The organism is Candidatus Chryseobacterium colombiense (assembly GCA_029203185.1).
GTDB lineage: Bacteria > Bacteroidota > Bacteroidia > Flavobacteriales > Weeksellaceae > Chryseobacterium > Chryseobacterium colombiense.
Map to the genome: position 1 here is coordinate 2898358 of CP119310.1, position 230686 is coordinate 3129043.

Sequence of the window (230686 nt, forward strand, 5' to 3'; positions counted from 1 at the left end):
TAGCAGAACAAAACGAAAACAAAAGAGCGGCAAAACTGACTTTCGGACAGTCGCTTATGGAAAAAGTAAAAAAATTCTTCGAAGAAGTAGAATAAATTATAAATGATGAATTATAAACGATAAACGATTTTTTCCTTATCAACCCTTATTCATCAATTATCAACTATTAAAAGAACAGTTATGGAAAATATAGGTACACAGGGATTTTCATTTGATTTACCAAAAGGAAATTCATCGATCATCAAAGTAATTGGTGTAGGTGGCGGTGGAAACAACGCACTAAAACACATGTACGAGAAAGGAATTCACGGAGTAGATTTCGTGATATGTAATACTGATGCTCAGACATTAGACAATAACCCGGTTGCCAACAAAGTACAGTTGGGAACAACCATCACAGAAGGTCTTGGTGCTGGTGCAGATCCTGAAGTAGGAGAAAAATCGGCTATCGAAAGTATCGAAGACATTAAAGCGGCGATGGGTCAGAATACCAAAATGGTATTCATCACTGCCGGAATGGGTGGTGGAACAGGAACCGGAGCAGCTCCCGTTATTGCTAAAGTAGCAAAAGACATGGGCATTCTTACCGTAGGAATCGTTACCGTTCCTTTCAGCTTTGAAGGCAAAAGAAGATTGGAACAGGCTGAAAACGGTCTTGATAAATTAAGAAACAATGTTGACTCATTAATTGTCATCAATAACGATAAACTAAGACAACAGTTTGGAAACCTTGGATTCAAGCAGGGATTCTCAAAAGCCGATGAAGTTTTAACGAATGCTGCCAAAGGAATGGCAGAAGTTATTACAGGTTACTTCGATGTAAACATTGACTTTAGAGATGCTAAATCTGTGCTTCAAAACTCAGGAACGGCATTGATGTCTACAGGTATTGCTTCAGGTGAAAATAAAGCTGAAGAAGCCGTAAGAAAAGCATTAGATTCCCCATTATTAAATGACAACAAAATCACGGGAGCAAAAAACGTTCTGTTGTTGATCAGAAGTGGTGTAGAAGAGGTTACCATGGACGAAATCGGTATCATCATGGATCATATCCAGAAAGAAGCAGGAAATACTGCTGATATCATTTTCGGAGTTGGTGCTGATGAAGAATTAGGAGATTCTGTAAGCGTTCTTGTCATTGCAACTGGTTTTTCAAATGACAACAAGAAATTTTCAGGTCCTACCGAAAAGATCAAGATCAGCTTAAATGATACTTTTGACACTCCAAAAACGTCTCCTTTCAAAACAAGAGAAGAAAGAGAAGCAACCCCGGAAGAAACGCATGATTTCGGAGGTAAAAACCTTTTCAGGCTGGATGATGACAACGATACTCCACAGTTCGGGTCTATGACTACTGAAAAAAAAATGATTGTTGACAGTGAAGAGATAAAAACTGAAATAAAATTCTTTGATAAAGAGGAAGATACGCTGGACAACCCTGCTCAGAACTGGAGAAACGAGGAAGAACAGGAAGAATCTTTCAATTTGTTTTCTTTAGATGAAGAAGCAGAAGATCCTAACGATCTGGAAATTGAATCTTTCAAGTTTGACTTTGATAATAAAAAAGAAGAATCTCAGTCAAATACTTTCAGCAATTCTTACTCAGAAGAGAAGCCGGTAGAATTTAACTTCTTTGTTAACGAAACTATTAATGAACCTAAAGCTGATTTCGGACAACCTAAAACAGACTTTACAACTCCCAGCAATACAATAGTTCAGGAGCCCGCTCAAAAAGTAGAAACATTCTTCCAGACTAAACAGGAAGAACCTAAAATGGAAACCAGATCAACTTTTGAAAACAAAGCTGAAACTGAAATTTCAAAACCGGCAGAAGAAGAATTCACTTTTGTGAATAAAACGATTGATCAGGACAGAGTAATTGAAAGAAGAAATAAATTAAAAGAATTCAACTCCCGTTATCAGAGCTTTGACAGCTCGAGTGAGTTCGAATCTGTTCCCGCTTTCAAGAGAAAGAATATTTCTATTGATGGTAATAATGCTTCTGATCAGAACATCAATACTTATCTTTCCGATAATAACGGAAATATGCAGATCAGAGAAAACAGATTTTTAAATAAAGATGTTGATTAATCAATATAAGAGTATAAAAATGTAGCAATGTAACGATAGCGATGTCATGCTGAGTCTGTCGAAGCATCAACTTATAAATTATTACATTGCTACATTATTAAATTAAAAAAAATGAGTTTAGAAAATACAATAAACGAAGCTATAAAAACAGCAATGAGAGCTAAAGACAGAGTTGCTTTAGATTCTCTTCGTGCTGTAAAATCTCAGATACAACTGCTGAAAACGGAAGCTTTAGGAAAAGAGGTGACCGCAGAACAAGAAATTGCTATTCTTCAGAGAATGGTAAAACAGCGTAAGGATTCTTACGAACAGTTTACTGCACAGGGAAGAAATGACTTGGCAGAGGTAGAAGACGCTCAAATGAAAATCATTGAACAGTTTTTACCCAAACAACTTTCTGCAGAAGAATTGGAAGCAGAAATAAAAAAAATTATTGCTGAAACCGGCGCCGAATCTTTAAAAGATTTAGGAAAGGTAATGGGAGTGGCATCAAAGACTTTGGCCGGAAAATCTGACGGAAAAAGTATCTCTGAGATGGCTAAAAAGCTACTTTCATAAAAGTTCCGGAGTTGAGTTAAACTCATCACTGGATTCTATTTAGGATATTCAACCTTTGCATATCGATTTGATTAAAGAAGCCCGGAACCAAGGTTCCGGGCTTCATTTTATATAGCAGTATAATTAAAAAAACCTATAACAAGTTGTTACAGGCTCTTATTTGAGTCCTTCATTACATCCGATGTCAATTCTAAAAACATGGGAACGGATATAATAAAAGTTGAGGGAATTACACTATCAATCAGATTTTTACACCGACAATAATTCTTATATTATAATTATAAGTTTTTTTTCATGGAGTTTGTTTTTAGAATCTGTTTCAAAATTAATAAATATTTTTCAATATTAACATATATAAATCAAACATTAATGAAATTTATTATTTTTTTAATATCCTAACTATAAGGCTATTTGGTTTAATAAATTGAATGATAGTTATTATAAATTAATAGAAAGCTTAGAAAATTTGTAAATTTGCCTAGAATTATAAAAAATAAAAAATGTATCCAACAGATTTAGTAATGCCTATGAAGGCTGAACTTACAGATAAAGGCTTCGAAGATTTGACAACTCCGGCTCAGGTAGAAGAAGCATTAAAACAATCAGGAACTACTCTATTGGTCATCAATTCTGTATGCGGATGTGCTGCAGGAGCTGCAAGACCGGGAGTTGTATATTCTTTGACAGGAGATAAAAAACCTGATCATTTAACGACTGTTTTTGCAGGTTTCGATACAGAAGCTGTAGTAGAAGCAAGAAAACATTTGGCTCCATTCCCTCCAAGCTCTCCTTGTGTAGCTTTATTTAAAGATGGGGAACTGGTACACATGCTTGAAAGACATCACATTGAAGGAAATCCTGCAGGAGCTATTGCAGCCAACCTTCAGGCAGCTTATGATGAATATTGCTAAGAAACAATACATCTAAATATCAGACCGTTACAAAATTTGTAACGGTTTTTTTATTTATCACCATAAAAAATTCTCAGAAAATCCAAATATCATTATATTTGTTGAAATGGCAACAAAAGCACTATTCAATACTGTCGTCAACTGGTTCATCCGTCAAAGGATGGATCAGATTCAGAATTTTATGAACCATCCAATTGAGACTCAGAAAGGTATCCTTTTCTCTCAATTGTTTCATGCAGAAGATACGGAATATGGCAAAAAGTATGGATTCAATTCCATATCGAGCTATCAGGATTTTAAAAATAAGGTCCCGATTGTTACCTATGAAGATTTTGAGCCTTATATTGAAAAAGCAAGACAGGGACAAAAAGATGTGACCTGGCCCGGATATATTAAATATTTTGCGAAATCTTCCGGAACCACCAATGCCAAAAGCAAGTTCATCCCTATTTCTGATGAGAGCCTGGAATACTGTCATATGAAAGCCGGAAAAGATATGGTTTCGATATATGCCAACAATCATCCGGAAAATCAGCTTTTCAACTACAAAAACTTACGATTAGGAGGAAGCTCAGAATTATACGCCGATTTTAACACCAAATTTGGCGATTTATCTGCTATTTTAATTGACAATTTGCCTTTTTGGGTAGAAATTACTACCACGCCAAGTAAAAAGGTTTCTTTGATGGGAGAATGGGAAAGTAAGCTTAAAGCAATTACCTCCGAAGTTAAAAATGAAGATGTAGGAAGTATTCTTGGAGTACCAAGCTGGATGATGGTTCTCTTGCAAAGGGTACTAAAGGAAACCGGGGCTGAAAACGTTTCAGAATTGTGGCCCAACCTGGAAGTATTTTTTCATGGAGGAATCAGTTTTAAGCCCTACAAAGAACAGTTTAAACAAATCATAGGTAAAAACATTAATTACTACGAGATTTATAATGCCTCTGAAGGCTTTTTCGGCATTCAGGATAAGCCCAATAGTGATGAAATGCTGCTTATGTTGGATTATGGTATTTTCTACGAATTTATCCCTATGGATGAGTTTCATTTTTCGAATCCGAAAGTTGTAAGTCTCGAAGAGGTGGAAGTTGGCAAAAACTATGCGATGGTAATTACCACCAACGGGGGATTATGGAGGTACTTGATTGGAGATACCGTTGTATTTACTTCGGTTAATCCGTTCAGAATAAAAATTACGGGAAGAACAAAGCATTATATCAATGCCTTCGGTGAAGAGCTTATGATTACCAACGTAGAATCTGCGCTTACTAAAGCTTGTGAACTTACCAACGCAAAAATTACAGAATTTACCGGAGCACCAGTTTTTATGAAAAATAATGAAAGCGGTGCCCATGAATGGATATTTGAATTTTGTGAGCAGCCCAATAATCTGGATCAGTTTGTTGACATTTTTGATCAGCATTTAAAATCCATAAATTCCGATTATGAAGCTAAAAGGTACAATAATATAACTTTAAAAAGGCCTATTGTACATATTGCAAAAGAAAATCTTTTCTATAACTGGCTGGAATCAAAAGGCAAGTTAGGAGGACAGAATAAAGTTCCAAGGCTGAGCAATGACCGGGAATATATAGATCCGTTATTGGCAATGAATAAATAAAAAACCGCAGTGATTCTGCGGTTTTTTTATTATTATTTCTTTAAATCTTCTTTTAGCTTCTTGGCTCCGGTTTCTACTTTTTCAGCTCCTTTTGCCGCGGCATCTTTTACATCTTTTCCTACCTGTTGTGCCCCTTCTTTAATGTCTTTTCCTACATTATGAATATCTTCCTTAGCTTTTTGAGTGGTATTGTCTATTTTATTACCTGTTTCCTCCACTTTCTCATGAATTTCTTTTTTCGTGTCATTGATTTTGGTAGAATCTACTCCTGAAGGAGTTTCAGTAACTGTGGTTGTAGTCGTGGTAACAGATCCGTCAGGATTTTCCACCTGTTCTGTTTTGGTAGTGGATTTAGTACAAGAAACGACTAAAATGCAAATAGCGAATGCTGACAAAATTTGTTTTTTCATATTTTTATTATTTTTAGCTTTATTTAGTTTTTAACTTCCGGAGATTCTAATATTTTCTGTTGCTTTTCTACATTGGCCTTTTTCTTTTCCTCTTCCAGCTTCTTTTTATTTTCCTTATCCAGCTCTTCTGCAATTCTTTTTTCTTCTGCCTGAAGCTTTACTGCCTGTTTTAAGGAATCCTGATATTTCTGGGAAGACATTTTAATTTTTCTGATCACAGCCTCAGATGTGGCTCCTGCAGAAAAAGAATCTATCGCAACAGTATCATAATTCGGCTTTAAATTCTCCGAACTTTCCACAGCAACCGGTTCTTTATTAGAACAAGCACTTAAAATTAAAACAAGAATTACGCCTGAGAAAATATTTTTCATGGAACTAATTTAATAGAAATTCTGCAATTACCGGATAATGATCTGATAATTTAACCGAATGATCAACTTTATAGCTCAGTGGAATAATTGATTTTGAACTAAATATATAATCTAGCCTAAGTGGAACCTTATAATCATGAAAGCTTGTAGAAATACCGTTTCCTGCAGTTAAGTAAGCATCCTGAAGATCTTTCCCAAGATTATAATATTCATAAGAATTGGGCACGGAATTAAAATCTCCTGCCAAAATCACAGGATATGGAGACAAATCAACAACTTTTCTGATTTTTTTAATCTGATTTTCATGAGCCTGAAACGTAGGAATCATATGGGAAAGCAGTGTGGTTATTTTATTTTCTTTTCCAAGATCAGCAAAATTAAACATTCCTTTATTCAGCCTGAACGGTTCAAGATAGACATTGACCACACGGATAATTTTTCCGTTAATATCTACATCTGCATAAAAAGAATTCCCTCTGGATTTATCTGTAATAAGTTCCTCCTGTCTCACGATTCTATGCTTTGTTTTTAAGATTACCGTAGGATATTTCACCATATCTTTTCGCAAAGCTCTGTTGGTATCTTTTTCCTGCACCAATATAATATCTGCATTTTGATCTCTTATATATTTTTTTACCTTATCCCATCCAAAATCTCCATATTTAACATTAAAAGTCAATACTTTAATATCTCTTATACTTCTGACATTATCTGTTTTGGGAGAAAAATTAATCCATCTTCGGATAGGATTCAAAAAAATAAGCGTTCCTAAAGCGAATACTATAGCAATCTTTTTTCTTTTAAAAATCCATACGATTGTAAATAGTATGTGAATGACGACAAGATAGGGAAACGCCAGAGAAAGCAGATTCAAATTCCCAAGTAAATTAGGTGCGATCCAGGCATTTCCTAAAGTACATAACAATAGGATTGCAATAATGATATGGGAAAATAGCAATAACTGGTTCGGCTTCATAAAACGGTGTAATCACATTTGTTTTAACAAAAACCCTACCAATTGAATGTATTTAACGCTTTTTATGATTTTTAATCTGCTAATTTAAAAGTAGCTATTACAGGAAAGTGATCAGAAATCCGTACATCCCGATCGACTTTATAGCTTATCGGCTGTATCGATTCTGAGGTAAAAATATAATCAATTCGTAATGGAAATTTGAAATCATGGAAACTGGTACCGCTTCCTCTTCCGACCTCTACAAAAGCATCTTTAAGATGATCAGAAACTTTATAATATTCGTAGGAATTGGGTACTGAATTAAAGTCTCCAACCACAAAAACAGGATATGGAGAATCTTCTATTTCCTTCTTGATAATATCAATCTGATCCTGATGGTTTTTAAAATTGTTCAGAAGCTTCCTAAGAACATTTTTGGTCTTGGTTTCGTCTTCATCTTTATTCCCATTGAGCTTTACCATATCCTTTACGATACCGAAAGACTCTAAATGTACATTGATACATCTGTAAATTTTCCCGCGGATGTTAAGATCTATTACCTCACATTGTGCTGTTATATCTTTATTCTCTAATCCTTCAAAAAGATTTTTATGATTTACCACTTCATACTTAGAATAAAAAGAAAGTACAGGCATATTACTTTTCCCTGAAAGATTTTTAAGCTTAAAATCAGGAATGGAAGGTTCCTGCAAAAAAACTATATCCGCATTTTGTCTGTCAAGATAATCCTGGATTTGATCTACTCCAAATTTTCCTCCTTTTGCATTTAAAGAAACAATTTTCAGATTGGCTTCCTGATCTTTTTTTGAAGAATAGCTTACCCATCTTATAATGGGTTTAAAAAACAATACTCCAAATAAAAGAAATACAAAAGCTCTTTTTTTCCAGCTTATAATCCAGAAAAAAGTAAGTAATACATATATGCTAATTAAAACAGGAAATCCTAAGGAAAGTAAATTGAACCACGGAAATACTTTAGGCGGAACAATACTGTTCATTAGTACTCCCAATAAGAGAATGAGCATTCCTAAATGTAGGATGAAAAGGATGAGACGAAAAACTTTCACAGAATGATTTTAATTAAATCTATATAAATGTTTCTTCCAGATTCTGGCTAAAATCCATCCTACCAAAGCTCCTCCAACGTGAGCCAAATGAGCAATTCCTCCCCCGTTTCCTGAAACACCAAGATAAATAGAGATTACAATAACTATAGGAATTACATATTTTACTTTCATGGGAACCGGAATAAACATTATCGCAATTTTTGCTTCAGGATATAATGTTGCAAAAGCAGCAATAACTCCAAAAATTGCACCGGAGGCTCCTACCATTCTACCAAAATAAATTCCAGCTAAGTTTTGTTCCGCCTCATTATGAATTAATATTTTATCTGGATTTCCTATCAATGAATCCAGAAAATCTTTTGCATTAATATTCATCGCTTGAAGCTCTGAAACTAATTGCTGAACTTCAATAAAATTCCAAAGATTATATAAGAAAAAAGCTCCTAAACCACTTAAAAAATAAAGAAGTAAATACTTTTTATCTCCCAATCTGTATTCCAAAATAGGTCCGAAACTATAAAGAGTCAGCATATTAAATAAAATATGTACCAGACTTCCATGCATAAACATATGAGTAATAATCTGCCAAGATTTGAATTCTGGAGAAAAAGGATAATATGCGGAAAGTAAGTCATTTAACTGTGGTAGAAAAAATACAGCAATAAATACTATAACATTTATAATAATAATATTCCTGGTAATCGGTGGTATGCTATTAAACATTTTTTAAAATTTGTTTTTAAAATCATTAAACGGAACTTCATAAAAACATCTTTTTCCATTAGGAAGAAATTCCGGGAAACCTAATGCCGTAAATTCTTTTATAAGCTGCTCTGCATCTTTTTTGTAGATGAAATCGAAACGGGATTTAGACTGCATTTTATTCCATTGATTCTGATAAAAATGCATAAATTCTTCTTCTGTCTTATACTCCAGAATATCGAAAAGATTTTCCAGGAATTTCATCACCTGGGTTTCTTTTAATCCTTCAGGAACGGCATCTATTCTTAGTACGTTTTCATGAGCGATACTCATTTCAAACCCAAGTTCCGGAAGATATTTTTTTATGGATTTATATTTATTTTTCTCAATTTCATTCATATGGTATTCCAGAGAGAAAAGAAGGGCATGGCTAAGAGAAGAGCCCTTTTTGCCAGATTTATTGCTTTCTGAAACCGTTAATCTGTGCATTCTTCCTAAATCCAGCATCAACGTTCTGTCACCTTTATTGAAGAGCCAGTATCCATTGGGTAGCCTCATCAGATCTTCATCAAAGTCTTCATCTTCAAACAGGTTAATTTTTGAAGGCTCTGCCGAGATATTCTGATGATACATTTCTGCCAGATTCTGAATTTCAGCCTGCTTCATCGCTCCTCTTTCTTCCAAAAACGGATTGTAGTCTTTATCTACAATGATCTCCGGCATTTTAATAAATCCGCTTCCTCCTCCGCTGTTACTTTTACTCGGAAATGTTTTTTGCAACATTTCGTCCAGTTGCGGATCTTTCTCAAAATCAAGACTCGGAGCTACATTATAAATTCCAAGCGACCTTTTAATGGTTGAACGCAATAAAGCGAAAATAAGATGCTCATCCTCAAACTTCACTTCTGTTTTCTGAGGATGGATATTAACATCAATTTTCTCAGGATCAAGCTCTAAGAAAAGAAAAAATGTCGGAATGTATCCCGGTAAAAGCAATCCTTCAAAGGCTTCCTGTACCGCTTTATTGAAATATGGGCTTTTAAAATATCTTCCGTTCACGAAAAGAAACTGTTCGCCTCTTGTTTTTTTGGCGCCTTCAGGTTTTGCAACGAATCCGTGAAGTTTGCACCAGATAATATCTTCTTTGATCGGGATGAGTTGTGGCTGGAGCTTTCTTCCGAAAATATCCACAATACGCTGCATCTGACTTCCTTTTCTGAGTCTGAAAACAGCCTCATCATCATGAAATAAGGAAAACTCCAGGTTTTCATGAGCCAAAGCAACCCGTTGAAATTCGTCGATGACGTGTCTGAATTCAATATTATTATTTTTCAGGAACTTTCTTCTTGCCGGAACATTGTAAAATAGATTCTTTACTAAAAAATTAGATCCGTCCGCCGTTTGTATAGGGTCCTGAAACTGGAACACACCTCCTTCAATGTAAATATTGGTTCCAATCGTTGCATCTTTTTGCTTGGTTCTCAGTTCAACCTGGGAAACCGCAGCAATAGAAGCTAAAGCTTCGCCTCTGAAACCTTTGGTGGCAATTTTAAAAATATCTTCTGTTCCTCTGATCTTTGAGGTTGCATGTCTTTCAAAAGCCATTCTTGCGTCAGTTTCAGACATTCCTTTTCCATCATCTACTACCTGAATAAGGTTTTTTCCTGCATCTCTTATAATCAATTCTACTTTAGTGGCATCTGCATCTATTGCATTTTCCAAAAGTTCTTTCACAATAGAAGCCGGTCGCTGCACGACTTCTCCTGCCGCAATTTGATTGGCTACATGATCCGGTAAAAGCTGAATAATATCTGACATAAAAAATGTAAAATCAACTTACAAAAATAAGTAATGAAAACGGGAATAAAAACTTTCTTTCCGCGAATTAAAATTTAATTATTAACATATCAACATTCTAGCCATATTTATATCTTTATCAAAATAGCTGTACAGGCTTATTTTCTTTAAAATACAATCCCCTAATCGCATTATACAATTAGAGGATTGATTCACAGCTAGTTTACACAAAATTAATACTGAAGTATTTTTATTTTTCTGACATTAATCTTCAAATAGAAGTTTTCTTTTTTCTTTTCTTTTAGGAATTCCGTGGATCTTGTCATATAAATAGGCCAGAAGATTAGGTCTTTTATAGATCTTTGAATACCTGTATTTAGTATTGAAATGTCTCACATGAATTTTATAGGCATCATATCCAATTACAACCAACAGACACAAACTTATCACATAAAACACCCTGAATTCCAGATAATAATAAGTAAGCCCGGAAAACACCGCTCCCAAAACATAAGCAAGCATGATACTCATCAACAGCTTAGCTCTTGCCGTGAGCTCAGGATTCTTTCTGTATTTTTTTTGAGTGAACATGGAAAACAAAATTCCAAGGTCGGTAGTGGTCCCGGTAAGGTGGGTTGTTTTCACCGAGAAATTAGAAATACTTGCCGTTAATCCGTTCTGAAGCCCTGTTGCAAAAAGCATTAAAGCCACCAAAGCCTCTGTTTCTTCCAATGTTTTCTGATAAAAAAACTGACCATAGATTCCTACAAAAAGTAAACACAATATTTCCAATACAATAGGCATTGCATGAGCAAAATATTTACTCTTTTTATTAAAATTGATCACAATAAAATTAGAAAGAAAACTTCCGAAGAAGAACAGGAAAATCCATCCTCCAACTACCGCTACCTGCGTCCAGTTTCCTTTACTTATTTCTGCTGCCAAAATAGCATAGTGCCCCGTTACATTCGAGGTAAATGAGAGAAATATCAATAGAGAAGCAATATTTATAGTTCCTGCTGTAAAGGCAGTCAGCGTTCCCAGTTTTATGTTATCTCCCAACGTTCTGCTGTTACTATAATTTCTTAACATTTTTATTATCTTTTTAGAAAATTAGAATTAGGCAAAAATCTCAGCCAGCCTTCCTCTTTCAGGAAGTCTTTCATGGATTTCAATGGTTATTTCCTGAGACTGAAGATGTTTACATTTTTTGATATAAGGAATAAGATCAAACTTTCCTTTTCCTTTGCTTTTGATTGAAGAACTGTAGTAAGCTTCCTCAATATGTTCCGCCTTTATATACTGGTCGAAGGTTCTCTGAAAACTTCCAGTAAAAACATCACAAATAATCTTATCAATCAGATGAGGATATTTATTTTTAATAATTTCATAGGCATCATTAAATTCCTGAGGTTTAATTTTATTAAAAATTGTGCTTTTGGTATTAAAGAGAAGATCGCGAATAGAATCTCCCATATCATAGCCCGAAACCAAAAAAACAGTATATTGATTTTGATCTTCAGAAGCATTTTTTTCTTTCAGAACCTCCTTTAATATATGTAAAGATTCTAGAGAATAATCTGTGGCTATTAAAATCGATTTGGTCATATTTTTAAGATTTAGGTTCGTATTATCTTTTTTGATGATACAAAACTAAAACGACCAAATTAGAAGCTCTTTGGAATGGAATTAAAATGTAATTAAAGAGATTAAAATGAGATTAGAAAATTGTTAAGAGGACTTAATATTGAGCAACTGACTGAGCAGAATCCTCCATACAAGATAAGGATGCTTCGACTTCGCTCAGCATGACAATTCTAATACTAACTTTTTATTTGCTATACATTTATGTGATATCATGCTGAGCGAAGTCGAAGCATCTCAATTAATCTAGCTTTTCCTCTTTCAGCATACTGTAAAAATTCGGGAAGCGCAACTGCACTGTTGTTCCCTGATTTTCATGAGAGCTCACAATCAATTCACCATGATGCATTCTCACAATATTTCTCGCCAAAGGAAGACCAATTCCGTATCCTTCGTAGTTTTGGGTATTGGAAGCCCGGAAAAAGGGATCATAAATTTTATTCATTTCCTCTTCAGGAATCCCGATTCCATTGTCTTTTATAATGATATAAACATCTGCATCCGTCGCTCCCAATGAAACTTTAACCTGTTGAAAATTAGAATATTTACACCCGTTCTGAATAATATTCGTAACTGCAAGATGCAGAAGCTGTTCATTACCCTGAACTTTCAATTTCTTAGGATTATCAGGCAACATACTGATGTCCAGATAGATATTATTTCTTGAATCAATTCTTCGCAATGTTTCAATGACATCCCAAAGCAACTGATCCATTCTTACCTTATCCATCTTCTGAATCTTCCCGTCAAAACCGGTTTGGGCAATCATCAGCAGAGCTTTGATTTTCTTGTCCAGTTTTTCGGCTTCATCAAGGATAATTCCTAACGTTTCTTTATATTCATCGTTGGTTCTGGAAATCGAAAGCGCAACATCTGCTTCTCCCATAATGGAGGTAAGAGGCGTTCTCAGCTCATGGGAAACATTTCCGATCAGGTGATTTTGAGTTTCAAAAGAAGTTTCGATACGGTTCAGCATATCGTTAAATGTTTCCACCAATTCGTTCAATTCTTTATTGTCCGGTTGTGGTTCAAGACGCAGATGAAGATTTTCAGAACTTATTTCCTTTACCTTTCCGGTGATTTTCAAAATAGGCCTGAATAAGGTTTTAGATAAATAAAAAGAGAAGATCATGCTAAAGAACAGCGAAAGTACAATACAGGTAATCAAAGTTCTTTTCAGAAAGCCCAGATAGTAAACTACATAATGATTTTTGGCCGAAGCTATCGCAATATAGTTTTTATCATCATGCCTGAAAGTCTGACCGATATAGTAGAATTCTTTATCGTTATAATTCGCTTCCCCATCTCTCGCAATACTCTTGAAAAAATAATCAGGAATATGAACTTCCTGTGAGATTTTTTTATAGTTTGAATCCGCAGGAATCGCAAATACATAATCGCGTTCCATCGGAAGCTCTTCATCATTTAAACTGTTTAAAATATAATTTTCGGGAAGATCGAGATCGTCTTTACTTTTTTCAATCTGAACAATAGTGGTAGTCCGGATCTTTAATAATTCATAAAACCTCTGATGCGAAAAGTTGACAATTGAAAAATACACCAATCCACTGAACAACAATATGATGGCGGTAAAAACCAACATCAGAAGAACCATGGTCTTGGTTTGATTGGTGACAACTTTATTAAACATTCATTAAGATTTTTTCAATACATAACCCATTCCTATGACCGTATGAATCAATTTGTTATCTTCCTGATTATCCAGTTTTTTTCTTAGATAATTCACGTAAACATCAACAACATTGGTTCCCAGCTCGTAATTTACCCCCCAAACTGCTTCCAAAACTTCTGTTCTGGAAATTACTTTTTCAGGGTTGTTTAAAAAGTACAGCAATAATTTGTACTCCGTTGAAGTCAGTGAAATTTCCTCACCCCCACGCGTAACTTTCTTGGTATAATCATTAAGAATTAAATCTGAAAACTGAAAAACATATTCATTATCAGGTTCAGGCTCAATAATTTCCGGCGCACTTCCATTATTACTTCTTCTCAGTAAAGACTTTACACGAGCGACCAATTCAATGAATTTGAATGGTTTAACTAAATAATCATCTCCACCACTCTCTAAGCCCAATACGATATTTTCCGATGTTCCCAATGCCGTCAAAAACAAAATCGGGACATGCTGATTCGTTTTTCGGATTTCCTTACAGACATCCAGTCCATTCATTTCCGGCAACATAATATCCAGGATTACCAAATCGAAGTCGCTTGACTGAACCAACTGTACACCGGTACGCCCATCAAAAGCGACAGAAACTTCATATCCGTTTTCCTGAAGTCCTTTTTTAATAAAAGACACCACACTGGTTTCGTCTTCGATGAGGATAATTTTTTTCATTGAAATAAGGAATTAGACAAAAATAGAAAATTTATTTTGGTTGGAAAGAAAACGAAAATTAACGGAAAGCTGATCAATAAAAAAGCATACCAAAAAATCAGTATGCTTTCTCTTTAACAAAATTAATATATCTAAAAACTAAAATCCAGCAACATCTTCGTATCAGCTCTCTCATAAGGAGAATCTATTACCGGAATATGCTGAAAGCCTAATTTTTCGTAAAGTTTAATTGCAGGAATCAGGGAAGAATTCGTTTCAAGAAAAACTTCTTTAGCTTTTAATTGTTTAGCCTTATCAATCAGTTCCTGCCCTATTAAATAGCCAATCTTTTTCCCCTGAGCTTTCGGACTGACCGCCATTTTTGCCAGTTCAAAAATCAACGGCTCATCGGAAGTCTTTATCAGTGCACATGTTCCTACAACCTCATTATTTAAAAGTGCAAAAACAATATGTCCGCCTTTATTGATGATATATTCTTCAGGATGATCAAGCATTTTATAATCGCTTGCTTCCATTTTGAAAAATTTGCTGATCCATTCTTCATTTAAATCCCTGAAATCCTGTTGATATTTAGGATCATATTCAACAATTTTCACTTCATTATTATTGTCCATTGTTTATATTTAATTAAAATCTGTTTTTTATCATTTTCCCCAATTTTTCAAGGTCACTTTCCACACGATCCGTCCATTCCATGGCATAGTTCAGGCGCAAACAATTCTGATACTGATTATATTGCGAAAACATTCTTCCCGGAGCAAAATTGATTTTCTGACTGAAAGCTTCATCATACAGATCTTCCGTACAAATTCTTTTATCGAGTTCAAGCCAGAGCATAAAACCTCCTTTCGGATCAGATATTTTAGTGTTATCAGGAAAATAAGCCGCAACTGATTTTTGGATCTGAAGATAATTTGAATATAACTTCTTCCTGAACATTCTCAAATGATGATCATAACGGCCATGTTCCAGAAAATCCGCAATCACATCTGAATACAGCGAGGGACTACAAACTGTTTGAACCAGCTTCTGACGGATAATTTTATCCTTGAATTTCCCCGGAGCAACCCAGCCTATTCTATATCCGGGGGCTAAGACCTTAGTGACAGAGCCAATCCACATGACCAGACCTGCTTCATCATAAAACTTACAAGGCTTAGGTCTTTCTGCACCGAAATAAACATTTCCATAAATGTCATCTTCTATCAGTGGTACATTATATTCTGTAATCAGTCTCACCAATTCTCTTTTATTCTCATCCGGCATCTGAAAACCTAACGGATTATTAAAATTCGTCACAAAACAGCATGCAGATAATTTTGGAAGTACTTTTTTTAAGGCCTCAAGATCAACTCCCAGAACAGGATGGGTCGGAATTTCCACAACCTTTAATCCCAACAATTGAATTGCCTGCAAAATCCCGAAATAAACAGGACTTTCCACAGCCACCCAGTCACCAGGTTTAGTAACCGCCATCAGACAGTTATACACAGCATTCATCGCCCCTGAAGTAGTGACAAGATCATCTTCTGTAATTTTTCCTTCCAAAACCATCGCCCACTTCGCAATTTCACGACGAAGATGTTCACTCCCCTGAACCGGTTCATAATCTGTTCCGCTGTCATTTTTACTTTTAATGACATTTACCATTGATTTTTTCAGCTTAGCTAGCGGAAGAAAACTTTTTCCGGGAATCCCCAAGGCAAACTGCGTAACATCCGTTCCGGCAATCGTTCCGAAAACCTTATCAATAAGATCTTCGGGAGCTTTCTGAGATTCTGAAACCTTCATTTTTGCAACTGAAGGAAGCGCCAGTTTTCGTTGTGAAGTCTGACTCACAAAATAGCCGTATTTCGGACGGGATTCCACCAAAGAACGGCTTTCAAGTTCCATATAAGCCTGCTTTACCGTGTTCAGACTTACGTTATATAGTTTTTGTGCACTCCTCAATGAAGGAAGCCTGTCCCCGAATTGTAAAGTTTCACTTTTGATCTGCTCTGTGACAGATTTTGCGATCTTAAGGTATAGAACATCTTTAGCCATACAAATCTCTTTACGTAAATTTACGATTTTAAACAGCCTTTTTAATTATTCAGCCAGTCAACCATTCTTCGGATATTATATGTAAGCTCTTCCGGATCTCTAAAATTTTCTGAATCATTCCTTTCACAGTAATTTTTGGCTTTCTTCTTAAAATCTTCCTTCTCACTGATTGTTAATTCCGGATTTTCATAAATTTCAAAGTCAATCTGATTGTTTTTATTGATGACAAGACTTGCAAATGCCACAATCCCATTTCCTTTTTTAATCAAAAGAAAAGGAATTCCAAAACTTGCATTGACCATATTCAGTCTGAACTTCTGAAGAAATAAATTCTTCAGTTCTAAAATATCTGATGCATAGACTTCAGCATACTGAAGCCGGGCCTGATGTTGAAAAGCCGTTTCCATAATACCTGATTTACTTTAGCAAATGTATAGAGTATTCGAAACCGGATACAGATACAGAAGTTTATATTTTTATGGATACAGATTTATTGATGACGATGAATGAATAGCAAAATTCAGAAAGATAACTCTAGAAAAGGTATAAAAACAGAAAACCCTCCGTAATCAAATTACAGAGGGTCTTGTACCCCAGGCGGGACTTGAACCCGCACGCCAAAAGAGGCACAGGATTTTAAGTCCTGCGTGTCTACCAGTTCCACCACCAGGGCATGGTGTGGAGCGAAAAACGGGATTCGAACCCGCGACCCCAACCTTGGCAAGGTTGTGCTCTACCAGCTGAGCTATTTTCGCAAAACTGTGCGGATGAAGGGACTCGAACCCCCACGCCTCTCGGCACCAGATCCTAAGTCTGGCGTGGCTACCAATTACACCACATCCGCGTTGTTGTTATTTGAAAACTTATTTTTAAAGAACTTATTTCGTTTTTCCGTTTTCAGTGGTGCAAAGATAGGATATTTTCTTTTACCTCCAAACTTTTCACTAAAAAAAATTAAAATTTTGCATTTTTTTTTTCTCGTAGCCTTTATTACGATTCATTTTCTTACTTTTACACCGTTAATTATTATGATATGGAATTACAAGGAACGATAAAGAAACTTTTTGATGCTCAGACGTTTGCGAGCGGGTTTCAAAAGAGAGAAATGGTTATTTTAACTCAGGAACAATATCCACAGCCTATTAACATAGAATTTCTGTCTGATAAGATCAGTTTATTAGATAACCTTAAAGAAGGAGAAAATGTAAAGGTTGGGATCAATATCAGAGGAAGAGAATGGGTTTCTCCTCAGGGTGAGACAAAATACTTCAACTCTATTACAGGATGGAAAGTAGAAAAAGTTTTTGACAACGGTTCTGAGCCTACACAGGCTGCACCTTCTCATTCTGCAGCTCCGGTTTCAAATGAAAATCCTTTTGCTGGAGATGACGATGATGATTTACCTTTTTAATTAAAAGATAATATTGAAATATTAATCCTGCTTTTTAAGTGGGATTTTTTTTCCTAGATATGATTCGACTAGACGAAAATGAGATTTCATTTCCCGACCCTGAACTCTATGATGGGCATGAGGGTGTTATTGCTTTTGGCGGAGATCTGTCCATAGAACGGATCTGGTTTGCCTATCAGCTGGGAATTTTTCCATGGTATAACCCCGACGAAGAAATTCTTTGGTGGTGTCCCGATCCCAGATTTGTTTTGTTTCCTGAAGAGCTAAAGGTTTCGAAATCAATGAGGAAAATACTGAACCGTGACGTTTTTACATTTTCGGAGAATCAGAATTTCAGAGAAGTTATCAAAAACTGTCAGGAAATAAGCAGAATAGGACAAACAGGAACATGGCTCTCAGATGAACTGATGAATACTTTTATTCAGCTGCATGAATATGGTTTGGCAAAAAGTATTGAAGTCTGGCAAAATGAGGAATTAGTCGGAGGATTTTATGGTCTTCAGATCGGAAATGTCTTCTGTGGTGAAAGTATGTTTGCCAAAGCAAGCAACGCTTCAAAAGCCGGATTTATTCATTTTATTGAAACCAATACAAATTTAGAGTTAATTGACTGTCAGTCTCATACAGAACATCTTGAAAGCCTGGGAGCGAAAATGATTCCGAAAAAAGAGTTTTTAAAAATATTACACCAAAACAATGAACGCAGATAGAGAGAAATGGATACTTCTGATGGTATTAAGTATCATTTGGGGATCTTCTTTTATTTTAATAAAAAAATCTTTAGAACATTTCAGTCCGTATCAGGTCGGAGCTTTAAGAGTTTTGATAGCCGGAATTATTTTAATGCCTATTGCGATTTCAAAATATAAGCTATTTCCGAAGAAACATTTAAAATGGTTGATTTTAGCCGCATTTACCGGAAATTTTATTCCGATGTTTTTATTTCCTATCGCAGAAACTGAAGTAAGCAGCAGCATTGCGGGAATTATTAATTCCATGATGCCTATTTTTGTAATTATTGTGGGCGCTTTGGTTTGGAAATTTCAAACGACTAAACAGCAGATTTTCGGAACATTAATCAGTTTTACAGGAGTTTGTTTACTGGCTTTTGGAGGAGACGGTGAAGGCGGGAAATTTAAACTGATTCCAATTTTACTTTTATTATTGGCTACCTTATGCTATGCAATGAGCACCACAACAGTAAAATCTAAGCTCATGGAGGTTTCTTCTACCGTTTTATCTGCTTTTGTATTCTCTTTTGTATTATTTTTTCCATCTATTATTGCCTTAACTTTTACAGGATTTTTTTCAACATTTAGTTTTAATGAAAGCAATTTAACGGGACTGATGTTCGTAAGTCTGTTATCCATTTTCGGAACCGGATTGGCCATGATGATGAATTATCGCCTTTTAAAAGTTTCCTCGCCTTTATTTGCTTCTACAGTTACTCTACTGATGCCAATTGTAGCAATTATCTGGGGCTTTTTAGATGGTGAAAAGTTAAATACCCTGCAGTTTGTTGGCGCAGCAATCATTATTGCCGGATTGATCTTTTTAAGAACCAAGCCTAACGTTATAAAAAAATAAATCCTGCATTAAGCAGGATTTTTATTGTAATAGATCATTCCGAGGGAAAACAATCTCAGTATCTAAAAAACAGATTCTTGTCATTATTCCATTTTGTTCAGAATGACAATAATTTTAGCCTTCAGAGTTTTTCTTCTTTACTTTGGCTTTAGCTTTTTTAACCTCATCTTTAATAAACGGATATTTCTTCTGCATATCTGTAACCAAAGACGGGTCTAATTCAAGGGCAAACTGAAGCGATTCGCCACCTTTTTCATGATCTTTCAGGTTGAAATAGCAATTACTCAACTGATAATATAATTCGGCTCTGTGATGCGATTTCAAAGCTTTATTTAAAACAGTGATCGCTTCTTCATATTCTCCCAAGAGCATTAATACCTCCGAATACGCATACCAATTATAAAATCTCGAAGGTTCTGCATCTACTAGTTTTTTTAGACAGTAAAGACTTTCTTCAAACTTTCCGGAATCAATAAATAGAAATGCCAATCTCTTCTGATAGTCAAGATTGTTTTCATTCAGATGAGTTGCCTCTTTTGCAAAATGCAATGCTTCTGTCATTCCGCCCATTTCTTCGTAAAGATAGGACTGCTCCATCATAGCAAGATAAAACTGAGGATCTTCTCTCAACGATTTCTGAAAAGAATTGAGTGCCATTATAGGCTGCTTTAAGGCTTTGTAACAAAGTCCTATTTTATAAAAGGTAAATGCCTTCGTATATTCCAGTTCCAGCATTTCTTCATAAACTTCAATTGACTTTTTATATTGCCCCAATGCTTCATAACAAGCGGCTTTATTCGCATATACTCCCACAGAACTAGAATTGATTGCCAGTAAATAGTCATATCCTTTTATGGCTTCTTCATAATTCTTTCTGTTGAAGTAAAATTGCCCGTATTCGAACCACGCCACTTCTGAATAAGCAAATTCATCTAAATATTCATTAAGAAACGCAATGGCTTCTTCATTTTTATTTAAATCGGCAAAGCAAACCATACAGTTTTCTAGCGAGTATTCGTCCGTAGGATCTTCTTTAAGGGCTTTTTTATAGTGCTTAAGGGCATTAAAAGGATCTCCCAGATTCACATATTCATCTGCAATGAAATTGTGAAGGAAGTTTTCTTCTTCTTTCAGTTCCAAAGCTTTTTTACATATTTCGATAGATCTTCTAGGGTTTCCTAAATTTGAATAATACTTGGCGTAGCAAACCAAAAAGTCGGTGTTTTCCATAGAAGAACCCTTCAACTCATCAATAAGCTCCTTTGCCGCGGTATATTCTTCCCATTCCAATAGAATTTCAAGCTTTTTGATCTTGATATCTAAAGAATTGGGGTGAAGCTTCAGACCATAATTAACTGCAGTATCTGCATAATTAAAGTCTCCCAGCTCCAAATAGTAAACAATAATATCTTCTAACTCTTCAGTATCAAAGTAGAATTCGTCATTGTTTTCCATCATTTCCTCGAACTTTTTTACAAGTTCATTTCCAAAATATTCTTCCAATATAAAACAGTTTAAGATTTAAGACTTGAGATATGAGATATACAAATACTCGGTTCTGAGAATCTTAGTACTATAAATTTAATAATAATTCTTTTTAAAATGATGAAATAACTGTTAATTTTATTAAATCAAACTATTGATTTTAGCTATCATTTCACCACCTAATTTGTCGGCTTCTTCCTGGGATTTAGCCTCTGTATAGATTCTTATAATAGGTTCTGTATTAGATTTTCTAAGGTGTACCCAATTATTTTCAAAATCTATTTTCACTCCGTCTACGGTTGAAACCTCTTCATTTTGATATTCTTTTTCCATTTTAGTTAAAATATCATCCACATTGATTTCCGGAGTGAGTTCTATTTTCTTTTTACCCATGAAATAGCTAGGATATTCTGCTCTTAGCTCAGAAACCTTTTTATTTTCCTTTGCTAAATGAGTCAAAAATAGGGCAACACCTACTAAAGAATCTCTTCCGTAATGTAAATCAGGGTAGATAATTCCTCCGTTCCCTTCTCCGCCGATCACGGCATTTTTCTCCTTCATTAAAGTAACCACATTCACTTCTCCTACTGCACTTGCAAAATATTCGGAATTGTGGGTATGGGCAACATCTCTTAAAGCACGGCTTGAAGAAAGATTGGAAATTGCTACTCCGTTCTTATTTTTCAATAGATAATCTGCAACAGCAACCAATGTATATTCTTCGCCAAACATTTCACCTTTTTCATCAATCAAAGCTAATCTGTCAACATCCGGATCTACCACGATTCCTAAATCTGCACCTTCTTTTTTTACCAACTTGCAGATATCTCCCAAATGTTCTTTTAACGGTTCAGGATTGTGTGGGAAATGTCCTGTCGGCTCACAGTATAATTTCACGGTTTCGCAACCTAATTTATCCAATAGCATCGGAATAGCAATTCCTCCTGTAGAATTCACTGCATCCAAAACAACTTTGAATTTTTTGAATTTTATAGCTTCAACATCTACCATCGGTAAATCAAGAATCTGCTGAATATGAATATCAAAAGCATCGTCTCTTGTTTCATATTTTCCCAAATCATCCACTTCGGCATAGTTGAAGTCTTCACTTTCTGCCAACGCCAACACTTCTGCTCCGTTTTCCCCACTGATGAATTCTCCTTTATCGTTTAATAATTTCAGTGCATTCCATTGTTTTGGATTGTGAGATGCCGTTAAAATAATCCCGCCATCAGCTTTCAGTTCGGGAACCATTATCTCAACCGTTGGAGTAGTAGAAAGACCTAAATCAACAACATTGATTCCAAGTCCCTGCAATGTTGCTGTTACCAAAGAAGAAACCATTTGACCAGAAATTCTGGCATCTCTTCCGATGATTAAGGTTAAATCTTTTTTATTTTTATTATTCTGAAGCCAGGTTCCGAAAGCCGAAGCGAATTTTACCACATCAAGCGGAGTCAAGTTATCATTCACTTTTCCTCCTATGGTTCCACGGATTCCTGAAATACTTTTTATTAATGACATTCTGAGTGTTTTTTATATTTAATTCTAATTTATTTTTTAAAAACAAAGCAAAATTAGATATTATTTATTACACTACATCAGAAAGTTATGAACATCCGCAGTCTTTATCGCAGTTTGTTCTTTTTGAGCTGAATTTCTTCGGTGCAAAGTTTTTTCTGAGTACCCTGAATAAAGAGTAACAAGCAAATGCAACGATAAGTAAAACAAGTACGTATTGTACAATTAATGAAGAATCCATTATTTCAAAATCTGATATACTATCATCGACACAAAGTATGCCAATCCTGTCATCATAGCCACCTGTAAACCGGTCCATTTCCAGCTTTTGGTTTCTCTGTAGACTACTGCAAGTGTAGAAACACACTGCATTGCAAATGCATAAAATAAGAGCACCGAAACTCCAGTTGCGAAACTGAATACTTTTTCGCCGTTCGGTTTTACATCACGCCTCATTTTATCGATTACTTTCACTTCCGGGGCATCATCTTCAAGGCTGTATAGAGTAGACATCGTCCCTACAAAAACTTCTCTTGCTACGAAACTGGTTAAAATCCCAACTCCCATTTTCCAGTCATATCCGAGAGGAGCAATTACCGGTTCTATTCCTTTTCCCATTTTTGCCAGGTAAGAATGATCAAGATGAACGTTCGTGGCAACAAACTGATCCGGTTTTTGTTTTGGTCCGAAATAACTTAAGAACCAGATGATGATACTTACAATGAAAATAATTTTTCCCGCTCCTGTAATGAAATCCCAAACCTTACCTAAAACCATCTTAAAATCGTATCCGAACAGTGGTTTTTTGTATGTCGGTAAATCCATTACCAAGTAAGTTTTTCCTTTGTTTTTAATAAATCTTTTAAGAATGAATGCCGAAAACAGAGCTACTAAAAAGCCCAGCAAATACATTCCCATCAACACCAAAGCTTTATATTTTATTCCTAAAAATGTTCCGTCTGAAATAATCAATCCGATAATGATACTGTAAACCGGAAGTCTCGCAGAACACGTCATAAAAGGTGTTACCAGAATAGTAAGCAATCTTTCTTTTACGTTTTCAATATTTCTGGTAGAGATCACTGCCGGAATCGCACAGGCTGTTCCTGAAACCAGGGGAACAATACTTTTCCCGTTTAATCCGAAAGGACGCAAAATCCTGTCCATGAGGAAAACAACCCTCGCCATATATCCCGAATCTTCCAGCAAATAAAGGAAATATAATAAAATTCCAATCTGTGGTGCAAAAACAACGATTCCCCCGATTCCAGGAATAATTCCGTTTGAAATCAACGAATTGATAGGTCCTTCCGGTAAATGCTCCGATGTAAAAGCAGTCAACCAAGAGAAAAAGCTATCAATCCAACTCATCGGATATTCTGCCAGAAAGAAAACACTTTGGAAAATGACTAATAAAATAATAAGGAAAACAACGTATCCCCAGAATTTATGCACTAAAACTTTATCTAATCTTTCTGTTAAAAGCTCTTTAAACTGAGGCTTTTTAGATATTACATCCGATAGAATTTTATCAACATTCTGATATCTTCTTACCGTCTCCTGAACCTGTAATCTTTTTGGAACCAAGCTTTTGGAGTCCGGTTCGTTGATGAGTTCCATTACCGATCCAATCTTTTCAAGATTCACTCCTAAGGAAAGACTCATCCAGGCTTTATATTCATTATCAAAACCTTTGTGAGCGACTAATTTCTGAATAAAATCCTTGTGCTCTGAAGGTATTTCAAATGAAGCTGTATCTGTTTTTACAAACTTATTATTTAAAACAGCTTCTTTAATTTCATCAATTCCTATGTTTTCTTTGGCATTGGTCTGAATGATTTTTATGCCTAAAGCTTCTGAAAATTTTTGAATGTTAATGGTAATTCCTCTTCTTTCCGCCTGATCAATCTGATTAACTACCAAAATCATCGGAATTCCCAGATCCTGAATCTGCTGAAATAAAAGTAGTCCTCTTTTTAGGCTTAATGCTTCAAGAATATAAACAACTCCTGCATAATTTTTCTGCTCATCAATCAGAAATTTAGAAAAAATAGCTTCATCTTCGGAACTTGGATATACACTGTACGAACCTGGCAAATCAATTACCTCAACTTCCTCGTTCTTATATGTATAATCTCCCGAATGACTTGCAACCGTAACCCCCGCATAATTCCCCGTCTTCTGCTTCTTATTACAAAGAGCATTGAAAACCGTTGACTTCCCAACATTCGGATTTCCGACTAGAAGTATCTGTTTTTTCTGAATATCCTGCATTAATTCAATTCTTCAACAATGATATAATCCCCTTCTTCTTCACGAAGAGCAATACGGCTTTTTTCATCCCCAAATTCCACATACATCGGTCCGTTGAAAGGAGCCTGATATAAAATCCTGAAGAAGGTTTCCGGAAGAAGCCCCATTTCAATGATTTTATTGGGCATTTTCAGATGGTCATTGTCATATCCAACAATCTTTCCCTTTTTGTTTTTGGGAAATCCGCTCATTTTATGTAGATCCGTCTGTTTCAAAACCAATTTTTTGTGATGCAAATATACGTTATTTAAATTTAATCTAAATAACCTGTCGCTATGAAAAAAATCAACCCAAATACAAATTGTATTTGGGTTGACTCACAATATAATTTAGTTGATATGAAGTTTGTTTAGTTTTCTTTTCCCACCTTTTCCACTTTTCCTACTTGTACTTTTTCGTAAGGAGGCTCTATCGGGTTATCATTCGCATTAAAGAAGTCTTTGTACATTTTCTCCTGTTTTTTCATCATATCTCCGATGGTACCATCCATTCCCGGAATTGTTTTGGACATAATTTCCTGTGTCATCATTGGCCTTGCCGTAGCAAAAGGATCTTTTTTGAATTCATTGAATGTTTTTTCAAATTTTTCTCTTGGCATTTCTGTTACTTTTAAGCCAACATTTGAGATCTTCTCCATAAAAGTAAGTTCTTCCCAGTTTGGAACTTTCTTATTTCCCTGAAGTACCCAAGAATAATTCTTTCCTTCATCTTCAATCTTTACAATTAAGCCCGGAAGTCCTGAGAATTTATACGGTCCATCCTGAAAAGGCAGCTCTGAACTGAACCAAGCCGTCCATTTTTTTCCTCCGAATTCAGTAGTTGCTTTCTGAGCATTATAGGCTCCTATTTTTGCTTTCTCATTAGAAATTTTCCAGTTGAATTTTGCGGTTTCATTATATCCGATATTCATTGGAGAAAATCCGTTTGCAATTCTTTCGATATACTGCATCTTCATATCCGGATAGGTCTTCACGATTTTCTCTGAGAACTTCGGCATTTTGAAAGACTTGGATAAATCTTTAAAAACTCCTGCCTTCTGCATTTGTTCCAGCTGAATCTTAAGAATAGAATCCTGTCCCACTGCCGTAAAATCTCTGTAAATTGATCTGTTTTTAACAATATCAAGAGCCATGATCACTTTTTCAACTTTTGCAGAGTCTTTTCTCGGCTTAAAAGTCAGTTCATAAAAAAAGCGGTTGGCTGTCTCTTTCGAATCATTATCCTGAGCGCTTATAAAAGCAAAAAGAGCGATAAAAAATATTGAAAATAGTTTTTTCATGTTGTCCAAATGTTTATACAATTAGTTAGAGTCTGTGAGTTTTTGTTACAGTTTTTTAATATTATTTTTTAAGAATAAAATTTATGATTTCGTTAAAACAGTTTCACCCGCAAAAATTTTAACTTTAATCTTCCAAAAAAACAAAACAATATGGACACTTTATCTCAACTCAAAAATGAAATTCAGAAGGAGTATCAGACGACCAAAAAGTTTTTTGAAATCTATCCTGAAACCCAAAATGATTTTGCTCCTCATGAGAAAAGCATGAAAATGATGCCTCTTGCCACTCATATTGCAGAAATATTTGAATGGCCGAATACGATCCTTAAAACTTCTGAACTAGATTTTGCCAATACTGATTACCAGCCAAAGAAATTTACAACAAAAGAAGACCTGTTAAAAGCCTTGGATGAAAACTATCAACAGGGAATGAATGCCCTGGAAAATGCCAATGAAGATCATTTAAATGAAACCTGGGCTTTAAAACATAATGGTCAGGAACTTGCAAAATGGACCAAATATGGATCTATACGTCACAGTTTGAATCAGATTACCCATCACAGAGCTCAACTTGGCGTGTACTACAGAATGAATGACATTCCTTTGCCGGGAAGCTATGGCCCTTCCGCAGATTATCAAGGCTTTCAATAGCTATTAAATATATCTCAACAAAAAACCAATCTCAGTGAGATTGGTTTTTTCTTTTATTTGAAGTTGAATTTTACCGTGAACATGACTTGGCTTGGGCGGAGTTGATATCTCGTAAAAGAAGTATATGTGGAATTAATTTCATAGTTTTCAAATACTTTTTTATTGGCGATATTCATCCATTTCAATTCAAAGTCAATATTCTTTTTAGACCACGTAAACTGATAAGATAGATCATAGAATCCGTTGTGGTATTTTTGATCTGTAGCTGATGCATTTGTATTTACCTGATCCCAGTTGAATCCTATTGTATGGTTTTCGATTGGATAAAAGAATACTCCAAGATTATGTTTGAATCCTGTTGTTGTAGCATCTGTACTCACTTTACCTGTACTGGTCTGTTTTGTTCTTGTAATGCTTGCATTATAGTCCAGACTCATCCAACTAAAATATGTATTATTAAATTTCACACCATATGACTGTCCGTTATTCTTATTAGTATAGGAGTCATTATTCAGAAATGCGTCAGATTTTGACGTATTATTGCTATAGCTTAGGGAAGCATTGGTTTTAAATTTCGGGAAATACTTTCCTACTTCCGCACTATACCCATTACTTAATACATTATTATCCTGAACCTTATAATTCATAGCAGTATATCCGTTAACGATTGTTGGGTTCGAAATTAAATTTCTTTTCGCATCAGAATATCTGTAATTAATATTAAAAAATAAATTATTTAATGGGTTTCTATATTCTATTCTTGTTCCTGCTGACTTGTTGTTGTTCTGAGGAATCGGATTTGTAGGATCCATAACATTAATTCCGGACGGTGAAGTCATTAAAAATCCTGAATAAGCAGTATTAATTTCACCAAAGTTATTATTAATATTGGCGTTTACCGAAGCTTTCCAGAAAGAGGCAAAGGTATATTGAGCAAAAACACTTGGTTCAAAAGTAACCTTATTTAATTCTCTTGAAACCAATCTTAAAGGATCTTCCGCTTTGATATTATTAGAATTAACAGGAAAGTTAGCATATAACATCCAGGAATCGTTCTTATAATTTACTCCCAGACTTCCATAAGGAGTCGCCGTTGTATATTTAAGATCATTGCTATACTGAGTTAATGAAGGATTAGCAATTGATTTAATATTTGATAAATCTGAAACTAAATCTGTTGATTTGAAATTAAATCCGACTTCAGGAGTAAATGTCCATCCTTTTTTAGAAAATCCAATATTTGCAGAATGGTTCGCCTCAAAAGTTTTAAGTCTTAAATTTTGTCCCACAAAATCACTTGATAAATCTGCTGTAAATCCAGGAATCTGTAAATATGATGATGGAGAAACACTAAGGGTTTGCTTATCCGTCTGATAACTTATAAAAGACAGTACATTTACCATTTTCTCTTTCCACGGTATGATTGTACTCAATGAATTTTGGAAAGAACTTGTGGGAGATTCTAATGCTTCAGCACCATTTCTTTTTATTGTACTATTTGTGGTTGTTCTGTCTACAATACCTCTATCTGCATTCCAATATTGAGAAAAGCTAGTAGTATTTTTGAAAAATCCTTTTTTAGCATTTTTTGTAAAAATTAATTCACCCTTCGCTTTATCAGTATAAAAATTATTATGAGTCGTCTGAAAGACTGAATAGGCAGGAGTATCCGTTGTAGCAAAGAAATCATATTGAGTATAAGATTCTCTTTCTACCGCATTATTCGTATAATTTGCGTTTGCTTTTAGCTCCCACTCTTTCTTCTTATCAATATTAGTCAGATAATTTGCTGATAGATAATGAACATTATTCATTAAATATCTTTTTACCGGAAGATTGGGAGTACTTGCATTTTCTACATTTAGCCAGTCATTTTGAGAAGCATTTATTCTTTTTCCTTCAAATCTGTTTCCGAAAGCCAGAATATTTCCTTCATTTTCAACCTGCTCCCCCATATTGTTGGTTTTGTAATTAGCCACCCATTGGCTTTTCTTACTGAAAAACATAGGAGTTAACTTTACATTCCACAACCAGGGATCTCCAAAACCAGTCCCTACTTCTCCACGACCGGTCATGGTTACTGATTTCTTAAGCTTAATATTAATTGCTGCCTGATCAGAAGGCACTTTATCCTGAAGAATTTTTACCGGTTGGTGATTTTCAAGAACCTCTACTTTTGCTACAGCATCTTTAGGAAGAGAATTACTAATTGTTCCGTATCCTCCTTCCATAAGGTCTTTTCCTTCTACATAAAATTTATTGATGGCATTTCCCTGATAGAGAATTGTTCCGTCTGCATTAACTTCAATACCCGGCATTTTCTTAAGAACGTCTGCAAGGCTTCGGTCATTTTTACTGTCAAAAGCTTTAAGATCATAAGAAATGGTATCTCCTCGGGCTGTTACCATTTTGGTTTTTAGCTTTACTTCTTTTATTTCAGTGGCTTCAGATTCCATTTTAAAATTCAGATTCTGGTCGCTGTTGCTGATTTGCTTTGTGATGGGCCTTTGGTTGAAAGCTTTTACTTTCAGATCGACATTAGATTCCCCTGTTGTGAAAGTAACTTTATATTCTCCTTTCGAGTTGGTAATTCCGTATGCCAGAATCGCATCTTTTCCCGGCTCTTCCACCGTCACACTTGCGCTCGGAATCGCCACCCCATCTTCATCGGTAATTTTTCCTGAAACTGTTTTCTGTGCAAAAGACAAAACAGAAAAAAACAACATCAGAAATAAAGAAATATTTTTTCTCATAATTATTATTTGTGTAATTAGTTAATGGTTACAGATTTTTGTTACACTTAATAAAGATGTAATTTAAATTCAAAGGTTAAATTCACCTATCACTACAAAAATAGTTATATTTCGGAAATATGCTATTATATATTGATAATATTTTCTCTTTGTAATTAAAACTTATAATTTTTATTTAGACTAGATATTTAAAATGATGATTTGAATCATAGATTAAAAAAAAATTAAAGCGTACATCGTAAATTTTTATTTAATAATTTTGTAACATAAAATTTATAAAATGGGAATTAATTTAAAGCCTATAGATATCGTAGATGACATTACACAAGAAGAGTTCATTGAAAAATATTTAAAGCCGAGAAAGCCTGTTGTCATTAAAAATATGGCAAAGAAATGGCCTGCTTACCAAAAATGGACAATGGAATATGTGAAAGAGGTTGTAGGAGATGTGGAAGTTCCTCTATATGATAGTTCAAAGGCTGATCCAGCAGCTCCCATCAATACTCCGACTGCCAAAATGAAGTTTGCAGACTATATAGATCTTATCCAAAGAGAGCCTACTGATCTCAGAATATTCTTTTTCGATCCTATCAAGCACGCTAAAAAATTACTCCAGGATTATATTTCTCCAAAAGAATTAATGGGAGGTTTTTTGGATAAATACCCTTCTATGTTCTTCGGAGGAAAAGGTTCTGTTACTTTCCTTCATTATGATATTGATATGGCTCACATTTTCCATACTCACTTCAACGGAAGAAAGCATGTTCTTCTTTTTGATTATAAATGGAGAGAGAGATTATATCAGCTTCCTTATGCAACCTATGCTTTGGAAGATTATGATATTGAAAATCCCGATTTCAAAAATTTCCCGGCATTGGATGGTGTGGAAGGTATTGAATGTTTTCTGGAACACGGAGACACCTTATTCATGCCGACTGGTTGGTGGCACTGGATGAAATACCTGGATGGAAGTTTCTCTATTTCTTTAAGAGCCTGGGACAAATCATGGGCAGTAAAGGCACATTCTTTATGGAATCTTACAGTTCAGCGTAAATTTGACGACATCATGAAGAAAAACTTCAAGAAGAAATACATGGACTGGAAAGAAAAATTAGCTATTAAACGAGCAGAAATTGCTTTAAAAAGAGGCTTACCAAAATAAATGAAAAGGCGTTTCAAATTGAAGCGTCTTTTTTTTTGTTTAATAATTTTCCCGAAATAAAAAATCCTCAACACACGGTTAAGGATTTAATTAAAGTATTAATATTTATAATGAAAGTGGTGTTTCCAGCGATTTATTAAGTAAAAATATTCCGAATTTCTCCGGGAATATTTTAAAGTCCCTTATTACTGTTTAATTTTTTATAGTTGCATTTTACCATTCAAGTACTATGCCAGAAATAACAATTTGATTGAAAAAAATTTATTTTTATTTTTTTATACTACAAGTTTAGTTTAAGCTCAAAAAACGGTACACTTTTAGATGAGATGATTTTAACACCAAAAAAATATTACCTATGAATTCATCTACACAATCTGAAAGCACTAATTCTCATTTTAACAGAGAAGTTGAACGTCAAAAAGCAATTAAAGCTCTGGAAAAGGCAAAAAGTATTAAAAGAAAAGTTGTTTTCTTACCGCAAGGAGCAACCGGAAATCCAAATTTTACAATTTAGATTATAAAAAAATAAGCTGCAGTTTGTAGCTTATTTTTTTTGAATTTTAAGAATTTAAAAGTAACTCCTCCATATTCCTTATTATTTCATTACAAGAGAAACATGCTTCATTGCCATCCTGAGAAAACCATCTGCACTGAGATCGAATCGGGCAGAATGATAATGCTGTATTTTTGACCGTACCAAGATCCTGAACTTTCTTGGATAAAGAACACTTAGATTCTTCATTATTCCATTGCGCACAACCCTTTTCAACACATTTTCCTGTAAAACGGAATCTTTGTTCAAGACGATTATTTTGCTGAACAAATTCTTCTGTGACAGTAAGAGGCGTTATAAACTGCACTTTACCCTCTTTATTGACCACTCCAAAAAGCTGTGCCCCAACTTTTCCAACATAGCTGGGACACATTTTCTTTGAAGAATGAGAATCAGCCTCCATAACTTTTGATCTGCTGCTGAATATCCTTAATCTGCGCCTGAATATCAATCCCGTGTTTGAAGATAATGATTCCCCATGGAAACCAGTCTTTTACTCTAAGAGGCTTTGTCAGTCCTTTAAAATCTCTGTATGCTCCAAAAGCCTGTGTATTATCAACTTTTGAAAGTTCAGAAAGAACAACATTCTGAATTCCTCTGTCAATGTTTTTCAGCTGCTCGTCTGAAAGGTCTACGCCTTCCAATGAAACGAAAAATTGCTTTTTAGTGGCCATAATTTTAGTTTTTATTGGTTTTTATAAAAGCAAATTTCGGAAGATAAAAAACAAATCAAATCAGTAAAATCAACAATTCCGCATGTGAAATACACGGAATTTACACATTGATTATCAATAAATTAAATCAAATTTAAAAATCTATAAGATTCTATAAATCGGATATTGTCTGAAAGTTTTCTCTTCAAAATACGGAGAGTTTTTATAGACCCAGTCCAATTGGGCAGTTCCGTCATCTGCAAAGGTTTTGTCTGATGCTTTTTTAGCTTCAAATTTTTGTTTCAGATTCTTATCTTTTTTTAATAATTCTGCCGCCGTATCTTCAAAGATATAGGCAGAATAATATTCTTTCTGGGCCAAAATACCGTCAAAGAAATTCCAGTTGAAGAAAGAATCCAATGCTTCCGGTTCCAGCGTTTCAATGATATACTTTACGCCTTCCTGATCTGTCGGTACAATATAATCTCCTCCTGAAAAATTCAGATTTTTAGTTGATTTATCAACAGTAGTATCAAAATGCAGATAATGACCTTCATAAGGGTTTTTAACGGTTTTAAAATCATTAATTTTATAAGATTCTACTGCAATGGAACTGTCTTTCTGCAACGGTTTCATGTAAATCCGATTTCTTTTCAATTCTCCAATCACCCGATATTGAGACTGAGGAATCACATAATATTTCGGGATTGTAATATACCCTGTCGGAACCGCTGTTGTGAAGAGCTTTATTTTCTTCGTAAACGGTTTATTACGATCATAATATAATCTTGGCTTTCCGGAAATTTCACTTGGTTTATATTTCCCTTCAAAACCTTTGAAATCCATGGTAGAATATTTTGTGGAATCAATTTTCCAGCGGATTCCGTATGATTTTCCCGCCTGATATTGTTTTAAGTTTTCAAGTCGGAGCTGTTTGATCTTTTTATAATCCTTATCTAAATTCTGAAGATTGACAAGCATATATTTATAGGTTGCATCCACTCTTTTATCATAAGGTTTCAGCATATGTGTTTCCGGAACCGTTCCTAAAGAATTAAATAACGTGGTGTAACCTGTAGAATATCTTGGAGAGTCTTCAAAAGAAGCAAAACCCACTTCCGGAACATCGCCATGAATATTGACATACGGCGTGCTTTCATAGCCCTGTTCCTTTAAATCTTCAAGGTTTTTAGCCTGATAATTGTTGTAAAAATATTCACCTAATACATTTCCTAATCGTTCCTTAAAAGTCGAGATATAGGTAAAGGTATACTGATAATCTGCTCCGTTACTGACATGATTATCGATAAAAATATCCGGTTTCAGCCATTGATAGATCTCCTGAAAGGTTCTTGCGTTTTTGGTATCTGCTTTAATAAAATCTCTGTTCAGATCGTAATTTCTTGCATTTCCTCTGAAACCATATTCTTCAGGCCCATTCTGATTGGCTCTTGAAAACGACCCCCGGTTCAGCATTCCGCTCACGTTGTAAGCAGAAATGGCAGCAACGATAAAATTTTGTGGTGTTTTAATCTTTTTTGTAGCCAAATCTCTCATCAGCATCATGGTAGCATCTATCCCGTCCGGTTCTCCGGGATGAATCCCATTATTAATGAACAAAACAGCCTTATCTTTTTTCAGCTGCTCTAAGTTTTTCTCAGGAAAAGGATTGTAGATAACGACATAAATAGGTTTTCCATTGTCATCTTCACCCTTTTTCAGATATTGAATGGTATTAAATTTTTGAGCCAAATTCTGATAATAGGCATTCATCTCCGCATAGGTAACAGTTTGATTTCCATTTCCTTTTTCAAACGGAGTCTGGAATTGAGTTTGGCCAAAAAACCAAGAGGAAGCAAAAGAGAATAAAAGATATTTCAGTTTCATTGAGATTAAATTTCGAGCTTTAAAATTACTCAAAGTTTGGAAACTGATTATGGTTTACTATAAAGCTTGTCATTGTGAATGAAGAATTCCAACTTCATTTTTTGAGATTCTTCATGCCTCAGAAAGACAAGTTCGAATTAATTTTTATAATGTCAAATATCTCTTTTGGCTTTACTAAAATTCAAATTTGATTTTCCATAAAAAACCCCTAAAAGTTTGATACTTATAGGGGGTGTTTTACTTCATTTTTCAATTAAAAAGCATACCAACGTCCACATTGATTAACGCAAAATGGCTCAAGATCAGGATCTGTTGTAGAATTCTGAAGGCAAGTTGCCTCATTACTGTAATATGGTTTACCTGAACTCCACCAAGATGCACATTCTGGCGTAATTCCTCCTTTAATGGATTTTAAATTTTCTCTTGAAATTTTGTTTAATTTTTTCATAATGATTTTGTTTGATTTTCCTACTCTATACGGTTTTCGGATACCCCTATATTAATACACTAATATATGAAATATTCAATATGAAAATAATTTTTTTAATAATCTTTATTGCAAAATATACTTAGCATCTACAAAATCTGTCAGCCAGACGTTATTTTCTGAAAGGTAAAACAGGATTCCATCTTCAGCCATCTTTCCTGTTCTGATGGTTAAAATAACCGGTTTTCCGTGCCTCATTCCGACTTTGGTTGCGGTTTCCTTGTCCTGACTCAGGTGAACATGCTGTCGGTTTCTTTTTTCAATTCCTTTTTCCAAAATGGAATCGATATTTGTCTGAGCGGTTCCATGATAGAGAAATTCAGGTGGCTGCTGCGGTTTCAATGCCAGATCAATATCTATGGAATGTCCCTGATTGGCTCTGATCTTCGTTTTATCTTCATTAAAAATAAAACGTTTCTTATCATTGGTTTCTACAATTTCATTAAGTTCTTCAAAGGTAAAGCCCTCATGAGAATCTCTTTTTGATTTTGTGATTAATTCTTCAACATCTGTCCAGCCGTTTTCATCTAACTTTAAATTGATGATTTCGGGTTTATGTCTTAGAACTAGGCTTATAAATTTGCTTATTTTTTTCTTTTGTTGTTCGTTCATCGTTATTAATTAATTTTAACAATCGTAAAATTCTCTCTCAAAAATTACATCAATTTTCGACATCTCATGAATTCCTTCTGCGTATCCATCAAAATCTTTTGGAGTTGATGTCGTTAACTGTATTGCCTGTTTTTCATGAATCAATTGAATATTCAGAAAACTGGCTCCAGAAAGTTTTGCAGGAAGAATATTGGTAATTGAAAAACTTTTCACTTCATCCAAATTAAATAATAAACAGCTTTCATCATTAGAAAAACCTAAAAGGTTGTGGGTATCATCCAGCCAAATCACAGTTTTTCTTTTAAATTTCTCTAATATCTTATTGGGTGTTTTATAAGAATATTCTGAATAATAAAAGACTTCGTAGCTTTTACTTAAAACAAAATATTGGCTTATTTCTAATTTGCCATTATATTCATTTAAATGTTTTTGCAGATTGCTTTCGATTTTTTCTTCATTAAGAGAAGCGTCTCCAAAAATTAATTTTATCAAAGATTTCATGACTCATCTTTTATGTTATTATATTCTAATCTCTCACAAAGCTTTTCAATATCCTCTTTTCTCGCCAATACCTTAATCCATTCTTCAGGAATATTTTCAAAACCGTAATAGATTCCTGCAATACCTCCAGTGATGGCTCCGGTTGTATCAGTATCTTCTCCTAAATTGACTGCTTTTAAAACAGCTTCGGAATAGCTTTCAGCATTCATAAAACACCGTAAAGAAGCTTCTAAGCTGTGAAGAACATATCCACTGCTTTTAATTTCATCTTCGGGAAAAGTTGAGATATCATTCTTTAAAATCCTTTCAAAAAGCTGAATCTCTTTTGGGTTAAAATCTTGATATTCTGCAAATTTCAAAGCTGTATTTTGAGTATGGTAATAAGCTTCTTCTTTATTTTTTCCATTGATTAATTCAATCGCAAAAATCACATAGATAAAACATGCAAAAACAGATCGAAAATGACCATGAGTGATGGATGAAACTTCTTTTACCGTCTGATACACTTTTTCAATATTCTCTTCTTCTTTCAGGTAAAAAGCTAAGGGAAGGATTCTCATTAAAGAGCCATTTCCATTATCTTCTTCAAAGATATTCCCGGAAAATTTTGCACTTTCTCCTTTAATTAACCTTGCAATGGAATGCCTTGTCGTTCCGCCAATATCAAACAGTCTTCCGTGAGCGGTCCAGTGTCCATACTTGACCCATTTCACAAAGCTTTCTCCAATCTTTTCTAAATCATATCCTTTACTTAACTGTTCTGCCAAGCAAAGCGTTAATGAACTATCATCACTCCATGTTCCTTTCGGTTGATTCCAGGAACCAAATTCCAGCATTGTTGTTACCGGAAAACGTTTTAATTCTTCTCTTCTTTTAAATTCCACAGGAACACCTAAAGCATCACCGATACAGACTCCGAATATTCCGGCTTTTACAAGATTTTCCATTAAGCAAGATCTAAGAGTTTATCGAACAATAATTTCATTCCTGCGGTTGCGTTTTCTTTCATGACAACAGCTCTTTGTCCATATCCGAAACCTGTTTCATTGGGATTGATTACAATTAACAGACAATCATCTTTAATATCATGCAACAATCCTGCAGCCGGATAAACCTGCAAAGAAGTTCCGATTACTAAGAATATATCCGATTCTTTTGCTTTTTGGGTTGCTTCTTTCATCAATGGAACATCTTCTCCGAACCAAACGATAAAAGGTCTTAGTTGGGCTCCATCTTCCGCTTTATCTCCTATGTTAATGTCGCCTTTTTGTTCGTAAATCAGGCTTTTATTGTTGCAGGAACATGATTTGAACAATTCTCCATGCAAATGGATAATGTTGCTGGAACCTGCTCTTTCGTGTAGATCATCGATATTTTGTGTGATAATCTGAACCTCGAAATGTTTTTCCAGTTCTGCCAATAATCTATGAGCATCATTAGGTTCCACTTCATGAAGCTGTCTACGTCTCTGGTTGTAAAATTCCAACACCAAAGCCCTGTCTTTTCGCCATCCTTCCGGACTTGCCACATCCGTGATGCTATGCTTTTCCCAAAGACCATCTCCGTCTCTGAAAGTTTTTATTCCGCTTTCGGCGCTGATTCCCGCGCCGGTTAATATGGTTAGTTTTTTCATTTGTTTTTTATAATTTTTTTAACGCAAAGTCCGCAAAGATTTTATTTTACTGCTAACTGTTTTTAAGTTAGCAATGGCGTTTCACTCAGCAAGAACATAAAGATTTTTAAATTATTACATTAATGTATTTCTAAAAGCTTTTTATAAATCTCTTCATTTTCATCATCAAAGCAGACGAAAATAACTTTTTCTATGACCCTTGATTTGAAATTTTTAACCTCATCCACAGCAATTATTCCAGCCAATTCTTTTGGAAATCTATAAACTCCCGTACTTATATTCGGAAAAACAATAGTTTTCACTTCAAGACTTTCAGCCAATTTCAATGAGTTTTTATAGCAATTTGCCAATAATTCCGAGCATTTTTCTTCATTCCCATTCCAAATTGGTCCAACTGTATGAATCACATATTTTGCAGGAAGATTTCCGGCTGTTGTAACCACTGCTTCTCCCGTTTTACATTTTCCTTGTCGGTTTCCGATTTCGATACATTGTTCTAAAATCTGTTTTCCACCTGCACGATGAATGGCTCCATCAACTCCACCGCCTCCAAGTAAGGATGAATTTGCTGCATTTACTATTGCATCTGCTTTTATTTTGGTGATGTCTCCTTTTATTAATTCAATTTTCATAAAAAATACTGTTTTTCCAATTTTCAATATGTTTTGTCCAATCCGGAATTGTATTTTCCTTGCAGCATAAAATACTCACTCCTCCGGCCATTGCACAGATTGTATCTCTATCTCCTAAGGCCGAAACAGTATTCCAAAGACATTCTTTAAAATCGTTTCTGTATCTCGAAAGCATCCAGATGACAATCGGAACAGTGTCTTGAGCTGTCATTTTAATCCCGTTTCCTAAAGTTTTGACTAATAATTCAGTACTTGGATTTCCTTCTAAATACAGTGCTTTATTTAACTTGCTTTTCATATCGGAATCATCTAATTCAGACTGAATTTTTTGGATAAATTCCTGTTGACTAAGTTTTATTAATTCCAATTTTTCCTGAACCGCAAAAGCTGCAGCCAAAGCAATTGCTTTTGTTCCTTCAATTGCTTCTTTGTTTGCATGAGTGACCTCGCAAGAAATTTCTGCATTTCTTTTAAGCTGAATTAAATCATCGTAAAAATATGCACCAATTACAGCTGCTCTCATCGCTCCGCCGTTTCCCATTGAACCTTGTCCTTCAAACTTTGAATAGGAAACTTTTTTCCAATTTTCTCCATTCTTTACCGCTCTAAAATATTGATGCATCGAAGGTCCATAACCTCGATTGATATCCAAATAATAGTTTTTTGTAAACTCTTCTGCCAGAAAATCCTGATTCATTTCTCCGAATTTTTCCAAAGACTTAAAAACAGCAATCGCCATAATCGTATCATCCGTAAAATCTAAAAAACTTTCAGGAATAATTCTTTGATGAATATGGGTTTTAATTAAGCTTTCTTCACCAAAGAAACTTTCTCCAAAAGCATCACCAATCGAAATTCCTGTTAAGGATTTTGAAGCGAGTAAGAGTTTATCTTTCATTATTTTAACCTTAATTTTTATTTAAATCATCATCAAACAACAACGGCTTTTCTTCAGGAAGCATTAATTCATCTAAGTCATCATTTAATACAGACTGGTGTTGGTCTTTTACAAATTCCGAAATATCTTCAATTAAAATTAGATCTCTTTAGCATAAGTTTTAACGAATTCATTTCTCAAACCAATCTGTATCGCTCTTCTTTCCAATTTATTTCCGAAAGGGTCGTGATCCGGATCCCACTGCAGTCTCACAGAAGATTCTTTCACCTGATCTTGCCATACTTGTCTGGAAATTCCCAATCGTTCATTATAGGAAGAGTATACTGCATTTTCAAGATATTTTTTGAACGCACTCATTTTTAAATGAATCGCCAAAACTGATTCCTGCCCTTCTTTTTTTCCCCAACCGTTTCGGTACATCATCCAAAGAAAATTAGGTTTTATCCAGGTCATTCTTTCGAGACTGAATGCTCCGCCAAAATATTGGTTTTTAATGGCAAACTCTCCTATTTCTTTTCGGTAAGACTGATACACAATGATCTTATCATCATCATATTGAGCCATAATGTGATGCCCTTTTTCAGGCCAATCTTGTAGTTGTTCTTTATATTTTTTTAATTTGAGTTCCATTATATTTCTTCAAACGGTTCTATCATTTCCTCCTTCTTCGTTAGAATCGCAAAAACCACTCTTTTAAATTTATTTTTATATTTTCCGTGAAGATGCTTCTTAAACAATTCAGCAATTTCTTTCGGATTATTTTTGAAAACACCGCATCCCCAAGCTCCTAAAATCAAGGTTTCATTTCCCTGACTTAAAGCCAAAGCCAGCATCTTATCTGTTCTTACATCCATCGCTTCGAAAATTTCGCCTTCTCTTTCTGGTTCCTGACGTTTTACAACACCTGCATTCACCGCCGGAGACGTGATGAAATTACACAATACAGGTTTTGGTAACAATTCGCCTTTATCTTTTCTGAAAACCGGAACCTTCGGACTATAAATCATCATATCGGTATAAAAACAAGATTCCATTTCGCGGTGAATTTTGTAATAATCCCATCCTTGAAGCAAACTTTCATACAATCCGGAGGTTCTTGCCAGACTTTCTTCCTGTGCTTCAGCTCCGTTGATAAAACCTCCACCCGGATTTTTTGCCGATGCGAAATTTAAGCACATCATCTTTTCCTGATTTTCTTCTTCGGCTAATTGTAAAATTGCTTTTAAAGAACTGCATCTCCAGACTTCAAACTGAGTTTGAAAATGGGGTTCCGGAAACCTATTGTTTGTCAATTCTGCAAGTTCTTCAGGATAAAACAAAACTGTTCCTTTTGTCGAAGCTTCAAGTTCGTTCTCTATATTTATTTTTTCGTTGTATTCGTTCATATAATATTTTCTGGCCAAGATTTCCAGTGTATCTTTTGCCATTCCTTTATTCGTCATCGTTAGTTTTTTTATGTTTAATAGTAAATTTTCTACATCAGCATTTGTAGGTTCTTTAAAATCTTTCCCCATAAATACTTTTTTTACTTTGATATTTCCTACAATCGCCTGATTAAAAGTATCCAATTCTTCCGAAGAAACCCACAGTTCATTGTGATTTCTGGCGCCTACATTTTGTGCAGGATATTTATTAACTATTTCTTCCAGAACTTCAAACTGAGTAACAAATCCGAGATAATTTCCTGCCTCGTCTCTGGTATTCCATTTTTCTGCAATTTCGGAAGCATAGTCTTCATCTAAAACGGGATAGAAAATCGGTTGCCATTCCAATCTTGGAGGAAATTTTTTGAAATTACTTTCTATAATTAAAAGCATTTCTTTTTCTCCAACGGGTCTGTATAATGTTTTTGTTTTCATGGTTATGTTTTTTATATCTTATTTTTTAACGCAAAGCCGCAAAGTTTTTTGTTAATAATTCTGTTGATTTTTAAGTTCGCAAAGGCGTTTCACTTAACTAAGCTCGCAAAGAACTTTTCATGAGGTCAAATTTTAGAAATTATTTTATTCAAAATCGTAAACATATACATCAATATTATTTTGTAGTAATGTTCTTTCGATAATAGATTCGACTTCTCCCCATTTTCCACCAGCTAAACCACAACCAATTCTAGGTATATGGATACTTGCATTTAATTTTAAAGCTTCATCAGAAAGTTTATTTAGACACTGTTCAACGGCTTCATATCTGATTGGTGGAATTCCTTTTGAATTGATAATTGTCTTATGCTGGCCAATCATATTGCAGACCCAAATATTTTCTTCAACCTGAACGATTTGAATTTCTCCTAGTTTAAAATTCTCACCATTTTGAAACCATTTTCTGTATTCAGCTTCAGGTTTTCTCCATCGGTTTGAAATTGCCAACACAAAACCTTTTCCCCAACCACCGATATCGTTGCAAATATGAGCAATGATTTTATTTTCTTCACCTTGAGGATTTGTGGCGTCACCTTTTAAATACATCATCATTTTCATGGTTACTTGATTTTAATTTTACCTAAACTTAAGCACTTTTCAATATTTTTTAAAGTTCCGCTCTTTCTTTTTTCATCGCTATTGAAATCGATGGCTAAAAAATGAGTACAAAGTTCTATTCCGAACAGATCTCTTTCATCATCAGAATTAAATCCTCCAATTATTTTCCAGTTTTTTGCTTTTGTCTGAAATGAATTGGCAAAATATCTTGGTCTTTTTCCTACATGTAAAACGGTCACATTTCCAGATTTATTCTTTAAAAACTCCATCATTAAAGTATCGGTTCCTGAAAAATCTCCGAGAATAAATTCACACTCAGAAAGATTTAATCTTTTTAAGGGTTCTATATAAAACTGATGAAAATTTTCCCAAGATAAATTCCCATTCCCAGATACGTATATTTTTTTCATCGTTGTGTTTTTAGTATTTCTAATTTTTTTAACGCAAAGTCCACAAAGATTTTCTTTTTAAAACTTTATATATATTTTAAGTTTTGGCTAAAGCCTTTGGACTTACTTTTTTTATGAAAATGGACTAAAGCCCATTCCTATTGATAGGATAATTGTGTTTTAATTATTTTTAAATTTAATCAATCTCTTTATATCAATTAATTTTTCTAAAATCCTTTGAATATGGAGAATAAGATCCAAAAATCGCGTCAAATTTCACCTTAAGGTTTTCTAGTTTAAAATTTTCATCTAACTGGTCTAAACAAGTCACCACCAGATTTTTCTTTTGCCCAACAACATAGGCTTCATTTGTTTTCAGTGCATAATTCAACAATTCATAATCCAGATCTCCAAAACGCAAATCCTTTTGAAATTCATTAAAAGTACAGGTTTCTTCTTCATTATTTTTCAATGCTAATGATTTTTCATTACTCATCCATCCGCTCCCGTGACGGGTTGAATAATTTCTGGTCACATAAAACATTTCAATATGTTCAATTTCCAGTAGTTTGCAGACTTCATATGCATTTTTTGAAGTTGTATTGGCATAGGTCACATTGGGGAAAACACCATGATCCATATCCAGCAAAATTCCCTGACTTCCTTCAAAAATTAAATGATTAAATGATTGTAAATAATCATACCCTTCTATTTTCCAATCCATTTTATCGATGGCTTCTAAAAAATCCTGTAATGCATTATTGATTTCCTCACCTTCTTCAAAGCCGTAATAATTGGCAATTCCTTTTAATTTTTCAATCAACATCGTTCTTGGACCCATTAAATCAACGGCAAATAATTTAAACGGACCTTCATTTCTTTTCATCGTTGCACCGACTCCCTTTCCACAGGTTCCATGTTCTAAATTTTTAACATTTTTTCTGTTGTATAAAACATCAAAAGGCGTGGTAACTTTTGCCAAAGGATGAATAATCAGTTCAATATTTCCGTTTTTTTGCATTAATTCTTCCCTTTCATTGAATAAAAATGTCGGATGAATCGTGCAATGTTCCGTAAAATAGGAAGGCAAACCACGCAGCGCACCGCTCGCAAAGCTGGAATGAATGTGTTTTTGATCATCAATCATCACCGTATGCGCAGCCTGTTGACCTCCTGAAAACCGAATAACTACAGACTCAGGATGTTGCCGAGCCAGAAAATCGGTGGTAATGCCTTTGCCTTCATCCCCAAATCCTAAGCCTATAACTATTTGCGCCGTTTTCATTTTAATACATTTGAATATTATCTAATCCTTTCAAATCTGTTGTTTTCGTAAAGCTATCTCTAAATCTTCCGCAAACCACCTCTTTGATCACTTTTGGAACGTCTCTGTAGTCTTCAATAGATAAACAGTTTTGTCCCAACAGATCTTTCCATCCTTTGTCCGCATTAACTGCCTGTCCGGAATGTAAAACACTGATGTGAAAAACTTCATATTTCTTTTGAGCTTCCGCCAATAGTTCAGTATGCTTGAAAGTCTGTTGACCTGTTCCCATAATTTCTCTGATTGCAGAAGCAGGAAGTGTTTTCAGACAAGACTCGTCGCCTACTGTGAATAATAATCCTTTCTGATTTCTCTTTTCAAAGGCATCAGTTCTGGTATGAAAAGCAGCAAAATACCAAGCCAATAAGTAACTTTCTCCTGCATTTCCACCACCACCTGACTCGATATATGTTCTTGTCAGCCACATATCCAGTTCTTCGTCTCCGGATTCAAACTGACCTACCTGTAATGGATAGCCGTCGCATTCATGATCCCCGATTCCTAAAAATAAAAGCGCTGCATCAGGAACTCCGCCCTGGATAATTCCACCCATTAATTTGGGAAGACCTTCCTGAATCAAATCATAAGGAATATGTCCCATACTTCCCGTTACATCCAATCCTAAAATAATAGGAACCGAATTCGGATGAACTTCAGAATCTCTTGATTCCCTGAAAGAAATACCATAAGGATTCATCGATTCATGTGCTTTTCTTTTTGCATTCTGCGTGAAGATTTCACCTGCAGATTTTGATGCATATCCTGCTTTCTTTGCTCTGTCAAAACGAGCGTCCATGTCATATCTTGTACCTCCCATAACTTAAATTTTTTTGCCAAATAAATATTCAAATCTTTTTCTTGTCAGTTCTAATCGAATATTTAAATTTCTGATGATTAATGATAATTCTATGTCTTTCTGAACGAATGCTTCCGGCTGAAAATCAGCGAAAGTCAAACTGTTTTTGTCTAAAGGACTGATGTCTGTTAAACCTTCCTGTTCTCTTTCCAGCCTTTTGATCTTCAGTTCGATATCCTCTACTCTCCGCCTGTAAATCAGCGCTGCATCTTCTCCGATAATTCGGGCACGGTCCTCTCTAATCTGGTCATTATTTCTCTGTAATGACCCGATGAATCTGGGCTTTAGATTGTCTTCCATAATTCATTTTTATTTGTGTTAATTTTACGCTAATTTAAAACTGCATGGTTTTGCTTTAACTTTTCTTAAATTAGTTTTTAGAGTACATAACGTCTGTTCTCAAAACGTACTTTAAACCACTGATTAAAGTTTTTCCTTCGTGTCTCAAAGGATGGTAAAAAACTAACGCAGATCCTTTCTTCGGGAGTACAGTGAACAGATTTTCAAATTCAGTTTCTCCGCCTTCAAAATCATCATTCAGATAGATTAAAAAAGTGTAAAAGCTTACTTCATTTTCATTTCTTTCATAGCTTCCATCTCTATGCATTCTGAACAGTTGCCCCGGCAAATATTTATAAACCCTGAACATTTCATTAAAACCTGACAGGTTATATATTCCCGCTTTTTCCGGTAAGAATTCTTTTGCCTTTTCAAAGAGATTTGCAGCCATCTTTTCATCAAATATCATAAGCCTTTCATTATTTCTTATTCCTTTGCTCATGACCTGTTTTCCGTGCATATTTATTTTTGCCTCTTCGAAAGTCTGTTTCTCTGCTCTTTTTATATATTCATCACATTCTTCATCATTCAAAAAATTCTCTATAATAAAAATCTGTGGGTGTAATTCTTTCTTTTCCATAATTTATATTTTGTGTCGTGTTAGTGTGTTTTTACCTTCTTAATTCATCTCTTACTTCCATTAAAGCAAATCCTAAAAGATTTTCACCCTCCCATTGTGACGGATTTTGAGCTCTCGGATCGGTTTCAAGCATTCCGATTCCCCAAATTGCATCGTATGGACTGGCTTCTACCAGAATCTTATCATTTGTTGAAAGCAAAAATTCTTTAAACTTTTCATTTTGAGAAAACTTCAACAGATTTCCTTGTCTTACAATTTGATATTTGTGCTCATCCCAGATTTTCGGATCAAAGTTTTTTACTTTTCTTCCCAGACTTTTTGCCAGATTCGGAGTTTCTGCTTTTACAATTTGTTCTAAAACTTCATCATCATTAAATAATTTCGCTTTTCCGGCCATCATATAATGTTCAGCAGTTTTATAAATGATTCCATTTTCCTGAAATTCAAAAGGAAACCACTGACTGAAACAAGCTTTCGTAATTTCATCTTTCATGGTATGTCCCCAGAAGAACAGAAATTCTAGTTTCTCTTTTTTATTATATTTTTCAATCGTATTGTTTAATGTGTATTTCATTATTGCGTTATTTTTACACAAATTTAAAAGATTATGAATTTATTATCCAAATTTATTTGCGTTAATTTTACACTAAATAATTTAATCAACTGATTATCAGTATTAAAAATTTAATTATAAAGTAAAAGCGATTGTCATTCTGACGAAGGAAGAATCTTACTACAATTTACGGATTCTTCAATCCGCTCCGCTACTTTCAGAATGACAGCGATAGAAAACGATGTTAGTGAAGTTTTTAAATTTATTTGATTTCAAAATAAAACCCCTGCTCTTCAAGCTCCTTATACTTTTCCTCGTTAAAAGTAAATAGCTTTCCGGGCCTTCCACTACCTTCTTTTTTTAAAGTATTGGTATCATTGAGCAATCCATAGCTCATAATTTTTTTACGGAAATTTCGACGGTCAATTTCTTTTCCGATAATGGTTTTATAAAGATTTTCCAGGTCAGAAAAAGCAAATTCTTCATTAAGAAGGTTGAATCCGATCGGCTGATATTGAATTTTGGTACGGAGTCTTTTTAAGGCAAGATCAATGATAGTTTGATGGTCAAAAGCCAATTTTGGGAGCTGATTCACACTGAACCATTGTGCATCGTCTGCATCAGAATCAGCAAACAGTTCATGATAAGACGGATTTACAAGCCCCAAATAAGCTATTGAAACGACTCTGTTTCTAGGGTCTCGCCCAACATTCCCAAAAGTATAGAGTTGTTCCAAAAAATCAGGCTTTATGCCTGCCTCTTCGTATAATTCTCTTTTTACAGCATCATCCAGATTTTCGTCATCCAAAACCAGTCCTCCGGGAAGTGCCCAACCTCCTTTGAAGGGCTCAATATTCCTTTTTATCAAAAGAAGCTGAAGATCTTTTTTATCAAAATATCCGAAAATAACCGCGTCTACGGCAACTTTTATATCCTGTAATTTTTTGGGAGACTCCATTGTATTAATTTGCGTTATGAATACACAAAATTAAGATTTTAATTCTTACTTTTAATAAAAAAATTGAATGAAATATCTTTTGTATATCGTTATCGCTTCACTGCTTATCAGTTGCAAAAAAGACAAATCTTTTGCGGATGATATTGTTTTGGATTTTCCGAAGGATGAGAAACTGAAGTTTCAAGAGTTTAATGAGGATTTAACTCATCTTGGTACATCATTGATTTATATTGGTGAAAGCCGCCCTCGTATTGACGTAAAATATTACAAATATATTTTGCCACCTCCACTACTTCCAGCGAAAATTGATGAAAATGCAGAAGCAGCAAAAAAGTCTGAAGATTCTATTCAACTTATACAAAAACCATTCTTCAGAGCAGAAAAGATTCAAATTCTCAAAACTACAGAAACTTTATCCGATGCTTTGAACAGTGAGAATTTGTCAATTTTTGTCAGAGAAAAAGATACAATTCCTCTTTACAAACAAAATCTTGAAACAAAAAAAATAAACAAATACAAAGCTTTTCCAGTTTTTATAAAAAATATATCTAATAAAGTTTTAAAGATTCCTACCGATGCTAAAAATGTTGATCTTTTTATTTTAAATAATAATAAGTTTCAATATATAAGAAATAGTAATTATAGATTTGTTGGAATGGGATCATCTGCAATTCCGTATTTTGAATTAAAACCTGATGAAATACTGGTTTATTCTTGTCCATATTTTAAAAAAGGAGAAAAAAGAAAAGCAAAAATCAAGTTTACCAATACGGAATCAAAAGAATTCGAAATGTCTATTGATGAAAATATGGTAAAAAAGCTACGTGAAAGATTGTTTGAATAAAAAATCCGCAGAAATAATCTGCGGATTTTTACTTTTATCTATTACCTTTTTACTTGGCTCTTTCACTAATCATTAAGCTTCAAAACAGCCATGAACGCCGATTGCGGCACTTCTACTCTACCAATCTGTTTCATTTTCTTCTTCCCTTCTTTCTGCTTTTCCAAGAGTTTTCTCTTTCTGGAAATATCCCCTCCGTAACATTTTGCAGTAACGTCTTTTCTTAACGCTTTAATCGTTTCCCTTGCAATAACTTTCGTTCCTAAAGCTGCCTGAACCGCAATATCAAATTGCTGTCTCGGAATCAGTTCACGAAGTTTTTCACACATCTTCTTACCGATGTAATATGCATTAGAATCGTGAATTAATGAAGAAAGTGCATCAACCATATCTCCGTTAATCAGGATATCCATTTTCACAAGCTTAGAAGCTCTGAAGCCGATCGGATGATAGTCAAATGATGCATATCCTTTAGAAATAGATTTCAGTCTGTCATAGAAATCAAAAACAACTTCAGCCAAAGGCATATTGAAAACCAATTCAACTCTTTCAGAAGTTAAATAACTCTGGTTAACAATTTCTCCTCTTTTTTCAATACAAAGTGTCATTACAGAACCAACAAAGTCAGATTTTGTGATGATAGAAGCTTTAATGAAAGGTTCTTCTACTCTGTCCATAATAGAAGGATCCATCATTTCAGACGGGTTGTTAATAAGAATTGGAACTTCCGGCTCTTTTTTAGAATATCCGAAATACGATACGTTCGGTACCGTAGTAATAACGTTCATATTAAACTCTCTGTCAAGACGTTCCTGAACAATTTCCATGTGAAGCATTCCCAGGAATCCGCAACGGAAACCGAAACCAAGAGCTGCAGAACTTTCCGGTTCGAAAACCAGAGAAGCATCATTCAGTCTTAATTTTTCAAGAGAGAATCTTAATTCTTCAAAATCCTCAGAATCAATTGGATAAATTCCTGCAAATACCATTGGCTTTACTTCCTCAAAACCATCAATCGGTCCTGAGGCAGGCTTTTCAAATGAAGTAATCGTATCTCCTACTTTTACTTCTCTTGCATCTTTAATCCCTGAAACCAAATATCCTACATCTCCGCATTGAATCGTTTTCTTTGGAACCTGCTTCAGCTTCAAAGTACCTACTTCATCAGCTCCATATTCTTTTCCTGTTGCAAAGAATTTGATTTTTTCATTCTTTGTAATACTTCCGTTTACCACTTTGAAATAAGCTTCAATTCCTCTGAACGGGTTATAAACCGAATCAAAGATCAAGGCCTGAAGCGGTGCATCCGGATCTCCAACCGGAGCCGGAATTCTTTCAACGATCTGCTCCAGCAAATGATGAACACCTTCACCTGTTTTTCCTGAAACTCTCAATACATCTTCATATTCGCAACCGATCAAATTCATGATTTCATCCGTTACTTCTTCAGGATTTGCAGAAGGAAGGTCAATTTTATTCAAAATCGGAATAATAGTTAAATCATTTTCCAACGCCAAATATAAATTACTAATTGTTTGAGCCTGAATACTTTGCGCAGCATCTACAATAAGAAGAGCACCTTCACAGGCCGCAATTGAACGGGAAACTTCGTAGGAAAAGTCAACGTGTCCCGGTGTATCAATAAGATTTAATATAAATTTTTCGCCTTTGTATTCATAATCCATCTGGATCGCGTGAGACTTAATCGTAATCCCACGTTCTTTTTCCAAATCCATATCATCCAGCGTCTGAGACTGTAATTCTCTCTGGGTTACCGTATTCGTATACTCCAGAAGACGATCCGCCAAAGTACTTTTACCGTGGTCGATATGAGCGATTATGCAAAAATTTCGTATGTTTTTCATTTAAGAACTATGTAATTTGCAAAGATAATAAATTAAGGATAATTCCTTATCCTTAATTTATAGGGTGAAAATTAATTTCCGAAATTCACAAAACGCGGAATATCCGTTCCAAAAGAATTTATCGGCAAAAGATTATTTCGGTTGCTGTTAAAGTCAAAAACGGAATTATTATCAAAAGGAACGCGCGGATAATACATAAAAGAAACCTGGATTCTGTTGAAAACCAGAAAAGGATTATTAATCAGAACCCCCACTCCTATTTTTGTATTCATAGTGGTTTTCAATAATTTTTCATCCGGCATTCCCAACCATCCTACTGCCGCCGTTAAATACGGACTGAAATGAAAATTCTTCCATGTTTTTTTAATGAAAAGCTGAAGCTGATATCTTAAAACGAGCTTCTTGGTTCCGATATAATCGGCTGTATACACGGGAAACTCATCTCCTGAAGAAAGATTGATTCTGTCTTTATAAGAATAATTATGTTCCGGATTTCCCAATGCTAAAGTCGGAGAAAAGAAATGTCTGGCTTTAGCAAACTTCCAGTCCATAAGATTGGTAAAATAAGTTCCATCCAAGCGGAATGACTCACGATTTTGTTTATCTTCATTAAAGAATCTCCCGAACTGAGCTCTCAGAGTAAAGTATCCGATGTTTGTAAAATCGCCATAAGAAGCAGAAATTCCGGCATAAGGAATCACATTTTTACTCCTTGATAAAGCACCTGCTGTGATATTAACTGAATTTCCATAGGCAATATCTTCAGGCAAATCATATTGGAAAATATTTTTCTGAACCGAGAATTTTCGCTGAATATATCCAACAGACATCAAAAAACTGCTGTAAGACCTGAAATACTGAAACTGGTCTGCCTCAGGACTGTCTTTGTACTGATAATTCTGAAAACGCCCTATTAAAGCAATATTACTTGATACTTTTTCACTTGGATCTGATGAAACAGGAATCTGATATCCACCCCACAAATCCTGACTATAGACTTTAATCTGGGCCTCAGGAAAAGTAGTCTCCGATTCTATCGGAAGCAAAACATTCCGCATAAAATATTCGAAATTAAAACCTCCTGCCCATTTCGTTAATGGCGAGAAAAAATCTCTTGTAACATTAAAATTGATTCTTTCATTTTTAGAAAAATCACGTTCTCCCAAAATCTGGGCATTAATGTAAGAACCAAAAAGATTGTATGCCGTATAGCTTCCCAACAAGTAATTCTGTTTTTCTTTGGAATCATTTCTATAAAGAAAATCAAATTCGTGCCCCAATCCCAAAACATTTTCTTCAGTAAGTCCCAAACCAATCTTACTTCCCGAATAACTTAGCCTCGGCTTTAAACTCCAGGAATCAAGAACTTTTACCACAACATCAACAGAATCTTTAGAAGAAGTACTGTCTGAAATGCTAATATTAACCCTGTTTATAAAAGGCATTGTTCTAAGTAAACGCTCAGATTCATAGATTTTTTGAGCATTATATTCTTCTCCTTTTTTAAAAAGCAGGTAATTATTGACCGTGGAAACTTTCGTATTGGCATGAAGATGATTGGTAAACCAATCGTACCATTTTGATTTCTCTTTTTTATCTTCAGAACCATATCCAAATGGGTCAATAGTTTGTATTCTGATCGTTCTGATATGTCTTCCATTATAAGTTTCCTGCGCCAATTTTTCTGTAGTGGTTCTGACGGAAGCTGAATCTGCTTCTCTTCGAAATATGAAACGATGGAAAAATTTGGTTACTTTTCTTTTATCAGAAAATTCTTCGATTTTGTAATAGAGCGAATCTTTCTTTTCTTGCGCATTAAGAAAAGAAAAACTGCTTAAAAAGAAAATAATAATTAGAATCGATTTGTTCATCAAGGATTAAAAATACAATAATCTTTTAGCATCAATTTATAAGCCAAATAACAGCCGCGGGACGAACAAAAAAGACTTTCCCTGCTCCTATTCTACCGAAACCAAATAAAAAAGAGAGACTCAAAAATCTCTCTTTTTATCATCCTATTAAATTTCAGAATTTTGAAAATCATATTCTCCCGTCAGAGAATCTATATACACTTCTTCTTTATCCATCTTCTGCATTTTCTTTTGCCTTGAGTTTTCTTCAATTGCCCCAGCAATACCTCCAATGAGACCAAACATTCCATAAGTACTATTTGACTGAACCGGAAAAAGCGACCCCTTATTGCTTATGATATAAAAGCCCTTCTCATTTTTATTTAATTCTATAAAGCCGGACATTGTCTTTTTATACGCTTTTCCATTTTCAACATAAGCAAACATTTTAAAAGCAGAAATCCTATTCTTTTTACTGTTTTCTTCTTTAATGGCTTTCGTGACTTCACCTTTATCATTTCTTTCAAGAACGTAATTTCCCTGCTCCGGAACCTGATTGAAAAAAGACTGATGATCCAAATAAATACCATCTTTTAGCTGATCACCTTTAAAAACCTCATAATTACTTTTGGCAAAAGTTTCATAATCCCTCAGATCATCAAAAGAAACAGATTTTTCCGTTGGTTTGATTTCATATGATTTTTTAATAAAAATAGAATAGATTGCAGGTATATTTTTGACCATAAATTCTGAAACTTCTTTATTGCTAAAGGAAAATATAGTGTCTTTTTTGTATAAGAAATGATACTGATCTCCATCTTTTAAAAATGTTTGAGCCGAAAAATCAATTTTTCCTTCTGTATTTTTCCCCACAGTTTCTCCTACGGATAATTTCAGTCTTTTTAAAATAAGGATAAATTCAAATCCTCCTCCCTGATAATTCGATTTTGTGTACCAACTTCCAAAATCATTAGAAGGTGTCGTAGGAAAAACAACCTCTTTCATTTCTTTATTTTCCCCAAAAGGCAATGTTCCGATAGATTTATCTTCCCTTTGATCAAGAACAGTAAGGAATTTATAAGCACTCCCCTCACTGTTATTGGTTATATTCCCTCTGAATTTAATTACTTCTTTGTTCTGGGCAAACAAAATCATCACAAAACAAGTCATAAAAGCCTGCAAGATTTTTTTCATAGTTTAAATTTTCCGCAAAACTAAGCATTCCATTAAAAATTAAACGACCCTCATAAATAAATTATGAGAGTCGTCCAACATTAAAAAAATAAACTATTATGGGGTTTGCTTAGGTCTTGAATTATTATCATTTCCATGAGGTTTTCTTTCATTCATTTTATCTCTCATCATTCCCTCAGATTGAAACAATTTCAAAACTTTTTGGCAAGGAATTACCTGTTGCATTTTATCTGCATACTTTTTTCTGTTATCCAACAGCTTCTGTCCCACTTCAAAACTCTGCTGAAGCTTTGCTTTTGCTTCCTCATCAGATAAAGTTTCAGGATTAAAATTGGAATTGAACTGACTCTTTATCTGCTTCTGGCTATCCAGATATTCATTATAAATCTCCGTAAATTCTGTTTTATCATTTGGGTCAATATTCAGATTTTCCATCACCATATTATTCCTGAACTTCGTAAGAAGTGCTTTTCTTTCTTCGGGAGAAAGATTATTGATAACCTCCTTCCTCTCTTTGGGATCCATTTTTTTCCAGTCATAGTCTGTCCTTTGTGCGTTTAAGGCAAAACTATAAATGATAAAAAGTGTAAATAATATCTTTTTCATCCTTTCTTTTAATTATATAAATCTAAATAAACATCCTGAGTTGAATTGCTTGCCAGTTCTGATATTTCAGAATTGGTAAATGATTCCAAATACTCATTCATTTGTGTTTCATTATGTTTCGAAACAGGCTTTACTGTTTGAGGTTTTGTTTTTTCATCTCCGTTGCCGCTGTCCTGAACATAAGAATTTTTATTATTTTGATTATCAATTATTTGATTATTATTTTCAAGGGAATTTAAATCAGATTTTAATGTTTCATAAGCGATTTCACTTTCTGTTTTCGGTTCCTGATTATTCATAGCATATGTCGCCTGAGAATTCTCTTTTTCTTTTGAATCATTATTATTTAAAACAAAAGTCATCCCAAAAATCAATGCTAATGACGCTGCTGCTGCATAAACCCAATTTAATTTGAAGATGGGTGCTTTTTTAGCAGGCAACACATTATTTAATACATTCTCCTGAATCTCCGCAAACATATTTTCAGAAATTGTATAAATATTTTTGCGTTCCATCTGTTCGAGATCAAAATCATTGAACCCGCTCAAAACCTTACCCTGAATATTTTCAAATAAATTTTCAGGGACTTTATAAATGTTTTTACGTTCTAATTTTTCTAGATCAAAGTCTTTCATCTCCGTTTTTTCAAAAATTATCTTTCGTAATTTTCTTTAATATATTCTTCTATTTTTTGTTTGGCATAATGATAATTTGTTTTTAATGTTCCTACCGACATATCTACAATCTTAGATATTTCTTCGTAAGGCAAATCATCATAATACCGCATCATAAATACCAGTTTCTGCTTTTCGGGCAGGCTTTGTATGGCGTTCTGTAGTAATATTTGTATTTCTTCTGCGCTTCCCTCCGTATTGTCGGCAATAAGATTCTGCATATGGTATTCAGGATCTTCATCGGATTTCTGCATTTTCTTCAATTTATTTACCTGCTGTAATGCTTCGTTGGTAGCAATCCTGTACAGCCAAGTATACAATTGGCTATCGTTTTTGAACTGGTGAAAATTCTGATAAGCTTTAATAAAAGTTTCCTGCAAAGTGTCCTGAGCAAGATCTCCGTCCACAATAATTCTTCTTATGTGCCAATACAATCTACTTTGATAAGCATCCATCAGAGCGCGAACTCCTTTTTCCTGAGTTCGTGGATCTTGCATCAACGAAATAATTTCCGTGTCCTTAATCTTCATAAGATGCTTTCATTGTTTTGGATTACAAAAATATCTAAAAGTTAAATTACTTATTCAATTTTTAGTCCAAATATCAAAATAATATCAGAGAGTTATGGTTTATTTCGCTTACAGATTGAATATTAAAATCATATATCCCGTTTATAACTCTTCTTTTTTAAAAACTAAACCTAAAACCCTATCTTTGTTTTATGCAAATTGTAATCATCGGTTCCGGAAATGTAGCTTACCATATGGCAAAAGCTTTTGTGTTGAACAATATTCCATTGGCACAGATTTTTGGCAGGAATGAAACAGAACTGAAGAAAATTTCTGAAGAATTAAAAGTTCCTTTTTCAACAGAAAATCTGGAAGATGCAGATTTATATCTTATTTGTGTCAGTGATAACTCTGTGGAAGATGTTTCTAAAATCATTACCAAAAAAGATTGTCTGGTTACTCATACTTCAGGATCATTACCAAAAGAAATTTTAGCAGGGGAATACAGAAAATCAAGCCTTTATCCTTTACAAACGTTTTCAAAATCTAAAGAACTGGACTATTCCAATATTCCGTTTTTTGTAGAGGCTGAAAATGAAGAAGACAAGAATTTTTTGTTTGAACTGGCTTGTAAGATTTCAAAGAAAGTAATGGAAAGTACTCATGAAAAGAGAAAATACATTCATCTAACTGCAGTTTTCGCCTGCAATTTTGTGAATCATCTTTTCTCAAGGGCTAAGGAAGTTTCGGATTCCCAGGAAATTCCATTTGATTATTTTTTGCCGCTAATTGATGAAACAGTACAGAAAATTCATGAAATTGATCCTCAGTCTGCACAGACCGGTCCTGCGGTAAGAAACGATAAAAGAATCTTGGAACTGCATGAACAGTTACTAAATGGGGAAAGTCTGGAGATTTACAAAACAATGAATCATTCCATTCAGAAAATGTATAATTTATAGAAATGTTATTGTTGAAATGCGAAGTTAATCAATCGATTTTGCTTCCGGACATTTTAACAACTTAACGATTCAACAACTTAATAATACGATGAGTTATAAAGAAAAACTAAAAGATATTAAGGCATTTGTCTTCGATGTAGACGGCGTTTTCACTGACGGAAGTGTGTATCTGATGCCCGGAGGAAATATGTGCAGGGTGATGAATGTATTGGATGGATATGCAGTCGTAAAAGCCTTAAAAAACAATTATTTAATAGGAGTAATCACAGGAGGAAATGATGAAATGGTAAAACACAGAATCAATTACTTAGGTATTGAAGATTATTATCCGAAATCTCATAATAAACTCGAAGATTTTGAAGATTTCAAAAAGAAATATCATCTTAAAAATGAGGAAATTTTAACAATGGGTGATGATTTACCGGATATTCATATCATGGAAAATTCTTCTATTGCAGCCTGCCCAGAAAATGCTGTTCCGGAAGTGAAGGCTGTTTCAGATTATATTTCTCCCATAAAAGGTGGAAGTGGAGCAGTACGTGACGTCATTGAGCAGGTAATGAAGGTTCAGGGAAAATGGCACGACGATAACACCCAATCTATTTAATTGCTGAAAATGAAGATATTATTAGCATCACAGTCTCCAAGAAGGAAAGAGCTTTTATCAAACTTAGGTTTTGATTTTGAAGTGGTAAAAATTGACTGTGAGGAAATTGTTCCTGAGCATATTAAAGTAGGAGAGGCGGCAGCTTATCTGTCTGAATTAAAATCAAATGCATTTCAAAAACTGGAAGAAAACGAAATTCTACTGACTGCGGATACCGTTGTAGCCATTGATAATCAGTTTCTTGGAAAGCCACAAAATGAAGAGGAAGCCAGAAAAATGCTGGAGTTACTTTCAGGAAAAACCCATCAGGTTTATACCGGAATTACTATTAAAACTTTAAATAATACAATCACTGAAACTGATGTTGCAGATGTTGAAATCGATGAATTAACAACTGATGAAATAGAATATTATATTCAGAATTACAGACCTTTTGATAAAGCAGGAAGCTATGGAATCCAGGAATGGCTAGGAATGGCTAAAATTAAAAAGATACATGGCAGCTTTTATACAATTATGGGACTTCCTACCCATTTGGTTTACAAAATTTTGAAAGAAATATAAAGAGTTTCAATATAAAATTTTATTATTTTTACAAAATCATCAAATCTGCTGATAATAAAATGCAGATTAGCGAGTTATATTGAATAATGAAAAAGAAAATTTTATTCCTTTTAACATCCTGTATCGTAATTTCTTGCGGAATGAAAGTCAAGAAGCCGGAACAACGATCCAAATTTTTAAAAGGTTTTTCCACATACTACAATACTCTTTTTAATGCTAAAGATGCACTAAATTCAGAGTTTCAGACCCGGGATAAAGCGCATAAAGATAATTTTTATGCTCCTTATATTCCTATTCTTACCTACGAAGATCAGCCTTTAGGAAGTGATCTTGGCCAGTCTGCCGCATTTGCTGAAAATTCCATGAAAATGGGAGGCGTAAATGGGAGAGGAGAAGGCAGCAGAATGTCACCTAATAAGTCTCCGGGAGTACCTGGAATGTCTGGGTCTGGGATACCCGGAAACCCTCAGGATCCTAATCAAGCCACTCCGAAAGGAGCAAGTGCATTAGAAATTTCTGAAGCAAAAGCTTTAAAGGCAGTTAATAAATATTCAGTAATTAAAAATGGCGAAGAGAAAAACAAAGCCATTTTTGATGCTTATATGATTCTTGCACAATCCAGAATCTATCAGAATAAACCGTTAGAAGCTCTGGATGCTTTGAACTATGTTTTTTCTAATATGAAAGGCGATAAAAGGATTCCTTTGGCTTATATTTACCAAGGTCTGGCTTATTCGCAGATGAAAAACTATAATAAAGCCCATGAGATTTTTGCCAGACTTAAGGATGAAAAAATTGATAAAGATTATAAGAAACTTTTGACTATTTTCCATGCAGAATCCTTATTGGATGCTGGAAGAAAGGAAGAAGCAGTAACAGAATTAGACCTTGCTTATGAAGTAAATAACAACAGAAAACTGAAAAGCAGAATTGCTTATTTGAGAGGACAGGTATTAGAAAATCTGGGACAAAACGAAAAAGCAAGAGAGAGTTTCTTAGCTGCCTATAAATATGCCAATGACTTTGAATTTGAAGTAAAATCTCAGATTGCCGTAGCAAAAACCTTCAATGGAAAAGGAGATTACAGCGGTGCCAGAAAATATCTTGAAGACATCAGTAAAAAAGGAACATATGCTTCCAGAAAAAATGAATTTTATTATGCTTTAGGATTAATGGCAAACAAAGCCGGAAAAACAGAAGAAGCTCAACAGTTTTTCAGAAAATCTTTAAAGGAAAAAGTTTCAGATCAACAGCTTCGCGGACTGACTTATTATGAAATAGGAAAGGGGTATTTAGATAAAAACGATTACATTGGAGCAGGAATTTATTATGATTCTGCATTAGCTGTAATGACTTACCAGCCTTCAAAAATTCTTTTACAGGATCAGTCGTCTTACATCAAGAAAATCTCTAAAAACTACTATCTGATCAAGAAAAATGACAGTATCATTTCTTTAGCTAAAATGAGTCCTGAGCAGAAAACAGACTTTTTTACCAAATATATTGCTAAGATAAAAGCAAAAGAAGAAAAAGAAGAGCTGGAAAGAAGACGTGCCGAAAGAAACAAAGGTTTTGATACAGGAGATTATAATTCTACCTCTATTTTTGCCAACAGCTCAAATTCTTTTGAAGATTTTGGAGTTGCCGCTAAAGGTTTTTATTTTGCCAATACTGGTACTGTAAGCAAAGGAACATCAGCATTTAGGCAGACATGGGGGGACAGAGCTCTTGCTGATAACTGGCGTTATTCTAAGAAAATGGCCACCCTTGAAGATATGAAAAATGAGGCGTTAGGAACCACTTCAGTACCTAATCCAAGACGTTTTGAAACGGCTTATTATATTGAACAAATTCCAACTGATATAAGCCAATTGAAAAAGGATAGAGATACAGCTTCCCTAGGATTGGGAATCATGTATCAGAATTATTTTACCAATACTCCTTTAGCTACAAAAACGCTATACGATCTGGTGGATGTGAAACCTGAAGAAAAAGTAATGCTCCAGGCACTGTACGAAATTTTTGCCATGAATTATGAAAAAAATCCACAGGCAGCCGAAAGAGCAAAACAAAAGCTTTTAACTGATTATCCGTATACTTCTTATGCGGAATTTGTAAGAAATCCTAAGAGCAATACTTTCGTAAAATCATCTGAAGATGTAGAAAACAAGTATAAAGAAGCATTTGCCCTCTACGAAGCTGAAAAATTTACAGAGAGTAAGGCTATTTTGGATCAAGCCATACAGCAGTATCCTAAAGACGCATTGATTCCTAAATTGTATCTTTTAAATGCTTTCAATTCAGGAAAAGCGAATGGAAAAGAGGTGATGATTCTTCAACTGGAGCAAATCGCCTTAAACTATACCAAAACTCCTGAAGGAATCAAAGCAAAGGAAATGCTTAATTATTTAAAAAGTGATATTAAGTTCCAGCCTACAGATAACAAAGGGAATACAGTTCCACAAAATAAAATGAATAATAATGTGGCTCCTCAGCAGCCTGACAATGCTCCTCAACAAATAGGCACATTGAATGAAGGAAATACTAAACCTGCAAAAAAGCTGAATAATCGGCCGGGAATGCAGCCTCCAAATACGAGTCCAGTCCCTGCAAAACCACAATAAAAATAAAAAAGCGAAGAAACTAATCTTCGCTTTTCTTTTTCTTTACTCCATGAAAATCCTTAAGATAAAAAGGTTCAAAGTAAGCTATATCTTCAAACTCTTTTTTATTGATTTTCTCAAGGCTCTTTTTAATTAAATATTGCGCAGAAGGGTAGATGTCTTCATTATACTCAGCATTAGGAAGCTGTAAAATTTCCTTTGCCTTTTTAGCGCCATCTCCTACAAATATTACTTTTTTGTCTTTAAATTCTTCAAAAGAATGTTCATCTAAAATTTTAGCTTCCGTTTCAGAAATCTCTTCTCCTGTTTTTCCATCATAAACTGCCGTATAAACCTCCATTCTTCTCGCATCGATCAAAGGGATTACAAAGTCATAGTTTTTACCTAAAAAGGGCTCTATCATACTTTCTAAAGAATTCACAGCAACCAATGGAACTTTCAGTCCATAACAAAAGCCTTTTGCAGAAGAAGCACCAATTCTTAATCCTGTATACGAACCCGGACCTTTTCCTAATGAAACAGCTTCGATATCTTTCACAGAAATTCCGGCTCCTTCCATAGCCCACTCAACAAAAGTATGGAGACTTTCAGACTGCTTATAATTATCGGAAACTTCCTCTGTAAGGCACAGAAGTTTTTCGTCGTCTGAGATTGCTACCGAGCAGTTTTTCGAAGAAGTTTCTAGATATAAAATTTTCATTTTTTCAGTATAATAATTTGATTGTTCAGCGATTTAACTACTAAACATTTCTGCAAATTTAAACCATTATTTTGAGACTACTTTCTGTAAATCGTTCTCGGTTCTGCCTGAGCAGTCGGATAGATCGTCATATCCGAAATACACACATGTTTCGGAGCGTTTACACAATAGGCAATAGAATCCGCTATATCTTCAGCTTTTAAAGGCTCATATCCTGCATATACAGTAGCCGCTTTTTCACCGTTTCCTTTAAATCTTACCATAGAAAAATCTGTTTCTACAGCTCCCGGTTGAATATTGGTTACTTTAATTCCGAATTCTGTTAATTCGATTCTCATTCCTTCCGAAATTACATCCACCGCTTTTTTTGTAGCACAGTATACAACTCCATTTGCATACGTTTGCCTCGCCGCTACAGAGCTTATGTTTACAATATGCCCTGAATTTCTTTCTTTCATGCCCGGAATAATCATTTTGGAAACATATAAAAGACCTTTCACATTCCCATCAATCATTGAATCCCAATCATCTGTTTTTCCCGCCGAAAGAGGATCTAAACCATGTGCATTTCCTGCATTATTAACCAGAACATCAATATCTTTCCATTCTGCAGGAAGTGAATTGACCGCTGTTTCGACTTCTTCTAAATTCCTTACATCAAATTTTAAACTAAATATTTCGGTGAAATCTGATAATTCTGCTTTTAATGATTCAAGAACTTCAGATCTTCTTCCGCAAATGATAATTCGATTTCCTTGTTTAGCAAGCAGCTCCGCTGTAGATTTTCCTATTCCGGAAGTCGCTCCGGTTACTAATATTGTTTTCATTTTATTGTAAAATGTATGATTCTAGATCGTAAACACTTGATACTTTAGTTGGCATCAAATGCTTCAAAAGCATCTTCAATATGCTCCATATTTAAGTTTCCTTTGTCATTGGGAAGAACAGAAATAATATCAAATCTCACCTCCTGATTTTTATTAAATTCTTCTAAGTAATGATTCGCCGCAGAAACGATTAATTTTATTTTGGTTTTAGTTACTGCTTCCTGAGGCAGCATAAAAGCATCTGTAGATCTTGCTTTTACTTCCACAACAACAATCAGATTATCTTTTTCAGCAATAATATCGATCTCAGCTCTTTGAAACCTGAAATTTCTCACTAAGATTTTATAGCCGTTTTTCTGTAAATATTCAACAGACAGATCTTCTGCTTTTTTTCCGAAATCGTTGTGAGTCGCCATTAAATTATAAGATTATTTTTAATACAATGAGCTATTATACAAAAGCATATGATCAGTAAAATGATCCAAAATAATGATCCATATAAAGCAAGATTGTATTCTTCTCTTTTATTCCAAATTTCCCTTAGACTTAATTTATCTCCTTTAATTAAAGATATAAAATAGACTACATACATACCTAGAGTACGAAGAAATAAGAAACCCATTTAAAACTCAACCTTAACCTTATCCTCAACCTTATCCTCAACCTTCATTTTCATCTTCCCACCAATAATCAAAGGCCGATTATCTTTAATATGACCATTTGGAAAACCAAAAACTACTGGAAAATCATACCTTGAAATTCTATTTGAAATCAACTGATAAGCAAATTCATCAAAGCTTTCTTCATATTGTTGATTCTCTTTTTCATCACCCATATTGGTCATTCCACCAATAACTAATCCTGAAATTTTATGGAACACTCCGGCTAATTCAAGACTCATGATCATCCTGTCTAGTGCATAAAAGTTTTCTCCTATATCTTCTATGAATAAAATTTTATCTTTAAAATCAAAAGAATATTTAGTTCCTAAAAGGGCATAAATTAGCGCTAAATTTCCTCCAACCAATTGTCCTTCAATTCTTCCTTGCTTATTAAATTGATGGGATTTTAAGCTGTATTTTGGAGTTTTTCCTTTTAGAATATCAAAAATTAATTCATAGCTTTCTTCCGTCACTCCAAAACTTGAAGTTTTAATGGTTTGTCCATGAATAGAAGCAAAACCTTTTTTCAACAGATAGCTTTGGATCACCGTATTGTCAGAATACCCGATATACCATTTCGGCTTTTTTGTAAAGTTTTTAATATTCAGATTCTGAATAAGATGCTGACAACCATATCCTCCTCTTGAAGCCCAAATTGCTGCTATTTCATTGTCATTTAAAGCCCAATTGATATCTTTTATTCTTTCCTGTTCTGTTCCGGCATAATTATATCCGTTTGAAAATTTGGTGTAAAGATGTTCACCTAAAACAGGTTCATAGCCTTTACTTTTAATCATTTCAATTCCTTTTTCCAGTTGGGAAGCATCTACAGCTCCTGCAGGAGAAATTACAGCTATTTTATCGCCTTTTTTAAGGGATTTTGGAAAGATCATTTTTGTCATTTGGATTTTTGATATTTTACTTCAGTTTTCTCGGCTTCTTCCAATCGTTTATCGAATTGATTGAATTTTTTGAAGCTCTGCAAAAAGATAAAGAAACTGAAAATAATAAGAATTCCGCCTACAATTCTTCTGATTTTATTCGCCAGTTTCTGGGTTAATTTATCATGGAACTGTTTAGCTAAAAATATTTTGATAAGATCGATGAACAGGTAAGTCCCGATCACAATTCCTATGTATAAAATAAAATTGCCGGTATCCGGATATTGATTTCTCACCGAAATCACCGTTACCAGCCAAAAAAGGATGACTCCTACATTTAAAAGATTGAAGAAAAAACCATTAATAAACGTTTTAAAATAATTCTGATTAATGATTTTTTCTTCACCGGGCATATGCATTTTGGTTTTTGTGACCATCATTACAATTCCATATACAAAGATAAGAATAGATGTAATTCTGTAAAAACCGGGATGTTTATCAATTAAAGTTACAATATCTGCGCTCGCATAATAAGCTGCTAAAATGCACAATAAGTCTGCAGAGATCACTCCTAAATCCAGTGCTAAAGCATGTTTAGGACCTCTGGAAAAGCTGGTTTCTATTAAAAGGAAAAAAATGGGTCCTATAAAAACCAGACTCAACATGAATCCTAATACAACAGCAGATAATATAAGTTCAAACATTCAGTATCTTTTTAAAATGAAAACTAAATTTCCATTTCATTTTATACAAATTTAAACTTTATGATTTAATTATTCAACTATCTTAAAGTCCAACTGCTTCTGAATTAAGTTTGCTTTCACTACTTTGATCTGAACATTGTCTCCCAACTGATATTTTTTTCCATGTTTCATTCCGTAAACTGCATGTGTTTTTGCATCATACATATAAGAATCATCCACTAAATCTCTTAGTTTGATTAAACCTTCTGCACCGTTTTCAGGAATTTCTACCCAGAAACCGAATTCCGCAACGCCAGAAATCACTCCATTAAAGGTTTCTCCTAAGTGTTTTTCCATGAATTTCACCTGCATGAATTTGATGGAATCTCTTTCTGCATCCGCTGCCAATCTTTCCATAGAACTGCAGTGTTTAGCTTTTTCTTCAAGATCAGCTTTGTTTGGAGATTTTCCGCCATCCAAATAATGTTGAAGCAATCTATGGGCAATCAAATCAGGATAACGACGGATAGGAGAGGTGAAGTGGGTATAATAATCAAAACCAAGCCCGTAGTGACCGATGGGTTCCGTAGAATACACCGCTTTACTCATGCTTCGCATGGCCAGTGTTTCAATCATATTTTCTTCTCCTTTTCCTTTTACATCATGCAATAATTTATTCAAAGATTCAGCAACTTTTCTCGTATTTGCCAAATCCATTTTATATCCGAAAGTAGAAACAAAATCTCTAAGAGATTCCAGTTTTGCAGGATCCGGATCATCGTGAACTCTGTAAATAAATGTATTTTGAGTAATATCACCTTTTTTGTTTAAAGAAATAAATTCTGACACTTTTTTATTGGCCAATAACATAAATTCTTCAATCAGGTGGTTTGAATCTTTACTTATTTTAAAATAAACTCCAACTGGTTCATTGTTTTCATCCAGATTGAATCGGACTTCACTTCTGTCAAAAGTAATGGCTCCTTTTCTGATACGTTCTGCACGCATGATTTTTGCCAATCGGTCCAGAACATTGATTTCTTCCTGCAGATCTCCCTGTTTTGTTTCAATCCTTTCCTGCGCTTCTTCATACGTAAATCTTCTGTCGGAATGAATCACCGTTCTTCCAAACCATTGTTTTTTGATTTCTGCATGATCATTCAATTCAAAAACCGCAGAGAAAGTAAATTTGTCTTCATGCGGACGAAGCGAACAAACATCATTACTCAATACTTCAGGAAGCATGGGTACAACTCTGTCTACCAAATATACCGAAGTGGCTCTCTGATACGCTTCATCATCCAGAATCGTTCCCGGAATTACGTAATGCGAAACATCTGCAATATGAACTCCGATTTCCCAATTTCCGTTTTCTAATTTCCTGATCGATAAAGCATCATCAAAATCTTTGGCATCTTTCGGGTCGATCGTGAACGTACAAATTCCACGCATATCCCAGCGTTTGGCAACCTCTTCATCATTGATGCTTCGGTCAATTTTATCAGCATCTCTTTCTACTTCTTCAGGGAAGCTGTAAGGCAAACCATATTCAGCAAGAATTGAGTGGATCTCGGTTTCATGTTCTCCAGGAGCTCCCAAAACCTTGATAATTTCACCTTCCGGATTTTTATCTCCCGGCTTCCATTCTGTCATCTTTACGATTACTTTATCGCCGTCTTCAGCACCTCCGAATTTTCCTTTCGGTATAAAAATATCTGTATTAATTGTTTTTTTATCGCAAACCACAAACCCGAAATCCTTGTGGGGAACTACTTGCAAAGTTCCTACAAATTCAGTTCTTGTTCTTTCCAACACTTCCAGGACAGATCCCTCAAGCTTTTTACCTTTGTACGTGTAAGTAACAATTAAAACTTTATCACCCTGTAATGCATCTTTCACATTTTTGGAGTGGATAAAAATATCATCATCCAGGCCTTCAACACTGACGTATGCATTTCCGGACTGATTGAAATCAATAATTCCGGTTAAAGTTCCTTTTATATTAAGGTTGATGATATATTTTCCTTTTTCAGTTTCTTTAATTCTTTCCGAAGCCTGAAGTTTGTGTAAAGCCTGAACCACAAGCTCTCTCTGTCTTGGGTTTTTATAATCTATTCCATCAGCAATCTGCTTGTAATTATAGATTTTTGTGGAATTTTCATTCATAAAACGCAGGATCAATCTTCCGATTTCCATAAGTTTATGATCGTTTTTCTGACTTATATATTTTCTTTTTTTTGCCATTTTTTAATTTAATTGTATAAAGATATTTCCTTTAGCTTTTAATCGGAAATATTTTTGTTCTAAATATGAATTCTCATTAATCCTAACTGTAATTTCATCTTCTTCATTAAAGAAAACATAGATATTAAAATTTCTGGAAGGATCAATTTCTTTAAGATTCAATTCTTTAAAATTATTTTTTGCGTTATAAAAAGTTATTCCATCAATTTTTTTAGAATACACCTTTTTGAACGACTGAATTTTTTTATTTATCTCTGCATTTTCGCTATACGAATACACAATCTTAGAAGGAAACTTATTGACGAATTTTCTAAAATTATTTTCATTCCAAAACATTTCAGAAGCTAAATTTACCTCCAGATTTAAAGGAGAATAATCTGTTCTATCCATTCCACAACCAGCCATTTGTGAAAAACTTGCCACTTTTAAAGTTATTATTGTTGATTCAAATTCTTTTAAGTCAATCTTACTGAAAATAAAATCTGCTAGTTTTTCGTAATTAATATTTTTTGTTCTTTTAAAAAATTCTTCCTTTACTTTTTGTAATTCCTGATCACTGTACCTTTTGTACTCAGGAATTTCCTTGCAACCATTAAACTTGGGAGAACCTGGAACTGTAGGACATGCATCATCTTTATCTAAAATTCCATCCCCATCTGTATCTGGCCAGGGACAACCGTTATTTTCCGAAGGTCCTGCAACAGTAGGACATGCATCATCTTTATCTATCAGACCATCTCCGTCTGAATCAGGCCATTTACAGCCATTATTTTCATAGCTCCTGCATCTTTCGGGCATTTGTCTAAATAAAACACTATCTGCATCTTCATCGGAAAGACAAATCTTTTTACTGAATTCTTTCCTACATTTTTTGAAAGACATTTGGTCGGTAATTTCTTGTGCATTCGTACTGAAAAGGATAAAGAATAAAAAGAAGGTATAGTAGATTTTCATCACGCAGTTTTAAAATTTGTTTTCATCATTGGTAGGTATTTCCTTCTATTTTTTATTGTGATATTCTGTTATTCTTACGAACTTCATCGCAATTTGTATCTTCATAATTATTTCTTTTCAGGCTGTCTTTAGCAGTTTGTGCTTTAAAAGCCAAAAAAGAAAAAAATAAAAATAGCTTAATAATAGTTTTTATCATTTTAAATTTTCCAATTCTTCTAAAAGTTTATATACAAAAGAAAGTGATAATCCTGTTACTTTTTGCTCTGTTTCCTAAAGTTAGAATTTTGTTATCAACTTCATTGCATAATACCTCATTAAACTTTATTCATGGAAACATTAGCTATTTTTTTCCACCACAATGGAAGCTTGACTTGTATAAAATTACTACAAATATGGAGAAGAGAGGAGAAAACCTTCTATTAAATATTTTTTAATACTTAAAAAGGATTCTGTAGGAAATAATAGACTGGTAAATTCTATTGGACACTGCAAAGATATAAATAAAAAAATAAATAAGGCTTGTAATATGATTTACAAGCCTTTATTGTTTTAGCAAACTGCAATTTTATCAACTCTGGTTTGGTGTCTTCCCCCTTCAAAACCTGTAGAAAGAAATCTGTTTACAATTTCTATCGCTAATTCTTTTGAAATAAATCTTGCCGGAATAGAAATCATATTAGCATCGTTATGCTGTCTCGCCAGCTCCGCAATTTCCGGCATCCAGCAAAGTGCGCAACGGATTTTCTGATGTTTGTTAGCAGTGATTTGAACTCCATTTCCGCTTCCGCAAAGTAAGATTCCAAGTTCGTTTTCTCCGTTTTCCACTGAAGTGGCCGCAGGATGTACAAAATCTGGATAGTCAACACTGTCTGTAGAATAAGTTCCGAAATCCTGAACTTCGAAGTTTTCTTCCAGATGCTTGATAAGGATCTGCTTGTATTCAAAACCTGCATGATCTGCTGCAATAGCAATTTTTCTTTTCATTTTTACTTTTATTTTATATCTACCGTAATTAAATCTTTTGGCAAAGTTACGTTAAATCCAAATTTAATCTTCTTAGTTTCATTAGGTTTTATATTAAAATTCCAAATAAGTGAACCCTGCTCTTTATTATAATTTGCATTATCAGGGTTTATCATTTCTATTTTTACATTTTCAGCCGTAGAAAGTGGAATCTGATCTTTCAATTCAAGATTTATGGTAGTATCTTTATTATTTTTAACCGTAATTTCATAAGAATAGCTTTCAAATTTTTCCTTTTCACCTAAATCTTTAGTTTGTTTATTGATCAATTCTCTTTTTGTAAGAATATTAGAATCACTTCCAAGGCTGACCAACATCTCATTAGTAAGCTGATTGGTATCGATATTTATTGTACCAATCAACATATCCTCCATAAAAACGTCTGCATTTCCCGGAAGAAAATTATATTTTGAATAATCTTTGATATATGCCAAAAGGAATGTTTTGTTTTCCAGCTTCGGAGTCGTAAAATATTTATATCCTGTCGTTACATCAAATTCATTAATATCTTCCGTAACTTCAATATCTGTAGGAATAACGGTATCTTTATCTAAACTAATCTCGGTTTTCATAGTTTTCTGGGAAATTTTTGACTTACCGATAACTGCAACTTCCTGTATGGCATATGCTCTTTCATTGCTGGAACTTTTTTCTCTTTGAAATGCCTGATTGGAAACATAATAATCTTTTTCTGTTCTTAAAAACCAACGGTCAAGCTCATAAGGCTTATCTTCAGAACTGAAGCTTCCGTTGATCAGTTTTATAGGCACATTTTTAAGCTCAAGACCAGTATTCTGCTGTATTTTTGCTTTATATAAAATTTTTAGCGGCGACTGGATTCCATTTGATTTAATTACATAATAAGGACGCCAGTTTGCACCCTGAATATTCTGATTAACTTCAAAATTTACATGTTGCTTTTTATCACTTGTTACCTGCAAAACAAGAATATTAGAAAGCCCTGAATTTCTTGAAGAAACGTTTCTTTTGTTTTCTAAAGCAGAGATTTTACTTTGAGTTGCATTAAGCTTCGCATTTAAAGAAGTTTCTTCAGTATAAAATTCTTTAAGCGTTTTCTGATTAAACTCTATCATTTTTACTATATCAGCAGAAGTAGGACTTTGCAGTCCTTGATTTTTCTGAACAATTCCTATTGAGTTTCTAATTAAGGACAAGTCCTGTTCAATCTTTTTATAGGATTTTCTGTAGAGTTCAATACTATCATTTATAGCATCTGTATCATAGTTTTTCCCAATTTTATCTGAATATTGAAAAGCATTATCGTTATAAGATTCATATCGGATGAGTGTAATTTTCTTATCCGGTTTAAAAGAAGAAATGTCTATTCCTGAGTTTCTTCCAAACTCTTTAATAATGATATAATTTTTCCCCGGAAGGACGTCTGCAGAAAAAGATTGCTTCACCATTCCGCCACTGTAATAGATTTTTGCCTCTTTTATTTTCGAGGTCGTTACTGTATAATTTTCCTGCCCAAAACACATGAAAACAGTTAAAAAAAGAACTAATACATTGATTTTCATCATATTGTTGTTTTATTGTTTTAAATTCAAAACTTATTCACGATTTGTTAGTTAAATTCTCATTAACTGTTAAGAGCATTGTGAATAACTGTGGATAACTTCGTTAAAAATAATATTTTTTTTGTTCTGGAAAATTTGTAATGAAATTTCCACCAAAAATTTTGACTCTAAATTTTCAAAAACTTTTTTTCAAGTAATCTTTAGTTTTTCCATAAATCGGTTATTAATAAAGAGAATTGGGGAAAAGTTACTAATAATTGTTAGTAACGAAGTGAAAAATCACATTTCCAGGAAATTATAATGTAAATAAAATGTGAATTGAATAAAAATTTAATGTTATCAAGTTTTAGCTAAAAAGTTATCCCCTAAACTCACATCACTCAACAACAATAGCGTATTCTTTTTTTTAAAAGAAAAAAAATTGTTGATTAATAAGTGTTGGGTTTGCGGGAAACTTTTCTGAAAACTTTTTTCTGCTTGCGACTAATCAAGAATTTTAAAATCTTACATTTGTGAAAAGAAAATTCAACGTTATTTATGAAATCGGCTCTATAGAATTTCCCGAACGGGAGAAGCTCTGGAATGCAGGTATCATGACCATAGAAAATAAACAGTATATATGAAAACAATCAATGATTTCAATTTTAATGGTAAAAAAGCTCTTGTAAGAGTAGATTTTAATGTTCCTCAGGATGATCAGTTGAAAGTAACAGATAATACGAGAATAGTAGCTGTAAAACCAACAGTTGATAAAATTCTTAAAGACGGAGGATCTGTAATTTTAATGGCTCACTTGGGAAGACCAAAAGGAGAAGTAAAGGATGAGTTTTCATTGAGACATATTGTAGATGAAGTATCTGATGTTCTAGGACAGGAAGTTAAGTTTGTAGATGAATGCATAGGAGAGAAGGCTGAAAAAGCTTCTGCCGATCTTAAACCGGGTCAAATCTTATTATTAGAGAACCTGCGTTTTCATAATGAAGAGGAAAAAGGTGATGAAGCATTTGCAGAAAAACTTTCCAAATTAGCAGATGCTTATGTAAATGATGCATTCGGAACCGCTCACAGAGCTCATGCTTCAACTGCTGTAATCGCTAAATTTTTTCCTTCAACTAAATTTTTCGGTTTATTGATGGCTAAAGAGCTTCAGGCAATCGATAAAGTATTAAAAAGTGGTGAACGTCCTGTAACTGCGATACTTGGAGGATCTAAAGTTTCTACTAAAATTACAATTATAGAGAATATTTTACCTGCAGTGGATAATTTAATTATCGGTGGAGGTATGGCATTTACTTTCATCAAAGCTCTTGGAGGTAAAATTGGTACTTCTCTGGTTGAAGAGGATAAATTACCTTTGGCTCTTGAAATTTTAGGAAAAGCTAAAGAACATAATGTAAAAGTATATCTTCCTTCAGATACCATTATTGCTGAGAGTTTTAGTAACGATGCAGAAAGAAAAGAAGTAGATATCTATGCTATTCCTGAAGGATGGATGGGATTGGATGCTGGTCCAAAATCAAGAGACCATTTCAATGATGTATTATTGAATTCAAGAACAATTCTTTGGAATGGACCAATTGGAGTTTTTGAAATGTCAAACTTTGCAGCAGGAACCGTTGCTCTGGGTGATAGCATTGCTGAATCTACGAGACAGGGAGCTTTCTCTTTAGTAGGTGGAGGAGATAGTGTTGCTTTCGTAAAGCAATTCGGTTATGGTGAAAAAGTAAGCTATGTTTCTACCGGAGGTGGAGCAATGTTAGAGAGTTTAGAAGGTTTAGAGCTTCCTGGAGTTGCCGCCATAAATAACTAAACTTTTTAAAAAGATATTGAAAGTCTGCTGTTCTATAGCAGACTTTTTCTTTTTATAAATTTCTGTGGTATTTTTACTTTTTACTTTTTGCTGTTTTTTTGTTATTATAAAGATTTTTTTGAAAACTTTTATGCTTTCTCTTTCTGTTGTACTGTATTGTTTTAACTTAAATAAATATAGGCGATTCTCAGAGTGTTAATTTGACTTATGACAATATCAGATTACATTAAGTTATCTATAAAAGTAAAATATTGAAATTATTAGAGTCATTTTCTATCTGTTCTACTGAACAATTATCAACTGAAAAAAATCTATTCGATTCTCAGGCTCTTAATTATAAAAATAAAATATTTTGTGTTCCTATTATTTAGAGTGCTTACTAACATTTTATTCATATTTTAAAAATTAATATTAAGTTTTCGCATTTTATATATTTTTTTTTAAAATCTTAATTTGAAATAGGAGAGGAGGGAAGTTTAATAAAATAAAAAAACTCAGAAATTTTTCTGAGTTTTTACTTTTTATACTAAAAATGCGAAAAAATGGCCTTTAGAAATAGGTCAAAAATCGATTTTCTATTTTTTTTCGATAATGTAGATCAAACTTGAATATTCGTTCGAAAAAAGGGCTTTTACGTTAGAAATTGTTCCGTAGATCGTTGCTTTTATCCAAAAAAGAGGAGATTTTTTATATTTTTCGCTTAACATCGAGATATAATAAGAATCAAGAACTAATGGTTTTATTTTTCTCATTTTCCAGCTTGGTTTCTTGGCAATAAGATTTTCCATTCCTTTTTTTGAGAAATGATACACATGTCTTGGTACATCATAAGCTGCCCAATATTCTTTATAATGTTGCGCATCATAAGAAGTAGGGTTGGGAACTGCAATAATTAAAAGTCCTTTTTCTTTTAATTTGTTATTGAAAATTTCAAGCATCTCATCCTGATTTTCCACGTGTTCGAATACATGCCAAAGAGTAATGGCATCCAGACTCTGATCCTCAATGGTATTAATATTATCTAAAATTGTTGCTTTTGAAATCTTATTTTTAGCAGCTTTTCTAGCATCAGCATCAGGCTCAAAACCGAAAGTTTCAAAATCATTTTCAATAAATTTTACAAATTCTCCGGCTCCGCATCCGTAATCCAATACTCTTGAACCTTTTTTAATTCTGTCTAAAAGTATTGTTTTTTTATACTGTAAATTGAATGACTGTAAAAATTTATAAAGCTTTTCTTTTAAACTTCCTGAATCCTGATGATGGGAAATATAATCTTCACTTTCATAATATTTGGAAATATTGGATGGAATAGGGGAGGTTTTAAAAACTCCTTTTGTTTCCGTTTCTTTAATTTCGAATATTTCCTGTGAAAGAAAATGATCTTTTATTTTCATTGAATTTGATTCTTTAACTATAAAAATTAAGATATTCAGAGTTAATAATAAGCTCATAAATACCTTAATTTTCGCTTTTATTTTATCTATGTTTCACGTGAAACATTTTATATTTAACGTCCTAAATAGACCAGTAAAACATTTATATCGGCAGGGGAAACACCACTTATTCTTCCTGCCTGAGCAATTGTTTTTGGTCTTACATTTGACATTTTTTGTTTCGCTTCGGCTGACAAACTTGAGATTTTTGTATAGTCAAAATCCTCCGGAATTTTAATATTTTCTAAACGATTTAGTTTGGCTACATTCTCTTTTTCCTTTTCTATATAACCTCTGTATTTAATATTAACTTCTGCTTGCTCTCTTACTTCATCATCATAAGTGGAAGAAATCTCATTAATAAAGTCGATTCCATCAAGCTTTTCTAATGTCATATTTGGTCTTGTAAGGATTTGAGCTGCTCTGTAAGCCTGATCAACCGGGCTGCTTTCTATACTTTCAAGAATAGGATTAATAACTCCTGGTTTTAAAGAGGTTTCTCGTAGGAAGTTCTCAAGTTCCTCACTTTTAGCTACTTTTTCGTTTACTCTTTGTAATCTGTCTTCTTTTGCCAACCCTAGATCAAAAGCCTTCTGAGTAAGTCTTATATCTGCGTTATCCTGTCTTAAAAGAAGTCTGTATTCTGCTCTGGAAGTAAACATTCTGTAAGGTTCTTCCGTTCCTTTTGTAATTAAATCATCAATTAAAACTCCAATATAAGCTTCATCTCTATTTAAGATAAATTCATCTTTTTCTTTTACTTTATTGTGAGCATTAATCCCTGCAATCAGACCTTGTCCTGCTGCTTCTTCATAGCCAGTTGTACCGTTAATTTGCCCTGCAAAGTATAAATTATCGATCAGTTTTGTCTCTAAAGTATGCTTTAATTGAGTAGGAGGGAAGTAGTCATATTCAATAGCATAGCCAGGACGGAATACTTTTACATTTTCAAATCCCGGAATATGTTTCATTGCTTTGATCTGCACATCTTCAGGAAGGGAAGAACTGAAACCATTTACATAGATTTCTACGGTTTTCCAACCTTCCGGCTCTACGAATAACTGATGTCTGTTTCTTTCTGCAAAACGGTTGATTTTATCTTCAATACTAGGACAATATCTTGGTCCTAAACTCTGAATTGTACCATTGAACATAGGACTTCTGTCAAATCCTTCACGTAAAATATCGTGTACGGTTTCGTTGGTATAAACAATATGACAACTTAATTGTTTGGTTAACTTAGGCGTATCTAAATAGCTGAATTTTTGAGGATTTTCGTCTCCTTTCTGTTCTTCCATTTTAGAATAATCCAAGCTTCTTCCGTCTACTCTTGGTGGAGTACCTGTTTTCATTCTTCCTGCTTCAAATCCTAGGGAAACCAATTGTTCTGTGATTCCGAAAGCTCTAGGTTCTCCCATTCTTCCTCCTCCTAACTGCTTATCTCCAACGTGGATCAAACCATTAAGAAAAGTACCGTTGGTAAGTACTACAGAACGTCCTTTTATCTCAATTCCCAATGAAGTTACTACACCTACTACCTTGTTATTCTCAACGATAAGTTGTTTTACCATATCCTGGAAGAAGTCCAGATTGGGAGTATTTTCTAATGCTAAACGCCATTCTTCTGCAAAAAGCATTCTGTCGTTTTGTGTTCTAGGAGACCACATTGCCGGACCTTTGGACAGGTTGAGCATTTTGAACTGTATAGCAGATTTGTCGGCTACAATTCCTGAATAACCACCCATTGCATCGATTTCACGCACAATTTGTCCTTTCGCGATTCCACCCATCGCAGGGTTACAGCTCATCTGTCCGATAGTCTGCATATTCATTGTGATAAGCAGAGTCTTTGAACCCAGATTGGCTGCTGCAGCTGCTGCTTCACATCCTGCGTGACCGGCACCAACTACGATTACATCATATATTTCTGAAATCATTTTATTATTGCTTGTTTTAAGCCTTAAATTTTAATCTTCTCTATAAATGTTTCACGTGAAACATTGTTTTGAAATACGCGCTAAAATAGCTTGTATAGCGGTTTATTTAACTTTATTTTTAATTATATTTAGTTAAATAATAATCTTCTTTTGCCCGCATTCCTTTTTCTTCTTCCTCGGTTTTATCCTTATATCCGCAAAGGTGAAGAATACCGTGAGCTAAAACTCTTCTCAGTTCTTCTTCATAATCTTTGGATAGGGTAGAAGCGTTATCTGAAATGCGCTGCAAAGATACGAAAATCTCTCCGCTTATTGTTTTTCCTTTCACATAGTCGAAAGTGATGATGTCTGTATAGTAATCATGCTGCAGATAATCCTGATTTACCTTCAGCAGATATTCATCGTCACAGAAGATATAATTAATTTCGCCAAGTTTTTTTCCTTCTGAAAGAATGATGTCTTTCAGCCAAGCTGTGTAGTCTGTATTTACAGATTCGGATAAGTTTTCGTAAAAGAATTGTATCATTGTTTTAAAACCAGTGTCCTAAAATAACACTGAATATACCTTTTTGATTATTTTTAAGTGAGTGACTAAAGTTGATCTTTATTTGTCCGAAAGGAGATTTATAGCCTGCAGTAATTCCCAGAGAGCTATAATTTAACTTTACGGTGTCTTCAAAACTGATATCGTCTGAAAGATTTGCAAAAGAGAAATTTCCGCTGACAAAATAATTTTTATTAAACTTAAATTGAACATCATTGGAAATCAAAACTACATTATTGGTGTTCAGCTGAGCAAAATTAAATCCTGCAAAGCTTTTAAAATTAACTACATTTTGTTCGAAAATTCCTCCCAGTCTGTATTGATAGTATTGAGGAAGATTTTCTCCAATTGTAATTCCTCCATATAAATTAAGACGATAGCTGAAGTATTTTGTTAAAGGGATATTGATTCTGATATCTGCTTTTACCTGAACCAGTCTTTTTTCTACTTCGGATTTTAATAAATCAATTACCTTACCTTCTGCATTAATGTAAATTCCGCGGGTAGGGAAGTCCTTATCATTTTGAGTGTCGCTTTTCAAAAAGATGTAAGGGTTCAGGAATCTATTATATCTTTTATTGGTTCCATTTGACTCTGCGACGAAATAATCGTGGCTTAATCCTCCTCCGATGGCAAATTTATCTTTCCATATCGATTGGATATATATTTCATTTCGGAGCCATTCCCATTTATCTACATCATAATTATTAATGTCTCTAAGTGTAAAGCTCATTCCTGACGAATAAATTCCCAAGCCGGGAATGTAGCCGTTATCTATAAAATAGTTTAAATAGTATCTTGGTTGATCTCCTACAACAACATCTAAGGAGAGATTGGTATTTTTAAATAAAAGACGTTTTGCAGAATAATTTAAAAGCAATCCTGTTTTGAAGATCTCATCATAATGCAATCCAAATTTCAAAAAATGTCTGGTTTCATCTTCTGTTACGTATAGCTTGAGGTAATTTGCGTTATTTTCAGTAACTATATCATAATTGATAAAACGGTAATTATTAGTTGCAACCAGCTTGTCAATTTTTTTATTGATGCTTCCGTAAGTTTCAAGAGAGGGGAGGCGTAATCCCATTTTCCCAAGAACGTAATTTTTACCGTAAATTCTACCTCCGTCAATAGAAATGCTGTCAATCTTATAGACGTTGGAATATATAGGGTTTATCTGCTGTCTGAGACGGTCAAACGGACGCTTGGGTAACTGGTCCAGAATATCTACATATTTCAAACCTTCTGCATAACCGCTATCTAGGATCTTCTTTTTATCATCATAGCTTGTGGCAGTCATTCCTTTGAGGTCAGGTTTGATATTAATATCAGTATATTTATACTGCCTTCTGGTATCTTTTTTAATTCCGAAATCAATAACCTGATTTAAAATCGCTATAATGTTGTTTAAATCCTCTCTTTTTGACAGATCCTGGTTAAGGTCCACACCGATCACAATATCGATTCCTTTGTCCTTTAAAGGCTTTGAAGGATAGTTTACGCTCATGGCTCCATCGATATAAATACTGTCTCCAATTTTTACGGGATCCATTAAAGAAGGAAAAGCTGAGCTTGCCATAATAGATTGTACCAAGTCTCCTTTTTCAAAAATCTGCATATCCCCACTTTCAAGATTAGTGGCTACACACATAAAAGGAATCGGAAGTTTGGAGAAGTCATCAATATTCGAAACGTTCTTAAACAGTTCTTTCAGCAAGTAAACATTTTTTTGGCCGGTACTGATTGAAGAAGGAAGAGTGATTTTTCCGTTTTTTAACGGAATGGATAAAAGGTATTTATCAACGGATTTATTATAAAAAGTAGTTTCCTGACGTTTCGCTTTAGGATCCATGATTAACGAATAGAAATCGGTATCCATCACAATCTTTTCAATTTCTTTTCCGGAATATCCTGAGGCATATAGACCTCCTACAATGGCTCCCATACTTGTTCCTGCAATATAATCTACCTTTACTCCCAAGGAATCCAGTATTTTAAGTACACCCACATGAGAAAATCCTTTAGCTCCACCACCTGCAAGTGAAAGTCCAATTCTGGGATTCTTAGGAATCACTAAATCTTTCTTTACCTGAGACTGTATCAAAAGCAGCTGAAAAGCAAATAAAATGATCAGGAGTTTTCTCATAGCTTAATCTTTTATATAGATCCGTTTCACCCGAGGTGAAATAGAGGTTAAAACTTCATAGGTTATCGTTTTGCAGTAGCCTGCAAACTCTTTAAGACTCGGATATGAATTGAAAACAGTTACAGTATCTCCTTCTTTTACATTGGGAATTTGATCTATATTGATCATCATCATATCCATACAAATGCTTCCTACAATGGGTGCTAAAGTCTTATTTATACCAACATTTCCTACCTGGTTTCCAATGAGCCTTGGAATTCCATCTGCATATCCTACGGGAATAGTCGCTATTTTTGTTGTATGGTCGGTCTTAAATCGGCGGCTGTAGCCTACAGATTCTCCGCTTTCTACGATGGAAATCTGAGAAATAACCGTTTTAAAACTGACAACAGATCTTAATTGTTTTTGTATTTCACTGTTTGGTGATTCTCCTAGCATTCCAATCCCAATTCTTACCATATCATATTGATGATCGGTATAACTTGTTATTCCTGAGGAATTTAAAATATGTCGGATAGGAGTGTAGCCCAATTTTTCAATTAAATATCCTGAATTTTTCTCAAAGGTTTCCAGCTGGTGCATTGTAAATTCCTTTTCTTCAGGTATATCTGAAGACGAAAGATGACTGAAAATACTTTGAACTTTTAAATTTTTATGATGTAAAGTCTCGCTTAACTGATCTAACTCATAGTCTTTAAAACCAAGGCGATGCATTCCGGTTTCCAGTTTGATATGAATCGGATATTTTTTATCATGGCCGGATTTCTGAAGAGCTTCATAAAATAATTCCAGAACCCTGAAACTATAGATTTCAGGTTCTAAATTATATTCTATTACCGTTTCATAACTATGCTGTTCTGGATTCATAACAACAATGGGCACTGTGATTCCTTTTTTACGGAGTTCTACACCTTCATCTACAAAAGCGACGCCCAGGTAATCAATATGATGGTGCTGTAAGAATTCTGAAATTTCATAACTTCCCAAACCATAAGAATTTGCCTTTACCATGGCCATCATTTTGGTTGTAGGTTTCAGTAAAGATTTATGATAGTTGATGTTATGTAAAATAGCATTTAAATTAATCTCTAAAACGGTATCATGCTTTCTGAGTTCAAGAATATCTTTAAGCTTTTCAATTTCAAATTTTCTGGCTCCCTTTAAGAGAATGATTTGATTTTCAATTTCTGTAATATGTTTACTTTCAATTAATTCTTTAGTATTGATGAAAGTAAAAGTTTTGGCTTTAAATAATTCACTAAATTTTGATATTTCGGTTCCGATTAAAAATACGGAATCAAAATTTTGTTCATTTACCAACTCAGAAACTTCTTCGTACAGTTCTTTGGAATTGGAATTAACGCCAACAATATCGGTGAGTACCAAAGATTTTTTTGGCTTATTGTATTCGTTTAAAAATTGAAGGGCGGTTTTTAAAGAATCCAGATCCAGATTAAAAGAATCATTAATGATAATATTTCCTTTAATTCCTTCGATGGCTTCAAGTCTCATTTCAACGGCTTTTAGAGCGTTGATTTTTTCGACGATCTTTTGATTTTCGATTCCTAACTCCTTTAGGACTGTTACGAGCGCCAAAGCATTGGTTAACGTTGCTTCGTCTCTTTGATGAACCGGAAAAGAGATTTCTTCATCGAAATATTGTACAACAACATTTTCATCTTTTGAAATATTATTTTTAAAAGAGATCTGATTGTTTTCTTTAAAGCCGTAAGAAATTAATTTTTTACTTGAGTATAATTCTTTTATTTTTTTATCAACCAATGAATTGTCACCATTATAAATGATAACTTCAGAATGTCTGAAAAGTTTTATTTTTTCATCAATGAGCTCCTCTTCCGACTTAAAATTGGCAAGATGGGCAGTTCCGATATGGGTCAGCAATCCGATCTGAGGATGGAAAATATATTCCAGTTTATCCATTTCATCCGGTTTGGAAATTCCAACTTCAAAAATTCCTAATTTATGGGAGGTATTGATTTGAAGTAGCGAAAGGGGAAGTCCAATCTGAGAATTAAAACTTTTTGGGCTTTTAACCGTAGGAAATTCATTCCACAAACATTGATACAGCCATTCTTTTAAAATCGTTTTTCCATTACTCCCGGTTATTCCGATGGATTTTAAATGGGTGTTTTCAAAATGAAATTTAGCGAGTTTTTGAAGAAAATCCACAGAATTCTCTACAATAATCCATGTTATATTCTTGAATTGATCATAAGTATGTTCAGAAATAATAACATTGATCCCTCTGTCAATAGCAGATTCAATGAACTTTTCACCCGAATTTTTATGGGTATTGATGGCAATAAATGCAGTGTTTTTTGTAGAATATATGATCCTGCTATCAAAAGCTATATTTTTGATAACTAATTCACCGTCTCCAATTATTTTAGAATTGGTGATCTCTGCAATTTGATTTACTGTATAGTTCATTGGTGCCCTTTCTGCTGTATTTTGTGTTTGGTTTTGCCTGCCAATTATAAAGTACTTATTTAAAAACAACTTACGATAAGTTGTTTTGTACTGTCATATTCAACAAAATTTATTTGATAAATTAAATTTTAATCTGGTCTAATTTAACTATTTTTCTTCTTAGAAAGTACTTCATCAATAAAAACACGACGGCTTACTGCTTCATAACTTTCTGTTTCGCCTAATTCAACTAAATTATCGCCTTGAGAAATTCTCATGGAATAATTAGCGAGATTGCCGGTTCTCTTGCAAATAGCATGCACTTTTGTTACATATTCTGCCGTTGCCATCAGATTAGGCATCGGTCCGAACGGACGCCCCAAAAAATCCATATCCAATCCGGCAATAACGACTCTTATCCCGCTATTGGCCAACTGATTGGCTACATCTACAATCCCCTCATCAAAAAACTGTGCTTCATCTATTCCGATTACATCACAATTGGAAGCCAACAAAAGAATTTCGTTGGGATTTTCTACTGGTGTGCTTCGTATTTTATTCTGATTGTGAGAAATTACGTCCTCTTCAGAATAACGAGTATCCAGTTTTGGTTTAAAAATTTCCACATTTTGCCCCGCCATTTCTGCCCTTCTAAGCCTTCGGATCAACTCTTCGGTTTTTCCGGAAAACATTGAGCCACAAATAACTTCCATCCAACCGCTTTGTTTGGAGTGATTAATTGTATTTTCTAAAAACATTTGTTAAATTAGCCGTATATTTTTAAGATCAAAAGTAAGCAATTTTAATAAGATTCTTAATATGCAGAATATCCAAGATTTAAAGGAAAAAATTTTTTTTGAATCCAAGAATATCATTGATATTTTGGAGAAAATAAATAATGTAGACGAATTACTTTCTAAGCAGGATCTTGTGGATGAACTTGCCAACAGAATTTCCTTTTTAAGATTGCTTGAAAAGAATATGGAGTATTTTATTAATGAAAATACCCCTCATATTTCAGAAAATAATAATCATAACAGCAGTGAAATTATTGAAGAGGAGGCTATTTTCAATAATGAGCTGAATGAAATAGACGAAAAAGAAAAAAATTTCACAGAAAATATTGAAGAAGAAGAGGCTATTTTTAATAATCAGCTCAATCAAATTACTGAAAATGATTACCACGAAAATATCGTAAGTTTTATAGGTGAAAACCTTGAACCTAAAGATGCAAATAAAGAAAGCCTTACTTCTACATATGACCAGGAAACACCGGAGGAAACTGTTTATAATGAACAATTGAAAGAAATCGAAGAAAACAGTCTTTCGGAATATCACGAGAGTGCTTTGGATTTTGTAGATGAAGAAAGAATTCTAGCAGAAGCAAAACCTGATGATGCAGATGATATTTCAGAGGAAATGTTTGATCAGAAAGTTACCGAGGAAGAAGCTATTTTCAATAATCAACTGAATGAAATTGATGAATCTGAAAATACATATCATGAAGAAGAAAAGAATTTTGCTGAGCATGGAAGTCAGATAATAAGCCATGAATCTCCTGGAATTACAGAAACGATTCCAAGTATGTTTGATACAGATATCTATGAGGAAGAAGAAGAGATTCTGATTGAGGAGGAGCAGTATCTGGTTTCAAATGTAGCTATAGAGCAGGGAGAAATGATCATGGAAACTTCCAATGTAGAAAATATTCTGACGGAAATTAAGCATGACGATTTATCATCGGAAGAGGAAAAGGAGGAAGTAATTGTTGAAGAAGAGAACAAGAGGGGTAAAATAGTAGATTTTGAAACACCTTCTCCTGTAACGGAAAAAGAAAAACCGGCATCAGATGAAAGTTTTGAAAATCTGGAAAAATATCATCAGGACAAAAAAATAAGATTGGCCAACATCAGAGGTCTAAAAGCCGTACAAACGCTTTTTGATGATGATCATCTGGAAACGCCTGAAAATCTTGATGAAAAACCTAAGGAGATACAGAAAGAAGATACCGGAAGCCTGTTGAAAACAAACATTTCAACAGAATATATGGAAAAAGAAAAAGAGAAATCAAAGCCTGAATTTAAACTGGATTTAAATGACAGAATTGCTTTTTCAAAAATGCTATTCGGAGGAAGTCAGTCTGAACTAAATGAAGTGGTTGCAGATCTGAACAGCTTCAAAAATCTGGAAGAGGCAAAGGAATATCTGAGTGATCTTTACTATGATAAGAAATGGGAAAAGGTGGATGAATACGCTCAGAGACTATGGGTATTGGTAGAAAATAAATTTTTATAATTTTGAGCGGAATTCTTTATTTTGTTCCGACCCCCGTCGGAAATTTGGAAGATATGACTTTCAGAGCAGTAAACGTACTGAAAGAAATTGATTATATTTTATGTGAAGACACTAGAACTTCCGGAATTTTATTAAAACATTTCGAGATTTCTAAGCCTTTGAAATCTTATCATTTGCATAATGAGCATCAGGCTACCGAAAAAGTGATTACAGACCTTAAAAGCGGTCAGAATATTGCTATTATTACGGATGCAGGAACTCCCGGAATTTCAGATCCGGGATATTTGTTGGCAAAAGCAGGATCAGATCATAATATTGAAATGATTTGCCTCCCGGGAGCAACAGCTTTTGTGCCGGCTTTGGTGGTTTCAGGACTTCCGAATAATGAGTTTTTATTTGCAGGTTTTTTACCTCAAAAAAAAGGAAGGCAAACCAAACTTAAGCAGCTTGCAGAAGAAAAAAAGACGATCGTTTTATACGAAAGTCCGCATAAGATAAACACCACTCTGGAGCAGATTAAAGAATTTTTTGGTGAAGAGACCAAAGTAAGTTTAAGCCGTGAAATTTCGAAAAAATTCGAAGAAACTAAAAGAGGGACAATCAATGAATTAATTGAGTTCTCCAAAACGAAAACTTTAAAGGGAGAAATTGTTCTTATTGTAAATAATGCTATTTAATTTTAATTGAAAACACTAGTTTTTGTATTGTTATCCACTGTTTGTACAGCGCAGAAAACAGATCAATACACTCAGATACTTCTGTCAAAAAAACTTGGCAAGGAAGTCAAATTTTACTCGAACGGATATGGCATTGCAGTCAATGCAGGATCCACAGAATACGGTATTGTAGACTCTACGGGAGTGATTACCTATACTGCTCCGGCTAAAAACGAAATAGCTCACCTCTATAAGGACCGATTTGTTGTAAAAATAAAAGATAAAGATCCGAAGAAAGAGAATATGGCATTAGTGGATGAGAAAGGAAAGCTGTTAATTCCCTTTGATACCCATAAAATTAATCCTTCCTGGAGCATTAAAAGAAGACTTATCGTATCTAAGAACGGAAAAGAAGGAATTTTCGACTACGAAGGAAGAGAGATCATTCCTTATACTGATAAAATAAAATTTGCGGGTGAAAACCGTTTTTTTGTAAAAAAAGATAATATCTGGCAGATTTATGATTCGGAAGGAAAATTAAAAAGCGACAGAGAGTTCAAAGAAAATCTTCATTTTTATAAAAATAAGGTTTACATTCCTACAGGTGAGAAACAAGGAGAAATCGTTGATAACGATGGGATAACGTTGAATACTATATCTAACAGTAATATAGATAATATAGGGGGATATCCTTTCTTGGTCACCAAAAATCCTGCTACCAGTAAATATGGAATTATCGATGTTCAGGAAAACCGATTTGCTGATGAAATCTACGATGAAGTATTCTTAGGAACACGGTATATTTATTTCATCAAAAACGAAAAAATAAGCATCTTTTCAAAAGAAGCAAAGAAGATCTATTCTACAGATTTTGACTACGTAAAATCGTTATTTAATGATTTATTCAGTACCCAAAAAAGCCTTAAAAACCCAAAAATGGCTGTTATACGTATTGATGGAGAAATTTTGATTCCAAAGGAATATGATAATATTGAAGGGATTAAAATTGCAGGAAATAACTTTATTTATCTGATAAAGGATAACAACCAAAGACTTTTGGATAAGGATTTAAAAGATGTTTTAGAGCCCGGATATCAAATTGAGAAAATCTTTCCCAATAGCCTATTTCTCAAAAAAGAAGGAGTATTTTACAAATTTTCGGTAACGGATAAAAAATATGAAGAGCTTAAAAAAGTTGCTTCAATTAAAGAGAATGGGATTTTTTATTATCCACAAAATATGTTTCCTGCTATCGTCTGTAAAAACTATGACAATTTATACGGGATTATAGATGAGAATGGAAAAGAGGTTGTACCTTTTATATACGACGATATCAATGCTTTTCTTCCGGATAATGAGATCGTTATACAGAAAGAAAAGAAATACGGCGTTACCAATTACCAGAATGAACCTTTGAAAGATGTAGTATATGACAAGATTTCAGTGGATAAGGATGGTATAAAGCTTATAAAGGATAAAGGAACAGAATACCTGTATTTTACCAATTCTGAAACAGATAACAAGCTATAATAAAGTTATTTAATCATAAAAAAGGCATAAAATTTCTATAATTTAATGAGATAAAATGTATTGAATAACAAATTATAATATCTTTGCGGTCATTTAAATTTTATCTCTGTAAAATAATTACACATTAGTCTGCTTTAAAAAATGAAGACTGATAAGTTATAATAAAGAAATAATTGTCAATACATATGAAACTATTAGAAGGAAAAGTAGCGCTAATTACGGGAGCTACAAGAGGAATCGGAAGAGGAATCGCTGAAATATTTGCCAAGCAAGGGGCAAAAGTAGCATTCACTTACGCCGGTTCTGTAGACAAAGCGAAAGAATTAGAAGAAACTTTAAGTTCTGTAACTCAAATTAAGGGATATCAGTCGGATGCATCAGATTTTGATGCGGCTCAGACATTAGTAGATGAAGTAATGGCTGAGTTCGGACAAATTGATATTCTGATAAACAATGCAGGTATCACCAGAGACAACTTGTTATTAAGAATGTCTAAAGATGATTGGGATACCATTATTAAAGTAAACTTAGATTCAGTTTTCAACCTTACAAAGGCGGTTATCAAGCCAATGATGAAGGCAAAATCAGGATCTATCATCAATATGACCTCTGTAGTTGGGATCAGCGGAAATGCTGGACAGGCAAATTATGCAGCTTCTAAGGCAGGAGTAATAGGATTTACAAAATCGGTTGCATTAGAATTAGGTTCAAGAAATATCCGTTGCAATGCAATTGCTCCGGGATTCATTGCTACTGAAATGACTGCTGCTTTAGATGAAAAGGCAACTCAAAAATGGAATGAAGCAATTCCTATGAAAAAATTAGGAAAGCCTGAAGATATTGCTAATGCTTGTGTTTTCTTAGGAAGTGAAATGTCTTCTTACATTACAGGACAAACATTAAACGTTGACGGAGGACTGTTAACTTAAAAATAGCAAAAAAGACAACTTTTATGTCGTTTTTCACAAAAAAATACCTCATTTGAGGTATTTTTTTGTGTTTATGATAGAATTAACTTTGTTACAAACTAAAGCCAAAAAACTAATATCATGAGAATCTTTTTATTTTATGATCAGGTAGTTAGAAGAAGGCCTTAATTGAGTAGCTTATATTAATTAAAAACTTGGTTTTCCTGCTCCTGAACTCTAATGAAAGTTGTTCTTTTAGACAATTCTTTTAAAGTAGACGCACCCACATACGTACAGGTAGAGCGAACGCCCCCTAAAATATCTTTTACCGTTTCTGATACGGGACCTTTATAGGCAACTTTCACGGTTTTTCCTTCCGAAGCACGGTATTCTGCAACACCACCTGAATGTTTATCCATAGCGGTTTTAGAACTCATCCCGTAAAATAATCTGAATTTTTTACCATTTTCTTCCACCATTTCACCGCTACTTTCATCATGTCCGGCAAACATTCCTCCAAGCATTACAAAATCTGCTCCGCCGCCAAATGCTTTGGCAACATCTCCAGGAACTTTACAGCCACCGTCTGCAATGATGTGACCTTTCAGGCCATGCGCTGCATCAGCACATTCTATAATCGCTGAAAGCTGAGGATAGCCAACTCCTGTTTTTACGCGGGTTGTACATACAGAACCTGGACCAATTCCAACTTTTATGATATCTGCACCGGCTAATAACAGCTCTTCAACCATTTCTCCGGTTACCACATTTCCTGCCATAATGATCTTATCAGGAAAATTGGTCCTTGCTTTCTTCACAAATCCCACGAAATGCTCAGAATACCCATTGGCTACATCTATGCAGAGAAACTCGATTTTCGGGTGATTTTCAAGGATCATTTTTATTTTCTCTTCATCAGCTTTTCCGGTTCCTGTACTTAGTGCGATATACTGATAGATTTCTTCGGGCTGGCTATTCAAAAATTGTGACCATTCTTCGGGAGAGTAATGCTTATGAATGGCGGTAATAATATTATCTTTTGCCAATTCCACAGCCATTTCAAAAGTTCCCACCGTATCCATATTGGCTGCAATGACGGGAGTTCCTTTCCATTTCTTTTTGGTATGTCTGAAGGTAAATTCTCTTTCTAAATTAACTTCTGAACGTGATTTTAAGGTCGAACGTTTCGGACGGAACATTACGTCTTTAAAACCCAGCTTTATTTCATATTCTATTCTCATAATTTGGAAAATTATTTTACTTAAAATTAGGAAAAAGATTGATTTGAAATTTGATTTAAAAAGATTTTATAAATTTTTTAATATAAATTTTCTCAAAGACTTGGATGATGACGGAGATTTTTAATTATAACCTTTTAACAGCATTAAAACCGACTTAGGAAACTGAAGCGTTAAGAAAATTAAAAATTAATCCGTTAAAAAATTTCCACTGTTCGAGGCGCGAGACAAATTTTAAAATCAAAGCACAAATATAGGATTCGCGCAAGTTTTGGGGATTTTAGGATTAAATTTTTAATTTTTAGCATTCAGATTCCAGGTCTTGAATTTTTCGTTCTTTTGTTTCAAGACAAAAGGATCATTGGACATAAAGAATACATAAGTATTTGGATTTTAAAATAATAAATAATATTAAAATTTTAATTAAAAAAACAATATTTTTGGATTCATGGATTTTCCTGTTACATTTCACATTTTCGGTAAAACGGTTCTTGCGCATCCTGTGTTTGAGACTTTGGGTATTTTCATCGGAATGCGTTTTTACTTCTATTTAAAACGAAAATCAAAAGAAAAAATATCGTTCAATACTTCTGCGGCAGTACTTATCGGTGCAACAGCGGGAGCTTTATTCGGTTCAAAACTGATCGGAAACCTTGAAAATCCCTATAAACTTTTCGAACATTTTGATGTTAAAACATTCTGGACCAATAATACGATTGTAGGCGGACTTGCTTTTGGTTTAATTGGGGTGGAACTGGCTAAAAAAATTGTAGGGCATAGAGAAAGTACTGGAGATTTAATTGTTTTTCCTTTGATGTTAGCCATTATTATTGGAAGGATTGGCTGTTTTTTGACCGGAATTCATGAAGAAACATACGGGTTGCCGACAGATTCTATTTTCGGAATGCATCTCGGAGATTCCAATTTGAGACATCCTGTTGCATTGTATGAAATTGCTTTTTTACTTGTTCTGTGGATTGTTTTAAAAAATATTCAGAGAAAAGGAAAATATCCTTCAGGCTTTGTTTTTCAAGTGTTTATGCTGAGTTATTTCACGTTCAGGTTTTTACTGGATTTTATTAAACCCAGATTGGAACTTGTCGGAAATTTAGGAACCATTCAGTTGGTGTGTATGGTTGTAATTATTTATTATATTTTTAAAATCAGAAAAACAAAAACCGTAATTTCACATTAAAATTCAGAATATGAAAACTTTAACAATATTAGAAGTTGGTAATATGGGAGGACTGATTCTGATGATCATTTTGGCTTTTCTTTTTATTGCCGCAATTATTTCCTTGGTTATAACATTAATCGTTAAAGTTATTTATGAATGGAATAACGATAGAAAATTTTCCAAAAAACAATTTATCCAAACCATGCTTATCTCATTACTGTTATGCGGTTTGGTGAGTGGTGCAATTTGCGGTGGTGGACTTTAATTTAATATTATGCCGGTAAGAAACTATACCTATTACGATTATACCATCAGTCTTTGTCCAGAATGTCTGAAAAGAGTAGGAGCAAAGATCATCATCGAGGATGAAGCGGTTTTCATGACGAAAAGATGTCCTGATCATGGATTTTTTAAGACTAAAATCGCTTCGGATGTTCATTATTATAAAAACATCAGAAACTATAATAAAGCCTCTGAAATGCCTGTACATTTCGGAACGGATGTAGAATACGGGTGTCCCTATGATTGCGGTTTGTGTGTCGATCATGAGCAACATAGCTGTCTTTCTATTGTAGAAGTGACAGATCGCTGTAATCTTACCTGCCCGACTTGCTATGCGATGTCTTCACCACACTATGGAAACCACAGAAGTTTGGAAGAGATTGAAGCGATGTTCGATGTTATTGTAAAAAATGAAGGAGAACCGGATGTGGTACAGATCAGTGGAGGAGAACCGACGATTCATCCTGAGTTTTTCAAAATAATGGATATTGCCAAATCGAAACCCATCAAGCATTTGATGTTGAATACCAATGGAGTACGAATTGCCAATGACCCGGGTTTTGCAGAAAAACTGGCTACCTATGCTCCGGAATTTGAAATTTATCTTCAGTTTGATTCTTTTAAACCTGAAGTTTTAAATGATTTCAGAGGAAAGGATTTAACGGATATAAGAATGAAAGCGTTGGAAAAATTAAATGCTTTAAATCTTTCTACAACCCTTGTCATCGTTCTTCAGAAAGATAAAAATATTGATGAAATCGGAAAGATGATTGAGTTTGCTTTAAAACAGAAGTGTGTCCGCGGAATTACCTTTCAACCTGTTGAAATTGCAGGAAGAAACAGGGAAGATTCTGCTCATGAAAAAATTACATTAACAGAGGTAAGACAGGAAATTCTGAACCAGTTTTCTTTATTAAATTCAGACGATATTATTCCGGTTCCATGCAACCCGGATGCTTTGGCGATGGGATATATTTTAAAACTGGAAGGTGAAACGATTCCTTTAACAAGATACATCAATCCTGCTGATCTCCTGAACAATGAAACCCGAAATACTATTGTCTATGAACAGGATACGGGATTGCAGATGCAGCTTTTAGATATTTTCAGCACCGGAATTTCAGTAGATAAAGTTCAGCCCAAAGTAAACCAGTTATTGTGCTGTCTTCCTGAAGTTTCCGCTCCTAATTTAGATTATGATAATCTATTCAGAATCATTATTATGAATTTTATGGATGCTCACGACTTTGATGTTCGTGCAGTAAAGAAATCCTGCGTCCATATTGTAAACAAAGATTTAAAATTGATTCCTTTTGAAACAATGAACCTTTTCTACAGGGATGATAAAATCAAATATTTGGAGGAATTGAGAAAGGAGGATAAAGTATTATTTTAAAAAACGATGGATGTGGTAAGATCAAAAATTAATATAGAATCATTTTTAGGGATCTATTTTGCAACGTTTATAACATCAATTGTTTTTTCAGCTATTATTTTTGATAGTATAAAAAATATACTGAATGAGTTTAGTATTTTATTTTTATTAAAAAGCCTTTTTTCATTTGTATGTTTAATTTTTATTTGGGTCTTTTTTATAAATATTCACACGAAAATCTTAATTACAAAAAACGATATTAAATTTAAAAAACTATTTAAAACAGAAAGTTATGATTTTGAGAATTTGAATTTTTACTTTGAGAAAGTAGAACCATCAAAATTTAAAAATTATAAAGGAATATTTATAGTTAAAGAAGATAAGGTAATTGCAAGAATTTCAAGTTTTGATTACTCAAATTATGAAGAAATAAAAGAAAATATAAAGATAGATGAATGTAAAAACGTAGGATTTTCTATTGTAGATGCTATGGCAACAGTATTTGGACAGAATATTAGAATTGCAAATAAAAAATCTAAAAACAGAAAAAATAAGGCGTAAATTATTTTACGCCTTTATATTCTTAATCAAAATTCATTACTTCGCTCAGCGTATTCATATATTCGTAAGCTGTTAAGTCAAATTTTACCGGAACAATAGAAATATATCCGTTGGCCAGAGCCGTTTCATCAGCATCAGAAGATTCATCCATATTGTTGAAATATCCTGTTAACCAGTAATATTTTTTGCCGTGCGGATTTACCCTTTCATCAAAGCTTTCTTCCCATTTTGCGTGGGCTTGTTTGCAGACTTTTACGCCTTTTATTTCTTCTTTTAAAAGCTTCGGGATGTTTACATTTAAAACGATTCCTTTTGGCATCGGGTTTTCCAGTGTTTTTCTGACAATACTTTGAATATATTCTTTTGCCTGGGTAAAATCAGCTTCCCAACTGAAATCAAGTAAAGAGAACCCTATTGCAGGAAGATTTTCTACACCGGCTTCAACAGCTGCAGACATCGTTCCGGAATAGATTACGTTAATAGAAGAATTGGCTCCGTGATTGATCCCTGAAACAACAATATCCGGTCTTCTTGGCAAGATTTTATCAAGAGCCATTTTTACGCAGTCTACAGGAGTCCCGCTGCACGAAAAATCCCTTTGAGGACCATCCAGCTGTACTTCTTCATAACTTAAGGTAGAATTGATGGTAATAGCGTGACCTTTACCGCTTTGTGGAGAATTGGGAGCTACAACAACGACTTCTCCGATTTCGTTCATAAAGCTTACAAGATTTCTGATACCAGGTGCTGTAATTCCGTCATCATTAGTAACCAGAATAAGTGGTCTTTCCATATAAAAAAATAATTTTAACAAATATACGGTCTAATATACATAATTCACGATAATTTTAAATGAAGTCTTTAAAGGTTAATTTAAAAATAATCTTTTGTGAATGATTTGGAACTAGAAAAATATTTTATCTATTTGAACGTTTAGTGTAGCAGCAATACACGGTAGATCTGTGTTATGGGAAGTTGTGCGATGAAAAATATTCTCTGATCATTGAATTATTTCTGTAACAATTATTACCATTTAGAAACTAATCATAAAAACACGTATAAGTATATACTCACTAAAAATAAACTAATGCAAATATCCTTTTTAAAGGCGGCTACTTCTGCAGCGGCAATTTGTTTTTGTACAGTTGCTTTTGCCCAGCAGCAGTATTCGGTAAGCGGAACGATAAAAGATAAGAAAAACGGAGAACTGCTTATTGGAGTGACCGTAAAAGTTGCAGAAAAACCCGGTATTTCTGTTGTTGCCAACGAATATGGCTTTTATTCTCTTTCTCTTCCCAAAGGAACCTATCATTTACTGATTTCAAATCCCGGTTTTAAAGACTTTCAGCAAAGTATTTCCGTAGAGGATAATATAAAACAGGATATTGAACTGATTGCCGGCGAGGAAGAAAGAACAAAAAATATTGATGAAGTCGTTATTTCCGGAATTAAAAAAGATAAAAATCTGACTTCTGCCCAAATGGGAACGGAAACGTTAAGCATTAAAAATATTGAAAAGCTTCCGGTTTTATTTGGAGAAAAAGATGTAATGAAAACGATACAGCTTTTACCGGGTATTAAAAGTAACGGGGAAGGAAGCAGCGGGTTCAGCGTGAGAGGTGGCGCGACTGATCAGAATCTTATTTTGCTTGATGAAGCTGCGGTATATAACGCGTCTCATTTATTGGGTTTTTTCAGTACGTTCAACAGTGATGCATTGAAAGATGTAAGCATTATTAAAGGAAACAGTCCTGCACAGTACGGAGGTAGACTATCCTCAGTTCTGGATGTCAAAATGAAAGACGGAAATAATAAAGACTATAACGTAAACGGAGGAATTGGATTGATCAGTAGCAGATTAAGCGTTGAAGGTCCTATTCAAAAGGAAAAATCATCTTTTATTGTTTCGGGAAGAAGAACTTATGCGGATTTGTTTCTGAAAACAACGGATGATTACAAAGACAGCAAATTGTATTTTTATGATTTAAACTTAAAAGCCAATTACCAGATCAATGAAAACAACAGGTTGTATTTATCCGGATATTTTGGAAGAGATGTACTGGGGTTAGGCAATACTTTTTCTACAGACTGGGGAAATACAACGGCCACTTTAAGATGGAACAGTATCATCAGCAGTAAATTATTCTCCAATACTTCATTGATTTACAGTAATTACAGTTATAATGTAAGCTTAAGCAGTAATAACAATACTTTCGGACTGGACTCCCAAATCGAAGACTGGAACCTGAAACAGTATTTTTCTTGGTTTGCAGGCAATAAACATTCTGTGAAGTTTGGTTTACAGTCTATTTATCATACCATTACGCCAAGCAGCGCTTCCGGAACAAGTGTAAGCAGTTTTCCGAGAAATCCGAGATACTCATGGGAAAATGCACTGTATATCAATGATGACTTTAAAGCAACAGAAAAATTAACCGTCAATTACGGAGCCAGACTTTCAATGTTCAGCGTTTTAGGAGGCGATACTTTTAATACCTATCAAAACGGGGTTCTTACCGATTCCGAATTTTTGGAAAAAGAAAAATTTGGAAAAACTTACGTAAACCTTGAACCCAGAATTACTGCGAATTATAGAATTAATGAAGTCAGCAGTGTAAAAGGAGGGTATTCTAGAAATACCCAAAACCTTCACTTATTGAGTAATAGCGGAAGCGGAAATCCTACGGACCAGTGGATCGGAAGCAGTTATACCGTAAAGCCGGAAATTGCAGATCAGGTAAGTGTAGGGTATAGCCGAAACTTCAACAACAATAATTATGAAATAAATGCTGAGGTTTATTATAAATCCATGCAAAATCAAATCGATTATAAAAACGGAGCACAAATCTCGTTTGATACGGCGGCAGATGTAGAAAGTGAGCTGCTATTCGGAAAAGGAAGAGCTTATGGTCTGGAAATAATTGCCAAAAAGAAAAGCGGAAGACTGACAGGATGGATTTCTTATACTTTATCTAAAACGGAAAGAAAAATAAACGGAATCAATAATGATGACTGGTATAATGCAAGACAGGACAAAACACATGATCTTTCGGTAGTTGCAACCTATCAGCTGAATCCGAAATGGTCTTTCTCAGGATTATTTTTGTACAGTACAGGAAATGCAGTGACTTTCCCAACCGGAAAATACGAACTGAACGGACAGACTGTTTTCCAATACAGCAACAGAAATGCAGACAGAATGCCGGCTTACCACAGAATGGATCTGAGTGCAACATATGAACCGAGTGCAGGAACTAATAAGCGTTTCAAAGGTTCTTGGTCATTTGGAATTTATAATGTTTACGGGCGGGAAAATGCTTACACGATCAACTTTGAAGACAATCCGGATAAACCAGGAACGACCCGCGCTATGCAGACTTCACTATTCCGTTGGGTACCCAACATCACGTATAATTTCAAATTTTAATTCATGAAAAATATATTTTTAATCATAGTATCGCTCTTTTTAGTAACCTCCTGTGAAAAGGAAATCAATCTTGATTTGGCAGATCAGAGCGGTCAAATCGTGATCGAAGGAAATGTAACCGATCAGGTGGGACCGTATTTCGTGAAAATTACAAAGTCTGTGGCTTTTACGGAAGCCAATCAATATCCAGCCGTAGAAAATGCACAGGTTATTTTAAGCGACAATACCGGGCAAACCGAAACATTGCAGTATGTAGGAAACGGGACTTATCAGACTTCTGCTTTTGTGGGACAGTCCGGAAGAATATATACTTTGAAGATAAATGCTGAAGGAAAGCAATATACAGCGCAAAGTACAATGCCTGAAGCTGTTTCATTCGATGGTTTGGAACAGGATTCTTTCAAGGTAGGAAGTCAAATAAGTTATACGCTTCTGCCTCTTTTTACCGATCCGTCGCCATTAGGAAACCGCTATCTTTTCGTTTATACGGTGAACAATAATCCCAAAAAATTCTTTTCGGAATTCTCTGATAATATCAACAATGGATTGCCCAATCAGAGACCTCTTATTCTTCCCAACGATGATACCAATGCAGATGATGTAAAAGTGGTGGTAGGTGATACTATTCATGTTGAAATGCAGTGTATCGACGATTCGGTATTTACTTTTTATTCTGCGCTTCTTCAGCTTTCCGGTGGCGGACCTGGAGGAGGAGTTACCCCGGCTAATCCTCCGAGTAATATTACAAACGGTGCATTGGGCTATTTTTCAGCTCATACTGTAAGAGTGAAAAGCATTGTGATTCAATAAATAAGGAACATTTATCCTTGTTGTTTCAATTGATTTTTATTGGAAAAAAAGAAGGTAAATGTATAAGATGATAACTATTTTAACAAAAAAAACTAAAAGTATTCGATATTTGTAAATAAGGTACTAAATTTGATAGTTTGTAACAGAAATTTATTTGTTACTACTAATCGTTATACTATTTATAAAAAATTAATAAAAAACAGACAGTTTATGTGGAAAAATTTTAAGCTGAATAAATTTTTACTACTGATTCCATTAACAAGTCTAATGTTTTGCTTCAATTCGCCTAAAAATGATGATGAAAAAATGCAGACGATAATGGTGAGTGTAAAAAACACCCTATCTTATTTACATTACAGCCCGAAACCTATTAATGATGCCTATTCCAAAGATGTTTACAAGCATTATTTTGAAATGATCGATCCTGCGAAAAGATATTTTTTGCAGTCGGATATGGATGAATTTAGTAAGCATGAAACAAAGCTGGATGATTATCTTAATCAGGGAGATTTAACGTTTTATAAACTGACGGTTGACAGACTGTACCAAAGAGTAGATGAGATCGACAAAATTACTCAGGAAATTTTCAGCAAGCCAATCAATCTGGAAGAAGATGAAACGCTTACTCTTGAGCCCAAATTGAAAAAAGTACCTTCCAATAAGCAGGAGCAGTATAATGAATGGAAAAAATTCATCAAATACAATATCCTTCAGGAAGTTGAATCAATGAACAGTAAAGAAGAAGCTCAGAAAGAGAAAAAAGATTCTGTTCAGAAATACAACTTAAAAGATACCATCAAATACAAGCCTCTTTCTCCGGAAATGAAAATAAAGCAGGCTACAGATGAGGTAAAAGATCTTGTGAAAGAAACCTTTACGAGATTCAAAAAGAGAAAGAAAATGGACTGGTTCTCTGTATACATGAATGCTTATACAGAGGTTTTTGATCCGCACACCAACTATTATTCTCCAAAAGATAAAGAAGATTTTGACACCAACTTTACAGGAAAAGTAATCGGAATCGGAGCTATTATTCAGGAGAAAAAAGGAAATCTTTACCTGGGTGCTCTTACCATTGGAGCTCCGGCATGGAAATCAAAACAGCTGTCTGAAGGGGATAAAATTTTAAAAGTGAAATCGAAACCGAAAGAAGATGCTGTAAATGTAGTAGGAATGCTTTCTGATGAGGCTGTAAGACTGATCAGAGGTGAAAAAGGAACTCCGGTTACTTTAACGGTTCAGAAAAAAGACGGAACAATAAAAGATGTAACCATGATCCGTGAAGAAGTGGCAATAGAAGATACTTTTGCAAGAAGTATCGTAGTGAATGCTCCGAACGGTAAAAAGTACGGTTTCATCAACTTACCGAGCTTCAATGCTGACTTTGAAAATGATAAAGGAAGAAATGCTTCTGACGATATCAAAAACGAAATCATCAAACTTAAGCAGCAAAATATCGAAGGAATTGTTTTAGACTTAAGAAATAACGGAGGAGGTTCGTTAACGGAAGTAGGAGACATTATGGGACTATTCATGAATGCAGGTCCTTATGTTCAGGTAAAAGACGGAAACGGGAAAATCCAGACCCTGAAAAATAAAAATGAAACACCAATCTGGACAGGTTCATTGGTGATCATGCAGAACGAACTTTCTGCTTCGGCTTCAGAAATTCTTGCCGGTGTGATGCAGGATAACGGAAGAGCTTTGGTGATTGGATCTCCGCAGTCTTTCGGAAAAGGAACCGTTCAGACTTTTGTAGACCTGAACAGATTCTTAAATACAGAAGACGATTTCGGATCTTTAAAACTTACGATTCAGAAGTTCTATAGAATTACCGGAGAATCTACTCAAAGAAAAGGTGTGGTTTCTGATATTCAGATGAAAGACTTCTTTACCTATGCAGATATAGGAGAAAGATATGATGACTATGCTTTAGCTTGGGATAAAATTCCTCCTACAAAGTTTGAAAAGCTTAACTATTTTAATATTCAGGCTTTAGAAAAAGCTAGCTCGGCAAGAATGGCGAAAAATTCAAACTATCAGTTGCTGGTTGAATCTGCACAATGGAGAGAAAAATTGGATAAAGAAGAAACCATTACATTGAATATCAATAAGTTTAATGAAGTGATGAAGCAGAGAAAAGCTCAGATCGAGAAGTTCAAAGTGCTTACGAAATTCGATAACGGACTTAAATTTACGATGTTCCCTGCAGAAATCGAGAGAGAGAAAAAAGATGAGGCGTTCAAGAAGAAATCCGAACTATGGGTGAAGAACCTAAGAAAAGATACTTACCTTCAGGAAGCAATGAATATTCTTGCAGATATGACTGCAAAACAATAAATAAAAATAACCGCTAAGAAATTAGCGGTTATTTTTTTGTAATTATATAGACAATTATTTAATCTCTACACATCCCACTCTTCCGCCGGCATTTCCTGTTGGCTGAGTATGAAAATCGTCGGCTGAAGCATGGATAATAAGACCTTTACCGATGATGTTTTTAGATTCATCAGTACATCCTAAGCACCATTTATCAGTTTTGAAAGTAAGTGTAGCTACTCCGTCCTGATTAGCCGTTAAATTTCCGATATCTCCCATATGGAAATGTTCAGCTCCCCATTTACCGTGATCGTTCTTTGAAGGGTTCCAATGTCCTCCTGTAGAAGTTCCGTCAGCTGCAGAGCAGTCTCCTTTTTCATGAATGTGTACAGCGTGTATTCCCGGAGTAAGGTTTTTTACGTCCAGTTTCATAACCACTTCATTTTTTTTCTGGGTAAACTTTGCAGTTCCTTCCGTTTTTGTTCCACTTTTAGGGTTTATGGTATACGTTTTTGTTGTACAGCAAGAAGCTGCCAGAAATGCACTCCCTATCAATAATGACATTGTTTGTAGTTTCATTGTAAATGATTTTTTTATAAAATTAAAAAAGATTTCCCGAAACACTTTATGACTGCCATTCTTTTTTTACAACCAGCAATAAATGACAAATAATTTTCATCCGATCTTGGTACCTTTGCCGGAAACACTTTGAAGTGGAAGAATATAAAAAAAGAATCGTAAAAACCATTCAGTTCATTGATAATAATCTTGATATGGAGCTTTCGTTAGAAAAAGTTTCAGAGATTGCAGCTTATTCGCCGTTTCATTTTCACAGGATTTTCCGGCTGATTACTGGCGAAACGGTTCAGAATTATATTACCCGAAAAAGAATTGAAAAAAGCGCTTTTTATTTAGCTTTAAGAAAGAATCTGAATATAAAAGACATTTATCATCAGTTCGGTTTTTCCAATCATTCAGCTTTTAATAGAACCTTCAAAAAATATTACGGAACATCACCCTCAGATTTTCGTAAATCGGCACCGGAAAATTTCCATAAGGTCCAGTGCAAACAAAGCAAGAACGGACAAATTGATACGGCTTTCGACCAATACATTTGCAATATTGAAAACCTATTAAACTGGAGAAATATGAATTTAAAAATTAAAGTAACCGAACTTCAGGAAATGAATTTGGCAGCTGTAATGAGCCTGGGAATTGCCAATGTTGAGTCTTCTTACAATATTCTGATTGACTGGGCAAAAGCAAAAAAAATATTTCCAAAAGAGAATGTAAAAATGCTTTCCGTTTATCATGATAGTTTTAAAGTGACACCGCCGGATAAAGTAAGAATTCATGCCTGTATGCTGTTGGAAGAAGCTTTAAAGAAGCAAGAAGGTGAAGTTTTTCAGGAAACTATCGAAGCTGGAAAATTCATCATCGGAAGTGGTGAAGTGACCTTGAATGACTTCGAACAATGCTGGGTTTCTCTCTTTTTATGGATGAAAGAAAACAATTTTACCGTTCGAAAAACCTTTCCTTTTGAAATTTATCACAGCAATTTCAAAGAACATCCCGAAGGAAAAATGCTTGTAGATTTCTGCATTCCTATTCGTTAAAATTACAAGGACAAATCGTTGTAAAAATTCCCCTTTGACGGGGTGGTTATCCTTAAGCAGTATTATTATGTCATTCTAAAAGAAGCGAAACGTATTGAAGAATCTGTAAAAACAAAATAGAGATTCTTCCTGAGTCAGAATGACAAATAACCTTCTCATTATTGATCCGATTATCCTTGCGAGAAACATATCCAAAATCCTTGAGTCCTCTACGTTAAAACCAAAAATTACAACTCAGAATCAAAAACCAACCATTCGGTAACAAAAATTAATCAGCTTCAAAAATTCATCTTACTTTTGAATCGAAATAAAAACAGCTATGAAAACAAAATTATCATTCCTTGCCATTTTTTTATCGCTTACTTTAAGTTTTGCCCAAACCAGAATTTCAGGAAAAGTAAGCTTTAAGAACAAAGGAGTGAATGAGGTGAATGTCACTTTAAAAGATACTTATGATGGAGCAACTACAGACTCGGAAGGTAATTTCTCGTTTGAAACCTCAGAAAAAGGAGATCATGTGCTGAGTTTTACCCATCCGAAATATATCGAAGTCAATAAGAACATTAACATCGGAGATCAGAATGTAGTGGTGAATGCGGAATTAAAAGAGCAGATCAACGAAATAGATGCCGTTGTGGTTTCTGCAGGATCTATTGAAGCAAGCGATAAAAAAAGAGCAACAGCACTTTTAACTCCTATTGATATTTATACTACTGCTGGAGCAAACGGACAGATTTCTTCAGCGTTAAACTATCTTCCGGGAGTTCAGAAAGTAGGAGAATCGGAAGGATTGTTTATTCGTGGGGGAACAGGAACCGAATCAAAAATTTTTATGGACGGAAGTTTAATCAATAATTATTTTTCCAATTCAATTCCGGGGATTGCAGGAAGGGACCAGTTTAATACCTCACTTTTTAAAGGAAATATATTTTCAAGCGGAGGTTATTCTGCATTATACGGACAGGCTCTTTCCGGGGCATTGATGCTGGAAAGTGTAGATCTTCCTGATCAGAGTTCATACGATTTCGGAATTTCACCGATCTTTTTAAATGCAGGCTTTCAGAAATTAGACGATAAAAAGACCTATTCTTACGGAGCAAGCGCAGGATATTCCTTATTAAGTCTGATGCAGAAGGTGTTTGATTTTAATACCGATTTTATAGATGCTCCACAAGGCTTTAACGGAGATGCCAATTTCAGAATTAAAACAAAATCCGGTGGGCTTTTCAAATATTACGGGATGTATAATACCAATAAAATGGGAGTGAAAACGGAAAGTCTTGAACCTGAATATAATTTTGCTCTGGTTCGTTTGAAAGGAAAAAGTACCTATCATAATTTGTCATTTAAACAAAAATTCGGAAAATACCTTCTGAATGTGGGAACTTCCTATTCTTACAACAGATCAGACCTTAATTTCTCCACCGAAACAAATAATCTTGAATCTGAAAAAACAGAACTTCTGAATGATGGAAATTATATTAACCTTAAAGCCGTTTTAGAAAGAAAAATTAATAAAATAAGCGCATTGAGGGGAGGTTTTGAGCTGAATAATTCCGGCGAACAGCTTAATTTTCATGACATTCAAAAAAATTACAGAGATCTGATCTCGGCTGCTTTTGCAGAAACAGATTTAGGCTTCAGTAATCAGCTTTCCGCAAAAATCGGGGTAAGAGGAGAGTATTCTTCCTTCCTGTGTAAAGCCAATATCGCTCCACGTTTTGCAATCGCTTATCGTTTAGCGAAGGATTGGACTACTTCTCTGGCTTATGGATTATTTTATCAGAACCCGGAAAGTAAATACATCAATTCACCTTCAAATCTTGATTTTCAGCAGTCGCAGCATTATATTTTCCAGATTCAGAGAGCTTCTGAAGGAAGAAGTTTAAGATTGGAAGCATTTTACAAAAAATATGATGAATTGGTTAAAGTAAAGAATATAGGAGAAATAAACGGACAATATCAACCTGTACAAACTGCTGTAAACAATGATGGCTATGGTTTTGCCAAAGGATTGGAGCTTTTCTGGAGAGATAAGAAAACATTCAAAAATATAGACTACTGGGTAAGTTATTCCTACTTAGATTCAAAAAGAGATTTTATGAACTATCCGATGAGTCTGAAACCTAATTTTGCATCGGAACACACCCTTTCTGTGGTGGCAAAAAGATTTTTCCCTGAGCTGAAATTCGGAACCAATCTTTCTTACAGCTACTCCAAAGGAAGACCTTATTATGATATTGCTACAAAAACGGTAAATGGGGAGGACGTGAATTTTATAAGAAATGAAGGAAGATTAAAAGATTATAGTGCCCTGAATTTTAGCTTTAACTATCTTCCGAACCTTGGAAAAAAAGATGCAAAAGCATTCACCGTTCTTGTATTAAGTGTTTCAAATGTCTTAGGATCAAAAAATATCTATGGGTATAATTTTTCCCGGAACGGAAGCCAAAGCTCTGCTGTAGTTCCTCCTGTGAATACTTTTGTTTTTATAGGTGCATTTATTAGCTTTGGAGTAGACAGAACACAGGATGCGATTAACAATAATCTTTAAAAAAGAATTACTTTTAAATAAAAAAACAAACCTTTAAAAATCAGAAACTATGAAAAAATACATTGTAAGTGCTGCTTTAAGCTGTGTTAGTGTAATCACTTTTGCTCAAGCGAGTTATGAGAAGATAATGACAGAAAAAATCGCTAAAATCGAAACCTGTAAATCTGCAGAGGATTTTCAGAACCTTGCGAATGATTTCCAACGAATCGGGGATAAAGAAAAAGGGAAGTGGCTTCCGAATTATTACACTGCATTTTCCTATATCCAGAAAGGAAGAGTGCTGATGAGAGAAGAGAAAATGGAAAGCCTTGATGAGGTGGCTGATCAGGCACAAAAATATGTAGATGCGGCAGAAAGTGCAGAAAAAAACAATTCTGAAATCCATTTGCTGCAAAAGATGGTCTTTTCTCTGAAAATGATGGTCAATCCACAGCAAAGATATATGACTTACGGAATGCAGGCGGCAAACGAATTGAAAAAAGCGGAAGATTTTGATCCTGCCAATCCGAGAGTGGCTTTAATAAAAGCAGAAGATGTATATTTCACTCCTGAGCAATACGGCGGAAGTAAAACTAAAGGGCTGGAACTTTTTAAAGCATCTTTAGAAAAATTTAATGCCTATAAGCCAAAAACGGCTTTGGATCCTAATTGGGGAAAATCTGAAGCAGAATATTTTCTAAGTATGGGAGATAAAAAATAGTACTTTGGTCTTCCTTTCCGGGGGACCAAATTTTATGTATCACTGATTTTAAATCAGGTAATTTTTAAATATGAAACGTAAAAACATCATAACGTTATTCTGGGTATCATTGGCAACTTCAATGTTCTTTTTCTTTGTATTTACAGACGAGAGAAATATTGAAAACTTTGTTCTTACCATTCTTATTTCCTTTATCTATTCATTCGTTTTAGGTTTCGGAAACTGGGGAATTAACGATTTTCTCAATAAAAAGTTTCCGTGGTCGGAAGCGACTACAAAGAGAGCGGTGATAAGCATTATTTCAATCCTGATTGCCAATATCATCCTGGTGTATTTCTGTAATTACCTGAATTTTGTGGTGATTCAAAAAGCGGCTACAGTTGAGGAATATTTTTCTGGAAAATACAATTTCATCAACTGGTTTACCATCAACATAGCTCTTTTGATTTCAGCTTTTCTCCATGCTAAAAGTTTTATGGAGGAACTGAAAAAGACCTCCAAAAAAGAAGTCGTAGAACAGAAGCTGATTGCAAGATCTGCTAATGCTCAGTTTGAAAGCCTTAAAAACCAACTAGACCCGCATTTCTTATTTAATTCCCTGAATGTTTTGAGCTCTTTGATTGATGAAAATCCTAAGCAGGCGCAGAAATTTACGGCTTCTATGTCAAAAATCTACAGATATGTTCTGGAGCAGAAAGATAAAGAATTGGTAACGGTAGAGGACGAAATTGAATTTGCGAAGACTTATTGTGAACTTTTGAAAACTAGATTTGAAGACAGCGTCGACTTTGAGTTTAATATTAATAGTGAAGACTTAAAACAATTTGTAGTCCCGCTTTCCTTACAGCTGCTTTTGGAAAACTGCATCAAGCATAATTTTGCCACTTCCTCAAAGCCGTTAATCATAAAAGTATTTTCTGAAAATGATACGCTGTGTATTGAAAATAACCTTCAGGTAAGAGAACAAATGAAAGAAAGCGCAGGGATTGGACTGGCCAATATTGTTCAGCGGTATTCTTTGTTAACAAAACGAAATGTTTTTATTGAAAAATCAGATGATTATTTTAAGGTAAAACTTCCGATGCTTTTAACTAAGCCTAATGTAGTCAGTGAAAAAAATGAATCTGAAGATAAAGCTTACGAAAAAGCACAAAAAAGAGTGAAAGAGATTAAAAGCTTCTACGGAAACCTTTTCTCATATATTATTGTCATCACTTTCCTGGTCATTCTCAACCTGATTACTTCTCCTAAACACTTATGGTTTTACTGGCCGATGTTAGGGTGGGGAATTGGTATTGCCGCTCATGGAATAAGTGTTTTCTCGATCGGAAGGACCTGGGAAGAGAGAAAAATACAGGAAATATTAGAAAAACAGGATCAACGCAAAAACAGATAAAAATGACTCATATAAATGAAAACGATAGCCGCTATAAAGAAGCGGAGAAACGGGTAAAAAAGATCAAAGGATTTTATGTCCATTTGATGATATATTGTTTTACGAATTTGCTTGTTATTGCCCTTCAGTTGTTTGATGCTGATGATAAGGAAAAATTGAGCTGGAATCTGCTTCAGTTACCTTTGTTTTGGGGAATTGGTCTTGCCGCTCACGGATTAAGCGTTTTTTTGCCTCCTTTTATGCTTGGTAAAGGTTGGGAAGAAAGAAAAATAAAGGAACTTATGGATAAAGAAAAATAACATGAAAGAGCTTACCGTTATATTTTATATTTCGATGGCGATTTGGTTTCTGAGTGAGTTTTACTATAAAAAAGTACTTACATCGGGTCAAAATGCTCAGAAAAAAGATAAATCGACGTTAAATATTCTGTGGATTGTTATTATTCCTTCGATTTTTCTGGCTGTTCTCATATCGAATGTCTCCAGATGTCCTATCAGTAAGGAAGAATGGATATTTTTTTTGGGTGAAAGCCTGATTATAATAGGAATTCTCTTCCGATGGATCATCATCAAATCTCTAGGCAAATATTTTACGGTAGATGTGAGTATCAGAGAAGATCATAAAATTAAGAAAGAAGGTTTTTACAAGTATATGAGACACCCATCATATACTTTTGCACTGCTTACTTTTGTTGGGCTAGGTTTATTTCTGAATAACTGGATTTCATTTGCGGTTGCCTTTATTCCTCCGTTCCTGGCGTTCAATTACAGGATTAAAGTGGAAGAGCTGGCTTTAATTGAGCAATTTGGAGATGAATATATTCAATACAGAAAAGAAACAAAAAAGCTGATTCCTTTTATTTATTAAGATAAAATAGATCATAAATGTATAAAACAGAAATCCCGATTCTCCATTGAGTCGGGATTTTTACAATTCGGGAATCATTTTCTACGGTTCGGTAATATAAAATTGATTTGAGGCAGTTTACAGACCTACATTTGTATCAACAAAAACAAACAGTTAAACATTTTAAAATTATAATCATGGAAAATTTATCTTACCAAAAAGAAGTTTTAGCTTACGAAAAAGCATCAAAAAGAGTAAAAGACCTTAAAAGTTTCTACGGAAATCTTAGTTCTTACTGCCTTGTTATTCCTTTCTTATTTATTTTAAACATCATTACTTCTCCTGAACATTTATGGTTTTACTGGCCAATGTTAGGATGGGGAATCGGACTTTTAGCTCACGCTGTAAACACTTTCGGAATCGGAAAAGACTGGGAAGAAAGAAAGATCAAACAACTGATGGAGGAAGAAAAAAGCAGAACAAAATCACTTTAATTAACAAATAATAACCTTTTAAAAATGAATACGATGAACTACAATCAGGCACAACAGAGAGTACAGGACTTAAAAAGATTCTACAGAAGCATTTTATGGTTTGGAATCGTGGCTTTTATCATTTATTTTGATGATATTTTCGAAAAAGGAATCTTCAATATTTCACAATGGAACGGGTCGATTATTTTAGCAATTTGGGGAATTATCTTAACCGTAAAAGCCGTAAAGCTATTTCTTTTAAATTCCGATTGGGAAAGAAATATGCTGGAAAAAGAAATGAGAAAATCAAAAGAACCGGTAAATTTTAAAAACCAGTAATTTTTGACTAATTTTATTTCGAAATTTTAACCTAAATCGGGAACTCAATGATCAGAACAGTCATTATCGAAGACGAAAAACCGGCTTCAAGGAAATTAGAAAGAATGCTTAATGAATTTCCTGAAATAGAATTGGTAGGGAAAATAGAATCTGTAGAAGAAGGCGTTCAATGGTTTTCTGAAAATGAGCATCCGCAGCTGATATTTTCCGATATTGTCTTAGGAGACGGTTTATCGTTCGATATTTTTGAGAAAGTTCCTACAAAAGGATTTATTATCTATACCACAGCTTTTGATCAGTACACTTTAAAGGCTTTCAAATTAAACAGCATAGATTACCTTCTGAAACCTATTCTGGATGAAGATCTGGCAGGAGCAATCGAGAAATATAAATCATTTATTCCTTCAGATAACTCTGTCAATTCACAGGAAATTAAACAGTTAATTAAAAAAGAGAAAACAACACTTTCCAGGGTTTTAGTGAAAATAGGATACAATCTGAAAATTGTACAGACCCACGAGATAAGCTGCTTTTTCAGTGAAAATAAAATTGTTTATCTGCAGACTCAGGAAAGATCTTTTCCTTCAGATTTTACACTTGATGAACTGGAAGATGTTTTGGATGAGAAGAAGTTTTTTAGAACGAACCGGCAGTTTATCATCAATTCTGACTACATTAAAAATATCCATACTTCGCCTAATTACAAGGTCGAACTCGAATTTCAGCCACAGGAAGAAATAACGGTCAGCCGTGATCGTGTAAAGGATTTTAAAGATTGGTTGGTAAGTTAATTTGAAAAGCTTGGAATTGAGAATAGATTGAAACCTTAACCCAAAACTAACAACAAACAACCATCAACTAATAACCAATAATTATTTGTAATCTATACGGTTAGATTCTATATCTTCAAGCTGTTTCAGAATAGATTGGGGAATCTCATCACTGTCGATAGGGAAGCTTATGGAATCGGGGATAAAGCTTTTCCTGTCTGCTTTCTGGAATATTTCAAACAGGGCAATCGGCTCCTGGTTAAAACTGATACATGTACTTATAAAATGCAACTCATGGAGCTTATATTCTGGATTCTTCAGCTTTTCATTGATGTCTTTTATTCTTGAAATAAAATGCCTCTGACGGATGAAAGTATTGCTGTTCATGATAATAAAAACATAATCTGAATACGCAGTTACTTTTCCAAAATATTTATGACGGTCGCCGCCACTTCTTTCTATGAAGTATTCGCCGGAAGTTTCAGATTTATAGATTTCCGTTGCAGAGCGCCAGATTCTGTCTTCTTTTGCCTGTAAAGGATTTTCCGGAAGATTTCTGTTGTAGGAATACCAACAACCGATCAATTTATCCAATACTTCTGTATTTTGTTTCACATTATTCATATCAATTCTGAGATCATTAAAATTGAACGACTCTGTATTTGAATTAATGAAATCTATATAACTTGAATATCCTAAAACTTTAACGATAAGACTTAATTTTGCCAGATTCGGTTTGCTTATAACAGCATTTTCATTTTGATAATATTTTTTCAGCTTATTGATAATCAAATGTTCGTAAAGATAATTGGAGCCTAATAAATCAGGTTCTTTTTTTATTCCTTTTTCCTGCATGTCGCTTAGGATTAAATCATTAAGTTCAGCGACAATATAGGACCATTCGGTTTTTGAGACATCTTCCCAGTGGTTTTTTTTCAAAAAATGCAAGCCCAGAAAATTCATGAACTTTTCTAAATGCAGGATATCCTCTCTTTTCATTATTTAAATTATAAGACTAATATAAGATTATTTTAAAACTTAATAAGACTGATGAAAGACTTTTATATTTTCAAATCAAGTGATATTTGAGTAGAAACTAAAAGTTAAAACAATGAAAGCAACAGTCCTATTACAGAATGATCCGCTTTGGGCCAGAATTAAGGATTTTTCATTAGATAATCAAATGTAGATTTTCCTTTCTCGAAAAAGTTGGCAAAAGAAGAAAACTGGACAGAGAATTTTACTAAAAGGGCAATCGAAGAGTACAAAAAGTTTGTCTATCTCTGCTGTATTTTACCCAAAGGGGCTTCACCCAGTGAAATTGTAGATAAAGTCTGGCATATGCATTTAATATATACTCAGAATTACTGGGAAGAATTTTGCCCAAATATTCTGCAGCAGAAACTTCATCATCATCCTTCAAAAGGAGGTCCAAATGAAAAAGAAAAACATGAAAATTGGTTTCTTGAGACTTTAAAAAACTATGAAGAGATCTTTCAGGAGAAAGTACCTGGAGAAATTTGGCTGAACCTGGCGGAAAATAAAAGATATGAAAAAACAGGTAAAAGTTGGCTGAAAATTCTTTCTTTCATTTCAGTGGTTTTTATTTTAAGTTCCTGTTCAGATGTGATGGGGAATTTATTGTCAATCATATTTATATTAATTCCAATAATTTTTCTGTTCGTCTCTTTTATATCCTGGATTATTAATAAAAATGAAGAATATAAAAGTCCAAATAAAAAAGATAAAGGAGGTGGTTTTGGAAGCTGTGGCGGATCATCAAGTTGCAGCAGTTCCTCTGGAAGCAGCTGTGGAAGCAGTTGTGGAGGAGGTTGCGGCGGGTGTGGTGGATGCGGAGGTAGCTAAAAGTAAAGAGAATGAATAAATATCTTTTTTACACAACCCCGATTCTGATAAGCTGTATATGGCTTGTTGTGATGAATCATACTTTCAATCCACTATCTTTGAAAGGTCCTGACTTTCTTAAATTCTATTTAATTCTGATCTTTGGATGCTATGCTTCACTTTTTGCTTTACAGGCACTTAAAGAAAGTTCTTCAAAAACGACATTTTATTTTATGATTTCCATCTTTCTTTTAGGAGTTGTAAAACTGATAAAAGGAATTTTATTAGGAAAGCCTGTTGGGTTTTTAATCATAATCCTTGTAATGGAAATTATTATAGTATTGTTTGTTAATGCAGATCATGTAAACCATAAAATAAAGTAAGGTTTTTAAAATTATCTCAAAATAAAACCCGAAACACATTGTTCCGGGCTTATTATTTATAATTACTTTTTTATCTTCTGAAAGGTTTTGTCATTGCGATGTTTCTGTTTTTGTGAAAATCACCTCTCTGATATTGTGCATATTGTTCTTTAGAAAGAATTCTTCTCAATTTTGCATCATATTCTCTTGCTGTCAGTCTCTGTTTTGAAAGTGCATAAATCTCTTTTTCCTGACGCGGAGACAATCTTAATCCTCCGAAATCCTTCTGGCTTTGATGAAACTCTACTTTAGTATCTCTGAAACCTTCATTTCTCTGTTGTGCGTTTGTAGTGAATGCTATAAATAATCCAGCTACCAAAACTAACTTTTTCATAATAATCAAATTTTAAAATTAATACTTTGTTTCTTACGTAAGAATAAACAATAGATATGCCTGAAATAGGCACGAATAAAGGCTTATAGAAGTATAAGCCTTTTTTATAGATGAATGATAAAATTTAATCGACGAATGAAAAATATTCTTTTTTATGAAATAACCCCGCTTCCTAAAAGTTCTTCTCCATTATACCATGCAGCGAACTGCCCTTCTGCGATGGCAGACTGAGGTTCTTCAAATTCCACGTAAAAAACATCTTCAAACTGGTATAAAGTTGCCTTTTGTAAAGGTTGCCTGTATCTGAATCTGGCCATTACTTCCATAGATTCTCCATTTTTAAGCCTCATATCTTCACGAACCCAATGTAGTTCTGAATTATCAATTTTAAGGGCTTTTTTCAGCAATCCAGGAAACTGATGTCCTTCTCCTACGAAAAGGATGTTGTTTTCCATGTCTCTGGAGATGATAAAACAGCTTTCTTTATGTCCGCCGATTCCTAGCCCCTTACTTTGTCCGATCGTGAAAAATTGAGCTCCTTGATGCTTTCCGATTACTTTCCCGTCGGATTTTTTATAATTGATTTTTTGACTTAAATATTCAAGTTCTTCCTGTTTTGAAGAAAATTCAGGCGTTCCCTGAGAGAAAAGCGGAGAATCTTTAAAAATTTCTACAATTTCACCTTCTTTAGGAACCAGCTGTTGTTGTAAAAACTGAGGCAGGCTTACTTTTCCAATAAAGCATAATCCCTGAGAGTCTTTTTTATCAGCCGTTACCAGTCCTATTTCCTTCGCAATTTCTCTTACCTGAGGTTTTGTAAGTTCTCCAATTGGAAATAAAGCTTTAGATAATTGATCCTGACTCAACTGGCATAAGAAATAAGACTGATCTTTATTGTTGTCTTTTCCTGCTAAAAGATGGAAAATTTCCTTACCGTTTTCATCAATCGTTGAATCGACTCTTGCATAATGCCCGGTTGCTACCTTATCTGCACCCAAAGACATTGCTGTTTTCATAAAAACATCAAATTTTACCTCTCTGTTGCACAAAACATCAGGATTCGGAGTTCTTCCTTTCTGATATTCATCGAACATATAATCAACGATTCTTTCTTTGTAAAGATCACTCATATCGATTACCTGGAAAGGAATTCCAAGCTTTTGAGCAACCATTAGAGCATCATTGCTGTCTTCGATCCACGGACACTCGTCTTCCAACGTTACCGAAGCATCGTTCCAGTTTCTCATAAATAAAGCCACGACTTCATGGCCTTGCTGTTGCAGCAAATATGCTGTCACACTTGAGTCTACACCTCCGGAAAGGCCTACTACTACTTTCATTATATTTCAATTTTACGAAACTCTTAACGGGAGTTCTTAGTTTGACGCCGCAAAAATACAACTAAAAAATTCGTAAAAAAACCATAATTTTAAACATCGACAAAAACAATATTAATATGAAAAAGTTTATTATTCCTTTATTGCTGCTTATTTCAGGCTCTGTATTTTCTCAGGTTGCAGTGGGAACTTCTCCGGGAAACAATAACCGATGGACATTCGGAGGAGGTATTGGAGTGGGTTTCGGAAGTAACAGTGCATTTTATTTATCCGCATCGCCAAGAGTAGGTTACCGGCTTACCGAAGATCTTGAGGGTGGAGTTGCTGGAAGTATTTCTTGGCAGACTTCAGATTTTTATCGTTCTACCATGTTTGGAGTAGGGCCATTCGCTAATTATTATATTGCGAGATCTTTTTATTTAGGCGCAAATCTTCAGCATTATTTCATTGATTATAAAGATAAGTACTATGATTATAAAATGAATAAAGAAGAAACAGCATTATATCTCGGAGGAGGTTATATGCAGAGGATTGGAACTAATTCTTATATGCAGATTGGGATCATGTATAATGTTCTTTGGAAAGAAAATGAGAGCATTTTTTCAAGCGGATTAGTTCCGAATATTGGCTTTGTGGTTGGGCTTTAATACAACGGAATATAAAAATCCCGAAAAATTACTTCGGGATTTTGTTTAACTGTATGTAAAAGTTAATAGATTACAATCCATGTTGCTCCGCCTGCAGTGAAGAAAGCCCCACCTGACATATTGGAAGGAACCACGACTCCCGTTAAATCTGAAATGACGGTTGAACTTCCGCAAAATTGTCCCAAGTAATAGTATCCTCCGGTATTAACTCCAGACTGATCCTTTATTCCGAATTTAATTCCAGTCCAAGTGGTAGCTGTACTGAAGGTTGTAAGAACCCCTGTAGGAGCAGTAAATGGAGCAGCAAAATTAGAATTAAGAACCCACCTTCCAACTTGAGGAGTGGTAGGAACAGCCGTATTGAATGCAAAAGTATTGTTTACATTCCCATCATAATTGGCATCAATTGATACTGAAGGATTATTTGTAAATCCGAGTTTTAATAAATCATTGATAGCATCTCTTGACTCCAGGGTGGGAGTACATCCCCCTCCAACATTACCTAAATTGGATTTATTAAGAGTAAATTCAACATAATTGGGAGTATAATTTTGTATATAAACGGGTGGTAGTGACTGTGCTGAAAGAGAAAAGGATATAAATGCTGTTGCCAGTAAAAATAATTTTTTCATAAACTTAATTTTGTGATTTGTAATTTTGGTTGATTTCCTTGTTGTACTCTCCATACACTTGCACAGCCCATTTTAGAATTTTTTCTCTGTCGTTTTCTGTTCTTTTTTCAATTTCAGAATAAGTTACGCCTGTACTTGCTATAAGATCTTTGGCCGCCGGAATTAACATGTCTTTCTTATAATCACTAAGCTCTGCTGAAGTCCTTGGTCTTTCAGGAGCAGGTTCTTTTTCCATGGCTACTTTTTTGATGACCAGGTTGAATTTTTGAACAGCTTCAGGTTTAGAGATTTCAGGAACTGCAGAAGTGGCGACGTTTTCGTTGGCACAGGATAAAATAGTAAGCAATGAAATACTTAACAGTAAAAAAGTTTTTTTCATGATATTAATTATTGTTTTAAAATGTGTAGGATTTAGACTCTCAATGTCATTAATCAGATTAATGGTAAAAATTAATAAAGGACATACCAGTCTGCACCGCCAAACTGGAAATAACTTCCTTGAATTACTCCTGAAAAAGCGGTTGTAGGTGTTGTAGATCCGCAAAAATGACCCAAAGAATAATATCCTCCGATATTATTTCCGTAGTGATCCTGTACCCCAAGTTTAATACCTCCCCATTGTGATCCTGTAATATAGGCTGCAGGAACTGGATTTGACGGAAGAGTATAAGGAGTAGAATAATTATTGTCATACGTCCATGCATCAATTAATGGAGTAGAGGGATAGGTTGGATTAAATGTATTGGAAGTATTGATATTTCCATAGTAATAGGCTTCCGAAGGAACAGTATTTACTACCGGAGCATACGTCAATGTAGACAGGCCTCCTAAACTCGATGACTGAAGATTCGGACTACAGTTTCCCGCAAGATTGGAAGGATTCAATCTCCATATAACAAATTGGATGACCGTATCCGTATAATTTTGAATGTAAAGATCTTGTGCCGAAATACAAAATGAAGAAAAAAATGTGGCTAATAAAATTAGTTTTTTCATGGGTTTAATTTTGTGATTTATAATTTTGGTTGATTTCCTTGTTATACTCTCCATACACTTGTACAGCCCATTTTAGAATTTTTTCTCTGTCGTTTTCTGTTCTTTTTTCAATTTCAGAGTAGGTTACACCAGAACTTGCTATAAGGTCTTTAGCTGCCGGAATCAGCATGTCTTTTTTATAATCACTAAGTTCTGCTGAGGTTTTGGGTCTTTCAGGAGCAGGTTCTTTTTCCATGGCTACTTTTTTGATAGCCAGATTGAATTTTTGAACAGCTTCAGGTTTAGAAATTTCAGGGAGAGCAGAAGTGGCGACATTTTCGTTGGCACAGGATAAAATGGTAAGTAATGGAATACTTAACAGTAAAAATGTTTTTTTCATTTTCATATTAATTGATTTTTTGGTTCAATAAAAATAATGATTTTTATTAATTAATCATCATTTAGTGAAAAAATAAATTAATTATGTTATTGAAAATGAAAAAGCTCCGATAGAATATCAGAGCTCTTTAGATTTATTTCTTTATAATTAGTTTGAAACTTTTTATAAATTGTTTTTGAGAGTTTTGTAAGGATAAAATGTAGTTTCCGTTGGCTAAAATATTCTCCAAATCAAAATTCACGGATTTATTCTTTTCAATCTTTTTAGAATAGATCAATCTTCCGGCCATATCATTTATAGATACAAAATGAGGCTCTTTCGTAAGAATATTTCCTGTTAAAACAAATGAACCTTTGTTAGGATTATCATATAATTTTAAATGATCATCAAGGTTAGCTTCCGAAACAGATAAATTTACAGGACTAAATTTTGCAATGTATCCTGCTCCTCCTTCATTCATTCCTGGTGGAAATATGAGAGTTTGTTGGTAGCCATTACTCGTTGTATAGCCGGAAAGTGAAGATGCTGATCCGTAAAGAAAAAAAGCATTGGAATTTGTTGAGAATTTGCAATTAATTACAGATAGCTTATTAGCTCCTGAATTTCCTGGTGGAGGCGTTACAGGCCCTCCATAATAAGAAGTAAATAAATGTATACCGGATGTCTCGAACATGGAAAAAAAGATGTCAAATACACTATTCGCGCTTGGTTTTACCTCTTGAAAAGCTCCTGGAGTTGCCATATTCTGATTTCCGGCGGTGCTTCCTGATACGATAATTTTATCATCCTTAACATCAAGATTATGATTACTGCTCAAAATCAATTCTATACCTGCTGTGTTTAAATAGGTTGTCCAGGTTCTGTTTCCTGAATCATTAAATTTCGTAATAAATAAATCCCATCCATCTGAGCTGCTCGCTAAATGTGCCCCTTCTTCTCCGTAATATGTTCCGGGAGTGGTAGTGGTTCCTAAAACATAAATTCCGGTTTCAGTTACTCTTATATTTTTAATCGTACCATGGGTAACGTTATTGGGTATGCCGTAATAGGTTCCCCAAATTCGGCTGCCCGAATTTCCGTTTAGTTTTATAATAGAATTCACGGCTTTAGCTTGCTGGAAAGTACCTGCTGTTGCTAGTGTAGAGATAGAACTATTAATATCCTCTCCTGTAGCGATATATAAATTGTTGTCAAATAGATCAATATCACTAATTGTTTTTGAAGGAATATAGGTTGCCCAGATCTTTTGGCCTTGAGAATTGAGCTTTATGACATAAGAATTAGAAAGAGGGCCTCCCTGTGCTGATGAAACATGGGTAAAAGAAGGCCCATATGTTCCCGGATCTCCTAAATTTTGCCATTTTGTAGTTCCTGCAATATAGATATTTCCGGTATTGTCAGTTTTGATGAAAAAATCAGAATCTAAATTTTCAGGTACATAGGTTTGCCATATTAAATTCCCGTTGGAATCATATTTTGAAAGTATTGAATCATCATTGGTGATATTAGAAGTGTGCCAATTACTGTTTGACAGAACAGGATAATTGATAAGATCTGATTCTATGTCATATCTGTTTCCGGACTGATCTCTGTAAGCGGGAATACTTTTATCTGAATAAGCGTTTTTATAGAGATTGTATTCTGCTAATAATAATCCTCCTGAAGTTGAAAAAACTTCTCTAAAATTATTTTTGGAATCAGCATTTCCTATAGTAAAATAATTATTACTCGAAAATACAAACTGGTTATAATAACTTGCTGGAATGGGTATGGTGTTATTGTATGGATATGAGCTTATCCCATCTGCATATACATATGAGGAATTATTTTCATAGATGTTTTGCACATTGGTAGATGTACCTCCAAAATACGTCCCCCAATTTCTTTCATAATTGAATGATGATTGGGAGAATAACGAAGTGGAGAGGAAAATGAAAGATAATAAATTTAATTTCATATTATTTATCAAAAAAATGGTGATTTATTTATCGTAAATATAAATAAAATAAATTACAGTTATTATTATAACAAAAAAGCATCGGAAATCTCCGATGCTTTTAATATGATTAAAATTATTTACTTACGATTGAGAAGACTTCTCAGCTGAAGATTTTTTTGCTTTCGGTGCTTTTCCAATCAAACCGTCTTTTGCTTCGTTAAGATCCAGAATTACAGTTTCTCCTTCGCTTAATTGCTTATTCACAAGCATTTCTGCCAATAAATCTTCAATATACTTTTGGATAGCTCGTTTCAATGGTCTTGCTCCAAAATCTTTATCCCAGCCTTTTTCAGAAATAAAGTCTTTGGCTTCATCTGTTAACTCAACTTTATAGCCTAGTTTTTCTAATCTTCCGTATAATTTGCTCAATTCAAGATCAATAATTTTCTTGATATCTGTCTGCTCAAGAGAGTTGAAGATTACGATATCATCAATTCTATTCAAGAATTCTGGTGCAAATGCTTTTTTAAGAGCATTTTCAATAGTACTTCTCGCTCTTGTATCAGAACTAGTCTTTTTAGCAGAAGTTCCGAATCCTACACCGTCTCCGAAATCTTTAAGATCTCTTGTCCCGATGTTTGAAGTAAGGATGATAATTGTATTTCTAAAGTCAATTTTTCTACCTAGGCTGTCTGTAACGTGACCTTCATCTAAGATCTGCAATAAGATATTAAATACATCCGGGTGAGCTTTTTCGATCTCATCCAAAAGAACCACGGCATAAGGTTTTCTTCTTACTGCTTCTGTCAATTGTCCTCCTTCTTCGTATCCAACGTATCCAGGAGGCGCACCAACCAATCTTGAAACGGCGAATTTTTCCATGTATTCACTCATGTCGATTCTGATTAATGATTCATCAGATTCGAATAATTCTCTTGCCATTACTTTAGCCAGCTCGGTTTTACCAACACCGGTTGTTCCTAAGAAAATGAAAGTACCAATCGGGCGGTTCGGATCTTTAAGGCCGGCTCTGTTTCTTTGAATTGCTTTCACAACCTTTTTCACAGCGTCTTCCTGACCGATTACCTTGCCGTTCAATTTTTCATCCATTTGAGCCAATTTATCAAGCTCATTTTTACCAACTTTAGTTACAGGAACTCCACTCATCATAGAGACTACTTCCGCTACATTTTCTTCTGTTACGGTTTCTTTTTTCTCTTTAACATCTTTGTCCCATTTATCCTGAGCAGCATTCAGCTCCATCTGAAGTCTTTCTTCTTCATCCTTCAGCTTTCTGGCTTCAAGATAATCCTGAGCTTTTACTGCTTTCTGTTTCAAATCCTTGATTTCTTCAATTTTCTTTTCAAAATCAATGATTTCAGTAGGAACTTTCATGTTCTTGATATAAACACGGGATCCGGCTTCGTCCATCGCGTCAATAGCTTTGTCCGGTAAAAAACGGTCTGTAATATATCTTGATGTCAAATTGACACACGCAGCAATGGCTTCCGGAGTATAAATTACATTATGATGTTCTTCATACTTATCTTTAATCTGATTCAAAATCTGGATAGTTTCATCGATAGAAGTAGGTTCCACCATTACTTTCTGGAATCTTCTTTCTAAAGCTCCGTCTTTTTCAATATACTGACGGTATTCATCCAGAGTTGTTGCTCCGATACATTGAATTTCACCTCTTGCCAAAGCCGGTTTAAACATATTGGATGCATCTAAACTTCCTGTTGAACTTCCTGCACCTACAATAGTGTGAAGCTCATCGATGAATAAGATGACATCTCTGTTTTTTTCAAGCTCAGTCATGATGGCCTTCATTCTTTCTTCAAACTGACCACGGTATTTTGTTCCGGCCACTAAACTGGCCAGATCCAAAGTGATCACACGTTTCCCGTAAAGAACTCTGGACACTTTTTTCTGTTGAATTCTTAATGCTAAACCTTCTGCAATCGCAGATTTACCAACTCCCGGCTCCCCGATAAGAAGCGGGTTGTTTTTCTTTCTACGCGATAAGATCTGAGAAACTCTCTCAATTTCTTTTTCACGGCCGATTACAGGGTCCAATTTTCCATCTCTTGCCAAAGAAGTTAAGTCTCTACCAAAGTTATCCAGGGTTGGAGTTTTACTTTTAGCAGAACCTAAATTTCCTGTAGGCTTTCTCATTTGCTCAAATTCCTCTCTTTCATCATCGTCATCATAAGCACTCATTTGTGGTGCCTGTCCGGAATTTTTAAGCATTGTTTGATACTCTCTTGAAACGCCTTCATAGTCGATATCATAAGCGCCTAAAATATTTGAAGTAGGGTCTTCATATTTATAAAGAATGCCTAAAAGCAGATGAACGGTATTAATTTCATTGCTTTTGTATTGTCTGCATTCTAACTCCGCACGTTTAATAGCGTGATCCGCCATTTTAGTGAAAGAAATATTGGTAACCTCTTCAGAAATAGGATTAAGACTTGCTGTATTTAGAGTTTCAATTTTTCTTCTGATTTGTGTTAAATCCGCATTAAGGTTTTGAAGGATTTCTTTTGCAGAGTTTTCCGTTTTTATAATACCTAAAAGTAGATGTTCTGTATTAAGAAATTCACTTTTGAGCCTTTTAGCTTCGCTTTTGCTTTGTTTGAACACCTGGCTCAAACCTTGTGAAAACTTATAATCCATAATATATCTCATTAGAATAAAAGCAGCATTGCCATTTATTCATTATCTAAATTACAAATATTTTACCAAAAATCAATAAATGACTTTATGGCAGAAAAAATTTTATTATCTTATTGAAAATGATTAAGTTTGTTATCCTGAAAATTTTTCCCATGATTCCCGAAATTGCTACTTATATCGGATATTCTGCCTCACTTTTTATTGTGCTGAGTTTCATATTGAAAGATATAAGAAAAATCAGAATTGTAAATATGATAGGCTGTATCTGTTTTGTCATTTATGGTATTTTCAGTGGGATGCTCTGGCCGGTAATTATTCCCAACGGGCTTATTTGCTTTATACAAATTTACCATCTTCTGACAGATAAAAAGAAGTAATGAGTAAGGGAAAAGTGATTACTTCTGCATTCAGCAATTTATATACGGATCAGCGTATAGAAAAGGTCTGCAGAACATTATATGAAAACGGATACGATATTGAGCTCATCGGAAACAACTGGAACGGAGCGGAAGAAATGTCTCGGCCTTATCCGTTTTCCAGGATAGAGTTAAAATCGAAAAGTTTAAAAACAGCTTATTTCGAATTCAATTGGAAACTCTATCATCAATTAAAGAAAAAAGCAGATAAAAATACAATTCTTCATACCAATGATCTGGATGCGCTGCTTCCCAATTATCTGATTGCTAAAAAATTAAATATTCCGTTGATTTTTGACAGTCATGAAATTTTTTCCGAAATGCCTGCAATTCAGGGCAAAATGTCACAAAAATTATGGAGGTATCTTGAAAAGACAATTGTTCCGAAGATCAAATTCATGATAACAGCAAGTTCAGGGTATGCCAATTGGTTTAAAAACCGATACGGAATCAGTCCTGTTGTCGTTCAAAATGCGCCAAGAAAATTAAGCTTTAACCAGGAAATACCAGAGAACAGTCCTAAAGTTCTTTTGTACCAAGGCGCGATCAATCCTTTTCGAGGAATTGATAAAGCAATTTTAGCCATGCATTATGTAGAAAATGTTATTTTTCAGATTGCAGGAGACGGACCAAGAAAAACAGAATATGAAGAATTGGTCATTAAGGAAAATCTCCAGGATAAAGTACGGTTTTTAGGAAAATTGCATCCAGATGATTTAAGAGAAATTACACGGACTGTAGACTGCGGGATGAGTATTGAAGAGAATGGGGGAGAAAGCTATTACTATTCTTTACCAAACAAAGTCCTGGATTGTATTCAGGCAAGAGTACCTTTGATTTTATCAGATCTTCCGGAAATGCTGAATATTAAAAATCAGTTTGATGTAGGAGAGATCATTAAAAATCATGAACCTTTAAGTATTGCAGAAGCAATAAAAGTTGTTCTGAATAAAGGAAGAAAAAACTATCTTCCAGAGCTTGAAAAGGCCGCAAATATTCTTTGTTGGGAAAATGAGGAAATAATGTTGTTGGAAGTTTTTGAAAAAGCTGCTGAAAGTTTTTAAAGTTCTAAAGGTTAAAATATTTAATAACAATATAATTATCTGATTATTAAGTGTTAAGTCTAAAATTAACATAAAATTCAAAAACTCTAAAATTAGTATCTTTGCACAAAAGAAGTATAGAAATGACCATTAAGGAAAAACAGCAGGAAATTATCGACGAATTTGCGTTTCTTGACGATTGGGAACAGAAATATGAATATATTATTGATCTTGGAAAGGAGCTGAAGGGGCTTTCTGATGATAAAAAAACTGACGAAAACCTGATCAAAGGCTGCCAAAGCAAAGTTTGGATTGATGCAGAATTCAAAGATGGAAAATTGTTTTTCAATGCTGATTCTGACGGTATTTTACCGAAAGGAATTGTTTCTCTTTTAGTCAGTATTTACAGCGGACATTCTACACAGGAAATTTTAGATTCTGATTTTGAGTTTATTTCTGAAATCGGGTTACAGGAGTTTCTTTCTCCTTCTCGTGCAAACGGATTGATGGCGATGACAAAGCAGATCAAATTTTACGCAGTTGCCTATCAGTTGAAATCGTAATTGTGACAAGAATTTTAGCATATCGTTTCTCTGCTTTTGGTGATGTTGCAATGACAGCTCCTGTCTTCCGTGAATTTTTAGAACAAAATCCGGATGTGGAAATTGTGATGGTATCCCGGAAAAATTTTGAGAGTTTATTTACTGATATTCCGAATGTTATATTCAAAGGAATTAATCTTGACGATTATAAAGGATTCTTCGGATTGAACAGATTGGCCAATGAATTAATCAAAGAATTTAACCCAGATCTGGTTGCCAACCTTCATGATGTTATAAGAACAAAGGTTTTAGATAAAATTTACAGAAGAAAGGGCTTAAAAGTTTTTAAAATCAATAAAGGAAAAGAAGAAAAAGAGCGATTAACAGATGTCTGGAACCTGAATAAAGTCCAGCTGAAAAAAACGGTTGAACGGTATGCAGATGTTTTCCGGGAAATGGGTTTTGAAGTTAATTTATCACATCAATTAAGGACTGTCTCAAACAACAAATCGGGTATTGGTTTTGCTCCTTTTGCTCAGCATCGGGGAAAAATGCTTCCGTTGGAAAAATCTTATGAACTGGCAAGAATTTTGGCTCAGAAACAGAAAGTTTATTTTTTTGGTGGAGGTAAGAAAGAGACTGAAACTTTAGAAAAGTGGGAGAGAGAAATTCCAAATACATATAGTTTATCAGGAAAATTGAGCTTTGCAGAGGAGCTGAAAAAAATTTCCGAGTTGGAACTTATGATCTCTATGGATTCTGCCAATATGCATTTGGCAAGTCTTATGGGAACTAGATGTATTTCTATTTGGGGATCGACGCATCCTTATGCGGGCTTTTTAGGATTTGGACAAAGTGAAGATGACGTTGTTCAGGTAGATGACTTAACGTGCAGGCCGTGTTCTGTTTTTGGTGATAAAGAGTGCTACCGAGGAGATTGGGCGTGTCTGGAAGAGCTTGACGTGCAAAAAATCGTTGAAAAAATTTGATCCCATGAAGCTTTCTGTCTGTATTCCTGTTTATAATTTTGATGTAAGAGAGCTTGTTCTTGATTTAAAAAAAGAAATTGAAAACTATAATATAGATGCCGAAATCATTCTGATTGATGATGCATCAGAAGAAAATTTCAAAACAATGAATGCTGAACTTCAGAAAGAGGTACAAACATTTATTTTTCTTGAAGATAATATAGGTCGATCAAAGATTAGAAACTTGTTTTTAGAGTATTCAAATGGGGAGTATCTTTTGTTTCTTGATTGCGACGGGAAAATTATTTCAAGTATTTTTTTATTATCATACATTCAATTTATCAAAAATAATAAACGTCCGAAGGTCATATATGGAGGGCGAAAAGTTTCTGATTTATCACCAGACAAAAGTCATTACCTTAGATGGAAATTTGCAATGGAAAGAGAAAATCAGAGTGCTGAAAAGCGTCAAAAAAAACCATATTTGTCTTTCCAGACAAACAATTTCATCATTAATAGAGAAGTTTTGAAGAAGGTACCCTTTAATGCTGAATACCAAAAATATGGTTATGAAGATCTTCTTTTCGCTATGGAATTAAAGGATAAGGGTATAATGATCAATCATATTGATAATGTAATTTTTAATAATGATTTGGAAACCAATGATAAATATTTAATTAAAATAAAAGAGTCAATAGAAAGTTTGGCAAAAATGCAACAGGACGAGAAACTAAAATCAAAAATAAAAGAAATTAAAATTATAAAGGTATTTAATAGAATAAATGAAAGCTTTTTAAGAGCTGTATCTGTAAATTTGTTTCAAATACTAAAAGGAACTTTAGAGAAAAAGCTACAAAAAGGAAATGTTAATCTTCGATATCTAGATTTTTATAAACTGGGATTGTTACTAAAAAATACTAATTAATTTATTGCACAATTTTTTGATAATATTATGCATTATCTGTGATGTAAAGGTAAGGTATAATACCTGTAAAGTACCTTGGAAGTGGCATTTTATTATTTTAAGGTGGTTTATTTTGTTCTGGCTTGAAGAAGAAGTTGTAAAATGAAAATAATATTATTAGATATAAAATAAAAAAATCTCCCAATTTCTTGAGAGATTTCTGTGGGTCCTGAGGGATTCGAACCCCCGACCCTCTGGGTGTAAACCAGATGCTCTGAACCAACTGAGCTAAGAACCCGAATTTTTTTGAAAGGTTTCGTTTCCTTTTCTGTGGGTCCTGAGGGATTCGAACCCCCGACCCTCTGGGTGTAAACCAGATGCTCTGAACCAACTGAGCTAAGAACCCTCTTTATCGTTGTTTCCTCGATTAGAGTGGTGCAAATATACGACTTATTTGGAAACCTCCAAATTTTTTTCTAAAAATTCTCCGACTACAAAGTTACTTCCGCCGATAAAAATCATTTCTTCGTTTGTACATTGTTCTTTTGCAGATAGATAAGCTTCCTGCACAGAATTGAAAATTTTATAAGAAATTTTTGCATCCACCAGCAAATCTTCATAATCCTGCGGATGTCTTCCCCTGTTTATGGCAGGTTTGGCAAAATAGAATTCAGATTTCTCAGGTAAAATTTTAGTGACTTCGTCGATTTTTTTGTCATTGACGAAACCTAAAATGATATGTTTATGTTTATCTATAGAATTTAGCTGAGCAAAAACATATTCTAGGCCAGCCTGATTGTGCCCTGTGTCACAAATTGTCAGTGGTGATTTAGAGAACTCGAACCAACGGCCGATAAAATTGGTGTTTTGATGAACGTGTAAAAGACCGTCTTCAATATTCTTATCAGAAATAGATAAATTTAGTTTTTTTAGTTCTTCAATTAAAGCTAATACGACTTTAATGTTTTTAGCCTGATAGTTGCCTTTTAGATCTGAGATGAGTTCGGTTTTTAATAAAGTTGCATCAATAAACGGGGCATTTTCTTGATTCGCTTTATTTAAGATGATGCTTTTTACATTATCATTTTCGTCTCCGGAAATAATTGGAGTGTTCTTTTTAATAATTCCCGCTTTTTCTGCAGAAATTTCTTCAATGCTGTCTCCTAAAATATTTTGATGATCCAGCTGAACATTCGTGATGGCTGCAACCAAAGGCTTAATAATATTTGTTGAATCCAGTCTTCCGCCCAAACCGACTTCAATAATTGCAAAGTCAACATTCTGCTGATAAAAATATTCGAAAGCCATAACGGTAGTAAATTCAAAAAAGGAAGGTTTGATATCCTCGGGAAGATTCTTCAGCTTTTGAATAAAATCAAAGACAAATTTTTTATCACAGTTTTTACCATTTACCTTGATACGTTCTGTAAAATCGATCAGGTGAGGAGAATTGTAAAGTCCGATTTTATAACCAGCCTCCTGCAGTACAGAAGCGAGCATATTGCTTGAAGAACCTTTTCCGTTGGTTCCTCCGATATGGATGCATTTTATTTTTTCTTGAGGGTTTCCAAAGAAATCGCAAAGTCTGGTGATATTTTGTAAACCTGGTTTATAGGCTTTTTGGCCATCGATTTGATAATTAGGAGCTTGCACGAAAAGCCATTCTACGGCTTCCAGATATTGTTCATTTGTCATGATACAAAATTCTCAAAAGTTTTTTAAAAAGAGACATTAATTTTTTTAATTGTAACTTTTTTTACATTTTCGCGTCTAATGTCATAAAAGCTGAATTAATTATGAAAAAAATTTTGGTAATCATTTTAGGATTGAGTTGTTTGGGACTGAAGTCTCAGAAAAGGTGGTCGCTGAGAGAATGTGTGGATTATGCTGTAAAAAATAATCTGCAGGTATTACAAAATGAATACTCAAAACAGACCCAGGAAGCCAACCTGAAAATTGCCAAAAAAAATTACCTTCCTTCAGTTTCTGGAAGTATTGGAAATACAGTTAGTTTTGGACAGACGTCTTTCGGAACGGGAAGTTTAAGAAATGACAGATTCAGTAACAGTGCCAATTTAGGGGCTGAAATTTTGGTTTTTAATAACGGAAGACTTGATAAAACAGTCAGAAAAACCCAATATGATCTGGAGGCAAGTTTATATGATGTAGAAACCATTAAGAATGATATTTCATTACAGATTGCACAGCAGTATTTAACGACACTATTAAATAAAGAAATTGTAAAAATTTCTGAAAGCACGGTTGCAAATGCTAAAAAACAATATGACAAGGCAAAAATAACAACTTCGGTAGGAACAACCGCACAAACTGTTCTAGCCGAAGCCGAAGCTGCATTAGCAAGAGAAAAACAAAACTTAAAAACCGCAGAAATTAATGTAGGGCGAAGTTTATTTGCTTTAGTTCAGCTTTTACAATTACCGGATTATAAAAATTTTGATGTTGAAGATGTAGTTGTTCCAGAACAGCTAACTCCGGAACTAAAATCAGTTGATGAAGTTTTAACAACGGCTTATGCATCTCAACCTCAAATAAAAGCAGCAGAAAGCAGAATAAAATCTGCTGAGGTTCAGACAGAAGTTTCTAAAACGGCTTTCTGGCCTACAGTAACGGCAAGTGCAGGAATTGGATCTTTTTACAATAACCTTCTTAATACGAATATAACGGGAATAGACTCTGAAGGAAATATTGTGAACGAAAGAAATTTATTTGGTCAGTATAAAGACAACTTCGGTCAGCAAGCAGCAGTTTCTGTAAATATTCCGATTTTCAATAAGGGAATTACAAAGCTTCAGGTTGAGCAGTCAAAAATTAATGAAAGTGTTGCAAAAAACTCATTTGAGCAACAAAAGCAGTCGATAAGACAAGGTGTTCAGAAAGCGCAGTTTGATGTTGATGCCAACTATGAAGCCTATTTGTCGGCAGTAGAAGCTGAAAAAAGCTCTAAACTTTCTATGGATTTTGCTGAAAAAAGTTATGCTGCAGGAAGAACAACTATTTTTGATCTGAATGTTGCAAGAAATAACTACGCGAATGCACAAGGTTCTGTAGCTCAGGCAAAATATAATTATTTATTCAGTTTAAAATTATTGAACTTCTATGCCGGAATTCCACTAAGTTTGTAGAATGTCAATTGAGTCATTAGAAAAATATTTACCTCAAAATACACGAACTTATTTAAGAAAATGGTTCTCAGATTATTATATTCATATAAAAATTACCAGGGAGCGGAATTCAAAATTGGGAGATTACCGCAAATTACCTGATAATTCCCATGAAATTACGATAAATTCAACATTATCACCACAGCTTTTTTTCTTTGTACTTACTCATGAGTTGGCGCATCTTATTGCTTTTGAAAAGTTTGGAAGAAGAATATCTCCTCATGGAAATGAGTGGAAAATGACTTTCAGAGAAATGCTTTTGGAAAGTCTTGAGGTATACGAAGATGAATTGAAACCCATTATTATAAAGTTTTCAAAGTCTCCGAAAGCCAATTTTATGGCAAGTCCGGATTTGGTAAAGTTTTTTCATGCCGGAAAAGCAGATGATAATTCTTGTTATATCGAAGAAATAGAGAAAGGAGGCTTTTTTGTCTATCAAAATCAAAAATATCTGCAGGAGGGACTTATTAAAAAAAACTATCTTTGTAAGAATTTGGCTACCGGAAGAAAGTATTCTTTCAAACCTTTAGCCAGAGTAGAAAAATGTATGTGAACATGTTACAATCAGATAAATACTGTGTGATAATGGCAGGAGGAATCGGAAGCAGATTCTGGCCTTTAAGTACACAAAAATTTCCAAAGCAGTTTCAGGATATTTTAGGAACGGGAAGAACAATGATTCAGCAGACGTATGACAGGATCAGTAAAATGATTCCTGCTGAAAATATATTTGTTATTACAAATAAAGAATATGTAGGAGTATCTCATCAGCAATTACCGGAAATTCCGGAAGAAAATATTGTAGGAGAGCCATTGATGAAGAATACGGCGGCTTGTAATCTTTATATGGCGAATAAAATCGCTGAAAAGAATCCTGATGCAACTATGGTCGTTTTACCAGCCGATCATTTGATTCTTAAAGAAGATGTCTTTTTGCAGAAATTAGAACTTGCTTTTGAATTGGCAGCTGAAAATGAATATCTGGTAACATTGGGAATCACTCCTACAAGACCTGATACAGGATACGGATATATTCAGTTTGTAGAAAAGAAAAATGCAGATTATTTTAAGGTAAAAACATTTACTGAGAAGCCTATTTTAGAAATAGCACAGAGCTTTTTAGATAGTGGAGACTTCCTTTGGAATGCCGGAATTTTTATCTGGAATGTTAAAAGTATTCATCATGCTTTTGAAATGTACCTGCCGGATATGACACAGCAATTCATGGCTTGTGATTATAATGCTGGTAATGAGCAGAGCTGTATAGAACTTATTTATCCAAAGGTTCAGAAAATTTCCATCGATAACGGAATTCTTGAAAAAGCAAAGAATGTATATGTAATTCCTGCGGATTTGGGATGGAGCGATCTTGGAACATGGACTTCGGTATATGAAAACACAGAAAAAGATAAGAATAGAAACTCTGTTAATCAAAAACACCTTTTAACGTATAACGCAGAAGGCAATATCATTCATGCCAAAAGCAATAAGATGGTTGTTATAGACGGGCTGAAAGACTATATCGTTGTAGATACCGATAAAGTGCTGCTAATTTGTCCAAGAGATCATGATCAACTGATCAAAGATTATGTTTTAGACCTTAAAAATTTCAAAAAAGGAGAACGTTTTATGTAATTAAATGGCATACTTTGTGTCAGTTACTTTAGCTATGATAAAAGCAATTTTAAAAATCGGAATATTTTCTTTGCTGTTTTTGGGAATAAGTATTTATTCTCAGGAGAAAAAACATTTTACAGGCTATTCTAATATTTTACAGAGTATTATTCCTAATCAGAAAACAGATTTCTGGATTTTGGTTCATAATAATTATGGTAAAAACCAGGAAGTAAGAACAGTAGGAACAAAAAAAGATTATACACCACAATCTTCAGGGTTTAATTTATTTCCTGACGAAAATGGATTTTTTTATATCGTTTACTCTTCAGGAGGAAAGATAGATTATATAACTGATATTTCTGCACTCAGAAAATTTATAGGGAAAATAGACAATGTAGAGGAAGCGGCAATCATGCTTACAGATGAAGGATATTTTGTAGATGAAGAGTTTAATGACTTGGCTGGAAATTATGCGGAAGACAGTAAAAACTATTATCTTGAAGTTGGAAAACTTACTTCAAAAGAATGTCCTTACCAGAAAAAACATTTTAATATTACGGTGACTAAAGCTACGGGTGAAGTTGGCAATATAAAAGATGACGGAACCTATATAGAACTGTATAATAAGAAATGTACCAATAACCCAAGGCTTTTAAAAATAGAGAAAAAAGAACCCCCGAAAGATGAGCCTAAAAAAACAAATTCTTCCAAACGCAGATAGCTTCTACGAAACAGAAAGGCTGATTATTCGTCCAATGTCTTTGGATGATGCTGAATTTATTTTTGATCTTTATAACAGGCCGAAATTTATTCAGTTCATTGGAGATCGCCATATAAAAACGATTGATGATGCTGAAAACTATATTAAAGAAAGATTTCTTCCGCAGCTTGAGAGATTAGGCTATGGAAATTATTTAATGGTCACAAAGGAAGGAAACCATAAAATTGGCGGAGTAGGGATTTTCGAAAGAGAAGGCCTGGATGTAGTAGATATAGGTTTTTCTTTATTAGATGAATTTGAAGGAAAGGGTTACGCTTATGAAGCAGCTTCAAAAGTAAAATCTATCGGAATGGATGATTTTGGACTAAAAAAGCTCTCAGCAATTACTTCAAAAGACAATTTTTCTTCCCAGAAACTAATCGAGAAATTGGGGTTAAAATTCCAGAAACATATAATCCTTCCCGGGGAAAATGAAGAGTTGAGATATTACGAAACAGAATAATTATGTCATTAATTTGTCATTCTGACGAAGGAAGAATCTAAGTTTGTATTTATAGATTCTTCCTTCGTCAGAATGATATAAAGACTATTCTTTCAAAATCTGCGAAGCATGTTCTTTAGTTTTTACTTTTTCAATAACCTCGGTGCAGATTCCATTTTCATCAAAAATAAAAGTTGTGCGAACAATTCCCATAAATTCTCTTCCCATAAATTTTTTGAGTTGCCAGACTCCGAATTTTTCTATTATGTCGCGGTTTTCATCGGCAATTAAATCATACTCGAAATTGTACTTTTCATGAAATTTCTTTTGCTTCACTACAGAATCTGCAGAAATACCCAAAACTTGAAAACTTTGCTTTTTTAAATATTCATAATTTTCATTGAGATTGCAGGCTTCTGCCGTACAGCCGGGTGTCATTGCTTTTGGATAAAAGAAAATAACAAGTTTTTTTCCGATCAGTTTTTCCGATTGTATCGTTTCTCCGTCTTGATTTGTTCCTTCAAATTGTGGTAGTTTGTCTCCAACTTTCAGCATAATGATTTAATTTTGTTCAAATTTAATAGTTAAATGACAAAAAAGCAAAGAGCCGAACTTGTTCAGACCGAATTAGAAAAACTATATCCCGAAGTTCCCATTCCGCTGGATCATACCGATCCTTATACTTTGATGGTTGCTGTAGCATTGTCTGCTCAGACTACAGATAAAAAAGTGAATCAGGTAACTCCCTACCTTTTTGCGGTGGCGGGAACACCTCAAAGAATGGCAAAACTGGAGGTATTTCAAATCAAAGAACTGATCAAAGAAATCGGACTGGCCAATACAAAAGCCAAAAATCTAAAAAGAATGGCAGAGCTCCTGTTGGAAAGGCACGATGGAGTAGTACCTCAAACTTACGAGGAATTGGAAGCACTTCCGGGAGTTGGTCATAAAACCGCTTCTGTAGTAATGAGCCAAGGCTTCGGATTTCCTGCTTTTCCGGTCGATACACACATTCACAGGCTCATGACGCAATGGAAGCTTACTTCCGGGAAAAACGTCGTAGAAACGGAAAAAGACGCTAAAAGTCTCTGGAAAGAAGAAGTTTGGAATAAATTACATCTTCAGATCATTTTTTACGGAAGAGAATATTCTCCGGCAAGAGGAAAAGGAGAGAAGGATTTTATTACGAAAATGATGTTTGAGAAAAAAGAAAAATAAGTTGTCGCCACAATATTCCCCTCCTTTGGAGGGGTGGCGAAAATTCAAAGAATTTTTGACGGGGTGGTCTATTCGGTATTTAAACTATTCCACATCCAGTAATCTTCTATGGTAATTAATCTGTCCCAAATGATAGCTCAAATGCCCGAATAAATGAATCAGGAAATACTCCGTGGTCATTTTATATCCCAAAGCTTCAAGAGGAAAATCTTTTTCAAGATCTTCACGAGACAACGTACCGAATGTTGAAGTTACAACTTCCAATGTTCTTTCGATTTTTTCAATAAGTTCAGCTCTTGGAATGTCCTTTAATGAAAATTCAAGTTCACGCTTTCTGATATAACCTGAATTTCCCAGTTGAGCTCCGATGAAATGATTAAGATTTCCTATCAAATGCAGACATAGGTTTCCCGCAGAATTTGAAATGCTTTTATCTGTTTTCCAAATTGATGCTTCATGCTGATAAGACTCAATTTCCAGTTTTAATTTATTTAAATCTCTTGTGTAAAGTGACTGTAGTCCTTCTGTTATCATTTTTCTATTGAATTAAAGCTTTAAAATATCCTCTGAATGTTTTATTAAATGAATCTACTTTGGTTTTATAATCTATAAACCCATAAATACTGTCATTTTTCTTAAAATTGCTTTTGTTTAGTACTAATTTCTGATGAAGAGGCTTTGTTTTTATAAATTTTATTTCACCGTGCAAAGTTTTGGGATCTATGTCATCAATTAAAAAAAATTTTCAAAAACTTTTATAAAAACACCATTTCCAAAATAGCCGTTGTTATTGTTTAGTAAAATTTCCAATGTGTCATTTTTCAAAGCCACACTGCATTTATAATTATCCTTTGGGAGAATTCCTGCATGCTGAAAAATATAGGCCGTTCTGGTTTTACTCTTTATTTTTTCATTACTGAATAATTTTATTTCAGGGTATTTTGAAAGGAGTTTAATTGTATCATTTTGAGGAAGGTTTTTGTCAATACTAAATTTCTCAAAATGCTCTTCAACCTTTTTATCCATATTACAACCCAGAGCAAATAATCCTAAAACAAAACCCAGAAAGAAAGATATCGTTTTTATCATTGCTAGGTTTAAAGTATAAATTTAAACAAAAAAGCCACAAAAATTAATTTGTGACTTTAATATTTTTAATGAAGAATTACTTTTGCTTTTTTGCCCAAAGTTCCATTTTTCTGTTCAGTACATCCAAAGGAAGGCATCCCTGACTTAAAACTTCGTCATGGAAGCTTGCCAAGTTAAATTTCGGGCCTAATTCTTTCTGATATTTCTCTCTAAGCTCGCGAATTCTCAAAGAACCGATTTTATATCCTAAAGCTTGTCCAGGCATCGCCATATATCGTTCTACTTCGGCTGTTGCTCCTGCTTCATCATAAGAAATATTACTTAGGAAATATTTAATAGCTTCTTCTCTGGTCATTTTTCCGGTATGTAATCCTGTATCTACAACCAATCTTACTGCTCTTAACATCTGGTCGCTTAGATATCCCATCTTTTGATAAGGATCTGTGTACAATCCGAATTCAGGGCCTAAAGTTTCACAATAATGCGCCCATCCTTCTCCATATGCTCCAAACCATCCGAATCTCATGAATTTAGGAAGTTTGGTGTTTTCCTGCTGTAAAGAAACCTGATAATGGTGTCCCGGAATTGCTTCATGTAAGAACAATGATTCCATTCCTGAAGTAACGTTGAATTTCGAAGGATCAGGAAGCGGAACATAAAAAATACCAGGTCTTTTTCCATCCGGAGTTCCCTGAATGTATTCTGCACTCGCACTGGCTTCTCTGAATTTCTCGGTCTGTCTGATTTCAAATCCGGTTTTTGGAGTTACAGAAAACATGGTTTTCAGCTTCGGAGTAATTTTCTTTAAAATTCCATTGAAGGCACCTAAAACTTCTTTGGAAGTCTTGTAAGGCATCGCTTTTGGATCTGTTTTTACGAAATTGATGAACTCTTCCAACGTTCCGGTAAAGCCAACCTGTTGCTTTACTTTTTCCATTTCGGCACGAAGCATAGCCACTTGCTGAAGGCCTATTTTGTTGATCTCTTCAGGAGATTTATTGGTGGTTGTCCAGCTTTTTACATAGTATTGATAAATTTCTTTTCCGTTCGGAAGGCTATTGTATCCATCGGTTTCTCTTGCTTTAGGAAGGTATTCTTTTTCTAAGAAATCACCCATTTTGGTGTATGCGGGAATGATTTTCGTTAAAATAGTTTCCTTGTAAAGCACGGAAAATTTATCCTTCTGCTCTTTAGTAAAGTTTTTCGGGAAGTTTTTAACGGGTCCGTAAAAAATATTTTTATCTAAATCTGTTGTAATGATCTCTTCCGCTTTCATTTGAGGAATCATTTTAACAACCAGTTTTTTAGGCAATACAATTTTATTATTGATTCCTTCTCTGAAGTTTTCTGTTGCTGCATTCATCCAATCAGGAAATTTTTCCATTCTTTTCAGCCAGTCGCTGTAATCTTTTTCTGTTTTGAAAGGCTGACTTCCCTGTCCGCTTCCATATAGAGGAAAACTTAAAGGTAGACCTCCAAATTGAGTAAACGGAATGTATTCTGGATGATAGGCATATCCTTCGATTCTGTCTTTCAGCATGAAGTCAAGCACATCGTACACAACTTTATCTTCATCGGAAAGATTCTTATAATCCACATTTTCCAATTGCTTTTGCACGGAATTATAGAAGGCAATTTCACCGGAAATAAAATCTTTATCGATATTGATCGGCAACTGGTCATTGTATCTGAGGTCACCCTGAGAAGTCGCTTCAAGAGGATAAAGTTTCAGGTATTGTTCATAATAGTTTGATGCGATAGAATCTAAATTACTGGGAGTTACCTTTGTTAATGGCGAATCTGACTTCTTACAAGATGCCACACCCATGAGTAATCCCAAACCGACAATGCTTTTTAATATAATGTTTTTCATTTTCAGAATCTTTGAAGAACAAAAGTAATTAATAATAACAAAAAAGGGTGTTTTGATAGAGGATTTTGCAAAAATATTTTTCAAAATATTTTTCACATTCAATCTATTTTTTATCTTTGCTGAAAACGTTTAACAATCATACTATTACAGTTCTTTTTTTAAGAAATAATGAAAGGGATTTTAAAAATTTACCATCCGGACGAAACGCTAAAATACAATATCAGAAATACTTATTGCAAAGCGGTCTATAGCAACCAGCAACATTTTTTAGAGGTTGAAGTTATTACGGATGACAGTTTGGATCACGTTGATGATGATTCTCTGCAATACAATTTTCCGCAACTTTCGCTTGAGGTCTTCGATTTCCCTATCGAATCTGCAGAAATAGAAGGGAAAACGATTCAAATTAATGATTCTGATGAAGACAGCTACACAGAAGTAGATCTTTTTGATGATGAAGAAGCTTTTATTTATGATAATGAGCTTCTGTTTGAAAAAAATGAAGAAGGAGAACTTCAGGTGATCTGGAAAGGAACGATTGATGATTTTTACACGGGTTCAGATACTCCGATACCTTTCAGGCTTAAATGCGAATTTAAACAGGACGATATTGAGGTAGACGAGGATTAATATCTCTCAATCTTAATATTTTTTATACTAAAAATTCTTTTCAATACTTTTTGGAAAGAATTTTGCTGTTTGTAAGAAGCAACTTAAATTTAAGTTGTTTTTAAGCATTTTTTAAGACATCAATTAATAATATTCTATTATTTTTGTCGTTTAAAACCATTATAAAACTACATATTAATGCTGTTAACGGAACTTACTCAGATTTTATTTGCACAAATTGCTACACCGGCAGTGAACTCAGACGATTTAGAATTTTCATTTTGGAAGATCATGTTTCATGGAGGTGCTTTCGCTAAAATAGTGATGGTAACCGTGTTAACACTTGGTGTGTTTTCGGTATATCTGTTTTTTGAACGTTTTTTCTTTATTAAAAGGCTGACTTCAAAAACAGATTCCAATTTTATGGATAATATTGAAGACTTCATTAAAGAAGGAAAAATAGAATCTGCTTCAGACTACTGTAAAAGACAAAATTCTCCGGAAGGAAGAATTTTAGAAAAGGGAATTTCAAGATTAGGACGTCCTGTTTCTGATATTGTGAGTGCCATGGAATCTCAGGCTCAGATTGAGGTTGCGAATATGGAAAAAAATCTGAACCTTTTGGCGGTAGTTCCGAGTATTGCTCCCATGTTGGGACTTTTGGGGACGGTAATCGGGATGATTATTGCGTTCTTTAACCTTTCTCATGCAACAGGATCTTTCTCTCCGAAAACACTTTCTGAAGGTATTTATACGGCTTTGGGGCAAACTGCGGTTGGTCTTGCGGTGGCAATTCCGGCTAACTTTTTCTATAACTTATTATTGACAAGAATCGATAAGTTTGTATTGAAGGCTCAGAATATGTCGGGTGAATTTTTAGACCTTATCAATAAACCTTTATAATCTTTGCAGATGAAAATTCAGAGAAGAAATAAAGCGAACCCCGAGTTCAGTTTGGCAGCGATGACAGACGTTATCTTGCTGATGCTGATCTTTTTTATGGTCACCTCTTCGGCAGCGAATCAGAGTGCGATAGATGTAAAACTTCCAAAAACGGGAGCGGTAGAAGATAATATTCCTAATCCTTTAACGGTAAGTATAAAACCTGATGGTTCTTATTTCGTAGACGATAGTCCTGTAAATAAAGATCAACTGGAACAAATCATTGTTGACAAGCTGACGAATCAGACGAACAAATCTTTTACAATAAGAGCAGACGAAAATACGATGCATAAAGATGTGGTTTTTGCGATGGAAATTGCGGAAAAGCACAAGTTTAATATTGCGATTGCAACGGTAAAGGATAAGTAATCAAGAATAAAGATTATTTCAAGATGAAGACCTACGCTATAAATAAACAGGAAGAAAACAGAGACCGAATAAAAAGCGCATTGCTTTCTGTTCTTATCTGGTCTGCAATACTGCTGTTTGTTTTTTTATATAAATTAAAACCCGAATTGGATACTGAACCGGAGGTTATTACAACCATGCTGGTGAATTTCGGAGATAACAGAAACGGGAATGGAGCGGAAGAGCCTGCAGATCAGCCGGGAAGTTTAGCAGCTGCTACGGAAGAAGTTACTCCGGAACCTGTAGAAACGTCAGTTCCTGAAACCAAAACAATTATAAAGCCGGAGCCACAACCTGAAACTAAAAAATCAGAGGCTAAAGAGAAAATTATCACCGGAAACAATTCTAAAGTAACGGTTCCGAAAAAAGAAGAATCAAAAGCAGATAATAAAAAATCTGCAACAAGTACGAGTGCTTCTAAAAACACTAAAAAATCCGGTGCAGTTACAGCGAATTCAAAAACCGGAAACGGCGATGGAAAAGGAACGGCAGCTATCGGTAATTTAATCAGGGGGAGAGGGACAAAAGCAGGAAGTCAGGGAGATGGAGAAGGAATCGGAAATGCAGGAGACCCTTTAGGTGGTGACGGAAATGGAGACAGCAGAGTAGGAATCGACAGAAAATTGGTAGGATACATTCCCGGGACTATGGGAAGAGGTGGATCGCAGCCGTCTCACAGCTGTACAGCAAGTGGATCTATTACGATTGCTTATACCGTGGATAAAGCCGGAAATGTGGTTTCTGCGAGAAGATCAGGAGGAATTTCAGACCCTTGTGTTTCTTCTACTTCAGTTACCTGGGTAAAAAAATATGTAAAGGCTGAAAAAGCCAATGTTTCTTCAACGGGAACGTATAAGATTACCTTTTAAGAAATAAATAATTTAATTTTTATAACCGTGTTAAAGTTTAATGGCTTTGACACGGTTTTTTATTTGAAATAAACAGATAGAGTACTTATATTTGTTTTTAGCCCTAAACAAAATAAAACATAAATATGAAAATAAATACTCTGGTAGTCTTATTATTGCTTTGTCCGTTTTTCTTCAAAGCAACCGTAATCCCCTTTGAATTAATAGAAGGAAAGATTTTTTTAAATGTAAAGATAAAGAACGATCAACATTGTTTTTTGTTTGATACTGGAGCTCTTACGGTCATTTCGTCTGAGTTGAAAGATAAAATTAATGCTCAAAAAAGCAACATTATATTTGAAGCAGTGGATGCCAATAATGTGAAATCCAAAATGAATGTTTTCACAATCAATACACTAAAGGTAGGGGATTTAAACATCAAAAATGTTAACTTTTCGTTTGCGGATATCAGCTGGATGAGTTCTCGCGCCTGCAAAAAGATAAGTGGGATTCTAGGAGCAAATATGATGAAAGATAAGGTGTGGCAGATTGATTTTAAAAATAAAACACTCACCGTATCTGATAGAACAAAGGCTGATTTGTCTTCAGGCTCAGTAAATATCCCTTTTACAGAGGAGAACTTTACCGGAGTTCCGAAAATCGAAGTTAAGATAAGAGGGCAGCTGCTGGATTATATCTTTGATACCGGTTCCGGAACGAGTTTTTCTCTTGATCAGCAATCTTATAATAAGATAAAAGATAGTGATTTTCTGACTTTTGAAGGCTTATTGTCACAATCTTTAAATAGTATTAGTAAAGGAGAAAGACAGGTTGATATGATGGACGTTCAGTTTGGCAATGTAAATGTTGGAAATCAGACCATAGATAGTAGTTTGGACGCTGTAAATTTAGTGGGAACCAGGTTCATGGAAAACTATTTGGTAGTTCTTGATTTTATCAATAAAAAAATCGTCTTAAATCCGAATGGTAATCAACCCGAATATCGTTCTTTCGGAATTTCTTTTGGCGTAAATAAAGACAATCTGATTATTGTTAATAAATTGAAGATTCCTCAGTTATCGGAACTGAATTTGGGAGAAAGAATTATCAGGGTTAATACTCTTGATGTGTCGAAAGCGAATGAAGATATGCTGTGTGAAATAAAAAAGATGCTTGATGCGACTAAAGTCATTACGGTTGAAAATGAAGCTCACCAAAAATTTACTCTGGAAAAGAAAAATATTTTACAATTACTGAATTAAAATAAAAAAGCTGTCTGAAAAGACAGCTCAAAACAAAAATATTTCCCCTCAACATATATCCCAAATCTTAATTATATGAATTTATTTAATTTCTATTTTTTACCAATATCCAGTCGGTGTAAGTAACCATTTTATTAGTGTCTGGATCGGTCCACTTTATTTCATACCAATAGGTGCCACTACTTACAGGAGTACCGTTAATAGAGCCATCCCATTTGAAGTTATTATTTCTATCTGAAGAATAAAGAAGTTGTCCGTATCTGTTGAATATTGAAAGTTTCAGGTCTTTCAGATAAGAAAGTTCTGAATAATCCAGAGTGTCATTTCTACCGTCTCCGTTGGGAGTAATTGCATTGACAAGATTTGCTACCGTTACCTGAATCTGAACCGGCGCGCAATGATTGGAATCTCTTACATAAAAATTATTTTTACCACGGGGAAGATAGGTAAAAAGATTAGATTCTTGCCATATTTGTCCGTCTTTGGAGTATTGATAAGGAGGAACTCCACCTTCTGCAATCACAGTTGAAGTATTGTTTTTTACATTAACATTCTTGATTTTTGGAAGCTCAAAAGGATGAACTTTCACCAATTGTTTAGTTTTGCAGCCATCCGAAGAGAGCAGTACCCAATAATCTCCTACCGGAACAGTAACAGACTGTGTTGTTGCTCCTGTACTCCATAAATACGAAGTATATCCTGGACCTGCGTCTAATGTCGTTTTAGCTTCAGGACATATTGTCTGATCTTTCAAAACTGCAGATGGCTTCGGAGGAATAACCTTCAGGGTTATTTTAGCAAAATCAAAACATCCGTCATTGGAAATAACTTTTACATAGACAATGGAATTTGCTGAAATATAGTTGGTAGGTGATGTAATTTCATTGGTTCCGTTGGTTGCATCAGTAAGCGTTGGATAGTATTTTTTTGTCGCAGGATTGGTTGTGGTAACAGCAGCGATCGTCAGATTAAACGTTCCTGTACTAGGATCATTTTCATTGAAACATTCGGTTAAAACCGCTTCCTGTACATTCACTCTCGGATAAAACTGAAGAGTGATCTTGGCATTGGCAGTACAGCCGTCTACTGTGGTTACTTTTATATAAACACTAGCCGGGACTGTTGATGGATAGGCATTCGCAGGGATAATTTCATTCGTATTTGTATTTAAATCAGCTAATGTTCGATAATATTTTTTAGTTGCAGAAGCAGGCGCTCCCACATTGGCGGTGGTTAAATCGAAAATACCACTTCCTCCAACATTACAAGCGTTTACTGTAGTATCTGTAAGAATGAGTGGAACTACGGTAATATTTACTTTTACCTGTTCACAATCAGTAAAATTCGGATCATTTCCACAGAATTTATAGGTAAAGGTGTCTGTTGTTGTTCCTGCATTGGCAGTATAAGTCAGTACTCCTGTTGTAGGATTTACAGTTAATGTACCATTTGCTGGCGGCGTAATAATTTGTACTGTACCAGGAACCGGAGTTTGTGTAGAGCTTGTAAAAGCAGGAGTAAGGGTAACCGGAGTTCCCGCACTACAGATGTTTAAAGGTTTTACAGTATTGACCAGACAAGAATATACCTTATATGGATAGGTTGTATAGACACAATTCTCCTTAGTAATAGACACCGTATAGCTTCCCCCTTGTGTTGGAGAATAGGTGTTGGAAGTAGCCCCGGGAATAGGATTTCCGTTGAGGTTCCATTGGTAATGATTAAAACCGCTTTCAACCTGTAAAACGATTCCCGGAGCACATTCTCCGGTAGTTTTGCTAATCGCAGGAATAGAGCTGAATCCGGCAAAATATCCTCCGTAACCCAAGTTTCCGCTACCTCCAGCAATTCCTGCGGTTACTGCTTTTGTTGAATTTATAGTAACATTCCCTGCAATATTAGGAATTGTATAAGACACCCAATCTGTAGTTCCTGTTACCGGAAAAGGTCCTTGTGCTGCTGTTGTCGGGATATTATTTACCGTTACAGTAGCGCCCGTCTGGGTAAGAATATTAAGTTTTACAAATAGAGGCGGATTAAAAGTGGTGGCGTAAGGCAGCTCGTTTATGTTTCCGATTTCATCAATCGTTTTAGGAAGAAGACAGTTCAATGGTGGGATATAATTGAACCCTTCTGTGGCATCATTATCGGCGGTACCTGATAAAAGCTGGTAAGTATAGACATTTTTACTTGCTTTTATGTACATATTGAGATGAGAGGGTCCGTTTACGATATAATTCTGGGCACTTACACGGTAATACTGGCCTTCGTTCAGCGTGGCAACCGGAGTTGGGTTGTTATTTAGCCTGATTTGAGTATTATTTTCGGTAGCAACGATGATAGCGCCCTCAATTTCAGGGAGTATATTACCCATGCCTTTAATAAGGACAAATTCATTTCCCAACCGTTCAACGGGAACTGACTGATCCATAATAATATCTTCACCATTATAAGGAGGGCTCATCCCAAACTGGCCATGATAGTTCCCATTGGTTACAGATACGGGTTTGGTTGCCTCTATTTTAGCACCGATAAATCCGTCTTTATTTCCGGGTCTTGTTGCTGATCCTGCAAATACATAGGATTGGCCTTTATTTAAAGTAATAGTAATAGAAGGATGGGTAAGTCCATTGAAGTTATTTAGGAACCAGGTAGTCATAGCATATCCGGAAACTTTAACCTGTGTATTATCTTCTGTTGCTAAAATACCACAGGTAAAGTTTAACGTATTGGTGTTGTTCGTCAACGGAGCGTACACTGCATAGAAAAGTGTTCCGATTCCAGCTTTTCCTTTAGATGTCAGTATTTCACCATGATTAATTTCTGAAAATCGATAGGTCGCAAAAAAAGGAAAATCACCATGAAGATACAGACCTCTGGTTTTTACACTCATGGCGTCAGAAGTATTCTGGCCCTGCATTAGGTTAAAAGGGACGTCAAAGATTTGTGGATTTCCTTTACTGATAGTTACTGTTCCTATTGGAATATTATTATTGTAAATAGTAACCAAAAAAGGAGCGGTATGATCTGTAGATAAATATAAAGCTTGTTTAGGATTTCCATTCGTAAGGCTTCCAACCATAGGGGCAAACCAATGATCGGTATCTCTTTGAGCCTGAACAGGAAGAGATAGTAATAGTATAAATATAAATAAGAATCTTTTCATAAAAAATAAATTAAGTAATCCACTGTAGCAGTTTAATAAGCTTATGTTGGCGGTTTACGATTATTAAATAGTATCTGAAGATTAATCTCTGTTTTTCAATAAAATCCAACCGGTGTATTTAATAGCAGCGTTTTGCAGATTGGGTTCTTTCCATGAGATTTCGTACCAATAAGTTCCTGTAAGCACTTTTTTATTGCTGAATCTCCCGTCCCATGTATAGTTGTTGAAAGCGGTACCTTGAAAAACATTATTTCCGTATCGGTCATACACAGAGAAAGACAGATCCTTCTTGTATTTAAGCTCTGCATAAGAAATCGTATCATTAATGTTATCTCCGTTCGGAGTGATGGCATTGATGATATTGATGACGGTCAGTTCCACCTGTACAGGTTCACAACTATTAGCATCTTTTACATAAAATATATTCTGCCCGTTCGGAAGATTATTAAATACATTAGAGCTTTGCCAGCTGATATTATTCGTAGAATACAGATAGGGAGGTTTTCCTCCGGTTACTGTAAGGGTAGCTTTCTTATTTTCGAGATCAATGCTTTTGATTACCGGTTTGGGAGCTACTTTTACAGAAACCTCTTGCCTGTTGAAACAGCCGTTATATCCTAAGTTTACCCAATAATCTCCCGGCCCGACATTGGAAATAGATTGTGTTGTTGCTCCCGTATTCCATTCATACGATTGATATCCGGGTCCTGCATCTAATGTTGTTGTAGCATCAATACAAATTTCTTTATCGGAAAGTAAAGAAGGAGGAAGTGATGGCATTACCACCTCAAACACAGGAGTCGTGGCAGAAGGGCAGCTTCCTCCTACAGAAACAGTTACGGTATAATGGCCTGCTTTGGTTGGAGAATAGGTATTTGTAGTAGCTCCCGGAATCGGGTCTCCGTTAAAATTCCATTGATAAGAAGCATAACTGTCGTCTACTTCCAATATCATTCCCGGAATACAGTTTCCGTTCTTTTTAGCAATTACAGGAATAGAAGAAAACCCTGCGAAATATCCGCCGTAGCCTACTGCTGCATCACCTGCTGCAATTCCAGCCGTAACAGCCTTGGTAGATTGCACCGTGATATTTCCTGTAACGCTGGGTACAGAATAGGTTTGCCAGTTCGGATTTCCTGTTACGGGGTATGGTCCCTGTGTTCCTGAAAGTATTGTTCCATTGACAGATACCGTAGCTCCGGTTTCAGTAATAATATTGAGTTTTACGGTAGGATTGATAGCGGTATAATAAGGCAATATATCAATCATTCCGATTTCATCTATTTTCTTGGGAAGAAAGCAGTTGAGTGGGGGAATATAATTGGCTCCTGATGTAATATCACTCATTACCGTAGTTCCTGCCATTAGTTGATAGACATAAGCCTTTTTGGTAGTACTGACTCTCATATTATAATGACCGCTGAAGTTCTGGCTGATGTATGCGGTAGAGGGGATTCGATAGAACTTTCCTTCGTTCAATGTTGCTGCGGGATTAGTGTCATCATTCAGATAGACCTGTGTATTGTCCTCTGTGGCGACTACAACAGCGCCTTCTACATTTTGACCGATGAGCGCCATTCCTTTTACCAGGACATATTCATTGCCTAAACGCTCTACCGGGAGCGATTGGTCCATTAAAATATCTCCTCCGTTATTTGAATTAACTACTTGTCCGTTAAAGTTGCCATTGGTAACTGTGATCGGCTTGTTAGATTCGATTTTAGTACCAATAAAACCGGTCTGATTAGGCGTTTTATCTCCAAAACCATCAATAATGTAAGATTGTCCTTTATTCAAAGTAAAGGTGATGGTAGGATTAGTGGTTCCAGTAGTTCCGTTGGAAAACTGTACTGAAGAATTATACCCGGAAACTGTTACCGTCGTATTATCTTCAGTCGCCAATACCCCACAGGTAAAATTATACATTGATGCAGAGACTCCAATAGGTCCGTAAGCAACATAAAATTTAGTGCCTATTCCTGCTTTTCCTTTGGAGGTTAATATTTCCCCATGATTCTTGATTGAAAACCTGAAGGTGCAGAAAAAAGGCTTTTCTCCTTTTACATAAAGTCCTCTGGTTTTTACACTGAATACATCAGACTGTGATGTTGTAATCATATAGTCCGTGGAAATGTCAAACGATTTTGGATTGCCTTTACTGATTGTAACTGTTCCGATCGCTGTGTTATTGTTATAAATGGTGACAGAAAATGGAGTTAAAGAATCTGTAGATAAAAACAATGCCTGTCGGTTGGTATTTTCTATAAAAGCTTGCCTCATCGGCGCAAACCAGTGCTCAGTATCTCTTTGCGAAAAAAGCTTGTTGCTGGCAAAGAGTATCAATAGAAAACTAAACAAAAGCTGTTTTGAGAAGGTAAGCCATTGTTTTGTGTGGTGAGAAGTATCTTTAGAAATCATTGAAATATTTTTGTTTTTGTTTTGTTTTTGATGCAGATTGGGTACTGCTCTAATGAAGATGGATCAGAAGAAAAAGAAACGGATTAATCAGATTATCAGGGAAGTCGAATGGAAACTGTCATAAAAGCGGCGAAATACTCACCGCTTTGTATGACAGAGACACATACTACTCTATTTTTTTATTGCTTTTATCGTCTGAGAACTACCGTTTTTCATGGTTAACTTTATCAGGTATGCTCCAGAGTTAAGACTGTGTAATGAAACTGTTTTTTCAGGAGAATTTATTTCCTTCACCATTTTACCTGAAGCATCATATACAGAAACAGATTGCAATTGTACATCTCCCGAAATGGTAATAGTATCTGTGAACGGATTAGGATAGATAACTACATCACGTTTTGTTGCCACTTCATTCACGCCTAAAGAAACTGTAGGAGCCCAGGAAATATCATCCCAATAATACATTGCATTCCCGGAAGTTGCATACGTATTTCGAATAGCTAACCTTGCTCCTGCCGGAACAGTGCTCGGAATAGCAACAGTATAATCGCTGGTTCCGGTAGTAGGAGTATAAGAGGTATTGGTAATATTCAATTGTTGAATTAAGGTAAAAGTATTGGTATCGGCCGGATTTGTTAAATATCCCACATCTAATTTCCCGGTATTGACTGCGCAATAGGCTTTAAATGATAAAGAATGGGTTCCGGCATTTACATTGCTTAGCTCAGGAAGTATGGCAATAGAAATATCTCCGGCAGAGACTGACCTTTGTTGAACATGTCTGGTTCCTGAGTAGGCTCCTGTTCCATTGATGTTACAGGACGCAATTCCGGTTACGATTCTTCCCCAGCATGGAGCATTGCTGTTAAGCAATCCTGTATTATAAGTATCGAAATTCTCAAAAAGAGAAGTTTTAGGAGCACAAAGTGTTAATACTGAAGCAATATTCGTCCATGCACTTTGATCTGTTCCACTGCATCTTGCTCTTACCCAGATATAATAGGTGGTTGCTGAATTCAGATTCGTTAGAGTATAAGGATTTGCTGTTACTCCTGTGACATTGGGTGGTGTAGAAGAAGTAGGAGGAGTGCTGCTTGTGCTGTAATAAATATCATATCCAGATACAGGAGCAGACGGAGAGGCTGTCCAGCCAATGTCAACAGATCCACTGGTAACATTAGATAACACAACATTGGATGGAGCTAAACATGTCGCTTTAGGCTCCCAATATACTTCGTCCCAATAGATATTAGTAGTAGTTACCCCTGAATTTCGGATAGCGAGTCTTGCATTAGCAGGAACGGTGTTCGGAATCACTACAGTATATTCATATCCGTCATAGACTGTATTGCTGAACGCCAATGACTGAATAGTGACAAAAGTTGAAGCATCCGCATCATTGGTTAGATAGCCAATGTCTAATGTCCCGGTTCCGCTGCTCGTTCTTGCTTTAAGCCGGATCCAGTTTGTTCCTGCATTTACATTGCTGAACGCCGGAAGAACTGCAATAACGGTATTGGCGGCACTACTTACGCTTTGATACATTGCTCTGGAATTATTAACTCCTGATCCTGAAGAAATCTGCTGATAACCTGTTCCTAAAATAATTCTATCCCAGCAATCTGCACTATATGGTCCGGTAACCGCATTTTCAAAATTTTCAAACATGGAAGTCATAGGATCACATTTGGTTTTAAATACTCCTCTTAAAGACCATGCGCTTTTGTTGGTGCTGCTGCATACAGATCTTACATACACATAATAAGTGGTAAAAGCACTAAGACCGCTGATGGGTGCAGAAGTGTTTGTGCTTGGTCCTGATGCTGGGGTAGAAGCTGTAGGAACGGTGGTAGAAGATGTGTAATAATATTCGTAACCGCTTCCCGGAGCTGTAGCTGGAGCCGTCCACGAAATAGTAGCGGATGAGTTGGTAATATTTGTTGCCGTAACAGCTGTAGGAACGTAGCACGTAGGTGTAGGATCAATTTTTAAGCTGAAATCTACAAAATTACCGTTGGTATTCGGTCCGCAAGGATTGGTAGAAGCAGAAAGGCTAGTACCGGTCTGTACCCTTATCCTATAAATTCCCGGTGCCTGAGTCGGCGGAACAAAAAACTGATCATCCACAACTGAATAACTGGATGTTCCTATAGGGTTTTCGTAGAAATCATTAAAATCTCCGTTGTTATTCCAGTCTACCCAGACCAGTGACTTGGTTCCGCTTCCTGCGAAGTCAAGATGTACTTTTACGGTCCCTCCGGGATAAGAGGTTACCATTTGGCTGGATGAATTATTGACATAGGCCTGAAACGAGGTAGCATTATAATAAAATGCTCCCTGGTCAGAAAAAACGGCATTGGCCAGATAATAGGAGGTGGATGTTCCTGTGGTGGGTGTACAATAGGTTTGTGCACTCAATTTGAAAAACGGAAAAAATAAAATCATCCATAATAGATAGTGCTTTCTCATATATTTTTGTTTTATCGTTAGTAACTGTTATTTCGAAAATTATTTTCAATGGGAGTTTCAAGAAAATTTTCAGTTTGTTTTAAGATTTAGGAGCCTTAATTGCCATTTATTTAAATCTCAAATTGTATTGATAATGCTTCCTTTTTTTGTAATTATTTCTCCTGAAAAACCCAATATCTTTAATGTTTTTTAGCATCTTTAGGCTTTGAACAATATTAGAGTTATATTTGTTTTTTATAAAGGATTGGGCTTGCATAATTCAATGAATTTGCAAGAATTGAAAAAATAAACTACTGTTTTTCAGTGTTTTGTTTAAATTGCTTTTAGAAATACAGAGGATGTATTTGTTTGGGAAAATGAGCAAAAAAGTAAAGTGTACCTCAAAAAAAACGGAACGAAATAATATACTGATATTATTTCTTGTATTGCTTTACCCAATTTTCATGAATGCTCAATCCGCTCATAATTTTGGTATTTTGACGGATAAAGCTTTTCAAAAATTATATCAAAATCCTGAAGATTGTATCAGCTATTCGCAGAGTCTTTTAATCAGTGATAAAAATGCCGAACATAAGATTATTTTAAGAAAAATTATTTCCCAGGCTTATGCTTTACAGGGAAATTATGTACAGGCCGTAAATATCTCCAATCAAAAAGAGGATGATGGCAAAAATGAAAAACTATCTTATTTTGCCCAGCTATTCGGGGAATATAATCTTGCGGATCAGTATCAGAATTTAGGGTTGTATAACCAGTCGAGGAATATTATTAAAGGTATTCTTTCAGATAGGGAACTGTTGAAAAGTACAAATGTACACGTGAGGATGACTTTGGGAAAACTCTATCAGCTTCAGGCGATTAATTTCGGGATTACCAGAAACTATGACATTGCGTTGCAAAATCTGGATAAAAGTAATCAGTACCTTAATAACGAGAATACAGAAAATACGATCATTAAGCAGGAAAATATCATCTTTCGTTCCAATTTTTTATTAAGACAGAATAAGCTGGAGGAAGCCAAAAAGGTGCTGGATGAAGTCATGCGTGATATCAGTAAACATGGGAATAGTACTTTTCTGACGGCTTTTGCCTATGAAACGCTATCAAGATATTTTTTCCTGAAAGAAGATTACAGTACAGCTATTGCCTGTTTAGAAAAAGGACTTCTGGAAATTGATAATCTGCCTTATTATGACATGAAGATGATCTTCTATGAGTTGCTGACAAAAAATTATCTGGCACTTCGTAATGATGAAAAGTATTACCATTATAACAGTCTTTATGCTGACCTGAAAACCAAATTAGATACTAATAAAAAAGAAGGGATACAGTATATTGTAAAGCTTGTGGAAACCTACCAGAACAACAATATGGAATTTCAGAAGCAACATAAATTAGGGCAATTAAGGAATATTTCTATTCTTATTTTGTTTTTTGTTGCAGGTATAATGGTGTATTTGTTCTATGAATCGGGAAGAAGCAAGGATTTAAAAAAGCAGCTAAGCTTTTTTGAAAAACAAAAAGAAAGGGAGGCTTTTATGCTGGCTCAAGCAAATAAGCAGAAAACCGAAACCGGAAAAGAAAATAAAACAACAGAAAAAGATTTACTGAAGGTTTCCAAGGAAAAAGAAGACGAAATCCTTGGCAAATTAATGGAATGGGAGCAATCAGATAACTTTTTGAATAAAAATATGTCGATTGCCATGCTTTCGGCGCAAACGGGAATCAATACAAAATACCTTTCCGAGGTCATTAACAGTATTAAAGGAAAGAATTTCAATGGATATATTAATGAATTGAGAATTAATCATATTGCTCATCAGTTAAAAACGGATCCTGCATATCTCAACTATAAAGTAAGTTATCTTGCAGAATATTCCGGATTTTCTTCACACGGTGCATTTACGAATGTATTTAAATCGGTAACGGGAATGTCTCCTAATACCTATATTCAGGAAATCTTAAAAAATAAAAAGGCATGAAAGTAATGGGATATATTCTTTTGTGTATTGCTTTATGCTGGCAGTTTCCTGTTTTCGGGCAGAAGATTCCTGATGATTCGTTGCTTAAAAAAGCAAACCGGGAAGTTTACAATAATCCCGATAAAGCGATCAGTATAGGCAAGAAGCTGCTTCAGACAGAAAAAGATCAGGATAAAATCATCAGGATTTATCTGATGCTGTCTACTGCCGGAATTGCAAAACGGAATTTTGATGAATCTCTGAATTATATCCTGAAGGCAAGGGAATTAGGTCAGAAAACTAATGATCAGAAACTCAGGATTACCGTGCTGATTTCCATAGCACTTCAATTTCAGCAAATGGAACTTTTAAGTAAAAGTCTTGAAACGCTGGATGAAGCCGACGAATATTTAAAAAAGCTCCCCGAAGGACTTTCTTTTAAATATTTTGAAACCGCAAGAAGCTATGCTTTACGCGGAATGATCTATAAAAGTCAGTCTAATCCTGAGATCGCCCTTCAGGAGTTTTTAATTGCTATTAAAAATTTTGAAAAAGTAAAAGAAGAAAAACAAACGTACTATAACCAAAGCATCATCTATTATAACATAGGATACTGTTATCTTGCACTTAATCAATTAAATAATGCGGAGTTTGCTTTTGGAAAGTCTATGGAGTTTGCCAGTTCCATCAAAGCGAAAAGCTTAGAAGCCTTTGCTTTAAAAGGACTTGCGGAAATGAATAAACTGAAGCATCAGAACCAAACTGCGCTAGAATTGTTGGACAAAGCGGAAAATTTAAGCAAAGATGTCGGAGATCTTACCCTTAATGAGGGTATTTATAAAGAAATGGCGGATAATCATCTGGCCATGGGAAAACAAAATTTATATAAAATATACAACAAAAAATATTTTGAAGCCCGCCTGAAAAGGGAACAGAGCGAACTAAGCTCTGTTGACAGAGCCATTGATATCCACAATATTGAAGCAAAGAAAAAAAGTAAGGAAATAATAACCGATTACAATTATTATATCGGAGCTTCTATTGCATTAGGCTCAATCATTTTCGGATTCTTCTTTTGGATGGTATATAAAACCAGACAACGCAACAAAAAATATCAAAAAGAGATTCAGAAACTTATCAGGTCTTAAAATCCCGGATTTGATAAGCTTTTAATTTTTCAGTTCATTAATTCTGTTGATAACGGGTAAAGCAAAAATTCCGCTGGTTTGAAGATACAGCTCATAGAAGGTTTTTGCCTTGTCTAAAAAGTCTTTATTTCCAGTTGCTTTTCCATTAAAATAGAAAAGATTTCCCAACATTTCATAATAATCTTTGTGATCTCTTTCTTGTCTTTCGTTGACGATCTCGATAATTTCTTCTTTTGTTTTTGACGAAAGAGTAGTGAAATCAAACTTGAAAATATCCCTCATCAAAGTTTCGAAATCCAATTCTTTCTGCATTAAACTTTCTTCAGGTTTATCCAGAATCAGCTTTTCCAATGCTTGAGTTAACTGACGTATTAATCGTAATGTGAATTCTTTATCTGTAATCATTGTTTTGATTTTTTTCTGTTGTTTCTTCGATTTCAGGAGTAGAAGTTGTTTTAGAAATGAAATTTATAGTCCCTTCTTTACTTTTATAAATTCTTAAAGCTAATAATAATCCAATAATAATTCCTAAGATAACAACCACAACTGAAATAATTAAGGTGAAGGTATTAGGATTTGGAAAATAAATGATAGCTGCAATTAAAATCCCTATCAAAAGAGGAGAAAGAAAGATTTGAAATCCTCCAATCACTTCTGTTGATTTTTCAAAGATATTAGGTTTGTTTTCCGTCATTATATTATGCAAAGAAAAGATAAGCCAACGCAATAGAAGTAATTACACCCACCAAATCCGCCAAAAGCATGGCAATTACCGTGTATCTTGTGTTCTTTACGGCTACTGCTCCAAAATAAACCGCAATCACGTAAAACGTCGTATCTGAGCTTCCCTGAAGAACGGCTGCTAATTTTCCCTGGAAGCTATCTGCTCCAAAAGTCGCCATGGTATCTACCATCATTCCTCTTGCTCCGGAACCTGATAAAGGTTTAATTAAGGCAGTCGGAAGTCCGTCTACAAATCGGGGATCAAAGTTGGCTGCATTGGCGACCCATTTCATCCCGTCGATAATAACATCAAAAACGCCGGAAGTTCTTAACAAGGAAATGGCGATCAACATTCCGACCAGGTATGGGATAATTTTGACACAGGTGGTAAAACCTTCCTTTGCCCCCTCAATAAAGGCATCAAAAACATTGATTTTTTTATAAACGGCTCCAAGAACTATCGCAAGGAAAATGAAAAGAATTAATCCGTTACTTAATACTTTGCTGAAATCATCCAGCTCATCTTTACTCAATTGAACCAAATATAAAACCAGCAAAGCAATAACAGCTGAAATTCCTCCAACATAAGCAAGAACAACAGGTCTTAATAGATTAATTTTCTGATATAAAGATACAATGATCATTGCAGCTAAAGTCGCTGTAAAGGTCGCGATCATACACGGAAGAAAAATATCTGTTGGTGTTTTTGATCCCATAGAGGCTCTTATTGCAATAATAGAAACCGGAATCAGCGTCATTCCTCCCGCATGAAGGCAAAGAAACATGATCTGGGAATTACTTGCCGTGTCTTTATTCGGATTTAATGTTTGAAGACTTTCCATCGCTTTCAAGCCGAAAGGCGTTGCTGCATTATCCAAACCTAAAAGATTGGCGCTGAAATTCATCAGCATATGCCCGAAAGCAGGGTGATTTTTAGGGATTTCCGGGAATAATTTTGAGAAAAAAGGCTGTATTAACCGGCTTAAAAGATTTATTCCGCCTGCTTTTTCAGCAATACTCATGAATCCCATGAATAATGTCATAATTCCGATCAGTCCTAAGCAGATCTTTACTGCAGTTTCGGAGGTTCCAATTACACCATCAGATTCCTGAACACGATACACTTTCACATCCTGTTTCAGCGAATCGGTTTTATAATGGATTCTGTTGTCAGCAAAATCAGGTTTTTTCATCAAACTGTCTCGGACAATCGGAGAAAGTGTATTCATTTTCTGCGTTGCAATCTGTACTGTATCACCTCCTTTTCCTACAACCATATCATTAAAAATAGTTTTGTAGTGACTTGAGGAAATGTATTTTATACTTGCAATGGCAATGGCAACAATAATAAATGCCGACCAAATTCTGCTGAGAACCATTTGATTGAATTAAAATTGTTTAAACTTATCAAAAAAACTTCAGATTACAAAGAAAGGAAAGGATTTTAGGTCAATGAGACGAGTTGTCATTTCGAGGAAGGAGAAATCTTTTTGTAAGATTCTTCACTTCGTTCAGAATGACAGTGGTTACTAAGATGATAGAAGGAAACTATTTTTCATCAAGATAAACCAAATAACCTTCAAAATCATCATCCAAATTTTTTAAGACTTTTGCATCCTTCATTTTCTTTTCCAGTGCATCAATGAAAAAGCTTTTTTCAAAAAACTGGCGGTGAATTCCTGGAAGCAGTTCCATAAAATAATCCATTCCGATTTTATTGTTATGAAGGTCCATTTTGGTTTCTAAAGGTTTGTTTGGAAATAGCTCTTCATGCATATCAGTCATTCTTTTGCAGAATTCCAGAGCTTTTTTGGGGGAAGAAATTTTACAGCAATACATCATGATAAAACAACACCAAAGGGAATGTCTGAAAGCATTTCCAATTCCATTATTAGAGGCTGTTTTTGGGAATTTTTTCTGCGCAATGGTATACGCTTGTATGGTAGCATGAAAACTTAATAAAGAAAAAAGAGGATGGGGAAGGACAAGAGACAAAAGACGTAAAATCTTTTTAAAACTCATACTCCGGATCGTATCAAAAAATATTTTAAAAGTTCTCATCAATAAAAATCTCTCCCTTAATTAGAGAGAGATGATTGTATTTTTGTTACAAATTTTAAGCACGTACTGCTAATAAATTTACTGTTTTAGCTACTGTATCCTGAATTTCAGTTCTTTTCACAATGAAATCCACAAATCCTTTTTCCTGTAGGAATTCAGAAGTCTGGAATCCTTCCGGTAGATCTCTACCAATCGTTTCACGAATAACTCTAGGTCCTGCAAAACCGATTAAAGCTCCCGGTTCAGCCATGATAATATCCGCCGTCATTGCAAAAGAAGCCGTAATACCTCCAAAAGTAGGATCACAAAGGTAAGCAATGTATAAAAGTCCTGCTTCTGAAAGCTGAGCCAATTTAGCCTGCACTTTTGCCAACTGCATCAAAGAGTAGGTTGCTTCCTGCATTCTTGCACCTCCTGACTGACAAATGATCATGTAAGGAAGTTTATGCTGAATACAGTAATCTACCGCTCTTCTGATTTTTTCTCCCATTACAGAACCCAAAGATCCACCGATAAAAGCAAAATCCATACAAGAAACTACCATTTCAGTTCCTTTTACAGTTCCTACAGCGTTTCTGATAGAGTCAGTAAGCTTTGTTTTCGCTTTTACTTCTTTCAGACGGTCTACGTAAGGTTTTGTATCTTTAAAGTTAAGGATATCTATACTTTCAACGTTAGCATCTAACTCAGTGAATTTACCTTCATCAAAAAGGATATCAAAAAATTCTGCACTTCCAATTCTTACATGAAAACCATCTTCTGGAGAAACATAGTTGTTTCTTTTTAATTCTTCATGCTCAACTACTTTTCCTGAAGGAGTTTGGTGCCAAAGACCTTTTGGAACATCCTTTTTTTCATCAGTAGAAGTCGTAATGTTTTTTGCTTTTCTTTTAAACCAGTCGAATGCTGCCATTTTATAATATATTAATGTACAATGAAAAAAGTAAAATGTATAAAAGAGAAGGCGCTGAACTTGCTTCTTACAGTATACATTTTACTTCTTGCAAATTTTTATTTTAAAGTATTTACGTTGTTTAAATCTTCAAATGCCTGAACCAATCTTGTAGAGAAAGTTTCTTCACCTTTTCTCATCCAAACTCTAGGGTCGTAGAACTTCTTATTTGGTTTCTCTTCTCCTTCAGGGTTTCCGATCTGAGTTTTCAAATACTCGATATTGTTTACCATATAATCTCTGATTCCTTCTGTATAAGCAAACTGAAGGTCAGTATCAATATTCATTTTGATTACCCCATAGTCGATCGCTTCTCTGATTTCTTCCAATGTAGAACCAGAACCTCCGTGGAATACGAAGTTCACCGGCTTAGCTGCAGTTCCGAATTTTTCCTGAACATATTTCTGAGAGTTGTCAAGGATTTTCGGAGTAAGCACTACGTTTCCTGGCTTATAAACTCCGTGTACGTTACCAAATGCTGCTGCAATAGTAAAGTTGTCAGAGATTGCCTTCAGTTTTTCATACGTGTAAGCGATATCTTCAGGCTGAGTGTATAGTTTTGAGTTGTCAACATCTGAGTTGTCAACACCATCTTCTTCTCCTCCTGTAACTCCGATCTCCACTTCTAGAGTCATCTGAAGTTTAGCCATTCTTTCAAAATATTTAGCAGAAATTTCTAAGTTTTCTTCTAAAGGCTCTTCAGAAAGATCCAGCATATGAGAAGAATAAAGGGATTTTCCTGTCTGCTTATAGAATTCTTCGTTAGCATCCATCAATCCATCAATCCAAGGCAATAGTTTCTTTGCACAGTGGTCTGTATGAAGAATTACTGTAGCTCCGTAAGCTTCAGCAAGGGTATGGATATGTTTTGCTCCTGCAATAGCACCTAATATAGCTGCTTTCTGACCGTCATTGTTTAATCCTTTTCCTGCGTTGTAAGCCGCTCCACCATTTGAAAACTGAATAATAACAGGAGAGTTTAATTTCGCTGCAGTTTCCAGAACTGCATTTATGTTGCTAGAACCAATTACGTTTACTGCCGGTAATGCAAATTTATTTTCTTTAGCATATTGAAAAATATCGGTAACTAATTGACCTGTGGCAACTCCTGCCGGAAAAATTCTGCTCATGTTTTACTATTTATATAAATTATTAGGATCTTGTAAAATTGCTGTAAAGGTAATCATTTTTGCTCAATAACTAATTTCTTTTGTCCCGGCCCCAAAGTAGCTTTTGACGGATGGTTTCGTAAAAACTTAAATTGTTGGGCTGCACCAGAAGAAGCTGGAAAGATGCCTTTTTAATAATGATTTCCTTATCTGTTTCTATATGTATTAGTCTTGAATCTAAAGAAAGAGAATATTGTGGCACTCTGCTTTCTACTCGGAATTTGATTTCTACTCTGTCATTCACCACCAAAGGTCTTACATTAAGATTGTGAGGGGCAATAGGGGTGATGACGAAATTTTCGTTATTGGGAGAAATGATCGGTCCGCCGCAGCTTAATGAATAGGCCGTTGAACCTGTAGGTGTCGAAACAATTACCCCGTCTCCCCAAAATACGTTCAGGAATTCATCATTGATATAGGAATCTACGGTGATCATGGATGTCGTTTCTTTTCGGGAAACGGTCACATCATTTAATGCGTAAGGGAAAAAGCCCTCTTCCAAGCCTGGAGAAACCACCTCAATTACTGATCTTCGGCTGGTCTTAATGTCTCCTTTCAGGATAGCATCCAATTCTCTGAACGCTTCTTCTTTCGTAAAGCTTGCCAGAAAACCAAGTCTTCCGGTATTTACTCCTACAACCGGAATTTCTAAATCTTCAATGAAGGTTAATGAATTTACAATCGTTCCATCTCCTCCGAAGGTAAAAAAAAGATCCACTTTTTTCTCCAGAAGATCCTGTTTGGAATTAAAGGTTTCAAAGATTTTTGAAAACTGAAGGGCTTCAGCCATTTCGTCATAGAGAACAGATGTTACACCTCTGCTTTCGAGCTCTGAAATAAATTTACTGAGATATAAAAAGGTGTCAAGATCTTTCTTCTGAGAATATATGGCTGCTTTCATGCTTAGATTTCTATGAATTTTTGGAAGAATCCGAATCTGTCTTTATACAAATCCGATTTTTCGTCCGAATAATATTTTTCCACAATTCTGTAATCATATCGATCGAATGTGGCGTCTATCGAGGCCAGATTTTCGTTGCTGATTTTTATCGTCACCTGAATGACTTCATCAGACATAAAACTGATAAATCCTCCGTAAAATTTAGAATTATTACTTTCTATAATATTGGCAATTTCTGTCATGGAATATTTTCTCGCCGGAGTTTCTATGGTGAGGATCGCTCCCGTTTCAGAAAACAGCGGATATTTTGATAAATCCTGGAAAATATCATCACAGCTTATATATCCTAAATATTTTTCATTTTTATTGATAACAGGAACCACATTGGTATTAAAAGTATGAAACAGACGAATACTGTCCATGATATTGTTGTCTTCCGATATAGCAAAACGTTCTATCTGGTGTTCCAGGTCTTTTAGAGTACCCTCTTCTTCTTCATAAAGAAAGTCTATAGCAATGGCTCCGTAAAAATGATGGGATTTTTTGATGAAAATATGAGTATATCCAAAATCTTCTAATAAATCCCTAGCTGCTTCTATTGAATCAGTCAGGCTAAAACATGGAAAGTCTTTTGAGATATAGTCCTTAATAAACATGGTGCTAATTTATAAAAAATTAAACTAAATTTTTTCTGTAAATCGCTTTTTTTTAACGATTTTTTTTGAAAAGTGATGTTAAAATTTGTTTGTAAGGGAAAAAGAAGTATCTTTGTCGCCTTTCATTTTTACTTTTTATTAGATTTATTTCAAACTGCACTGTCTTTTAGACACATGCAGTTTTTTTATTTTAGGGCCTTTGCAAACTCCCACATTACAATTCCTCCGCATACACTTACATTTAAGGAATGCTTGGTTCCCAACTGGGGAATTTCCAGAAAAGTATCAATATTCGGAAGGGCTTCATCACTGATTCCTTCCACTTCATTTCCCAGGATAACAGCGTATTTTTTTGAAGAATCAATGGTAAAATCAGTGATCATCTGGCTATTTGTCGTTTGCTCAATTCCTACAATTTCAAAACCCTGCGATTTTAAATCATTGATTGCTGTATTGATATCGCTTTCATGACTCCAGTCAACACTTTCCGTAGCGCCCAATGCTGCTTTGTGAATTTCGCGGTGAGGAGGTTGCGGAGTGATGCCGCAAAGAATAATCTTCTGGATAAGAAAAGCATCTGCAGTTCTGAAGGTAGCACCTACATTGTGCATACTTCTGATGTTGTCCAAAACAACGACCAAAGGAATTTTTTCAACGGTTTTAAATGTTTCCACATCAATCCTGTTGAGTTCTTCCAGTTTTAATTTTTGTATCAATGTATTATTTTGTAGAGATTAAAAATCAAAAATAACAGTTTTTTAGCAAACACGGTTTTCAAAGACTAAGGAAGTTTTTTTAATCCCATAATCTGATGTACGTTTCTTTCAATATTTTGTGCCAATGCCTCCATCGGGATATCATTCTCATCATTGTTGAAAGGATCTTCAATTTCCTCAGCAATAATCTCTAAACTCATCAAGACATAATAAACAAACACCGTAAGAGGAATCATAAAAAGACCAATACTGATCACGTAGGCAACCGGTAATGCCATGACATACAGGATAATGAACTTCTTGACAAAAGAAGAATACGAATAGGGAATAGGAGTGTTTTTAATTCTTTCGCACCCTCCGCAAACTTCTAAAAAGCCACTAAGCTGCGTATCCAGATACAACATTTCCACATCAGATATTTTTCCTTCCTTTTTTAGCTGGTTCAGTTTATGGGTCAAAAGAATGATGATTTCATTGGGACCATGATTTTTTATGGACTGTTCAATCTCGGAATAGTCTTCGTCCAAGGCCAGTCTCGTAGAGTCTTTAGAAAGATGCTTGGCTAAGAAATGAGGAAAAAACTTTAAGTACCTTGCAATCTGTTCTGCATCTTTTCTGTCGTTTTCAAGAATGGAATTGATTTTTATGGCAAAATTCCGGGAATCATTGACGAGTTTTCCCCAGAGTTTCCGGCCTTCCCACCATCTGTCATACGCTGTATTGGTTCTGAAAACCAACAGTAAAGAAAGAACAAAACCAAGTAAGGAATGAATCATCCCGACGTTACTGATCCCTGATTTTGAAGTAAGATGAAAGTATTCGACTTCTAAATATTCAATTCCCCAGGAATATAATCCTACCATGATCATGCTTGGAAAAAGGATTTTCAAAGTATCGCTCTTGTGCAGGCTGAAAAGGATTTTTAGAAAATGTTTGGTGTCGTAAACTCTCATAACTTCGTTGCTCTTACAAATATAATTTTTTCATTTTTATAACTCTTATTTAAGACTGTAAAATCAATCAACATATAGACAATGATAACTAATATTAATCTTAAAATTTTCCTGCATTTCAAAAAAACACTATTTTTATTTCGCATTAAAAATACCACACCAAATGATTCTCGAAAGTGTAGATGTTGTTACAGATATTAGTAAAGAAGATTTTCAGAAAAATTATTTCAAAAAGCACAAACCGCTTCTGATTAAAAATTTTGCGAGCCGATGGGATGCTTTTGATAAATGGAATTTTGATTTTATCCGCGAGAAAGCTGGTGAACAGGAAGTTCCTTTATATGATAATAAGCCTGCAGATGCTGCCAAAAGTTCAGATGCGCCTGTTACACATATGAAAATGAAGGATTATATTGATACCATAAAAAATAAACCTTCGGATCTCAGAATTTTCTTTTATATCATTACAGACCGGCTTCCGGAATTATTGAAAAACTTTACGTATCCGGACCTGGGAATGAAGTTCTTTAAAAGGCTTCCAACCTTGTTTTTCGGTGGAAGTGAGGCGCATGTTTTAATGCATTACGATGTAGATCTGGGAGACTTTCTACATATTCATTTTGAAGGCAGGAAGAGAATTTTATTATTTGATCAGAAACAGTCTGCCTTTTTATATAAAGTTCCGCTATCCGTACACACCATCTACGATGTTGATTATGAAAATCCTGATTATGAAAAATTTCCCGCTTTGAAGCATGCAAAAGGTTTTGAAATTTTCATGGAACATGGAGACGCACTTTTTATTCCGGGAGCTTTCTGGCATTTCAACAGATATCTGGAACCCGGGTTCTCAATGTCGCTTCGCGCCCTTCCGAATAAACCGAATGTTTTTGCCAATATGCTGTACCATGTTTTCATTATGAGATACACCGATAAGTTGATGCGAAAGCTTTTTAAAGCGAAATGGGTGAAGTACAAACAGAAATGGGCTTATGAAAAAAGTTCAAAAGCTTTAAAACAACAAATTAAATAATTAAAATGCAATTTATTAGAATATTTTTAATTGGAATGTTCCTAAGTTTTTCAAATGCTCTATTTTCTCAAAAAATCAAAATATTATCCAAAAAACAAATTTTGAAAGTCTTCAAAAGTACTGTGGTACAAAATACGAAAGGTAATATTTCTACAGATTCTAACCCATGGTTTACAGATAATTCAGAGGATAAATATTTTAAGGATAAGATAATAGAATTTAAAAATGCTCGGAGCTTTCAAAGAGATTACTGCAAAATTATTAATTGGAATTTTTATAAAAAAGATGCATTTGTTATTGGAGATGCGGATTACTGTAACGAACCACCGATGCAAAAAGTTACTAAACCAGAAAACTTTATAAGTTTAAAACTAATCCAAAATAATTCTGGAGTTGTTTTATTACTTTTTAATGAAGATAAATTAATTGATCAGTTTTTAATTATTTCCCTTGAAAAAATAAAATCTGTGTATGATGAAAATGAATCAGATTTAATAATGAAATTAAAAAGACTAAATTAATTCAGGGCTTTCCTTCTACTATTTTATTTCTTACTTTTACCATCCTAATTTTTTAAGACAGATTTTAATGGCAAAGGCAGCGAAGAAAGAAACTCCGTTAATGACGCAGTACAATACCATCAAGGCGAAATATCCTGATGCACTTTTACTATTCAGAGTGGGAGATTTTTACGAAACTTTCGGGCAGGATGCGGTGAGAACGTCTCAGATTTTAGGAATTGTTTTAACGAAAAGAGCCAACGGAGAAGGTCATATCGAACTGGCCGGATTTCCGCATCACTCGGTAGATTCTTACTTGCCAAAATTGGTGAGAGCCGGAATGAGAGTGGCAATCTGCGATCAGCTGGAAGATCCCAAAATGGTCAAAGGAATTGTAAAAAGAGGGGTGACAGAATTGGTGACTCCCGGAGTTACGTTCAATGATCAGGTTCTCAATTCAAAAAAGAATAATTTCCTGCTTTCTCTTCATAAAGAAAAGGAAAGATTCGGGATTGCTTTGGTGGATATTTCTACAGGAGAGTTTTTGGTGAGTGAAGGGAATTTGGAAAAGCTGCTTCATATTGTCAATACGTTTGATCCGAGCGAAATTATTTACCAGAGAAGTGTTCAGATTCCGGAGCAGATTAAAAATAAAAATGCCTTCAAGCTTGAAGATTGGGCCTATCAATATAATTTTGCCTACGAAAAACTTACCAATCATTTTAAGACCAATTCGTTAAAAGGTTTTGGGGTTGAAAATCAGCCGTTGGCGATTACAGCTGCAGGGGCCATTTTTGCCTATCTCGTTGAAGATACCCATCATAATTTACTGGCGCATATCACCAAAATTCAGGTAATTCCTCAGGAAGATTACCTGATGATGGATAATTTTACCCTGAGAAACCTTGAAATTGTTTATCCAAGCAACGCACAGGGAAAATCTTTGCTGGATATTATTGATAAAACCTCCACTCCGATGGGTGGGAGATTACTGAGGCGAAGAATTATTTTACCTTTAAAATCAGTCGGTGAAATCAACAGAAGACTTGCTTTAATTGATTTCCTGAACGAAAATGATCAACTTAAATACGACATTTCCCAACTTTTAAAATCGATTTCCGATTTAGACCGATTAATGGGAAAACTGGCGGCAGAAAAAATTTCACCCAAAGAATTGGGATATCTTCGCCAAAGCCTGATTAATATTCATAAAATTAAAGAATTGCTTCATCCGCATGCTGATGTTCTGGCCTGGCTGGAACCTTTGTATGATCAGGATGAACTGATAAAATGTCTTCAAAATCATCTGAATGAAGAATTACCTGTGAATTTGTCGAAAGGAAATGTTATTAAAGAAGGAATTTCAGAGGAATTGGACAGATTGAGAGGCCTTCAGTCTAAAGGACGAGGTTTCCTGGATGAAATGTGTCAGAGAGAAATCGAAAGAACAGGAATTTCAAGCCTTAAAATTGATTTTAATAATGTTTTCGGATACTATATTGAAGTCCGAAATACTCATAAAGATAAAGTTCCGGGAGATTGGCTGAGAAAACAGACGTTGGTAAACGCTGAACGTTACATCACAGAGGAATTAAAAGAATACGAAAATCAGATTCTTGGTGCCGAAGAGAAAATCGGAGTGCTAGAAAATGAGCTGTACAGGAATGTTTGTGCCGAAACGATGATTTATATCGATCAGATTCAGGAGAATTCAAATATCATCGCCCAGCTGGATGTTGCCGTTGGACTATCGGAACTAGCTGTTTCTGAAAGCTATACAAAGCCTGTTTTAACGGAAACTTTTGCGATCGATTTAAAAGAAGCAAGACACCCGATTATTGAAAACGCGCTTCCTTTAGGTGAAAAATACATTCCGAACGATATTTTCTTAGATAAAGATTCTCAGCAGATTATCATGGTGACCGGACCGAACATGGCCGGTAAATCGGCAATCCTTCGTCAGACAGCTATTGTTTGCCTGCTGGCTCAGATCGGAAGCTTTGTTCCGGCAAAACATGCGGAAATCGGGGTTTTAGATAAAATTTTTACGAGGGTAGGAGCGACGGATAATATTTCAGCCGGAGAATCAACTTTCATGGTGGAAATGAATGAAGCGGCTAATATTTTAAATAATATTTCCGATCGAAGCTTAATTTTATTAGACGAGATCGGTCGTGGAACTTCTACGTATGACGGGGTTTCTATCGCTTGGGCCATTGCAGAATACCTGCATCAGCATCCTACGCAGGCAAAGACATTATTTGCAACGCATTATCATGAATTGAATGAAATGACGGTGAACTTTGAAAGGGTGAAAAATTTCCACGTTTCGATTCAGGAGAATAAAGGAAATATTATTTTCTTAAGAAAGCTGATTCCGGGCGGAAGTGAACATAGCTTTGGTATTCACGTGGCGAAACTGGCGGGAATGCCTGCAAAAGTGGTCAACAGAGCCAATGAAATCCTGAAAACCCTTGAAGCAAGCCGTACTCAGGGAAACTCCTCGGAAAGTATTAAAAGAGTTACTGAAGAAAATATGCAGTTGTCTTTCTTCCAGTTAGATGATCCTGTTCTGGAAAATATCAGGGAAGAACTCACGAAGATTGATATCAATACATTGACCCCAATAGAAGCTTTAATGAAGCTGAATTCAATAAAAAAAATGATCGGAGGGTAATTCTCCAATCATTTTAATCTCCAGCTTTTTTATCAAATTTTACCGACAAAGGAATTTTGAATCTGTAGCGAACTTTTTGTCCGTTTATTTCAGCAGGAGACCATTTTTGTTTAATTTTCGAAATAGCTCTTTCAGCTTCTTTATTAAAACTGTCATTACTTCCGATAGCTTTTATCTCTGTCATGGAGCCCTCTCGGTCAATAATAAAAGTCAGGTCACAGCTTATTTGTTCTGCATTATGGGTAATAACATTCTTCATTTTGAAGTTCTTGCTTATCATATTTTGTAATGTTATTGAACCTAACGGGAAGAAAGCAGGCTTTTCGTCATCCATTCTTACTTTGCCATTTTTTTCTTTTAAAACTAATTCGTTCAGCTCTGCGGTTCCTTTTACAGGTTCTTGCCCAAAAGAAAAGAAGCCCAAAAAAATGCAGGTTCCCAATATTATTTTTCTCATCATTAGATTAAAACTTTAATACTTCTGCAAAGAAAGTGGGAAACTGTACAGATAACGAACCGGTTTGTCTGCTATTAAAGCGGGTTTCCAGCGAACGAGCATTTTCTTCAGAGCTGCTTCCGCTGCTTTGGCGTGATCTTTATTATTGCTTATAGCAGCGATATTATTGATGTAGCCGTTTTTTTCAACAATAAAGTAAACACGGGTATCTATTTTTTTGCCCTTTGCATAAATTACCTCCATGTTTTCAGCAAATTTTCTGCGGAAAAGTGCCATTCCACCGGGAAATTCAGGTTCTTTATCGGCAGTCATTACTGCGCCTGTAAGATTAATTCTTTTTTTCAGCTCTTCATAATGAGGAAGTGATTCCACATTGACAATGGTTGCGGGCGCCGGAGTTGTTTTTGTTTCTGGGGTTTCCTGTGCAAAAACAAGAGAAACCATGCACAAAGTGATCAGCAATAATATCCTTTTTTTCATACAATAATTTTTCACAAAAATAATTATCCTTCTCAATATAGTGATTCTTTTTAAAGAAAATTAAAAGATCCTCAAAGTTCTTAACAAAATTTAACAGGAAATCTCTGTAAACGGAATTTTGATTTTCTTACTTTTGAATATGAAGAAAATTTTGAGTTTAATGATCTTTGTTTTTGGCTCGTCTTTTTATCACGGACAGGAACAAGTCGTGATCAATACGATTCCGATGATCCAGTATGAGCTTCTGGAAAAAAAGATTAAAGAAGAAAAAGATATTTTTTTGGTATTGAATTTTTGGTCAACGACCTGTGCTCCATGCGTAAAAGAGCTTCCGCATTTTATGGAAGTCAATAATAAGTTTAAAGATAATCCTAAATTTAAGATGCTTCTTGTGTCTTTAGACCGCGCAAAAGATAAAGACCGGGTGATAGAATTTATCAAAAAGAAAAACATTACCGCTGAGGTAATTTTACTGGATGATATTAAAAGAATGAACACCTGGATTCCCCTGTTTGAAAAGAATTGGGACGGAAATATTCCGGTGACGATCTTTTATAAAAATGGAGAAAAAGTACATTTCAATGACGGAGAAATGAGGAAAGAAGACCTGGAAAATACAATTGCTAAACATTTAAATTAAAATAGGATGAAGAATTTTAAAATCTTAATACTGGCTTTTGTTGTCGGGATAGGACTGCTAAGTTTTACCACGACAAATCATGGTAAACATGAACCTCAAAAAGAAAATAAATCTTCTGTAAAAGGATACGAAGTAGGAGATGAGGCAACAGATTTTAAGCTGAAAAATGTTGATGGGAAAATGGTTTCTCTGAGTGATTTTAAATCAGCAAAAGGATTTATTGTTATTTTCACCTGCAATCACTGTCCGTATGCGAAAAAATATGAGGACAGGATCATTGCTTTAGATAAGAAATATAAATCTCAAGGATATCCGGTGATCGCGATCAATCCTAATGATCCTTCTGTACAGCCTGAAGACGGATATGCACAGATGATCGAAAGAGCAAAGCAAAAAGGATTTACTTTTCCGTATTTATTGGATGAAGGGCAAAAGATTTTTCCGCAATATGGAGCTACAAAAACGCCTCATGTTTTCCTTCTTCAAAAACAGAATGGTAAAAATATCGTGAAATATATCGGTGCCATTGACAACAATTATGAAAATCCCAATGATGTTTCAGAATATTATGTTCAGGATGCGGTAAATGCCTTGCTTAAAAATGAGCCGATAAAAATGACAAAAACCGTTGCCATAGGATGTACGGTGAAAGTAAAGAAATAATATATTTGTGACTTGAAATCATAGATCGGCATTCCTGTTGGATGCCGATTTTTTATACTTAAGATTTAAATGATGAAATTGAAATTAAGATTCAACCTGAAATATTTCCTGTTAACTATTATTATTTTTTTCGTAGAGGTACTGATAGCGACCTGGTTAAAAGATATCTTTTTTGTAAGAGCCTACCTTGGAGACGTAATTGTTGTCATGCTTCTGTATACATTCATCAAAAGCTTTTTAACCATTACCAATAATGAAAAGCAGATTATCGGAATTCTTATTTTTTCCTGTTGTGTTGAATTTGCCCAATATTTTAATGTAGCAGAAAAATTAGGTTTCCAACCCGGGAGCTTCATGTATATTGTTATCGGAAATTCGTTTTCGTGGATTGATATTGTGTGCTATGCTGTTGGGTGTTTATTGATTTATGCTTTTGTTAAATTAAAGGAAAAATAGATTGAATTCAGAATTGGTGAGATCCTTCGGCTTCGCTCAGGATGACACCAAAAATAATACGTTTCATTTTTAGGAGTAGTAGAAATGTCTGTCATCCTGAGCAAAGCCGAAGGGGCTTAAAATTATAGGCAGAAGTTATCTTCCGAAGCTGTCATACTTATCCTCAGCATATTTGATAAAGCGGTTCAATAATGCTACATTTTCCTTTTCCATAGGAGAAAGATCCTGATCTACATTGTTTGAAACCGGAATATACCAGTCGGTCTGTTCAAAGAAGTTTCTGTAGGTCTGCTTTTTAAAAGCATATCCATGTCTTGCAAAAACGGAATTTTTGATGATTTCCATATCCAGTTTTCTAAGGTTTTTGAGATCTTTTTCCGTTAATTTTTGCTTGGATGCATTGATTTTGAAAACGGCATCGGAAGCAATTCTATTCTTTGAGGCAGTATAAGTTTCTGTTCTCCCTGTTTCTTCATCGGTGTATTTTTCAACGAAATTTTTAGGGTTTTCCCAGTCAATCAAATCGTTGTCCTCATTCAGCATAAAGTTGGGATTATAAACAAACTCTTTTTTAATCAGTTTTAGCGTTTTTAAAGGCGATTTCACTGCTGATTTATTGAAAGCGTTCCATTTTCCCGTAAGACTGTCGTTATTTAGTTTAACCTCAAATCTTCCATCCGTTTTATTATTTCCGGGTTCATCCAGAATAAATGACTTGGTAGTTTCATTAAAAACTCCGCGGAAAGGACGTTGGTTTCCGCTGACGATACTTTGCCCGTAAACACTGTCTTTTGTGATTCTATTGATTTTTAAAGAGATTTTCTTGTAGACATCGCCTTCATACTCTTCTCCTGTTTCCGGCATGATCATCTCTTTTCCGGCAAAATCACCCATATAAATTCCGTAATACTCTTTATGTACTTCAGGAATAGCTGCTGAATCTTTCTTTGCAGTAAGGCTGTCTTTTGATGAATTCGTTGTTTTTGCTTCTTTTTTACAGCTTACCAAACTTAGCGTAAACAAGGAAATTAAAGTTAATTTTAAAATTTTCATATGTGATTTTTTATTGATTTTTAGTGGTCATATGCAATCGCAGAATAAAATGTTGGCCTTACAATAAAAGATAAAGCGATTTTATATGTATTTTTTTGTGATTAAATATTCAATTAAGATAATGTTGGGAATCCATCCCATCCAGGCAATGATTTGGTAAACATCCATTGGATTCGGATGAAATAAATATGTAATAATTACTTTCCACATTCTCAGGGTGATTGCAGAAACGGTTAACGCAAAACTGCGCCACATCCATTGTTTATGCGCTTTAAAGTTTTTTTGTCGGGCTAATTGATAAGCTTTAAAAGTAGAAATCCACCATAGGCAGCCCAAAATGATGAATGAAATTTTAGAATAGATTCCTCCATTCGCGAAAATTCCCATATAAATTCCTGAAGGTGCCGCAAAAAGTAAAATCAGAAAAATATAAATTTTTCCGACGTTTTTATGGAAATTTTTAAAGCCAAAATCTTTTCGGAGAATGGCTAAAAATCCGCTTAACAGCACAAAAATACTTGTGTAAACATGCGTATAGAAAAAATATAAGTATTCTGGTCTTTCAATGACTTCTGTTTGTTTGATCATCAAAAAACTTACCTCCTTTCTAAGAGGAATATATTCTAATGTAATTTTAAGCATCAGCCAAAAGAAATATCCAAATCCTAAGATCAAAAGGATTTTAAAAATGTTCGGAATACTTTTTTTGACTGAAAGCATTTTGTAATTTGTGTTTTTCTAAATTATTTATTTGGTCCTTCTGACAAAGGAAGAATCTAAAGTTTTATAGAGATTCTTCATTTCACTTTGTTTCATTCAGAATGACAGTACTAAATTTATTTTAAATTTAAGTCCTGTGCAATCAGCCACGCTTCACTCCAGCAAGCCTGAAAATTAAATCCACCGGTTACAGCATCAATATTCAGTACTTCTCCTGCAACGTAAAAGTTAGGCAAAATTTTTGAAGACATATTTTTAAAGTTAATTTCCTTTAAATCAACACCTCCTGCGGTTACAAATTCATCTTTGAAAGTCGATTTCCCGGTTACATTGAATTTCTTTTTACATAAATTTTCAATGATTTTCTGCATTTCCTTTCCTGAAATTTGGGCAACCTGTTTATTCAGATCAACATTGGAAACTTCAAGAATTCTCTGCCAAAACCTGTTGGTGACTTCAAAAATTTTAGACTGCCCAATCGTTTTCTTTGGATTTGACTGTTTAAATTGTTGGAAAAGTTCTTCAGCATTATCGATATCTTTAGAAATAAAATTGACTTCAATCTCGAAATTATACTTCACTTTCGCCAAATTAATCGCTTCCCAGGCTGAAATTTTCAAAATTGCCGGCCCCGACAGTCCCCAATGTGTAATCAATAAAGGACCATTCTCCTGTGTTTTTAATTTAGGAATAGAGGTTTCAGCCATTTCAAAACTTGTTCCGGCTAAATCTTTCAATAAAGAATCTTTAATATTAAAAGTAAAAAGCGACGGAACCAGATCGAGAATTTTATGGCCTAAATTTTCTATCATTTTCAGCGACTTGGGTGAGCTGCCTGTTGTATAGATTACAAAATCGGTTTCGAAATCTCCTAAACTGGTTTTAACGATGTATTTTTCATCCTGTTTTTCAATTTCTTTAACGGAGCATTTTGTTTTAACTTCAACATTTTTTTTCTGAGTTTCATTCAGGAAAGTATTGATAATAGTCTGCGAAGAATTGCTTTCCGGGAAGATTCTGTTGTCATTTTCTATTTTCAACGAAACTTTTCGTTGATCGAACCATTCCATGGTATCGCCCGGCTGAAATTTGGTGAAAACACTTAGTAATTCTTTATTTCCGCGAGGGTAGAACTGAACAAGTTCTCTTGGATCAAAACAGGCATGGGTTACATTGCATCTTCCTCCTCCTGAAACTTTTACTTTCTGAAGGACATCTGAGTTTTGTTCGAGAATGGTAATTTTATATTGGGTTTCGTCAAGATTCGCTGCACAGAAAAATCCTGCTGCACCGCCTCCGATAATGATAATTCGTTTCATAGTTTTATTAATCTTATGCTCAAGATTATTTTTACAAAACTACAATTTTTATAAACCATCTTATTTGAGTAATTTTGAAGAATATAATTTAATGATTCTAAAACTGATTTTTAAATGATTTTTTACCATAAATTCGAAGTGCGTTGGAGTGATCTTGATGCCAACAAACATTTAGCCAACTCATCTTATGTTCAATATTGCGCTCAGGCAAGAATGGCCTTTATGACCAAAGAAAAAATGGGCGTAACGCAAATGAGCAGATGGGGAATCGGACCTGTCATTTTGCATGAAAGATATTCTTTTTTCAAGGAGATTTATGCTGACCAAACCGTGATTGTAAGTGTTGAAATTGATGGGTGTTCAGAGGATTCATCTATTTACAGATTCCTTCACAAATTTTATACTCCCGATGGACAACATTGTGCTACTGCGGAAGCAACAGGAGTCTGGATCGACATGATGCTTAGAAAAATGACAACACCGCCGGATGATGTGGTAGAAGCGATGAATAAATATAAATCTGCGGAAACTGTCGTTCTGACGAGAGAGGATTTCAAAAAACTGCCTTTCCATCCGAATAATATTGATCCGGCAGAATTAGTTTAAAGTTTAGTGTTTTGAGTTCAATAATAGATATTACTCATTACGAATTACTCATTACTTATAATTAAAAATATGTTTGAAGATAAATCACCGGAATTAACACCGATTTCCAAATTGGGAGAATTCGGATTAATAAAACACTTGACAGAGCATTTTCCTTTATCCAATGCATCTTCGGAACTTGGAGTAGGAGATGATGCTGCAGTTATCAATCCTGAAAATAAAAAAATTGTTGTTACAACAGATGTTCTGGCAGAAGGGGTACACTTTAATTTAGGCTATGTCCCGTTAAAGCATTTGGGATATAAAGCTGTTGTTGTGAATCTTAGTGATATTGCAGCGATGAATGCGACGCCGACTCAGATCTTGGTTTCCCTGGCTGTTTCTAATCGTTTTCCGGTAGAAGCTTTAGAAGAACTGTATGCCGGAATTCAAGCGGCTTGCGGAAGATATAAAGTGGATTTGATAGGAGGCGATACCACAAGCTCGAATGCCGGTCTTGTGATGAGCATCACGGCCATCGGGTTGGAAAATGAAGAAAATATTGTAAAGAGAAGCGGTGCAAAACCAAATGATCTTCTTGTGGTAACAGGAGATTTGGGAGGAGCTTATATGGGACTTCAGATCCTGGAAAGAGAACATGCTGTTTTCTTAGCCGATCCTAATATGCAGCCTGAAATGGAAGGCTACGATTATATTCTGGAGAGACAGCTAAAACCTGAGGCAAGAACTGATGTAAAAGCAATTTTGGAGCAATTGGATATCAAACCTACGTCTATGATTGATGTTTCAGATGGTTTAGCTTCGGAAATTCTGCATCTTTCAGATCAGTCGAAAGTAGGTTTTAGATTGTATGAAGAGAAAGTTCCAATGGATAATCTTACGATTGCTACGGCAGATGATTTTAATTTGAATCCTGTAATGGCCGCTTTGAGTGGAGGTGAAGATTATGAATTGCTATTTACCATTTCTCCAAACGATTTTGATAAGATTAAAAATCATCCGGACTTCACCATTATTGGTCATGCTGTAGAGAAAGAAGACGGTAATTTTATGGTGGCGAGAGGTTCTAATCAGTTGGTTGCTTTAACGGCGCAAGGTTGGGATGCTTTTCTGGGAAATCAACAAAATGATTAAATTTTATTTAATTTTAAATATTGTGAACCACTGCTTTTGTAGTGGTTTTTGTTTAAAAATAAACATTGTATGAAATTGTATAACTATTTGGCGTTTTCGATCTATCAAATTTTTAATAAAACGATAAAAAGAGATGATCATTTTACATTACTTATTAAAACATCATTTGTTTTAACTTTAATAATGTTGTTAACATTTTATTCTATCCTGTTTTATTTAGATTTAAAAGGATATCATCATAATTTAATACCTAAATTGTATTTGTTTCTTATTATGCTTATAATCTGGCTGCCAAATTATTTCTATTTGAAGAAAGAAAAATTTTTGAACAGTGATTTTTTGTTTAGTTACAAAAATGTACTTTCTTTTTTAGTAATAATTTTTGGTTTGGGGGGTATTTTTATATCTGTGGCAAATAAGAACCGAGAAAGAATTTTTAAAGAAAGGGGATATTCACAGGAGGTAATTGACAATGGTGGAGAAGAACCTTTTGATCCTGCCAAAAAACCAAAATCTCTTGAAGGAGACCTAAGACTTTGGTATTATAATAATTTTGAAAAATAAAACCCACTATAATCATCATAGTGGGTTTCAATATTTTTATAATAAACTTTATGCTTTCGCAATATTCAAAATAACTTCCATTGCTTTTTCCATACTTTCCAAAGCAACATATTCGTAAGGTCCGTGGAAATTGATTCCTCCTGCAAAAATATTCGGACAAGGCAATCCCATATAAGACAATTGCGCTCCGTCTGTTCCTCCTCGGATCGCTTTAATTTTAGGCTCTATTCCAGCTTCCTTCATCGCTGCTGCTGCCAAATCGATGATGTGCATTTTTCCTTCAAATTGCTGCTTCATGTTTCTGTACTGTTCTTTAATCTCAACTTCGGCAGTTCCTTCGCCGTGCTTTTGATTGAATTCAGCTACTTTTTCTTCCATGAATTTCTTTCTTGCTTCAAATTTATCGGCATCGTGGTCACGGATGATATATTGTAATTTAGCTTCAGAAATATCTGCATTTAAGTCCATTAAGTGGTAGAATCCATCAAAACCTTTTGTTGTAGCCGGCGTTTCGTTAGCCGGAAGCAGTTGAACAAATTCAGAAGCCAATAAAGCGGCATTAATCATTTTTCCATATGCATAACCTGGATGAACGCTCAATCCGTGGATTTTCACTACCGCACCTGCAGCATTGAAGTTTTCATATTCCAGTTCTCCCACTTCTCCACCATCCATGGTATAAGCGAATTCGGCTCCGAACTTAGCAACATCAAATTTATGAGCCCCTCTTCCGATTTCTTCATCAGGAGTAAATCCAACGGCTATTCTTCCGTGCTTGATTTCCGGATGAGCTATTAAATATTCAGCAGCTGTAACGATTTCTGCACAACCTGCTTTGTCATCGGCACCCAAAAGTGTTGTTCCGTCAGTAGTGATCAATGTTTGACCGATATATTTTTTTAAACTTTCAAATTTTGAAGGAGATAGCTTGAAACCTGTTTCCTGATTTAAAAGCAGGTCATTGCCATCATAATTTTCCCAAACCTGAGGTTTTACATTTTCACCGCTGAAATCCGGTGAAGTATCATAATGCGAAATAAATCCAATGGTAGGTTTGTTATCATTGTCGAGATTTGAAGGAACATATCCCATGATATAACCGTTGTCATCAATCGAAACCTCTTCAAGACCGATCGTTTTAAGCTCTTCAGTAATGTATTTTGCGATATCCCACTGTCTTTCCGTAGAAGGGGTTGTTTCGCTTTCTGCGTCACTTGTTGAGTATATTTTTACGTAATTAAGAAAACGGTTCAGTAACTTTTCTTTCCACAATTGATTGAATTCCATAATACTTATCAGATATTGTAATTAAAAATAGTGCAAATTATACCTTTGATGAAATCAGATATCAATAAGGTCAACTTACACACGCCAAAAATAATTAAAAGTTTTTGAACAGGATTGTTATTCCAAACAAAATTTGCTGACTATATCCATCATTGGGTTAATACAGCATTAAATTATTCATAAAATTAGCTTTAATGATGATGAAATTAAATCTGCTTATTTTTTATTTCCAAAAAATGCAAATGCATAATTGAGCTGTACAGCAATAATGAAAGCAATGCTTAAATAAGGATTGATAAAGCATAATAAAGCTCCTGTAAAATAAAGAGCCTGTGCGTAAATAATCCTTTTCCTGATGGGAGTATATACATCGTTTACTGTCTCTTCATTAATGAAGTTATGTTTATAAGAATAATGCCAATTGATATAAAGCATTAATCCCATTAAAAAGATGTTGAACCAATACAGAATAATTGAAAATTTAAAATTGATATGATCTCCTAAAAACGCCGTCGAAAAAGGAAGGGTAGAAACAAATAATAAAAACAATAGATTGATCCAGTTTAAATTACGGTCACTTCCCTTAATATGTCTGAATTGTGCAGATTGCCCCGTCCAGAATATTCCGGCGGTCATGAAGCTTAGAAAATACACTAAAAACTTAGGCATCAAAGCAAAAAAGGAATGAGAAAGTTCCATTTCGGTAATATTTCCTTCAAATTCCGGCACTTTTATTTCCAGGACTAAAAGGGTCATGGCAACTCCGAAAACAGCATCGCTAATTGCGTCAAGTCGTCCTGCACTTTGCCCAGCAAGTTTGTTGTATGATAGTTTCATAAAGGTAAATATTAAAAATTAAGTCGTACGAAAGGACCAATATTGAATTCATGCTCCAGGTGTTCTCCACGACCGTGTTGTTCCAGTTCAGCTCCGATACCAAAACCTACTTTTTCCTTGCATTGTAAACCTAATTTCAGCTGTTGTGTACTAAATGCATGACCGTGTTTATAATTGATGGCTGTTCTTAATTCTGTACGAAAAACGAGCCTCCAGTTTTCACTGATTTCGGGCAAATATCCCAGAATAAGCATGATTTGTGCATCAGGATCTTTAGTTACAGCACTTGAAATATTGGCATAAACCAAAAAAATTTCGTTTTCCTTTAAATACCCAAGTCCAAGTCTTGCACTGAAAGGGTAAGCCGATGAAGCGTAAGTTCCGGCTGTAATTCCGAAATTTTTTATAATGTTATAAGAGAGAATATTATAATTAATAAATTGTGGGTGTTCTGTCTCATATTCAGGAAGATGCATTTCGCTTCGTGAAATAATACTCCATTTGTTGGCTTTATCAATAGGTTCTAAAAAGAAAAATTCAGAAGTGAGACCTTTATGCCCAGCTAAAACATCTACGTACACTTGAGACTGTGCATATGTAAAAATGTTCAGTAAAATGAACAGAAGAATCGATATTTTTTTTTTCATATTTACTAGGTGTTTTTTTATTCATTAAAGATGATAAAAGGTGATAACGTAATCCCAAAAAAATGATTAGTTGTTAGCATGAATTCGAAATTTATTATCCATGACAGTTTTATTTTGTGTTTTGATTGTCAGGGTTTTGTGTTTATTTTGAATGTGGTTTTATTCTAAAAAATAATTACATTAATTTTATAAATAGAGTAAGCGTTATTTAAAAGAAAAAATCAACACGTTAAATTCACAATATGAATTTAACGTGTTGATTTTCTGTAGTTTTTTTTGTAAAACGATTTTAAGGTTTAATTTCTTTACGAAAATTGTTATTGAAATTTAATTATATCAACTACAAGTTGATTTTTATATTTTATGTTTAACATGAAAGTTAAGGTTAGTTTTTTTAGTAAAAAGGTAAAATCTTTGCTTGGGATAATGTATTTGAAATTATATATCAGTTATTAAAATTTTAAATTATTTATAAGTGTTTGGCAATCAAAATAATGCTAAATTTGGAGGTTTGTTAGATGAAATTATTTAGTTTTATTATATTTGAGAAAACCTAAACGTAAAAATGTTTCTTACTGAATGTCCGCGCGATGCAATGCAGGGTTGGGGAGAATTTATCCCTACCGACAAAAAAATAGATTATATCAACTCTTTAATGGATGTTGGGTTTGATGTATTGGACTGTCTGAGTTTTGTATCTCCAAAAGCAATTCCTCAAATGGCTGACTCTGATGAGGTTGCTGAAAATATAGATAAATCCCGATCCAATACGAAAGTTTCTGCGATTGTGGCCAATTACAGAGGTGCCGAAAAAGCATTGAAGCACCAATCGGTAGATATTATCGGTTTCCCGTTTTCTATTTCTGAAACTTTCCAGCATAGAAATACCAATAAAAATCAGGAAGAAGCCTTTAACGAAATCATCAGAATGCTGGAGCTTGTGAAAAGTGAAAACAGACAGCTGAACATTTATTTTTCGATGGCTTTTGGAAATCCCTACGGAGAGATGTGGAAATGGGAAGATGTAGACTTCTGGGCACAGCGATTTTCAGAAATCGGGGTAAAGGATATTTTACTTTCTGATACCACGGGAGTCGCAACTCCGGAAACCATAGCGCTTTTATTTGAAAAAATACCATCTAAATATCCTGAAATTAACTTTGGAGGGCATTTTCATAACCGATATGAAGATTCTTATTCAAAATTAAAAGCGGCATACGATAAAGGCTGTACAAGTTTTGACAGTGCCATCAAAGGAATCGGAGGCTGCCCGATGGCGAAAGACGATTTGGTGGGAAATATGCCGACTGAGCAGGTAATTAACTTTATGAGTGTAGAGAAAGTAAATCACAAGTTGAATTTATTGAACTTCGAAAGTTCTTATAATAAAGCGAAAGATATTTTTCATTTTTAAAATGTCAAATATTCATGAGTACGAATGTCATCCTGAGCGAAGCGAAGGATCTCAAATAAAGTATAATGTAGAAGCGGGCTAAAGCCCGCTTCTACATTAACAAAACCCATCGGCTGCAGTAAACAATTTAAACCAAAAATCATCAAAATGAAACCCATAATCACTCCTTCAGAATTAAGAAATCTTCCAACCGAAAATCTCATCCTACTGGATTCAAGAGTCGGAAAAGATGTCTATCAAAACTATTTGAACAAACACATTAAAGGGGCAAGGTTCATTGATTTGGATAAAGATTTAGCAGACATTGGAAAAAATGCTGCTTTTGGCGGAAGGCATCCTCTTCCGACTGTTGAAAAATTTGCAGAAATACTTTCCAAACTTGGAGTTTCTGAAGGTGCTCATCTTGTCGTTTATGATGATAAAAATGGCTCAAATGCCGCTGCAAGAGCTTGGTGGATGCTGAAATCTTTTGGGTTTGACAATGTTCAGGTTCTGGATGGTGGATTCCAAAATGCTGAAAAAGAAGGTTTGGAATTTTCTTCGGGGGAAGAAACTTTTGAAAAGGCTGAATTCATTAAAAAAGATAATTGGCTTCTTCCAATTTCTGTATTGGAAACCGTTGAAAATGAATTGAAAAACCATTCCTCGACGGTAATCGATGTAAGAGATGCATACCGTTATCATGGAGAATCGGAACCGATCGACTTAGTTGCAGGTCATATTCCGGGAGCAATCAATATTCCTTTTTCTGAAAACCTGGATGAAAATGGAAATTTCCTGAAACCTGAAATATTAAAAGATAAATATTTAAAACTGTTGGAAGGAAAACCTGAAAACCTGATCATTCACTGCGGTTCCGGAGTGACTGCATGTCATACCATTTTAGCGTTGGATTATGCAGGTTTTAAAATACCAAATTTATATGTAGGTTCGTGGAGTGAGTGGAGCAGAAGAGAAGGGAAAGAAATCGCAAAAGAAATTTAACACTGTCTGTATCATTCTGACAAAGGAAGAATCTAGCATATTATAATAGATTCTTCATTGCGCTTTAGCTTTATTCAGAATGACAGGAGATGTTCAGTTCAAAAAAGATAAAATAAAAGGCTGTCAAAATTGGCAGCCTGTTTTATTTTAATCCGAATTTAAAGCATTCCCAGCTCAAATTTCGCTTCCTCACTCATCATATCCTTGTTCCAGCTTGGCTCGAAAGTAAGCTCTAAATCGACACTTTTTACGTTTTCTACTTCTGCTACTTTATCTTTTACTTCCTGAGGAAGTGTTTCTGCAACAGGACAGTTCGGAGTCGTAAGTGTCATTATAATTTTCACATCGGCATCATCAGAAATCTGTACGTCATAAACGAGCCCCAATTCGTAGATGTCTACAGGAATTTCGGGATCATATACTGTTTTTAGGACGTTGATAATTTCTTCACCGATGTCAGCAATCTGATCGTCTGTAAATTTCATTTTTTAATCTAAATTGGTATACCTTTTCAACAAATCTTCCTGACGCATACGCCGGAAAATATTCGCCAAAGTTAAGACATCTTTTTCACAATAGTCAACTATTCTTTGCAAGTCTTTCTCTATGTAGTAGATTGATGAAACCATTGAGCCGTCGATATCGTCTTTAGGTGTGGGAATTCCGAAAAGATGCGCTAATAATTCCAGTGAAATAAAGCTTTTATAATCTCCGAACTTCCAGAGTTCCATGGTGTCAATATGAGGGATTTCCCATGGTTTTTTTCCGTACATCTGAAATGGAGTAGGAGGCTGCATTCCATTGATTAAATATCTTCTCGCAATCCAGGGAAAATCAAATTCTTTACCATTATGGGCACACAGAATGACGTCTCTTAATCTCGTGCTATTGAATATTTCGCCAAATTCCAACAATATTTTCTTTTCGTCATCGCCGGCAAAACTTTTTATTTTTAAAGTGTCATTTTTTTCGAGCATTCCGATGCTAATGCAGATGATTTTTCCAAATTCTGCCATAATTCCTGCTCTTTCGGAATAGAATTCTTCTGCTGAAATTTCATCTTTTCTCTGAAATCTTGTCTTTTTATCCCAAAGTATTTGTTCGTTTTCGGGTATGTCTTCCCAGGCGCCGAATCCCGGAACGGTTTCAATATCAATAAATAAGATTCTTTCTAAGGGTATGGTTTTTATCATTTGTTTTATTTTATTATTGGCATTCTTTGTTTTGAAATGATAAAGTTTGCTTTTTAATAAGGGTTTAGCCAACCTGCATCCCGTTTGTTGCCGGTAATGATGGTGTTAAAAGAGTTACATCTTTAAAATCTTCACCATAGACGCCCAAAACGAGGCATTCACTGAAAAAATTGGCAATCTGTTTCTTTGGAAAGTTAACAACCGCTAAAATCTGTTTTCCGATCAGATCTTCTTTTTTATATAATGTAGTAATCTGTGCTGAGGATTTTTTTATTCCTAATGCTCCAAAATCGATCTCCAGCTGATAGGAAGGGTTTCTGGCCTTTTCAAAATCATTTGCTGAAATAATGGTTCCGCATCTTATATCTATTTTTTCAAAATCTGTCCAGGAAATTTCGGGTTTTATGATCATGATAATACACTGATTAATTGTTCTATTTCTGTTTTTTGTATGGCATATTTTTGTTGCAAAACGGAGCCCTCTTCCATTCTTTTGTAATATTCGAATGCTTTGTCGGCGAAAATTTTCTTATGAAAATCTGACGCATCCGGGATTTTTGGAAAATTTTTATGGAAAAGCATCTCATAATATGCCTGAAATTCTCTTTCATTTTTGTCCTCAACAGTATGTATAGAAGATTTTTGTCTTACATGAAGCATTTCGTGGGCAACCACGTTGAGAATAAGATTCAGATCAAAGTCAAATAAATTAGGAGGAATCATGACTTTCTGCGGTTCTCCCAATTCTCCTTCTGTAGTAAGAAGAACTAGGTTTGGAATAGCCTCACGTAATCCAAATCCGGCAAAGTTTTCATGTTCCAGATCAAAAGAATAGAGCAAATATTTTGCAGCGTCAATTACCTGGTCGTTTTCTTTATAGGCTTTCAAATGTAATTTGATCTGTTCGAAATCCATTTCAAAAAATATGTTTTAACAAATGTATTAAAATAATGAAACTTAGAAATTAAGAAGATGTAAAATAAAGTGTTTGAAAATCAGTGTTTTGTGTTTTATGAAGTAAATTTTCACCAATTTCCATGCAAGATTTCCTAAAAACAGGATTTATATAATTGAGTACTCCAATGAATAATGTGTAATGCTAAAAAATTAAAAAGAATGAAGAAATTAACAGTACTTAAATCTCTAATGATAGCGATTATTGCGTTTCTAGGATTTTCCTTAACGTCTTGTAATGATGATAAATATGAACCGATTCCTCTGAAATTGAGTGATGTAAATGGGAGTTACAGAGCAAGACTGGTGACCTCGCAGGGAGGAAAGTTCAATGAAAAAATTATTGACTTTACAGCGAAAGATACCCTTATTACCTTCAAAGATTTTCCCGTGAAGGAAATCGTAAAGTCGGTTGTGAAAGATCCCGCAAAAGCTGATGCGGCGATCGCAAGTTTAGGAAAAATTGAATATAAACTAAATTATAGCTCAAAGTTAAATGCAGATCAGAATGTGGTGGAATTAACATTTGAGCCCAAAAGTTTGACTTTGCAGATTCCTGTAGATGGAACCATTAAAAATACGTTAGTGAAACTGATAACAAAGCAAAAAGGTTTTTTTGTAGGATATGACTGGTCGATGAGATTTGGTTTAGAAGCGGAAAAAATAAGTGTTGATGGAGTTGATCTCACTCCTTATGAAGTTATAAAATATGAAATTCCGATTAGTATTAAGAATTAGAAGAATGAATAATTTGTGAAATAGGCAAGCCTCAAATTGAGGTTGCCTATTTTTGCCTACTGAAAATCAATAAGTAAACTGAGAAGCTATTGAATTAGTAAATGGAAGAAAATAAGGAGCAGATTTTAGTGTCCCGCCTTTTGCAAAAAGAAGAAGCGGCCTGGAAAGAACTTTTCGGAGTGTATTCGGGTGGTCTTTCCTATGTCTGTTCCCGGTATATTATTGATAAGGAAGATGTTCATGACGTACTTCAGAATAGTTTTATACAAATGTTCCGTGCGATTGATTCTTTTGAATACAGAGGAAATGGCTCTTTGAAAGCCTGGATTACCAGAATTGTAGTTACGGAATCTTTAAAGCATTTAAAAAGAAACCCCGATTTAAAAACGGTTTCAGAAGATTTTGAAATTGCAGATGAGCAAAATGATGAAGATCCCAATCTGGAAGAAATTTCGCAAGATATGATCATGACGATGATTCGGTCTCTTCCGGATGGTTACAGAACGGTTTTTAACCTTTTTGTTTTTGAGAAGAAAAGCCATAAAGAAATTGCAGAAATGTTGGGAATAGCAGAAAATTCTTCCGCCTCGCAGTTTCATAGAGCAAAAACAATGCTTGCCCAGAAAATAAAAGAATATACAATGTCTAAAACAGCGCACTATGAGTAATAACGAATGGCTAAATGATTTGCGCAGAAAAATGGAGGATCATACAGAAGATGTTCCTGATGGATTGTGGGATGATATAAGAAACGAATTGTTTGTGGAAGATAAGACGGAGAATATTATTCCTGTTATAATGAGTGATGATCTGAAAGCGAAGGATAAAGCCGGTTCAGCAATACATCATACCCCTCTACTTTATCGTATCTATGGTGCTGCCGCGGTTGTTGTCTTGTTCTTTATTGTGGGCAGGCTACTTTTTTTAAACGATAAAAGGGAAGCCACAAATGTTGTTCAGGTGAAAGGAAATTCTTCGAAGATGATCTCTTCTGTTAAGCAATCTGAGGGAAAGACTTTGGAAAAGACAAAAAATACGGGTAATTTGAAGCATAATTTAGTATTAAGAAACTGGAATAAGAGTTCAAATAAAATAGAAAAATCACAAGCAGGGAAAATTATTGAAAGCACAATACACAATTGGGATGACAATAAAAATCAATATGTAAAAACCGTTTCTCCGGAACAGAATAAAAATACTGAAATAAAGTCGGTAACTGAAGATACTGAAATGTATGAGCTTCTTACAAAAGAAGAGAGAGAAAAAAAGCAAACTTTAAAAGAGGCTGAAAAAGCAAAACTTGCAAAGAATAAAAACAAAAGATCCTGGACGATAGGATTACTTGCAGGAAACGCCTCTTCCAGTTCAACGGAGCAATTTCCAGGATATGCAACATTAAACGGAGCTACACTGAGCTTACCGGAAATGTGGACCTCAGGATATGAAGAAAATCCTTTAATGGCAATTTTACTGGCGAATCAGGATAAAAAGGTGGATGCAAAAATTAAGCATAAAACCCCGGTTACTTTTGGAGCTTCTGTTTCTAAACGAATAGGTAAAAAATGGTCACTGGGTACAGGGGTGAATTATACAAAGCTTTCATCGGAGCTTACTTCCGGAAGCGGATCAAATTTTATAAGCAGTGAACAAAGTATTCATTATGTGGGAGTTCCGGTGCAGGTAAATTATAGTGTAATCCAAAAGGGAGCATTTACAGGATATCTTACAGGAGGGGGATTGATCGAAAAAGCAGTTTCGGGAGATCTCAAAACTAAATATATCGTTGATGGAACTGTGAAAGAAATAACCAAAGAAGAAATTGATGAAAAGCCTGTTCAAATATCGGTAAATGCAGCGGCCGGACTGCAATTGAAAGTCATAAAAAATATTGGAATTTATGCTGAACCGGGAGTGAGTTACCATTTTAAGGATAACAGCTCATTACAAACCATTTATAAAGAAAAGCCTCTGAATTTCAACGTAAAGTTCGGAATCAGACTGATCATAGACTAAATAATATCTCATATCAATCATTAAACGGAAGAACTATAAAAGTATAGCTCCTAAAGAATTGCGTCTAATTTTTATGGGAAAATATTGATGAAACTCATTAAATATTATATATATGAAATTAAAATTAATCTTTTTAACAGTACTGTTTTCCTGTTTTTTTAATGTAAAATCGCAGCAATGTACACCGACTATTACAAGTCCGAGATTGGGAACCTTGTTTCAAGATAAAGTTGTGTTTTGTACAACGGAAACCGAAACATTATCGACCACTCAAACCTATGGAAGTTATCAATGGTATAAGCAGATGTGGGATTGGCAAACACCTAATCCAAATCCTTGGATAGCGATTCCCGGAGCGACCTCACAATCTTTGGTGATCAATGGATCTGCAGATATGCTTTACTATTTTAAAGTACAAGTTTCAGGAAATGATTGTTCAGCAGAAAGTGATCCGATCTTAGCGGATGGATATGCTTATGGTCTGCCATTCCTGATGGCCAATTTTACACCCGGAACTTACGAAGAAATTGCACCCGGAGAATATAACGTTTGTTCGGGAGCATCAGTGGTTTTTGAGAATGGATTTCCTGCTGTGTATGGTCTCCATACATGGTTTAAATGTGTTCCAGGAAGCAATCCTCCATCACCTACAGATCCGTGCATTATTAACGGGGCTACAGGAGATTCATATACTGCAACGACATCCGGGAAATATGGGTTTTACGCCTGTACGGAATATTGTCCGGATATGTGTGAAATGCTAAGTGATGCGGCATTTATACAGCTTAATTTCGGAAGTTGGAGTTTCTGTAATTTAGGAACTGGAGAGATAAAACCTAAAGAAAATAATTTGAGTATTTATCCTAACCCGGCCACTCAGTTTTTATATATAGGAAAAGAATCGGAAAAATATACTGAAGTTTCCATTATAGATATGTCCGGAAGACTGGTATTGCAAAAAAAAGATCACAACTACACGCAGGCTATTGATGTGAATGCTTTATCTGCGGGAACTTATATGGTTGTTTCTAAAAGTATGGCAGGAAAAACATACAAAAATAAGTTTATCAAAAAATAAAATCTCTGAGCTTAGAGAATGGTTTTTTCAAATAGTTAGTTGGAGGCGGTACAAAAATTTGTGCCGCTTTATTGTTGAATGCTGCTGAGAATAAAATAGTTAAATCTTCAGTAGTGTTCAAAAAATAATTTGAATCATATGATAAATCGGTAAAATATTTTTACATTTACATTAAAACACAAACATGCTGATTAAAATTTATGGAAGCGCAATTCATGGAGTTGCAGCTCAAACTATTACCATTGAGGTAAATGTAGATACAGGTGGAATAGGCTATCATTTGGTTGGTCTTGCCGATAATGCCATTAAAGAAAGCACCTATAGAATTTCGGCTGCTTTAAAAAATGTAGGCTACAAAATCCCCGGAAAAAAGATTACCATTAATATGGCTCCTGCAGATCTTCGTAAAGAAGGTTCTGCTTACGATCTCAGTATTGCTATCGGAATTTTAGCCGCGTCTGATCAGATTCTTGCCGAAAACATTCAGGATTATATTATTATGGGAGAGTTATCTCTGGATGGCAGTTTGCAGCCTATAAAAGGAGTGTTGCCTATAGCGATCCAGGCACGAGAAGAAGGCTTTAAAGGAATCATACTTCCCAAACAAAATACACGTGAAGCAGCCATTGTAAATAATCTGGATGTATATGGTGTGGAAAATATAAAAGAAGTCATTGATTTTTTTAATGAAGGAAAAATTTTGGAAAAAACAGTTTTAGATACCCGAAAAGAATTTCAGGACAAAATCAATCTGTTCCCATTTGATTTTTCAGAAGTAAAAGGGCAGGAAGCGGCTAAAAGAGCGATGGAAGTTGCCGCAGCAGGAGGACATAATATTATTTTAATTGGTCCTCCCGGAAGTGGTAAAACCATGCTGGCTAAAAGAGTTCCCAGTATTTTGCCTCCTTTAACCTTGAAAGAAGCGCTGGAAACAACTAAAATACATTCCGTGGCGGGAAAAATGGGTGCAGAAACTTCATTGATGACAGTACGCCCGTTTCGGTCACCTCATCATACAATTTCGGACGTTGCTTTGGTCGGAGGCGGAAGTTATCCGCAGCCGGGAGAAATTTCGCTGGCTCATAACGGAGTTCTATTTTTAGATGAAATGCCCGAATTTAAACGCACGGTCCTGGAAGTCATGAGGCAGCCGTTGGAAGATCGGGAAGTAACGATTTCGAGAGCTAGATTTACGGTAAACTATCCTTCGAGTTTTATGCTTGTTGCTTCGATGAATCCCAGTCCGAGCGGTTTTTTTCCTGATGATCCCAATAATACGTCTTCCGTTTTTGAAATGCAGCGGTATATGAATAAGCTTTCAGGGCCATTGTTGGATAGAATTGATATTCATATTGAAGTACAGAAAGTTGAGTTTGAACAACTGGCGGAAAAAAGGAAAGGTGAAAAAAGTGAAGAGATAAGAAAAAGAGTGCTTAAAGCACGCGAAATTCAGAATGAACGGTATAAAGAGTTGCCGATAAGCTATAATGCTCAAATGGGTTCTAAAGAATTGGAACATTTTTGTGAGCTGGATGAGGTTTCGTTCGGCTTAATAAAAATGGCGATGGAAAAATTAAATCTTTCAGCAAGAGCATACGACAGAATTTTGAAAGTAGCCAGAACCATTGCTGATCTTGAGGTATCGGAAAATATTCTTTCCCATCATATTTCCGAAGCGATACAGTATAGAAGTCTTGATCGTGAGTTTTGGAAGGTTTAAACGCCTTTTTTGCCTTCCAAAATCATCTGAATCATTTTTATCTTTCTGTTTTCCCTTGTTTCAGGTTTTTTGGCTTCTTCAATCCAGCGTATGTATTCTTTTCTGTGGGTATAGCTCATTTTGTCGAAGATCGTTTTAGCTTCCTGGTTTTCATTAAAAATCGAGGAGATGTCATCGGCTATTTCAACCGTTCGTACTTCTTTATCTTCCCTTAAAGAAACAGATACACTGTCGCCAAATGTTTTGTTTAACTGTTTTCTGATCTCTTGGGTTAAGCCTAAAATATGACAGTCGGATTTCATTTTTACCAGACTTCCGCGATATTCTACTTTGTCATCAAAAAGAGCTTTTATTTTTACCTGTCCTTTTTTGTTAAACAGTTCTGCTGTAGAAAAAGGAAATTCTACAAAAGCGGCGTTCATTTCTCCGTTTTGCTGAATAATGGCATTGAATTCCACGGTCTGATTTTCCATCTGAAGTTTTTAAAGTTTAATTCAAAAATAAGAAAACCGTGAAACATACATTTCACGGTTTTTAAATTATAATCAAAAAAGATTATTTTTTCTTAGTTTTTTTAGGAAGACTTGTTGTTCCTGAGTTTTTTGTTTTTGTATCTGCAGGTGTATTTTCGTCTCTTACAAGTTTTAGCTCGTCAACCAATCTTCTTGCTCCGGCATATTTGTCGATTGTCCAAAGAACAAAACGAACGTCTACGTTGATTGTTTTTTGCCATTCCGGTTCAAAAACGATATCTCCGCTTAATGCTTCACTGTTTCCGTCAAAAGCAATACCGATAAGGTTTCCGTCTCCATCAATTACCGGAGAACCAGAGTTACCTCCCGTAATATCATTGTTTGAAAGGAAGTTTACAGGCATATATCCTTTAGCATCTGCATATTGTCCGAAGTCTTTTAGGTTATAAAGGTCGATCACTCTTTGCGGAAGATCAAACTCTTCATCTCCTTTTTTGTATTTACCTACCAAACCGGTCATATCAGTATAATAGTTATCAGTTATCCCGAAGTAGTTTCTGTCTGTTCTGATTGGTAATTTATCTACGGTTCCGTAAGTCAATCTCATCGTAGAGTTAGCGTCCGGATAGAATTTCTTTCCTGGCATAGCTTTCATAAGACCTGCTAAGAATAGACGATTGTTTTTAGCGAAATTATCATCTACTTTAGAATAGCTTTCAGCTACCAGTTTTTGGTCTGCCACAACACCGTTTGCGATTTTCCAAAGTTGATCTGCATCAAGTTTCAACGCATCAGGATTCAAAATGAAGTTGGTTGCCGATGTTTTGTTAGCAAAAATAGAAGAATAAGCTACATTAGAAAGGTTTTTAGCATCCAATCCTAAGATAGTAGCAGAAGCTACATTTTTATTCGTTACTCTTGCTTGGTAAAGAGCTACCATAGAGCTTAGCATTTCTCCTTCCAAAGAAGGGTTGAAGTTTTCATAAGCAGCTTTGATCGCAGCCTCTGTTTTTGCTTTCATGGCAAGTCTTCCTGCCATATCCTGAGCAGCATATGCTTTAAGTACACTTCCTACCTGTAAAGCTAAACTGATGTATTTAGCATTTCTTGTAAGCTGTGTAGCGTAGTTTCTTTCAACATTTCTGTCTGAAACCTGCTTGTAATAAGCGTCGATATCTTCTAAAATTCCGTCGTAGTCTTCGTTTCCAGCCTGCATAGACCAAACTTTGTACGTTTTCTCGATATTTTGCTTATCAGAGATTGTTCCGTTTTTGTCAACAGCGTCTATAGTTCCCTGTCTGTTTTTCCAGTAGTTTGCCACAGAAGCATATTGAGAAGCATAATTCAGCTGAGTTGCTTTATCTTTATCCATATACTTCTTCATAACATCCATTGCCAGTTTAGAAGCTTCTACCCAAGCCGGATAATCTTTATTTACCATTTGCTGGATCCCGTAAGATGTTAAATAACGGTTGGTTCTTCCAGGATATCCTAAAATCATAGAGAAATCACCAGGTTTTACTCCTTTAAGAGAAACCGGTAAGAAATGTTTAGGCTTTAAAGGAACGTTGTTTGGAGAAAACTCAGCAGGGTTTCCCGCAGCATCTGCATATACTCTGAAAACAGTGAAGTCAGCAGTATGTCTTGGCCATTCCCAGTTATCAGTATCTCCACCAAATTTTCCTAATGCTGAAGGTGGTGCACCTACTAATCTGATATCTTTATAATCTTGGTATACGAAATAATAGAATTCATTTCCGTTGAAGAAATCTTTTACGACTACCGTATATTTTCCGTTTTCAGAGTTTTCAGACTGAATTGCTTTTGTTTCAGCATCAATAACAGCTTTCCTCTCTGCTCCCGTCATTTTATTGTTTAGCTTAGAATTGATTCTTTGTGTAGCATCATCCATTCTAACTAAAAATCTAACATATAGATCTTTTGCATTAAATTCGTCTTTCTGTTTCATCGCCCAGAAACCATTTTTTAAATAGTCTTTTTCCGGAGTAGAAGCAGCGGCAACAGCGCCATAACCACAATGGTGATTCGTAAAAATAAGACCTTTATCAGAAACAATCTCTCCTGTACAGAAACCACCAAAACTTACGATAGCATCTTTTAAACTGGAGTTATTAACTGAGTAAATTTCTTCCGGAGTCAAATGCAAACCTTCTTTTTGCATGTCAACACCATTAAGTCTTTTGATGAGCATTAAGAGCCACATCCCCTCATCGGCCCTCATTTGAGCAAAACTCAATAAGAAAGTGAATAGTAGAAGTATTCTTTTCATTTTATAAAATAATTTTTGTGTCGCTAATTTACTAATTTTTACGATATTCTGTCCCGGATTGGTATGAAAATGGGAGGAGGCTTCCTATGAAAAAAATATTATTTTCGGTTTTACCTGTTTTATTTTTAGGGATATTGTTGAATTGTACTTCTGTAACTAAGGAAAATACACAGATGAACACTCGGAATTATCAGATTCAGAGAGAATGGATGTTGGTTTCTTTTGGACGTTTTACTAAATCTGATTTGGTAAGTTATAGAGCTAAAATTGATTTAACCGGAAAATCGGAAAAAGGAAAAATTAAAGCTATGGCATTTATGGGATGTAACAATATTTCATTCTCTTCCGAATTTAAAAACAATGGGAATTTAAAAATAAAAGGATTGATCTCTACCATGAAAGCATGTCAGAATATGGAATTAGAGAGTGAGTTTCAGAAGAAATTTGAATCCATGACAAAATATAAAGTGGAGGGTCATTTTCTCACACTATCGGATGATAAAGGGAATACGATGAAATTTGTAGCATCAGACTGGGATTAATCAACTGGAAAATATGAAACAGGAATAATCTGTCATTACCATTGATAATTAGGATTTAACCCTGGTTTTTAAAAGATTTAAACCTTCAGATATCATTTAAGCTGACAAAATAAATTGGTGACTTTTCCATGGACCAATAATATTCTGATTTTAAATTCGTGTAAAGAATGAAGACTTCAAAGATTCATTTTGTTTTTTTTCTTAAAAAATGGTAACTTGTAAATCTCATAAACATAGATAGAATTTAATGCTAGAAAAGAAAGAACATAATTACGAAAAAGCAGTTTTGGTAGGAGTGGTTACTCAGCATCAGGATGAAGAAAAACTACAGGAATATATGGATGAGCTGGAGTTTTTGGCCTATACTGCAGGAGGAACGGTAGACAGACGCTTCACCCAAAAATTAACACAGCCCGATTCCAAAACTTTCATTGGAAGTGGAAAAGCTCAGGAAATAAAAGAATACGTAAAAGAAAACGCAATAGGAACGGTAATCTTTGATGACGAATTGTCTCCTTCGCAGCTTAAGAACCTGGAAAGAGAAATTGAAGTCAAAATTTTAGACAGAACTAATCTTATTCTTGATATTTTTGCTCAAAGGGCACAAACTTCTTATGCAAGAACCCAGGTTGAACTGGCGCAATATCAGTATCTTTTGCCTCGACTGACCAGAATGTGGACTCACTTGGAACGTCAGAAAGGAGGTATCGGGATGAGAGGTCCCGGTGAAACAGAAATTGAAACCGACAGACGTATCATTAGAGACCGAATCTCATTGCTGAAAGAGAAACTGAAAACAATAGACAAGCAGATGGCAACCCAGCGAAACAATCGTGGAAAGGTTGTGCGTGCTGCTTTGGTTGGATATACCAACGTGGGAAAATCCACTTTAATGAATGCTTTGTCTAAATCTGAGGTTTTTGCTGAAAATAAATTGTTTGCAACGCTCGATACTACCGTAAGAAAAGTGGTGATCGGAAATTTACCGTTTTTGTTAACGGATACAGTAGGATTTATCAGAAAATTGCCTACCCAGCTTGTAGAATCATTCAAATCAACATTGGATGAGGTAAGAGAAGCGGATCTGTTGATTCATGTGGTAGATATTTCTCACGAAAGCTTTGAAGATCATATAGAATCTGTCAATCAAACGTTAATGGAGATCAATGCTCATCAGAAGCCGATGATTATGGTTTTCAATAAAATTGATGATTTCAGCTATGAGAAGAAAGATGAAGATGATCTTACTCCTTCAACCAAAAAGAATATTTCTCTGGATGAATGGAGGAACACCTGGATGGCAAAATCAAAATATCCTACGGTTTTTATTTCGGCTTTAACGAAAGAAAACTTCCCGGAAATGAAAAAGATGATCTATGATGAGGTGATGAAAATTCACATCTCAAGATTCCCTTACAACGATTTCCTTTTTGAGTATTTTGATAATGATGAGGAAGAAAACCAACCTTAATGAAATATATTTTTCTCCTTTACTGCTTTCTCTTTTCGGTTTCTGGGTTTAGTCAGAAATCGAAAATTGATTTTAAAAATATTGAGAAAAATAGTAAAGATCCCAAGTCTCCTTACAATTACGAAAAACTTATATTCAAATTCCAAGGACTGCCAAAATCTACAGACAGTATAGAAGCACAATATCTTTATTATGGAAGAAATTTCAGAGATATTATTTCGACGGAAGATGAAAGATTTAAAAGTCTGGCGGAAGCTTTTAAAAATAAGGATTGGGAAAACAGTATCAGCTTAGGAAAAACGCTTTATTATAAAGATCCTACTAATCTGGATGTACTTTTGATTTTGCTTCGTTCTTATGATGCAAAGCAGGATGCGAACAATTTTGTTTATCATTTGAGCCAATTCAGGCTGTTGGCAGACGCGATGAAAAATTCGGGAGATGGAAAGACTGAAAAAACCGCATACAATGTCAACACTATTGGAGATGAATATATTTTGTTGAACATGCTGAATATCGGTCCGGATTATACGAGAACCTCAAAAGAAGTAAAAGACGGAATGCTTGATCTCTGGGAGAAGGATGACAATAAAATATATATCAAAGTCCTGCATTTGGGCAATTAACATTAAAAAATAAAAACCGCTTAGTGGAGTTATATTATTCATTTTCAGCTTTAATCGTTTTAGCATCAATATTTGCATACCTTAATTACCGTTTTCTTAAACTTCCAAGTACTATTGGGATCATGGTAATCGCCATTGTAGTATCTATTATATTGGTTTTTTTCGGAGAAAACTTTCTTCCGAGAACATTCGGACATCTTAATAATCTGATGAACAGCATTGATTTCACGGAAGTTCTGATGGGAGCTATGCTTAATTTCCTTCTTTTTGCAGGAGGAATCCATATTAACATCAATGACCTGAAAGAACAACTGCGGCCTGTTGTCATATTTTCCACGGCAGGAGTGGTGATTTCTACTTTTATTGTTGGTTTTGGAATGTTCTATCTGTTGCCTTTGGTGGGATTACAAATGCCCTTCATCTATTGTCTCGTTTTTGGAGCGCTGATTTCTCCTACGGATCCTGTGGCGGTTTTAAGTGTTTTGAAGCAGGCCAATGTTTCTAAATCCTTAGAAACAAAAGTTGCGGGAGAATCACTTTTTAATGATGGTATGGCAGTCGTTGTTTTTACCGTTGTACTGCAATTGGCGGTTGGAAAAGAAGTGGATTTGGGAATTGAGAATATAGGACTTTTACTCATGAAAGAAGCCGGAGGAGGATTGTTATTGGGAGTTTTGCTAGGTTGGGTAACGTCCAGGCTGATGAGAGAGGTTGATGATTATATTATTTCCGTTTTGGTAACACTTTCTGTGGTAATGGGAGGGTATCTTATTGCCAGACAGATGCATATTTCAGGACCTTTGACGATGGTTGCAGCGGGATTATTCATGGGGAATTTTAATGTGAAATTTAAAATGAAGTCTATAACTCAGGATTATCTGATCAAGTTTTGGGAGCTTATCGATGAAATTCTGAACGCGGTATTGTTCCTGTTTATTGGTTTTGAGCTCTTAATGATCAAAGATCTGAAACACTTTATGATCCCGGGATTGTTGGCTATTGTTGTTGTTTTGATTGCAAGATTTATTTCCATCTGGGGACCAACGAAATTTATGTCTTTAAGAACCCGATTCAGTCCGCAAACCGTAAAAGTATTGGTTTGGGGCGGAATTCGTGGTGGCGTTTCCATTGCTTTGGCGATGTCTATTCCCAAAAGTGAATACAGCGAAATTATTTTAAGTATTACTTATTGTGTAGTTGTTTTCTCTATTATTGTTCAGGGACTTACCATTGCAAAAGTAGCGAATCCGAAAAAGATAGAGTCTGAAGAAAAAGAACAGGAAAGTATTGCTTTAGATGAATCTCATTAATGTATTGCAAATAAATGAGTAATATGCTAAAAGAAATAGAAGAAGCTCTTGCTGTTTTATCCATTCCTGAAAAAGCAGTTTTTTTTCCTAAATTTTTCAAGACAGGAAAAGGTGAGTATGGTGAAGGAGATCTGTTTTTAGGAGTAAAAGTCCCGGACCAACGATCGATTGCGAAGGAATATTACGCTAAAATTTCATTACAGGATTTAAGTACATTACTTTCATCAAAATATCATGAACATCGATTGACTGCTTTGTTTATGTTGATTTCTAAATTTGAAAAAACGAAAGATAAAGCTGTAAAAGAGGAAATCATTGAGTTTTACTTAAACCATTTGAAGCATATCAATAATTGGGACCTTGTGGATTCAAGCTGTTATAAAATTCTCGGCAGATATGCTTTTGAAAATCAGAAGGAAGATTTATTAAGAAAGCTTGCTGCTTCCGAAGAAATATGGCATAAAAGAATTGCAGTTGTCGGAACAATGCATTACGTAAAAAAAGGAGAATATGAGCTTACAAAAGAATTTGTAACTCTGAATTTAAAACATTCCCACGATCTGATGCATAAAGCAAACGGCTGGTTGTTGAGAGAAATGGGACAGAAAAATGAACATGAGTTGCTCAGCTATCTCAATCAATATTATAAAGAAATGCCAAGAACATGTCTTCGATATGCGATTGAAAAGCTGGATGAAGATTTGAGGCAAGATTATCTAAAAGGCAGAATCTGATGGATTGTTTCTTTTGGAAAACGTTAACCCATTATTTCCTGCACCTGATTTTTCCGGGGATCATTGCCTTTGTTTTCTATCGTAAAGACTGGAAAAAAGTATATCTTATTCTGTTGACTACGATGCTTGTAGACCTGGATCATTTATTGGCAGATCCTATTTTCGATCCGAACAGAGGAAGCATTGGTTTTCATTTTCTGCATTCTTATTATGCGATTGCAGTGTATTTTCTGATGCTGTTTTTTAAAGGAAACATAAGAATTATTGGCATTGGTCTTCTGATTCATATGCTGACCGATTTTCAGGATTTTCATTGCTGGTGTCATTAAAACTCCATTATATTTTTATTTCGGTATTTCAAAATCTGCTGTTTTTTTGTAATTTGTAGACACTTATGAAACTAAAAGAATTATTACATTACACCTATATATTTCCCATTTTGGCAGTCGGATATTATTTTTCCGGTTTGTTGGGCAATGGAACAATCTATGACATGATAGGGGGTGCTTTGCTTATCGGGAGCGTTCTTTCTGCGGTGCATCATGCGGAAGTAGTTGCGCATAAAGTCGGAGAACCTTTTGGGACCATTATTTTAGCACTGTGTATTACGATCATTGAAGTGGCTTTAATTATCTCATTAATGGTTGCCGGAGGAGATCAGGCGATTACCTTGGCAAGAGATACGGTTTTTGCTGCCGTAATGCTTATTCTGAACGGTATTCTGGGGATTTGTATCCTAGTAGGAGGAGTGAAGTATTATGAACAGTTTTTTGCCAGAACTTCTGCTACGACTTATCTTGTGAGTATTGTTTCTATTCTTGTTCTTACATTGGTACTGCCTAATTTTACTTCAACTGTTAACGGACCGTTTTATAATGAAGCACAACTCGCTTTTGTTTCTGTGGCTTGTTTGGTTATTTATGGAGTCTTTTTAATGGTGCAAACGGTAAGGCACAGAAGTTATTTTATCATTCCCGAAGAACATCCTGAAGGGCATTATATTCCTTCGTTAGCTAAAACCCTGGTCAGTTTTGTATTTCTTGTGATCTGTTTGGCTATTGTAGTGATGATGGCGAAAGGTTTATCTTCATCTATTGAAAGCATGGTGCAGGGTTTAGGAGCTCCGAAATCTTTGGTGGGGGTTATTATTGCTGCCGTTGTTTTACTTCCTGAAGGGGTAGCTGCAATCAGGGCTGCAAAAAGTAATCAGATTCAGTCGAGTTTAAACCTGGCTTTAGGTTCTGCATTGGCAAGTATTGGATTAACGATTCCTGCGGTTTCTGTCGTTTGTATTACGTATGATATTCCGCTGGTATTGGGACTAGACAAAAAAGATATTATTTTACTGTCTCTGTCAGTATTTATAGTGATGCTGTCTCTAAGTAGAGGAAAAACCAATATTCTCTACGGTACAGTTTTGCTGGTAAATCTTGCAGCATATATTTTTACGGTAATCGTGCCTTAATTGTATTAAAGTCTTCTCGCTAGTTCCATTTTAAAAGCCATCAATTTGGCTATATTTTGTGCCTTATAAATTGCTAAATCGGCATTTTCTCCCGCGAAGTTTTCTTCAATACTCTGCGTCCATAAACTAAGCCATTGCTCGAAATGCTCCTGCTCCATGGCTTTGATCTCATTGACAGGAAAGTGTGCTCCCATCGGATTGCCTTTATAGGTCATTTGTCCGAAAAGAATGGATTCCCAGAACGAATACATTTTAGGAAGATGCTTATCCCAGTCTACTTTTGTGATGTCCGTGAAAAATGATGCAATCTTCTCATCTTTAATTACTTTCGCATAAAAGGAATTGACAAGCTGTTCAATATCTTCCCGGGTTTCCAATTTTTTCATAGGTCAAATTTAGTTTAAAATCAATTTATAAATTCATGCGGTAAGTTGATAAATTTCATGAAAACAATATTTTATCTTTGCGGTGTAGAAGGAGGCGTTTTTTAATGAAGCTGTCGATAAATAAAATTAAATAAAAACAATGGCAAGAGGATTCAGACAAAAAATTCGCCAGAAAAATACGGAGAATAGTGGTTTCGGGAACAATGCTTCCGGAAGGTTCATCAACAAAGACGGCTTTCCCAATGTCAAAAGGAGAGGAGTGAATGTTTTCAATAAGCTCAGTTGGTATCATACCATGCTGAACCTGTCTACATTCCGGTTCTTGTCTTATTTGGTAATTGCATATATACTTGTAAATCTCTGTTTTGCATTTATATATTACATGATCGGAGTAGAGCACCTTACAGGAATTGACAAGAGTGATCCTCTTAATGAATTTATTGATGTGTTTTTCTTCAGCTCCCAGACTTTTACGACGGTTGGCTACGGAAGAATTGCGCCGGTTGGTTTTTTGGCAAGTTTAGTGGCTACTTTTGAAGCGTTTCTAGGATTGCTTACCTTTGCCATCGCAACAGGGTTATTTTATGGGAGATTTTCAAGACCTAGGGCATATTTAAGATTTTCAGATAACGCTGTTATTGCCCCTTTTCAGGATACGACCGCTTTGATGTTCAGACTTGCTCCTTACAAGAATAATGCTCTATCGGATGCGGATGTAATTGTCTCAACGGCAATAGAAGTTATTGAAAATGGTGTTCCCAAAAGTAATTTTTACAGGTTAGAGATCCAGTTGAGCAAGATCAATACGTTGGCATTGAACTGGACAATCGTCCACAAAATTGATGAAAATTCCCCGTTTTATGGTTTTACGGAGGAGGATTTTAAAAATACGGATATTGAGATTATTATTCAGGTAAGGGCTTTCGACGAAGTCTTTTCCAATACAGTGGTGCAGAGGACTTCTTATGTTTCGGAGGAAATCATTTTTGGAGCTAAATTCGTCCCGATGTATTCTCCAAGTAAAGACAACCTGTCAACGATTCTCGATCTGGATAAAATTAATGAATATCAAAAAACAGAACTTCCTTCTATAATGGAGGTACAATAATAATGGACTTGGATTTTTATAAAAAACAGGCAATACAAAAGCAGAAAGAGCATAAAAAATTCTTAGACGGACTAAAGAAAAAACCGCCTAAGAATCTTGACTATATCGTTCAGGACACCCATGATGAAGTTTTTGAGAAAATAGACTGTCTACAATGTGCGAATTGTTGCAAAACAACAGGACCTTTGTATACTGAAAAGGATATTGAACGTATTTCCAAACATCTTCGGATGAAAATTGCTGATTTTGAGGCTAAATTTTTAAGGGTGGATGAAGATAATGATAAAGTACTTCAGAATCTTCCCTGCTTTTTTCTGAATGATGACAATACCTGTTCTATCTATGAGGTGAGGCCAAAAGCGTGCAGGGAATATCCTCATACAGACCGAAAAAAGATCTACCAGATCAATAATCTAATGCTGAAAAATACAATTATTTGTCCTGCAGCTTACGAATTTGTGGAAAGCATGATGAAAAATATAAAGCCATAAATAAAAAAGCGTTGAATTAATCAACGCTTTCTCCTTTCACTTTTTACTTTTTTCCCATTTATAATCCCGGGAACAGGTTATATTAAAAAAGGTCGGGAATAATCCCAACCTTATATTTTATACCACTCCTTGAGCTAACATTGCTTCTGCAACTTTCACGAATCCGGCGATATTGGCACCTTTTACGTAGTTTACATAGCCATCTTCCTCTTTTCCGTAGTCTCTGCAAGCTTTGTGGATTCCGATCATGATCTCTTTCAGTCTTGCATCTACTTCTTCAGATGTCCAGTTAAGACGGATTGAGTTTTGTGTCATTTCAAGACCGGAAGTAGCAACACCACCTGCATTCGAAGCTTTTCCTGGAGAGAACAATACTTTGTTGTCTAAGAAATAGTTAATAGCATCAAGAGTTGAAGGCATATTGGCTGCTTCAGTTACACAAACGCATCCGTTTCCTACCAATACTTTAGCATCTTCCAGATCCAGTTCGTTCTGAGTAGCAGAAGGGATGGCAACATCACACTTCACTTCCCAAGGACGTTTTCCGGCATAGAATTGTGCGGATGGATATTTTTTAGCATAATCTTCGGCTCTGTTGTTTCCTGAAGATCTTAATTCTAATAAATAGTCGATTTTTTCTCCGTCGATACCATCTTTGTCGTAGATATATCCGTCTGGTCCGGAAATCGTTACCACTTTTCCTCCTAATTCAGATACTTTTTTGATAACTCCCCAAGCTACGTTTCCGAAACCTGAAACCGTTACGATTTTATTTTTGAAATCCTGACCGATCGTTTTAAGCATTTGCTCAGCAAAGTATACAACTCCGTATCCTGTAGCTTCAGGACGGATCAATGAACCTCCGTAAGCAAGACCTTTTCCTGTAAGAACTCCTGTAAATTCGTTTCTGATCTTTTTGTACTGCCCGAATAAATATCCGATTTCTCTGGCTCCAACACCGATGTCTCCTGCAGGAACGTCGGTTTCCGGACCGATATGTTTGCACATTTCCGTCATGAAAGCCTGGCAAAAACGCATTACCTCCATATCAGATTTCCCTTGTGGATCGAAGTCTGAACCTCCTTTACCCCCACCCATTGGAAGGGTAGTTAAAGAGTTTTTAAATACCTGCTCGAAAGCTAAGAATTTAAGAACTGAAAGGTTTACAGTCGGGTGAAAACGGATCCCTCCTTTGTATGGTCCAATCGCAGAGTTCATTTGAATTCTGAATCCTCTGTTTACCTGAATTTCACCTTTATCATCAACCCATGGAACTCTGAAAATGATTACTCTTTCAGCTTCAGCCATTCTCTCAAGCAGCTTCATCCCTGTATATTCCTTCTTGGTCATAATAAACGGAATTACAGTTACAGCAACTTCTTTTACAGCTTGTAAAAATTCTGGTTCATTAGGGTTTTTTGCCTCAATCTTAGCAATAAACTCTTGGATTTTCTGGTCAATATTATATTGTTCCATATATTAAGGTTGAATATTATTGCCAACAAATTTAATTTTTTTTTCAAGATTCACAATACCATGTTTGAAGATTGTTAAAAATTTAATAATAATGTGTCGAAATATTATTAAAATGATAATTTGTGTTTAAATTTTATTAAAAATTAAATGTTATGTCTGAAATAATGCAATATTAAGAAATCATTAAATCTTAAATAGGTATAAATTGTCTCCCGGAAAGTGATTTTATTTTCCCTAAAAGTTCTAACTCCAAAATAGTTGCTAAAATTTTATGACTGGGCATATTTATTTTGTCGGCTAAATCATCCAGAGAAATTTGTGGATGAGAGCTAATTGTTTTATAGATTGATTCTTGATTTTCAGTGAGTTGTATGGCTGTTTCTGCGTGAGGGAATAGTTCTTCTATTTTTTCTTTAGGGTGATTAAAACCTATTTGATTGATCAAATCCTGAACGGTAGATATGGCAACGGCTTTATTCTGAAAAATAAGATGATTACACCCTTGACTGAATTTATCAGTGATTTTTCCAGGAAGTGCAAAAACATCCCTGTTATAATTATTGGCGAAAGTTGCTGTACTCATAGAACCTCCTCCGAATGCGGTTTCCACTACAATTGTTGAAGGAGATATTCCTGCAATAATGCGGTTTCTCTGGATAAAATTTTCTCTGTCAGGTTTCCTTGAAGAATTGAATTCAGTAAAAAGAGCCCCGTTTTCCGATAGTATCTTTTCAGACAGGTTTTTGTGACTGGAAGGATATAGGGTGTGAAAACCATGAGCGAGCACCGCTGCAGTCGGAATTTTTTGACGGATGGATTCTACATGAACTTCTTTGTCAGTTCCTAATGCTAATCCGCTTACAGAGATGAATTTGTATTTTTTAGAATTTTCAAAAAATGTCTCAATAAAGTTCTTTCCGTAAGAAGTGACTTTACGTGTTCCTACAATACTTACAGGATGCAGATTCGGATTGATTTTCCCTTTTTGATACAATATTGAAGGAGCATTTTCACATTCTTTTAATAAAAAAGGGAGCTGATCAAGGTGGCGAAGATTGATTTGGATATTATTGTTTTCGCAAAAGGAAATTTCTTTTTCAGCAAATTTTAGATGTTTCTTATCTCCAATATCGGCGATTGTTTTTCTCCCGATTCCATGTATTTTCTGAAGTTCTTTTGTGGAAGTTTTCCATACGTTGGCTGCGCTCCCAAAAGCTCGGATGAGTTTATGAAAATTAATATCACCGATATTAGAGCATTCTCTAAGGGCGATAGAAAAAAGATTTTCTTCCGTATACATTTGTGTGTTATTTTATTCAAATGTAACGAAATATGAGCTATTTTTTTCTTAATTCTTCTAAATGTTCCCAGATATCGTCATTTTTTTTGTAGGGCAAATCTAAAAAATCTTCAGGATGATTTTCTTTATATTCTTGCCAAAGCTTATCATCTTTTTCATTGTAATAATTAGGGAATTCCCAGATGTATTTCTTTTTTTTGTCACCTACTTGTTTAAAAGTGTAAGCAAGTATCACTCCTACAATAGCACCGGAAAGGTGCGCCTGCCATGAGATTTTACTGGGCTCCTGTAGATTGTAAAATAATTCTTCAGGAATCATTCCCCAAATTAAACTTCCGTAGTACAGAACCACAAGCAGGGAAATGGTAAGCAGTTTCATGTTCCACTTAAATATGCCGCTGAAAAACAGAAAGAATGCTAAAACATACACAACTCCGCTGGCTCCGATCGTGCATGTATAAGTATATTCTCCGGTTAAAATATCAATGGGGGGTAATAACCAAAGAAGTAAACCGGTGGAAATCCATCCTAAAAAGAATACTTTATTGGCAACCAAAGGATAAAACTGATATAATAAAAACATTAATATAGCAATAGGAATAGAATTCCCAATAATATGGTCAAGGTTTCCATGAAGCAAAGGAGAGGTGATAATTCCGACAAGCCCTTCCGGAAGAAGCGGAATGATTGCTCCCGTACAATTGGAGAAAAAGCCCATAGTTTGTAAAAGAAAGCCCAACCACATTGCGGATAGCATAAGTAGGGGATTTATTATTGCTTTTTTGTGAATGATATTCTTTAACATACTCAATGACTCTCAAATAAAAAGCCATTAATAAATTTCGGAAATTTTGTCGAAAAATTTTGTTTATCTTTTTTTATTTTGACAAAAGAGACTGGTTTTTTATTTTTATAAAATATTTTGTCATTCATTTGTTTAAATAACAATAAGTAAAAGAGATATGCTGAAGGTAAAAGGTATTTCTTTTGCTATTGTAATGCGGATAGAAATTTTGTTTAGTATGAGAAGAATTTTAGCAGGGATTTCAGTTTTGGTTGGAGTAACTGTCGCAGCACAGGAAATAAAAGATGTAAAGGAAAATGTGCCGGTTGTGGACACTGTAAAAGCATGGTCGGTTCAAGGGCAGAATACCTTAATGCTGAATCAGGCTGCTTTTTCAAACTGGGTAGGTGGAGGAGCCAATAATGTAGGTTGGCTAGCTGGAGCAAACTATAATATTACCTATGAAAAAGATAAAGTACTATGGGAAAATCTTATTATTTTAGGATTTGGACAAAATAATACAAAAGGAATAGGGACAAGAAAGACACAGGATGTTGTAAATATTTCTACCAATTTTGGGAAGGAATTTGCAGAACACTGGTATTTTTCCGGTGGGGCAAGTTTGCAGACTCAGTTTGCTTCTGGCTATGAAGACGGGAATAATCCTTCAGCTGCCAAAATTTCAAGTTTTATGGCTCCGGGATATATAAACTTAGGAGCAGGTATTACCTATAGGCCCAATGATAATCTTACGGTGACACTTCGGCCTACGAATGCGAGATGGACACTGGTTTTAGATCCTGATCTGCAATATGCAGGTACTTATGGGTTGAAAAATGATGGAGATTCATCTCTGTTTCAGTTTGGTTTCCTGGGTTCAGCGGTTTATAAATTGAAGGTTATGGAAAATGTGAATTTAGTAAGTACGGGTTCTGTTTTTTCAAACTATCTGGATCATCCTACGAGGCTTGTTCTTTCCTATAACGGTGTGCTGGGTATGAAGATCAATAAATATATTTCAGCAAATATCACATTGGATTTACTGTATGATCATAATCAGATTCAAAAAACACAGCTAAAACAGACTCTGGGTATTGGTTTTGCCTATAATCTTGAAAGAGGGAAAAAACGTTCAGATAGAAAAGATAACCGTGCCTGGAGAGGGAATTAAAGTTATAAAATAAAAAAACCTGTCATAAAGACAGGTTTTATATTTTGCGTAATAAGAATTCTTATTCTGCAGATTTTTCTTCTGTTGTTGGAACGTCAGGAGATTGAGTTGCAACTTCTTCTGCTTCCTCTTCATCTTCGTCATCCATAGCTGCTGCACCACCTTTCATTGCATTTCTAGACATCTTAACAGCTACAACCACTGCATTATCTGGATGCATGAAAGAATATCCTTCAGGCTTAAGACCTCCTACATAGATTTTGTTACCAATTCTTAGAGGAGTAACATCTACAACGATCTCATCAGGTAAGTTTGCAGGAATAGCTTTTACTTTCAATTTTCTGAAAGACTGACGTAAAACACCACCAGCTACAACACCTTTTGAACGTCCAGTAATTCTTACAGGAACTTCCATGATAACTGGTTTGTCATCAGCTAGTTGATAGAAGTCAGCGTGAAGAATTTTGTCAGTAATTGGGTGGAACTGAATATCCTGAAGAACTGCAGGGATTACCTGTCCGTCAATTTCAATAGATACCGTGTGTGCTTCAGGAGTATAAACCAAACCTTTGAAAGCTTTCTCTTCAGCAGAGAAGTTTAAAGGTGCTGTTCCTCCATAAACAACACAAGGAACTAATTCAGCATCACGTAAAGCTTTTGTAGACTTTTTGCCCACGCTTTCTCTTTTTGTACCTTGAATTGTAATAGATTTCATTTATAAAAATTTAAAAAATTGTTTCTTTTTTGATTTGCAAATGTCTGATTGTTAATTAAATAACAAACTTGCTGCTAATTGATTGGTGTTCGTGAACCATCTTCATAACGTCTGCAAATAATGGGGCGCAAGATAGCACTTTTATTTTAGATGACAAATTATTTTTCACAGGAATTGAGTCAGTTACAATCACTTCCAATAATTTTGAGTTTTCAATATTATCATAAGCTTTTCCTGAAAGAACTCCGTGAGTAGCCATTGCTCTTACGGATTTTGCTCCTTTTTCGATAAGGATATCTGCCGCTTTGCAAAGTGTTCCCGCGGTGTCAATCATATCATCGATAAGAATAACATTTTTTCCTTCTACATCTCCGATAAGGAACATTTCTTCTACAACATTTGCCTTTTTTCTTTCTTTGTAGGCAATTACTACTTCAGCACCTAGATGTCCGGCATAGTTTTTTGCTCTTTTTGCACCTCCCATATCCGGAGAAGCAATAGTAAGATTTTCTAAATTCAGGTCTCTGATATAATCTACGAAAATTGTAGAGGCATATAAGTGATCTACCGGAATTTCGAAGAATCCTTGAATCTGATCTGCGTGAAGATCCATTGTCATTACTCTTGTTGCTCCTGCAGCGGTTAAAAGATTAGCTACCAATTTTGCACCGATAGGAGCTCTTGGTTTGTCTTTTCTGTCCTGTCTTGCAAGTCCGAAGTAAGGAAGTACTACAGTAATGCTCTTAGCAGAAGCTCTTTTCGCAGCGTCAATCATTAAAAGAAGTTCTAAAAGATTGTCTGCTGGAGGGAATGTAGATCCAATTAAGAAAACTCTTCCTCCTCTTACAGATTCATCCAAAACAGGCTCAAATTCCCCGTCGCTGAACTCCTGAAAGTTGATTTTTCCTAATTCCTGCCCATAATGTTGGGCAATTTTTTCTGCCAAGTCCTTACTCGTCCTTGTACAAAATAGATAACTTAACTGATCGGCCATTTTTACTTTTTAAAGATTTTGCAAATTTAAAAAAAAACCACAAGATTTACTCCTGTGGCTTCTAAGTTTTTATTTTACCAATTATTATGGGAATGTTACCCCCGAATATTTGTTTGGATCTACCTGTGGAAGAGTAGATTTGTATTTGGTATTAATCGCTTTAATGAATTCATTAGCAACGATCGCATATCCTCTACCTGTAAGGTGAACTCCGTCTAATGAGAAAGTTCCTCCGGTCACAAATTTTGCAGAATATTTTACACCATCCCAAGAAATTCCTGATTGACCGTTTAGTTCTACCATTTTCTTGTTAGCGTCAACAAATGCTAATCCGTAAGAATCTGCCAATGTCTTGATTGAAGCATTATAAGCGTCAACAGCTGTTTTTACTGCAGCGGTCTCTGTTTTTGTTAAAACATGCTGATTTTGTAAAGGATAGGAAATTCCATAAACATTCACCGGAGATGGTGCTCCTGGAGCAGTTGTTCCAATGACTGATCTTGTCGTAAGAAGAATATAATCCTCTGAGGTTGTTTGTCTCGCTTGTCCAAAGATTTGTCCGAATGCAGCTGCATTTACGGGTCCTAAAGAAGGAGTTAAAGCTGCTGTAAGCTGTGCAGATAAATTTGCAAGAGAAGTATCTTTAATTAAAACAGGATTTGAAGATGTACTAGACAGTAAGTTGATTCTGTCTCCTGCTCCTAAAGCTGTAAGTGCTTGCTTCAAAGGTCCATATAAACTGGTGTTAAGTGTTGTAAGATTTGATCCTAAAGAAGCTGGCGTCAAAGGATTGTAAGGAACAGTAGTAAAGAAAGGAATTGAAGTTACATAAGGAATGTTAGCAATAACACCTTTTGTTGCTCCTCCTGCCTTTAGTTTATCCAACCCTGCTTTGATAGCTCCTGCTACTACATTGGGATCAGAAATATCATTCGCTCCGTAAGTTGCAGGATTAAGATTTCCTGTTTGGTTGGTTCCGTTCCCACCACTTGTTGCATAGCTTAACACATCATTGTTTCCGATCCAGTAAGAAAAGAATGTAGGATGTTTTAATACGGCATCATCAATAACCGTAGAGGTAGTACTTGTAGAAAATCTTACATAATAAGGATTTGCTGTTCCCAATAGGATTCCTGATGGATTTCCATATCCCGGAGCTACCAGATGGTATGATTTTGCGCCGGGAACACCAAAGTTGTTCAGTGGACCTGTAATTTTGGTTAATACATCAGTTGTTGGCGTTGCAGCAACATTTACAATGTCCGGAGATCCGTTTGTAAATGATTTGATGTATAGTTTTGTTGCCTGAATGGTGTTTCCTAACAATAGTAAACCTCCATTGTTGTCTGCCATTAATGGTTGTACGAAATTTCCTCCCCCTGCAAGTTTCATTTGACCAGCGATAATATTCGGGTAAGATTCGTTTTGACCGTCAATATATAAGGCATTATCTCTATATCCTGATGTTAGTGAATTTCCGATAGAAATATAGTTTGAAAAGTCTGCTTCCCCTTTACTTACAACAATATCTTTTACATCTGTGTCAAAATTATCCTGGCATCCTGTTGTAAAAAGAAGTGCAGAAATAGCGAATGTAGAAATTATAATTTTTTTCATAGTCTTTCAATTAAAATGGGTTGTAAGATAAACCTAGACCTAAATAGAATGCGGTGGCTTTAGCCTGTCCGTAGAATCCAAGATTAGCATTGTTTACATCTCTTGATTGTGGCATTGCATAACCTCCTGCGACATCAATTCCGAATTGTTTTAATTTGAAACCAACTCCTCCTGTTACAACATAAGTGTTGAAAGAAGGTGTTTCCGGAATGAAATGATCGTCAGAATATGGAGATTCATCATAATATGCTCCTAAGCGGCCATAGATCATATTGGTGAAAGCGTACTGAGTTCCCAATCTGAATGTTTTGGAATTTCTAAAGTTTTTAGGAGAAACTGAAACGGTTGGGTCAGCCTGATTTCCGATTGGTGCTGTTGCAAAATCCAATGTCAGCTGGCTGTATCTTTCCCATCCGTGGTAATTGAAATCAGCAGAAACTAACCATTTTGGAGTTATTTTATAAGTTAAACCTATTGTATATTCTTCAACTAAAGGCAAAGTTGCGGTGAAACCATCTGTTCTTTTTGCTGCATCCAAACCTAGTAAAGGATAGATAGAAGCTGATGGGAAGTTAAAGGTTGCTGTTCCGTGTTTCGCTTTCATGTCAACAGGGGAACGGTACGCAATACTTACATCCAATTTTGGATCAGGTCTGAAGTAGAATCCAAATCCGAAACCGTGCCCGCTTGCTTTTTCATCCTTAATATTAATTTGCCCGCCAAATTGTGTAATGGCTTTATCCCAGTTTACTTGTCCTCTTGCATAAATGTAGCTTGCTCCAAAAGCTAACCAATCATTGAATTTATATGAAACCATGGGTTGGAAATAGAAACTTTTCAGTTCAAGTTTCTGAACCATTTCTTTTCCCTCCCAGTCATTGGGCCATTCTATAGTACTTCCAAAAGGAGTGGTGAAACTAAAACCTACAGATAGTTTTTCAATTGGCTTGTAAGTGATAGCAGCATAAAGGGGTGTTCCCATTGGGTTGTCCGTTTGTGTGCTTTGTAATGTATTCAGATTTTGAAAAGTCACTTTGTTGCTTGCTCCAAATGCTCCGGCAACTATACTTAGTTTTGAAGGGATGAAAGACATTCCTGCAGGATTGAAAAATGCAACACTTGCATCTTCAGCATGAGCACTTGTGTGTGCCATGGCCAATTGTTTTACCCCTTGCAAAGAAACTCTAAAACCTCCTGCATAGGATAGAACACCTGCCAATAAAGCGGTTGATACTAATATTTTTTTCATAGACTATTATTATATAACCCAAATATAAAATTATTTTAGTTACGACTGTTAATATTTCTTAATTATTTAAACAATATGCCAAAAGAAAACTATGTTTAAAATAATATGTGTTGCTTAGGGATATGCAATCTTTTGCTTTTTAGTACTTTGTGTGCAATTTTGTTTTTAATATTAAATTAAGTTTAAAATTAAACAAATACTGTTTTTAATATTTACTATTTTTAGAATCGGATAAAAATAAAAATCTATAAATTTGCAAGAATAAATAATTGTTATATGAGTTGTGGATGTAAAACATCCGGCGATTCTGCGCATTCGTGTGGTCCTAAAAAAACAGCGAATGGTTGTGAAAATGTAAATACCTGTGGTAATAGTTATAAATTAAGTGTTTTCGATTGGTTATCTAACATACAAAATCCCGTATCTAATAGGTGTGATTTTGTTGAAGTTAGATTTAAAAATGATAGAAAATCGTTTTATAAAAATGTAAATAATATTCCTTTACATATAGGTAGCGTTGTAACAGTAGAATCTAGTCCCGGACATGATATAGGTGTAGTAAGTCTCACCGGAGAATTGGTGAAGATTCAGATGAAAAAGAAAAAAGTTTCTGAAGAATCTGCACTTAAAATATACAGGCAGTCAAACCAAAAAGATATTGAAGTTTGGCAGGAAGTAAGAAAAAAAGAAGATAGTGTAAAGATAGAAGCAAGGAAGATTGCTCAAAGACTGGGACTTGAAATGAAAGTCACAGATGTTGAGTATCAGGGAGATGCATCGAAGGTTACGTTCTATTATACGGCTGACAATAGGATTGATTTTAGACAGCTGATCAAAGATTATGCAGGTGCTTTCAGAACTAAAATTGATATGAAGCAGATTGGCTTCAGACAGGAAGCTGCAAAAGTAGGCGGAATTGGCTCATGCGGAAGAGAATTGTGCTGTTCAACCTGGCTTACTGATTTCAGATCGGTCAATACAAATGTTGCCAGATATCAGCAGCTTAGTATTAATCCTCAAAAATTAGCAGGACAGTGCGGAAAGCTGAAGTGTTGTCTTAACTATGAATTGGACAGCTATCTTGATGCATTAAGTAATTTCCCGTCGTCATCTACAACATTAGATACAGAAAAAGGAAGAGCGTTTTGTATTAAAATCGACGTTTTCAAAAAGAAAATGTGGTTTGCTTATGTTGAAAATTCTATGGCATGGTATGATTTTGATATCGATCTGGTAAAAAAATTAATCTCTAAAAATAAAAGAGGTGAAAAGACATTGCCGCTTGAAGATCTGAAAGAGCCTGAAACTTCAATAAAGAGCATTGATTTGATTCAGGAAAATAATGTAGATCGATTCGAGAAAAAAAATAAAGGGAACAACAGGCATAAAAACCAGAACCGATCCAACAATAATAATCAAAACAATCAGAATCAGCAAGGACAACAAGGTCAGAAAAGACCGAGTAATAAGCCTGAAAGACAAGATCGTGATCGTTCTGAAAAATCTGAAAGGCCGCAAAATTCTAATGCGAACAATCAACCAAGACCGCAAAAGAATCAGCAGCCAAAACCCCAGTTGGAAAAAGTAGCAGCACCAAATGCTGATGCAGAGAAAAAGCCAAACCCGAATAAGAAAAAGTTCAAAAAGAAATTTCCTCCCAAAAAAGATAACAATGCGTAAAATTTTAGGATTATTAGCTTTTATTTTTCTGTTGAGTTGTAATTCTTCGGGAGAAGATGTTATCATGAATTCCGTCAATAATAAATGGGGTAAGAAGCAGGAGCAGAAATTTAATCTGGAAATTTCAGATCCGCAAAATCCTAAAAATATTATTTTTGTGGTAAGGAATAATAATGAATATCCTTACAGCAATATTAGATTTATTGTGAATTTCACCAATCTTCAAAACAAGAAAAAAGACGTGGATACGTTAAATTATGTACTGGCAAAACCCAATGGAGAATGGCTTGGTACAGGTTTTGGTGATACGAAGGAAACTTTTTTCCAATATAAACTCAACTATAAGTTTCCGGAAAAAGGTAAATATGAAATAGGAGTAATTCAGGCTATGAGAAATGATAACCTCCCTGGAATAGAAGATCTTGGAGTGAAAATAGAAACGGCTAAACCGTAACCATACATGGAAGAAAATAAACAAAATAATGGAAGTAAAGGAAAAACATTTCCTCTTCCACCTAAAAAAAAGAAAGACACCGCTTGGAAAAAGTGGGTGAAAGTAATCTGGATAGGATTTATTGTCGTTGTTTTAGGAATATCAGGACTTTTCTTTGCTGTATCTCAAGGCTTTTTGGGAGAAATGCCGGATGTAAAAGAGCTTGAAAATCCTAACATCTATGTAGCATCTGAAATTATTTCTTCAGACGGAGTTGTTTTAGGTAAATTTGAAAAAGAAAAAACACAGCCGGTTATTTATAAAGATCTTCCTCTGTATCTTGTTTATGCATTACAGGCAAAAGAAGATGAGCGTTTTAAAGAACATTCCGGAATTGATTTACAATCTATTGCAAGAGCAATAGTATATGGTGGTTCAAGAGGAGGGGGTTCTACGATTACTCAACAGCTTGCAAAGCTTCTTTTCACAGGAAATGCTTCTCAAAATAAATTTGAAAGAGCTTTTCAGAAGCTAAAAGAATGGGTAGTTGCAGTAAGTCTGGAGAAAAGATATACTAAAGAAGAAATTATTACTCAGTATTTTAATAAGTTTGATTTCTTATTTAATGCCAATGGAATTGAAATGGCTTCAAAAGTTTATTTCAATAAAAAGACTTCTGAACTTACACTTCCGGAAGCGGCAACTTTCGTAGCGATGCTTGAAAATCCGAGGAAAAATAATCCTTATAGAAATCCTGAGCAAGCAAAAGAAAGAAGAAATGTGGTTTTGGAGCAAATGCAAAAAACAGGTTACATTGATATGGCAACCTATGAAAAAGCAAAAGAAACTCCAATTACAGTTGATTTCCATCCTATCAAAGATATTACGGAAGGATACTCTGCTTACTACAAGCATTATCTTAGAAAAGAGATCAATCAATATCTTGACGATTACGAAAAAGAGACAGGCAAAAAACTTAATCTTTTCAGAGATGGTCTAAAAATATATGTTACTCTTGATTCTAAAATGCAGAAATATGCTGAGGAATCAATTAGAGAACATTTAACGGATCTTCAGAAAAGATTTGATGCCGAACAAAGAGGAAGAAAAGACAGACCTTTCTACTATCTTAACAGTACACAAATTAATGATCTGATGGTTCAGGCGATGAAGAGAACCGGAAGGTATAAACTGTTGAAAGAAGATGGTCTTTCTGATGAAGCCATCATTGCAGAATTTAAAAAGCCGGTTAAAACATCCCGTTTTACCTGGGCCGGAGAAGAAGAGGTGGAAATGTCTCCTTGGGATTCTATCAAATGGCATAAACAGATTGCGCAGGCAGGTTTAATGTCTGTAGTTCCGGGAACCGGAGAAATTAAAGCTTGGGTAGGAGGTATTGACTGGCAGCATTTCCAGTATGACCATATTAAACAAGGTAAAAGACAGGTAGGATCTACATTTAAGCCTTTCGTATACGCGACTGCAATTATGAAATTAGGTTTAACGCCATGTTCTACGATTTCTAATGCAAGCTTCGACAAAGGAAGTTATCACGTTCCTGGAAGAGGGGGAATGCTTACCTTAAAAGATGCTTTGGCATTTTCTCAAAACCCGGTTGCACTACGTTTGGCAGAAATGACAGGAACACAAAGTGTGATACAAACAGCGAGGGACTTAGGAGTTACTGAAGAAATATCAACCAGTTTGCCAATGGCATTAGGAGCTTCAGATATTACTATTTATGAAATGGTAGGAGCATACAGTACTTTTGCCAATTACGGAAATTACAATAAGCCGGAAATGATCTGGAGAATAGAAGATGCAAATGGTAGAGTAATCAAAGAAGTAAATGTGGAGCCAAAAGAAGTAATGAATCCTTTGTATGCTTATACAATGATTGAATTGATGAAAGGGGTTGCACAGTATGGTACTGCTTCTGGGGAATTAGGTAGAAAAGGTATTTCGAAGGATGTTGAAATTGCCGGAAAAACAGGAACAACGCAAAATAACTCCGATGGTTGGTTTATGGGGATTACTCCAAAATTAGCGACAGGAGCTTGGGTAGGCTGGGAAGACAGAGCGACGCACTTCTTAGGAACGGGTGAAGGACAGGGAGCAAAAATGGCTTTGCCTATTTGGGCGATCTATATGAAGAAAGTATGGGCAGATAAAAGTTTAGGGATTTCTACTCAGGATAAATTTGTAAAACCTTCAGAATGGAAAGATGGATGTTCCAACCTTAAAGGATTAGGAAGTGGATATGGAGATGATGGAGGATTGCAAACTTTAGATGAAATTAAAAATCCGAAGCCTGCAGAACCTTCTCCTAAAAAGAATTCCGATAAGAAGGATGAGAATGTAAATGACAATCTCAATAAAGGAGACGAAATTGATTTCAATAATAAATAATTTAGATAGAGCCTTCCAGAAATGGGAGGCTTTTTTGTAATCAAATTAATATCTTTGGTATATGAATCTTACTAATATAAAGCAGCCATTTAAAGAGGTTTTTCCAGGAGATTTTTCTGGAAATCCAATGCAGAGAATGACCCCTAAAGTGTTGTTCTCGACAGTTGTTCCAGTCGAATTTAAAAATCCTGAACTTATTGTTTTTAATGAAAAGCTATCCGAAAAAATTGGATTAGGCAGTTATGAAGAAAAAGATCTCGGTTTTTTGGTAGGAAATCATTTACCTGAAAATATTAAACCCTATTCAACTGCTTATGCAGGACATCAGTTTGGGAACTGGGCAGGACAATTAGGAGATGGTAGAGCAATTTATGCAGGAGAAATTGAAAACCAGTTAGGAGAGAAAAACGAGATACAATGGAAAGGAGCCGGAGCAACGCCTTATTCAAGGCATGCGGACGGAAGAGCGGTACTCAGATCTTCTGTTAGAGAATATCTCATGAGTGAGGCAATGTGTCATTTGGGCATTCCTACAACAAGAGCATTAAGTTTAAGCTTTACAGGAGAAAAGGTAGTAAGAGATATTTTATATAGTGGAAATCCTCAGGAAGAAAAAGGAGCGGTGGTTATCAGAACGGCAGAAAGCTTTTTAAGGTTTGGGCACTTCGAATTATTGTCTGCTCAACAGGAATATAAAACATTGCAGGATCTTCTGGATTTTACCATAAAGAATTATTTTCCTGAAATCCAATCTGAAGGAAATCAAAAGTATAAAGACTTTTTTGAAAATGTAGCGAAAAGAACAGCCGATCTTATGGTGGAGTGGTTTAGGGTCGGTTTCGTACATGGGGTAATGAATACCGACAATATGTCAATTCTCGGCCTTACGATAGATTACGGACCATTTTCAATGATGGATGAATATGATCTGAATTTTACATCCAATACGACAGACCTTCCGGGAAAAAGATATGCTTTTGGAAAACAGGGGCAGATTGCTCAATGGAATCTTTGGCAGATGGCCAATGCACTTCATCCAGTTATAAAAGACGAGAAGTTTTTAGAAGATACCCTAAATAAATTCGGAGATTACTTTTGGAAAGGACACGACAATATGTTGTGCAATAAATTTGGATTTGATCAATTATTAGAAAGTGATGAAGAGTTTTTTATCAATTGGCAGGGTTTGATGCAGGAATTTCAACTTGATTATACACTCTTTTTTAATGTGTTGGAAAGAATTGGTGAGAATCCTGATTTGAAAGTTGAATTTGAAAATATCTCATATGTTCCATTAGAAGATGAAGCTTTTTCAAAAATCAGAAATTTTATCAATCAATATGAATTAAGGCTTGAGAAAAATGAAATTTCAAGAGAAGAATCTTTACAATTAATGCAGAAAACCAATCCTAAATTCACCTTGAGAAATTATCTTCTTTATGAATGCATTGAAGAAATTGAAAATGGAAAGACTATTTTGCTTGAAAAATTAATCGGAGCATTAGAAAATCCTTATGAAGAAAAATTTCCTGAATTTTCTGTAAAAAGACCATCGAAATATGATGATGTTTCGGGTTGTTCTATGTTGTCTTGTAGCTCTTAATATTGGAGTAATAGACTTTCATATGTGAATAATTGAAAATAATTATTCATTTCAGGTTGTATTTTTTACTTTTGCAAAAATTTTAGGAGTGTCCATACAATCAAAACTTTACAGTTTTTTTAAAATAGTATTTCCTTCCACTTTTATAGAACTTGGTATTTTCCTTTTCTTTCTGTGTGTCTATGGGATTTTAGGGTCTTATATAGCGGTGAATTATACCGTAATTTTCGATGATAGAATTCCCTGGGATGCTTATTTTAGTTTTGACAACCGCTCTATTGTGATGACGGGAGGGAGCTTTGAGCGTCACCCATTGTCTTACTATTTTTTCAATTGGTTGCGTGAATTCGCTTTTCTTTTTTCTGGTGGAAAGAAAGATGATACTTTTAGATTGGTTTTAGCTTGGATGAGTAATCTGATGGTAAGTTTAAGTATTGTGCAAATCTTTAAATATTTGAAAAATATTATTGAGCTGCCATTAATAATCAATTTTTTACTGATTGCTTTCTTTTCTGTTTTTTCTACAGCGATTCTGCTTTCCTTTACTCCGGAAAACTTTACCTACACGCTGTTTTTATTAATGCTTTTCAATTATTATGCTGCAACAACGCTTAAAAATGACAAAAAGATCTCTCCATTAGCATTGGTTACTGCGGGGGTTACTATCGGAGGACTTACCATTACCAATTTGGTAAAGGTTTTTATTCCTGTGTTTTTTGAAAAAGATTTATTTAAAAGCTGGAAAAAACTTCTGAACGCGTTTATAAGAGGTTTGGTAACGGTAATCTGCTTTGTGTTGCTTTATCTGAACAGAATTGAGTTCAAGTATGAGAATATCTTCTCCAAAACCAGCAGTCAGTATGAAAAATTTTCGAATGCTGAGCCGGCCTCAGTTTGGGATATGATTGTTTCTTTCTTTTTTGGAGGAAATATGCTCTTCCCGGGATTTTTCATCAGAGATAAACATAATATGAAAGGCTTTCATTACAAAGGGTTGTTTATGGACGTGTATTCGTCACCGGTTTCCTATCTGTTTGTCTTTTCAATAATTGGACTTCTTTTGTGGAGTTATTGTAAAAATTTTAAAAATAAATTTGTTCAGATTATTGTCATTTCTTTCGCTATAGATATTATTATCCACTGCTTTATGAGATTTGGGTTACATACGTCCTATATCTACGGAGGCCATTTTGTTTTTGTGTATGTTTTGTTGTTAGGATGGCTTTTTTATGCATATAAATCCTCACCGAAAATGCTATCATTGCTTACTGCAGTTGTGAGTGTATTGTTGGTTTACTTAGGATATAATAACTATTTAAGAATGGAAGAGTTTTTTGACTTTCTGAATAAATTTTATCAATAAAAAAGCTGAGAAAATTCTCAGCTTTTATTTTTTGTATTTCTTTGATTATTTGGCTTCTGCACAGAAAATTCTGTATTGTACAGCAACGGCAGATTTGAAGTATTCCTTTATTTTAGAAAGATCGGAAGCAGCACTTTGTTTACTGAAATAACTTCCTGCCAAAATTTTGTAATTAGGCCGCAATGAAGCATCAGTTTCCACTTTTAGATTCGGAAATCTCTTTCTGAAATAAGTTTTGATTTCGTTGGCTTCATCATTACTTTTTACAGTGGTAATTTGTATTTTGTATCCTAAAATTCTAGGATTTTTTCTGCAGATTTCAGCATTGGTAAGTTCTCTGTTCGGAACCAGAATTTTTGTGGGTCTGGAAGGGGTATCGTCGTCTATAATGTTAGAAGATTTACCGTAAGAAACTTTAGCACATTTATCTTCCAGACTCGTCAATGCATCATTTACTCGGGGGTCCATGCTTATAATAAGCTCTGTGCCGGATAAAGTGTCTTTTTTTACAACCTGTTGTGCATCAATATTATAAAAACTAATCAGGGATAATATCGAAAATAATTTTATCAAATTTTTCATTTAAAAGTTGTTTCAGCAAATTTATACAAATAAAAAATTATACCAAACTGAGTTATTTAGAATCAATACAAATTAAACTGAAATGATATTTTCCCCTTTCTATATGCCGTTAAATTTCTGTTAAATATATTATTTTTGCGGAATTGATTGAATGTTCAATATTTTACTAACATAAGATAATTTAAATGATTAGTTGGAGAAAGCATTATAAACAAACGTTGGTTGCAATAGGCTTATTGTTATCAACCAGTGCTTCAATTTACGGGCAAGACGGCGATCCGAAAAACGGCGAGAAACTTTTCAAAGCGAATTGTACTGCATGTCACGCGCTAGACAAACAAGTTGTAGGTCCACCTTTGAAAGGAGTGGTAGAACGAGTTAAGACAGAAGGCGGCAAAGATACAGCGTGGCTTCACAAGTGGATCAAGAACAACAAGGAAGTCAGAGAATCTGGCGATAAATACGCCAATGAGATTTTTCAAAAATTTAATAAGACTGAGATGCAGCTCTTTCCGAATCTTTCAGATAAGGATATTGATGACATCTTAGCATACACAACTAATCCTCCGGCTCCAGAGCCTGCAGCTGATAAAAAAACAGCAGCGCAAGGGGCGGAAGTAACGGCGGCTCCGGCAAGCAGCACAACAACAAATGTTGTCATCATTTCCCTTTTAGCTATTGCAGCTTTATTAGTTTGGATTTTAGTAAAACTAAGACAGCTTGTGAAACTGGGTCAGTCTGAAGACTTAGCGGGGCTAAACGAAACAAGAGTAAAATCTTTCAGCGAAGTTTATGAAAAATACCACTATGTAGGTAAGGGATTGATCGCAATCCTTGCTTTATTAGCAACTTATGGTGTTTGGAACTGGATTATGTGGATTGGTGTTTACAAAGGATATAAGCCTGAACAACCAATTTACTTCTCTCACAAAATTCACGCAGGAGAACAGAAAATCGACTGTCAGTTATGTCACTCAAGTGCTAAATACGGTAAAGTATCTGAGATTCCTTCTATGAATGTTTGTATGAACTGTCACAAAGCAATCGGTGAATACAACGCAGAACATTACATGGAGCCTGGAAAAGATAAAGCATTCTACGATGGAGAAATCCAGAAAATTTATGCTGCAACAGGTTGGGATCCTGCAAAACAACAATATACAGGAAAAACTCAGCCGGTTGAATGGACAAGAATCCACAACATGCCAGACTTTGTTTACTTTAACCACTCTCAACACGTAGTAGCAGGTGAGCAAGCGATTATTAATTCTTTCAACAAAAAGAATCCAACGAACAAAATTGATGTTGTTTGTAAAGCTTGTCATGGTAAGATCGATACAATGAATGTTGTTCAGATGGCTAATGATTTCACTATGGGATGGTGTATCGAATGTCACAGAACTACAGAGGTTGATATGAACAACGGTTATAATAAAGAATACTTCAAAAATCTACATGACAAATTGAAAAAACAATACCCTAAAGACGGTGGTAAGATTACTGTAGATGCAATTGGAGGTCTTGAGTGTGGTAAATGTCATTATTAATAACTAAAAATTAGAAGTATAAATGGCTTCAAACAAAATACAATTTAGAAGTATTCATGAACTTAAAGATCCGGCTTTAAACAATAAGCTGGCTCAGAAAGAGTTCCAGGAAGAAATTCCTGTAGAAGATTTCCTTGGAGACGCGGAACAGAATGGTTCTAGTACTTCAAGAAGAGATTTCTTAAAACTATTAGGTTTCTCTACGGCAGCGGTAACATTAGCTGCTTGTGAAGCTCCAGTAATTAAAACGATTCCTTACGTGGTAAAACCACATGATATTATTCCGGGAGTTCCAAATTATTACGCTTCAACATATTTCGACGGTTTTGACTTTGCTAGTGTTTTAGTAAAAACCAGAGAAGGAAGACCTATCAAAATTGAGCCGAACCCAGCTGCTGGTGATTTAGGGAAAACAAATGCAAGAGCTCAGGCGAGTGTACTTTCTCTTTATGATAATGATAAAGTAAAACAACCTAAATTTGAAGGTAAAGACGAAACTTTCGATAAAGTAGACAGTTTTGTAATTAAAGGGTTAGAAGAAGCTAAAGCTGCAGGTAAAAGAATTGTGTTATTATCACATTCTTTTGCTTCACCTACTTTCAAAAAATTATTTGCTGAATTTAAAGCAAAATATCCTACAGCAGAATTAGTAACTTACGATGCTTTCCCTTATGCTGCAGCATTAGACGCAGCTCAGGAAGTTTTCGGAGCAAGAGCATTACCGGTTTACGACCTTAAAGGAACTGAGCTAGTAGTTGCTTTCCAGGCTGATTTCTTAGGAGACTATAACGCAGGAAGCTTAGAAACTTCATATGCAGCAGCAAGAAAGCCGGGTGCAAACATGTTGAGACACGTACAAGTAGAATCAAACATGTCGATCACAGGGGCAAATGCTGACGAAAGAGTAAGACTGAAACCAAGTGCTGTAAACAAAACTTTAGTTGAAGTTTACAACGCCATCGTAGGAGGAGGTACTTCAGATAAGACTGCTTCTGAATTGGCTAAAGAATTATTGGCAAAAGGTAACAAGGCTGTTGTTTTTGCAGATGGTTCTAAAGGTGCTCAGGTTTTAGCACACTTAATTAACCAAAAATTAGGATCTGTTGCTTTCACAGGTAAAGCTAATTTCCTAAAAGATTTCGATAAAGCAAGATTCCAGGAATTCCTTGGATGGGTAAATGCAGGTGAGGTTGGTGTATTGATCGCTAACAATGTAGATCCGATTTATTCTTATCATAAAGGAGAAGATTTCAAAAAGTCTTTAACTAAAGTTCCTTATGTAATCGCAGTTGCTGATAAGAAAAATGAAATGTACAAAGCAGCTAAGGCTGTAATTCCTGTAGCTAACTGGCTAGAATCTTGGGGTGATATTGAGCCTCAGACAGGGGTATATTCATTAATGCAGCCAACGATTCAGAAAATCTACAAATCAAGACAGATTGAAGAATCTCTATTGGTTTGGAAAAATGGGAAGAATAACGCAGCTAATAATTATTATGATTATTTAAAAGCTAGCGCAACTTCTATCTTAGGAGCAACTTCTTTCAACAAAGCTTTATATAACGGGATCAATGTTTCTAATAACGCTACGACTTTGTCTTACGCAGGTGGAAACGGTGCTCAGGCTGTTGCTGAACTAAGTGCTTTCAAAGCTTCTGATTTAGAATTGGTATTGTATACTAAGACTTCTATGGGAGATGGTACTCAGGCAAACAACCCTTGGTTGCAGGAATTACCGGATCCATTGACAAGAATGTCTTGGGATAACTACTTGACAATTTCTCCGAAAGACGCAGAAAGATTGGGTATTGATAACGATCTTAACGCGAGAATGCAGTTGGATGGTTCTATCGTAAATCTTACTGTGAACGGAGTAACAATAAAAGATGTTCCTGTGTTCGTTCAACCGGGACAAGCTGACGGATCTGTAGGTCTTGCGCTTGGTTATGGTAAAAAAGATTCAGGAGCTACAGCGGATACTGGTGTAAATGCTTATCCTTTATTTGACGGTTCTAACTTAGTTGTTGCTAACGCTAAAATCGAAAAAACTGGAGAAGATCATGAGTTCGCAGGTATCCAGCTTCAAAATACACTAATGGGACGTTACGAAATCGCTAAAGAAGTTCCTTTGGCTGATTATCTGAACGTAGCATTTGATGATGAGCACAATGGATGGAATAAACCATTGGAATATCATACAATCAGTGGAGCACTTCCTGCAAGAAAAATAGATCTTTGGGATGCTTTTGATGATACAGACGGACCTCACTTTAACTTATCAATTGACTTGAACTCTTGTACAGGTTGTGGAGCATGTATTATTGCTTGTCAGGCTGAGAACAACGTTCCTGTTGTAGGTAAAGATGAGATCAGAATGTCTAGAGATATGTATTGGTTAAGAATTGACCGTTACTATTCTGCTAAACAAAAAGTAGAAGTTTATGAAGGATTAAAAGATGGATTAGCTGTTCCTGAATTGTATGGAACTGCATTCAACAAAGAAGGAGGGGCATTAAACCACCCTGCTGAAAATCCTGATGTTATCTTCCAGCCGGTAATGTGTCAGCACTGTAACCACGCTCCATGTGAAACTGTATGTCCGGTTGCGGCTACTTCACACGGTAAGCAAGGCCAAAACCATATGGCATACAACAGATGTATTGGTACAAGATATTGTGCAAACAACTGTCCATATAAAGTAAGACGTTTCAACTGGTTTACATACAACCTAAACGATAAGTTCGATTTCAACATGAACAACGATTTAGGGAGAATGGTATTAAATCCAGATGTAGTTGTAAGAACGAGAGGGGTAATGGAGAAATGCTCTATGTGTATTCAAATGACTCAGGCAACTATTCTTGAAGCGAAGAAAGAAGGAAGAAAAGTGAAAGCTGGAGAATTCCAGACAGCTTGTTCTAAAGCTTGTTCTACAGGAGCAATGACGTTTGGGGACATGAATGACAAAGAATCTGAAGTAAGAGAATTGTACTCTAGCAACAGAAGATATTATTTACTTGAAGAGATCGGAACAAAGCCAAATGTGTTCTATCACACTAAAGTAAGAAACAGAGTAGAAAAATAAAGTTTAAATAATAAATAGGTAAAAAATGTCAGGACATTACGAAGCTCCGATAAGGGAACCTCTAATTATTGGTCACAAAACTTATCACGATATCACAGAAGATATTGCACGACCTATCGAAGAAAGAGCAGGTAAATTATGGTGGATCTCATTATATGCAGCCTTAGTTCTATTCATCTATGGATTCGGATGTATCGCTTATACTATCGGGACAGGTATTGGAGCATGGGGGCTTAATAGAACTATTAACTGGGGTTGGGATATCACCAACTTCGTATGGTGGGTAGGTATTGGTCACGCCGGAACCCTAATCTCAGCGGTATTATTATTATTTAGACAGAGATGGAGAATGTCTGTAAACAGATCTGCGGAAGCGATGACGATTTTCGCGGTGGTACAGGCGGCAATCTTCCCGGTAATTCACATGGGTAGAGTTTGGGTAGGATATTGGGTATTCCCTTTACCAAACCAGTTCGGTTCTCTTTGGGGGAACTTCAACTCGCCTCTACTTTGGGACGTATTTGCGATCTCTACGTATTTCTCAGTATCAACTGTATTCTGGTTCATGGGACTAATCCCTGACTTTGCAATGATCAGAGATAGAGCGAAGACTCCTTGGACTAAGAAAATTTATACATTCCTTGCATTCGGTTGGGGTGGTAAAGCAAAACACTGGCAAAGATTCGAAGAACTTTCTTTGGTTCTTGCAGGTTTGGCAACTCCACTTGTATTCTCAGTACACACTACCGTATCTTTTGACTTCGCGACTTCAGTAATTAAAGGATGGCACTCTACAATTTATCCTCCTTACTTCGTTGCTGGTGCGATCTTCTCAGGATTTGCAATGGTACAGACCCTATTGTTGGTTGCAAGAAAAGTATGTCACTTAGAAGAGTATATTACAATGTATCATATCGAAATTATGAACATCGTAATTATCTTGACAGGTGGTATGGTAACAGTAGCTTATGCAACTGAATATTTCATCGGATGGTATTCTGGATCTAGATTCGAAGACTTTACTTATCTTTCTCCAGGTGCTGCAGTAGGACCTTATTGGTGGGCTTTCTGGTCGCTAATCATCTGTAACCTTGTTGTTCCTGCATCTTTCTGGTTCAAGAGATTGAGAACGAATATTATCTGGACATTCATCGTTGCTTTGATTATCAACATCGGTATGTGGTTCGAGCGTTTTGATATCATCGTTATCAACCTTTCTAGAGACTACTTGCCAGGATCTTGGACAATGTTTAAGCCGACGATCATTGATGTGGGTGTATACTTAGGAACAATCGGGTTCTTCTCTGTATTATTCTTATTATATGCAAGAACATTCCCTGTAATTGCACAGGCTGAATTAAAATCGATTTTGAAAATCTCAGGTGAAACTTATAAAGCAAAAGAAGGAGATGAGCACCACTAAAATTGTATACGGACTTTATGCTGACGACGACGATTTAATGAACGGCGTTAAGGCATTCAACGATAAAGGAATTAAAATAAACGAAGTTTATACTCCATTCCCTGTTCACGGACTAGATAAAGCTTTAGGGTTAAAGAAAACAAGAATTTCTGATGCTGCATTCATCTATGCTCTTTACGGTGTTACTATCGGTGCTACTGTAACTTGGTATGTGATGAATCATGACTGGCCTCAAAATATTGGTGGTAAACCTGCTTTTGACTGGGCTCACAACATGCCTGCATTCGTAGTTCCAATGTTTGAGCTTATGGTATTCTGTGCTGCTCACATGATGTCATTAACTTTCTTAGTAAGAAACAAAATGTATCCTGGAGCTCCTGCACAAAACCCTGATCCAAGAACAACGGATGATAAATTCATGATGGAATTCGTAACTGAAGATGTAGAATCTGTAAAGCAGTTGCTAATTGAAACTGGAGTTGAAGAAATAACTGTTAAAGATGCTTAAAATGAAAAAGAACGTATTAAGAATTACAGCGGTTTTAGGTTTAACAACAGTTTTACTTAACTCTTGCGGACCGAAAGAAAATACCCCATTGGTGTATTTTCCGGATATGTATTTTCCAGTAGCTTACGATCCGTTGATGAAAGCTCAGGATGCTTATTCAGATCATGAAAATGAAATTCCGGCATTTGTTAAAAATAATGGAGCAACAGGTCTTTCTCCGGTAGAAGGATCAGTGCCTCAGAATAAAGACGGAGTTTTTGAAGAAAGTTTACTTCCAAAAACAACAGATGAGTATAATGCAGGTTATACTGCAGCGAAAACGGTAACATCTTCTCCTTTAAATCCTGCCAATGCAGAAAAAGATATTGAAAGAGGAAAACTGTTATTTGAAAAAACGTGTGCTGCTTGTCATGGTGTAGGAGGTGACGGACAAGGACCTATCGTACAAAGTGGAGCATATTCTGGTGTACCTAATTATGCAGACAGAGACATTACTGTAGGATCTGTTCATTATGTGTTAACGAACGGTAGAAACAACATGGGATCTTACGCAGGTCAATTGAATGCTGGAGACAGATGGAGAGTAGCCATGTATGTGATGAGTGCTTTCAAAAAAGGAGCGGCAGCACCAGCAGCAGCGCCTGCAACAACTGAAACGACTACCGAAACTAAAAAATAAGAAAAGAAATGTATAGTTTTTCACCAAAATTAAAATCAACTTCTATAATCCTTCTTGTTGTAGGTTTAGTTCTATTTGGTATTGGTTTCTTTATGAATAAGGGACTTTCTACTGAAAAAATAGGAGAAATGATGGAGGCTGTTCATGCTTCTGGTCATACTGCACCTACACATTCAAGTGAAATGGTAGGACCTCAGGATCATGCTGCTCACCTTGAGCACGCTACTTTGCAGGTTCACAACCAGCCTTTAGCAGCAATACATTTCGTAGCTGTATTTTTCTTTGGAGTTAGCTGCTGTGTATTATTCTTCTATTCTATTCAGCACGCTGCACATGCAGGATGGCCAATCATTATTACAAGAGTAATGGAAGCTATTGCTTCTTATATTCCTTGGGGTGGTGCTATTTTAATTATATTGATGATTATAAACATCACACATAATGGTCACTTGTTCCATTGGATGGATCCTGATTTGACAGACCCAACTTCTGCTCACTTCGATGTGATCCTATTTGAAAAGAAAAGATTCTTAAATATACCTTTCTACGCTGTAAGAACTTTCATCTATGTATTGGGAGCATCTTTCTTTGCATGGAAACTGAAAGCTCAGTCTAAGAAAGTAGATGAGACTAAATCTAAAGTAGAGTACCAAATGCTTTACAGATGGGCAGTAGGATATATCGCTTTCTTCGGATTTGCTTCTGCAGCTTGGGCTTGGGACTGGTTGATGTCTATTGACCCTCACTGGTATTCTACAATGTATATCTGGTATTCAATGGTTAGCTGCCTTTCAAGTGGTATTGCAGTAATCATCATTTTCAGTGTTTATTTAAAGAAAAATGGTTTCTTACCTCAGTTCAATGATAATCACTTACACGATTTAGGAGTATTCCTTTTCGCTACAAGTATGCTTTGGACATATACATGGTTTGCACAGTTCATGCTTTATTGGTATGCAAACGTGCCGGAAGAAGTGAACTACTTCTTTGGAAGATTCCAACACTATTCTCCAACGTTCTTACCAATGCTTATTGTGAACTTCTTGTTACCATTATTAGTATTAGTAAGTAGCAGTATCAAGAGAAATTACAAAGTAGTTACGACAATGGCTGTAGTAGTTATCTGTGGTCACATTCTAGACTACTTCAATATGGTAATGCCGGGAACGGTAGGTCCATACTGGAACACTCCTGAAGTATTCTTATTGGTATTGGGAGCAATCCTATTCGTAGTTGGATTATTTATGTTTACTGTGCTTTCAGCATTGTCTAAGCTAAAATTAATTCCTACAGGAAACCCATTCCTACACGAATCTGAAATTTATGAGTATCCTTTCTAAGGACTTGTAACGAGATACATAAAAAGACCAATCATTGATTGGTCTTTTTTTTATAATATTGTTCTGATTTTAAAGCTTCAGAAATGAACTTGATAAACAGACAGAGTATTTATTTGACAAATTTGACACTTCGATGTTCAGCCTGTAAATAAATTAGCTTCTTATTTTTAATACTATCATTGATATGATTCACGACGCTGTCTGGAGTAAGATTATCTTGAAAATATTTTAAAACATTTTCTCTCATCTGCAATATCTCAATTTCAGGGATGTCAAATATCTCATTTAAAATAGATTCCAAATCTTCCATGCCATCAAAAATGATTGCATTAACTTTATGAGTTAAATTCGGATACATAACATTTGCATATTCTTTCTCAATCAATGGAATTGTTCCTACAGACATTGCTTCAATCACATTGTGGCATAGAGGCATTACCACTCCCGGACAACAAAGGTAGAAGTTAAAATAAGATAAAGTCTCCCTCACATCTTCCATGGGCAGGGTAAAATGCTCTCTAATCGCAAAAGCATATTTTCTTTCCATACTGTCCTCATTTATTTTTTTTAATAGCTCTGACTTTCCTGAAGGTGAAATGAAGTTTGGTTGATTTTTGAAATAGCTAAGAAGTTCCGTTCTTGAAATTACAGAAAATTCTGTTCTCTCAATATCGAGATAAGCCTGTGCATCGAAATTACCATAACAAAAAATTGAATTGCATCTTTTTCTGTTCAGATCAATTTCATCATTCCACATTCCATGATGGTACATTAAAGGATGAAAACTCATTGGAATATGAAACACATCATCGGTTTTGTTTCCATTTTCAAAATAACTGGCAAAATAATCAGGGCTGAACATTTCATCTGTTATTTCAATATAATTTTCAGGTTGATATTTTGGATTAACAATTAAAAAGTTTTCTTCTTTTACCAATAAACTGAGATATTTCTCTTTGTTCCGTATATTTCTAAATTTTGAAAAATTCATTGGATAATAAACATTATATCCTGCCAGTTTGTAAAACTTCAACAGCAAATAAAAAAAACGGTGATAAAGAGTGTGGTTATTAATATGAACAAGAACAGCTTTGGAAGTATCTTCGGGAGTATTTTTGTTAATTTTTCCAAAAGCTGCCATATCTTTTACCAAACGGTTGACCTGTTCAATCTTTTTTCTGATCATAAGTTCTGTTTAAAACAAAACTAATATTTTATTTTAAAAGTTACATGTTTAAATAATTTTATAACATCACAGTAATCATGTAAACATTGATTAATAGTAATGATAGAAGGGAAAACTTCTATTCTGTCAATTTACAGACTGTTTTCAATAATTTCATCAGGAGTTAGCTAAAACAGCAAGAAAATAAAAAATAAAATCTGCATTAATAAATGGTTTTACTAAATTTGCAGCAAACCCGGAAAAAATGAAAAAGTTTTCTTTTCTACTAATTCTCAGTTTATTGCTGTTTACGGCATGTAAAAAAGATCATGTAGATGCAACGAATACAAAAACATTACAGTCAAGTATTAATGATATGACTTCAAGTCTGCCTACTATAAAGCAGATTAAATTTAATGAGGCATTATATATTTTAAAAACGTTTGGAGTAGATGCTGATGGAGATATTAATGAGCTTAAAGCATTAGGACAGTTAATTAACGGTAAAAAAGTTCCGGAAATCATGGCCATGGCAGATGAAGTAGCTCAGAAAAACGGTATCGAGTGGGCAAGTACAGCACCGCCATCTTTGGGTCAAATGAATATTTTCGGGGACGATAAAGCAAAAGAAAGTGATGCGAACGATGTAAGAGCCAACTCATTAAGCATTCTTACAAGACCTACTGGTGACGATGGAACCGGAGCGCCAACTGCCTTGCAAATTGTTCCGAGACTCGTAGACAATGCTGGAAATCCGGTATCTTTTACAGGAGCAGGATTAGAAGCAACTCTTGAAGTGTTCAGCAACGGAGTGAAGCTTGCCACTGCGAAAAACCTGATGCAGGATAATAATTTTAAAGGATTTAATTTAAAGTTTTCATCGATTCCTGCGGCTAAGGTAATTGACGGTAAAATTGATATTACAGTTTCAGTAAAAACAACTGCCAAAACATTCAAAATGTCTAAAATCGGACTGGATGTTAATCTTGCAGCGTTAAAGGTTCCGGCACCTCCTAAAGTAGATTCTACTGCAGTTAATCAGGATCCTGCTGTAATAGACCCCAATAATCCTGGAGCAACACCAACGACAACTCCTACTGATCCAGCTGCTGCACCGGCAACGCCTGCAACACCAAAACAGCCGGCTGCTGATCCAAGATCTACGGTAAACAGCTTTTTGAATAATGTAAGCTCACAAAACCTTAAAGCAGCTTACAATGCATCGAGCAATCCAAGCTGGGGAAGTTATGAATCATTTTCAAATCCAAATTCAGGATTTGGAGCAGTGAAAAATGTAAGCGTTAAAAATATCACGACTACTGGAGCCAACACAAATGGGGCAAGTGTAAATGCCACATACGACGTTACCGATAAAAGTGGAAAAACAACTTCTTTAAAAGTAACTTTCGGACTTAAAAATGTAAATGGCGACTGGAAGATTTCCAGTTATAAAATAAACCCATAATGGCTTCACAGGACCTTATCAAAAAACTCGAAAGTACCATTGAGAATATCCCTGATTTTCCCATTCCGGGAATTCAGTTTAAAGATATTTCGCCGATATTTCTGAATCCAAAACTGTATGAAGAAGTAATAGAAGATTTGGTAAGTTTCAGCAAAGGGAAAATAGATGCTGTTTGCGGAATTGAAAGCCGCGGGTATTTATTCGGGATTGCGATTGCGGTTGCTTTGGAAGTTCCTTTTATTTTAATCAGAAAAGCAGGAAAACTTCCGCCACCGATTATTTCAGAAAAATATGACCTTGAATACGGAAGTGCTATAATTGAAACTCGCGAAGGACAGATAAAACCCAGGCAAAGAGTTTTGATTCACGATGATCTGTTAGCAACAGGTGGAACTACAGAAGCTGCTGCAAAATTGATCGAGAAACAAGGTGCGACGGTTTCACAATTCAGCTTTCTGATCGGATTGAAAGGATTGAATGGAGATGAAAAACTTAAAAAGTTTAACGCAGAAATCTATCATATTTTAGAATACTAAAATTTTAAATACATAGTTAAAGCTTCATAAACACGATTTATGAAGCTTTTTTTGTAAATAATGATTAGCAATTTGCCGCCTTCATTTACTATTTATTCACTTTTATTAATAATACGCACAAAGTATTTTGTAAATCACTAAGAAACAATTAAATTTGCAGTTCAATTTTTAAAAACTTATGGCAAAATTGGAAAAGAATGCTCACAATGAGCAAGAAGGTAAAGAAACAGTAGAATTTTTTAAAGATCTTGACAGAGAAGCTTTAAACACTGAAAGATTTCTTGAAAAATACTCAAAACAAATAGGAATCGTTTTCGGAGTTTTGATTTTGGGAGTTTTAGGTTTTTTTGGCTATAAGCAATTTGTAGAAGCTCCAAAGAACGTAGAAGCTGTAAAAAGTTACCTTGCTGCACAGAAATATGCTGCTGAAGGAAAAGATAAAGAAGCGCTTGGTGGTAAATCTGCTGCTAATCCTGGGTTTTTAGGAACGTATGAAAACTATTCAGGAACTAAAGTTGGAAAACTTTCTGCTTACAATGCAGGATTGTTGAAGTTTAAAGAAGGAAAATTTCAGGAAGCATATGATCTTTTAGATAAATTTTCTTCAGACAACAAAACATTGATGGCTATGAAGTACGGAGCAATGGCAGATGCAAAATCAGGTCTTAACAAGAATGATGAAGCACTTAGCTTATTAGACAAAGCTTCTTCAGCTTCAGATGATCCTTACACAAGCTATTATTTCACAAGAAAAGCAGGAATTGTGGCATTAGGTCTTAAGAAAAATGCTGAAGCTAAAAAGTATTTTGCTACAATTGATGAAAAATATCAGGACTACGACAACGGAATGTCTGATTCTTATATTGAAATGACTAAATATTATTAAAACATGGCAACAGTTAATCTTTCCGATTACAAGCCACTTCATATAACGAATGCCGATGAATTTTCAATCGGCATTGTTTTTTCTGAGTGGAATGATTTTGTAACGTACAATCTTCGTGATGCAGCACTGGAAATTCTTGAAAAAGAAGGCGTGAAAAAAGAAAATATTACTCTTTTCTCAGTTCCTGGCGCATTTGAATTAAATTATGCGAGTATGCAGCTTTGCAAAGAGCGAAAATATGATGCAGTAATTGCGATTGGATGTGTGATTCGTGGAGAAACTCCTCATTTTGATTTTGTATGCTCTGCAGTAGCTCAGGGGATTAAAGACTGTAATATTCTTACCGATATACCTGCCATTTTCTGTGTACTGACTGATGATACCAAAGAGCAGTCGATTGCAAGAAGTGGAGGAGACCTTGGAAATAAAGGAGTGGAAGCAGCAGTAACCGCTTTAAGAATGATCGATTTTAAGAAGAATTTATCCGGTAAAAAAGGAAACATCGGGTTTGGACATTCTTAATTGAATATAAAAAGAAAAAGGAGCTTGATTAAGCTCCTTTTTTATTGTTTAACCTATAAGATGAGGAATAAAACGACTTTGATTATTGGTAATTAAATGAACCGATTCTCTAATGCCGATTCCAGCTGATTCCTGACCTATCACCCAGCTTCCGATAACAGGATAATTTCCATCGAAATTCGGAAGATCAAAAAGCTGCTGATAAATATATCCTTCCTTACCATATACGCCACTGTTTTGCTCTAAAGGAATGTTATTTTTAAACAAAGTTACATTTGCTCCCTCTCTGGAATATATCGGTTTTTTTACAAAATCCTTTAAATGCTTTGGCTCAAAATACGATTCAAGCAGATAAGGATGGTTAGGATACAGTTCCCAAAGAATAGGTAAGATTGCTTTTGAGGAAAGCAGTAGCTTCCAGGCAGGTTCTATCCATTGAGATCTGAAATTATTTTTAACCAGCTTTTCTCCAAAACCATCATCAAGAATCCATTCATAAGGATATAATTTAAAAATATATTCCATAATGGTTTTGTCTCCGGCAATAAATTCTTCAATATCTTCTGCCCAGCCAATATCCTGAATCGCGATAAATTCAGTATCAAATCCGGCTTGAGTAGCACAGTCTCTCAAATATTCCACATTTGTTACATCTTCAATATTCGTTAGTGATGCGAAATAGATATAATGAGGATTCATATAGTTTTTAAGGTACTTCCAGTAATCAACCAGCTTTTCATGCATAGAGTTGAACTGATCTTTATACGGAAACATTTCCTGAAGCCAGTACCATTGCACTACAGATGCCTCATATAACGATGTCGGAGTATCTGCATTAAATTCTAAAAGCTTTAGATTCTTGCCATCAAAACCGAAATCAAATCTGCCATAGATAGAAGGGTGATCTTCTTCCCAGCTTGTAATGATATAGTCTTTAAACCAGTCCGGAATATTGAACCGGTGCCAAAGGTTTTTTTCAATAATATAATCAACTGCTTCGAGGCACATTTGCCAAAGCTCGGCAGTTGCATTTTCTATGATATTGATCTCTTCTGATGAGAATTGATAATAATGGCTTTCATCCCAGTAAAGACTATCTAAAGAATGATATCCAAAGCCTAAATTCTCAAGTTTGTGTTCCCAGTTTTTTCGGAAACCTGATGTAATTCTTTCCATACTTATGATGATGCTCTAAATCCGCTTCTGCCCAGTCCGCCTCTTACTACATTCCCTTTATAGGTACTTCTGCCGACATTGGATTTGGAACTGATAGCATCACTGTAATATCCAGCTCTTTGATAAGAACCGTTGTGAAAAGAACCGTAAGGTCTGAATGCATGATACCAAAAATATCCGGGCATGAAACCATGGCTTCTGGTATAAGAAGCTGTGGTATCAGATCTCATGTATACTTTTTTCTCAGTTTTCCATTGATCTTCAGGTTTGTTTTGAGTACATGAAGCGAGAAGTCCTGTTACAAAAAGCAATTTTATAGAACTTGATTTTTTCATTACTGAACAGTGATATAAAATTCGTAATCTTTTTTAGTTTTTGCGGATTGTTCATACCCCTCTTTATCTTCACCACTGATTAGAGTATCCCCCAAAGAAGGAATGGTATCTGTTTTAATGATCTCTTTAAAAAGTTTATTGTTTTTCCAGATCTTATGTTTGGTGATGAGAACATCTGCGGTGTCAATATGCTTTACTGAAAGTTCGGTTTCAATGGAAGCACTTTTGTCGATGCTGCTTACCTCATCTTCCTTAGATTCTTCATTACATGAGTTTAAACTTACGATTCCCAATAATAAAAGGAAAATTTGAATTTTTTTCACTTTAGCTTTAATTTTTCACAAAAGTAATTATTTAGTAATGATATTATTTTAAATTTACATATAAATAAACTAAAATATGAAATGGACAGACGATAGAAGTGGTAATGTAGAAGACAGGAGAGGCTCTGGAAGTGGTGGTGCAATTGTTGGAGGAGGTCTTGGTACGCTTATCATTGCTGCAATTGTATTTTTTCTGGGAGGAGATCCTTCTTCTATTCTTTCTTCAGGAAATATGGGAAATGGAGGAGCGCAAACCGAACAGCGCGATCTTAATGCCAATGAGCTTAAAGTGAGAGATTTTGTTCAAATGGTAACCGCTGAAAATGAAGAAACCTGGACTAAAATTTTTGCTGAAAACGGAATAAAATATACGCCTGCAAGAGTTGTCTTGTTTGAAAATACTACACGATCTGGATGTGGAACCGCTCAATCTGCAATGGGACCTTTTTATTGTCCTGTAGATCAGACGGTGTATATGGATATGAGCTTTTTTAAAGAACTGGAACAACGTTTTGGAGCGAAAGTGACCGAATTTTCTATTGCCTATGTAATGGCCCATGAAATGGGACACCATGTGCAAAACCTATTGGGAACTCTGACCGAAACTGATAAAGCAAGAACAAGTGGAAATTATTCCGAAGCGCAGGTGAATAGAGTTTCAGTTGCTACAGAGCTTCAGGCTGATTTTTATGCGGGAGTTTGGGCAAAACAGACAGATAACAGAGAACATATATTAGAACCGGGAGATATTCAGTCTGCAATAGATGCTGCAGAAGCAGTGGGGGATGATAATATCCAGAAAAGATCACAGGGATATGTAAATCAGGAAAGCTTTACGCATGGATCTTCTGCTCAGCGAAAAGAATGGTTTATGAAAGGATATAATACTGGAGATATTAAGCAAGGGAATACCTTTAACCAGATTTTAAATAATAATTAATTCCAAATAAAAAATCCTGAAGAAAAACTTCAGGATTTTTAGTTTATTGCAGTTCTATAGGATTGCTGTTTCTTTTGGATTCCTCTTTTACTCTTTCCTCCATTCTTTTTCTCATATCACCGGGATTTTGGTTTCCACCGCCACCGCCAATTCTCATCGGAGCAGCAATTCCACCGCCGCCGCCTTGGTTCATGAATGACATGGGATCTGTTTTAAACTTCTCCTGTTGTTTTACAAAATCAGTTCTTTTTACTTTTATAACATTTCCAAATTGGTTTAATGCAGGAATTTCTGAGATTTTATAATTTTTCATCAGGTCAAAAGAATAATCTCCTTTATCATCCTCAGCTTTAATGATAAGCCCCGGAAGCCCACTAAATTTATAAGGACCATCCTGATACGGTAAATCTGTAGTAAACCAAGCAGTCCATTTCCTGCCTCCGAAATCTGTTTCGGCTTTTTGAACTTTATAATCTCCTATTTTAGTGGTCTCAGAAGAAATTTTCCAGTTGATTGGACGGTCTTCTTCGTATACATAAATATCCCGGCCTAATCTGTCCTTATAAATTGTTTTTTGATTTCCTTTATCCTTTTCAACAGAGTAATTGATGTTTGATCTCAAACTTTCCATCTGATCTCTGTTAAAGCTTCCTCTTCCGCCTCCACTTTGAAAAGCTTTTTGCATAATAGAATCTCTTTTAAATCTGTTTTCAGAATAGAAAAGAGACTTTTCCGCCGAAATATCCAAGTAGGCATTTTCTGTCTTTACATCATTTTTATTAGAAGCGTCTGATTTCATGGTAACCTGATACACAAATCTGTTGGTTTGTGCAAAAGCTGTCTGGATGAATAGCGCTAAAGCTACAATTCCTAATTTTTTCATTTATTTACATTTTTTATCTTAATTCAATTGGATTTTGAGGAGCTTTGTTCATCATTGAAGAACTCCTGTTTTCAGTATTCATATTGGGCATCTGTTGCATTCCATCTTCCATGCCGCCTCGATGTCCCATCCCGCCTTGCATGCCGCCCATTCCTCCGCCCTGCATTCCTCCTCGGTTCATACCTCCTCCTCGTCGTCCACCACCACCGAAGTTGGGCATCCCCTCTCCATTTCCAGCCATATTTTTTCTATTTTTCATAAATTCCAATTCCAAAGCAGCCTTGTCTCCGTTAAAATTAATTCGGGTGCTTTGCCTTGCATCAGAACTTATTAGCTCTTCAAAAGCATTTTGAAGCATTACTTTCTTGGCAAGATCAAACCTGTAGTCTCCCTTATCATCTTCCAGCTTCACGATAAGTCCTGGTAAACCTGAAAACTTGTAAGGGCCATCGGGGATATTAATATCTTTTGTAAACCATGCTGTCCAGATTCTTCCTCCAAAATTAGTAGTTGCTTTTTGAGCGTTATAGCCATTTTGTTTGCCAATATCACTGGTGATTTCCCATTTTATAGGTCGGTCTTCCTGATAATAAATTTGCTTTACCCCTACTTTGTCATGATAATAAATTTTTTGTTCAGGAATATCTTTTGTGATAAAATATTCAAAAAAAGTAGCTTCAGGTCTTTTTATCTTTCCTGATTTTGAAAAATCTTTCTCCTCTTTTTTTCTGTTTTCTTTTTCTTCAGGCTTAAAAGAGGCAAATAAAGAGTCTCTGATTAATTTATTTTCACTGATAAATAAGGATCGATTTGCTTTTATATCTAGAAAAGTTCTCTCTGTCTTCATCGTTACCAGATTGATAGAATCAGGATTTACCAAAGTTTCATAAATAAACCGTGTTGTCTGTCCGTAGGACATTGTTAATGAAAACAATACAAAAAAAACAAGTAATTTCTGTTTCACTGCTATTTTTTTTAATAGATAAAAAATACGGTCCAAAGTTAAATCAAAAACAGAATCTGCAGATTTGATAGGGAAAATTTATACATTTTTTAACATTATCTAATCTATTAATGATAATCTTATTACTAACAGAATCATTAAAATAGATATCTTCAATTTGAGATTGCGGAAATTAGTTCGTATTTTTGCAGAAAGTAAATCATTCTAAATAAATACAATGATAAAAGTATCAGATTACGCAAAGGAAAAAGCTATTCAACTGATGACAGAAGATGGCTTTAACCCAGCTGAAGACTATATAAGAGTGGGCGTGAAAAGCGGAGGATGTTCTGGTTTAGAATATGTTTTGAAGTTTGACAACCAAAAAACAGACGCAGACCAGATTTTTGAAGACAATGACATAAAAATTGTTGTAGATAAAAAATCAATCCTTTATTTGGCAGGTACCACCCTAGAATACTCTGGAGGTTTGAATGGAAAAGGGTTCGTTTTTAACAATCCGAACGCATCAAGAACATGTGGGTGCGGAGAAAGTTTTTCTTTATAGAAAAGACATTAAGATAATAGAAATCAGATCAAATCCTGAAATCTAACATCTGAAATCTAAAAAAAAGTAATGAGTAAATACACTGAAGACGATCTAAGAGTCGATCTAGAAAATAAAAAATATGAATTCGGTTGGGAAACGAAAATCGATTACGAAGATTTCCCAATTGGTTTAAATGAAGACATCGTTCGCGCAATTTCTGCTAAAAAAGAAGAGCCCGAATGGATGACGGAATGGCGTTTGGAATCTTTCAGAATCTGGTTGAAAATGGTAGAGCCGGAATGGGCAAACATTAAATATGAAAAACCGGATTTCCAGGCGATTAAATATTATGCAGCACCAAAAGCAAAACCTGAACTGGAAAGCTTAGACGAAGTTGATCCCGAATTATTAGCAACTTTTGCAAAATTAGGAATCAACATTGAAGAGCAAAAAAGACTTTCAGGAGTTGCTGTGGATATCGTAATAGACTCAGTTTCTGTAAAGACGACTTTTCAGGAAACATTGATGGAAAAAGGAATTATTTTCTGTTCTATTTCTGAGGCGATCAAAAATCATCCCGATTTAGTAAGAAAATATCTTGGAAAAGTAGTTCCGAGAGGAGATAATTTCTATTCAGCACTGAATTCCGCAGTATTCTCTGATGGAAGTTTCTGCTATATTCCAAAAGGAGTAAGATGTCCGATGGAATTGTCAACGTATTTCCGTATCAATCAGGCAGGAACAGGACAGTTTGAAAGAACGCTTGTGATTGCAGATGAAGGAAGTTATGTTTCTTACCTTGAAGGATGTACAGCACCATCAAGAGATGAAAATCAGCTTCACGCAGCTGTGGTTGAACTTATTGCAATGGATAATGCTGAAATTAAATACTCAACCGTACAGAACTGGTATCCGGGTAATGAGGAAGGAAAAGGAGGAGTTTTCAATTTCGTAACGAAAAGAGGGCTTTGCGAAAAAAATGCAAAAATTTCCTGGACTCAGGTTGAAACAGGTTCTGCGGTTACTTGGAAATATCCGTCTTGTATCTTGAAAGGAGATAATTCTGTAGGTGAATTTTATTCAATTGCGGTGACAAACAATCACCAATATGCCGATACAGGAACAAAAATGATCCACATCGGAAAGAATACAAAATCAACGATCATTTCTAAAGGTATTTCAGCCGGAAAATCTCAGAATTCATATAGAGGTCTGGTAAAAGTAATGCCTACTGCGAAAGGAGCGAGAAACTTCTCTCAGTGTGACTCTTTGCTGATGGGTAATGAATGTGGAGCCCATACTTTCCCTTACATCGAGATCAAAGATCCTTCTGCACAATTGGAGCACGAAGCAACCACTTCAAAAATTGGGGAAGACCAGATTTTCTACTGTAACCAGAGAGGTATCGATACGGAAAGAGCAATTGCTTTGATCGTAAATGGTTTCAGTAAAGAAGTTTTAAATAAATTACCAATGGAATTTGCTATTGAAGCTCAGAAATTACTGGAGATTTCATTAGAAGGTTCTGTAGGATAAAATTTCAATTTCAGACAGTTTGGCGTCTTGTCATTCTGAACGAAGCAATGCGAAGTGAAGAATCTGGGTTGAAACAGATTTCTCCTTCGTAGAAATGACAAACTATACATTAAGGTTGATTTCAATTTTAATGTTTAAAAAAGAATAAAATAATATTTCATTCGCTAGCGTTAATGCCTTTGTTAATTGTGGTTTAGTGTTACAAAGGATATAGTCAAAGTTTGACCCTGCGATAAATTTGAATGTATGTTAAATATAAAAAACTTGCACGCCAAAATTGAAGATGGCGCAGAAATTTTAAAAGGTATCAATCTTGAAATAAAGCCGGGAGAAGTTCACGCTATCATGGGGCCGAACGGAGCTGGTAAATCTACTCTTTCTTCTGTGATCGCAGGAAAAGAAGATTATGAGGTTACAGACGGAGAAATCATTTTCAGAGGTGAAGATATCATCGAAGATGCTCCTGAGGAAAGAGCTCACAAAGGGATTTTCCTTTCTTTCCAGTATCCGGTAGAGATTCCTGGAGTTTCTGTAACAAACTTCATCAAAGCAGCGATGAATGAAAACAGAAAAGCAAACGGATTGGGAGAAATGCCTGCGAAAGAAATGCTGGCACTAATCCGTGAAAAATCTGAAAAATTAGGAATCAAAAAAGACTTCCTTTCAAGATCATTGAACGAGGGATTCTCAGGAGGTGAAAAGAAAAGAAACGAAATCTTCCAGATGATGATGCTGGATCCGAAATTAGCGATTCTTGATGAAACTGATTCAGGATTAGATATTGATGCTTTGAGAATCGTTGCAGACGGTGTGAATGCTTTCAAAAATGAAGGAAATGCAGTTCTTTTGATTACCCACTATCAGAGATTGCTTAATTATATTCAACCGGATTTTGTTCACGTTTTGGCCAATGGAAAAATCATCAAAACAGGTGATAAATCTCTTGCCTTGGAACTTGAAGAAAAAGGGTACGACTGGCTTCTTAATTAAGAAGAAATCAACTATCGCAAAGATTAAAAATTTTTCGTTGTCATTCTGAATGAAGCGTAGCGAAATGAAGAATCTCTAATCATACAATTAGATTCCTCATTCCCCGGAATGACAATATTTTAGCTCAAATAAAAAGAAAAATGGTGCAAACCACAGATATACCAGTAATGGCATTAAAAGAACAGATTAAAGAAAACCATAATGAATTTTTGGAGAGTCTTCATCACAGATTTCTGGATGGAGATAGAAAAGCAGCTCTTCAAAGATTTGAAAGTGTTGGTTTTCCGACTAAAAAAGACGAAGAATATAAATATACCAGCTTAAAGGAAATTACTGAAAAAGCATATAACTTTTTTCCGAAAGAAAGTCACAATATCACCAAAGAGCAATTGGATCAGTTGCATCTGGGAGAAGAAAATTTTGACTGGATTACTTTCGTAAACGGTAAACTTCACAAAGAACTATCAAAAGTATCAATTGAAAATGTTGAGTTTCTTTCATTCAATTATGCGTTGAACGACGAGAAGCATAAAGATGTTTTCGATAAATATTTTAATACAATTGCTGCAGATAAATCGGCTTTTACGAACTTAAATCAGGCTTATTGTAAGTATGGTTTCTTTTTGAAAGTTCCTAAAAATGTAGTAATTGAAAAACCGATTCACATTTTTTACATTTCTCAGAATCAGGAAGAAAATACCTTTTATAATACGAGAAACTTATTAATAGTAGAAGAGGGAGCGAAAGTAGAAATCATTGAAAGCCACCATAATTTTGACAGTACATATGTATTGACGAATTCTGTGACTGAAATCTTTACGCATCCTAATGCAAAAGCAGACTGGCACAAATTACAGAACGATAACGATACTTCTTATTTAATTGACAATACTTTTGCAAAACAGGAGAAAGACAGTTTAACGACTGTAAATACATTCTCTTTCGGAGGTAAATTGGTAAGAAACAACTTAGATTTCATTCAGAACGGATCGAATATCAATTCATTTATGAACGGAATTACCATTATCGGGAAAGATCAGCTGGTAGATCACCATACGGCGGTTCACCACAATCAGCCAAACTGTGAAAGCTATCAGAACTATAAAGGTATTTTTAACGGAAAATCTCACGGGGTTTTCAACGGGAAAGTATTTGTAGATAAAATTGCCCAGAAAACAAATGCTTATCAGCAAAATAACAATGTTTTATTGAGCGAAGGCGCAACCATTGATACAAAACCTCAGCTGGAGATCTTTGCGGATGATGTGAAGTGTTCTCACGGTTGTACAGTAGGTCAGTTGAATGAAGATGCATTGTTTTATCTGAGGGCAAGAGGAATTTCTAAAAAAGAAGCTCAGGCTTTACTTTTATATGCTTTTGCCAATGATGCTATGCAAAATATTGATATTGAACCTCTAAAAGAGAAAATTTCTAAGCTGCTGGCTGAAAAATTAGAAGTAGATATTGAATTTTAATCAATAGTTGACAATATAAAAAAGCACTTCAATTTGAAGTGCTTTTTACTTTTCTTTAACAATAAGTATTAAGAAAAAGCCGTAAATTTGAAGAGTTCTAAATAAGGACGTTTTAATTTAAAATTTTAATAAATGTTTGACATTCAGGAAATAAGAAGTCAGTTTTCTATATTAGATCAGAAGGTGAATGGTAAACCTTTAGTTTACTTAGACAATGCAGCAACATCTCAGAAACCCAATTCGGTTTTAGAGGTTTGGAACAACTATTACACAGAGATTAATGCTAATGTGCACAGAGGAATTCATACATTAAGCCAACTAGCAACAGAAGAGATGGAGCTTTCAAGAAGAAAGATCCAGAAATTCATCAATGCTAAACATGATTTCGAAGTTATTTTTACAAAAGGAACAACAGAAGGATTAAACCTTATTTCCTATATTTTAACTCAGAAATTAAAAAGAGACGATGAAATTATCATCTCTTATCTTGAGCATCACTCCAATATTGTTCCGTGGCAAATGCTTTGTGAAAGAACCGGGGCGAAATTAAGAGTTATTCCGATTGATGAAAACGGAATTCTTCAATTGGATCAATTGGATGAATTTCTAAGTGAAAAAACGAAAGTGGTTTCAGTTAATCAGGTTTCAAATGCGTTGGGAATTGTAAATCCTGTTGAAGAAATTATTGCTAAAACAAGAGCCAATTCCAATGCCTATATTGTCATTGACGGCGCTCAGTCTGCACCGCATTTTACAATTGATGTTCAAAAATTAGACTGTGATTTCTTTGTTTTCTCCGGCCATAAAATGTATGCTCCGATGGGTACAGGTATTTTATACGGAAAGCAGGAAGTTCTTGAAGATCTTCCACCATTTCACGGAGGAGGCGAAATGATTGCGACATGTTCTTTTGACGGAACAACGTATGCCGGACTTCCTTTTAAGTTTGAAGCAGGAACTCCGAATGTTGGAGGGAATATTGCATTGGGAGCAGCCGTGGATTTTATCCAAAAAGTAGGGCAGGAGAATATTCAGAATCATGAAAATGCTTTGTTGGAATATGCTCAAAGACAGCTTTTAGAAATCGAAGGACTGAAAGTATATGGTGAAAAAGCCCACAGAACGGGGGTGGTTTCTTTTAATCTTGAAGGAGTGGGAATTTCTTCTGATGTAGGAATGATCCTTGATAAAATGGGTGTTGCTGTACGAACAGGGCACCATTGTACACAGCCTATCATGAATTTCTTTAATATAGCAGGAACAGTGAGAGCCAGCTTTGCGGTTTATAATACTTTTAACGAGATCGACTCACTTGTAGAAGGCGTGAAAAAGGCACAGCGAATGTTAAGTTAATTCTTTAAAAAGATAAAAGATACGGGCACTTCTAAATTTCAGAAGTGCTTTTTTTTATTGTAATATGTTTGAAAATGAGTGTTTTATGTTGTTTTTTAAAATAATTCACTAAATTTATTCTACCTTAAAAATATTACTATGAAACAACAATTACTTTTCTTCTTGTTAGCTTGTGGAATATTATCTAATGCACAAGTGTTTTCCGAAAATTTTAATGGAGGCTCAATGCCTGCAGGATGGACAGTCAATAATCCAGATACGGCTTTTAACTGGGGAGTAGGAGGTCAGTCAGGTTTCGCAACTTTTCCGAGTGGTGCAGCTTTTTTTGATGATGATAATGCGGGATCCTCAAGCATTAATTCTAATGCAAGATTAGTGTCACCCGTTATTAATCTTGTTGGAGTTGCGAGTCCAAAACTGTCATTTAAATATGCTAATATGATTTATGATCTGGATTCCACGATAAAAGTAGAGGTCTTCAACGGAACTTCGTGGGTTCAGGTGTTTAGTTCTTCCGGGGATTCAGGACAGTGGGAATTGATTGGAATACGTTTATGTACACAGTTGATGCTTATGAAAATGCTGCAAATATTGATTTAACTCCTTATATAAATGCTAATTTTCAGCTAAGGTTTGTTTACAACGATGCAGGAGATTACTCCTATGGAGCTGTAATTGACGATGTAGCCATTACAAATGCCTCGTTAGCAACTTCTGATGTTTTTGTTAAAGATGAGCTACAGATTTATCCAAATCCAGTAAAAGACAATCTTTACATTAAAAATGATTTAAAATTGAATTCAAAGGTGTCTGTAGTGGATATGTCAGGGAAAATAGTGAAAATATTCGCTGGTAAATCGGAATCATACAATTTATCTGATCTTCCGAAAGGGACATACATGATTCTGATTGATGATGGTAAAGATATTGTGAAAAAGAAAATTATCAAACAATAACTAAATAAAGCTTCTGAATTTCGGGAGCTTTTTCTTTATAAGATTATTTATCCCATCATAGAGTAATAGATGTTAACAATAGATCAAATTTAAAAATTCGTGTATCAATATTGTGGAACATGAAGTAATTTTGTTCAGTCAAAATTTAATGCATGGAATTAATTGAAAAATTGAACTGGAGATTTGCAACTAAAGCAATGAACGGTCAAAAAGTACCACAGGAAAAAGTGGATAAAATATTAGAAGCAGCAAGATTAGCGCCTACATCAAGCGGGCTTCAGCCTTTTGAAATCATCGTGGTTACCAATCAGGAAATCAAAGAACAGATTAAACCTCATGCCTGGAATCAGCCACAGATCACAGATTGTTCTCATCTTTTGGTTTTTGCAGCTTGGGATACCTATACAGAGGAAAGAATCAACAAAATGTTTGATCTGACGAATGATATCAGAGGTTTTAAAAACGAAGGTTGGGAAAACTACAGACAGATGCTGTTAAGTACATATCCACAAAGATCTGCTGAAGAAAACTTTACTCACGCGGCAAAACAAGCTTATATTTCTTTTGGTGCT

General features: G+C 35.0%; 226 protein-coding genes, 5 tRNA genes and 1 pseudogene (2 of these 232 running past the window's edge). 108 read left to right on the forward strand and 124 right to left on the reverse strand.

Translation table 11 applies throughout. The features are described 5' to 3' along the window. From ftsA to P0Y62_13010, 5 genes are all read left to right on the forward strand, one after another. Positions 1-95, forward strand: partial view of a cell division protein FtsA gene (gene ftsA, locus P0Y62_12990; GenBank protein ID WEK68763.1) — the 3' portion only. Its footprint begins 1300 nt before the window's first position; the window shows 95 of its 1395 coding nt (coding positions 1301-1395); its start codon lies beyond the left edge, outside the window; it ends in the stop codon at positions 93-95. Positions 96-180: 85 nt separating this feature from the next. After that, positions 181-2091 (forward strand): cell division protein FtsZ, encoded by a 1911-nt coding sequence (ftsZ, locus tag P0Y62_12995; protein WEK68764.1) that lies wholly within the window; start codon positions 181-183, stop codon positions 2089-2091. Positions 2092-2202: 111 nt separating this feature from the next. Further along, positions 2203-2649 carry a GatB/YqeY domain-containing protein gene (locus tag P0Y62_13000; protein ID WEK68765.1) on the forward strand — a complete coding sequence of 149 codons (447 nt, stop codon included), beginning with the start codon at positions 2203-2205 and terminating at the stop codon, positions 2647-2649. Between the two features lie 500 nt (positions 2650-3149). Then, on the forward strand, positions 3150-3560 hold the full coding sequence (locus tag P0Y62_13005; GenBank protein WEK68766.1) for a BrxA/BrxB family bacilliredoxin: 411 nt from the start codon (positions 3150-3152) through the stop codon (positions 3558-3560). Positions 3561-3666: 106 nt separating this feature from the next. Beyond that, the gene (locus tag P0Y62_13010) at positions 3667-5181 is read left to right on the forward strand and encodes a GH3 auxin-responsive promoter family protein (protein WEK68767.1); all 1515 of its coding nucleotides are present in this window, start codon (positions 3667-3669) and stop codon (positions 5179-5181) included. Positions 5182-5213: 32 nt separating this feature from the next. Here P0Y62_13010 and P0Y62_13015 read toward each other — a convergent pair whose 3' ends face one another. The 16 genes from P0Y62_13015 to P0Y62_13090 all read right to left on the reverse strand — a co-directional run bounded on the left by P0Y62_13015 (position 5214) and on the right by P0Y62_13090 (position 17397). Next, a complete protein-coding gene (locus tag P0Y62_13015) occupies positions 5214-5591 on the reverse strand; it encodes a hypothetical protein (GenBank protein WEK68768.1) in 378 nt (125 codons plus the stop codon). Positions 5592-5614: 23 nt separating this feature from the next. Then, a complete protein-coding gene (locus P0Y62_13020) occupies positions 5615-5962 on the reverse strand; it encodes a hypothetical protein (GenBank protein WEK68769.1) in 348 nt (115 codons plus the stop codon). 4 nt (positions 5963-5966) lie between these two features. Beyond that, positions 5967-6938: an endonuclease/exonuclease/phosphatase family protein gene (locus P0Y62_13025; GenBank protein ID WEK68770.1), complete on the reverse strand. Its 972-nt coding sequence runs from the start codon at positions 6936-6938 to the stop codon at positions 5967-5969. 71 nt (positions 6939-7009) lie between these two features. Next, a complete protein-coding gene (locus tag P0Y62_13030) occupies positions 7010-8005 on the reverse strand; it encodes an endonuclease/exonuclease/phosphatase family protein (GenBank protein WEK68771.1) in 996 nt (331 codons plus the stop codon). A gap of 9 nt (positions 8006-8014) precedes the next feature. Beyond that, positions 8015-8728: a rhomboid family intramembrane serine protease gene (locus P0Y62_13035; protein WEK68772.1), complete on the reverse strand. Its 714-nt coding sequence runs from the start codon at positions 8726-8728 to the stop codon at positions 8015-8017. A gap of 3 nt (positions 8729-8731) precedes the next feature. Beyond that, entirely contained in the window at positions 8732-10525 is a 1794-nt protein-coding gene (gene mutL / locus P0Y62_13040) for a DNA mismatch repair endonuclease MutL (GenBank protein ID WEK68773.1), read from the reverse strand. 243 nt (positions 10526-10768) lie between these two features. Next, on the reverse strand, positions 10769-11596 hold the full coding sequence (locus P0Y62_13045) for a YoaK family protein (GenBank protein ID WEK68774.1): 828 nt from the start codon (positions 11594-11596) through the stop codon (positions 10769-10771). Between the two features lie 27 nt (positions 11597-11623). Then, on the reverse strand, positions 11624-12112 hold the full coding sequence (locus tag P0Y62_13050) for a hypothetical protein (GenBank protein WEK68775.1): 489 nt from the start codon (positions 12110-12112) through the stop codon (positions 11624-11626). A 277-nt stretch (positions 12113-12389) separates the two neighbouring features. Next, positions 12390-13799 (reverse strand): HAMP domain-containing sensor histidine kinase, encoded by a 1410-nt coding sequence (locus P0Y62_13055; GenBank protein ID WEK68776.1) that lies wholly within the window; start codon positions 13797-13799, stop codon positions 12390-12392. Between the two features lie 3 nt (positions 13800-13802). Beyond that, complete coding sequence (locus P0Y62_13060; protein ID WEK68777.1) at positions 13803-14510, reverse strand: response regulator transcription factor; 708 nt, start codon at positions 14508-14510, stop codon at positions 13803-13805. A gap of 131 nt (positions 14511-14641) precedes the next feature. Continuing rightward, positions 14642-15124, reverse strand: coding sequence for a GNAT family N-acetyltransferase (locus P0Y62_13065; protein WEK68778.1), 483 nt, complete (start codon positions 15122-15124; stop codon positions 14642-14644). Between the two features lie 13 nt (positions 15125-15137). Further along, positions 15138-16553 carry a PLP-dependent aminotransferase family protein gene (locus P0Y62_13070; protein WEK68779.1) on the reverse strand — a complete coding sequence of 472 codons (1416 nt, stop codon included), beginning with the start codon at positions 16551-16553 and terminating at the stop codon, positions 15138-15140. Between the two features lie 41 nt (positions 16554-16594). Further along, complete coding sequence (locus P0Y62_13075; protein WEK68780.1) at positions 16595-16960, reverse strand: hypothetical protein; 366 nt, start codon at positions 16958-16960, stop codon at positions 16595-16597. Positions 16961-17142: 182 nt separating this feature from the next. Then, positions 17143-17226: transfer RNA gene (locus P0Y62_13080), tRNA-Leu, on the reverse strand. 6 nt (positions 17227-17232) lie between these two features. After that, positions 17233-17308 (reverse strand) — tRNA-Gly (locus P0Y62_13085). Positions 17309-17315: 7 nt separating this feature from the next. Next, positions 17316-17397, reverse strand: a tRNA-Leu gene (locus P0Y62_13090). A 189-nt stretch (positions 17398-17586) separates the two neighbouring features. Between P0Y62_13090 and P0Y62_13095 the strand changes: the two genes are divergently transcribed. The 3 genes from P0Y62_13095 to P0Y62_13105 are packed head-to-tail and all read left to right on the forward strand — an operon-like array spanning position 17587 to position 19551. Next, positions 17587-17964, forward strand: a complete 378-nt coding sequence (locus P0Y62_13095; protein ID WEK68781.1) for a DUF3127 domain-containing protein — start codon at positions 17587-17589, stop codon at positions 17962-17964. Positions 17965-18023: 59 nt separating this feature from the next. After that, positions 18024-18674, forward strand: a complete 651-nt coding sequence (aat, locus tag P0Y62_13100) for a leucyl/phenylalanyl-tRNA--protein transferase (GenBank protein ID WEK68782.1) — start codon at positions 18024-18026, stop codon at positions 18672-18674. Continuing rightward, complete coding sequence (locus P0Y62_13105) at positions 18661-19551, forward strand: DMT family transporter (protein ID WEK68783.1); 891 nt, start codon at positions 18661-18663, stop codon at positions 19549-19551. The genes aat and P0Y62_13105 overlap by 14 nt, the downstream gene beginning before the upstream one ends. Before the next feature lie 114 nt (positions 19552-19665). Here the strand turns inward: P0Y62_13105 and P0Y62_13110 are convergent, their stop codons facing one another. The 5 genes from P0Y62_13110 to P0Y62_13130 form a co-directional block, all read right to left on the reverse strand. Beyond that, positions 19666-21054, reverse strand: a complete 1389-nt coding sequence (locus tag P0Y62_13110; GenBank protein ID WEK68784.1) for a tetratricopeptide repeat protein — start codon at positions 21052-21054, stop codon at positions 19666-19668. A 123-nt stretch (positions 21055-21177) separates the two neighbouring features. Continuing rightward, positions 21178-22560 (reverse strand): phosphoglucosamine mutase, encoded by a 1383-nt coding sequence (glmM, locus tag P0Y62_13115; protein WEK68785.1) that lies wholly within the window; start codon positions 22558-22560, stop codon positions 21178-21180. A gap of 237 nt (positions 22561-22797) precedes the next feature. Beyond that, complete coding sequence (gene feoB / locus P0Y62_13120; protein ID WEK68786.1) at positions 22798-24831, reverse strand: ferrous iron transport protein B; 2034 nt, start codon at positions 24829-24831, stop codon at positions 22798-22800. Beyond that, positions 24831-25061, reverse strand: coding sequence for a FeoA family protein (locus P0Y62_13125; protein WEK71808.1), 231 nt, complete (start codon positions 25059-25061; stop codon positions 24831-24833). Before P0Y62_13125 ends, feoB begins: the two co-directional genes overlap by 1 nt. Before the next feature lie 158 nt (positions 25062-25219). Further along, on the reverse strand, positions 25220-26149 hold the full coding sequence (locus P0Y62_13130) for a GLPGLI family protein (GenBank protein WEK68787.1): 930 nt from the start codon (positions 26147-26149) through the stop codon (positions 25220-25222). Positions 26150-26299: 150 nt separating this feature from the next. On the opposite strand from P0Y62_13130, the gene P0Y62_13135 reads away from it, so the two are divergent. Continuing rightward, positions 26300-26800 (forward strand): DinB family protein, encoded by a 501-nt coding sequence (locus P0Y62_13135; GenBank protein WEK68788.1) that lies wholly within the window; start codon positions 26300-26302, stop codon positions 26798-26800. Positions 26801-26853: 53 nt separating this feature from the next. Here P0Y62_13135 and P0Y62_13140 read toward each other — a convergent pair whose 3' ends face one another. Next, entirely contained in the window at positions 26854-29553 is a 2700-nt protein-coding gene (locus P0Y62_13140) for a carboxypeptidase-like regulatory domain-containing protein (GenBank protein WEK68789.1), read from the reverse strand. Positions 29554-29833: 280 nt separating this feature from the next. Between P0Y62_13140 and P0Y62_13145 the strand changes: the two genes are divergently transcribed. Next, positions 29834-30715 (forward strand): cupin-like domain-containing protein, encoded by an 882-nt coding sequence (locus tag P0Y62_13145; protein WEK68790.1) that lies wholly within the window; start codon positions 29834-29836, stop codon positions 30713-30715. A 355-nt stretch (positions 30716-31070) separates the two neighbouring features. Continuing rightward, positions 31071-31229, forward strand: coding sequence for a hypothetical protein (locus tag P0Y62_13150; GenBank protein ID WEK68791.1), 159 nt, complete (start codon positions 31071-31073; stop codon positions 31227-31229). Between the two features lie 46 nt (positions 31230-31275). On the opposite strand, the gene P0Y62_13155 is transcribed toward P0Y62_13150, so the two are convergent. From P0Y62_13155 to P0Y62_13250, 20 genes are all read right to left on the reverse strand, one after another. Beyond that, on the reverse strand, positions 31276-31671 hold the full coding sequence (locus P0Y62_13155) for a hypothetical protein (protein WEK68792.1): 396 nt from the start codon (positions 31669-31671) through the stop codon (positions 31276-31278). Continuing rightward, positions 31661-31942 carry a hypothetical protein gene (locus P0Y62_13160; GenBank protein WEK68793.1) on the reverse strand — a complete coding sequence of 94 codons (282 nt, stop codon included), beginning with the start codon at positions 31940-31942 and terminating at the stop codon, positions 31661-31663. Before P0Y62_13160 ends, P0Y62_13155 begins: the two co-directional genes overlap by 11 nt. Before the next feature lie 141 nt (positions 31943-32083). Continuing rightward, entirely contained in the window at positions 32084-33808 is a 1725-nt protein-coding gene (locus P0Y62_13165; GenBank protein ID WEK68794.1) for a hypothetical protein, read from the reverse strand. Positions 33809-34061: 253 nt separating this feature from the next. Continuing rightward, positions 34062-34256: a hypothetical protein gene (locus tag P0Y62_13170; protein ID WEK68795.1), complete on the reverse strand. Its 195-nt coding sequence runs from the start codon at positions 34254-34256 to the stop codon at positions 34062-34064. A 105-nt stretch (positions 34257-34361) separates the two neighbouring features. Next, on the reverse strand, positions 34362-34907 hold the full coding sequence (locus tag P0Y62_13175; GenBank protein ID WEK68796.1) for an RNA 2'-phosphotransferase: 546 nt from the start codon (positions 34905-34907) through the stop codon (positions 34362-34364). Positions 34908-34922: 15 nt separating this feature from the next. Further along, on the reverse strand, positions 34923-35408 hold the full coding sequence (locus P0Y62_13180; GenBank protein ID WEK68797.1) for a hypothetical protein: 486 nt from the start codon (positions 35406-35408) through the stop codon (positions 34923-34925). Further along, on the reverse strand, positions 35405-36355 hold the full coding sequence (locus tag P0Y62_13185; GenBank protein ID WEK68798.1) for an ADP-ribosylglycohydrolase family protein: 951 nt from the start codon (positions 36353-36355) through the stop codon (positions 35405-35407). The genes P0Y62_13180 and P0Y62_13185 overlap by 4 nt, the downstream gene beginning before the upstream one ends. Continuing rightward, positions 36355-37041: an NAD-dependent deacylase gene (locus P0Y62_13190; GenBank protein WEK68799.1), complete on the reverse strand. Its 687-nt coding sequence runs from the start codon at positions 37039-37041 to the stop codon at positions 36355-36357. Before P0Y62_13190 ends, P0Y62_13185 begins: the two co-directional genes overlap by 1 nt. A 119-nt stretch (positions 37042-37160) precedes the next feature. Next, positions 37161-37673, reverse strand: coding sequence for an O-acetyl-ADP-ribose deacetylase (locus tag P0Y62_13195; protein WEK68800.1), 513 nt, complete (start codon positions 37671-37673; stop codon positions 37161-37163). Continuing rightward, complete coding sequence (locus P0Y62_13200) at positions 37663-38571, reverse strand: ADP-ribosylglycohydrolase family protein (GenBank protein WEK68801.1); 909 nt, start codon at positions 38569-38571, stop codon at positions 37663-37665. Before P0Y62_13200 ends, P0Y62_13195 begins: the two co-directional genes overlap by 11 nt. A 138-nt stretch (positions 38572-38709) precedes the next feature. Continuing rightward, positions 38710-39201: a DUF4291 domain-containing protein gene (locus P0Y62_13205; protein WEK68802.1), complete on the reverse strand. Its 492-nt coding sequence runs from the start codon at positions 39199-39201 to the stop codon at positions 38710-38712. Continuing rightward, on the reverse strand, positions 39201-40430 hold the full coding sequence (locus P0Y62_13210) for a TIGR02452 family protein (GenBank protein WEK68803.1): 1230 nt from the start codon (positions 40428-40430) through the stop codon (positions 39201-39203). The genes P0Y62_13205 and P0Y62_13210 overlap by 1 nt, the downstream gene beginning before the upstream one ends. A 144-nt stretch (positions 40431-40574) precedes the next feature. Beyond that, the gene (locus P0Y62_13215; GenBank protein WEK71809.1) at positions 40575-41042 is read right to left on the reverse strand and encodes a macro domain-containing protein; all 468 of its coding nucleotides are present in this window, start codon (positions 41040-41042) and stop codon (positions 40575-40577) included. A gap of 8 nt (positions 41043-41050) precedes the next feature. Continuing rightward, a complete protein-coding gene (locus P0Y62_13220) occupies positions 41051-41458 on the reverse strand; it encodes a hypothetical protein (protein WEK68804.1) in 408 nt (135 codons plus the stop codon). Positions 41459-41651: 193 nt separating this feature from the next. Next, the gene (locus P0Y62_13225; protein WEK68805.1) at positions 41652-42722 is read right to left on the reverse strand and encodes an adenylosuccinate synthetase; all 1071 of its coding nucleotides are present in this window, start codon (positions 42720-42722) and stop codon (positions 41652-41654) included. Between the two features lies 1 nt (position 42723). After that, the gene (locus P0Y62_13230) at positions 42724-43578 is read right to left on the reverse strand and encodes a hypothetical protein (GenBank protein ID WEK68806.1); all 855 of its coding nucleotides are present in this window, start codon (positions 43576-43578) and stop codon (positions 42724-42726) included. 3 nt (positions 43579-43581) lie between these two features. Further along, positions 43582-43917 carry a hypothetical protein gene (locus P0Y62_13235; protein ID WEK68807.1) on the reverse strand — a complete coding sequence of 112 codons (336 nt, stop codon included), beginning with the start codon at positions 43915-43917 and terminating at the stop codon, positions 43582-43584. A 70-nt stretch (positions 43918-43987) separates the two neighbouring features. Further along, positions 43988-44536 (reverse strand): 2OG-Fe(II) oxygenase, encoded by a 549-nt coding sequence (locus P0Y62_13240; protein WEK68808.1) that lies wholly within the window; start codon positions 44534-44536, stop codon positions 43988-43990. A 31-nt stretch (positions 44537-44567) separates the two neighbouring features. Continuing rightward, positions 44568-45110 (reverse strand): NADAR family protein, encoded by a 543-nt coding sequence (locus P0Y62_13245; protein ID WEK68809.1) that lies wholly within the window; start codon positions 45108-45110, stop codon positions 44568-44570. Positions 45111-45351: 241 nt separating this feature from the next. Beyond that, positions 45352-46047 carry an NUDIX domain-containing protein gene (locus P0Y62_13250; GenBank protein ID WEK68810.1) on the reverse strand — a complete coding sequence of 232 codons (696 nt, stop codon included), beginning with the start codon at positions 46045-46047 and terminating at the stop codon, positions 45352-45354. 67 nt (positions 46048-46114) lie between these two features. Here P0Y62_13250 and P0Y62_13255 point away from each other — a divergent pair, with 67 nt between their 5' ends. Then, entirely contained in the window at positions 46115-46891 is a 777-nt protein-coding gene (locus P0Y62_13255) for a hypothetical protein (protein WEK68811.1), read from the forward strand. Positions 46892-46956: 65 nt separating this feature from the next. Here the strand turns inward: P0Y62_13255 and lepA are convergent, their stop codons facing one another. The 6 genes from lepA to P0Y62_13285 form a co-directional block, all read right to left on the reverse strand. Beyond that, complete coding sequence (gene lepA, locus P0Y62_13260) at positions 46957-48753, reverse strand: translation elongation factor 4 (protein WEK68812.1); 1797 nt, start codon at positions 48751-48753, stop codon at positions 46957-46959. A 71-nt stretch (positions 48754-48824) separates the two neighbouring features. After that, positions 48825-50624, reverse strand: coding sequence for a hypothetical protein (locus P0Y62_13265; protein ID WEK68813.1), 1800 nt, complete (start codon positions 50622-50624; stop codon positions 48825-48827). Positions 50625-50771: 147 nt separating this feature from the next. After that, positions 50772-51797, reverse strand: coding sequence for a hypothetical protein (locus P0Y62_13270; protein WEK68814.1), 1026 nt, complete (start codon positions 51795-51797; stop codon positions 50772-50774). Between the two features lie 96 nt (positions 51798-51893). Next, a complete protein-coding gene (locus P0Y62_13275; GenBank protein ID WEK68815.1) occupies positions 51894-52403 on the reverse strand; it encodes a hypothetical protein in 510 nt (169 codons plus the stop codon). An 8-nt stretch (positions 52404-52411) separates the two neighbouring features. Further along, positions 52412-53038 (reverse strand): hypothetical protein, encoded by a 627-nt coding sequence (locus P0Y62_13280; protein ID WEK68816.1) that lies wholly within the window; start codon positions 53036-53038, stop codon positions 52412-52414. Between the two features lie 17 nt (positions 53039-53055). Continuing rightward, positions 53056-53607, reverse strand: a complete 552-nt coding sequence (locus tag P0Y62_13285; protein WEK68817.1) for a sigma-70 family RNA polymerase sigma factor — start codon at positions 53605-53607, stop codon at positions 53056-53058. Positions 53608-53798: 191 nt separating this feature from the next. Between P0Y62_13285 and P0Y62_13290 the strand changes: the two genes are divergently transcribed. From P0Y62_13290 to P0Y62_13305, 4 genes are all read left to right on the forward strand, one after another. Further along, entirely contained in the window at positions 53799-54548 is a 750-nt protein-coding gene (locus tag P0Y62_13290; GenBank protein WEK68818.1) for a DUF2520 domain-containing protein, read from the forward strand. 88 nt (positions 54549-54636) lie between these two features. Then, positions 54637-55155, forward strand: coding sequence for an HAD hydrolase family protein (locus tag P0Y62_13295; GenBank protein WEK68819.1), 519 nt, complete (start codon positions 54637-54639; stop codon positions 55153-55155). A 9-nt stretch (positions 55156-55164) separates the two neighbouring features. Continuing rightward, on the forward strand, positions 55165-55719 hold the full coding sequence (locus P0Y62_13300; protein WEK68820.1) for a Maf family nucleotide pyrophosphatase: 555 nt from the start codon (positions 55165-55167) through the stop codon (positions 55717-55719). A gap of 86 nt (positions 55720-55805) precedes the next feature. After that, entirely contained in the window at positions 55806-58343 is a 2538-nt protein-coding gene (locus P0Y62_13305; GenBank protein WEK68821.1) for a tetratricopeptide repeat protein, read from the forward strand. Between the two features lie 19 nt (positions 58344-58362). Here P0Y62_13305 and tsaB read toward each other — a convergent pair whose 3' ends face one another. The 9 genes and pseudogenes from tsaB to P0Y62_13350 form a co-directional block, all read right to left on the reverse strand. Then, the gene (gene tsaB / locus P0Y62_13310; GenBank protein WEK68822.1) at positions 58363-59043 is read right to left on the reverse strand and encodes a tRNA (adenosine(37)-N6)-threonylcarbamoyltransferase complex dimerization subunit type 1 TsaB; all 681 of its coding nucleotides are present in this window, start codon (positions 59041-59043) and stop codon (positions 58363-58365) included. A 77-nt stretch (positions 59044-59120) separates the two neighbouring features. Next, positions 59121-59870 carry an SDR family NAD(P)-dependent oxidoreductase gene (locus tag P0Y62_13315; protein WEK68823.1) on the reverse strand — a complete coding sequence of 250 codons (750 nt, stop codon included), beginning with the start codon at positions 59868-59870 and terminating at the stop codon, positions 59121-59123. A gap of 44 nt (positions 59871-59914) precedes the next feature. Continuing rightward, complete coding sequence (locus tag P0Y62_13320; protein ID WEK68824.1) at positions 59915-60286, reverse strand: YraN family protein; 372 nt, start codon at positions 60284-60286, stop codon at positions 59915-59917. A 206-nt stretch (positions 60287-60492) separates the two neighbouring features. After that, the gene (locus tag P0Y62_13325) at positions 60493-61434 is read right to left on the reverse strand and encodes an LD-carboxypeptidase (GenBank protein WEK68825.1); all 942 of its coding nucleotides are present in this window, start codon (positions 61432-61434) and stop codon (positions 60493-60495) included. Further along, complete coding sequence (locus tag P0Y62_13330; GenBank protein WEK68826.1) at positions 61431-62117, reverse strand: LysE family transporter; 687 nt, start codon at positions 62115-62117, stop codon at positions 61431-61433. Before P0Y62_13330 ends, P0Y62_13325 begins: the two co-directional genes overlap by 4 nt. 69 nt (positions 62118-62186) lie before the next feature. Beyond that, the gene (gene rnr / locus P0Y62_13335; protein WEK68827.1) at positions 62187-64340 is read right to left on the reverse strand and encodes a ribonuclease R; all 2154 of its coding nucleotides are present in this window, start codon (positions 64338-64340) and stop codon (positions 62187-62189) included. Between the two features lie 579 nt (positions 64341-64919). Beyond that, positions 64920-65114: pseudogene (locus P0Y62_13340) on the reverse strand (thrombospondin type 3 repeat-containing protein). Between the two features lie 729 nt (positions 65115-65843). Further along, on the reverse strand, positions 65844-66278 hold the full coding sequence (gene rpiB / locus P0Y62_13345; GenBank protein ID WEK68828.1) for a ribose 5-phosphate isomerase B: 435 nt from the start codon (positions 66276-66278) through the stop codon (positions 65844-65846). Positions 66279-66286: 8 nt separating this feature from the next. Then, entirely contained in the window at positions 66287-67861 is a 1575-nt protein-coding gene (locus P0Y62_13350) for a DUF4139 domain-containing protein (protein ID WEK68829.1), read from the reverse strand. 616 nt (positions 67862-68477) lie between these two features. Here P0Y62_13350 and P0Y62_13355 point away from each other — a divergent pair. Next, positions 68478-69668, forward strand: a complete 1191-nt coding sequence (locus tag P0Y62_13355) for a phosphoglycerate kinase (protein ID WEK68830.1) — start codon at positions 68478-68480, stop codon at positions 69666-69668. A 575-nt stretch (positions 69669-70243) separates the two neighbouring features. Here P0Y62_13355 and P0Y62_13360 read toward each other — a convergent pair. The 6 genes from P0Y62_13360 to P0Y62_13385 all read right to left on the reverse strand — a co-directional run bounded on the left by P0Y62_13360 (position 70244) and on the right by P0Y62_13385 (position 78919). Then, positions 70244-71065: a class I SAM-dependent methyltransferase gene (locus tag P0Y62_13360; protein WEK68831.1), complete on the reverse strand. Its 822-nt coding sequence runs from the start codon at positions 71063-71065 to the stop codon at positions 70244-70246. Positions 71066-71178: 113 nt separating this feature from the next. Further along, positions 71179-73041 carry a tRNA uridine-5-carboxymethylaminomethyl(34) synthesis enzyme MnmG gene (mnmG, locus tag P0Y62_13365; protein WEK68832.1) on the reverse strand — a complete coding sequence of 621 codons (1863 nt, stop codon included), beginning with the start codon at positions 73039-73041 and terminating at the stop codon, positions 71179-71181. Positions 73042-73159: 118 nt separating this feature from the next. Beyond that, positions 73160-73567, reverse strand: coding sequence for an rRNA maturation RNase YbeY (ybeY, locus tag P0Y62_13370; protein WEK68833.1), 408 nt, complete (start codon positions 73565-73567; stop codon positions 73160-73162). A 4-nt stretch (positions 73568-73571) separates the two neighbouring features. Next, on the reverse strand, positions 73572-75731 hold the full coding sequence (locus P0Y62_13375; GenBank protein ID WEK68834.1) for a patatin-like phospholipase family protein: 2160 nt from the start codon (positions 75729-75731) through the stop codon (positions 73572-73574). Positions 75732-75734: 3 nt separating this feature from the next. Then, entirely contained in the window at positions 75735-78182 is a 2448-nt protein-coding gene (locus P0Y62_13380) for a bifunctional UDP-N-acetylmuramoyl-tripeptide:D-alanyl-D-alanine ligase/alanine racemase (protein WEK68835.1), read from the reverse strand. A 143-nt stretch (positions 78183-78325) separates the two neighbouring features. Continuing rightward, the gene (locus P0Y62_13385) at positions 78326-78919 is read right to left on the reverse strand and encodes a thymidine kinase (protein ID WEK68836.1); all 594 of its coding nucleotides are present in this window, start codon (positions 78917-78919) and stop codon (positions 78326-78328) included. Positions 78920-78980: 61 nt separating this feature from the next. Between P0Y62_13385 and P0Y62_13390 the strand changes: the two genes are divergently transcribed. From P0Y62_13390 to fabG, 4 genes are all read left to right on the forward strand, one after another. Beyond that, positions 78981-80456 (forward strand): hypothetical protein, encoded by a 1476-nt coding sequence (locus P0Y62_13390; protein WEK68837.1) that lies wholly within the window; start codon positions 78981-78983, stop codon positions 80454-80456. A 2-nt stretch (positions 80457-80458) separates the two neighbouring features. Beyond that, entirely contained in the window at positions 80459-81133 is a 675-nt protein-coding gene (gene rsmI, locus P0Y62_13395; protein ID WEK68838.1) for a 16S rRNA (cytidine(1402)-2'-O)-methyltransferase, read from the forward strand. 6 nt (positions 81134-81139) lie between these two features. After that, positions 81140-82642: a WG repeat-containing protein gene (locus tag P0Y62_13400; protein WEK68839.1), complete on the forward strand. Its 1503-nt coding sequence runs from the start codon at positions 81140-81142 to the stop codon at positions 82640-82642. A 185-nt stretch (positions 82643-82827) separates the two neighbouring features. Further along, entirely contained in the window at positions 82828-83571 is a 744-nt protein-coding gene (fabG, locus tag P0Y62_13405; GenBank protein WEK68840.1) for a 3-oxoacyl-[acyl-carrier-protein] reductase, read from the forward strand. 182 nt (positions 83572-83753) lie between these two features. Here fabG and P0Y62_13410 read toward each other — a convergent pair whose 3' ends face one another. After that, complete coding sequence (locus P0Y62_13410) at positions 83754-84791, reverse strand: GMP reductase (protein ID WEK68841.1); 1038 nt, start codon at positions 84789-84791, stop codon at positions 83754-83756. A gap of 445 nt (positions 84792-85236) precedes the next feature. Between P0Y62_13410 and P0Y62_13415 the strand changes: the two genes are divergently transcribed. Genes P0Y62_13415 through P0Y62_13430 form a run of 4 tightly spaced genes read left to right on the forward strand, consistent with a single transcriptional unit; the run spans position 85237 to position 88183 of the window. Beyond that, positions 85237-85983 carry a prolipoprotein diacylglyceryl transferase gene (locus tag P0Y62_13415; GenBank protein WEK68842.1) on the forward strand — a complete coding sequence of 249 codons (747 nt, stop codon included), beginning with the start codon at positions 85237-85239 and terminating at the stop codon, positions 85981-85983. Between the two features lie 10 nt (positions 85984-85993). Further along, positions 85994-86230: a hypothetical protein gene (locus tag P0Y62_13420; GenBank protein WEK68843.1), complete on the forward strand. Its 237-nt coding sequence runs from the start codon at positions 85994-85996 to the stop codon at positions 86228-86230. A 9-nt stretch (positions 86231-86239) separates the two neighbouring features. Next, a complete protein-coding gene (locus P0Y62_13425; GenBank protein ID WEK68844.1) occupies positions 86240-87643 on the forward strand; it encodes a radical SAM protein in 1404 nt (467 codons plus the stop codon). Positions 87644-87649: 6 nt separating this feature from the next. After that, positions 87650-88183: a hypothetical protein gene (locus P0Y62_13430; protein ID WEK68845.1), complete on the forward strand. Its 534-nt coding sequence runs from the start codon at positions 87650-87652 to the stop codon at positions 88181-88183. A gap of 22 nt (positions 88184-88205) precedes the next feature. Here P0Y62_13430 and surE read toward each other — a convergent pair whose 3' ends face one another. Further along, positions 88206-88976 (reverse strand): 5'/3'-nucleotidase SurE, encoded by a 771-nt coding sequence (gene surE / locus P0Y62_13435; protein ID WEK68846.1) that lies wholly within the window; start codon positions 88974-88976, stop codon positions 88206-88208. A 294-nt stretch (positions 88977-89270) separates the two neighbouring features. Here surE and P0Y62_13440 point away from each other — a divergent pair, with 294 nt between their 5' ends. The 3 genes from P0Y62_13440 to P0Y62_13450 all read left to right on the forward strand — a co-directional run bounded on the left by P0Y62_13440 (position 89271) and on the right by P0Y62_13450 (position 94760). Continuing rightward, positions 89271-91610: a TonB-dependent receptor gene (locus tag P0Y62_13440; GenBank protein WEK68847.1), complete on the forward strand. Its 2340-nt coding sequence runs from the start codon at positions 89271-89273 to the stop codon at positions 91608-91610. A gap of 3 nt (positions 91611-91613) precedes the next feature. Continuing rightward, the gene (locus P0Y62_13445) at positions 91614-92420 is read left to right on the forward strand and encodes a DUF4249 domain-containing protein (protein WEK68848.1); all 807 of its coding nucleotides are present in this window, start codon (positions 91614-91616) and stop codon (positions 92418-92420) included. A 210-nt stretch (positions 92421-92630) separates the two neighbouring features. Beyond that, on the forward strand, positions 92631-94760 hold the full coding sequence (locus P0Y62_13450) for a carboxy terminal-processing peptidase (protein ID WEK68849.1): 2130 nt from the start codon (positions 92631-92633) through the stop codon (positions 94758-94760). A gap of 54 nt (positions 94761-94814) precedes the next feature. On the opposite strand, the gene P0Y62_13455 is transcribed toward P0Y62_13450, so the two are convergent. Further along, complete coding sequence (locus P0Y62_13455; protein WEK68850.1) at positions 94815-95318, reverse strand: superoxide dismutase family protein; 504 nt, start codon at positions 95316-95318, stop codon at positions 94815-94817. A 134-nt stretch (positions 95319-95452) separates the two neighbouring features. Between P0Y62_13455 and P0Y62_13460 the strand changes: the two genes are divergently transcribed. The 9 genes from P0Y62_13460 (at position 95453) to P0Y62_13500 (ending at position 103454) form a co-directional block, all read left to right on the forward strand. Next, positions 95453-96355: a helix-turn-helix domain-containing protein gene (locus P0Y62_13460; protein WEK68851.1), complete on the forward strand. Its 903-nt coding sequence runs from the start codon at positions 95453-95455 to the stop codon at positions 96353-96355. Positions 96356-96674: 319 nt separating this feature from the next. Next, positions 96675-98909: a carboxypeptidase-like regulatory domain-containing protein gene (locus P0Y62_13465; protein WEK68852.1), complete on the forward strand. Its 2235-nt coding sequence runs from the start codon at positions 96675-96677 to the stop codon at positions 98907-98909. Positions 98910-98958: 49 nt separating this feature from the next. Then, positions 98959-99609 (forward strand): hypothetical protein, encoded by a 651-nt coding sequence (locus tag P0Y62_13470; GenBank protein ID WEK68853.1) that lies wholly within the window; start codon positions 98959-98961, stop codon positions 99607-99609. A gap of 70 nt (positions 99610-99679) precedes the next feature. Beyond that, on the forward strand, positions 99680-101005 hold the full coding sequence (locus P0Y62_13475; protein ID WEK68854.1) for a 2TM domain-containing protein: 1326 nt from the start codon (positions 99680-99682) through the stop codon (positions 101003-101005). Between the two features lie 2 nt (positions 101006-101007). Beyond that, entirely contained in the window at positions 101008-101304 is a 297-nt protein-coding gene (locus tag P0Y62_13480) for a 2TM domain-containing protein (GenBank protein WEK68855.1), read from the forward strand. 1 nt (position 101305) lies between these two features. Next, positions 101306-101872 carry an isoprenylcysteine carboxylmethyltransferase family protein gene (locus P0Y62_13485; protein ID WEK68856.1) on the forward strand — a complete coding sequence of 189 codons (567 nt, stop codon included), beginning with the start codon at positions 101306-101308 and terminating at the stop codon, positions 101870-101872. A gap of 176 nt (positions 101873-102048) precedes the next feature. After that, on the forward strand, positions 102049-102345 hold the full coding sequence (locus tag P0Y62_13490; protein WEK68857.1) for a 2TM domain-containing protein: 297 nt from the start codon (positions 102049-102051) through the stop codon (positions 102343-102345). Positions 102346-102378: 33 nt separating this feature from the next. Then, on the forward strand, positions 102379-102663 hold the full coding sequence (locus P0Y62_13495; GenBank protein WEK68858.1) for a 2TM domain-containing protein: 285 nt from the start codon (positions 102379-102381) through the stop codon (positions 102661-102663). Between the two features lie 47 nt (positions 102664-102710). Then, positions 102711-103454 (forward strand): LytTR family DNA-binding domain-containing protein, encoded by a 744-nt coding sequence (locus P0Y62_13500; protein WEK68859.1) that lies wholly within the window; start codon positions 102711-102713, stop codon positions 103452-103454. 81 nt (positions 103455-103535) lie between these two features. Here P0Y62_13500 and P0Y62_13505 read toward each other — a convergent pair whose 3' ends face one another. Continuing rightward, a complete protein-coding gene (locus tag P0Y62_13505) occupies positions 103536-104432 on the reverse strand; it encodes a hypothetical protein (protein WEK68860.1) in 897 nt (298 codons plus the stop codon). 210 nt (positions 104433-104642) lie between these two features. On the opposite strand from P0Y62_13505, the gene P0Y62_13510 reads away from it, so the two are divergent. Both P0Y62_13510 and P0Y62_13515 read left to right on the forward strand, forming a co-directional pair. Next, entirely contained in the window at positions 104643-105299 is a 657-nt protein-coding gene (locus P0Y62_13510) for a hypothetical protein (GenBank protein ID WEK68861.1), read from the forward strand. Between the two features lie 11 nt (positions 105300-105310). After that, positions 105311-105661 (forward strand): hypothetical protein, encoded by a 351-nt coding sequence (locus P0Y62_13515; protein ID WEK68862.1) that lies wholly within the window; start codon positions 105311-105313, stop codon positions 105659-105661. A 70-nt stretch (positions 105662-105731) separates the two neighbouring features. Here P0Y62_13515 and P0Y62_13520 read toward each other — a convergent pair whose 3' ends face one another. Together P0Y62_13520 and mnmA are read right to left on the reverse strand one after the other, a co-directional pair. Further along, positions 105732-106034: a hypothetical protein gene (locus P0Y62_13520; GenBank protein WEK68863.1), complete on the reverse strand. Its 303-nt coding sequence runs from the start codon at positions 106032-106034 to the stop codon at positions 105732-105734. A gap of 152 nt (positions 106035-106186) precedes the next feature. Beyond that, positions 106187-107374: a tRNA 2-thiouridine(34) synthase MnmA gene (gene mnmA / locus P0Y62_13525; GenBank protein ID WEK68864.1), complete on the reverse strand. Its 1188-nt coding sequence runs from the start codon at positions 107372-107374 to the stop codon at positions 106187-106189. 116 nt (positions 107375-107490) lie between these two features. Here mnmA and P0Y62_13530 point away from each other — a divergent pair, with 116 nt between their 5' ends. Further along, on the forward strand, positions 107491-108018 hold the full coding sequence (locus tag P0Y62_13530; GenBank protein WEK68865.1) for a hypothetical protein: 528 nt from the start codon (positions 107491-107493) through the stop codon (positions 108016-108018). Positions 108019-108080: 62 nt separating this feature from the next. Here the strand turns inward: P0Y62_13530 and P0Y62_13535 are convergent, their stop codons facing one another. The 6 genes from P0Y62_13535 to P0Y62_13560 all read right to left on the reverse strand — a co-directional run bounded on the left by P0Y62_13535 (position 108081) and on the right by P0Y62_13560 (position 114643). After that, positions 108081-108650: a hypothetical protein gene (locus P0Y62_13535; protein WEK68866.1), complete on the reverse strand. Its 570-nt coding sequence runs from the start codon at positions 108648-108650 to the stop codon at positions 108081-108083. A gap of 4 nt (positions 108651-108654) precedes the next feature. Further along, positions 108655-109029 (reverse strand): hypothetical protein, encoded by a 375-nt coding sequence (locus tag P0Y62_13540; protein ID WEK68867.1) that lies wholly within the window; start codon positions 109027-109029, stop codon positions 108655-108657. A gap of 71 nt (positions 109030-109100) precedes the next feature. Beyond that, complete coding sequence (locus P0Y62_13545) at positions 109101-109646, reverse strand: hypothetical protein (protein WEK68868.1); 546 nt, start codon at positions 109644-109646, stop codon at positions 109101-109103. 4 nt (positions 109647-109650) lie between these two features. Then, entirely contained in the window at positions 109651-110025 is a 375-nt protein-coding gene (locus tag P0Y62_13550; protein WEK68869.1) for a hypothetical protein, read from the reverse strand. 133 nt (positions 110026-110158) lie between these two features. Next, complete coding sequence (locus P0Y62_13555; protein ID WEK68870.1) at positions 110159-111982, reverse strand: T9SS type A sorting domain-containing protein; 1824 nt, start codon at positions 111980-111982, stop codon at positions 110159-110161. 123 nt (positions 111983-112105) lie between these two features. Next, the gene (locus P0Y62_13560) at positions 112106-114643 is read right to left on the reverse strand and encodes an ATP-dependent Clp protease ATP-binding subunit (protein WEK68871.1); all 2538 of its coding nucleotides are present in this window, start codon (positions 114641-114643) and stop codon (positions 112106-112108) included. Positions 114644-114795: 152 nt separating this feature from the next. On the opposite strand from P0Y62_13560, the gene P0Y62_13565 reads away from it, so the two are divergent. The 5 genes from P0Y62_13565 to P0Y62_13585 all read left to right on the forward strand — a co-directional run bounded on the left by P0Y62_13565 (position 114796) and on the right by P0Y62_13585 (position 118537). After that, entirely contained in the window at positions 114796-115020 is a 225-nt protein-coding gene (locus P0Y62_13565; GenBank protein ID WEK68872.1) for a uroporphyrinogen decarboxylase, read from the forward strand. Next, on the forward strand, positions 115020-116123 hold the full coding sequence (locus P0Y62_13570; protein ID WEK68873.1) for a glycosyltransferase: 1104 nt from the start codon (positions 115020-115022) through the stop codon (positions 116121-116123). Before P0Y62_13565 ends, P0Y62_13570 begins: the two co-directional genes overlap by 1 nt. A 122-nt stretch (positions 116124-116245) precedes the next feature. Beyond that, positions 116246-116665 carry a SufE family protein gene (locus P0Y62_13575; GenBank protein ID WEK71810.1) on the forward strand — a complete coding sequence of 140 codons (420 nt, stop codon included), beginning with the start codon at positions 116246-116248 and terminating at the stop codon, positions 116663-116665. A 2-nt stretch (positions 116666-116667) separates the two neighbouring features. After that, entirely contained in the window at positions 116668-117633 is a 966-nt protein-coding gene (locus tag P0Y62_13580; GenBank protein WEK68874.1) for a glycosyltransferase family 9 protein, read from the forward strand. A gap of 4 nt (positions 117634-117637) precedes the next feature. Further along, positions 117638-118537 carry a glycosyltransferase gene (locus P0Y62_13585; protein ID WEK68875.1) on the forward strand — a complete coding sequence of 300 codons (900 nt, stop codon included), beginning with the start codon at positions 117638-117640 and terminating at the stop codon, positions 118535-118537. A gap of 202 nt (positions 118538-118739) precedes the next feature. Here the strand turns inward: P0Y62_13585 and P0Y62_13590 are convergent. From P0Y62_13590 to P0Y62_13600, 3 genes are all read right to left on the reverse strand, one after another. Beyond that, positions 118740-118814 (reverse strand) — tRNA-Val (locus tag P0Y62_13590). A 33-nt stretch (positions 118815-118847) separates the two neighbouring features. Next, positions 118848-118922: transfer RNA gene (locus tag P0Y62_13595), tRNA-Val, on the reverse strand. 44 nt (positions 118923-118966) lie between these two features. Continuing rightward, complete coding sequence (locus P0Y62_13600; GenBank protein WEK68876.1) at positions 118967-120211, reverse strand: bifunctional folylpolyglutamate synthase/dihydrofolate synthase; 1245 nt, start codon at positions 120209-120211, stop codon at positions 118967-118969. 101 nt (positions 120212-120312) lie between these two features. On the opposite strand from P0Y62_13600, the gene P0Y62_13605 reads away from it, so the two are divergent. Genes P0Y62_13605 through P0Y62_13625 form a run of 5 tightly spaced genes read left to right on the forward strand, consistent with a single transcriptional unit; the run spans position 120313 to position 124538 of the window. After that, positions 120313-121659, forward strand: a complete 1347-nt coding sequence (locus P0Y62_13605; protein ID WEK68877.1) for a TolC family protein — start codon at positions 120313-120315, stop codon at positions 121657-121659. Position 121660: 1 nt separating this feature from the next. Next, positions 121661-122251, forward strand: coding sequence for a SprT-like domain-containing protein (locus tag P0Y62_13610; protein ID WEK68878.1), 591 nt, complete (start codon positions 121661-121663; stop codon positions 122249-122251). A gap of 2 nt (positions 122252-122253) precedes the next feature. Further along, on the forward strand, positions 122254-123333 hold the full coding sequence (locus P0Y62_13615; protein WEK68879.1) for a mannose-1-phosphate guanylyltransferase: 1080 nt from the start codon (positions 122254-122256) through the stop codon (positions 123331-123333). 16 nt (positions 123334-123349) lie between these two features. Beyond that, positions 123350-124036, forward strand: coding sequence for a hypothetical protein (locus P0Y62_13620; GenBank protein ID WEK68880.1), 687 nt, complete (start codon positions 123350-123352; stop codon positions 124034-124036). Next, positions 123999-124538, forward strand: a complete 540-nt coding sequence (locus P0Y62_13625) for a GNAT family N-acetyltransferase (GenBank protein ID WEK68881.1) — start codon at positions 123999-124001, stop codon at positions 124536-124538. Before P0Y62_13620 ends, P0Y62_13625 begins: the two co-directional genes overlap by 38 nt. Before the next feature lie 84 nt (positions 124539-124622). On the opposite strand, the gene bcp is transcribed toward P0Y62_13625, so the two are convergent. Continuing rightward, positions 124623-125072 carry a thioredoxin-dependent thiol peroxidase gene (gene bcp, locus P0Y62_13630; GenBank protein ID WEK68882.1) on the reverse strand — a complete coding sequence of 150 codons (450 nt, stop codon included), beginning with the start codon at positions 125070-125072 and terminating at the stop codon, positions 124623-124625. 33 nt (positions 125073-125105) lie between these two features. On the opposite strand from bcp, the gene P0Y62_13635 reads away from it, so the two are divergent. Beyond that, positions 125106-125735 carry an endonuclease III gene (locus tag P0Y62_13635; protein WEK68883.1) on the forward strand — a complete coding sequence of 210 codons (630 nt, stop codon included), beginning with the start codon at positions 125106-125108 and terminating at the stop codon, positions 125733-125735. Between the two features lie 84 nt (positions 125736-125819). Here the strand turns inward: P0Y62_13635 and P0Y62_13640 are convergent, their stop codons facing one another. The 3 genes from P0Y62_13640 to P0Y62_13650 form a co-directional block, all read right to left on the reverse strand. Further along, positions 125820-126269 (reverse strand): DinB family protein, encoded by a 450-nt coding sequence (locus P0Y62_13640; protein WEK68884.1) that lies wholly within the window; start codon positions 126267-126269, stop codon positions 125820-125822. Positions 126270-126467: 198 nt separating this feature from the next. Beyond that, positions 126468-126824: a hypothetical protein gene (locus P0Y62_13645; protein WEK68885.1), complete on the reverse strand. Its 357-nt coding sequence runs from the start codon at positions 126822-126824 to the stop codon at positions 126468-126470. Positions 126825-126900: 76 nt separating this feature from the next. Next, the gene (locus tag P0Y62_13650) at positions 126901-128697 is read right to left on the reverse strand and encodes a DUF885 domain-containing protein (GenBank protein ID WEK68886.1); all 1797 of its coding nucleotides are present in this window, start codon (positions 128695-128697) and stop codon (positions 126901-126903) included. A 168-nt stretch (positions 128698-128865) separates the two neighbouring features. Between P0Y62_13650 and P0Y62_13655 the strand changes: the two genes are divergently transcribed. The 5 genes from P0Y62_13655 (at position 128866) to P0Y62_13675 (ending at position 132766) form a co-directional block, all read left to right on the forward strand. Beyond that, on the forward strand, positions 128866-129327 hold the full coding sequence (locus P0Y62_13655) for a hypothetical protein (GenBank protein WEK68887.1): 462 nt from the start codon (positions 128866-128868) through the stop codon (positions 129325-129327). 177 nt (positions 129328-129504) lie between these two features. Continuing rightward, positions 129505-130209, forward strand: coding sequence for a MotA/TolQ/ExbB proton channel family protein (locus P0Y62_13660; protein WEK68888.1), 705 nt, complete (start codon positions 129505-129507; stop codon positions 130207-130209). Positions 130210-130218: 9 nt separating this feature from the next. Further along, complete coding sequence (locus tag P0Y62_13665) at positions 130219-130617, forward strand: biopolymer transporter ExbD (protein ID WEK68889.1); 399 nt, start codon at positions 130219-130221, stop codon at positions 130615-130617. A 23-nt stretch (positions 130618-130640) separates the two neighbouring features. Next, positions 130641-131525, forward strand: a complete 885-nt coding sequence (locus P0Y62_13670; protein WEK68890.1) for a ferric siderophore ABC transporter substrate-binding protein — start codon at positions 130641-130643, stop codon at positions 131523-131525. Positions 131526-131650: 125 nt separating this feature from the next. Continuing rightward, a complete protein-coding gene (locus tag P0Y62_13675; protein WEK68891.1) occupies positions 131651-132766 on the forward strand; it encodes an aspartyl protease family protein in 1116 nt (371 codons plus the stop codon). Positions 132767-132851: 85 nt separating this feature from the next. On the opposite strand, the gene P0Y62_13680 is transcribed toward P0Y62_13675, so the two are convergent. The 3 genes from P0Y62_13680 to P0Y62_13690 form a co-directional block, all read right to left on the reverse strand. Next, positions 132852-135932 (reverse strand): T9SS type B sorting domain-containing protein, encoded by a 3081-nt coding sequence (locus tag P0Y62_13680; GenBank protein WEK68892.1) that lies wholly within the window; start codon positions 135930-135932, stop codon positions 132852-132854. Positions 135933-136013: 81 nt separating this feature from the next. Beyond that, entirely contained in the window at positions 136014-138350 is a 2337-nt protein-coding gene (locus P0Y62_13685) for a T9SS type B sorting domain-containing protein (GenBank protein ID WEK68893.1), read from the reverse strand. 171 nt (positions 138351-138521) lie between these two features. Continuing rightward, positions 138522-140819, reverse strand: a complete 2298-nt coding sequence (locus P0Y62_13690) for a fibronectin type III domain-containing protein (protein WEK68894.1) — start codon at positions 140817-140819, stop codon at positions 138522-138524. 443 nt (positions 140820-141262) lie between these two features. On the opposite strand from P0Y62_13690, the gene P0Y62_13695 reads away from it, so the two are divergent. Next, positions 141263-142801 carry an AraC family transcriptional regulator gene (locus P0Y62_13695; GenBank protein ID WEK68895.1) on the forward strand — a complete coding sequence of 513 codons (1539 nt, stop codon included), beginning with the start codon at positions 141263-141265 and terminating at the stop codon, positions 142799-142801. Beyond that, the gene (locus tag P0Y62_13700; protein ID WEK68896.1) at positions 142798-143928 is read left to right on the forward strand and encodes a hypothetical protein; all 1131 of its coding nucleotides are present in this window, start codon (positions 142798-142800) and stop codon (positions 143926-143928) included. Before P0Y62_13695 ends, P0Y62_13700 begins: the two co-directional genes overlap by 4 nt. A gap of 21 nt (positions 143929-143949) precedes the next feature. Here P0Y62_13700 and P0Y62_13705 read toward each other — a convergent pair whose 3' ends face one another. The 10 genes from P0Y62_13705 to P0Y62_13750 form a co-directional block, all read right to left on the reverse strand. After that, complete coding sequence (locus P0Y62_13705) at positions 143950-144333, reverse strand: hypothetical protein (GenBank protein ID WEK68897.1); 384 nt, start codon at positions 144331-144333, stop codon at positions 143950-143952. Further along, positions 144320-144622 (reverse strand): hypothetical protein, encoded by a 303-nt coding sequence (locus P0Y62_13710; protein ID WEK68898.1) that lies wholly within the window; start codon positions 144620-144622, stop codon positions 144320-144322. The genes P0Y62_13705 and P0Y62_13710 overlap by 14 nt, the downstream gene beginning before the upstream one ends. A 4-nt stretch (positions 144623-144626) precedes the next feature. Beyond that, positions 144627-146030: a nucleoside recognition domain-containing protein gene (locus P0Y62_13715; GenBank protein WEK68899.1), complete on the reverse strand. Its 1404-nt coding sequence runs from the start codon at positions 146028-146030 to the stop codon at positions 144627-144629. Between the two features lie 169 nt (positions 146031-146199). Continuing rightward, the gene (locus tag P0Y62_13720) at positions 146200-146712 is read right to left on the reverse strand and encodes a hypothetical protein (protein WEK68900.1); all 513 of its coding nucleotides are present in this window, start codon (positions 146710-146712) and stop codon (positions 146200-146202) included. A 55-nt stretch (positions 146713-146767) separates the two neighbouring features. Further along, complete coding sequence (gene accD, locus P0Y62_13725; protein ID WEK68901.1) at positions 146768-147625, reverse strand: acetyl-CoA carboxylase, carboxyltransferase subunit beta; 858 nt, start codon at positions 147623-147625, stop codon at positions 146768-146770. 98 nt (positions 147626-147723) lie between these two features. After that, positions 147724-148794, reverse strand: a complete 1071-nt coding sequence (gene fbaA, locus P0Y62_13730) for a class II fructose-bisphosphate aldolase (protein ID WEK68902.1) — start codon at positions 148792-148794, stop codon at positions 147724-147726. 70 nt (positions 148795-148864) lie between these two features. Next, on the reverse strand, positions 148865-149734 hold the full coding sequence (locus P0Y62_13735) for an NAD kinase (GenBank protein WEK68903.1): 870 nt from the start codon (positions 149732-149734) through the stop codon (positions 148865-148867). A 2-nt stretch (positions 149735-149736) separates the two neighbouring features. Further along, positions 149737-150390, reverse strand: a complete 654-nt coding sequence (locus P0Y62_13740) for a CBS domain-containing protein (GenBank protein ID WEK68904.1) — start codon at positions 150388-150390, stop codon at positions 149737-149739. 185 nt (positions 150391-150575) lie between these two features. Continuing rightward, positions 150576-151106, reverse strand: a complete 531-nt coding sequence (locus tag P0Y62_13745; GenBank protein WEK68905.1) for an RNA methyltransferase — start codon at positions 151104-151106, stop codon at positions 150576-150578. Positions 151107-151171: 65 nt separating this feature from the next. Further along, on the reverse strand, positions 151172-152059 hold the full coding sequence (locus P0Y62_13750) for a bestrophin family ion channel (GenBank protein WEK68906.1): 888 nt from the start codon (positions 152057-152059) through the stop codon (positions 151172-151174). A gap of 163 nt (positions 152060-152222) precedes the next feature. Between P0Y62_13750 and P0Y62_13755 the strand changes: the two genes are divergently transcribed. From P0Y62_13755 to mutS, 3 genes are all read left to right on the forward strand, one after another. Next, positions 152223-153092 (forward strand): cupin-like domain-containing protein, encoded by an 870-nt coding sequence (locus P0Y62_13755; protein ID WEK68907.1) that lies wholly within the window; start codon positions 152223-152225, stop codon positions 153090-153092. Positions 153093-153097: 5 nt separating this feature from the next. Further along, a complete protein-coding gene (locus tag P0Y62_13760; protein ID WEK68908.1) occupies positions 153098-153613 on the forward strand; it encodes a hypothetical protein in 516 nt (171 codons plus the stop codon). Positions 153614-153680: 67 nt separating this feature from the next. Further along, positions 153681-156269, forward strand: coding sequence for a DNA mismatch repair protein MutS (gene mutS / locus P0Y62_13765; protein ID WEK68909.1), 2589 nt, complete (start codon positions 153681-153683; stop codon positions 156267-156269). A 13-nt stretch (positions 156270-156282) separates the two neighbouring features. Here the strand turns inward: mutS and P0Y62_13770 are convergent, their stop codons facing one another. Next, positions 156283-156729, reverse strand: coding sequence for an energy transducer TonB (locus P0Y62_13770; GenBank protein WEK68910.1), 447 nt, complete (start codon positions 156727-156729; stop codon positions 156283-156285). Positions 156730-156741: 12 nt separating this feature from the next. Further along, the gene (locus tag P0Y62_13775; GenBank protein ID WEK68911.1) at positions 156742-157206 is read right to left on the reverse strand and encodes a hypothetical protein; all 465 of its coding nucleotides are present in this window, start codon (positions 157204-157206) and stop codon (positions 156742-156744) included. A 139-nt stretch (positions 157207-157345) separates the two neighbouring features. Here P0Y62_13775 and P0Y62_13780 point away from each other — a divergent pair, with 139 nt between their 5' ends. The 3 genes from P0Y62_13780 (at position 157346) to P0Y62_13790 (ending at position 158965) form a co-directional block, all read left to right on the forward strand. Then, positions 157346-157846 carry a TlpA disulfide reductase family protein gene (locus P0Y62_13780; GenBank protein WEK68912.1) on the forward strand — a complete coding sequence of 167 codons (501 nt, stop codon included), beginning with the start codon at positions 157346-157348 and terminating at the stop codon, positions 157844-157846. Between the two features lie 6 nt (positions 157847-157852). Continuing rightward, positions 157853-158509, forward strand: coding sequence for a redoxin domain-containing protein (locus P0Y62_13785; GenBank protein ID WEK68913.1), 657 nt, complete (start codon positions 157853-157855; stop codon positions 158507-158509). Between the two features lie 72 nt (positions 158510-158581). Further along, positions 158582-158965 carry a DUF2809 domain-containing protein gene (locus P0Y62_13790; protein ID WEK71811.1) on the forward strand — a complete coding sequence of 128 codons (384 nt, stop codon included), beginning with the start codon at positions 158582-158584 and terminating at the stop codon, positions 158963-158965. 135 nt (positions 158966-159100) lie between these two features. On the opposite strand, the gene P0Y62_13795 is transcribed toward P0Y62_13790, so the two are convergent. The 3 genes from P0Y62_13795 to P0Y62_13805 form a co-directional block, all read right to left on the reverse strand. Beyond that, positions 159101-160018, reverse strand: coding sequence for a YARHG domain-containing protein (locus P0Y62_13795; protein ID WEK68914.1), 918 nt, complete (start codon positions 160016-160018; stop codon positions 159101-159103). 81 nt (positions 160019-160099) lie between these two features. Next, complete coding sequence (locus P0Y62_13800) at positions 160100-160738, reverse strand: DUF2306 domain-containing protein (GenBank protein ID WEK68915.1); 639 nt, start codon at positions 160736-160738, stop codon at positions 160100-160102. A 116-nt stretch (positions 160739-160854) separates the two neighbouring features. Next, entirely contained in the window at positions 160855-162057 is a 1203-nt protein-coding gene (locus P0Y62_13805; protein ID WEK68916.1) for an NAD(P)/FAD-dependent oxidoreductase, read from the reverse strand. A 114-nt stretch (positions 162058-162171) separates the two neighbouring features. Here P0Y62_13805 and P0Y62_13810 point away from each other — a divergent pair, with 114 nt between their 5' ends. From P0Y62_13810 to P0Y62_13820, 3 genes are all read left to right on the forward strand, one after another. After that, complete coding sequence (locus P0Y62_13810) at positions 162172-162663, forward strand: acyl-CoA thioesterase (protein ID WEK68917.1); 492 nt, start codon at positions 162172-162174, stop codon at positions 162661-162663. Between the two features lie 69 nt (positions 162664-162732). Further along, the gene (thiL, locus tag P0Y62_13815) at positions 162733-163797 is read left to right on the forward strand and encodes a thiamine-phosphate kinase (protein WEK68918.1); all 1065 of its coding nucleotides are present in this window, start codon (positions 162733-162735) and stop codon (positions 163795-163797) included. A 306-nt stretch (positions 163798-164103) separates the two neighbouring features. Then, a complete protein-coding gene (locus P0Y62_13820) occupies positions 164104-164361 on the forward strand; it encodes a hypothetical protein (protein ID WEK68919.1) in 258 nt (85 codons plus the stop codon). Between the two features lie 48 nt (positions 164362-164409). On the opposite strand, the gene pepT is transcribed toward P0Y62_13820, so the two are convergent. From pepT to P0Y62_13835, 3 genes are all read right to left on the reverse strand, one after another. Further along, on the reverse strand, positions 164410-165657 hold the full coding sequence (gene pepT / locus P0Y62_13825) for a peptidase T (GenBank protein ID WEK71812.1): 1248 nt from the start codon (positions 165655-165657) through the stop codon (positions 164410-164412). A 207-nt stretch (positions 165658-165864) separates the two neighbouring features. Further along, positions 165865-166485 carry a TMEM175 family protein gene (locus P0Y62_13830; GenBank protein ID WEK68920.1) on the reverse strand — a complete coding sequence of 207 codons (621 nt, stop codon included), beginning with the start codon at positions 166483-166485 and terminating at the stop codon, positions 165865-165867. Between the two features lie 11 nt (positions 166486-166496). Continuing rightward, a complete protein-coding gene (locus tag P0Y62_13835) occupies positions 166497-167132 on the reverse strand; it encodes a hypothetical protein (GenBank protein ID WEK68921.1) in 636 nt (211 codons plus the stop codon). Between the two features lie 565 nt (positions 167133-167697). Between P0Y62_13835 and P0Y62_13840 the strand changes: the two genes are divergently transcribed. Both P0Y62_13840 and P0Y62_13845 read left to right on the forward strand, forming a co-directional pair. After that, positions 167698-168546, forward strand: a complete 849-nt coding sequence (locus P0Y62_13840; GenBank protein ID WEK68922.1) for a hydroxymethylglutaryl-CoA lyase — start codon at positions 167698-167700, stop codon at positions 168544-168546. Between the two features lie 147 nt (positions 168547-168693). Next, the gene (locus P0Y62_13845) at positions 168694-169530 is read left to right on the forward strand and encodes a sulfurtransferase (GenBank protein WEK68923.1); all 837 of its coding nucleotides are present in this window, start codon (positions 168694-168696) and stop codon (positions 169528-169530) included. Positions 169531-169688: 158 nt separating this feature from the next. Here P0Y62_13845 and P0Y62_13850 read toward each other — a convergent pair whose 3' ends face one another. The 4 genes from P0Y62_13850 to P0Y62_13865 all read right to left on the reverse strand — a co-directional run bounded on the left by P0Y62_13850 (position 169689) and on the right by P0Y62_13865 (position 171638). Next, entirely contained in the window at positions 169689-170015 is a 327-nt protein-coding gene (locus tag P0Y62_13850; GenBank protein WEK68924.1) for an SUF system Fe-S cluster assembly protein, read from the reverse strand. Between the two features lie 3 nt (positions 170016-170018). Then, positions 170019-170723 (reverse strand): 3'-5' exonuclease, encoded by a 705-nt coding sequence (locus tag P0Y62_13855; GenBank protein ID WEK68925.1) that lies wholly within the window; start codon positions 170721-170723, stop codon positions 170019-170021. A 64-nt stretch (positions 170724-170787) separates the two neighbouring features. Then, positions 170788-171135, reverse strand: coding sequence for a tRNA-binding protein (locus P0Y62_13860; protein WEK68926.1), 348 nt, complete (start codon positions 171133-171135; stop codon positions 170788-170790). Then, the gene (locus P0Y62_13865; GenBank protein WEK68927.1) at positions 171132-171638 is read right to left on the reverse strand and encodes a hypothetical protein; all 507 of its coding nucleotides are present in this window, start codon (positions 171636-171638) and stop codon (positions 171132-171134) included. Before P0Y62_13865 ends, P0Y62_13860 begins: the two co-directional genes overlap by 4 nt. A 201-nt stretch (positions 171639-171839) precedes the next feature. Here P0Y62_13865 and P0Y62_13870 point away from each other — a divergent pair, with 201 nt between their 5' ends. From P0Y62_13870 to P0Y62_13890, 5 genes are all read left to right on the forward strand, one after another. Continuing rightward, complete coding sequence (locus tag P0Y62_13870; protein ID WEK68928.1) at positions 171840-172415, forward strand: DUF4840 domain-containing protein; 576 nt, start codon at positions 171840-171842, stop codon at positions 172413-172415. Positions 172416-172516: 101 nt separating this feature from the next. Continuing rightward, positions 172517-173083 carry a sigma-70 family RNA polymerase sigma factor gene (locus tag P0Y62_13875; protein ID WEK68929.1) on the forward strand — a complete coding sequence of 189 codons (567 nt, stop codon included), beginning with the start codon at positions 172517-172519 and terminating at the stop codon, positions 173081-173083. Further along, on the forward strand, positions 173076-174428 hold the full coding sequence (locus tag P0Y62_13880; GenBank protein ID WEK68930.1) for an outer membrane beta-barrel protein: 1353 nt from the start codon (positions 173076-173078) through the stop codon (positions 174426-174428). The genes P0Y62_13875 and P0Y62_13880 overlap by 8 nt, the downstream gene beginning before the upstream one ends. Before the next feature lie 112 nt (positions 174429-174540). Next, positions 174541-175506, forward strand: coding sequence for a T9SS type A sorting domain-containing protein (locus tag P0Y62_13885; GenBank protein WEK68931.1), 966 nt, complete (start codon positions 174541-174543; stop codon positions 175504-175506). Between the two features lie 184 nt (positions 175507-175690). Then, the gene (locus P0Y62_13890; GenBank protein WEK68932.1) at positions 175691-177226 is read left to right on the forward strand and encodes a YifB family Mg chelatase-like AAA ATPase; all 1536 of its coding nucleotides are present in this window, start codon (positions 175691-175693) and stop codon (positions 177224-177226) included. Here P0Y62_13890 and P0Y62_13895 read toward each other — a convergent pair. Both P0Y62_13895 and P0Y62_13900 read right to left on the reverse strand, forming a co-directional pair. After that, complete coding sequence (locus P0Y62_13895; GenBank protein WEK68933.1) at positions 177223-177699, reverse strand: YdeI/OmpD-associated family protein; 477 nt, start codon at positions 177697-177699, stop codon at positions 177223-177225. The genes P0Y62_13890 and P0Y62_13895 overlap by 4 nt on opposite strands. Before the next feature lie 82 nt (positions 177700-177781). Continuing rightward, positions 177782-179989, reverse strand: a complete 2208-nt coding sequence (locus P0Y62_13900) for a S46 family peptidase (protein ID WEK68934.1) — start codon at positions 179987-179989, stop codon at positions 177782-177784. An 86-nt stretch (positions 179990-180075) separates the two neighbouring features. On the opposite strand from P0Y62_13900, the gene P0Y62_13905 reads away from it, so the two are divergent. From P0Y62_13905 to P0Y62_13935, 7 genes are all read left to right on the forward strand, one after another. After that, positions 180076-180531 (forward strand): META domain-containing protein, encoded by a 456-nt coding sequence (locus P0Y62_13905; protein WEK68935.1) that lies wholly within the window; start codon positions 180076-180078, stop codon positions 180529-180531. Positions 180532-180778: 247 nt separating this feature from the next. Then, entirely contained in the window at positions 180779-182002 is a 1224-nt protein-coding gene (gene hflX / locus P0Y62_13910) for a GTPase HflX (protein WEK68936.1), read from the forward strand. Continuing rightward, complete coding sequence (locus P0Y62_13915) at positions 182002-182628, forward strand: DUF4919 domain-containing protein (protein WEK68937.1); 627 nt, start codon at positions 182002-182004, stop codon at positions 182626-182628. The genes hflX and P0Y62_13915 overlap by 1 nt, the downstream gene beginning before the upstream one ends. A gap of 23 nt (positions 182629-182651) precedes the next feature. Beyond that, positions 182652-183938 (forward strand): sodium:proton antiporter, encoded by a 1287-nt coding sequence (locus tag P0Y62_13920; protein ID WEK68938.1) that lies wholly within the window; start codon positions 182652-182654, stop codon positions 183936-183938. A 14-nt stretch (positions 183939-183952) separates the two neighbouring features. Beyond that, positions 183953-184672, forward strand: coding sequence for a DNA alkylation repair protein (locus tag P0Y62_13925; GenBank protein ID WEK68939.1), 720 nt, complete (start codon positions 183953-183955; stop codon positions 184670-184672). Beyond that, complete coding sequence (locus tag P0Y62_13930) at positions 184672-185001, forward strand: DUF6122 family protein (protein WEK68940.1); 330 nt, start codon at positions 184672-184674, stop codon at positions 184999-185001. Before P0Y62_13925 ends, P0Y62_13930 begins: the two co-directional genes overlap by 1 nt. 65 nt (positions 185002-185066) lie before the next feature. Then, positions 185067-186137, forward strand: a complete 1071-nt coding sequence (locus P0Y62_13935; protein WEK68941.1) for an ionic transporter y4hA — start codon at positions 185067-185069, stop codon at positions 186135-186137. A gap of 5 nt (positions 186138-186142) precedes the next feature. Here the strand turns inward: P0Y62_13935 and P0Y62_13940 are convergent, their stop codons facing one another. Then, entirely contained in the window at positions 186143-186523 is a 381-nt protein-coding gene (locus P0Y62_13940) for a group III truncated hemoglobin (protein ID WEK68942.1), read from the reverse strand. 139 nt (positions 186524-186662) lie between these two features. Here P0Y62_13940 and P0Y62_13945 point away from each other — a divergent pair, with 139 nt between their 5' ends. Both P0Y62_13945 and P0Y62_13950 read left to right on the forward strand, forming a co-directional pair. Next, positions 186663-187631 carry an ion channel gene (locus P0Y62_13945; protein ID WEK68943.1) on the forward strand — a complete coding sequence of 323 codons (969 nt, stop codon included), beginning with the start codon at positions 186663-186665 and terminating at the stop codon, positions 187629-187631. 2 nt (positions 187632-187633) lie between these two features. Next, on the forward strand, positions 187634-188122 hold the full coding sequence (locus tag P0Y62_13950) for a YkgJ family cysteine cluster protein (GenBank protein WEK68944.1): 489 nt from the start codon (positions 187634-187636) through the stop codon (positions 188120-188122). A gap of 117 nt (positions 188123-188239) precedes the next feature. On the opposite strand, the gene gdhA is transcribed toward P0Y62_13950, so the two are convergent. The 3 genes from gdhA to P0Y62_13965 all read right to left on the reverse strand — a co-directional run bounded on the left by gdhA (position 188240) and on the right by P0Y62_13965 (position 191703). Continuing rightward, positions 188240-189598, reverse strand: a complete 1359-nt coding sequence (gene gdhA, locus P0Y62_13955) for an NADP-specific glutamate dehydrogenase (protein WEK68945.1) — start codon at positions 189596-189598, stop codon at positions 188240-188242. 190 nt (positions 189599-189788) lie between these two features. Then, entirely contained in the window at positions 189789-190898 is a 1110-nt protein-coding gene (locus P0Y62_13960) for a DNA-processing protein DprA (GenBank protein WEK68946.1), read from the reverse strand. Positions 190899-190935: 37 nt separating this feature from the next. Next, entirely contained in the window at positions 190936-191703 is a 768-nt protein-coding gene (locus P0Y62_13965) for a rhomboid family intramembrane serine protease (protein WEK68947.1), read from the reverse strand. Positions 191704-191920: 217 nt separating this feature from the next. Here P0Y62_13965 and P0Y62_13970 point away from each other — a divergent pair, with 217 nt between their 5' ends. After that, a complete protein-coding gene (locus P0Y62_13970) occupies positions 191921-192853 on the forward strand; it encodes a DUF3078 domain-containing protein (protein WEK68948.1) in 933 nt (310 codons plus the stop codon). Positions 192854-192914: 61 nt separating this feature from the next. Here P0Y62_13970 and P0Y62_13975 read toward each other — a convergent pair whose 3' ends face one another. The 4 genes from P0Y62_13975 to P0Y62_13990 all read right to left on the reverse strand — a co-directional run bounded on the left by P0Y62_13975 (position 192915) and on the right by P0Y62_13990 (position 197428). Further along, positions 192915-193568: a 50S ribosomal protein L25/general stress protein Ctc gene (locus tag P0Y62_13975; GenBank protein ID WEK68949.1), complete on the reverse strand. Its 654-nt coding sequence runs from the start codon at positions 193566-193568 to the stop codon at positions 192915-192917. Positions 193569-193623: 55 nt separating this feature from the next. Then, on the reverse strand, positions 193624-194562 hold the full coding sequence (locus P0Y62_13980; GenBank protein ID WEK68950.1) for a ribose-phosphate pyrophosphokinase: 939 nt from the start codon (positions 194560-194562) through the stop codon (positions 193624-193626). 84 nt (positions 194563-194646) lie between these two features. Next, positions 194647-196179 (reverse strand): G-D-S-L family lipolytic protein, encoded by a 1533-nt coding sequence (locus P0Y62_13985; GenBank protein ID WEK68951.1) that lies wholly within the window; start codon positions 196177-196179, stop codon positions 194647-194649. Between the two features lie 10 nt (positions 196180-196189). After that, positions 196190-197428, reverse strand: coding sequence for an outer membrane protein transport protein (locus tag P0Y62_13990; protein ID WEK68952.1), 1239 nt, complete (start codon positions 197426-197428; stop codon positions 196190-196192). A 276-nt stretch (positions 197429-197704) separates the two neighbouring features. Here P0Y62_13990 and ricT point away from each other — a divergent pair, with 276 nt between their 5' ends. From ricT to P0Y62_14015, 5 genes are all read left to right on the forward strand, one after another. Beyond that, positions 197705-199108: a regulatory iron-sulfur-containing complex subunit RicT gene (ricT, locus tag P0Y62_13995; GenBank protein ID WEK68953.1), complete on the forward strand. Its 1404-nt coding sequence runs from the start codon at positions 197705-197707 to the stop codon at positions 199106-199108. Then, positions 199101-199562 carry a gliding motility lipoprotein GldH gene (locus tag P0Y62_14000; protein ID WEK68954.1) on the forward strand — a complete coding sequence of 154 codons (462 nt, stop codon included), beginning with the start codon at positions 199101-199103 and terminating at the stop codon, positions 199560-199562. The genes ricT and P0Y62_14000 overlap by 8 nt, the downstream gene beginning before the upstream one ends. A 6-nt stretch (positions 199563-199568) precedes the next feature. Next, positions 199569-201950 (forward strand): transglycosylase domain-containing protein, encoded by a 2382-nt coding sequence (locus tag P0Y62_14005; GenBank protein WEK68955.1) that lies wholly within the window; start codon positions 199569-199571, stop codon positions 201948-201950. A gap of 61 nt (positions 201951-202011) precedes the next feature. Beyond that, positions 202012-203553, forward strand: coding sequence for a YdiU family protein (locus tag P0Y62_14010; protein WEK68956.1), 1542 nt, complete (start codon positions 202012-202014; stop codon positions 203551-203553). Between the two features lie 88 nt (positions 203554-203641). Next, the gene (locus P0Y62_14015; protein WEK68957.1) at positions 203642-204916 is read left to right on the forward strand and encodes a DUF6080 domain-containing protein; all 1275 of its coding nucleotides are present in this window, start codon (positions 203642-203644) and stop codon (positions 204914-204916) included. Positions 204917-204961: 45 nt separating this feature from the next. Here P0Y62_14015 and P0Y62_14020 read toward each other — a convergent pair whose 3' ends face one another. After that, entirely contained in the window at positions 204962-205498 is a 537-nt protein-coding gene (locus tag P0Y62_14020) for an SPOR domain-containing protein (protein WEK68958.1), read from the reverse strand. Positions 205499-205683: 185 nt separating this feature from the next. Here P0Y62_14020 and P0Y62_14025 point away from each other — a divergent pair, with 185 nt between their 5' ends. Genes P0Y62_14025 through P0Y62_14050 form a run of 6 tightly spaced genes read left to right on the forward strand, consistent with a single transcriptional unit; the run spans position 205684 to position 214080 of the window. Further along, positions 205684-207045, forward strand: coding sequence for a c-type cytochrome (locus P0Y62_14025; protein ID WEK68959.1), 1362 nt, complete (start codon positions 205684-205686; stop codon positions 207043-207045). A 22-nt stretch (positions 207046-207067) separates the two neighbouring features. After that, positions 207068-210130 (forward strand): TAT-variant-translocated molybdopterin oxidoreductase, encoded by a 3063-nt coding sequence (locus P0Y62_14030; protein WEK68960.1) that lies wholly within the window; start codon positions 207068-207070, stop codon positions 210128-210130. 25 nt (positions 210131-210155) lie between these two features. After that, entirely contained in the window at positions 210156-211553 is a 1398-nt protein-coding gene (gene nrfD / locus P0Y62_14035) for a polysulfide reductase NrfD (GenBank protein ID WEK68961.1), read from the forward strand. Further along, positions 211540-212061, forward strand: a complete 522-nt coding sequence (locus P0Y62_14040) for a DUF3341 domain-containing protein (GenBank protein ID WEK68962.1) — start codon at positions 211540-211542, stop codon at positions 212059-212061. The genes nrfD and P0Y62_14040 overlap by 14 nt, the downstream gene beginning before the upstream one ends. Next, positions 212054-212740, forward strand: coding sequence for a cytochrome c (locus tag P0Y62_14045; GenBank protein WEK68963.1), 687 nt, complete (start codon positions 212054-212056; stop codon positions 212738-212740). The genes P0Y62_14040 and P0Y62_14045 overlap by 8 nt, the downstream gene beginning before the upstream one ends. Positions 212741-212748: 8 nt before the next feature. After that, entirely contained in the window at positions 212749-214080 is a 1332-nt protein-coding gene (locus P0Y62_14050; GenBank protein ID WEK68964.1) for a quinol:cytochrome C oxidoreductase, read from the forward strand. A gap of 109 nt (positions 214081-214189) precedes the next feature. Here P0Y62_14050 and P0Y62_14055 read toward each other — a convergent pair whose 3' ends face one another. Further along, on the reverse strand, positions 214190-215266 hold the full coding sequence (locus P0Y62_14055; GenBank protein WEK68965.1) for a hypothetical protein: 1077 nt from the start codon (positions 215264-215266) through the stop codon (positions 214190-214192). A gap of 244 nt (positions 215267-215510) precedes the next feature. Between P0Y62_14055 and P0Y62_14060 the strand changes: the two genes are divergently transcribed. The 4 genes from P0Y62_14060 (at position 215511) to ribH (ending at position 218654) form a co-directional block, all read left to right on the forward strand. Then, entirely contained in the window at positions 215511-216710 is a 1200-nt protein-coding gene (locus P0Y62_14060) for a hypothetical protein (GenBank protein WEK68966.1), read from the forward strand. Next, positions 216710-217246 (forward strand): adenine phosphoribosyltransferase, encoded by a 537-nt coding sequence (locus P0Y62_14065; GenBank protein WEK68967.1) that lies wholly within the window; start codon positions 216710-216712, stop codon positions 217244-217246. The genes P0Y62_14060 and P0Y62_14065 overlap by 1 nt, the downstream gene beginning before the upstream one ends. A 178-nt stretch (positions 217247-217424) precedes the next feature. Continuing rightward, positions 217425-218132: a tetratricopeptide repeat protein gene (locus P0Y62_14070; protein WEK68968.1), complete on the forward strand. Its 708-nt coding sequence runs from the start codon at positions 217425-217427 to the stop codon at positions 218130-218132. A 3-nt stretch (positions 218133-218135) separates the two neighbouring features. Further along, complete coding sequence (gene ribH / locus P0Y62_14075; GenBank protein ID WEK68969.1) at positions 218136-218654, forward strand: 6,7-dimethyl-8-ribityllumazine synthase; 519 nt, start codon at positions 218136-218138, stop codon at positions 218652-218654. A gap of 48 nt (positions 218655-218702) precedes the next feature. Here ribH and P0Y62_14080 read toward each other — a convergent pair whose 3' ends face one another. Genes P0Y62_14080 through P0Y62_14090 form a run of 3 tightly spaced genes read right to left on the reverse strand, consistent with a single transcriptional unit; the run spans position 218703 to position 220488 of the window. Continuing rightward, on the reverse strand, positions 218703-219836 hold the full coding sequence (locus tag P0Y62_14080; protein ID WEK71813.1) for a glutathionylspermidine synthase family protein: 1134 nt from the start codon (positions 219834-219836) through the stop codon (positions 218703-218705). Next, positions 219833-220165 carry a hypothetical protein gene (locus P0Y62_14085; protein ID WEK68970.1) on the reverse strand — a complete coding sequence of 111 codons (333 nt, stop codon included), beginning with the start codon at positions 220163-220165 and terminating at the stop codon, positions 219833-219835. Before P0Y62_14085 ends, P0Y62_14080 begins: the two co-directional genes overlap by 4 nt. Then, positions 220165-220488: a hypothetical protein gene (locus tag P0Y62_14090; protein WEK68971.1), complete on the reverse strand. Its 324-nt coding sequence runs from the start codon at positions 220486-220488 to the stop codon at positions 220165-220167. Before P0Y62_14090 ends, P0Y62_14085 begins: the two co-directional genes overlap by 1 nt. A gap of 76 nt (positions 220489-220564) precedes the next feature. Here P0Y62_14090 and P0Y62_14095 point away from each other — a divergent pair, with 76 nt between their 5' ends. Then, positions 220565-221428 carry a zinc metallopeptidase gene (locus tag P0Y62_14095; GenBank protein ID WEK68972.1) on the forward strand — a complete coding sequence of 288 codons (864 nt, stop codon included), beginning with the start codon at positions 220565-220567 and terminating at the stop codon, positions 221426-221428. Positions 221429-221471: 43 nt separating this feature from the next. Here the strand turns inward: P0Y62_14095 and P0Y62_14100 are convergent, their stop codons facing one another. Continuing rightward, complete coding sequence (locus P0Y62_14100; protein WEK68973.1) at positions 221472-222311, reverse strand: GLPGLI family protein; 840 nt, start codon at positions 222309-222311, stop codon at positions 221472-221474. Between the two features lie 13 nt (positions 222312-222324). Continuing rightward, entirely contained in the window at positions 222325-223275 is a 951-nt protein-coding gene (locus P0Y62_14105; protein WEK68974.1) for a GLPGLI family protein, read from the reverse strand. A 217-nt stretch (positions 223276-223492) separates the two neighbouring features. Here P0Y62_14105 and P0Y62_14110 point away from each other — a divergent pair, with 217 nt between their 5' ends. The 8 genes from P0Y62_14110 to P0Y62_14145 all read left to right on the forward strand — a co-directional run. Further along, positions 223493-223822 carry an iron-sulfur cluster assembly accessory protein gene (locus tag P0Y62_14110; protein ID WEK68975.1) on the forward strand — a complete coding sequence of 110 codons (330 nt, stop codon included), beginning with the start codon at positions 223493-223495 and terminating at the stop codon, positions 223820-223822. A 69-nt stretch (positions 223823-223891) separates the two neighbouring features. Beyond that, entirely contained in the window at positions 223892-225340 is a 1449-nt protein-coding gene (gene sufB / locus P0Y62_14115) for a Fe-S cluster assembly protein SufB (GenBank protein WEK68976.1), read from the forward strand. Positions 225341-225586: 246 nt separating this feature from the next. Then, positions 225587-226330 carry a Fe-S cluster assembly ATPase SufC gene (sufC, locus tag P0Y62_14120; GenBank protein ID WEK68977.1) on the forward strand — a complete coding sequence of 248 codons (744 nt, stop codon included), beginning with the start codon at positions 225587-225589 and terminating at the stop codon, positions 226328-226330. Between the two features lie 167 nt (positions 226331-226497). Then, complete coding sequence (gene sufD / locus P0Y62_14125) at positions 226498-227805, forward strand: Fe-S cluster assembly protein SufD (GenBank protein ID WEK71814.1); 1308 nt, start codon at positions 226498-226500, stop codon at positions 227803-227805. Positions 227806-227937: 132 nt separating this feature from the next. Further along, positions 227938-229158, forward strand: a complete 1221-nt coding sequence (locus P0Y62_14130) for a cysteine desulfurase (GenBank protein WEK68978.1) — start codon at positions 227938-227940, stop codon at positions 229156-229158. A 138-nt stretch (positions 229159-229296) separates the two neighbouring features. Next, positions 229297-229758 carry a choice-of-anchor J domain-containing protein gene (locus P0Y62_14135; protein ID WEK68979.1) on the forward strand — a complete coding sequence of 154 codons (462 nt, stop codon included), beginning with the start codon at positions 229297-229299 and terminating at the stop codon, positions 229756-229758. Further along, positions 229713-230114: a T9SS type A sorting domain-containing protein gene (locus P0Y62_14140; protein WEK68980.1), complete on the forward strand. Its 402-nt coding sequence runs from the start codon at positions 229713-229715 to the stop codon at positions 230112-230114. Before P0Y62_14135 ends, P0Y62_14140 begins: the two co-directional genes overlap by 46 nt. Positions 230115-230266: 152 nt before the next feature. Then, positions 230267-230686, forward strand: partial view of an NAD(P)H-dependent oxidoreductase gene (locus P0Y62_14145; protein WEK68981.1) — the 5' portion only. Its footprint extends 213 nt past the window's final position; 420 of the gene's 633 nt are visible here — the first part of the coding sequence; the start codon lies at positions 230267-230269; the stop codon falls past the right edge of the window.

Excerpts from the sequence above, each read along its gene's own strand:
- gdhA (WEK68945.1), bottom strand. The coding sequence starts at position 189,598 with ATGGAACAATATAATATTGACCAGAAAATCCAAGAGTTTATTGCTAAG.
- sufB (WEK68976.1), top strand. The coding sequence starts at position 223,892 with ATGAGTAAATACACTGAAGACGATCTAAGAGTCGATCTAGAAAATAAA.
- P0Y62_13295 (WEK68819.1), top strand. The coding sequence starts at position 54,637 with ATGAGTTATAAAGAAAAACTAAAAGATATTAAGGCATTTGTCTTCGAT.
- P0Y62_13940 (WEK68942.1), bottom strand. The coding sequence starts at position 186,523 with ATGAAAAAATTGGAAACCCGGGAAGATATTGAACAGCTTGTCAATTCC.
- P0Y62_13385 (WEK68836.1), bottom strand. The coding sequence starts at position 78,919 with ATGTTTTTAGAAAATACAATTAATCACTCCAAACAAAGCGGTTGGATG.
- P0Y62_14085 (WEK68970.1), bottom strand. The coding sequence starts at position 220,165 with ATGAAAAAATCAAGTTCTATAAAATTGCTTTTTGTAACAGGACTTCTC.
- P0Y62_13265 (WEK68813.1), bottom strand. The coding sequence starts at position 50,624 with ATGAACAAATCGATTCTAATTATTATTTTCTTTTTAAGCAGTTTTTCT.
- P0Y62_13810 (WEK68917.1), top strand. The coding sequence starts at position 162,172 with ATGATTTTTTACCATAAATTCGAAGTGCGTTGGAGTGATCTTGATGCC.
- P0Y62_13535 (WEK68866.1), bottom strand. The coding sequence starts at position 108,650 with ATGAAAAAATTATTTTTACTGGCAACAGCATTTATATCCTTTTCTCTT.
- P0Y62_13130 (WEK68787.1), bottom strand. The coding sequence starts at position 26,149 with ATGAAAAAACTATTTTCAATATTTTTTATCGCTCTTTTTGCTTTTATA.
- P0Y62_13760 (WEK68908.1), top strand. The coding sequence starts at position 153,098 with ATGCAATTTATTAGAATATTTTTAATTGGAATGTTCCTAAGTTTTTCA.
- P0Y62_14025 (WEK68959.1), top strand. The coding sequence starts at position 205,684 with ATGATTAGTTGGAGAAAGCATTATAAACAAACGTTGGTTGCAATAGGC.
- P0Y62_13440 (WEK68847.1), top strand. The coding sequence starts at position 89,271 with ATGCAAATATCCTTTTTAAAGGCGGCTACTTCTGCAGCGGCAATTTGT.
- P0Y62_13970 (WEK68948.1), top strand. The coding sequence starts at position 191,921 with ATGAGAAGAATTTTAGCAGGGATTTCAGTTTTGGTTGGAGTAACTGTC.
- P0Y62_13665 (WEK68889.1), top strand. The coding sequence starts at position 130,219 with ATGAAAATTCAGAGAAGAAATAAAGCGAACCCCGAGTTCAGTTTGGCA.
- P0Y62_13520 (WEK68863.1), bottom strand. The coding sequence starts at position 106,034 with ATGAAAAAGTTAGTTTTGGTAGCTGGATTATTTATAGCATTCACTACA.
- P0Y62_13465 (WEK68852.1), top strand. The coding sequence starts at position 96,675 with ATGAAAACAAAATTATCATTCCTTGCCATTTTTTTATCGCTTACTTTA.
- P0Y62_14140 (WEK68980.1), top strand. The coding sequence starts at position 229,713 with ATGTACACAGTTGATGCTTATGAAAATGCTGCAAATATTGATTTAACT.
- P0Y62_14070 (WEK68968.1), top strand. The coding sequence starts at position 217,425 with ATGGCAAAATTGGAAAAGAATGCTCACAATGAGCAAGAAGGTAAAGAA.
- P0Y62_13205 (WEK68802.1), bottom strand. The coding sequence starts at position 39,201 with ATGGAACTCAAATTAAAAAAATATAAAGAACAACTACAAGATTGGCCT.
- P0Y62_13280 (WEK68816.1), bottom strand. The coding sequence starts at position 53,038 with ATGAAAGACTTTGATCTAGAAAAATTAGAACGTAAAAACATTTATAAA.
- P0Y62_13720 (WEK68900.1), bottom strand. The coding sequence starts at position 146,712 with ATGAGAACTTTTAAAATATTTTTTGATACGATCCGGAGTATGAGTTTT.
- P0Y62_13515 (WEK68862.1), top strand. The coding sequence starts at position 105,311 with ATGAATAAATATCTTTTTTACACAACCCCGATTCTGATAAGCTGTATA.
- P0Y62_13890 (WEK68932.1), top strand. The coding sequence starts at position 175,691 with ATGCTGATTAAAATTTATGGAAGCGCAATTCATGGAGTTGCAGCTCAA.
- P0Y62_14000 (WEK68954.1), top strand. The coding sequence starts at position 199,101 with ATGCGTAAAATTTTAGGATTATTAGCTTTTATTTTTCTGTTGAGTTGT.
- surE (WEK68846.1), bottom strand. The coding sequence starts at position 88,976 with ATGGAAAGACCACTTATTCTGGTTACTAATGATGACGGAATTACAGCA.
- P0Y62_13945 (WEK68943.1), top strand. The coding sequence starts at position 186,663 with ATGGCAAGAGGATTCAGACAAAAAATTCGCCAGAAAAATACGGAGAAT.
- sufC (WEK68977.1), top strand. The coding sequence starts at position 225,587 with ATGTTAAATATAAAAAACTTGCACGCCAAAATTGAAGATGGCGCAGAA.
- P0Y62_13060 (WEK68777.1), bottom strand. The coding sequence starts at position 14,510 with ATGAAAAAAATTATCCTCATCGAAGACGAAACCAGTGTGGTGTCTTTT.
- P0Y62_13790 (WEK71811.1), top strand. The coding sequence starts at position 158,582 with ATGAAATTGAAATTAAGATTCAACCTGAAATATTTCCTGTTAACTATT.
- P0Y62_13570 (WEK68873.1), top strand. The coding sequence starts at position 115,020 with ATGAGTAAGGGAAAAGTGATTACTTCTGCATTCAGCAATTTATATACG.
- P0Y62_13675 (WEK68891.1), top strand. The coding sequence starts at position 131,651 with ATGAAAATAAATACTCTGGTAGTCTTATTATTGCTTTGTCCGTTTTTC.
- P0Y62_13210 (WEK68803.1), bottom strand. The coding sequence starts at position 40,430 with ATGAAAACAAAAACATTATACAGACCCGTTGGAGAAAAAGAAATGCTT.
- P0Y62_13650 (WEK68886.1), bottom strand. The coding sequence starts at position 128,697 with ATGAAAAACATTATATTAAAAAGCATTGTCGGTTTGGGATTACTCATG.
- P0Y62_13125 (WEK71808.1), bottom strand. The coding sequence starts at position 25,061 with ATGAGCGGATTTCCCAAAAACAAAAAGGGAAAGATTGTTGGATATGAC.
- P0Y62_13500 (WEK68859.1), top strand. The coding sequence starts at position 102,711 with ATGATCAGAACAGTCATTATCGAAGACGAAAAACCGGCTTCAAGGAAA.
- mnmG (WEK68832.1), bottom strand. The coding sequence starts at position 73,041 with ATGATTTCAGAAATATATGATGTAATCGTAGTTGGTGCCGGTCACGCA.
- P0Y62_13010 (WEK68767.1), top strand. The coding sequence starts at position 3,667 with ATGGCAACAAAAGCACTATTCAATACTGTCGTCAACTGGTTCATCCGT.
- P0Y62_13495 (WEK68858.1), top strand. The coding sequence starts at position 102,379 with ATGAACTACAATCAGGCACAACAGAGAGTACAGGACTTAAAAAGATTC.
- P0Y62_13800 (WEK68915.1), bottom strand. The coding sequence starts at position 160,738 with ATGCTTTCAGTCAAAAAAAGTATTCCGAACATTTTTAAAATCCTTTTG.
- P0Y62_13915 (WEK68937.1), top strand. The coding sequence starts at position 182,002 with ATGAAATATATTTTTCTCCTTTACTGCTTTCTCTTTTCGGTTTCTGGG.
- P0Y62_13680 (WEK68892.1), bottom strand. The coding sequence starts at position 135,932 with ATGAAAAGATTCTTATTTATATTTATACTATTACTATCTCTTCCTGTT.
- P0Y62_13830 (WEK68920.1), bottom strand. The coding sequence starts at position 166,485 with ATGAAACTATCATACAACAAACTTGCTGGGCAAAGTGCAGGACGACTT.
- P0Y62_13960 (WEK68946.1), bottom strand. The coding sequence starts at position 190,898 with ATGTATACGGAAGAAAATCTTTTTTCTATCGCCCTTAGAGAATGCTCT.
- P0Y62_14045 (WEK68963.1), top strand. The coding sequence starts at position 212,054 with ATGCTTAAAATGAAAAAGAACGTATTAAGAATTACAGCGGTTTTAGGT.
- P0Y62_13870 (WEK68928.1), top strand. The coding sequence starts at position 171,840 with ATGAAGAAATTAACAGTACTTAAATCTCTAATGATAGCGATTATTGCG.
- P0Y62_13865 (WEK68927.1), bottom strand. The coding sequence starts at position 171,638 with ATGGATTTCGAACAGATCAAATTACATTTGAAAGCCTATAAAGAAAAC.
- P0Y62_13160 (WEK68793.1), bottom strand. The coding sequence starts at position 31,942 with ATGGCCACTAAAAAGCAATTTTTCGTTTCATTGGAAGGCGTAGACCTT.
- P0Y62_13860 (WEK68926.1), bottom strand. The coding sequence starts at position 171,135 with ATGATCATAAAACCCGAAATTTCCTGGACAGATTTTGAAAAAATAGAT.
- P0Y62_13055 (WEK68776.1), bottom strand. The coding sequence starts at position 13,799 with ATGTTTAATAAAGTTGTCACCAATCAAACCAAGACCATGGTTCTTCTG.
- P0Y62_13305 (WEK68821.1), top strand. The coding sequence starts at position 55,806 with ATGAAAAAGAAAATTTTATTCCTTTTAACATCCTGTATCGTAATTTCT.
- P0Y62_13410 (WEK68841.1), bottom strand. The coding sequence starts at position 84,791 with ATGAGAATAGAATATGAAATAAAGCTGGGTTTTAAAGACGTAATGTTC.
- P0Y62_13895 (WEK68933.1), bottom strand. The coding sequence starts at position 177,699 with ATGGAAAATCAGACCGTGGAATTCAATGCCATTATTCAGCAAAACGGA.
- P0Y62_13540 (WEK68867.1), bottom strand. The coding sequence starts at position 109,029 with ATGAAAAAAACTTTTTTACTGTTAAGTATTTCATTGCTTACTATTTTA.
- P0Y62_13045 (WEK68774.1), bottom strand. The coding sequence starts at position 11,596 with ATGTTAAGAAATTATAGTAACAGCAGAACGTTGGGAGATAACATAAAA.
- P0Y62_13195 (WEK68800.1), bottom strand. The coding sequence starts at position 37,673 with ATGAAAATTGAATTAATAAAAGGAGACATCACCAAAATAAAAGCAGAT.
- P0Y62_13625 (WEK68881.1), top strand. The coding sequence starts at position 123,999 with ATGAGCCTAAAAAAACAAATTCTTCCAAACGCAGATAGCTTCTACGAA.
- P0Y62_13705 (WEK68897.1), bottom strand. The coding sequence starts at position 144,333 with ATGATTACAGATAAAGAATTCACATTACGATTAATACGTCAGTTAACT.
- tsaB (WEK68822.1), bottom strand. The coding sequence starts at position 59,043 with ATGAAAATTTTATATCTAGAAACTTCTTCGAAAAACTGCTCGGTAGCA.
- P0Y62_13170 (WEK68795.1), bottom strand. The coding sequence starts at position 34,256 with ATGAAAAAATTAAACAAAATTTCAAGAGAAAATTTAAAATCCATTAAA.
- P0Y62_13140 (WEK68789.1), bottom strand. The coding sequence starts at position 29,553 with ATGAGAAAAAATATTTCTTTATTTCTGATGTTGTTTTTTTCTGTTTTG.
- P0Y62_13950 (WEK68944.1), top strand. The coding sequence starts at position 187,634 with ATGGACTTGGATTTTTATAAAAAACAGGCAATACAAAAGCAGAAAGAG.
- P0Y62_13020 (WEK68769.1), bottom strand. The coding sequence starts at position 5,962 with ATGAAAAATATTTTCTCAGGCGTAATTCTTGTTTTAATTTTAAGTGCT.
- P0Y62_13545 (WEK68868.1), bottom strand. The coding sequence starts at position 109,646 with ATGAAAAAACTAATTTTATTAGCCACATTTTTTTCTTCATTTTGTATT.
- P0Y62_13390 (WEK68837.1), top strand. The coding sequence starts at position 78,981 with ATGCAGAATATCCAAGATTTAAAGGAAAAAATTTTTTTTGAATCCAAG.
- P0Y62_13000 (WEK68765.1), top strand. The coding sequence starts at position 2,203 with ATGAGTTTAGAAAATACAATAAACGAAGCTATAAAAACAGCAATGAGA.
- P0Y62_13900 (WEK68934.1), bottom strand. The coding sequence starts at position 179,989 with ATGAAAAGAATACTTCTACTATTCACTTTCTTATTGAGTTTTGCTCAA.
- P0Y62_13975 (WEK68949.1), bottom strand. The coding sequence starts at position 193,568 with ATGAAATCTATTACAATTCAAGGTACAAAAAGAGAAAGCGTGGGCAAA.
- P0Y62_13290 (WEK68818.1), top strand. The coding sequence starts at position 53,799 with ATGCAAATTGTAATCATCGGTTCCGGAAATGTAGCTTACCATATGGCA.
- P0Y62_14055 (WEK68965.1), bottom strand. The coding sequence starts at position 215,266 with ATGATCAGAAAAAAGATTGAACAGGTCAACCGTTTGGTAAAAGATATG.
- P0Y62_13380 (WEK68835.1), bottom strand. The coding sequence starts at position 78,182 with ATGAACTATACAGTAAATCAAATTGCAGAGATCACCAATTCTAAAATA.
- P0Y62_13850 (WEK68924.1), bottom strand. The coding sequence starts at position 170,015 with ATGAAATTTACAGACGATCAGATTGCTGACATCGGTGAAGAAATTATC.
- P0Y62_13330 (WEK68826.1), bottom strand. The coding sequence starts at position 62,117 with ATGTTTGAACTTATATTATCTGCTGTTGTATTAGGATTCATGTTGAGT.
- P0Y62_13565 (WEK68872.1), top strand. The coding sequence starts at position 114,796 with ATGATTCCCGAAATTGCTACTTATATCGGATATTCTGCCTCACTTTTT.
- P0Y62_13015 (WEK68768.1), bottom strand. The coding sequence starts at position 5,591 with ATGAAAAAACAAATTTTGTCAGCATTCGCTATTTGCATTTTAGTCGTT.
- P0Y62_13600 (WEK68876.1), bottom strand. The coding sequence starts at position 120,211 with ATGACAAATGAACAATATCTGGAAGCCGTAGAATGGCTTTTCGTGCAA.
- feoB (WEK68786.1), bottom strand. The coding sequence starts at position 24,831 with ATGCAGGATATTCAGAAAAAACAGATACTTCTAGTCGGAAATCCGAAT.
- P0Y62_13505 (WEK68860.1), bottom strand. The coding sequence starts at position 104,432 with ATGAAAAGAGAGGATATCCTGCATTTAGAAAAGTTCATGAATTTTCTG.
- P0Y62_13180 (WEK68797.1), bottom strand. The coding sequence starts at position 35,408 with ATGAAATCTTTGATAAAATTAATTTTTGGAGACGCTTCTCTTAATGAA.
- P0Y62_13550 (WEK68869.1), bottom strand. The coding sequence starts at position 110,025 with ATGAAAAAAACATTTTTACTGTTAAGTATTCCATTACTTACCATTTTA.
- ribH (WEK68969.1), top strand. The coding sequence starts at position 218,136 with ATGGCAACAGTTAATCTTTCCGATTACAAGCCACTTCATATAACGAAT.
- P0Y62_13780 (WEK68912.1), top strand. The coding sequence starts at position 157,346 with ATGAAGAAAATTTTGAGTTTAATGATCTTTGTTTTTGGCTCGTCTTTT.
- P0Y62_13355 (WEK68830.1), top strand. The coding sequence starts at position 68,478 with ATGAAAACAATCAATGATTTCAATTTTAATGGTAAAAAAGCTCTTGTA.
- P0Y62_13750 (WEK68906.1), bottom strand. The coding sequence starts at position 152,059 with ATGAGAGTTTACGACACCAAACATTTTCTAAAAATCCTTTTCAGCCTG.
- P0Y62_13135 (WEK68788.1), top strand. The coding sequence starts at position 26,300 with ATGGACACTTTATCTCAACTCAAAAATGAAATTCAGAAGGAGTATCAG.
- P0Y62_14130 (WEK68978.1), top strand. The coding sequence starts at position 227,938 with ATGTTTGACATTCAGGAAATAAGAAGTCAGTTTTCTATATTAGATCAG.
- P0Y62_13575 (WEK71810.1), top strand. The coding sequence starts at position 116,246 with ATGACCATTAAGGAAAAACAGCAGGAAATTATCGACGAATTTGCGTTT.
- P0Y62_13240 (WEK68808.1), bottom strand. The coding sequence starts at position 44,536 with ATGGAAAAGAAAGAATTACACCCACAGATTTTTATTATAGAGAATTTT.
- P0Y62_13455 (WEK68850.1), bottom strand. The coding sequence starts at position 95,318 with ATGAAACTACAAACAATGTCATTATTGATAGGGAGTGCATTTCTGGCA.
- P0Y62_13805 (WEK68916.1), bottom strand. The coding sequence starts at position 162,057 with ATGAAACGAATTATCATTATCGGAGGCGGTGCAGCAGGATTTTTCTGT.
- P0Y62_13695 (WEK68895.1), top strand. The coding sequence starts at position 141,263 with ATGAATGCTCAATCCGCTCATAATTTTGGTATTTTGACGGATAAAGCT.
- P0Y62_13145 (WEK68790.1), top strand. The coding sequence starts at position 29,834 with ATGGGAATTAATTTAAAGCCTATAGATATCGTAGATGACATTACACAA.
- P0Y62_13425 (WEK68844.1), top strand. The coding sequence starts at position 86,240 with ATGCCGGTAAGAAACTATACCTATTACGATTATACCATCAGTCTTTGT.
- P0Y62_13855 (WEK68925.1), bottom strand. The coding sequence starts at position 170,723 with ATGATAAAAACCATACCCTTAGAAAGAATCTTATTTATTGATATTGAA.
- P0Y62_14095 (WEK68972.1), top strand. The coding sequence starts at position 220,565 with ATGAAATGGACAGACGATAGAAGTGGTAATGTAGAAGACAGGAGAGGC.
- mutL (WEK68773.1), bottom strand. The coding sequence starts at position 10,525 with ATGTCAGATATTATTCAGCTTTTACCGGATCATGTAGCCAATCAAATT.
- P0Y62_13470 (WEK68853.1), top strand. The coding sequence starts at position 98,959 with ATGAAAAAATACATTGTAAGTGCTGCTTTAAGCTGTGTTAGTGTAATC.
- fabG (WEK68840.1), top strand. The coding sequence starts at position 82,828 with ATGAAACTATTAGAAGGAAAAGTAGCGCTAATTACGGGAGCTACAAGA.
- P0Y62_13430 (WEK68845.1), top strand. The coding sequence starts at position 87,650 with ATGGATGTGGTAAGATCAAAAATTAATATAGAATCATTTTTAGGGATC.
- accD (WEK68901.1), bottom strand. The coding sequence starts at position 147,625 with ATGGCAGCATTCGACTGGTTTAAAAGAAAAGCAAAAAACATTACGACT.
- P0Y62_13875 (WEK68929.1), top strand. The coding sequence starts at position 172,517 with ATGGAAGAAAATAAGGAGCAGATTTTAGTGTCCCGCCTTTTGCAAAAA.
- P0Y62_13285 (WEK68817.1), bottom strand. The coding sequence starts at position 53,607 with ATGAAGATTAAGGACACGGAAATTATTTCGTTGATGCAAGATCCACGA.
- P0Y62_13070 (WEK68779.1), bottom strand. The coding sequence starts at position 16,553 with ATGGCTAAAGATGTTCTATACCTTAAGATCGCAAAATCTGTCACAGAG.
- P0Y62_13715 (WEK68899.1), bottom strand. The coding sequence starts at position 146,030 with ATGGTTCTCAGCAGAATTTGGTCGGCATTTATTATTGTTGCCATTGCC.
- P0Y62_13325 (WEK68825.1), bottom strand. The coding sequence starts at position 61,434 with ATGACAAAAATGATCTTTCCAAAATCCCTTAAAAAAGGCGATAAAATA.
- P0Y62_13835 (WEK68921.1), bottom strand. The coding sequence starts at position 167,132 with ATGAAAAAAAAAATATCGATTCTTCTGTTCATTTTACTGAACATTTTT.
- sufD (WEK71814.1), top strand. The coding sequence starts at position 226,498 with ATGGCATTAAAAGAACAGATTAAAGAAAACCATAATGAATTTTTGGAG.
- P0Y62_13200 (WEK68801.1), bottom strand. The coding sequence starts at position 38,571 with ATGAAAGATAAACTCTTACTCGCTTCAAAATCCTTAACAGGAATTTCG.
- P0Y62_13025 (WEK68770.1), bottom strand. The coding sequence starts at position 6,938 with ATGAAGCCGAACCAGTTATTGCTATTTTCCCATATCATTATTGCAATC.
- P0Y62_13175 (WEK68796.1), bottom strand. The coding sequence starts at position 34,907 with ATGAACGAACAACAAAAGAAAAAAATAAGCAAATTTATAAGCCTAGTT.
- P0Y62_13270 (WEK68814.1), bottom strand. The coding sequence starts at position 51,797 with ATGAAAAAAATCTTGCAGGCTTTTATGACTTGTTTTGTGATGATTTTG.
- P0Y62_13155 (WEK68792.1), bottom strand. The coding sequence starts at position 31,671 with ATGGAGGCTGATTCTCATTCTTCAAAGAAAATGTGTCCCAGCTATGTT.
- P0Y62_13005 (WEK68766.1), top strand. The coding sequence starts at position 3,150 with ATGTATCCAACAGATTTAGTAATGCCTATGAAGGCTGAACTTACAGAT.
- P0Y62_13700 (WEK68896.1), top strand. The coding sequence starts at position 142,798 with ATGAAAGTAATGGGATATATTCTTTTGTGTATTGCTTTATGCTGGCAG.
- P0Y62_13230 (WEK68806.1), bottom strand. The coding sequence starts at position 43,578 with ATGGGAGGTACAAGATATGACATGGACGCTCGTTTTGACAGAGCAAAG.
- P0Y62_13755 (WEK68907.1), top strand. The coding sequence starts at position 152,223 with ATGATTCTCGAAAGTGTAGATGTTGTTACAGATATTAGTAAAGAAGAT.
- P0Y62_13690 (WEK68894.1), bottom strand. The coding sequence starts at position 140,819 with ATGAGAAAGCACTATCTATTATGGATGATTTTATTTTTTCCGTTTTTC.
- P0Y62_13740 (WEK68904.1), bottom strand. The coding sequence starts at position 150,390 with ATGTTTATTAAGGACTATATCTCAAAAGACTTTCCATGTTTTAGCCTG.
- P0Y62_13300 (WEK68820.1), top strand. The coding sequence starts at position 55,165 with ATGAAGATATTATTAGCATCACAGTCTCCAAGAAGGAAAGAGCTTTTA.
- P0Y62_13065 (WEK68778.1), bottom strand. The coding sequence starts at position 15,124 with ATGGACAATAATAATGAAGTGAAAATTGTTGAATATGATCCTAAATAT.
- P0Y62_13635 (WEK68883.1), top strand. The coding sequence starts at position 125,106 with ATGACAAAAAAGCAAAGAGCCGAACTTGTTCAGACCGAATTAGAAAAA.
- P0Y62_13555 (WEK68870.1), bottom strand. The coding sequence starts at position 111,982 with ATGAAATTAAATTTATTATCTTTCATTTTCCTCTCCACTTCGTTATTC.
- P0Y62_14040 (WEK68962.1), top strand. The coding sequence starts at position 211,540 with ATGAGCACCACTAAAATTGTATACGGACTTTATGCTGACGACGACGAT.
- P0Y62_13185 (WEK68798.1), bottom strand. The coding sequence starts at position 36,355 with ATGGAAAATCTTGTAAAAGCCGGAATATTCGGAGTCTGTATCGGTGAT.
- P0Y62_13165 (WEK68794.1), bottom strand. The coding sequence starts at position 33,808 with ATGAAACTGAAATATCTTTTATTCTCTTTTGCTTCCTCTTGGTTTTTT.
- P0Y62_13655 (WEK68887.1), top strand. The coding sequence starts at position 128,866 with ATGAAAGGGATTTTAAAAATTTACCATCCGGACGAAACGCTAAAATAC.
- P0Y62_14135 (WEK68979.1), top strand. The coding sequence starts at position 229,297 with ATGAAACAACAATTACTTTTCTTCTTGTTAGCTTGTGGAATATTATCT.
- P0Y62_13560 (WEK68871.1), bottom strand. The coding sequence starts at position 114,643 with ATGGATTATAAGTTTTCACAAGGTTTGAGCCAGGTGTTCAAACAAAGC.
- P0Y62_13710 (WEK68898.1), bottom strand. The coding sequence starts at position 144,622 with ATGACGGAAAACAAACCTAATATCTTTGAAAAATCAACAGAAGTGATT.
- P0Y62_13660 (WEK68888.1), top strand. The coding sequence starts at position 129,505 with ATGCTGTTAACGGAACTTACTCAGATTTTATTTGCACAAATTGCTACA.
- P0Y62_13215 (WEK71809.1), bottom strand. The coding sequence starts at position 41,042 with ATGATGATGTATTTAAAAGGTGACGCCACAAATCCTCAAGGTGAAGAA.
- P0Y62_13965 (WEK68947.1), bottom strand. The coding sequence starts at position 191,703 with ATGTTAAAGAATATCATTCACAAAAAAGCAATAATAAATCCCCTACTT.
- P0Y62_13050 (WEK68775.1), bottom strand. The coding sequence starts at position 12,112 with ATGACCAAATCGATTTTAATAGCCACAGATTATTCTCTAGAATCTTTA.
- P0Y62_13645 (WEK68885.1), bottom strand. The coding sequence starts at position 126,824 with ATGATAAAAACGATATCTTTCTTTCTGGGTTTTGTTTTAGGATTATTT.
- P0Y62_13905 (WEK68935.1), top strand. The coding sequence starts at position 180,076 with ATGAAAAAAATATTATTTTCGGTTTTACCTGTTTTATTTTTAGGGATA.
- thiL (WEK68918.1), top strand. The coding sequence starts at position 162,733 with ATGTTTGAAGATAAATCACCGGAATTAACACCGATTTCCAAATTGGGA.
- P0Y62_13445 (WEK68848.1), top strand. The coding sequence starts at position 91,614 with ATGAAAAATATATTTTTAATCATAGTATCGCTCTTTTTAGTAACCTCC.
- P0Y62_13770 (WEK68910.1), bottom strand. The coding sequence starts at position 156,729 with ATGATGAGAAAAATAATATTGGGAACCTGCATTTTTTTGGGCTTCTTT.
- P0Y62_14020 (WEK68958.1), bottom strand. The coding sequence starts at position 205,498 with ATGAAAAATTTGATAAAATTATTTTCGATATTATCCCTGATTAGTTTT.
- P0Y62_13475 (WEK68854.1), top strand. The coding sequence starts at position 99,680 with ATGAAACGTAAAAACATCATAACGTTATTCTGGGTATCATTGGCAACT.
- P0Y62_13610 (WEK68878.1), top strand. The coding sequence starts at position 121,661 with ATGTCAATTGAGTCATTAGAAAAATATTTACCTCAAAATACACGAACT.
- P0Y62_13420 (WEK68843.1), top strand. The coding sequence starts at position 85,994 with ATGAAAACTTTAACAATATTAGAAGTTGGTAATATGGGAGGACTGATT.
- P0Y62_14030 (WEK68960.1), top strand. The coding sequence starts at position 207,068 with ATGGCTTCAAACAAAATACAATTTAGAAGTATTCATGAACTTAAAGAT.
- P0Y62_13530 (WEK68865.1), top strand. The coding sequence starts at position 107,491 with ATGAAAAAGTTTATTATTCCTTTATTGCTGCTTATTTCAGGCTCTGTA.
- P0Y62_13035 (WEK68772.1), bottom strand. The coding sequence starts at position 8,728 with ATGTTTAATAGCATACCACCGATTACCAGGAATATTATTATTATAAAT.
- P0Y62_13605 (WEK68877.1), top strand. The coding sequence starts at position 120,313 with ATGAAAAAAATTTTGGTAATCATTTTAGGATTGAGTTGTTTGGGACTG.
- P0Y62_13885 (WEK68931.1), top strand. The coding sequence starts at position 174,541 with ATGAAATTAAAATTAATCTTTTTAACAGTACTGTTTTCCTGTTTTTTT.
- P0Y62_13360 (WEK68831.1), bottom strand. The coding sequence starts at position 71,065 with ATGAAAATAAAAGATCATTTTCTTTCACAGGAAATATTCGAAATTAAA.
- glmM (WEK68785.1), bottom strand. The coding sequence starts at position 22,560 with ATGTCATTAATAAAAAGTATTTCAGGAATCCGTGGAACCATAGGAGGA.
- P0Y62_13880 (WEK68930.1), top strand. The coding sequence starts at position 173,076 with ATGAGTAATAACGAATGGCTAAATGATTTGCGCAGAAAAATGGAGGAT.
- P0Y62_13990 (WEK68952.1), bottom strand. The coding sequence starts at position 197,428 with ATGAAAAAAATATTAGTATCAACCGCTTTATTGGCAGGTGTTCTATCC.
- aat (WEK68782.1), top strand. The coding sequence starts at position 18,024 with ATGATTCGACTAGACGAAAATGAGATTTCATTTCCCGACCCTGAACTC.
- P0Y62_13235 (WEK68807.1), bottom strand. The coding sequence starts at position 43,917 with ATGGAAGACAATCTAAAGCCCAGATTCATCGGGTCATTACAGAGAAAT.
- P0Y62_13450 (WEK68849.1), top strand. The coding sequence starts at position 92,631 with ATGTGGAAAAATTTTAAGCTGAATAAATTTTTACTACTGATTCCATTA.
- P0Y62_13845 (WEK68923.1), top strand. The coding sequence starts at position 168,694 with ATGAAACCCATAATCACTCCTTCAGAATTAAGAAATCTTCCAACCGAA.
- P0Y62_13320 (WEK68824.1), bottom strand. The coding sequence starts at position 60,286 with ATGGCGACTCACAACGATTTCGGAAAAAAAGCAGAAGATCTGTCTGTT.
- lepA (WEK68812.1), bottom strand. The coding sequence starts at position 48,753 with ATGAAAAACATACGAAATTTTTGCATAATCGCTCATATCGACCACGGT.
- mnmA (WEK68864.1), bottom strand. The coding sequence starts at position 107,374 with ATGAAAGTAGTAGTAGGCCTTTCCGGAGGTGTAGACTCAAGTGTGACA.
- hflX (WEK68936.1), top strand. The coding sequence starts at position 180,779 with ATGCTAGAAAAGAAAGAACATAATTACGAAAAAGCAGTTTTGGTAGGA.
- P0Y62_14110 (WEK68975.1), top strand. The coding sequence starts at position 223,493 with ATGATAAAAGTATCAGATTACGCAAAGGAAAAAGCTATTCAACTGATG.
- P0Y62_13245 (WEK68809.1), bottom strand. The coding sequence starts at position 45,110 with ATGAAATACACATTAAACAATACGATTGAAAAATATAATAAAAAAGAG.
- mutS (WEK68909.1), top strand. The coding sequence starts at position 153,681 with ATGGCAAAGGCAGCGAAGAAAGAAACTCCGTTAATGACGCAGTACAAT.
- P0Y62_13255 (WEK68811.1), top strand. The coding sequence starts at position 46,115 with ATGAAATATCTTTTGTATATCGTTATCGCTTCACTGCTTATCAGTTGC.
- P0Y62_13375 (WEK68834.1), bottom strand. The coding sequence starts at position 75,731 with ATGAGAAAACTCCTGATCATTTTATTTGCTTTTCAGCTGCTTTTGATA.
- P0Y62_13415 (WEK68842.1), top strand. The coding sequence starts at position 85,237 with ATGGATTTTCCTGTTACATTTCACATTTTCGGTAAAACGGTTCTTGCG.
- nrfD (WEK68961.1), top strand. The coding sequence starts at position 210,156 with ATGTCAGGACATTACGAAGCTCCGATAAGGGAACCTCTAATTATTGGT.
- P0Y62_13795 (WEK68914.1), bottom strand. The coding sequence starts at position 160,018 with ATGAAAATTTTAAAATTAACTTTAATTTCCTTGTTTACGCTAAGTTTG.
- P0Y62_13105 (WEK68783.1), top strand. The coding sequence starts at position 18,661 with ATGAACGCAGATAGAGAGAAATGGATACTTCTGATGGTATTAAGTATC.
- P0Y62_14100 (WEK68973.1), bottom strand. The coding sequence starts at position 222,311 with ATGAAAAAATTAGGAATTGTAGCTTTAGCGCTATTCATCCAGACAGCT.
- P0Y62_13490 (WEK68857.1), top strand. The coding sequence starts at position 102,049 with ATGGAAAATTTATCTTACCAAAAAGAAGTTTTAGCTTACGAAAAAGCA.
- P0Y62_13075 (WEK68780.1), bottom strand. The coding sequence starts at position 16,960 with ATGGAAACGGCTTTTCAACATCAGGCCCGGCTTCAGTATGCTGAAGTC.
- P0Y62_13225 (WEK68805.1), bottom strand. The coding sequence starts at position 42,722 with ATGAAAACGGCGCAAATAGTTATAGGCTTAGGATTTGGGGATGAAGGC.
- P0Y62_13935 (WEK68941.1), top strand. The coding sequence starts at position 185,067 with ATGAAACTAAAAGAATTATTACATTACACCTATATATTTCCCATTTTG.
- P0Y62_14010 (WEK68956.1), top strand. The coding sequence starts at position 202,012 with ATGAATCTTACTAATATAAAGCAGCCATTTAAAGAGGTTTTTCCAGGA.
- P0Y62_14065 (WEK68967.1), top strand. The coding sequence starts at position 216,710 with ATGGCTTCACAGGACCTTATCAAAAAACTCGAAAGTACCATTGAGAAT.
- P0Y62_13980 (WEK68950.1), bottom strand. The coding sequence starts at position 194,562 with ATGGCCGATCAGTTAAGTTATCTATTTTGTACAAGGACGAGTAAGGAC.
- P0Y62_13350 (WEK68829.1), bottom strand. The coding sequence starts at position 67,861 with ATGATGAAAATCAATGTATTAGTTCTTTTTTTAACTGTTTTCATGTGT.
- ricT (WEK68953.1), top strand. The coding sequence starts at position 197,705 with ATGAGTTGTGGATGTAAAACATCCGGCGATTCTGCGCATTCGTGTGGT.
- P0Y62_13315 (WEK68823.1), bottom strand. The coding sequence starts at position 59,870 with ATGAAAACAATATTAGTAACCGGAGCGACTTCCGGAATAGGAAAATCT.
- P0Y62_13485 (WEK68856.1), top strand. The coding sequence starts at position 101,306 with ATGAAAGAGCTTACCGTTATATTTTATATTTCGATGGCGATTTGGTTT.
- P0Y62_13670 (WEK68890.1), top strand. The coding sequence starts at position 130,641 with ATGAAGACCTACGCTATAAATAAACAGGAAGAAAACAGAGACCGAATA.
- P0Y62_13275 (WEK68815.1), bottom strand. The coding sequence starts at position 52,403 with ATGAAAAAGATATTATTTACACTTTTTATCATTTATAGTTTTGCCTTA.
- P0Y62_13585 (WEK68875.1), top strand. The coding sequence starts at position 117,638 with ATGAAGCTTTCTGTCTGTATTCCTGTTTATAATTTTGATGTAAGAGAG.
- P0Y62_13785 (WEK68913.1), top strand. The coding sequence starts at position 157,853 with ATGAAGAATTTTAAAATCTTAATACTGGCTTTTGTTGTCGGGATAGGA.
- P0Y62_13220 (WEK68804.1), bottom strand. The coding sequence starts at position 41,458 with ATGAAAAAAATATACGTATCTGGGAATGGGAATTTATCTTGGGAAAAT.
- rpiB (WEK68828.1), bottom strand. The coding sequence starts at position 66,278 with ATGAAAAGAAAAATTGCTATTGCAGCAGATCATGCAGGTTTTGAATAC.
- P0Y62_13840 (WEK68922.1), top strand. The coding sequence starts at position 167,698 with ATGTTTCTTACTGAATGTCCGCGCGATGCAATGCAGGGTTGGGGAGAA.
- P0Y62_14005 (WEK68955.1), top strand. The coding sequence starts at position 199,569 with ATGGAAGAAAATAAACAAAATAATGGAAGTAAAGGAAAAACATTTCCT.
- P0Y62_13930 (WEK68940.1), top strand. The coding sequence starts at position 184,672 with ATGGATTGTTTCTTTTGGAAAACGTTAACCCATTATTTCCTGCACCTG.
- bcp (WEK68882.1), bottom strand. The coding sequence starts at position 125,072 with ATGCTGAAAGTTGGAGACAAACTACCACAATTTGAAGGAACAAATCAA.
- P0Y62_14060 (WEK68966.1), top strand. The coding sequence starts at position 215,511 with ATGAAAAAGTTTTCTTTTCTACTAATTCTCAGTTTATTGCTGTTTACG.
- P0Y62_13735 (WEK68903.1), bottom strand. The coding sequence starts at position 149,734 with ATGAAAGCAGCCATATATTCTCAGAAGAAAGATCTTGACACCTTTTTA.
- P0Y62_13640 (WEK68884.1), bottom strand. The coding sequence starts at position 126,269 with ATGATAACAGAAGGACTACAGTCACTTTACACAAGAGATTTAAATAAA.
- P0Y62_13615 (WEK68879.1), top strand. The coding sequence starts at position 122,254 with ATGTTACAATCAGATAAATACTGTGTGATAATGGCAGGAGGAATCGGA.
- P0Y62_13150 (WEK68791.1), top strand. The coding sequence starts at position 31,071 with ATGAATTCATCTACACAATCTGAAAGCACTAATTCTCATTTTAACAGA.
- P0Y62_13925 (WEK68939.1), top strand. The coding sequence starts at position 183,953 with ATGAGTAATATGCTAAAAGAAATAGAAGAAGCTCTTGCTGTTTTATCC.
- ftsZ (WEK68764.1), top strand. The coding sequence starts at position 181 with ATGGAAAATATAGGTACACAGGGATTTTCATTTGATTTACCAAAAGGA.
- ybeY (WEK68833.1), bottom strand. The coding sequence starts at position 73,567 with ATGATACAATTCTTTTACGAAAACTTATCCGAATCTGTAAATACAGAC.
- rnr (WEK68827.1), bottom strand. The coding sequence starts at position 64,340 with ATGGCAAAAAAAAGAAAATATATAAGTCAGAAAAACGATCATAAACTT.
- P0Y62_13480 (WEK68855.1), top strand. The coding sequence starts at position 101,008 with ATGACTCATATAAATGAAAACGATAGCCGCTATAAAGAAGCGGAGAAA.
- P0Y62_13190 (WEK68799.1), bottom strand. The coding sequence starts at position 37,041 with ATGAAAAAACTAACCATATTAACCGGCGCGGGAATCAGCGCCGAAAGC.
- P0Y62_13685 (WEK68893.1), bottom strand. The coding sequence starts at position 138,350 with ATGATTTCTAAAGATACTTCTCACCACACAAAACAATGGCTTACCTTC.
- P0Y62_14050 (WEK68964.1), top strand. The coding sequence starts at position 212,749 with ATGTATAGTTTTTCACCAAAATTAAAATCAACTTCTATAATCCTTCTT.
- P0Y62_13095 (WEK68781.1), top strand. The coding sequence starts at position 17,587 with ATGGAATTACAAGGAACGATAAAGAAACTTTTTGATGCTCAGACGTTT.
- P0Y62_13250 (WEK68810.1), bottom strand. The coding sequence starts at position 46,047 with ATGGAGTCTCCCAAAAAATTACAGGATATAAAAGTTGCCGTAGACGCG.
- P0Y62_13985 (WEK68951.1), bottom strand. The coding sequence starts at position 196,179 with ATGAAAAAAATTATAATTTCTACATTCGCTATTTCTGCACTTCTTTTT.
- fbaA (WEK68902.1), bottom strand. The coding sequence starts at position 148,794 with ATGAGCAGAATTTTTCCGGCAGGAGTTGCCACAGGTCAATTAGTTACC.
- P0Y62_13775 (WEK68911.1), bottom strand. The coding sequence starts at position 157,206 with ATGAAAAAAAGGATATTATTGCTGATCACTTTGTGCATGGTTTCTCTT.